Origin of the sequence: Acidovorax sp. T1 (assembly GCF_002176815.1) — a bacterium.
GTDB lineage: Bacteria > Pseudomonadota > Gammaproteobacteria > Burkholderiales > Burkholderiaceae_C > Acidovorax.
Genome location: NZ_CP021648.1, coordinates 565,047 through 791,613, shown reverse-complemented (window position 1 = coordinate 791,613; position 226,567 = coordinate 565,047). Strand labels below are relative to the sequence as shown.

Annotated in this window: 205 protein-coding genes, 2 tRNA genes, 3 rRNA genes, 5 pseudogenes and 1 riboswitch (2 of these 216 only partly in view); of the genes and pseudogenes, 73 read left to right on the top strand and 142 right to left on the bottom strand. The window is 64.5% G+C overall.

Annotated features, from left to right (window positions below; all coding sequences use genetic code 11):
• The 28 genes from hisD to CCX87_RS03625 all read right to left on the bottom strand — a co-directional run.
• Positions 1 to 38, bottom strand: partial view of a histidinol dehydrogenase gene (gene hisD, locus CCX87_RS03760; RefSeq protein WP_087743871.1) — the 5' portion only. The gene continues 1,333 nt to the left of window position 1, outside the view; the window shows 38 of its 1,371 coding nt (coding positions 1–38); it begins with the start codon at positions 36 to 38; its stop codon lies off the left edge, out of view.
• A 19-nt stretch (positions 39 to 57) separates the two neighbouring features.
• Positions 58 to 705: an ATP phosphoribosyltransferase gene (gene hisG / locus CCX87_RS03755; RefSeq protein ID WP_087748159.1), complete on the bottom strand. Its 648-nt coding sequence runs from the start codon at positions 703 to 705 to the stop codon at positions 58 to 60.
• A gap of 271 nt (positions 706 to 976) precedes the next feature.
• On the bottom strand, positions 977 to 2,245 hold the full coding sequence (gene murA / locus CCX87_RS03750) for a UDP-N-acetylglucosamine 1-carboxyvinyltransferase (RefSeq protein WP_087743869.1): 1,269 nt from the start codon (positions 2,243 to 2,245) through the stop codon (positions 977 to 979).
• 90 nt (positions 2,246 to 2,335) lie between these two features.
• Entirely contained in the window at positions 2,336 to 2,578 is a 243-nt protein-coding gene (locus CCX87_RS03745) for a BolA family protein (RefSeq protein WP_087743867.1), read from the bottom strand.
• A 1-nt stretch (position 2,579) separates the two neighbouring features.
• Positions 2,580 to 3,335, bottom strand: coding sequence for an ABC transporter permease (locus CCX87_RS03740; protein ID WP_087743864.1), 756 nt, complete (start codon positions 3,333 to 3,335; stop codon positions 2,580 to 2,582).
• Complete coding sequence (locus tag CCX87_RS03735) at positions 3,332 to 4,270, bottom strand: ABC transporter ATP-binding protein (RefSeq protein WP_087743861.1); 939 nt, start codon at positions 4,268 to 4,270, stop codon at positions 3,332 to 3,334. The genes CCX87_RS03740 and CCX87_RS03735 overlap by 4 nt, the downstream gene beginning before the upstream one ends.
• A gap of 124 nt (positions 4,271 to 4,394) precedes the next feature.
• Positions 4,395 to 4,667: an STAS domain-containing protein gene (locus CCX87_RS03730; RefSeq protein ID WP_087748158.1), complete on the bottom strand. Its 273-nt coding sequence runs from the start codon at positions 4,665 to 4,667 to the stop codon at positions 4,395 to 4,397.
• A gap of 16 nt (positions 4,668 to 4,683) precedes the next feature.
• Positions 4,684 to 5,322, bottom strand: coding sequence for an MlaC/ttg2D family ABC transporter substrate-binding protein (locus CCX87_RS03725; protein ID WP_087743859.1), 639 nt, complete (start codon positions 5,320 to 5,322; stop codon positions 4,684 to 4,686).
• A gap of 125 nt (positions 5,323 to 5,447) precedes the next feature.
• The gene (locus tag CCX87_RS03720) at positions 5,448 to 6,251 is read right to left on the bottom strand and encodes an MlaA family lipoprotein (RefSeq protein ID WP_087743857.1); all 804 of its coding nucleotides are present in this window, start codon (positions 6,249 to 6,251) and stop codon (positions 5,448 to 5,450) included.
• Positions 6,248 to 6,736 (bottom strand): outer membrane lipid asymmetry maintenance protein MlaD, encoded by a 489-nt coding sequence (mlaD, locus tag CCX87_RS03715; protein ID WP_087743855.1) that lies wholly within the window; start codon positions 6,734 to 6,736, stop codon positions 6,248 to 6,250. The genes CCX87_RS03720 and mlaD overlap by 4 nt, the downstream gene beginning before the upstream one ends.
• A 33-nt stretch (positions 6,737 to 6,769) precedes the next feature.
• Positions 6,770 to 7,552, bottom strand: a complete 783-nt coding sequence (gene mlaE / locus CCX87_RS03710; RefSeq protein WP_087743853.1) for a lipid asymmetry maintenance ABC transporter permease subunit MlaE — start codon at positions 7,550 to 7,552, stop codon at positions 6,770 to 6,772.
• Positions 7,549 to 8,382, bottom strand: a complete 834-nt coding sequence (locus CCX87_RS03705; RefSeq protein ID WP_087743850.1) for an ABC transporter ATP-binding protein — start codon at positions 8,380 to 8,382, stop codon at positions 7,549 to 7,551. The genes mlaE and CCX87_RS03705 overlap by 4 nt, the downstream gene beginning before the upstream one ends.
• A 324-nt stretch (positions 8,383 to 8,706) precedes the next feature.
• Positions 8,707 to 9,498, bottom strand: coding sequence for an amino acid ABC transporter ATP-binding protein (locus CCX87_RS03700; RefSeq protein WP_087743848.1), 792 nt, complete (start codon positions 9,496 to 9,498; stop codon positions 8,707 to 8,709).
• Complete coding sequence (locus CCX87_RS03695; RefSeq protein WP_087743846.1) at positions 9,479 to 10,132, bottom strand: amino acid ABC transporter permease; 654 nt, start codon at positions 10,130 to 10,132, stop codon at positions 9,479 to 9,481. Before CCX87_RS03695 ends, CCX87_RS03700 begins: the two co-directional genes overlap by 20 nt.
• 171 nt (positions 10,133 to 10,303) lie before the next feature.
• A complete protein-coding gene (locus CCX87_RS03690; protein WP_087743844.1) occupies positions 10,304 to 11,098 on the bottom strand; it encodes an amino acid ABC transporter substrate-binding protein in 795 nt (264 codons plus the stop codon).
• Positions 11,099 to 11,374: 276 nt separating this feature from the next.
• Positions 11,375 to 12,853, bottom strand: coding sequence for a glutamate synthase subunit beta (locus tag CCX87_RS03685; RefSeq protein ID WP_087743842.1), 1,479 nt, complete (start codon positions 12,851 to 12,853; stop codon positions 11,375 to 11,377).
• 48 nt (positions 12,854 to 12,901) lie between these two features.
• Entirely contained in the window at positions 12,902 to 17,635 is a 4,734-nt protein-coding gene (locus CCX87_RS03680; protein WP_087743840.1) for a glutamate synthase-related protein, read from the bottom strand.
• A 175-nt stretch (positions 17,636 to 17,810) separates the two neighbouring features.
• Positions 17,811 to 18,515 (bottom strand): transposase, encoded by a 705-nt coding sequence (locus CCX87_RS03675; RefSeq protein ID WP_087743838.1) that lies wholly within the window; start codon positions 18,513 to 18,515, stop codon positions 17,811 to 17,813.
• A gap of 79 nt (positions 18,516 to 18,594) precedes the next feature.
• Positions 18,595 to 19,530 carry a class I SAM-dependent methyltransferase gene (locus CCX87_RS03670; RefSeq protein ID WP_232476475.1) on the bottom strand — a complete coding sequence of 312 codons (936 nt, stop codon included), beginning with the start codon at positions 19,528 to 19,530 and terminating at the stop codon, positions 18,595 to 18,597.
• Positions 19,527 to 20,150, bottom strand: a complete 624-nt coding sequence (locus CCX87_RS03665) for a DUF1415 domain-containing protein (RefSeq protein WP_087743836.1) — start codon at positions 20,148 to 20,150, stop codon at positions 19,527 to 19,529. Before CCX87_RS03665 ends, CCX87_RS03670 begins: the two co-directional genes overlap by 4 nt.
• A 91-nt stretch (positions 20,151 to 20,241) precedes the next feature.
• Entirely contained in the window at positions 20,242 to 21,396 is a 1,155-nt protein-coding gene (locus CCX87_RS03660) for a deoxyguanosinetriphosphate triphosphohydrolase (protein ID WP_232476474.1), read from the bottom strand.
• A gap of 102 nt (positions 21,397 to 21,498) precedes the next feature.
• Positions 21,499 to 22,617 carry a 3-dehydroquinate synthase gene (gene aroB / locus CCX87_RS03655; RefSeq protein ID WP_087743831.1) on the bottom strand — a complete coding sequence of 373 codons (1,119 nt, stop codon included), beginning with the start codon at positions 22,615 to 22,617 and terminating at the stop codon, positions 21,499 to 21,501.
• A gap of 107 nt (positions 22,618 to 22,724) precedes the next feature.
• A complete protein-coding gene (locus CCX87_RS03650) occupies positions 22,725 to 24,272 on the bottom strand; it encodes an Ig-like domain-containing protein (protein WP_158211983.1) in 1,548 nt (515 codons plus the stop codon).
• Between the two features lie 23 nt (positions 24,273 to 24,295).
• A complete protein-coding gene (gene pilQ / locus CCX87_RS03645; protein WP_369825236.1) occupies positions 24,296 to 26,413 on the bottom strand; it encodes a type IV pilus secretin PilQ in 2,118 nt (705 codons plus the stop codon).
• Between the two features lie 17 nt (positions 26,414 to 26,430).
• Positions 26,431 to 26,973, bottom strand: coding sequence for a pilus assembly protein PilP (locus CCX87_RS03640; RefSeq protein WP_087743824.1), 543 nt, complete (start codon positions 26,971 to 26,973; stop codon positions 26,431 to 26,433).
• On the bottom strand, positions 26,970 to 27,638 hold the full coding sequence (locus CCX87_RS03635) for a type 4a pilus biogenesis protein PilO (RefSeq protein ID WP_087743821.1): 669 nt from the start codon (positions 27,636 to 27,638) through the stop codon (positions 26,970 to 26,972). Before CCX87_RS03635 ends, CCX87_RS03640 begins: the two co-directional genes overlap by 4 nt.
• 3 nt (positions 27,639 to 27,641) lie before the next feature.
• Positions 27,642 to 28,262 (bottom strand): PilN domain-containing protein, encoded by a 621-nt coding sequence (locus tag CCX87_RS03630; RefSeq protein ID WP_087743818.1) that lies wholly within the window; start codon positions 28,260 to 28,262, stop codon positions 27,642 to 27,644.
• Positions 28,259 to 29,338, bottom strand: a complete 1,080-nt coding sequence (locus CCX87_RS03625) for a pilus assembly protein PilM (RefSeq protein ID WP_087743816.1) — start codon at positions 29,336 to 29,338, stop codon at positions 28,259 to 28,261. Before CCX87_RS03625 ends, CCX87_RS03630 begins: the two co-directional genes overlap by 4 nt.
• 269 nt (positions 29,339 to 29,607) lie before the next feature.
• On the opposite strand from CCX87_RS03625, the gene CCX87_RS03620 reads away from it, so the two are divergent.
• Positions 29,608 to 32,007, top strand: coding sequence for a penicillin-binding protein 1A (locus CCX87_RS03620; protein ID WP_087743814.1), 2,400 nt, complete (start codon positions 29,608 to 29,610; stop codon positions 32,005 to 32,007).
• 141 nt (positions 32,008 to 32,148) lie between these two features.
• Here the strand turns inward: CCX87_RS03620 and cyaY are convergent, their stop codons facing one another.
• Entirely contained in the window at positions 32,149 to 32,478 is a 330-nt protein-coding gene (gene cyaY, locus CCX87_RS03615; protein WP_087743812.1) for an iron donor protein CyaY, read from the bottom strand.
• 12 nt (positions 32,479 to 32,490) lie between these two features.
• Here cyaY and lptM point away from each other — a divergent pair, with 12 nt between their 5' ends.
• Positions 32,491 to 32,694 carry an LPS translocon maturation chaperone LptM gene (gene lptM / locus CCX87_RS03610; protein WP_087743810.1) on the top strand — a complete coding sequence of 68 codons (204 nt, stop codon included), beginning with the start codon at positions 32,491 to 32,493 and terminating at the stop codon, positions 32,692 to 32,694.
• 124 nt (positions 32,695 to 32,818) lie between these two features.
• Positions 32,819 to 33,646 (top strand): MBL fold metallo-hydrolase, encoded by an 828-nt coding sequence (locus CCX87_RS03605; protein WP_087748156.1) that lies wholly within the window; start codon positions 32,819 to 32,821, stop codon positions 33,644 to 33,646.
• Between the two features lie 89 nt (positions 33,647 to 33,735).
• Here the strand turns inward: CCX87_RS03605 and CCX87_RS03600 are convergent, their stop codons facing one another.
• The 5 genes from CCX87_RS03600 to CCX87_RS03580 all read right to left on the bottom strand — a co-directional run bounded on the left by CCX87_RS03600 (position 33,736) and on the right by CCX87_RS03580 (position 39,838).
• Positions 33,736 to 34,377 (bottom strand): sulfite oxidase heme-binding subunit YedZ, encoded by a 642-nt coding sequence (locus CCX87_RS03600; protein ID WP_087743808.1) that lies wholly within the window; start codon positions 34,375 to 34,377, stop codon positions 33,736 to 33,738.
• 47 nt (positions 34,378 to 34,424) lie between these two features.
• Positions 34,425 to 35,429 carry a protein-methionine-sulfoxide reductase catalytic subunit MsrP gene (gene msrP / locus CCX87_RS03595; RefSeq protein WP_087743806.1) on the bottom strand — a complete coding sequence of 335 codons (1,005 nt, stop codon included), beginning with the start codon at positions 35,427 to 35,429 and terminating at the stop codon, positions 34,425 to 34,427.
• Positions 35,430 to 35,582: 153 nt separating this feature from the next.
• Entirely contained in the window at positions 35,583 to 36,917 is a 1,335-nt protein-coding gene (ccsB, locus tag CCX87_RS03590; protein ID WP_087743805.1) for a c-type cytochrome biogenesis protein CcsB, read from the bottom strand.
• 8 nt (positions 36,918 to 36,925) lie between these two features.
• Positions 36,926 to 39,064 carry a cytochrome c biogenesis protein ResB gene (locus tag CCX87_RS03585; protein WP_087743803.1) on the bottom strand — a complete coding sequence of 713 codons (2,139 nt, stop codon included), beginning with the start codon at positions 39,062 to 39,064 and terminating at the stop codon, positions 36,926 to 36,928.
• Positions 39,065 to 39,196: 132 nt separating this feature from the next.
• On the bottom strand, positions 39,197 to 39,838 hold the full coding sequence (locus CCX87_RS03580) for a c-type cytochrome (protein ID WP_087743801.1): 642 nt from the start codon (positions 39,836 to 39,838) through the stop codon (positions 39,197 to 39,199).
• A 72-nt stretch (positions 39,839 to 39,910) separates the two neighbouring features.
• Between CCX87_RS03580 and yihA the strand changes: the two genes are divergently transcribed.
• Together yihA and CCX87_RS03570 are read left to right on the top strand one after the other, a co-directional pair.
• Positions 39,911 to 40,654, top strand: a complete 744-nt coding sequence (yihA, locus tag CCX87_RS03575) for a ribosome biogenesis GTP-binding protein YihA/YsxC (protein ID WP_087743799.1) — start codon at positions 39,911 to 39,913, stop codon at positions 40,652 to 40,654.
• A gap of 50 nt (positions 40,655 to 40,704) precedes the next feature.
• A complete protein-coding gene (locus tag CCX87_RS03570; protein ID WP_087743795.1) occupies positions 40,705 to 41,613 on the top strand; it encodes an alpha/beta fold hydrolase in 909 nt (302 codons plus the stop codon).
• Between the two features lie 49 nt (positions 41,614 to 41,662).
• Here CCX87_RS03570 and CCX87_RS03565 read toward each other — a convergent pair whose 3' ends face one another.
• Together CCX87_RS03565 and CCX87_RS03560 are read right to left on the bottom strand one after the other, a co-directional pair.
• The gene (locus CCX87_RS03565; protein WP_087743793.1) at positions 41,663 to 42,532 is read right to left on the bottom strand and encodes a lysophospholipid acyltransferase family protein; all 870 of its coding nucleotides are present in this window, start codon (positions 42,530 to 42,532) and stop codon (positions 41,663 to 41,665) included.
• Entirely contained in the window at positions 42,529 to 43,377 is an 849-nt protein-coding gene (locus tag CCX87_RS03560; protein ID WP_087743791.1) for a lysophospholipid acyltransferase family protein, read from the bottom strand. The genes CCX87_RS03565 and CCX87_RS03560 overlap by 4 nt, the downstream gene beginning before the upstream one ends.
• 132 nt (positions 43,378 to 43,509) lie before the next feature.
• Between CCX87_RS03560 and metK the strand changes: the two genes are divergently transcribed.
• Both metK and CCX87_RS03550 read left to right on the top strand, forming a co-directional pair.
• On the top strand, positions 43,510 to 44,700 hold the full coding sequence (gene metK, locus CCX87_RS03555) for a methionine adenosyltransferase (RefSeq protein WP_087743789.1): 1,191 nt from the start codon (positions 43,510 to 43,512) through the stop codon (positions 44,698 to 44,700).
• Positions 44,701 to 44,782: 82 nt separating this feature from the next.
• The gene (locus CCX87_RS03550) at positions 44,783 to 45,817 is read left to right on the top strand and encodes a bifunctional nicotinamide-nucleotide adenylyltransferase/Nudix hydroxylase (protein ID WP_087743788.1); all 1,035 of its coding nucleotides are present in this window, start codon (positions 44,783 to 44,785) and stop codon (positions 45,815 to 45,817) included.
• Here CCX87_RS03550 and glmS read toward each other — a convergent pair.
• Positions 45,804 to 47,789: a glutamine--fructose-6-phosphate transaminase (isomerizing) gene (gene glmS, locus CCX87_RS03545; protein ID WP_087743786.1), complete on the bottom strand. Its 1,986-nt coding sequence runs from the start codon at positions 47,787 to 47,789 to the stop codon at positions 45,804 to 45,806. The genes CCX87_RS03550 and glmS overlap by 14 nt on opposite strands.
• Positions 47,790 to 47,927: 138 nt before the next feature.
• Between glmS and CCX87_RS03540 the strand changes: the two genes are divergently transcribed.
• The 4 genes from CCX87_RS03540 (at position 47,928) to CCX87_RS03525 (ending at position 51,157) form a co-directional block, all read left to right on the top strand.
• On the top strand, positions 47,928 to 48,416 hold the full coding sequence (locus CCX87_RS03540; protein ID WP_087743783.1) for an Lrp/AsnC family transcriptional regulator: 489 nt from the start codon (positions 47,928 to 47,930) through the stop codon (positions 48,414 to 48,416).
• Between the two features lie 206 nt (positions 48,417 to 48,622).
• Entirely contained in the window at positions 48,623 to 49,618 is a 996-nt protein-coding gene (locus CCX87_RS03535) for a DnaJ C-terminal domain-containing protein (RefSeq protein WP_087743781.1), read from the top strand.
• A gap of 2 nt (positions 49,619 to 49,620) precedes the next feature.
• Positions 49,621 to 49,965 (top strand): chaperone modulator CbpM, encoded by a 345-nt coding sequence (locus CCX87_RS03530; protein WP_087743779.1) that lies wholly within the window; start codon positions 49,621 to 49,623, stop codon positions 49,963 to 49,965.
• Between the two features lie 124 nt (positions 49,966 to 50,089).
• Entirely contained in the window at positions 50,090 to 51,157 is a 1,068-nt protein-coding gene (locus CCX87_RS03525) for a GGDEF domain-containing protein (RefSeq protein ID WP_087748155.1), read from the top strand.
• Between the two features lie 113 nt (positions 51,158 to 51,270).
• Here CCX87_RS03525 and CCX87_RS03520 read toward each other — a convergent pair whose 3' ends face one another.
• The 3 genes from CCX87_RS03520 to CCX87_RS03510 all read right to left on the bottom strand — a co-directional run bounded on the left by CCX87_RS03520 (position 51,271) and on the right by CCX87_RS03510 (position 54,420).
• Complete coding sequence (locus tag CCX87_RS03520; RefSeq protein WP_087743776.1) at positions 51,271 to 52,059, bottom strand: sensor histidine kinase; 789 nt, start codon at positions 52,057 to 52,059, stop codon at positions 51,271 to 51,273.
• Between the two features lie 7 nt (positions 52,060 to 52,066).
• On the bottom strand, positions 52,067 to 53,497 hold the full coding sequence (gene glmU, locus CCX87_RS03515) for a bifunctional UDP-N-acetylglucosamine diphosphorylase/glucosamine-1-phosphate N-acetyltransferase GlmU (protein WP_087743774.1): 1,431 nt from the start codon (positions 53,495 to 53,497) through the stop codon (positions 52,067 to 52,069).
• A 167-nt stretch (positions 53,498 to 53,664) separates the two neighbouring features.
• Positions 53,665 to 54,420 carry a Crp/Fnr family transcriptional regulator gene (locus CCX87_RS03510; protein WP_087743772.1) on the bottom strand — a complete coding sequence of 252 codons (756 nt, stop codon included), beginning with the start codon at positions 54,418 to 54,420 and terminating at the stop codon, positions 53,665 to 53,667.
• Positions 54,421 to 54,581: 161 nt separating this feature from the next.
• Between CCX87_RS03510 and CCX87_RS03505 the strand changes: the two genes are divergently transcribed.
• Positions 54,582 to 54,980 (top strand): BLUF domain-containing protein, encoded by a 399-nt coding sequence (locus CCX87_RS03505; protein ID WP_087743770.1) that lies wholly within the window; start codon positions 54,582 to 54,584, stop codon positions 54,978 to 54,980.
• 14 nt (positions 54,981 to 54,994) lie between these two features.
• On the opposite strand, the gene CCX87_RS03500 is transcribed toward CCX87_RS03505, so the two are convergent.
• The gene (locus tag CCX87_RS03500; protein ID WP_087743769.1) at positions 54,995 to 55,480 is read right to left on the bottom strand and encodes a DUF2917 domain-containing protein; all 486 of its coding nucleotides are present in this window, start codon (positions 55,478 to 55,480) and stop codon (positions 54,995 to 54,997) included.
• A gap of 122 nt (positions 55,481 to 55,602) precedes the next feature.
• Between CCX87_RS03500 and CCX87_RS03495 the strand changes: the two genes are divergently transcribed.
• Positions 55,603 to 56,598, top strand: a complete 996-nt coding sequence (locus CCX87_RS03495) for a LysR substrate-binding domain-containing protein (protein WP_087743767.1) — start codon at positions 55,603 to 55,605, stop codon at positions 56,596 to 56,598.
• A gap of 259 nt (positions 56,599 to 56,857) precedes the next feature.
• On the opposite strand, the gene tyrS is transcribed toward CCX87_RS03495, so the two are convergent.
• Complete coding sequence (tyrS, locus tag CCX87_RS03490) at positions 56,858 to 58,090, bottom strand: tyrosine--tRNA ligase (RefSeq protein ID WP_087743765.1); 1,233 nt, start codon at positions 58,088 to 58,090, stop codon at positions 56,858 to 56,860.
• A gap of 228 nt (positions 58,091 to 58,318) precedes the next feature.
• On the opposite strand from tyrS, the gene CCX87_RS03485 reads away from it, so the two are divergent.
• On the top strand, positions 58,319 to 59,650 hold the full coding sequence (locus tag CCX87_RS03485) for a M23 family metallopeptidase (RefSeq protein WP_369825283.1): 1,332 nt from the start codon (positions 58,319 to 58,321) through the stop codon (positions 59,648 to 59,650).
• Between the two features lie 38 nt (positions 59,651 to 59,688).
• Positions 59,689 to 60,798: an anhydro-N-acetylmuramic acid kinase gene (locus CCX87_RS03480; protein ID WP_198314786.1), complete on the top strand. Its 1,110-nt coding sequence runs from the start codon at positions 59,689 to 59,691 to the stop codon at positions 60,796 to 60,798.
• 36 nt (positions 60,799 to 60,834) lie between these two features.
• Here the strand turns inward: CCX87_RS03480 and erpA are convergent, their stop codons facing one another.
• The 3 genes from erpA to rplM form a co-directional block, all read right to left on the bottom strand.
• Positions 60,835 to 61,200, bottom strand: a complete 366-nt coding sequence (erpA, locus tag CCX87_RS03475) for an iron-sulfur cluster insertion protein ErpA (RefSeq protein WP_087743762.1) — start codon at positions 61,198 to 61,200, stop codon at positions 60,835 to 60,837.
• Between the two features lie 215 nt (positions 61,201 to 61,415).
• Positions 61,416 to 61,808, bottom strand: a complete 393-nt coding sequence (gene rpsI / locus CCX87_RS03470; RefSeq protein ID WP_024814064.1) for a 30S ribosomal protein S9 — start codon at positions 61,806 to 61,808, stop codon at positions 61,416 to 61,418.
• Between the two features lie 11 nt (positions 61,809 to 61,819).
• On the bottom strand, positions 61,820 to 62,251 hold the full coding sequence (gene rplM, locus CCX87_RS03465) for a 50S ribosomal protein L13 (protein ID WP_056414298.1): 432 nt from the start codon (positions 62,249 to 62,251) through the stop codon (positions 61,820 to 61,822).
• Between the two features lie 395 nt (positions 62,252 to 62,646).
• Between rplM and CCX87_RS03460 the strand changes: the two genes are divergently transcribed.
• Positions 62,647 to 63,534: a 23S rRNA (adenine(2030)-N(6))-methyltransferase RlmJ gene (locus CCX87_RS03460; protein ID WP_087743760.1), complete on the top strand. Its 888-nt coding sequence runs from the start codon at positions 62,647 to 62,649 to the stop codon at positions 63,532 to 63,534.
• Positions 63,535 to 63,607: 73 nt separating this feature from the next.
• Here CCX87_RS03460 and CCX87_RS03455 read toward each other — a convergent pair whose 3' ends face one another.
• The 4 genes from CCX87_RS03455 to ahcY all read right to left on the bottom strand — a co-directional run bounded on the left by CCX87_RS03455 (position 63,608) and on the right by ahcY (position 67,798).
• A complete protein-coding gene (locus CCX87_RS03455) occupies positions 63,608 to 64,288 on the bottom strand; it encodes a septal ring lytic transglycosylase RlpA family protein (protein WP_232476473.1) in 681 nt (226 codons plus the stop codon).
• 115 nt (positions 64,289 to 64,403) lie between these two features.
• The gene (metF, locus tag CCX87_RS03450; RefSeq protein WP_087743757.1) at positions 64,404 to 65,255 is read right to left on the bottom strand and encodes a methylenetetrahydrofolate reductase [NAD(P)H]; all 852 of its coding nucleotides are present in this window, start codon (positions 65,253 to 65,255) and stop codon (positions 64,404 to 64,406) included.
• Positions 65,252 to 66,250, bottom strand: a complete 999-nt coding sequence (locus CCX87_RS03445; RefSeq protein ID WP_087743754.1) for a TlyA family RNA methyltransferase — start codon at positions 66,248 to 66,250, stop codon at positions 65,252 to 65,254. The genes metF and CCX87_RS03445 overlap by 4 nt, the downstream gene beginning before the upstream one ends.
• A gap of 111 nt (positions 66,251 to 66,361) precedes the next feature.
• A complete protein-coding gene (gene ahcY / locus CCX87_RS03440; protein WP_087743752.1) occupies positions 66,362 to 67,798 on the bottom strand; it encodes an adenosylhomocysteinase in 1,437 nt (478 codons plus the stop codon).
• Positions 67,799 to 67,866: 68 nt separating this feature from the next.
• A riboswitch (S-adenosyl-L-homocysteine riboswitch) is annotated at positions 67,867 to 67,945 on the bottom strand.
• Positions 67,946 to 68,104: 159 nt separating this feature from the next.
• Here ahcY and CCX87_RS03435 point away from each other — a divergent pair.
• The 3 genes from CCX87_RS03435 to CCX87_RS03425 are packed head-to-tail and all read left to right on the top strand — an operon-like array spanning position 68,105 to position 70,926.
• The gene (locus CCX87_RS03435) at positions 68,105 to 69,733 is read left to right on the top strand and encodes a peptide chain release factor 3 (protein ID WP_087743750.1); all 1,629 of its coding nucleotides are present in this window, start codon (positions 68,105 to 68,107) and stop codon (positions 69,731 to 69,733) included.
• A complete protein-coding gene (locus CCX87_RS03430) occupies positions 69,733 to 70,587 on the top strand; it encodes an HAD-IIB family hydrolase (protein ID WP_198314760.1) in 855 nt (284 codons plus the stop codon). Before CCX87_RS03435 ends, CCX87_RS03430 begins: the two co-directional genes overlap by 1 nt.
• A gap of 57 nt (positions 70,588 to 70,644) precedes the next feature.
• The gene (locus CCX87_RS03425; RefSeq protein WP_086913346.1) at positions 70,645 to 70,926 is read left to right on the top strand and encodes a hypothetical protein; all 282 of its coding nucleotides are present in this window, start codon (positions 70,645 to 70,647) and stop codon (positions 70,924 to 70,926) included.
• Between the two features lie 79 nt (positions 70,927 to 71,005).
• On the opposite strand, the gene CCX87_RS03420 is transcribed toward CCX87_RS03425, so the two are convergent.
• From CCX87_RS03420 to CCX87_RS03385, 7 genes and pseudogenes are all read right to left on the bottom strand, one after another.
• The gene (locus tag CCX87_RS03420) at positions 71,006 to 71,971 is read right to left on the bottom strand and encodes a Bug family tripartite tricarboxylate transporter substrate binding protein (RefSeq protein WP_087743748.1); all 966 of its coding nucleotides are present in this window, start codon (positions 71,969 to 71,971) and stop codon (positions 71,006 to 71,008) included.
• Positions 71,972 to 72,082: 111 nt separating this feature from the next.
• Positions 72,083 to 73,000 (bottom strand): polyphosphate kinase 2, encoded by a 918-nt coding sequence (ppk2, locus tag CCX87_RS03415; RefSeq protein WP_087748152.1) that lies wholly within the window; start codon positions 72,998 to 73,000, stop codon positions 72,083 to 72,085.
• 164 nt (positions 73,001 to 73,164) lie between these two features.
• Positions 73,165 to 73,530 (bottom strand): hypothetical protein, encoded by a 366-nt coding sequence (locus CCX87_RS03410; RefSeq protein ID WP_087743746.1) that lies wholly within the window; start codon positions 73,528 to 73,530, stop codon positions 73,165 to 73,167.
• A gap of 4 nt (positions 73,531 to 73,534) precedes the next feature.
• A complete protein-coding gene (uvrA, locus tag CCX87_RS03405; protein ID WP_087743744.1) occupies positions 73,535 to 79,504 on the bottom strand; it encodes an excinuclease ABC subunit UvrA in 5,970 nt (1,989 codons plus the stop codon).
• Positions 79,505 to 79,915: 411 nt separating this feature from the next.
• A pseudogene (locus CCX87_RS03395) lies at positions 79,916 to 80,916 on the bottom strand (porin).
• A 245-nt stretch (positions 80,917 to 81,161) separates the two neighbouring features.
• The gene (locus CCX87_RS03390; RefSeq protein WP_086913359.1) at positions 81,162 to 81,341 is read right to left on the bottom strand and encodes a hypothetical protein; all 180 of its coding nucleotides are present in this window, start codon (positions 81,339 to 81,341) and stop codon (positions 81,162 to 81,164) included.
• Positions 81,342 to 81,487: 146 nt separating this feature from the next.
• A complete protein-coding gene (locus CCX87_RS03385; protein ID WP_087743741.1) occupies positions 81,488 to 83,161 on the bottom strand; it encodes an MFS transporter in 1,674 nt (557 codons plus the stop codon).
• 364 nt (positions 83,162 to 83,525) lie between these two features.
• Between CCX87_RS03385 and CCX87_RS03380 the strand changes: the two genes are divergently transcribed.
• Positions 83,526 to 83,834, top strand: coding sequence for a DUF485 domain-containing protein (locus CCX87_RS03380; RefSeq protein ID WP_087743739.1), 309 nt, complete (start codon positions 83,526 to 83,528; stop codon positions 83,832 to 83,834).
• Positions 83,831 to 85,570, top strand: coding sequence for a cation acetate symporter (locus CCX87_RS03375; RefSeq protein WP_087743737.1), 1,740 nt, complete (start codon positions 83,831 to 83,833; stop codon positions 85,568 to 85,570). Before CCX87_RS03380 ends, CCX87_RS03375 begins: the two co-directional genes overlap by 4 nt.
• Positions 85,571 to 85,773: 203 nt before the next feature.
• On the opposite strand, the gene CCX87_RS03370 is transcribed toward CCX87_RS03375, so the two are convergent.
• The 13 genes from CCX87_RS03370 to CCX87_RS03320 form a co-directional block, all read right to left on the bottom strand.
• The gene (locus tag CCX87_RS03370; RefSeq protein WP_087743735.1) at positions 85,774 to 86,433 is read right to left on the bottom strand and encodes a 3'-5' exonuclease; all 660 of its coding nucleotides are present in this window, start codon (positions 86,431 to 86,433) and stop codon (positions 85,774 to 85,776) included.
• Positions 86,430 to 88,259, bottom strand: coding sequence for a DUF294 nucleotidyltransferase-like domain-containing protein (locus CCX87_RS03365; protein WP_087743733.1), 1,830 nt, complete (start codon positions 88,257 to 88,259; stop codon positions 86,430 to 86,432). The genes CCX87_RS03370 and CCX87_RS03365 overlap by 4 nt, the downstream gene beginning before the upstream one ends.
• A 43-nt stretch (positions 88,260 to 88,302) precedes the next feature.
• The gene (locus CCX87_RS03360; protein WP_087743730.1) at positions 88,303 to 88,944 is read right to left on the bottom strand and encodes a 2-hydroxychromene-2-carboxylate isomerase; all 642 of its coding nucleotides are present in this window, start codon (positions 88,942 to 88,944) and stop codon (positions 88,303 to 88,305) included.
• Entirely contained in the window at positions 88,941 to 89,216 is a 276-nt protein-coding gene (locus tag CCX87_RS03355) for a DUF1289 domain-containing protein (protein WP_087743728.1), read from the bottom strand. The genes CCX87_RS03360 and CCX87_RS03355 overlap by 4 nt, the downstream gene beginning before the upstream one ends.
• On the bottom strand, positions 89,213 to 89,716 hold the full coding sequence (locus tag CCX87_RS03350) for a YbaK/EbsC family protein (RefSeq protein WP_087748151.1): 504 nt from the start codon (positions 89,714 to 89,716) through the stop codon (positions 89,213 to 89,215). Before CCX87_RS03350 ends, CCX87_RS03355 begins: the two co-directional genes overlap by 4 nt.
• 20 nt (positions 89,717 to 89,736) lie before the next feature.
• Positions 89,737 to 90,645 carry a hydroxymethylglutaryl-CoA lyase gene (locus CCX87_RS03345; RefSeq protein ID WP_087743726.1) on the bottom strand — a complete coding sequence of 303 codons (909 nt, stop codon included), beginning with the start codon at positions 90,643 to 90,645 and terminating at the stop codon, positions 89,737 to 89,739.
• 40 nt (positions 90,646 to 90,685) lie between these two features.
• A complete protein-coding gene (locus CCX87_RS03340) occupies positions 90,686 to 91,606 on the bottom strand; it encodes a 2-hydroxyacid dehydrogenase (protein WP_087743724.1) in 921 nt (306 codons plus the stop codon).
• 64 nt (positions 91,607 to 91,670) lie between these two features.
• Positions 91,671 to 93,698: an acetyl-CoA carboxylase biotin carboxylase subunit gene (locus tag CCX87_RS03335; protein WP_087748150.1), complete on the bottom strand. Its 2,028-nt coding sequence runs from the start codon at positions 93,696 to 93,698 to the stop codon at positions 91,671 to 91,673.
• Positions 93,691 to 93,837, bottom strand: coding sequence for a hypothetical protein (locus CCX87_RS20685; protein ID WP_157667102.1), 147 nt, complete (start codon positions 93,835 to 93,837; stop codon positions 93,691 to 93,693). The genes CCX87_RS03335 and CCX87_RS20685 overlap by 8 nt, the downstream gene beginning before the upstream one ends.
• Positions 93,838 to 94,557: a DUF4126 domain-containing protein gene (locus CCX87_RS03330; protein ID WP_087743723.1), complete on the bottom strand. Its 720-nt coding sequence runs from the start codon at positions 94,555 to 94,557 to the stop codon at positions 93,838 to 93,840.
• Between the two features lie 12 nt (positions 94,558 to 94,569).
• Positions 94,570 to 95,355, bottom strand: a complete 786-nt coding sequence (locus CCX87_RS03325) for an enoyl-CoA hydratase/isomerase family protein (protein ID WP_087743719.1) — start codon at positions 95,353 to 95,355, stop codon at positions 94,570 to 94,572.
• Positions 95,356 to 95,358: 3 nt separating this feature from the next.
• The gene (locus CCX87_RS21060; RefSeq protein WP_198314815.1) at positions 95,359 to 95,523 is read right to left on the bottom strand and encodes a hypothetical protein; all 165 of its coding nucleotides are present in this window, start codon (positions 95,521 to 95,523) and stop codon (positions 95,359 to 95,361) included.
• 17 nt (positions 95,524 to 95,540) lie between these two features.
• The gene (locus CCX87_RS03320) at positions 95,541 to 97,160 is read right to left on the bottom strand and encodes a carboxyl transferase domain-containing protein (RefSeq protein WP_087743717.1); all 1,620 of its coding nucleotides are present in this window, start codon (positions 97,158 to 97,160) and stop codon (positions 95,541 to 95,543) included.
• A gap of 255 nt (positions 97,161 to 97,415) precedes the next feature.
• Here CCX87_RS03320 and CCX87_RS03315 point away from each other — a divergent pair, with 255 nt between their 5' ends.
• Together CCX87_RS03315 and CCX87_RS03310 are read left to right on the top strand one after the other, a co-directional pair.
• Positions 97,416 to 98,510: an AraC family transcriptional regulator gene (locus CCX87_RS03315; protein WP_087743715.1), complete on the top strand. Its 1,095-nt coding sequence runs from the start codon at positions 97,416 to 97,418 to the stop codon at positions 98,508 to 98,510.
• A gap of 129 nt (positions 98,511 to 98,639) precedes the next feature.
• Positions 98,640 to 100,277 (top strand): AMP-binding protein, encoded by a 1,638-nt coding sequence (locus tag CCX87_RS03310; protein ID WP_087743713.1) that lies wholly within the window; start codon positions 98,640 to 98,642, stop codon positions 100,275 to 100,277.
• Between the two features lie 72 nt (positions 100,278 to 100,349).
• Here CCX87_RS03310 and CCX87_RS03305 read toward each other — a convergent pair whose 3' ends face one another.
• The 3 genes from CCX87_RS03305 to CCX87_RS03295 form a co-directional block, all read right to left on the bottom strand.
• On the bottom strand, positions 100,350 to 101,045 hold the full coding sequence (locus CCX87_RS03305; protein ID WP_087743711.1) for a DUF4197 domain-containing protein: 696 nt from the start codon (positions 101,043 to 101,045) through the stop codon (positions 100,350 to 100,352).
• Between the two features lie 73 nt (positions 101,046 to 101,118).
• Positions 101,119 to 101,781, bottom strand: a complete 663-nt coding sequence (locus tag CCX87_RS03300) for an HAD family hydrolase (RefSeq protein ID WP_087743709.1) — start codon at positions 101,779 to 101,781, stop codon at positions 101,119 to 101,121.
• Between the two features lie 49 nt (positions 101,782 to 101,830).
• Entirely contained in the window at positions 101,831 to 102,259 is a 429-nt protein-coding gene (locus tag CCX87_RS03295; RefSeq protein ID WP_087743707.1) for a YchJ family protein, read from the bottom strand.
• Positions 102,260 to 102,360: 101 nt separating this feature from the next.
• On the opposite strand from CCX87_RS03295, the gene CCX87_RS03290 reads away from it, so the two are divergent.
• Complete coding sequence (locus CCX87_RS03290) at positions 102,361 to 102,855, top strand: DUF421 domain-containing protein (RefSeq protein WP_087743704.1); 495 nt, start codon at positions 102,361 to 102,363, stop codon at positions 102,853 to 102,855.
• A 70-nt stretch (positions 102,856 to 102,925) separates the two neighbouring features.
• On the opposite strand, the gene CCX87_RS03285 is transcribed toward CCX87_RS03290, so the two are convergent.
• From CCX87_RS03285 to CCX87_RS20680, 14 genes are all read right to left on the bottom strand, one after another.
• Complete coding sequence (locus CCX87_RS03285; RefSeq protein WP_087743701.1) at positions 102,926 to 103,711, bottom strand: IclR family transcriptional regulator; 786 nt, start codon at positions 103,709 to 103,711, stop codon at positions 102,926 to 102,928.
• Positions 103,712 to 103,794: 83 nt separating this feature from the next.
• Positions 103,795 to 105,147 carry an MFS transporter gene (locus tag CCX87_RS03280; protein ID WP_087743699.1) on the bottom strand — a complete coding sequence of 451 codons (1,353 nt, stop codon included), beginning with the start codon at positions 105,145 to 105,147 and terminating at the stop codon, positions 103,795 to 103,797.
• A 145-nt stretch (positions 105,148 to 105,292) separates the two neighbouring features.
• A complete protein-coding gene (dmpG, locus tag CCX87_RS03275) occupies positions 105,293 to 106,318 on the bottom strand; it encodes a 4-hydroxy-2-oxovalerate aldolase (RefSeq protein WP_087743697.1) in 1,026 nt (341 codons plus the stop codon).
• An 11-nt stretch (positions 106,319 to 106,329) separates the two neighbouring features.
• On the bottom strand, positions 106,330 to 107,292 hold the full coding sequence (locus CCX87_RS03270) for an acetaldehyde dehydrogenase (acetylating) (protein ID WP_087743695.1): 963 nt from the start codon (positions 107,290 to 107,292) through the stop codon (positions 106,330 to 106,332).
• Between the two features lie 378 nt (positions 107,293 to 107,670).
• Entirely contained in the window at positions 107,671 to 108,801 is a 1,131-nt protein-coding gene (locus CCX87_RS03265; RefSeq protein WP_087743693.1) for an acyl-CoA dehydrogenase family protein, read from the bottom strand.
• 40 nt (positions 108,802 to 108,841) lie between these two features.
• On the bottom strand, positions 108,842 to 109,510 hold the full coding sequence (locus CCX87_RS03260; protein ID WP_087743690.1) for an SDR family oxidoreductase: 669 nt from the start codon (positions 109,508 to 109,510) through the stop codon (positions 108,842 to 108,844).
• A 99-nt stretch (positions 109,511 to 109,609) separates the two neighbouring features.
• Positions 109,610 to 110,242, bottom strand: a complete 633-nt coding sequence (locus CCX87_RS03255) for a pyridoxamine 5'-phosphate oxidase family protein (RefSeq protein ID WP_087743687.1) — start codon at positions 110,240 to 110,242, stop codon at positions 109,610 to 109,612.
• Positions 110,243 to 110,255: 13 nt separating this feature from the next.
• A complete protein-coding gene (locus tag CCX87_RS03250) occupies positions 110,256 to 110,432 on the bottom strand; it encodes a DUF695 domain-containing protein (RefSeq protein ID WP_232476472.1) in 177 nt (58 codons plus the stop codon).
• 123 nt (positions 110,433 to 110,555) lie between these two features.
• Entirely contained in the window at positions 110,556 to 111,749 is a 1,194-nt protein-coding gene (locus CCX87_RS03245) for an acetyl-CoA C-acyltransferase (RefSeq protein WP_087743686.1), read from the bottom strand.
• Between the two features lie 68 nt (positions 111,750 to 111,817).
• Positions 111,818 to 113,623 (bottom strand): bifunctional isocitrate dehydrogenase kinase/phosphatase, encoded by a 1,806-nt coding sequence (gene aceK, locus CCX87_RS03240; RefSeq protein ID WP_087743684.1) that lies wholly within the window; start codon positions 113,621 to 113,623, stop codon positions 111,818 to 111,820.
• 57 nt (positions 113,624 to 113,680) lie between these two features.
• A complete protein-coding gene (gene can, locus CCX87_RS03235; RefSeq protein ID WP_087743681.1) occupies positions 113,681 to 114,340 on the bottom strand; it encodes a carbonate dehydratase in 660 nt (219 codons plus the stop codon).
• 30 nt (positions 114,341 to 114,370) lie between these two features.
• A complete protein-coding gene (locus CCX87_RS03230) occupies positions 114,371 to 115,561 on the bottom strand; it encodes an isovaleryl-CoA dehydrogenase (protein WP_087743679.1) in 1,191 nt (396 codons plus the stop codon).
• A gap of 39 nt (positions 115,562 to 115,600) precedes the next feature.
• The gene (locus CCX87_RS03225; RefSeq protein WP_198314785.1) at positions 115,601 to 115,984 is read right to left on the bottom strand and encodes a PaaI family thioesterase; all 384 of its coding nucleotides are present in this window, start codon (positions 115,982 to 115,984) and stop codon (positions 115,601 to 115,603) included.
• 120 nt (positions 115,985 to 116,104) lie between these two features.
• On the bottom strand, positions 116,105 to 116,275 hold the full coding sequence (locus CCX87_RS20680) for a hypothetical protein (RefSeq protein ID WP_157667101.1): 171 nt from the start codon (positions 116,273 to 116,275) through the stop codon (positions 116,105 to 116,107).
• 32 nt (positions 116,276 to 116,307) lie between these two features.
• Between CCX87_RS20680 and istA (CCX87_RS03220) the strand changes: the two genes are divergently transcribed.
• On the top strand, positions 116,308 to 117,948 hold the full coding sequence (gene istA, locus CCX87_RS03220) for an IS21 family transposase (RefSeq protein ID WP_087743140.1): 1,641 nt from the start codon (positions 116,308 to 116,310) through the stop codon (positions 117,946 to 117,948).
• Positions 117,945 to 118,709: an IS21-like element helper ATPase IstB gene (gene istB / locus CCX87_RS03215; protein WP_060983853.1), complete on the top strand. Its 765-nt coding sequence runs from the start codon at positions 117,945 to 117,947 to the stop codon at positions 118,707 to 118,709. The genes istA (CCX87_RS03220) and istB (CCX87_RS03215) overlap by 4 nt, the downstream gene beginning before the upstream one ends.
• Here the strand turns inward: istB (CCX87_RS03215) and CCX87_RS03210 are convergent.
• The 7 genes from CCX87_RS03210 to CCX87_RS03180 form a co-directional block, all read right to left on the bottom strand.
• Positions 118,704 to 119,129 (bottom strand): MerR family transcriptional regulator, encoded by a 426-nt coding sequence (locus CCX87_RS03210; protein WP_232476471.1) that lies wholly within the window; start codon positions 119,127 to 119,129, stop codon positions 118,704 to 118,706. The two genes, istB (CCX87_RS03215) and CCX87_RS03210, sit on opposite strands and share 6 nt — an antisense overlap.
• Before the next feature lie 74 nt (positions 119,130 to 119,203).
• Positions 119,204 to 120,402 (bottom strand): IS3 family transposase gene (locus tag CCX87_RS03205; protein ID WP_087743675.1). Its coding sequence is split into 2 segments (ribosomal slippage): positions 119,204 to 120,135 and positions 120,135 to 120,402, totalling 1,200 coding nucleotides; the frame shifts between segments, so codons are not numbered across the junction.
• Between the two features lie 146 nt (positions 120,403 to 120,548).
• Positions 120,549 to 120,661 (bottom strand): 5S ribosomal RNA (rrf, locus tag CCX87_RS03200).
• 141 nt (positions 120,662 to 120,802) lie between these two features.
• A 23S ribosomal RNA gene (locus CCX87_RS03195) occupies positions 120,803 to 123,681 on the bottom strand.
• 378 nt (positions 123,682 to 124,059) lie between these two features.
• Positions 124,060 to 124,135, bottom strand: a tRNA-Ala gene (locus CCX87_RS03190).
• Positions 124,136 to 124,166: 31 nt separating this feature from the next.
• Positions 124,167 to 124,243: transfer RNA gene (locus CCX87_RS03185), tRNA-Ile, on the bottom strand.
• A gap of 91 nt (positions 124,244 to 124,334) precedes the next feature.
• Positions 124,335 to 125,867: ribosomal RNA gene (locus CCX87_RS03180) — 16S ribosomal RNA — on the bottom strand.
• Together the 16S, 23S and 5S rRNA genes with 2 tRNA genes alongside form the textbook arrangement of a ribosomal RNA operon.
• 637 nt (positions 125,868 to 126,504) lie before the next feature.
• Between CCX87_RS03180 and CCX87_RS03175 the strand changes: the two genes are divergently transcribed.
• The gene (locus tag CCX87_RS03175) at positions 126,505 to 128,403 is read left to right on the top strand and encodes an ATP-binding cassette domain-containing protein (RefSeq protein ID WP_087743673.1); all 1,899 of its coding nucleotides are present in this window, start codon (positions 126,505 to 126,507) and stop codon (positions 128,401 to 128,403) included.
• Positions 128,404 to 128,455: 52 nt separating this feature from the next.
• Here CCX87_RS03175 and CCX87_RS03170 read toward each other — a convergent pair whose 3' ends face one another.
• From CCX87_RS03170 to CCX87_RS03140, 7 genes are all read right to left on the bottom strand, one after another.
• Complete coding sequence (locus CCX87_RS03170) at positions 128,456 to 129,556, bottom strand: protein-glutamate methylesterase/protein-glutamine glutaminase (protein ID WP_087743671.1); 1,101 nt, start codon at positions 129,554 to 129,556, stop codon at positions 128,456 to 128,458.
• A gap of 15 nt (positions 129,557 to 129,571) precedes the next feature.
• On the bottom strand, positions 129,572 to 130,282 hold the full coding sequence (gene cheD / locus CCX87_RS03165; RefSeq protein ID WP_087743669.1) for a chemoreceptor glutamine deamidase CheD: 711 nt from the start codon (positions 130,280 to 130,282) through the stop codon (positions 129,572 to 129,574).
• An 84-nt stretch (positions 130,283 to 130,366) separates the two neighbouring features.
• The gene (locus tag CCX87_RS03160; protein WP_087743666.1) at positions 130,367 to 131,278 is read right to left on the bottom strand and encodes a CheR family methyltransferase; all 912 of its coding nucleotides are present in this window, start codon (positions 131,276 to 131,278) and stop codon (positions 130,367 to 130,369) included.
• A 108-nt stretch (positions 131,279 to 131,386) separates the two neighbouring features.
• Complete coding sequence (locus tag CCX87_RS03155) at positions 131,387 to 131,875, bottom strand: chemotaxis protein CheW (protein ID WP_087748149.1); 489 nt, start codon at positions 131,873 to 131,875, stop codon at positions 131,387 to 131,389.
• Between the two features lie 54 nt (positions 131,876 to 131,929).
• Entirely contained in the window at positions 131,930 to 134,083 is a 2,154-nt protein-coding gene (locus tag CCX87_RS03150) for a chemotaxis protein CheW (RefSeq protein ID WP_087743662.1), read from the bottom strand.
• A 39-nt stretch (positions 134,084 to 134,122) separates the two neighbouring features.
• A complete protein-coding gene (locus CCX87_RS03145; RefSeq protein ID WP_087743660.1) occupies positions 134,123 to 134,485 on the bottom strand; it encodes a response regulator in 363 nt (120 codons plus the stop codon).
• Positions 134,486 to 134,534: 49 nt separating this feature from the next.
• A complete protein-coding gene (locus CCX87_RS03140; protein ID WP_087743658.1) occupies positions 134,535 to 134,981 on the bottom strand; it encodes a hypothetical protein in 447 nt (148 codons plus the stop codon).
• 175 nt (positions 134,982 to 135,156) lie between these two features.
• On the opposite strand from CCX87_RS03140, the pseudogene CCX87_RS03135 reads away from it, so the two are divergent.
• Positions 135,157 to 135,816, top strand: a pseudogene (locus tag CCX87_RS03135) (response regulator); the annotation flags it as partial.
• Between the two features lie 68 nt (positions 135,817 to 135,884).
• Here CCX87_RS03135 and istB (CCX87_RS03130) read toward each other — a convergent pair.
• Positions 135,885 to 136,649, bottom strand: a complete 765-nt coding sequence (istB, locus tag CCX87_RS03130; protein WP_060983853.1) for an IS21-like element helper ATPase IstB — start codon at positions 136,647 to 136,649, stop codon at positions 135,885 to 135,887.
• Positions 136,646 to 138,286 carry an IS21 family transposase gene (gene istA / locus CCX87_RS03125; RefSeq protein ID WP_087743140.1) on the bottom strand — a complete coding sequence of 547 codons (1,641 nt, stop codon included), beginning with the start codon at positions 138,284 to 138,286 and terminating at the stop codon, positions 136,646 to 136,648. The genes istB (CCX87_RS03130) and istA (CCX87_RS03125) overlap by 4 nt, the downstream gene beginning before the upstream one ends.
• A gap of 144 nt (positions 138,287 to 138,430) precedes the next feature.
• Here istA (CCX87_RS03125) and CCX87_RS03120 point away from each other — a divergent pair.
• Both CCX87_RS03120 and CCX87_RS03115 read left to right on the top strand, forming a co-directional pair.
• Positions 138,431 to 138,886, top strand: a pseudogene (locus CCX87_RS03120) (sensor histidine kinase); the annotation flags it as partial.
• On the top strand, positions 138,883 to 139,512 hold the full coding sequence (locus CCX87_RS03115; RefSeq protein ID WP_087743657.1) for a response regulator: 630 nt from the start codon (positions 138,883 to 138,885) through the stop codon (positions 139,510 to 139,512). The pseudogene CCX87_RS03120 and the gene CCX87_RS03115, both read left to right, overlap by 4 nt.
• Here CCX87_RS03115 and fliR read toward each other — a convergent pair whose 3' ends face one another.
• From fliR to fliF, 13 genes are all read right to left on the bottom strand, one after another.
• Positions 139,513 to 140,283, bottom strand: coding sequence for a flagellar biosynthetic protein FliR (gene fliR / locus CCX87_RS03110; RefSeq protein WP_087743655.1), 771 nt, complete (start codon positions 140,281 to 140,283; stop codon positions 139,513 to 139,515). It lies immediately after the preceding gene.
• A 156-nt stretch (positions 140,284 to 140,439) separates the two neighbouring features.
• Positions 140,440 to 140,709, bottom strand: a complete 270-nt coding sequence (fliQ, locus tag CCX87_RS03105; protein WP_087743652.1) for a flagellar biosynthesis protein FliQ — start codon at positions 140,707 to 140,709, stop codon at positions 140,440 to 140,442.
• Positions 140,710 to 140,721: 12 nt separating this feature from the next.
• Positions 140,722 to 141,432 (bottom strand): flagellar type III secretion system pore protein FliP, encoded by a 711-nt coding sequence (gene fliP / locus CCX87_RS03100; protein ID WP_232476531.1) that lies wholly within the window; start codon positions 141,430 to 141,432, stop codon positions 140,722 to 140,724.
• A 73-nt stretch (positions 141,433 to 141,505) separates the two neighbouring features.
• Positions 141,506 to 141,850, bottom strand: coding sequence for a FliO/MopB family protein (locus tag CCX87_RS03095; RefSeq protein ID WP_087743648.1), 345 nt, complete (start codon positions 141,848 to 141,850; stop codon positions 141,506 to 141,508).
• Positions 141,851 to 141,857: 7 nt separating this feature from the next.
• A complete protein-coding gene (gene fliN, locus CCX87_RS03090; RefSeq protein WP_087743646.1) occupies positions 141,858 to 142,298 on the bottom strand; it encodes a flagellar motor switch protein FliN in 441 nt (146 codons plus the stop codon).
• Positions 142,288 to 143,292: a flagellar motor switch protein FliM gene (gene fliM / locus CCX87_RS03085; protein WP_087743645.1), complete on the bottom strand. Its 1,005-nt coding sequence runs from the start codon at positions 143,290 to 143,292 to the stop codon at positions 142,288 to 142,290. Before fliM ends, fliN begins: the two co-directional genes overlap by 11 nt.
• Before the next feature lie 18 nt (positions 143,293 to 143,310).
• Complete coding sequence (locus tag CCX87_RS03080) at positions 143,311 to 143,877, bottom strand: flagellar basal body-associated FliL family protein (protein ID WP_087743644.1); 567 nt, start codon at positions 143,875 to 143,877, stop codon at positions 143,311 to 143,313.
• Between the two features lie 219 nt (positions 143,878 to 144,096).
• Entirely contained in the window at positions 144,097 to 145,428 is a 1,332-nt protein-coding gene (locus tag CCX87_RS21240; RefSeq protein ID WP_232476470.1) for a flagellar hook-length control protein FliK, read from the bottom strand.
• Between the two features lie 2 nt (positions 145,429 to 145,430).
• Positions 145,431 to 145,895, bottom strand: a complete 465-nt coding sequence (gene fliJ / locus CCX87_RS03070) for a flagellar export protein FliJ (protein ID WP_087743642.1) — start codon at positions 145,893 to 145,895, stop codon at positions 145,431 to 145,433.
• Between the two features lie 19 nt (positions 145,896 to 145,914).
• Positions 145,915 to 147,273, bottom strand: coding sequence for a flagellar protein export ATPase FliI (fliI, locus tag CCX87_RS03065; RefSeq protein WP_232476469.1), 1,359 nt, complete (start codon positions 147,271 to 147,273; stop codon positions 145,915 to 145,917).
• Positions 147,274 to 147,298: 25 nt separating this feature from the next.
• Positions 147,299 to 148,036 carry a FliH/SctL family protein gene (locus tag CCX87_RS03060; protein ID WP_087748147.1) on the bottom strand — a complete coding sequence of 246 codons (738 nt, stop codon included), beginning with the start codon at positions 148,034 to 148,036 and terminating at the stop codon, positions 147,299 to 147,301.
• Positions 148,020 to 149,018, bottom strand: coding sequence for a flagellar motor switch protein FliG (gene fliG, locus CCX87_RS03055; protein ID WP_087743639.1), 999 nt, complete (start codon positions 149,016 to 149,018; stop codon positions 148,020 to 148,022). The genes CCX87_RS03060 and fliG overlap by 17 nt, the downstream gene beginning before the upstream one ends.
• A 27-nt stretch (positions 149,019 to 149,045) precedes the next feature.
• Positions 149,046 to 150,731, bottom strand: a complete 1,686-nt coding sequence (fliF, locus tag CCX87_RS03050) for a flagellar basal-body MS-ring/collar protein FliF (RefSeq protein ID WP_087743637.1) — start codon at positions 150,729 to 150,731, stop codon at positions 149,046 to 149,048.
• A 173-nt stretch (positions 150,732 to 150,904) separates the two neighbouring features.
• On the opposite strand from fliF, the gene fliE reads away from it, so the two are divergent.
• A complete protein-coding gene (fliE, locus tag CCX87_RS03045; RefSeq protein ID WP_087743636.1) occupies positions 150,905 to 151,216 on the top strand; it encodes a flagellar hook-basal body complex protein FliE in 312 nt (103 codons plus the stop codon).
• A gap of 311 nt (positions 151,217 to 151,527) precedes the next feature.
• On the opposite strand, the gene CCX87_RS03040 is transcribed toward fliE, so the two are convergent.
• The 4 genes from CCX87_RS03040 to CCX87_RS21535 all read right to left on the bottom strand — a co-directional run bounded on the left by CCX87_RS03040 (position 151,528) and on the right by CCX87_RS21535 (position 156,181).
• A complete protein-coding gene (locus CCX87_RS03040) occupies positions 151,528 to 151,836 on the bottom strand; it encodes a flagellar protein FliT (RefSeq protein WP_087743634.1) in 309 nt (102 codons plus the stop codon).
• Positions 151,820 to 152,335: a flagellar export chaperone FliS gene (fliS, locus tag CCX87_RS03035; protein WP_087748146.1), complete on the bottom strand. Its 516-nt coding sequence runs from the start codon at positions 152,333 to 152,335 to the stop codon at positions 151,820 to 151,822. Before fliS ends, CCX87_RS03040 begins: the two co-directional genes overlap by 17 nt.
• 110 nt (positions 152,336 to 152,445) lie before the next feature.
• The gene (gene fliD / locus CCX87_RS03030; RefSeq protein ID WP_087743632.1) at positions 152,446 to 153,915 is read right to left on the bottom strand and encodes a flagellar filament capping protein FliD; all 1,470 of its coding nucleotides are present in this window, start codon (positions 153,913 to 153,915) and stop codon (positions 152,446 to 152,448) included.
• Between the two features lie 157 nt (positions 153,916 to 154,072).
• Positions 154,073 to 156,181, bottom strand: a complete 2,109-nt coding sequence (locus tag CCX87_RS21535; RefSeq protein ID WP_087743629.1) for a flagellin N-terminal helical domain-containing protein — start codon at positions 156,179 to 156,181, stop codon at positions 154,073 to 154,075.
• 457 nt (positions 156,182 to 156,638) lie between these two features.
• On the opposite strand from CCX87_RS21535, the gene motA reads away from it, so the two are divergent.
• The 9 genes from motA (at position 156,639) to CCX87_RS02980 (ending at position 165,911) form a co-directional block, all read left to right on the top strand.
• Entirely contained in the window at positions 156,639 to 157,499 is an 861-nt protein-coding gene (gene motA, locus CCX87_RS03020; protein WP_087743627.1) for a flagellar motor stator protein MotA, read from the top strand.
• 27 nt (positions 157,500 to 157,526) lie between these two features.
• Positions 157,527 to 158,459, top strand: coding sequence for a flagellar motor protein MotB (motB, locus tag CCX87_RS03015; RefSeq protein WP_087743625.1), 933 nt, complete (start codon positions 157,527 to 157,529; stop codon positions 158,457 to 158,459).
• Between the two features lie 108 nt (positions 158,460 to 158,567).
• The gene (gene cheY / locus CCX87_RS03010; RefSeq protein ID WP_087743623.1) at positions 158,568 to 158,954 is read left to right on the top strand and encodes a chemotaxis response regulator CheY; all 387 of its coding nucleotides are present in this window, start codon (positions 158,568 to 158,570) and stop codon (positions 158,952 to 158,954) included.
• Between the two features lie 4 nt (positions 158,955 to 158,958).
• Complete coding sequence (locus CCX87_RS03005; protein WP_087743621.1) at positions 158,959 to 159,579, top strand: protein phosphatase CheZ; 621 nt, start codon at positions 158,959 to 158,961, stop codon at positions 159,577 to 159,579.
• 98 nt (positions 159,580 to 159,677) lie between these two features.
• On the top strand, positions 159,678 to 160,832 hold the full coding sequence (locus CCX87_RS03000; RefSeq protein WP_087743619.1) for an EscU/YscU/HrcU family type III secretion system export apparatus switch protein: 1,155 nt from the start codon (positions 159,678 to 159,680) through the stop codon (positions 160,830 to 160,832).
• Positions 160,829 to 162,910: a flagellar biosynthesis protein FlhA gene (gene flhA / locus CCX87_RS02995; protein ID WP_087743617.1), complete on the top strand. Its 2,082-nt coding sequence runs from the start codon at positions 160,829 to 160,831 to the stop codon at positions 162,908 to 162,910. Before CCX87_RS03000 ends, flhA begins: the two co-directional genes overlap by 4 nt.
• Positions 162,907 to 164,400, top strand: a complete 1,494-nt coding sequence (gene flhF, locus CCX87_RS02990) for a flagellar biosynthesis protein FlhF (protein WP_087743615.1) — start codon at positions 162,907 to 162,909, stop codon at positions 164,398 to 164,400. Before flhA ends, flhF begins: the two co-directional genes overlap by 4 nt.
• Positions 164,393 to 165,190 carry a MinD/ParA family ATP-binding protein gene (locus tag CCX87_RS02985; protein WP_087743613.1) on the top strand — a complete coding sequence of 266 codons (798 nt, stop codon included), beginning with the start codon at positions 164,393 to 164,395 and terminating at the stop codon, positions 165,188 to 165,190. The genes flhF and CCX87_RS02985 overlap by 8 nt, the downstream gene beginning before the upstream one ends.
• A 4-nt stretch (positions 165,191 to 165,194) precedes the next feature.
• Positions 165,195 to 165,911 carry an RNA polymerase sigma factor FliA gene (locus CCX87_RS02980; protein ID WP_087748145.1) on the top strand — a complete coding sequence of 239 codons (717 nt, stop codon included), beginning with the start codon at positions 165,195 to 165,197 and terminating at the stop codon, positions 165,909 to 165,911.
• A 66-nt stretch (positions 165,912 to 165,977) separates the two neighbouring features.
• On the opposite strand, the gene CCX87_RS02975 is transcribed toward CCX87_RS02980, so the two are convergent.
• The 3 genes from CCX87_RS02975 to flgA all read right to left on the bottom strand — a co-directional run bounded on the left by CCX87_RS02975 (position 165,978) and on the right by flgA (position 167,552).
• Positions 165,978 to 166,346, bottom strand: a complete 369-nt coding sequence (locus CCX87_RS02975; protein WP_087743611.1) for a hypothetical protein — start codon at positions 166,344 to 166,346, stop codon at positions 165,978 to 165,980.
• Positions 166,347 to 166,388: 42 nt separating this feature from the next.
• Positions 166,389 to 166,706, bottom strand: a complete 318-nt coding sequence (gene flgM / locus CCX87_RS02970; RefSeq protein WP_087743609.1) for a flagellar biosynthesis anti-sigma factor FlgM — start codon at positions 166,704 to 166,706, stop codon at positions 166,389 to 166,391.
• Positions 166,707 to 166,799: 93 nt separating this feature from the next.
• On the bottom strand, positions 166,800 to 167,552 hold the full coding sequence (gene flgA / locus CCX87_RS02965) for a flagellar basal body P-ring formation chaperone FlgA (RefSeq protein WP_087743606.1): 753 nt from the start codon (positions 167,550 to 167,552) through the stop codon (positions 166,800 to 166,802).
• Positions 167,553 to 167,816: 264 nt separating this feature from the next.
• Here flgA and flgB point away from each other — a divergent pair, with 264 nt between their 5' ends.
• The 13 genes from flgB to CCX87_RS02900 all read left to right on the top strand — a co-directional run bounded on the left by flgB (position 167,817) and on the right by CCX87_RS02900 (position 180,816).
• Positions 167,817 to 168,260, top strand: coding sequence for a flagellar basal body rod protein FlgB (gene flgB, locus CCX87_RS02960; RefSeq protein ID WP_087743604.1), 444 nt, complete (start codon positions 167,817 to 167,819; stop codon positions 168,258 to 168,260).
• 30 nt (positions 168,261 to 168,290) lie between these two features.
• Entirely contained in the window at positions 168,291 to 168,695 is a 405-nt protein-coding gene (gene flgC / locus CCX87_RS02955; RefSeq protein ID WP_087743602.1) for a flagellar basal body rod protein FlgC, read from the top strand.
• Positions 168,696 to 168,713: 18 nt separating this feature from the next.
• Positions 168,714 to 169,388, top strand: a complete 675-nt coding sequence (locus tag CCX87_RS02950) for a flagellar hook assembly protein FlgD (RefSeq protein WP_087743600.1) — start codon at positions 168,714 to 168,716, stop codon at positions 169,386 to 169,388.
• Between the two features lie 27 nt (positions 169,389 to 169,415).
• Entirely contained in the window at positions 169,416 to 170,660 is a 1,245-nt protein-coding gene (gene flgE, locus CCX87_RS02945) for a flagellar hook protein FlgE (RefSeq protein ID WP_087743599.1), read from the top strand.
• Between the two features lie 33 nt (positions 170,661 to 170,693).
• Positions 170,694 to 171,434 carry a flagellar basal-body rod protein FlgF gene (flgF, locus tag CCX87_RS02940; RefSeq protein ID WP_087743598.1) on the top strand — a complete coding sequence of 247 codons (741 nt, stop codon included), beginning with the start codon at positions 170,694 to 170,696 and terminating at the stop codon, positions 171,432 to 171,434.
• A gap of 31 nt (positions 171,435 to 171,465) precedes the next feature.
• A complete protein-coding gene (gene flgG, locus CCX87_RS02935) occupies positions 171,466 to 172,239 on the top strand; it encodes a flagellar basal-body rod protein FlgG (protein ID WP_087743596.1) in 774 nt (257 codons plus the stop codon).
• Positions 172,240 to 172,262: 23 nt separating this feature from the next.
• Entirely contained in the window at positions 172,263 to 172,958 is a 696-nt protein-coding gene (locus tag CCX87_RS02930; protein WP_087743594.1) for a flagellar basal body L-ring protein FlgH, read from the top strand.
• An 8-nt stretch (positions 172,959 to 172,966) separates the two neighbouring features.
• Positions 172,967 to 173,950: a hypothetical protein gene (locus CCX87_RS02925; RefSeq protein WP_087743592.1), complete on the top strand. Its 984-nt coding sequence runs from the start codon at positions 172,967 to 172,969 to the stop codon at positions 173,948 to 173,950.
• A gap of 197 nt (positions 173,951 to 174,147) precedes the next feature.
• Positions 174,148 to 175,299 carry a flagellar basal body P-ring protein FlgI gene (locus CCX87_RS02920; protein ID WP_198314759.1) on the top strand — a complete coding sequence of 384 codons (1,152 nt, stop codon included), beginning with the start codon at positions 174,148 to 174,150 and terminating at the stop codon, positions 175,297 to 175,299.
• Positions 175,300 to 175,353: 54 nt separating this feature from the next.
• Positions 175,354 to 176,250, top strand: a complete 897-nt coding sequence (flgJ, locus tag CCX87_RS02915; protein WP_087743590.1) for a flagellar assembly peptidoglycan hydrolase FlgJ — start codon at positions 175,354 to 175,356, stop codon at positions 176,248 to 176,250.
• Between the two features lie 25 nt (positions 176,251 to 176,275).
• Positions 176,276 to 178,258: a flagellar hook-associated protein FlgK gene (gene flgK / locus CCX87_RS02910; protein WP_087743589.1), complete on the top strand. Its 1,983-nt coding sequence runs from the start codon at positions 176,276 to 176,278 to the stop codon at positions 178,256 to 178,258.
• Between the two features lie 20 nt (positions 178,259 to 178,278).
• Positions 178,279 to 179,502 (top strand): flagellar hook-associated protein FlgL, encoded by a 1,224-nt coding sequence (gene flgL, locus CCX87_RS02905; RefSeq protein ID WP_087743587.1) that lies wholly within the window; start codon positions 178,279 to 178,281, stop codon positions 179,500 to 179,502.
• Between the two features lie 75 nt (positions 179,503 to 179,577).
• Positions 179,578 to 180,816: an HDOD domain-containing protein gene (locus CCX87_RS02900; RefSeq protein ID WP_087743585.1), complete on the top strand. Its 1,239-nt coding sequence runs from the start codon at positions 179,578 to 179,580 to the stop codon at positions 180,814 to 180,816.
• 35 nt (positions 180,817 to 180,851) lie between these two features.
• Here the strand turns inward: CCX87_RS02900 and CCX87_RS02895 are convergent, their stop codons facing one another.
• Positions 180,852 to 182,312, bottom strand: a complete 1,461-nt coding sequence (locus tag CCX87_RS02895) for an aminotransferase-like domain-containing protein (RefSeq protein ID WP_087743583.1) — start codon at positions 182,310 to 182,312, stop codon at positions 180,852 to 180,854.
• 137 nt (positions 182,313 to 182,449) lie between these two features.
• On the opposite strand from CCX87_RS02895, the gene CCX87_RS02890 reads away from it, so the two are divergent.
• The 7 genes from CCX87_RS02890 to CCX87_RS02860 all read left to right on the top strand — a co-directional run bounded on the left by CCX87_RS02890 (position 182,450) and on the right by CCX87_RS02860 (position 189,976).
• On the top strand, positions 182,450 to 183,049 hold the full coding sequence (locus CCX87_RS02890; RefSeq protein WP_087743581.1) for a LysE family translocator: 600 nt from the start codon (positions 182,450 to 182,452) through the stop codon (positions 183,047 to 183,049).
• On the top strand, positions 183,046 to 183,975 hold the full coding sequence (locus tag CCX87_RS02885) for a DMT family transporter (protein ID WP_198314758.1): 930 nt from the start codon (positions 183,046 to 183,048) through the stop codon (positions 183,973 to 183,975). Before CCX87_RS02890 ends, CCX87_RS02885 begins: the two co-directional genes overlap by 4 nt.
• 178 nt (positions 183,976 to 184,153) lie before the next feature.
• The gene (locus tag CCX87_RS02880; protein ID WP_087743577.1) at positions 184,154 to 185,341 is read left to right on the top strand and encodes an aminotransferase-like domain-containing protein; all 1,188 of its coding nucleotides are present in this window, start codon (positions 184,154 to 184,156) and stop codon (positions 185,339 to 185,341) included.
• A 2-nt stretch (positions 185,342 to 185,343) separates the two neighbouring features.
• Entirely contained in the window at positions 185,344 to 185,967 is a 624-nt protein-coding gene (locus CCX87_RS02875; protein ID WP_087743575.1) for a glutathione S-transferase family protein, read from the top strand.
• 496 nt (positions 185,968 to 186,463) lie between these two features.
• Positions 186,464 to 187,552 (top strand): cyclase family protein, encoded by a 1,089-nt coding sequence (locus CCX87_RS02870; protein ID WP_087743573.1) that lies wholly within the window; start codon positions 186,464 to 186,466, stop codon positions 187,550 to 187,552.
• Between the two features lie 32 nt (positions 187,553 to 187,584).
• On the top strand, positions 187,585 to 188,841 hold the full coding sequence (locus CCX87_RS02865) for an ABC transporter substrate-binding protein (protein WP_087743571.1): 1,257 nt from the start codon (positions 187,585 to 187,587) through the stop codon (positions 188,839 to 188,841).
• Between the two features lie 13 nt (positions 188,842 to 188,854).
• Positions 188,855 to 189,976 (top strand): SDR family oxidoreductase, encoded by a 1,122-nt coding sequence (locus CCX87_RS02860; protein WP_087743569.1) that lies wholly within the window; start codon positions 188,855 to 188,857, stop codon positions 189,974 to 189,976.
• Between the two features lie 26 nt (positions 189,977 to 190,002).
• Here the strand turns inward: CCX87_RS02860 and CCX87_RS02855 are convergent, their stop codons facing one another.
• Genes CCX87_RS02855 through CCX87_RS02845 form a run of 3 tightly spaced genes read right to left on the bottom strand, consistent with a single transcriptional unit; the run spans position 190,003 to position 192,988 of the window.
• Positions 190,003 to 191,034: a phosphotransferase family protein gene (locus CCX87_RS02855; RefSeq protein WP_087743567.1), complete on the bottom strand. Its 1,032-nt coding sequence runs from the start codon at positions 191,032 to 191,034 to the stop codon at positions 190,003 to 190,005.
• Positions 191,031 to 191,804 (bottom strand): SDR family NAD(P)-dependent oxidoreductase, encoded by a 774-nt coding sequence (locus tag CCX87_RS02850; RefSeq protein ID WP_087743565.1) that lies wholly within the window; start codon positions 191,802 to 191,804, stop codon positions 191,031 to 191,033. Before CCX87_RS02850 ends, CCX87_RS02855 begins: the two co-directional genes overlap by 4 nt.
• Entirely contained in the window at positions 191,801 to 192,988 is a 1,188-nt protein-coding gene (locus CCX87_RS02845; protein WP_087743563.1) for an acyl-CoA dehydrogenase family protein, read from the bottom strand. Before CCX87_RS02845 ends, CCX87_RS02850 begins: the two co-directional genes overlap by 4 nt.
• 129 nt (positions 192,989 to 193,117) lie before the next feature.
• Between CCX87_RS02845 and CCX87_RS02840 the strand changes: the two genes are divergently transcribed.
• Positions 193,118 to 193,825, top strand: a complete 708-nt coding sequence (locus CCX87_RS02840) for a GntR family transcriptional regulator (RefSeq protein WP_087743561.1) — start codon at positions 193,118 to 193,120, stop codon at positions 193,823 to 193,825.
• Positions 193,826 to 193,933: 108 nt separating this feature from the next.
• Here the strand turns inward: CCX87_RS02840 and CCX87_RS02835 are convergent, their stop codons facing one another.
• From CCX87_RS02835 to CCX87_RS02820, 4 genes are all read right to left on the bottom strand, one after another.
• The gene (locus CCX87_RS02835; RefSeq protein WP_087743558.1) at positions 193,934 to 196,048 is read right to left on the bottom strand and encodes an acetate--CoA ligase family protein; all 2,115 of its coding nucleotides are present in this window, start codon (positions 196,046 to 196,048) and stop codon (positions 193,934 to 193,936) included.
• A 281-nt stretch (positions 196,049 to 196,329) separates the two neighbouring features.
• Complete coding sequence (locus tag CCX87_RS02830; protein ID WP_087743556.1) at positions 196,330 to 196,722, bottom strand: Zn-ribbon domain-containing OB-fold protein; 393 nt, start codon at positions 196,720 to 196,722, stop codon at positions 196,330 to 196,332.
• A 3-nt stretch (positions 196,723 to 196,725) separates the two neighbouring features.
• On the bottom strand, positions 196,726 to 197,880 hold the full coding sequence (locus tag CCX87_RS02825) for a thiolase family protein (protein WP_087743554.1): 1,155 nt from the start codon (positions 197,878 to 197,880) through the stop codon (positions 196,726 to 196,728).
• Entirely contained in the window at positions 197,877 to 198,716 is an 840-nt protein-coding gene (locus CCX87_RS02820) for an IclR family transcriptional regulator (RefSeq protein ID WP_087743551.1), read from the bottom strand. The genes CCX87_RS02825 and CCX87_RS02820 overlap by 4 nt, the downstream gene beginning before the upstream one ends.
• A 219-nt stretch (positions 198,717 to 198,935) precedes the next feature.
• Between CCX87_RS02820 and CCX87_RS02815 the strand changes: the two genes are divergently transcribed.
• Positions 198,936 to 199,607 (top strand): histidine phosphatase family protein, encoded by a 672-nt coding sequence (locus CCX87_RS02815; protein WP_087743549.1) that lies wholly within the window; start codon positions 198,936 to 198,938, stop codon positions 199,605 to 199,607.
• A gap of 43 nt (positions 199,608 to 199,650) precedes the next feature.
• Here CCX87_RS02815 and CCX87_RS02810 read toward each other — a convergent pair whose 3' ends face one another.
• Positions 199,651 to 200,481 (bottom strand): NUDIX hydrolase, encoded by an 831-nt coding sequence (locus CCX87_RS02810; RefSeq protein ID WP_087743547.1) that lies wholly within the window; start codon positions 200,479 to 200,481, stop codon positions 199,651 to 199,653.
• Positions 200,478 to 201,461, bottom strand: a complete 984-nt coding sequence (locus CCX87_RS02805; RefSeq protein WP_087743545.1) for a quinone oxidoreductase family protein — start codon at positions 201,459 to 201,461, stop codon at positions 200,478 to 200,480. Before CCX87_RS02805 ends, CCX87_RS02810 begins: the two co-directional genes overlap by 4 nt.
• A 93-nt stretch (positions 201,462 to 201,554) precedes the next feature.
• Between CCX87_RS02805 and CCX87_RS02800 the strand changes: the two genes are divergently transcribed.
• The gene (locus CCX87_RS02800) at positions 201,555 to 202,454 is read left to right on the top strand and encodes a DMT family transporter (RefSeq protein WP_087743543.1); all 900 of its coding nucleotides are present in this window, start codon (positions 201,555 to 201,557) and stop codon (positions 202,452 to 202,454) included.
• 80 nt (positions 202,455 to 202,534) lie between these two features.
• Here the strand turns inward: CCX87_RS02800 and CCX87_RS02795 are convergent, their stop codons facing one another.
• The 9 genes from CCX87_RS02795 to CCX87_RS02755 all read right to left on the bottom strand — a co-directional run bounded on the left by CCX87_RS02795 (position 202,535) and on the right by CCX87_RS02755 (position 212,233).
• Positions 202,535 to 203,365 (bottom strand): SDR family oxidoreductase, encoded by an 831-nt coding sequence (locus CCX87_RS02795; RefSeq protein ID WP_087743541.1) that lies wholly within the window; start codon positions 203,363 to 203,365, stop codon positions 202,535 to 202,537.
• Between the two features lie 89 nt (positions 203,366 to 203,454).
• Entirely contained in the window at positions 203,455 to 204,372 is a 918-nt protein-coding gene (locus tag CCX87_RS02790; protein ID WP_087743539.1) for a DMT family transporter, read from the bottom strand.
• A gap of 152 nt (positions 204,373 to 204,524) precedes the next feature.
• A complete protein-coding gene (locus CCX87_RS02785) occupies positions 204,525 to 205,820 on the bottom strand; it encodes a DUF3422 family protein (protein ID WP_087743537.1) in 1,296 nt (431 codons plus the stop codon).
• Positions 205,821 to 205,960: 140 nt separating this feature from the next.
• Positions 205,961 to 207,472: a tripartite tricarboxylate transporter permease gene (locus tag CCX87_RS02780; RefSeq protein ID WP_087743535.1), complete on the bottom strand. Its 1,512-nt coding sequence runs from the start codon at positions 207,470 to 207,472 to the stop codon at positions 205,961 to 205,963.
• 18 nt (positions 207,473 to 207,490) lie between these two features.
• Positions 207,491 to 207,979 carry a tripartite tricarboxylate transporter TctB family protein gene (locus CCX87_RS02775; protein ID WP_087743534.1) on the bottom strand — a complete coding sequence of 163 codons (489 nt, stop codon included), beginning with the start codon at positions 207,977 to 207,979 and terminating at the stop codon, positions 207,491 to 207,493.
• 144 nt (positions 207,980 to 208,123) lie between these two features.
• Positions 208,124 to 209,917 (bottom strand): GspE/PulE family protein, encoded by a 1,794-nt coding sequence (locus CCX87_RS02770; RefSeq protein WP_087743531.1) that lies wholly within the window; start codon positions 209,915 to 209,917, stop codon positions 208,124 to 208,126.
• Between the two features lie 47 nt (positions 209,918 to 209,964).
• Entirely contained in the window at positions 209,965 to 210,729 is a 765-nt protein-coding gene (locus tag CCX87_RS02765) for a spermidine synthase (protein ID WP_087743529.1), read from the bottom strand.
• Positions 210,730 to 211,305, bottom strand: a complete 576-nt coding sequence (locus CCX87_RS02760) for a DNA-deoxyinosine glycosylase (RefSeq protein ID WP_232476467.1) — start codon at positions 211,303 to 211,305, stop codon at positions 210,730 to 210,732.
• A 97-nt stretch (positions 211,306 to 211,402) separates the two neighbouring features.
• Positions 211,403 to 212,233 carry a TatD family hydrolase gene (locus CCX87_RS02755; RefSeq protein ID WP_087743527.1) on the bottom strand — a complete coding sequence of 277 codons (831 nt, stop codon included), beginning with the start codon at positions 212,231 to 212,233 and terminating at the stop codon, positions 211,403 to 211,405.
• A 233-nt stretch (positions 212,234 to 212,466) separates the two neighbouring features.
• Here CCX87_RS02755 and CCX87_RS02750 point away from each other — a divergent pair, with 233 nt between their 5' ends.
• The 4 genes from CCX87_RS02750 to CCX87_RS02735 are packed head-to-tail and all read left to right on the top strand — an operon-like array spanning position 212,467 to position 216,522.
• Positions 212,467 to 213,387 carry a S1C family serine protease gene (locus tag CCX87_RS02750; protein WP_087743526.1) on the top strand — a complete coding sequence of 307 codons (921 nt, stop codon included), beginning with the start codon at positions 212,467 to 212,469 and terminating at the stop codon, positions 213,385 to 213,387.
• Between the two features lie 26 nt (positions 213,388 to 213,413).
• Entirely contained in the window at positions 213,414 to 214,454 is a 1,041-nt protein-coding gene (locus CCX87_RS02745) for an AAA family ATPase (protein ID WP_087743524.1), read from the top strand.
• Entirely contained in the window at positions 214,435 to 215,451 is a 1,017-nt protein-coding gene (locus CCX87_RS02740) for a DUF58 domain-containing protein (protein ID WP_087743521.1), read from the top strand. The genes CCX87_RS02745 and CCX87_RS02740 overlap by 20 nt, the downstream gene beginning before the upstream one ends.
• A gap of 27 nt (positions 215,452 to 215,478) precedes the next feature.
• Complete coding sequence (locus CCX87_RS02735) at positions 215,479 to 216,522, top strand: VWA domain-containing protein (protein WP_087743519.1); 1,044 nt, start codon at positions 215,479 to 215,481, stop codon at positions 216,520 to 216,522.
• Between the two features lie 82 nt (positions 216,523 to 216,604).
• Here CCX87_RS02735 and CCX87_RS02730 read toward each other — a convergent pair whose 3' ends face one another.
• Positions 216,605 to 217,462, bottom strand: a complete 858-nt coding sequence (locus CCX87_RS02730; RefSeq protein ID WP_087748142.1) for a creatininase family protein — start codon at positions 217,460 to 217,462, stop codon at positions 216,605 to 216,607.
• A gap of 115 nt (positions 217,463 to 217,577) precedes the next feature.
• Here CCX87_RS02730 and CCX87_RS02725 point away from each other — a divergent pair, with 115 nt between their 5' ends.
• From CCX87_RS02725 to CCX87_RS20660, 6 genes and pseudogenes are all read left to right on the top strand, one after another.
• Complete coding sequence (locus tag CCX87_RS02725) at positions 217,578 to 221,390, top strand: DUF748 domain-containing protein (protein ID WP_087748141.1); 3,813 nt, start codon at positions 217,578 to 217,580, stop codon at positions 221,388 to 221,390.
• A gap of 113 nt (positions 221,391 to 221,503) precedes the next feature.
• Positions 221,504 to 223,747, top strand: a complete 2,244-nt coding sequence (locus CCX87_RS02720) for a protein-disulfide reductase DsbD family protein (RefSeq protein ID WP_087743518.1) — start codon at positions 221,504 to 221,506, stop codon at positions 223,745 to 223,747.
• A gap of 67 nt (positions 223,748 to 223,814) precedes the next feature.
• Complete coding sequence (locus CCX87_RS02715; RefSeq protein WP_087743516.1) at positions 223,815 to 224,330, top strand: CoA-binding protein; 516 nt, start codon at positions 223,815 to 223,817, stop codon at positions 224,328 to 224,330.
• Positions 224,331 to 224,384: 54 nt separating this feature from the next.
• Positions 224,385 to 225,158 (top strand): annotated as a pseudogene (locus tag CCX87_RS02710) (PLP-dependent transferase); the annotation flags it as partial.
• 214 nt (positions 225,159 to 225,372) lie between these two features.
• Positions 225,373 to 225,573 (top strand): annotated as a pseudogene (locus CCX87_RS21225) (IS5/IS1182 family transposase); the annotation flags it as partial.
• Positions 225,574 to 226,258: 685 nt separating this feature from the next.
• Positions 226,259 to 226,567 carry the 5' end (the start) of a site-specific integrase gene (locus CCX87_RS20660; RefSeq protein WP_143218440.1) on the top strand. 1,029 nt of this gene lie beyond the right edge of the window, so only the first 309 of its 1,338 coding nucleotides appear in the window; it begins with the start codon at positions 226,259 to 226,261; its stop codon lies off the right edge, out of view.

The window sequence follows — 226,567 nt, the reverse complement described above, 5'->3', positions numbered from 1 at the left end:
GCGGTGGACAGGCGGGCGGGAGCAGCTACCAAAGTCATAGTGTGATGCGGTGAAGATTCAGTTCTTTGGCGCAGGAATAGCCGAGGCGAACGCATCGATGATGCGGCGCAGCGGCGCTTGCTTGAGCTTGAGCGCCGCCTGGTTGACCACCAGGTGCGAGCTGATGTCCATGATGCGCTCCACCTCGACGAGGTGGTTGGCCTTGAGCGTGTTGCCGGTGGACACCAGATCGACGATGGCATCGGCCAGGCCCGTCAGCGGCGCCAGTTCCATGCTGCCGTAGAGCTTGACCATGTCCACATGCACGCCCTTGGCCGCAAAGAAGTCGCGCGCAATGCTGGTGTACTTGGTGGCCACCTTCAGGCGCGAGCCTTTTTTGACGGCCTGGGCATAGTCGAAATCGTTGCGCACGGCCACGCTGACGCGGCACTTGGCGATTTGCAGATCGAGCGGCTGGTACAGGCCCTGGCCGCCATGCTCGATGAGGGTGTCCTTGCCGGTCACGCCGATGTCGGCACCGCCGTATTCGACATAGGTGGGCACATCGGTGGCGCGCACCAGCACCACACGCACGTTGGGCTGGTTGGTGGGCAGGATGAGCTTGCGCGATTTTTCGGGGTCTTCCAGCACCTCGATGCCGGCTGCGGCCAGCAGCGGCAGGGTTTCTTCAAAGATGCGGCCCTTGGAGAGCGCCAGGGTGATCATGCTCATGGTGTTCCTGATGTGAGCGCCGCCGGGCCGCCCCAAGGCGCGAAGGCCCCCTCGGGGGGCAGCGACCCAATGCAATGGCGGAGCGTGGGGGTCATATTTTCAAGCGCCGCCGGGCCGCCCCAAGGCGCGAAGACCCCCTCGGGGGGCAGCGACCCAATGCAATGGCGGAGCGTGGGGGTCATATTTTCAAGCGCCGCCGGGCCGCCCCAAGGCGCGAGGGCCCCCTCGGGGGGCAGCGACCCAATGCAATGGCGGAGCGTGGGGGTCATATTCTTTCAATATCGGCGCCGATGCCGCGCAGCTTGGCTTCCATGCAGTCGTAGCCGCGGTCCAGGTGGTAGATGCGGTCCACCACGGTTTCGCCGTCGGCCACCAGACCAGCGATGACCAGGCTGGCCGAGGCCCGCAGGTCGGTGGCCATCACGGTGGCGCCAGACAAGCGCGGGCCACCTTCGATGACCGCCACCTTGCCGTCGGTCTGGATCTTGGCGCCCAGGCGCACCAGTTCATCGACGTGCATGAAGCGGTTTTCAAAAATCGTCTCGGTCACCCGGGCCGTGCCCTGCGCAATGCAATTGAGCGCCATGAACTGCGCCTGCATGTCGGTGGGGAAACCGGGGTATTCGGTGGTGCGAAAGCCCTGCGCCTTGAGCGTGGCGCCGCCGGCGCTGCGCACGCGGATGCCGCCTTCGACCGCCTGCACGTCGGCACCGGCCTCGCGCAGTTTTTCGATCACTGCATCCAGGTGGTCGGCGCGCCCATGGCGCAGCACCACATCGCCGCCGGTGGCCGCCACGGCACACAAAAAGGTGCCGGCCTCGATGCGGTCGGCCACCACGCGGTGGGTGCAACCGTGCAGCCGCTCGACGCCCTGGATGCGGATGCGGCTGGTGCCATGGCCTTCAATCTTTGCGCCCATGGCGATCAGCATCTCGGCCAGGTCCGAAATTTCAGGCTCCTGGGCGGCGTTTTCCAGCACTGTCTCGCCCTCTGCCAGCGCAGCAGCCATGAGGAAGTTCTCGGTGCCCGTCACGGTGACCATGTCGGTGGTGATGCGTGCGCCCTTCAGGCGCGTCCATCCTGCCGGCAGCCTGGCGATCATGTAGCCGTGCTCGACCACGATCTCGGCGCCCATGGCGGCCATGCCCTTGATGTGCTGGTCCACCGGGCGCGAACCGATGGCGCAGCCACCGGGCAGCGACACTGTGGCCTCGCCAAAGCGGGCCAGCAGCGGGCCCAGCGCCAGGACCGAGGCGCGCATGGTCTTGACCAGTTCGTAGGGGGCCTCGGGCGTATTGAGCGCACCGGCGTCAATGCGCACGGTGCCGTCGTCCGATCGATCGGCCGTCACGCCCATGTTGCGGATGAGCTTGAGCATGGTGCCCACATCCTGCAACTGGGGAACATTCAGCAGCGTCACCGGCTCGGCTGTGAGGAGTGCGGCGCACAACTCCGGCAAGGCGGCGTTCTTGGCGCCAGAGACCAGCACCTCGCCATGGAGGGTGCGTCCGCCGCGGATCAGGAGTTTGTCCATCGCAAAAGTCAGAAATATGTATGAAAAGTGCTTCTAGCGCTTATGAATAAAGCGCTAACAGCTATTAATTTAAGAGCACCAATCCACTATTCACTGTGCCTGCGTTGCCCACTCTGCGGGCGTGAAGGTCTTCATCGACAGGGCATGCACTTCGTCATTGGCCAGCTTGGCGCCCAACGTGGCATATACGCGCTGGTGACGCTGAATGGCCCGCTTGCCCTCGAACTCGGCCGAGACGATGGTGGCATACCAGTGGCGGCCGTCGCCCTCCAGCGTGATGTGATCGCAGGCCAGGCCCGCGGCGATGATGTCTTTGAGTTGGTCTGCAGTCATGTCAGTTCCGAATTTTGTAGCCGATGCGCAGCAGGTGCACGGCAAAAAGGCTCACGGCCAGCCAAGCAATGCCCACGATGCCCAGGCTGAGCCAGGGAGAAGTGTCGCTCTGGCCAAAAAAGCCATAGCGAAAGCCGTCAATCATGTAGAAAAAAGGATTCAGGTGGCTCACGGTCTGCCAGAAAGGCGGCAGCGACTGGATTGAATAAAAAACGCCCGACAGAAACGTCATGGGCACGATGACAAAGTTCTGGAACGCCGCCATCTGGTCGAACTTGTCGGCCCACAGCCCGGCAATCAGCCCCAGCGTGGCCAGCAGGGCCGCGCCCAGAAATGCAAAAACCACAATCCACAGCGGCGCAGCAAACTCAGGCCGCGCAAACGCCAGGGTCACAATGAATACCCCCAGCCCCACGACCAGCCCGCGCACCACGGACGAGCCCACATAGGCCACGAACCAGGCCCAGTGCGACAGTGGCGTGAGCAGCAAAAACACCAGGCTGCCCATGATCTTGCTCTGAACCAGGCTCGATGAGCTGTTGGCGAAGGCGTTTTGCAGCACGCTCATCATCACCAGCCCCGGCACCAGAAAAGCGGTGTAGCTGATGCGGTCATACACCTTTACATGGTCTTCGAGCACATGGCCAAAGATCAGCAGGTACAGCACGGCGGTGAGCACGGGCGCCGCCACGGTCTGGAAGCTCACCTTCCAAAAGCGCAGCACTTCCTTGTAGAACAGGGTTTGCCAGCCGGTCATAGCGCAACCCCTTCCATGGGGATGTTTGAAGCCGACGTGCCCGACATGACTTGCAGGAATACGTCTTCCAGGTCCGGCCGGCGGATCTCCATGTCCTGCACTTCCACGCCCGCCACGCGCAGGGCGGCCAGATGGCTTTCAATCTCGGCCGCGTCGTGCGCAGGCAGCTGCACAATGCGGCCGGTGACACGCGCCACGGCCGCCAGAGATGGTGGCAGCAACGCATCGGTCTTGAACTGCAGCACGCTGCCCGAGGCCGCCTTGAGCAGCTCCGACGTGCGGTTGAGCGCCACCACGCGCCCGGCCTTGAGCATCGCGATGCGCCCGCACAGGGCCTCGGCCTCTTCCAGGTAATGGGTGGTGAGCAGCACCGTGTGCCCCTCTTTGTTCAGGCGGGCGATAAAGTGCCAGAGCGTCTGGCGCAACTCCACATCCACGCCCGCCGTGGGTTCATCGAGCACGATGATGGGCGGCTTGTGCACCAGGGCCTGGGCCACCAGCACGCGCCGTTTCATGCCACCCGACAGCTGGCGCATGTTGGCGTTGGCCTTGTCCGACAGGCCCAGGTTGGCCAGCAGTTCGTCAATCCAGGCGTCGTTGTTCTTCACGCCAAAATAGCCCGACTGAAAGCGCAGCGCCTCGCGCACGTTGAAAAACGGATCGAACACCAGCTCTTGCGGCACCACGCCCAGCTTGCGCCGGGCCTCGGCAAAGTGCGTCTGCACATCACTGCCCTGCACCAGCACACGCCCGCTGGTGGCGCGCGCCAGGCCGGCCAAGATGCTGATGAGGGTGGTTTTGCCGGCACCGTTGGGGCCGAGGAGCCCGAAGAACTCGCCCTCCTCGATGTCCAGGCTGACCTGGTTCAGTGCCTGGAAGGGGCCCTTGGAGGTGACAAAGGTCTTGGAGATGGCTTGGAAGGAGACTGCGGGCATGAAGCCTTTGATTTTAAGGCCTTGGCGTGCGTACCGCACCCCGGGGCCAACGACACCCCGGCGCCCGAAGGCATTGGAACGTGTTGACGTTCTGGAAGCTGGCCCGGCCGACCGGCGCAAAAGTTCAGTCGGACACCTGCAGCAAGGCATCCACGCCATACAGGCCGGCCATGCCGACCAGCGCTGCGGGCAGGCCCTTCAGGACAAAGGCCTTGCGATCGGCCAGCACTTCACGCCGGCATTCCAGCAGCACCGCCAGCGCAGAGCTGTCGAACACGGCCAGCGCGCTGGCATCCACCACCACCTCGGGCCCCTTGAGGACCTTCAGCCCCTGGACCAGCATGCGCAGGCAGGCGCTGGCCTGGCGGTGGGTGAGTTCGGAAGGAAGTACCAACATGCGCGGGATCTCGCTGTCAGCCCTTGGCGGCATTCGTCTTGTTGCGGGTCACAAGCGCTTCAATGAGGCCGTCCACGCCGCGCGCATTGATCTCGGTGGCGAACTGGCCGCGGTAGGTTTCGACCAGCCACACACCCAGCACGTTCAGGTTGTAGATCTTCCAGCCGGCGCCTTGACCGGGGGTTTTTTCCAGCCGGTAGTCGAGCTGGATCGGTTCACCACTGCCCGTGACCTCGGTGCGCACCAGTACATCCTTGTCATCGGCCGCGGCACGCAGGGGCTTCATGGCGATGGTCTGGTCGGTCACCTGGGCCAGAGCCCCGGCATAGGTGCGCACCAGCAGGATCTTGAACTCTTCCTGCAGGCGCTTTTGCTGCTCGGGGCTGGCCTGGCGCCAGCCCGGGCCCACGGCAGCCGCCGTCATGCGCCGGAAATTCACGTTGGGCATGATGATCCTGTCCACCACGGCGATCACCTTGGTGATGTCGCCCGCCTTGACGGCCTTGTCGCCACGAACAGTTTCGATCACCTCGGTAGACAGGCGCTTGATCAGCGCGTCGGGCGCTTCGTCGGCAGCCATGGCACTCCACGGCACCATGGAGCAGGCCACGGCCAGCGTCGCGGCCATGCGGCCCAGATTGCGTCGATTCATCATGTGAGGTCTTTCCATCGGGCGACTGTGTCGCCTGTCATTTGATTGTGTTGGGCCACCGTGTAGGCCATGCGTCGCTGCGTTGTGCGGATGCAAGCAATTGCAACCGCGCGCATCGCTGGCAGCGCTCAACGATCGGCTTCCGGTTCGGGCGGCAGCATGCCGTCGTTGTCATCGCCACCGTCTCCATCACGGGCACCGGGACGTTGTGCGCTCTGGGCGCGCAACTGCAGGAACACATCCCGTGTGAAGCTGTACTTGTCCAGTGCCACGCTTTCCAGCACAGCCCCGGCCCCCAGCAGGTCGGCGCGGGTATCCACCAGCCGCAGGGCATACAGCGAATTGCGTGCAGACACTGAGTCAAACTGGCCTACCAGGTTTCCCTGCCTGTCCACGGGCATTGCCAGCGTGTCGCGTACGGTGGATGGGCCCAGCAGGGGCAGCACCAGATAGGGTCCCGTGGGCACGCCCCAGCGCCCCAGCGTGAGACCAAAATCCTGCCGGTTGCGCTCAACCCCCATCTCCGATGCAATATCGAGCACCCCGCCCAGACCAAACACTGTGTTGACGTTAAAACGCACCAGGCTGGAGAGCGCTTCTTCGGGGCGCAGTTGCAAAACGTTGTTCACAAACGACCAGACGTCTCCCAGGTTGCCAAAGAAGTTGTTCACCCCCGTGCGCACCGGCGAGGGCACAGCGTCCTTGTAGGCCGTGGCCACGGGCTTGAGGACCGCCTCATCCACGCCATCATTGAACCGGGTCATGCTGCGGTTGTAGGGCTCCAAGGGGTCATCGGGATGGGCTCCTGGGCCGCTGGCGCAACCCGCCAGCAGCGCTGCTCCCAGCACCAGGGAGCACCAGCGCAGGCCTGCGCGGGCAAATCGGGACGCTCCATCATGGCGGGCAAAGCCCGCAGTCTTCCAGGTCATCATTTTTTCCTGCCTGCGTCCGAAGGCGTGCCGCCCTCCTCCGCCTTGCTGTAAAGAAACTGCCCGATCAGGTTTTCCAGAACCACGGCAGATTGTGTGGCAGTGAGGTTGTCGCCCCCGACCAGGTTTTTTTCGTCGGCCCCGGCCTCGATGCCGATGTATTGCTCGCCCAGCAAACCGCTGGTCAGTATCTTCAGGGAACTATCCTTGGGGAAAGCATACTGCTTGTCCAGTTCCAGCGTCACGCGCGCCTGGAAGGTCTTGTCGTCAAACGCGATCGACTCGACACGCCCGATCACCACCCCCGCGCTGCGCACCGCCGCCTTGGGCTTGAGGCCGCCAATGTTGTCGAAACGCGCGGTCACGCGGTAACCGGTCTGAAAATTCAGTTGCAGCAGGTTGGCCGACTGCAGCGCCAGAAACACCAGCGCGGCGGCTGCGAGCATGACAAACAGGCCTACCCAGAGATCGTTTTTGGATTGTTGCATCGTGCTTTCCTTGTCACGCCGGCTGCGCCAGCGTCAGATACTGAACATCATGGCCGTGAGGAGGAAGTCCAGCGCCAGCACCGCCAGCGAGGCCATCACCACGGTGCGCGTGGTGGCACGCGAAACCCCTTCGGGCGTCGGATTGGCCGTGTAGCCCTGCAGCAGCGCCACGAAGGTCACGGTGAAACCAAACACCACACTCTTGATGACGCTGTTGCCCAGGTCACTGAAAACATCCACACCGCCCTGCATCTGGCTCCAGAAGGCCCCGCCGTCCAGCCCAATCATGGGCACCGCCACCGCCCAGCCGCCCACAACGCCCACTGCGTTGAATACCAGCGTCAGCAAAGGCATGGCAATGACACCGGCCCAGAAACGGGGCACAAGAATGCGGCGCACGGGGTCCACGGCCATCATCTCCATGGCGCTCAACTGCTCGCCGGCGCGCATCAGCCCGATCTCGGCGGTGAGCGAGGTGCCCGCGCGCCCTGCAAACAGCAAGGCGGCGATGACCGGACCCAGCTCGCGCAGCAAGCTCAGCGCCAGCACCTGGCCCAAAGCCTCGGTGGAGCCAAAATCCTGCAGCGTGTAGAACCCCTGCAGCGCCAGCACAAAGCCCACGAAAAGGCCCGATACGGCAATGATGGCCAGCGAGTAGTTGCCCAGAAAATGCACCTGGTCGCGCACCAGCCCGGGGCGCTGCACGGCCGCCGGAAACAGCCGTACCAACCGCCAGAACAGGCGCGCGGCCTGGCCGACATCGGCCAGCTGGCTGCGCACGGCCAGGCCCACATCCGAAGGACGCCACCAGCTCATGCAGACCTCCCGTCCAGCGGACCAAAATCACTGGCCGCCGTGGGCCCCGGGTAATGAAAAGGCACCGGCCCTGTGGGCAGCGCATTGACAAACTGGTGCACCAGCGGATCGGTGCTGGCGCGCACTTCATCGGGGGTTCCCTGCGCCGCCACCACGCCAGCGCCGAGGATGATCACATGGTCGGCCAGCGCAAAGGTGGCTTCCAGGTCGTGCGAGACCAGGATGGTAGTGAGCCCCATGGCGTCATTGAGCTGGCGAATAAGTTGCGCAGCCGTGCCCAGCGAAATGGGATCGAGCCCGGCAAAAGGCTCGTCATACATGACGAGTTCAGGGTCCAGCACAATCGCACGCGCCAACGCCACGCGCCGCGCCATGCCGCCCGAAATCTGGCTGGGCATGAGGTCGCGCGCACCGCGCAGGCCCACGGCATGGAGCTTCATGAGCACGATGTCGCGCACCAGCGCGTCCGACAGATCGGTGTGCTCGCGCAGCGGAAACGCCACGTTTTCAAACACATTCAGATCGGTGAACAGCGCGCCAAACTGGAACAGCATGCCCATGCGCCGGCGCGCCGCATACAGGCCGGCCGCATCCATGCGCCCCACGTCCTTGTGGTCGAACAGGACTTCGCCCTGCTGCGCCCGGTATTGACCGCCAATCAGGCGCAGCACCGTGGTCTTGCCCCCACCCGAGGCCCCCATGAGCGCCGTCACTTTGCCGCGCGGGATCTTCAGCGACATGTCGCGCAGGATCACGCGCTCGCCGTACCCGAAGGTGACGTTGCGCAACTCTGCCAGCGCGCTGGCAGGCGATGAATCGTTGGATGGCATGGTGCAAGACAAAAAACGCCGCCAAGGACAGAGACCCCGACGGCAGGCCCAGCATCATAAGGGAAACCCCTCCGTTTTGCCGAGCCAACCGTTAAAACCCGTGGTTGGCATGCGACGTTTAGCTATGCCCAACGGTTATTAAAAATTGCTCGCACAGACACGCGTTGCCGACAGGGCGCGGTCAGGCTTGCATGGACCGGGGTCTTGGCTGGGTGTGCCTGGCAAAGCATCGCTTCAACCCAGGCACCCAGGCCCATAACGCTATTAAATAAATAGCTATTAGCGCTTATCCCACGTGCGCAAGGCACCGATTTCATTCAAAAATCAAAGCATGTGCTGCAAAAACGCCCGCGCCCGCTCATGCCCCGGATCGGCAAAAAACTCGGCCGCCGGCCGCGCTGCCACCAGCTCGCCCTGGTCCATGAAAGCCACGGTGTGGGCCACCTCGCGCGCAAAGCCCATTTCGTGGGTGACCACCAGCATGGTCATGTGCTCCTCGGCCAGTTCGCGCATGGTGCGCAGCACCTCGCCGGTGAGCTCGGGGTCGAGGGCCGAGGTGGGCTCGTCGAACAGCATGATGTCCGGCTCCATGCACAGCGCGCGCGCGATGGCCACGCGCTGCTTTTGACCGCCCGACAGGCGCTCGGGATAGTTGTCGCGCTTGGCCGACAAGCCCACCTTGGCCAGCAGCGCCTCGGCGCGGGCCACGGCCGCGCCGCGCGCCAGGCCCTGCACCACCATGGGCGCCTCGATCAGGTTCTCCAGCACCGTGAGGTGCGGGAACAAATTGAAATGCTGGAACACCATGCCGGTCTTGCGGCAGATGCGGCGCAACTCGGCATCGGGGGCGTAGCTGCAGCGGCCCTGCGCGTCGGTGCTGGCCAGCGTTTCGCCTTCGATGGCGATGTGGCCGCCGTCGATGGTTTCCAGGTGGTTCAGGCAGCGCAGAAAGGTGCTCTTGCCGGAGCCGGACGGCCCGATCACCGCCACCACCTCGCCCCGGCGCACGCGCAGCGACACGCCCCGCAGCACCGGGTTGTCGCCGAAGGCCTTGCGCAGCTCGCGCGCCTCGATCATGGGGACGTCACGGGTCGTGTCACTGATCGAATTTGGCATAGCGTTTTTCCAGGCGCTGGAAGCCCCAGGTGAGCAACAGGGTCATGAGCAGATAGAAGGCCGCCGCCACGATGAACGGCGTGGTGGTGAAGTCGCGCTGCACGATGCCGCGCGCGGCGCGCAGCAGGTCATTGAGCGCCAGCACGTAAATGAGGGACGTGTCCTTGACCAGCGTGATGGTCTCGTTGCTCATGGGCGGCAAGATGCTGCGCACCATCTGCGGCAGCACGATGCGGCGCATGGTCTGGCCGTAGTTCATGCCCAGCACCTTGGCGGCCTCGTACTGCCCACGGTCCACCGACTGGATGCCGGCGCGAAAGATCTCGGCAAAGTAGGCCGCGTAGTTCAGCGCAAACGCCGCCACGGCGGCCGGAAAGTCCGGCAGGCGCACGCCGATCACCGGCACGAACGGCAGCGCAAAGTAGATGAACAGCATCTGCAGCATGAGCGGCGTGCCGCGCATGAGCCAGATGTAGCCGTTCACGGCCGTCGACAGCGGCGCAAAGCGCGACAGACGCGCCAGCGCCAGCGCTAGGCCCAGCGGCACCGCGAGCACCAGCGTGATAGCAAACAGCTTCAGCGTGACGGCGGCGCCCTGCGCCAGCGGGCCCAGAAGGGAGAGAACGTAGTCCATGCTGTGGCGACTGCTCCGAGAGAATTTTCCAGTGACCGTTGCAACTGGCGCTCCCCATGCCAGGGCAGCCGAGCAAGGGCCGCCCCGCAGCGAGGGCTGCGTCCCCCTTCCCGAATTGCGCAGCAATTCGAGAGAAGGGGGAAGGCGCGCAGCGCCTCAGGGGGTTGTACTTTATTTAATAATGTTCTTGCCAAACCACTGCTCGGCAATCTTCGCGGCGGCGCCGTCGGCCTTCATGTCGGCCAGGGCCTTGTCGATCTTGCCGTGCAGGTCGGTGTCGTCCTTGCGCAGGCCCACGCCATATTCCTCGGTGCCGAAGTTGTCGTCCAGAACGGCGTAGTCGCCCGGCTTCTTGGCCACGTAGTAGCGGCCCACCACCTCATCGACCACCACGGCTTCCAGGCGGCCAGTGGTCAGGTCCATCAGGGCGGTCACGTTGTCGCCGAAGGTCTTGAGTTCCTTGAACGATTTGAAAACGGCGTCTTCCTTCTTCACGGCATCCACGGCGCTGGAGCCTTCCTGGGCGCCGACCACCTTGCCGGCCAGATCGGCCTTGGTCTTGATGGCGGAGTTGGCGGCCACCACGATGATCTGGTGGTTTTCCATGTAGGGCGCGGTGAACGCGATGTTCTGCTTGCGCTCTTCGGTGATGGTCAGACCATTCCACAGCGCATCCACGCGCTTGCCCGACAGCTCGGCCTCCTTGGCGCTCCAGTCGATAGGCTTGAACTCCACTTCCACACCCAGGCGCTTGGCGGCTTCCTTGGCCATGTCGATGTCAAAGCCGACCAGCTCGTTCTTCTCGTTGCGAAAACCCATGGGCGGGAAGTTGTCGTCCAGGCCGACGACGATCTTGGTCACTGCCGCTGGCGCGGGTGCGGCGGCGGGCGCAGCGGGCTCCTGCTTGGAGCATCCCGCCAGCACGGCGCCCAAGGTCAGCAAAGCAACAGCGGCAATTTTCTTCATGGTGTAGCGATTCTCGAAAAGAAAAGAACGGACAAAGGGAAATCAGGGCGCGGCCCATGCCGGCACGGTGGCGCGACACGGAACGCCCTGCCCCAGGAAAACCCGCGATTGTCCCACCGATGGCGTCTATCGGTGGGTAGAGGGCCTCCGCCACACATTGATTTTTGATGAAATCAACCTGCAGCGCTTACCCAGCAAGCGTTAGATGCTATTAACTTCGCAGCAATTGAAAGCGGCGCCCGCAGGCGCCGCTGATCGGTCATGGCCAAAGGCCGGTCAACGTGGCAGATCGGAGTAGCCCATCAGGAACTCGTCCACGGCGCGCGCCGCCTGGCGGCCTTCGCGGATGGCCCAGACCACCAGCGACTGGCCCCGGCGAATGTCGCCAGCCGCAAACACCTTGGGCACGTTGGTGGCATAGCCGCCGTCGAACTCGGTGGTGGCACGGGCATTGCCGCGCGCGTCCTTGTCCACGCCAAAGGCGTCGAGCACCGGCGCCACGGGGCTCACAAAGCCCATGGCCAGCAGCACCAGGTCGGCCTGGTAGTGCTTTTCGGTGCCGGGCACTTCCACCAGCTTGCCGTCCTTGAACTCGACCTGCACCGTGGTCAGGCTCTTGACCTTGCCCTTTTCGCCCGTGAACTCCTTGGTGGAAATGGCGAACTCGCGCACGCAGCCTTCTTCGTGGCTGGAACTGGTGCGCAGCTTGAGCGGCCAGTAGGGCCAGGTGAGCGGGCGGTTTTCCACTTCGGGGGGCTGGGGCATCACCTCGAACTGGGTCACGCTGGCCGCGCCATGGCGGTTGCTGGTGCCCACGCAGTCGCTGCCGGTGTCGCCGCCACCGATCACGATGACATGCTTGCCCGTCGCCAGAATCTGGCCCTTGAGCTTGTCGCCCGCGTTGACCTTGTTCTGCTGGGGCAAAAATTCCATGGCGAAGTGGATGCCGTCGAGGTCCCGGCCAGGCACGGGCAGGTCGCGCGACTGCTCGGCGCCGCCGGTCAGCAGCACGGCGTCGAACTCTTTGTTCAGCTGCTCGGGGGTGATGGTTTCCTTGGCCCAGTTGGTCACCTTGGAGTCCTTGCCCAGGCCGTCCTTGGCGGCGCCCACGAACACGCTGGTGCGAATGACCACGCCTTCGGCTTCGAGCTGCTTGACGCGGCGGTCGATGTGCGACTTCTCCATCTTGAAGTCCGGGATGCCGTAGCGCAGCAGGCCGCCCACGCGGTCGTTCTTTTCGAACAGCGTGACGCTGTGGCCCGCACGGGCCAGTTGCTGGGCTGCGGCCAAGCCTGCGGGGCCGGAGCCCACCACGGCCACCTTCTTGCCCGTTTGGTGCTTGGCGGGGCGCGGCTGCACCCAGCCTTCGGCCCAGGCGCGGTCGATGATCGCGTGCTCGATGGACTTGATGCCCACCGCGTCGTCGTTCACGTTGAGCACACAGGCTGCCTCGCAGGGCGCGGGGCAGATGCGGCCGGTGAACTCGGGGAAGTTGTTGGTGCTGTGCAGCACCTCGATCGCGCTCTTCCAGTCCGCGTGGTACACGAGGTCGTTGAAGTCCGGAATGATGTTGTTCACCGGGCAGCCGTTGTTGCAAAACGGCGTGCCGCAGTCCATGCAGCGCGCGCCTTGCACCTTGGCCTGCGCCTCATCGAGGCCGATGACGAATTCCTTGTAATGCTTCAGGCGCTCGGGCACGGGCTTGTAGCCCTCTTCGATGCGCTCGTATTCCATGAAGCCGGTGGTTTTTCCCATGACGATGTCCTTGTCTATGAATGCTGTGCGAAGGTGGGTGGCGTCGCCTTACTTGGCGGGAGCAACCTCATTTTTGATAGCAGCCACCGCAGGCGTAGCCTGCTCTTCCATCACTTTTCGTTCATAAATTTCAGCCAACGCACGCTTGTACTCGGTCGGGAAGACCTTGACGAACTTGCCGCGCGATGCGGCCCAGTTGTCCAGTAGTTCGCGCGCGCGCTTGCTGCCCGTCCAGCGGTTGTGGTCTTCCAGCAGTTTCTTGAGCTGGGCTTCGTCGGTCTGGCCGTTGTGCCAGATGGCACGCGGCACCGTGGCTTCCTGCTCGGTGGCGGGCAGGATGCGCTCCAGCGTGACCATGGCCATGTTGCAGCGCGTGTCGAACTGGCCGTCTTCGTCGTACACATAGGCCACGCCACCGCTCATGCCTGCCGCAAAGTTGCGGCCGGTCTTGCCCAGCACCAGCGCCGTGCCACCCGTCATGTATTCGCAACCATGGTCGCCCGTGCCTTCGACCACCGCCGTGGCGCCCGACAGGCGCACCGCAAAGCGCTCACCGGCCACGCCGCTGAAGAAAGCCTCGCCGGTGGTGGCACCGTACATGACGGTGTTGCCCACGATGGTGTTGCGCACCGCGTCGCCCCGGAAGTCGATGCTGGGGCGCACGATCAGGCGGCCGCCCGACAGGCCCTTGCCGGTGTAGTCGTTGGCGTCGCCGATCAGGTACAGCGTGATGCCGCGCGTAAGGAACGCACCAAACGACTGGCCGCCCGTGCCTTCGAGCTGGATGCGGATGGTGTCGTCCGGCAGGCCCTCGGGGTGCACGCGGGTGACCGCGCCGGACAGCATGGCGCCGACCGAGCGATTGACGTTGCGCGCCACTTCGATGAACTGCACGCGCTCACCCTTTTCAATGGCGGGTTGGCTGCGCTCGATGAGCTTGCGGTCCAGCGTGTGCTCGATGTTGTGGTCTTGCACATCCACATGGAAGCGAGGCACATCGGCAGGCACATTGGGCTGGGCGAACAGGCGGCCAAAATCCAGGCCACGGGCCTTCCAGTGCTCCAGGCCCTGGCGCATGTCGAGCAGGTCGGTGCGGCCAATCAGGTCGTCAAACTTGCGAATTCCCAGCTGGGCCATGATCTGGCGCACTTCTTCGGCGATGAAGAAGAAGTAGTTCACCACATGCTCAGGCTTGCCCGAGAACTTCTTGCGCAGCGCTGGGTCTTGCGTGGCCACGCCCACGGGGCAGGTGTTCAGGTGGCACTTGCGCATCATGATGCAGCCTTCCACCACCAGCGGAGCGGTGGCGAAGCCGAACTCATCCGCGCCCAGCAGCGCGCCGATGGCGACGTCGCGGCCGGTCTTCATCTGGCCATCGGCCTGCACGCGAATGCGGCCGCGCAGGCGGTTGAGCACCAGGGTCTGCTGGGTTTCGGCCAGGCCGATTTCCCAGGGGCCGCCCGCGTGTTTGATGGACGACCAGGGCGATGCGCCCGTGCCGCCATCGTGGCCAGCGATCACGACGTGGTCGCTCTTGCACTTGGCCACGCCTGCAGCGATGGTGCCCACGCCCACTTCAGACACCAGCTTGACGCTGATGCCTGCGTGCGGTGCCACGTTCTTCAGGTCGTGGATCAGCTGGGCCAGGTCTTCGATGGAGTAGATGTCGTGGTGCGGCGGTGGCGAGATCAGGCCCACACCGGGCACGCTGTGGCGCAGCTTGCCGATGTAGTTGGAGACCTTGCCGCCGGGCAGCTGACCACCTTCGCCGGGCTTGGCGCCCTGGGCCATCTTGATCTGGATCTGATCGGCCGACGAGAGGTATTCCGCCGTCACCCCAAAGCGGCCGGAAGCCACTTGCTTGATGCGGCTGCGCAGCGAATCGCCGTCTTGCAGGGGCAGATCGACCTCAACGTTCTCAGCGCCAATCACGCTCTTGAGGCTGTCGCCCTTCTTGATCGGGATGCCCTTGAGTTCGTTGCGGTAGCGCGCGGCGTCTTCACCACCTTCGCCCGTGTTGCTCTTGCCGCCGATGCGGTTCATGGCCACGGCCAGCGTGGCGTGCGCCTCGGTGGAGATGGAGCCGAGCGACATGGCGCCGGTGGCAAAACGCTTGACGATTTCCTTGGCGGGCTCGACCTCGTCGATCGAAATCGCCTTGGCGGGGTCAATCTTGAACTCGAACAGGCCGCGCAGCGTCATGTGGCGCTTGCTCTGGTCGTTGATGAGCTGGGCGTATTCCTTGTACGTGTTCCAGTTGTTGGCACGCGTGCTGTGCTGCAGCTTGGCAATCGCGTCGGGCGTCCACATGTGGTCTTCACCACGGGCGCGCCAGGCGTATTCACCGCCGGCGTCCAGCATGGTTTCGAGCACCGGGTCGTCGCCAAAGGCGGCCTTGTGCATGCGGATGGCTTCTTCGGCGATCTCGAACACACCGATGCCCTCCACGCGGCTGGCGGTGCCGGTGAAATATTTGCCCACGGTTTCCGTGTTCAGGCCAATGGCCTCGAACAGCTGGGCGCCGCAGTAGCTCATGTAGGTGCTCACGCCCATCTTGGACATGATCTTGGACAGGCCCTTGCCGATGGCCTTGACGTAGTTGTAGATGGCCTTGTCGGCCGACAGGTCGCGGCCCAGGTCCTTGTGCATCTCGGCCAGGGTTTCCATGGCCAGGTAGGGGTGCACGGCCTCGGCGCCATAGCCAGCCAGCACGGCAAAGTGGTGCACTTCGCGGGCAGTGCCGGTTTCAACCACCAGGCCCGCCGTGGTGCGCAGGCCTGCACCCACCAGATGCTGGTGAATAGCCGACAGCGCCAGCAGCGCGGGAATGGCCACTTGCGTGGCGCTCACGGCGCGGTCGCTGATGATGAGGATGTTGGCGCCGCCCTTGATGGCGTCCACGGCCTGCGCGCACAGCGACGCCAGCTTGGCTTCGACGCCCTCACGGCCCCAGCTCAGCGGGTAGGTGATGTCGATGGTGGCGCTCTTGAACTTGCCGTTCGTGTGGCGCTCGATGTCACGCAGCTTGGCGATGTCGGCAAAGTCGAGCACGGGCTGGCTCACTTCGAGCCGCATCGGCGGGTTGACCTGGTTGATGTCAAGCAGGTTGGGCTTGGGGCCGATGAAGCTGTTGAGCGACATCACGATGGCCTCGCGGATCGGGTCGATCGGCGGGTTGGTCACCTGGGCAAACAGCTGCTTGAAGTAGTTGTACAGCGGCTTGTTCTTGCCCGAGAGCACGGCCAGCGGGCTGTCGTTGCCCATGGAGCCGATGCCTTCTTCGCCGTTCTTGGCCATGGGGGCCATCAGGAACTTGATGTCTTCCTGGGTGTAGCCAAAGGCCTGCTGGCGATCCAGCAGCGGCAGCGTGGCGGCCTGTGGCACTGCCACCTCCGCGCCGGTGTCGATGCTGTCGAGCTTGATGCGCAGGTTTTCGATCCACTGCTTGTAGGGCTTGGTGTTGACGACGTTGGCTTTGAGCTCGTCGTCGTCGATCATGCGGCCCTGCTCCAGGTCGATCAGGAACATCTTGCCGGGCTGCAGGCGCCACTTGCGCACGATCTTGTTCTCAGGCACGGGCAGCACGCCCGACTCGGAGCCCATGATGACCAGGTCGTCATCGGTGATGCAGTAGCGCGAGGGGCGCAGGCCGTTGCGGTCGAGCGTGGCGCCGATCTGGCGGCCATCGGTGAACACGATGGAGGCCGGGCCGTCCCAGGGCTCCAGCATGGCGGCGTGGTATTCATAGAAAGCGCGGCGGCGCTCGTCCATGGTGGTGTGCTGTTCCCACGGCTCGGGGATCATCATCATCACGGCCTGGCTGATGGGGTAGCCGGCCATGGTCAGCAATTCGAGGCAGTTATCGAACGTGGCGGTGTCGGACTGGTCGGCGAAGCTGATGGGGTAGAGCTTTTGCAGATCGGCGGCCAGCACGGGCGAGGCCATCACGCCTTCGCGCGCCTTCATCCAGTTGTAGTTGCCCTTGACGGTGTTGATTTCACCGTTGTGCGCCACATAGCGGTACGGGTGGGCCAGCGGCCACTCGGGGAAAGTGTTGGTGGAGAAGCGCTGGTGCACCAGGCCGATGGCCGAGACGCAGCGCTCGTCCGACAGATCCTTGTAGTACACGCCCACCTGGTCGGCCAGCAGCAGGCCCTTGTAAACCACGGTGCGGCTGGACATGGATGGAACGTAGTATTCCTTGCTGTGCTTGAGCTTGAGCGCCTGGATGTTGGCGCTGGCCGTCTTGCGGATCACATACAGCTTGCGCTCCAGCGCGTCCTGCACGATCACGTCGTTGCCACGGCCGATGAACACCTGGCGCAGGATGGGCTCCTTCTTGCGCACGGTGGGCGACATGGGCATGTCCACGTTCACCGGCACATCGCGCCAGCCCAGCAGCACCTGGCCTTCGGCCTTGATAGCGCGCTCCATCTCCTGCTCGCAGGCCAGACGCGAGGCATGCTCCTTGGGCAAAAAGATCATGCCGACGCCGTATTCGCCGGCCGCAGGCAAGGTCACGCCTTGCTTGGCCATTTCTTCGCGGTACAGCGCGTCAGGAATCTGGATCAGGATACCGGCGCCGTCACCCATCAGCGGGTCGGCCCCCACCGCGCCACGGTGGTCGATGTTTTCCAGAATCTTCAAGGCCTGCGTCACGATGTCGTGGCGCTTGATGCCCTTGATGTGGGCCACAAACCCGAGGCCGCAGGCGTCGTGTTCGTTGCCCGATGAATACAAACCGTGTTGTTGCAGATGCTGGATCTCGGCAGCCGTGGTCATGGCGCACTCCTATGTTTTTCGCAGGGACTGCAAGATTAGTGCAATGCAACATATCTACGCAAGCACAAAAATTGGGGTCAGATTCCAATTAATCGCACCGTAAGCCAAAGCAACTTAATTCAGGGACACATCAAAGTTAATAGCTACAAACGCTTGCTGATAAAGCGCTACATGCCTATTTGGCGCTATTTTTTTGTATCGCCGCAGGCCGCCCAGGCTTGGCTTTGGTGGCGCGGCGGGGTGATTTTTTTTGTAACTCTGCCACAAAATCGGCGTCGCCCAGCGCCCAGCCACGCAACGCCGCATCGGTCAGCGCCGCCTGCTCGCCACTGCCGATGCCCGCCTGCACCAGTTCGGCATAGGCCGCCTCGCGCGCAAAAGGCGTGTTGCCCAGCGCCCAGTACAAGGCGTGCGGCGTGACCAGCTTGTCGATGCGCTGGCCGAGGTAATGTTGATAACTGGACCACGGCCAGGCGCCCGCCTGCACCACCATGCCGGCGCGCACAGGGTTCAGGTCGATATAAACCATGCAGGCCAGCAGATAGCGCTCGGTCTCGATCAGCGTGGAGCGGTAGCGCCCCTCCCACAGCGTGCCGCTGCGGCCATGGCGCTGGTTGAAATAGCGCACATAACTGCGCCCCACGGCCTGCATCATCAGCGGCAGCGCCTCGGCCGTGGCCGGTGTGGCCAGCAGGTGAAAGTGGTTGTCCATCAGCACATAGGCATGGACGGCCACGGCAAACTTCTGTGCGTTGTCGGCCAGCAGGGCCAGCATGGTCTCGAAATCCTGCCGGTCCGCAAAGATCACCTGGCGGTTGTTGCCGCGCTGGATGATGTGGTGCGGGTAACCGGCAAGCGTGAGACGCGGCAGGCGGGCCATGGCGAGCTCCTGAAAAAGGCAGAGCGGGTCATTTTAATGGGAGTCTGACCCCAATTAATTAATGGGAGTCTGACCCCAATTAATTGTCGTCGGCTGGCAGCCCAAACCGCGCTCCCAGCGCCTGCTCCAGGCCGAACTCGCGCAGGATGGCACGCAGCCTCTCTTGGGCGCTGCGCTTTTTCTGGCCGGTGTAGCGGGCGATGATGAGCTCGTTCTTCATGCTGTGCTCCCAGCCGACCAGTTCGGTCACCGTCACTTGGTAGCCGCTGGCTTCCAGGTGCAGGCAGCGCAGCACGTTGGTCAGCTGGCTGCCCAGTTCGCGCGTGTGCAGCGGGTGGCGCCACAGCTCGGCCAGCGGTGTGCGCGCCAGTTGCAGCGCCTTGCCCTGGCGCAGGCAGGCGGCCACTTCGGCCTGGCAGCAGGGCACGATGACCATGGCGCGTGCCTGCTTTTGCAGGCCGAAGGCAATGGCATCGTCGGTGGCGGTGTCGCAGGCGTGCAGCGCAGTGACCATGTCGATGCGCTCGGGCAGCCCGGCCGCGCCGGTCGATTCGGCCACCGACAGGTTCAGGAACGACATGCGCCCAAAGCCCAGCTGCTGCGCCAATGCGCGCGATTTTTCGACCAGCTCGGCGCGCCACTCGATGCCATAGATGTGGCCGCGCCCCAGCGCCTTGAAGTACAGGTCGTACAGGATGAAACCCAGATACGACTTGCCCGCGCCATGGTCGGCCAGCGTGGGGCTGTGGCCGTCTGCCGACAGCTCTTGCAGCAAGGGTTCGATGAAATTGAACAGGTGGTACACCTGCTTGAGCTTGCGGCGCGAATCCTGGTTCAGGCGCCCTTCGCGCGTGAGGATGTGCAGCTCTTTGAGCAATTCAATGGACTGGCCGGGGCGCAATTCGGACAGCTCCGCACCGGCAGCGGAAGAATTCTTGCCCGCGATCTTGGCGGGTGCCGTAGCGACCGCCTTGGTGGTCGCCTTGGTGGTCCCCTGGGGGTGCACGGCTTTCATCCCTGCCCTTTCGGCGTTTCAGGCGCTGCGACGGCAACGCTCGCCCCCACATCCAGCGCCTGCCAGCCCGGCATGCCCAGCTGCTCCAGCACCTCCATGTTGCGCTCGTAGATGGCTTCCGCCTCGGGGTAGGCCTGCACGGCCCGGTCGATGCTGTCTTCGCGCAGCAGGTGCAAGGTGGGATACGGCGCGCGGTTGGTGCAGTTGGTCACATCGTCCGCAGCGGTGCCAGCAAACTGGAACTGTGGATGAAAGCTGGCAATCTGCAGGGTGCCGTCCAAACCCAGTTCTTCCAGCACGGCTTCGGCCACCGCCAGGAAATCATTGAAGTCGAGAAATTCGTGCAGGCAGTCTGGCGCCATCAGCAAGGTGGTGTCGCGCACCTGCGCGGGGGTTGCGGCCAGGTCGGCCAGCTCGCGCCGCAGGTCTTGCGCCAGCGCAGCGCCGTCGGTGGCAGCGCTCACCACATAGTGAATCTGCCCCTTGGTATGCACACCCTTGGCAAAGGGGCACAGGTTCAGCCCGATCACCGCCTGCTCCAGCCAGCGCACCATGTCCTTCGTAACCAGCCCCGCCCGTTCAGAGGGTACAGGGGGCGAGGCAGGGGTAGCAAGGTTCATGGCAGATCGATTCACAAGACAACACAAGACAACAATGGGGCCGTGAATTTTACCGGCCCACCGCCACCGCGGCGGTTCCGCTCACAGCGCCTCAGCCCAGCAGGCGCTGGCCGGTCAGGCGCTCGTGCTCGCGTACGGCAAATCGGTCGGTCATTCCGGCAATAAAGTCTGCCACCGCCCTGGCGCGGGCCGGCGCATCGCCCTCCAGCGCCCGGTGGGTGAATCGCGGTTTCATTTCGCGCGGCTCGGCCACATACGCAGCAAACAATTCGGTCACCACGCGCTGGGCACGCCCGGTGGTCTCCACCACTTGGGGGTGGCGGTAGAGGTTTTTGAACAGAAACCGCTTCAACTCGGACGACTGGGCCCGCATGGGCGCGCTGAAGCTCACCAGCGCGCCCGCCACACGCACGTCCGCCACCGTGCGCGGCGCAGCATGGGCCAGCGCAGCGCTGGTGGCATGGATCACGTCATACACTTGCGCGCTCAGCATGCGCCGGATGGTTTCATACAGCAGGCGCCGCTCCATCGCCGCGCCCGCCAGATGCGGATGCTCGGCCTGCGCCACGCGGCGGAACTGGTCGAACAGCGGCACCTCGGCCAGTTGCGCCAGCGTGATCAGGCCCGAGCGCACGCCGTCATCAATGTCATGCGCGTTGTAGGCAATCTCATCGGCCAGATTGCACAGCTGCGCCTCCAGGCTGGGCTGCTCCTTGCACAAGAATCGCGCCCCCACGCCGCCCGGCTCGTTCGCCTCCAGCCGCTGCGCATTGGCCTGCGAGCAATGCTTGAGCACGCCTTCGCGCGTTTCGAACGTCAGGTTGATGCCGTCGTAGTCGGGGTAGCGCTCTTCCAGATAGTCCACCACCCGCAGGCTTTGCAGGTTGTGCTCGAACCCGCCATGCGCCTGCATGCAGCCGTTCAGCGCGTCCTGCCCCGCGTGCCCGAAAGGCGTGTGGCCCAAATCGTGGGCCAGCGAGATGGCCTCCACCAAGTCTTCATTGATGCGCAAAGAGCGCGCAATCGATCGCCCCAGCTGCGCCACCTCCAGCGAATGCGTGAGCCGCGTGCGAAACAGATCCCCTTCGTGGTTCAAAAACACCTGGGTCTTGTAAACCAGCCGACGGAACGCCGACGAGTGCACGATGCGGTCGCGGTCGCGCTGGTAGTCGGTGCGCGTGGGCGCGGCGGGCTCGGGGTAGCGGCGACCGCGCGACAGCGCCGGGTCGCAGGCATAGCAAGCCAAGGATGAGTTTTGAGTCAAATTGCCCTCTAGCGCTTTAGTAGCAAGCGCCTACAGCTATATATTCAATAGCACTCGACGCGTCACACACCCGGTGATTGCCCATCACCCGGCGCAGCAGGCGTCAATCACCTCGCGCACCAGTGCATCAGGTGCGGCGCGCACGCAGGCCTTGCCCGGCCCGTCGATCAGCACAAAGCGGATTTCGCCCGCCTCCGCCTTCTTGTCCACGCGCATCAGCTCCAGATAACGGCCGGCATTGTCGGCAGCATCCAGCACCGGCCCGCGCAGGGGCAGCCCGGCGCGTTGCACCAGCGTTTTCAGGCGCGCCACAAACGCACCATCGACCAAGCCCAGGCGGCGCGACAGCTCGGCCGCCATCACCATGCCGGCGCCCACGCCCTCGCCGTGCAGCCAGGCGCCATAGCCCATGCCGGCCTCGATGGCGTGGCCGAAGGTATGGCCAAAGTTCAAAATGGCGCGCAGCCCGGCCTCGCGCTCGTCCTGCCCCACCACCCAGGCCTTGATCTCGCAGCTGCGGCGCACCGCATGCGCCAGCGCCGTGCGGTCGCGCGCCAAAAGCGCATCCATATGCTCTTCCAGCCAGCCCATGAAATCCATGTCGGCAATCGGCCCGTATTTGATGACCTCCGCCAGGCCGGCGCTGAGCTCGCGCGGCGGCAGGGTATCGAGCGTGGCCAGATCGCACACCACGAGCTGCGGCTGGTAGAACGCACCAATCATGTTCTTGCCCAGCGGGTGGTTGATGGCCGTCTTGCCGCCCACCGAAGAATCCACCTGCGCCAGCAGCGTGGTGGGCACCTGCACAAACGGCACGCCGCGCATATAGCAGGCAGCAGCAAAGCCCGTCATGTCGCCCACCACACCGCCGCCCAGCGCAAACAGCACCGTCTTGCGGTCGCAGCCATGCTGCAGCAGGGCATCGAAGATCAGGTTCAGGGTCTGCCAGTTTTTGTGCTCTTCGCCGTCGGGCAGTACCACCAAGTGCACCTGTGCGTACTTGGGCGCCAGCGCCGCGCGCAAGGCATCGGCGTAAAGCGGCGCCACCGTGGTGTTGGTGACGATAAGGGCAGCGGCCGCCTTGGGCAGCGCCGCATAGGTGGCGGGCGTGGCCAGCAGACCCGAGCCTATGTCAATGTCGTAGCTGCGATCATCCAGATCGATACGCACATTCCCTGCAATGGAAGCTACGGTTTGCCTCATCAAGTCAACTATTCCTTGGTAAAAAATCCCCGGCAAGCGGGGGATTTTTCAAAAAAACAAACCAGATGGCCCAGAGAACCATCGCACTCTGGGCCATATGCGACCGGTTACTGTGCCTTGGGGCAGGCAGGCACTGTGACCGGCAATTCTACGGTGCTCACCGTTTTGCTTGGCCCGGCGGTGAATGTGAAGAGCCATCGATCCCGACCACCCGCACTGCCCGATTTACCAGAGGCAGACAATATCAATCGCGTGCGAGTTGCTGCAGCGCGATCCAGCGTGGGTGAGCCATCCGTAATGGCTGGAGTGGATATGTCGTTCAACGAACGCACGGCAATCGTTGTACCGGCTGGTGCAGCAAACCCTGCAGGCGTGCCCAGGAACAAGTTCACACTGCCAAATTTGCAGGTCGCCGCATCGGTCACCGTGAGCGTAAGGTCCGTAATTGGACTTGCAGAAGCCGCGGTGTCATACAGACTAAGCCCACCCACCGAGCTTACCCAGAGTCGAAGCGTGTCGCTGATTTGGGTTCCCTGACCCGTCTGCGTGGAAAACACCACAGACACAGGCGTGCCATCCGTTGGGCGCGGATTCTGCACCGTGTATTCCACGGAGCAAGCGCCGTTAACGGTAGTACAACCGCCGCGACCCGAAGTCCCCACCCTTCCAAAATCAGCCTGCGCGACCACAGGCACCCCATCAGCCACCGGGTTGCCATTCTCATCGACAATCCGAACGGTCAAGGTGGATGAATCACCCGACAGATCGGCGTCCAAATTGAACTTGGATGCAGAAAGGTCGAAACCCCTTTGTGTTGCCACACCGGTAGTGACCGTCAACGTGTCGGACTGCGTGCTAATGCCGCTGCGGCCATGAACTGCCGCCTTGATGATTACCGAGGTCGGCGAAGACTTCGAGTTCACCGTCGCAGTCACCTGGCCGGAAGCATTGGTCGTACCAGACGATGCATTCAAGGTCACGCTGTCAGCCGGCACCGCGGTGAAATCCACCACGACGCCTTGGAGCGGAGCGCCACTAGAGTCCACCACGGTAAAAGTCAGCAGGGCTACTTCAGAGCGTCCGTTACCGCCAGCACCTGCAATCACGATGGACTTGTCGCTGGGGGCGACACTGGTGAAATTAATGGCCGTAGCCGCTGCCTGTGGATCTTGAACCACACCGCCCGAAATAGCCAAGTTTTGCTTACCAGCCAAAGAGACTTCCGTGCCCGTCTTGCTGGTCACGGCCGTCGTTGCGACAAGCTGTGTTGCCCCCTGCGACGTCACGGTTGCAGCCTTCAAATCGATCTCAGCAACGCCAGCACTATTGGTGAGGGCCGTCGCCGATCCCGGCATGAATGCCAGCAAGCCAGGACCACTTTCAGAAAAAGTGACGATGGCATTCGCTATGGCGTTGCCGGATGAGTCTTTGACGGTCGCCTTGGCGCGCACTGTGAGATCGGAGGATGAGAAGCTGCTCACCGCCACATCCTCGCCAGCGACGCGGCTGTACGCCTGGACGGTCACAGTCCCACTGATCGCAGTACCACCCGAGCCACCACCACTGCTGGAAGTGCCGGGGTCACCACCACCACCACCGCATGCAACCAATACGGCCATCAACGGCACAGTCAATATTCTGAATAGTTTTCGCATTTTTTCACCCCTCATGAATTTACTTATCGCACTGGCCCACGGTCAGTAATGACCTTCGGCGTAATAAAAACCAACATTTCACGTTTCGAAGACTCTTTCGTCCGGCTCTTGAACAAATTACCCACCACCGGCACATCACCCAGCAATGGAATCTTGTTTTCCTGATTGGTGTCTTCCATTTCAAAAATGCCGCCAATCACCACGGTGCCGCCGTTTTCAATCAGGATTTGTGTCTTGATGTGTTTGGTGTCGATGGCTACACCCTGCGTGGTGGTTTCACCCCGGCTGTCCTTATTGACGTCCAGATCAAGAATGATGTTTCCCTCGGGGGTTATCTGTGGAGTCACCTCCAGCTTCAAGACTGCTTTCTTGAAGGCCAATGTCGTGGCCCCATTGGGAGCGGTTACTGAATAAGGATATTCCGTACCTTGCTCAATCAGGGCCTTGGTTTGATCGGCGGTAATTATTCGGGGACTCGATATGATTTTGCCCTTGCCGTCAGCCTCCATGGCCGAAAGTTCAAGCGTCAGGAATCTGTTGGCAGCGGAGTTGAATATGGAAAGTGCAAAACTCCCCACACTGCTGACGTTGGACAGGCTGGCAGGCAGGTTGACAAAATTGCCATCGGTGCTGGTGGTGCCGCCCGCGCCGCTGGATGCCACCGCATTGCTGTAACTGGTGCCAAACGCCACGCGGTTGTTGCCGCCCACGCTGTAGCCACCATCGCCACCGCGATTGGCGCGCAGGTCGGTGCCGCCCAAGCGCACCCCCAGCGAGCGACCAAACGTGTCCCGCGCTTCAACAATGCGCGCTTCAATCAAAACCTGGCGCACTGCGATATCCAGCGTTGAGAGCAGTTGACGCACTTCTTCGAGTTTGGTGGGCGTGTCGGTCACAAACAGCTGGTTTGTGCGGGGCTCTGAAATGGCGCTTCCGCGCTCGGTCAGGAAGCGGGTGGTAGAACCGCTGCCACCGCTGGAGCTGGTGGTGAGCTGCGTCACCATGTCTGCCGCTTTGGCGTAATTGAGCTGGAAGGCTTGCGTTTTGAGGGGCTCCAGTTTCTGGATGGCCAGCGCAGCTTCAAAGTCTTTCTTGGTGCGCGCGTCGATTTCGTCCTTGGGCGCAATCCACAAGACGGTGCCCGATTTGCGCATGCCCAGGCCCTTGGCATCCATGATGATCTGGAGGGCTTGGTCCCATGGAACATCTTTCAATCGCAGCGTCAAGGCACCAGTCACGGTGTCCGATGTGACAATATTAAAGTTGGTGAAATCTGCAATGACTTGAAGCAAAGATCTGACTTCAATATTCTGAAAATTCAGCGAGAGTTTTTCACCGCTGTAGCCAGGCCCCTGGGTCAATTTGCTCAAATCCACCTTCTTTTGGCGAATTTCCACAACAAATTGGTTATTGCTTTGGTAGGCGCTGTGCTCCCAGTCGCCAACGGGTTCCACCACCATTCGCACACGGTCACCCTGTTGGGATGTTGTCACCATTTGAACGGGCGTTCCGAAATCTGTCACATCAAGACGCCGACGCAGTCCTTCAGGCAAGGATGAGCGGAGAAAATCGACAGTCAGCCCCTTGCCCTGGCGGTGAAGATCAACACCGACCTGACTGTTGGCAAGGCCGACAACAATGCGACCAGAACCATCTGCACCTCTGCGGAAATCAACGTCTTTCAAAGGAAGCGTATCGCTGCTGCCGCTTTCTGCGAATATCGTGGTGGAGGACTGCTGCGAAGCTGCTGCCGAAGTGGTAACGGGCAACAAAGAGATAAGAAGCGTCTTGCCTTGCAGTTCAGCTTGGTAGGAAGTGGCTTGCTTGAGATTCAAAACGAGGCGTGACCGATCGCCCGCCTGTACGACATTGATAGACTTTAAGTTTCCCTGGTTCACATCGACAACGGACCGCCCCATTGCATTGGTGGTTCCAGGAAAATCCAGTGCAATGCGCGCTGGTGACTGAATTGCAAAACCCGTAGGCACTGCCGAGAGTGGCTGAGATAGTTCAACACGAACCACTTCTGCGCCACCTTGCATCGTGCCAGTGACTGCCTCGATGGCACTTTGTGCCATGGCAGCTGTTGCTGCCAGCGTAGTCACTACCGCAAAGATCGCACTTTTGTAGTGATTCATCATCCAGATATTTTTCGTTGTCATTTCTTTCCCTCTTGCAGGTCAAGCGATGCGGTGCGCTCTATCCAATCCCCGGTGGCGTCTTGCACTATTTCGCGCAAACTAATTGCCGTTTCGGATATTTTGGTAATTTTTCCATAATTTTGACCAAGGTAATTTCCCACCCGAACCTGATACAGCAAATTATCGACTTTGAGAAGCGCCGTAGGTGTTCCGGTTTTGTTCAGGCTACCGACCATCGTCATGGCGTCCAGCGGAAATGCCTCCAATGGTTCTTTCCTGCGCGCCATTTCAGGAGCAATCAACGTTGCATTGGAGGCGATCTGAACCGAATCGCGCCGCAATGCCTGCGTGAGCTTGAGTTGATTGAACGGCTCAATACCATTCTCTACCGTATATGCTTGCGGCTGGAACTGCTTGGGCTCGGAAAGGGGGGTAATGCGCGGCTTGGTAGTGGCGCGCTGATCGGCCATCCATTGGCGCAATTCATCCTCGCCCGCTGGACCGCAACCGCTTAAAACCCCTGCACATAAAATCAAAGCAAAACGACCGGTCCACATCATTTCTTTCCTCCGGCATTTTTTTGCGCCTGAACCTCTTCAGGATCCAGGTAGCGGAAAGTTCTCGCGGTGGCATCCATGGACAACATGCCAGCCTCCTTCCCCGCCGGAACAATCGAAATATTGTTCAAAGTCACAATACGGGACAAATGCGCAACATCCGATGCAAATGCACCCATGTCATGGTACTTTCCCGTCACTTTCACGGCAATCGGGAGTTCCGCGTAATAATCTCGGACGACGATTTGACCAGGGCGGAATAGATCAAATTGCAAGCTCCGCCCCAATCCCGCCTGGTTGATATCTGACAGCAAGGCAGCCATTTCCGCCTTGCTGGGCAATTGCTTTTCAAGCTGGATCACATACTGCTGTATCTGTTCGCGCTGCTTCTTGAGCGCATCCAGACTTACAGCCTTTACAAGTTTCTTCGTATAGTCTTCGCGAAGAACCACTTCCTTGCCACGCTCCGATTCAAGCTCTGCCTGGTAATCTGTCAGTTGGACAAACCAGAGTACGGCAGCAACACCGAGTGCGATGAATGCACAGAGCAAAAACTTCGGCAAAACCGGCCAAAGCGATGGATCTTTGGGATCCAGATTTTTAAACTGCCGCTGCAGATTGCTCTGCAGTGCAGCGAAATCAATTTTTGAAGCTTGTGTTTTTGCCATACGCTACTTTCCCGCAGAGGCAGCAACAGTCGAGCTAGCAGCATCCATGGCTTTTTGCGCCTCACTGGATCGCATGAGCTGAAATTTCAAATTGAAAGCACCAACACGACGCTGGTCCCGAGGTGTCAATGCCACGTTGCTGGCGACAATTTCCACCAGCTCCGGTTTAGAAAACCAGGGGGTGTTGTTGGTAAGGTTGCGCAGCATTTCCGAAACGCGTTCATTGGATTGCGCCATGCCTTGCATGGAAATGGTTTGGCCATCTTGCTTCATGCTGGTGATGTAGACGCCATCCGGCAACTGCCTGACGAGTTCGTTCAGCAGATGTACCGGCAAATTCCGGTCTGATTGCAGATCCTCCACAGCCTTCTGCCGTGCGCGCAAAGAAGCAATTTCCTCTTCGATGGACGCAATTTCCTTGATTTGCCCATCAAGGACCTGGATTTCACGCTGAAGAAAACTGTTCCTCTCCTGCTGGTCTGTAATCATGACCTGGAACCACCAATAGATAGCTCCTGCGATAGCAAGACCCAGCAGAAACGATGCAAACATCGTTGCCTGAAAAGCCTCGCGCCTGCGTTTACGCGCAGCCTCCCGGTGCGGGAGCAGATTGATCAAAATCACTGCAGAAACCTCCGCATAGCCAAACCACATGAAGTGAGATATGAAGGGGCTTCACGCACCATCTTTTTCAAACGGACGGAACTTCCAATCTCCATTCCGTCAAACGGATTGACAGCACTGCACGCAAAACCAGTCTGACGGGTGACCGCCTCTGTCAAACCCGGCAGCGGCGCCGATCCGCCAGCCAGCATGATGTGATCAACACGGTTGTGCGGCGTACTGGTAAAGAAAAATTGCAGCGCTCGACCAATTTCTTGGGCCATGCTTTCAACAAATGGTCGAAGCACCGCTGTTTGGTAGTCCTCTGGCAAGTCCCCGTTGCGCTTCTTGCTTTCGGCCTCTTCGACGGAAAACCCGTATTGCCGCACGATAAGTTGCGTCAATTGCGCCCCGCCGAATGCCTGGTCCCGGTCGTACAAGACCTCTTCATTGCGAATGACCTGCAAACTCGTGGTAAGCGCCCCGACTTCAAACAATGCGACAAGGGCGTCCACCCCTTTGTTGGGCAGCGCTTCGATCAATCGTCCAGCAGCAAGCCTTGACGCGTACGATTCGATATCGACGACCACCGGCTTGAGCCCAGCCGCTTCGGCAAGACCTTGCCGGTCTTGCACTTTCTCCCGCCGCGAGGCCGCAATCAACACATCCACGTCGCCGGGCGCATTTTTGCTAGGCCCAATAACGCAGAAATCCAGACTGACCTCGTCCAGGGAAAAGGGAATGTACTGGTTCGCCTCGGACTCGACCTGGACCTCGAGCTCCTGCTCTGTCATGCCACCGGGCAGAGTGATCTTTTTGGTGATCACCGCCGATGGAGGCAGCGCCAAGGCAACGTTCTTGGTACGGGTGCCACTCTTTTTGACAAGCCGGCGCAATGCATCAGCAACCTCATCGAATTTTTCGATGTTACCGTCTGTGATCCAACCACGCTCCAGCGGTTCGATGGCGCAGCGCTCGAGCACCAGCCCACCGCCCTTGTCGCGCCCTAGCTCCACCAACTTGACGCTGGAGGAACTGATGTCGATACCCAGCAGCGGTGCGGACTGGCGACTAAAAAAAGACCCCGTTGAGATCAAAATTGGTCTCCTGTAACTTGCCAAAATGACGCAACAAAACTTAACATTTCACATGAATGCTATCAGTAAGATAGTTCTCGGGCAAAGCGTTTTAGCCACCCGCATTCTTTCGGGCGTTGCCAAAAGCAGACGATTCTTAACCGTGCTGCAATGCACTTGACGTAGTCATCCGCCACTGTGGGCGGCCCGCGCCTGCGTGGTCCGTCCCCAATAAACCAGCCCGAGATTGCCGTTTTTTATAATGGCGGCTCTTTTCCTTCCGAAGCGATATGGCGCCCCCCAACTCCCCCAAGCAACCTCACAAGCCAGACGCTTCGGCGACCGACCGACGCCCTGGCTGGCTACGCTGGATTTTTCGCGCCTTCCTGTGGATCGGCGGGCTCGGGTTGGCTGGGGGGCTGGCCTTGCTGATGGTCATTGGTGTGGCGCTCGCCATGGCCTACCCCAATCTCCCCGACGTCTCTGATCTTGCGGACTACCGGCCCAAGCTGCCGCTCAGGGTGTACTCATCCGAAGGCGCGCTGCTGGGAGAGTTTGGCGAAGAGCGGCGCAACCTGACACCCATCCGGGAGATTCCCGCCGTGGTCAAGAATGCGGTGCTGGCCATTGAAGACACCCGGTTTTTCCAGCATGGCGGCGTGGATTACAAAGGAATGCTGCGCGCAGTCCTTGCCAATTTGGGGCGCGTCAAAAGCCAGGGCGCTTCAACCATCACCATGCAAGTGGCTCGGAATGTTTATCTGTCATCAGAAAAAACATTTACGCGGAAAATTTACGAAATATTACTGACATTCAAACTCGAGCATTTGCTCACAAAAGACCAAATTCTCGAGATTTACATGAATCAGATTTATTTGGGCAACCGTGCCTACGGATTTGCCGCCGCATCCGAGGCCTATTTTGGAAAACCGCTGAAGTCGGTTTCCATCGCCGAGGCAGCGATGCTGGCGGGGCTGCCCAAGGCGCCCTCTGCGTACAACCCGATCAGCAACCCCAAGCGCGCCAGGTCACGCCAGCTCTACATCATTGAACGGATGGAGGAAAACGGTTTCATCACGGCCGAAGAAGCTGCGGCCGCAAAGAAGGAAGAAATCAAAATCCGCTCAGGACAGGACAACACCCGCGTCCACGCCGAATATGTGGCCGAGATGGTGCGGCAACTGATCTTCAACCAGTATGGCAATGAGGCTTACACCCGCGGCCTGAATGTGTACACCACGCTGAACGCGGCCAACCAGGATACCGCCTACGCGGCCCTGCGGCGCGGCATCATGGATTACGAGCGACGCCAGCAGTATCGCGGTCCCGAGCAATTCGTGAACCTGCCCAACGCTCCAGAAGAGGTGGAGGACGCCATCGACGAAGCGCTTGCCAGCCATCCAGACAACGGAGACATCCTGGCAGCAGTGGTGCTAGAGGCCACCGCACGCAAGATCGTGGCTGCGCGCGCGAACGGGGACACTGTTGAAATCACGAGCGACGGGCTCAAACCAGCCCAGTCCGGGCTGAGCGACAAGGCCCCGCCCAACATCAAGATTCGCCGGGGTGCCGTGATTCGCGTGGTCAAGACGCCCAAGAACACCTGGGAAATCACGCAGTTGCCCGAGGTGGAAGGCGCCTTCGTGGCGCTGGATCCGCGCACTGGTGCCATCAATGCGCTGGTGGGCGGCTTTGATTTTGACAAGAACAAGTTCAACCATGTAACGCAGGCCTGGCGCCAGCCGGGGTCGAGCTTCAAACCCTTTATCTACTCCGCCGCACTGGAAAAGGGCTTCACTCCCGCCACAGTCGTCAATGACGCCCCCCTCTTTTTTGATGCGGGCGTGACCGGCGGCCAGCCCTGGGAACCCAAGAACTACGACGGAAGATACGACGGTCCCATGACCATGCGCACGGGTTTGGCCAAATCCAAAAACATGGTCTCCATCCGCATCCTTCAGGCGGTCGGCCCCAAGACGGCGCAGGAGTGGGTGACCCGCTTCGGCTTCGACGCTGAAAAGCATCCCGCTTACCTGACCATGGCATTGGGAGCGGGTTCGGTCACACCGTTGCAGATGGCGTCGGGGTTCTCGGTATTTGCCAATGGCGGCTATCGCGTCAACCCGTGGCTGATTGCACGCGTGACCGACCACAAAGGCCGCGTGATCTCCGAAAACCCGCCTCCCACAGTCAACGACCTACCCCGCGCCATTGATGCACGCAATGCCTTCATCATGGACAACCTGCTGCAGGATGTTGCGCGCACAGGAACTGCAGCACGGGCGCAAGCCACCCTCAAGCGGCCGGACCTGCACGGCAAGACAGGTACCACCAATGACTCGGTAGACGCGTGGTTTGCCGGGTACCAGCCCACACTGGCCGCAGTGACCTGGATTGGTTACGACAAGCCCCGCAACCTGGGCAGCAGGGAAACCGGGGGCGGGCTGAGCCTGCCGGTGTGGATCAATTTCATGGAGCGCGCACTCAAGGGCGTGCCCGTCATGGAGACCACCGTGCCGCCGGGGGTGGTGAATGTCGGTGGTGAGTGGTTCTATGAGGAATATGCGCGCAATGCGGGGGTGGCGAACCTGGGCCTGGAAGACCGGGGCACCGCTGCGTCCACCGTGGCACCGCAAGCGCCGCCGCCGACCGAAGAGCGCAATCGCATCCTCGATCTCTTCCGCAACTGAATCTCCACACCCGCAAGTCGTGCGGCGCCCTCCGCACGGACATCCCATCTGACCATCGTCCCCTGGCCCTGCCCCGGCAAGGCTGGGGCACATCCCGCCGGATACAGCGATTGTGGCGGGGGAAGAGAGCGATGCGCCTTGTCAGGCCTCGAATCGAAGCGGTGTGCCAGACTGCTGCGCGGCATCCTGGCTCAGGCGGTCAAAAAACTCACCAGCCCCTTTGGTGTCTTGCCAGGCAGCCCCGTCGAACCGGTAGTGGTATCCGCCCGACTTGGCCGCCATCCACACCTCATGCAGGGGTTTTTGCAGGTTGATGATGATCTGGCTGCGGTTGGGAAACGTCAGCGTCACCATGCCGCCCGTGCGCTGGCTGTCCACATCCGCGTCGCCCGTGTCGTTGATGCGATCGCAGCTGCGCTCCACCGCGAGCAGCAGTTTTTCAGCCTGGTCCAGAAATTCAAGGTCGGTCATTACAATTTACGCATGTTGAGAGCTTCCCAAATTCTAGTCAGTACCCTTGCCCTTGCTGCGAGTGCGGCGGCATTGTTGGGCTGTGGCCAGCGCGGCCCCTTGTACCTGCCCGGCGCGCCCGAGGCCAGGCAACGCGCCACGCTGCCTGAAACCCTCTCGCCTGTACTGACCGCACCGGCAACCACCCCCACGCCCCCCGCGTCGGTGCCGCAGTAATGGCGTTCGGCCCGCTACCACTGCGCCAGGGTCAACGGCGTGAAGGACAGCGGGCTTGATTTTTATCAAGCACTGAAGATAGGGCCATCGTACAGTCGGTGTTTTATTGCACCGCAGCATCGACATGGCCCTGGAACTCTATCGCGACAAGAATCACGCCTGCCTGATGTTCACCGACCTCATCGAGGAGGATGGGCAGGCGGTTCAAGCCAACCAGTTCCTGATTGTTGACGACGGCACCGGCGCCATCATCGACCCCGGCGGCAACCTTGCCTTCAATGAACTGTTCCTGGCCATGTCCAAGCATTTCGCGCCCAGCAAGCTGGCGTATGTGATCGCATCGCACGCCGATCCGGACATCATTGCGTCACTCGACCGCTGGATGACCAGCACCAAGGCTTCGCTGGTGATTTCACGGGTGTGGGAGCGGTTTGCGCCGCACTTCACCAAAGTGGGCAAGACGGAAAACCGGGTGATCGGCGTGCCGGACGGTGGCGGGCATCTGCCATTGGGGCGCCATGAACTGGTGCTGCTGCCAGCGCACTTCATGCATTCCGAAGGCAACTTCCATTTCTACGACCCGGTCAGCCGCATCCTGTTCACGGGCGATCTCGGGGTGTCGATGACGTCGGGGGCCGAGGCGCGCATTCCGGTCACCGATCTGGCCCCGCATATCCCGCGCATGGAGGCTTTTCACCGCCGCTACATGGTGTCCAACAAGATCCTGCGGCTGTGGGTGCGCATGGCGCGCCAGTTGGACATCGCCATGCTGGTGCCCCAGCATGGCGCGCCCATCATGGGCAAGAAGGCCATCAACGATTTTCTGGACTGGATCGACAACCTCATGTGCGGCATTGATTTGTTCGATGATCGCGCTTACCAGATCCCGACCGACCACATCGACCCGGTGAGCCGGCAACTGCGGCCGGCACTGCAAGCGGTCAACGCCTGAAACTGCAAGCGGTCAACGCCTGAAGTTTTAGTCTAAATAGGCTCTAGCGCTTACTGGTAAAGCGCAAGCAGCTATATTTATAATAGCAATCAATCCGGTGCGGCGGGCCTGCTCCGCCCCACCGGCCGGGCGCTCCGGTTGGCCAGGCGCCGCCACAGACGCCAGCCCAGCAGGGCCGCGAGGATGGCGCCATACACGGCCACTTCCGCAAAGTCGTTCTTGCCGGCGCGCATCCAGAAAAAATGCAGGATCGCCAGCCCGGCCACCGCATACACCGCCCGGTGCAGGGCCTGCCAGCGGCGCCCGCCCAATGCCCGGATGGCGCGGTTGAACGAGGTGGCCGCCAACAGCATGAGCAGGCAAAACGCCAGAAAGCCCACCAGAATAAAGGGCCGCTTGGCAATGTCGCGGGCGATCTCGGCAAGATCGAATCCCATGTCAAACCCGCTGTAGCTCAACAGGTGCAGCAGCGCATAAAAAAACACAAACAGACCCAGCATGCGCCGAAAGCGCGCCAGTTGCGGGCTGGCGGTCATCACGCGCAGCGGTGTCACGGCCAGCACCATGCACAGGGCCCGCAAGGTCCAGTCACCGGTGGCGCGGATCAGGGCTTCGGCGGGGTTGGCGCCCAGGCGGTCGGTGGCGGCCGCATAGACCAGCCACGACAAGGGCAGCAGGCACAGCACGAACAGCACCGGCTTGGCCGCCGGATGGAGCAGGAGTTTTCTCATGGCGCAGCAGACCGGTCGCTTGGCCTGGCGGGCAGCTGCGGCGGGGTTCAGTAGAACTTCTTGAGGTCCATGCCGGCGTAGAGTTGCCCCACCTGGGCCTCGTAGCCGTTGAACATCAGGGTTTTGCGCTTCTTGGCAAACAGGCCGTCTTCGCCAATGCGGCGCTCGGTGGCCTGGCTCCAGCGCGGGTGGTCCACGTTGGGGTTCACGTTGGAATAGAACCCATATTCCTGTTTGGCCGCCTTGTTCCAGGCGGTGCCCGGCTCTTTCTCGACAAAACGGATCTTGACGATGCTTTTGGCGCTCTTGAAGCCGTATTTCCAGGGCACCACCAGGCGCACGGGCGCACCGTTCTGGTTGGGCAGCACCTCGCCATACATGCCAAAGGCCAGCAGGGTGAGCGGGTGCATGGCCTCGTCCATGCGCAGGCCTTCCGTGTAAGGCCAGTCGAGCACGCGCGAGCCCACATAGGGCATGGTGGCCTTGTCGGCCAGCGTGACGAATTCCACGTATCTGGCACTGCCCTGCGGCTCCACGCGCTTGATCAACTCAGCCAGCGAGTAGCCCACCCAGGGGATGACCATGGACCAGCCTTCCACGCAGCGCAGGCGGTAGATGCGTTCTTCCTGCGCGCTCAGCCGGAGCAGGTCTTCGATGCCGTACTTGCCGGGCTTCTTGACCAGGCCTTCCACCTCCACCGTCCAGGGTGTGGTTTTGAGGGTGTGGGCATTGCGGGCGGGGTCGGCCTTGTCGGTGCCGAACTCGTAGAAGTTGTTGTAGGTGCTCGCGTCCTTGTAGTCGGTGAACTTCTCCATGGTGACGCCCCCCGCCACGGTCGACCGGGCGCCCGCCAGCGCTGCCAGTTTGCCGGGGCGCACCACCTGGGCTTGTTGTGCCAGCGCCTCGCGGCCGGCCCAGGAAGCCAACGCGGCGCCAGCGGCACCGCCTGCCATCAGCTTGAGCATGTGGCGACGGTCTTCGTAGACCGCGCGCGGGGTGATTTCGGAGGAATGCGGGTGCTTGAAACCCGAATCGCGCGATGGAATCAGCATGGGAGGCTCCGGTCATTCTTGGGTGGAAACGGCTGTGCGGTAGAGCCGAGCAACTGCCAGTTCGTTCCCTGGAACGCCCAGGTTACACCCGAGACGCAAGGGTTGCTGCCCCGCAGGGCCGATACCCCATCACACCATCACACCATCACACCATCAGAGCGTGCCGTAGCTGTGCAGGCCGCTCAGGAACATGTTCACGCCCAGAAACGCGAACGTGGTCACCACCAGCCCCACCAGCGCCCACCAGGCCGACACGGTGCCGCGCAGGCCCTTCATGAGGCGCATGTGCAGCCAGGCCGCGTAGTTGAGCCAGACGATCAGCGCCCAGGTTTCCTTGGGGTCCCAGCTCCAGTAGCCGCCCCAGGCCTCGGCGGCCCACAGGGCGCCCAGCACGGTGGCAATGGTGAAGAAGGCAAAGCCCACAGCGATGGATTTGTACATCACATCGTCCAGGATCTCGAACGACGGCAGGCGCGCCGCAATGCGCTTGCGGCCCAGCAGAATGCCCGCCACGATGAGGGCAGAAACGCCGAAATAGACCATCCAGTAGCTGCCGCCGCTCTCGGTTGCGCCCTGGCGGAAAACGATGGGCTCAAAGCACAGCACCACGCCCAGCAGCCACAGCGGCGCCAGCTTGTACCAGCGGGTTTCGCTGGCCTGCTGCTTGATCAGGTAGGCAAAGGCCACCATGGCCGCCAGCGCGAAGGTGCCGTAGCCGATGAAGTTGGCGGGCACATGCAGCTTCATCCACCAGCTCTGGAGGGCGGGCACCAGGGGCTGGATCTCGTGCGCCTCGCGCACCACGGTGTACCAGAGCAAAAAGCCCACGGCCGCGCTGACCACCAGCATCACGAAACCGCCCAGAGCGCGCGTGCCGTACTGCTGTTCGTAGTACAGATAGAACGCCGCCGTCATCCAGCAGAACATCACGAACACTTCGTAGAGGTTGCTCACCGGGATGTGGCCGACATCGCTGCCGATAAGGTAGCTTTCGTACCAGCGCACCAGTGTGCCAATAAGCGCCATGCCCACGGCCACCCACGCAATGCGCGAACCAATCAGGCTCAGGGTGTGGCCTTCGCCACGCGCAAACATGCCCATCCAGTAAAACGCCGTGCTCATGAAAAAGAGCATGCTCATCCACAAAATGGCCGACTGGCTGGACAAAAAGTATTTGAGGCCGAACACGGTCTCGGCCCGTGCCAGGCTGCCCGCGCCATCTTGCTGGTACAGACCGATGGCCACCAGGGCTAGCGCCACCACCACCAGCATCAAGACCCGCAGCGGGCGCCAGAACCAGCCCAGCCACACGGTGCAGGGAATGGCAGCCAGCAGGATGCCTTTTTCGTACACATCCATGTAGCTGCCATAGCGTTGCAGCGCATACAGCCCCCCCGTGGCCACGATGGCGGCGAACAGCCAGTCGAACCAGTTGCGGCGGGAAAAGAACCCCTCGTTCAGAGAGATGGTGGTGGTGGCGGTATTCATGCGTTGCCTCAGTGGGGACGAGCCCCGATCAGTTTGTCAGCGAGCTGGACGAACTCCCGGTCGCCGTCCATGGTCTTGCGATTGGTGGACAGCGCCATCAGAGCGTGCGACTGCTCCCCCCGCGGTGCCACCCACACCCATACGCGGCGCTCGCGCACGTAAAGCATGGCAAAAACACCCAGAATCAGCAAGGCACAGCCCAGGTAGACAATGTTTTTGCCAGGGGCGCGCGCCACCTGAAAAACGCTGGCCTGCACCTGGGTGAAGTCCTTGAGCTCAAAAACCAGCGGCGCCGGGTAGATCTGCGCATCACTGAGCGACAGCACCGCCTGCGTCATGAATGTCTGTGTCTGGTCACTCTGTTCCAGTGGCTTGAGGCCAGCACGCTCACGCGTGAGCTGGGCCAGCTCGAACAGGGCGCCGTTCAGGATGCGCACCAGCACCTCGCCGGCACGCGCGCGTTCGGCCTCGGGCACATTGGCTTCCATGAAATCAGAAATGGCCGGCAAGCCGCCCACCTTTTTGCCCTCGGGCCCGTTGCTGCCGGCAAACAGCGCCAGCGCCCGCAACGCGGACTGCGTCAGCTGCTCGGCCAGTTCGGGGCGCGACGCCTCCACCGCCTGCGCCACATAACGGCGCACGGCCTGCTCACGCGCCGCCGGGTCACCCAGCGCAGCATGAAGGCGCATGAACCCGTCCATGGAGCTTTGGTCGTCGGCAGGAACCCGCAGGTAACGGAACGGATCGGCGGGGTTCTCGCGCACCCCCAGCAAAAACACGGGCACCCCATCGCCGGTGTCCACAGGCAGCATGTAGTTGTGGAACTCGCGCGCCTGACCGGCCGCATCGCGCAGCTTGTACGTCACGCTGGGGCCCACATTGCGCAGCTCTTTCTTGGTCACGGTCTTGTTGGCGGCACCCAGGCGCGACTCCACCGACTCGCGCAGATCGACCTTGCGCACATCGACGCCCGATCCTGTCGCGCCTGCTGCACCGCCCAGGTTCTCGACATTGATCGTGCGCAGGGCCGTGAATTCGAGGGTGAGTTTTTCGCCGCCCGTGGCACCGCCCTTGCCGACCAACTCGGTCGATCCGCCCACCGTGCCCTCGACATCAAATGCCTTGGCCCCCGCCACCATGGGCATGGCGCGCAACTTGAGGTGCGAGCCGCCGTCGTCAAAACTCGACTGGTAGATCTCGACCCCTTTGTAGCTGGCGGGGTGGTTCACCTCGATGCGGGCGGGCGTTTTCGCGCCCGTCTCCTTGTCGTGGATCACGATCTCGCTGGCGAACAGCTTGGGCATGCCGGTGGAGTAATGCTCCACGATGAACTTCTTGAGTTCGATGGCAAAGGGCAACTCCTGCAACAAAACGCCGTCGGACTGGCTCAGGATGGCGGTGCTCGACTGCGTGCCCTCGGCCACCACCAGGTTGCCGCGAAACGTGGGGTTGCGCTCGGACAGGCGGTGCTCGGGCTTTACCTCGGAAATGAGGCCACTGCCGGCATACGGTGTTTTCCCGCCCAGCAGCATTTGGGCCCGAACGATCAGGTCGCCGTCGAACAGCCCACCCAGGCAGATGAGCACGATGGCGCTGTGCGCGGCGATGTAGCCAATCTTGTTGGCCGCCCCCGCCTTGGCCGCCACCATCCAGCCCGCGCCCTGGGCCGCATCCCGCTGCTGCAGCCGCACCTTCCAGCCACCACCGGCCAGCAAGGTGCCAATGCGGCGTGCCTCGGCTTCCGCAGGCCCGCCGAGTTCGGCCTGCGCCTTGTGGTGGAAGGCCTTGAGGCTTTGCTCGCGGATGTTTTCCTTGTAGACCTTGAGGTCCACCAGGATCTTGGGGGTGTTGCGGGCGATGCACAAAGAGGTGCTGACCACCAGAAAGGCCAGGATCAGCAAAAACCACCACGCGCTGTACACCGCATTGAGCTGGATGGCCGCAAACAGCTCCGCCCAGAACGGGCCGAACTGGTTGACGTAGTTCACCGCAGGCTCATGCTGCTTGAGCACCGTGCCAATGACCGACGCGATGCAGATCACCGTCAGCAGCGAAATGGCAAACCGCATGGAAGACAGCAGCTCGATGCCTGCACGCAGGGCCTGGGGGCCAGACCGGACTTGAACGCCTTGGGTTGTGTCAGACATGAGAGGGGTGAACGCGGGCACTAAAGGAAAAGGGCGGGGCCATCTGAACGATGGGCCCGCCCTTTTTGGGGTTTGTTATTGGCGGTTGGTTCCAGGCTGCCCGCCTGGCGGGGCCGGAGAGATCACAAAACCTCAGCGCAGACCGGCAATGTAGTCGGCCACCGCCTTGATTTCACGGTCGTTGAGCTTGGCAGCCACCTGGGTCATCTGGTTGCTGTTGGCGCGCGAACCGTCGCGGAACATTTTCAGTTGCGACGCCGTGTAGTCGGCGTGCTGGCCCGACAGGCGGGGGTATTGGGCCGGAATGCCGGCGCCGTTGGGGCTGTGGCAGCCTGCGCAGGCGGCAATCTGGCGGTCTGCAATGCCGCCGCGGTAGATGCGCTCACCCAGGGCCACCAGGTCCTTGTCGGACGCGGCGCCGGCCTTGGCAGGCTTGGAAGCCGCCCAGTAAGCGATGTTCTTCATGTCCTCTTCTGTCAGCATCGACGCAAAGCCCGCCATGACGGCGTTGTTGCGCTTGCCGGACTTGAACTCTTTCAACTGCTTGAGCAGATATTCCGGGTGCTGCTGCGACAGCTTCGGGTTGGCCGCAATGGTGGAATTGCCATCTGCCCCGTGGCATGCAGCGCACACCGCTGTGAAGCTGGCTTCGCCCTTGACCAGGTCCGGCTTGGCCGCCTTGGTCGGCGCCGCGGGAGTTTCGCCCGCAGACAAGGCCGGAAAAGCGGGTGCTGCCAGTGCGGCAGCCATCAGCATAGAGGCGAGCAACTTCATATCGAGGGTGTGTATTGAGGTGCGCAAAACCAGGCGATTCTACAATGAGGCCCCAACGCATTCGAATTTTCCATGACGACAACCTCCACCGCGCCAGTTGCTGGCACCCTTGCGCCCGCACCCGACGCCAAGATCGCCATGGGCTGGATGCACACCGCCAGGTTCCTGACCACGGCCGCGCAACTGCACCATCTGCCCCCGATCGACGTGCCCGAGATCGCCTTCGTGGGCCGTTCCAACGCCGGCAAATCCACCTGCATCAACACGCTCACACAGCAAAAGCAGCTGGCGTATGCCTCCAAGAAACCCGGCCGCACGCAGCACATCAATTTGTTCTCGCTGGGCAAGCAGGGCGTGACCGATGCGGTTCTGGCCGACCTTCCCGGCTATGGCTATGCCGCCGTGTCGCGCTCGGACAAGGTGCGCTGGCAGCAAGTGATGGTGAACTATCTGGTCAGCCGCCCCGGCCTCACAGGCATCGTGCTGCTGTGCGACCCACGCCTGGGCCTGACCGAACTGGACGAAGCCCTGCTCGAAGTGGTGCGCCCGCGCGTCGAGGAAGGCCTGAAATTCCTGATCGTGCTGACCAAGGCCGACAAGCTCACGCGCGCCGAGCAGGCCAAGATCCTGTCGATTACGCGACTGCACGCGGGCGGCGGCGAGGTGAAGATGTTCTCGGCCCTCAAGAAGCAGGGTGTGGACGAAGTGGCACAGCTGCTGTGGCAATGGGCACACCCGGTGTTGCCCGCAGGCGAGGCCCCAGAAGCAGCGCCCGAGCCCGCCCCAGCAGCCCCAGAGGATTCTCAGCCAAACTAGGCGCTGGCGCTTATGCATAAAGCGGCAGCAGCTACTGAATGCATAGCACCATGATTTCTATTCAAGACCTGGCCCTGCCGCATGGCATCACCCTGCAATGCCGCGTGAGCGGCGCACCCGGGCGCCCGGTGCTGCTGTTTCTGCACGGGTTCCCCGAGGGAGCCTTCATCTGGGACGAACTGCTGCTGCATTTTTCGCGCCCTGAAAACGGCGGCTACCGCTGCGTGGCGCCCAACCTGCGCGGCTTTGGCGCATCCAGCAGTCCAACCGACTTGGCGGCCTACCGCGCCAGGCACCTCGTGCAGGATCTTGTCGCGCTGATCGCCGCCGAATGCCCTGGCGGCGCGCTGGAATGCCTGGTGGCCCACGACTGGGGCGGTGCGGTGGCCTGGAACCTGGCCAACCAGCAACCGCAGTGGCTCAAGCGGCTGGCCATCTTTAATTCGCCGCACCCGGGCGCCTTTGTGCGCGAACTGCAGCACAACCCCGCGCAGCAGGCGGCCAGCCAGTACATGCACTTTCTGTGCAGACCCGATGCCGAGGCGCTGCTGGCCGAAGACGACTTTCACCGCCTGTTCGCCTTTTTCAACACCCCCGATGGCCGCGCCCCCGACTGGCTCACCCCCGCCGTGCGCGCCCAATACCGCGACCTGTGGCAGCGCGGCCTGACCGGCGCCTGCAACTACTACCGCGCCAGCCCCCTGCGCCCACCGCGCGCGGGTGACCCGGCCGCACAAGCCATCACCTTGCCCGAATCGATGCTGACGGTGGATGTGCCCACGCTGGTGCTGTGGGGCATGGACGACCCCGCGCTGCTGCCGGGTCTGCTCGACGGTCTGCCGGGCTGGGTGCCGCAGCTGCAGTTGCAGCGTGTGGAAGGCGCATCGCACTGGATCGTCCATGAACACCCGGAACGCGTAGCCTTGGAGTTGCAGCGCTTTTTGCAATCAAAACAATAGCTGCCTGCGCTTGATATATAAGCGCTGGCGGCCAATTTGATTCAAATTTTCAGGAATACACAGAAGGCTCGCCTTCGGGCCTCGTCTTGAAGCGCTTGTGCACCCAGTAGTACTGCCCGGGCGACACGTCGATGTAGCGCTGCAGGTTGGCGTTCATGAGGGCCGTGTCGGTCGCCACATCGTCGCTGGGGTAGCCGGGCCAGGCGGGTGAAATCTCGGCGCAGTAGCCCGTGGGCGTGAGGCGGGTGACCATGGCAATCACCTTGGCGCGCCCCAGCCGCGCAAACCGGGGCAGCGATGGCACGGTGGCGGCCTGCACGCCATAGAACGGCACGAACAGCGAGTCGTTGCGGCCAAAGTCCATGTCGGGCAGCAGGTACAGCAGCCCGCCCTTGCGCAGGTTGGAAATGATGGGCTTGACGCCATCGGCCCGGTTGAGCATGCGCACATCGCCAAAGCGCTGGCGCCCCGCCATGAACCAGGCATCCACGGCCGGATCGGGGTGGGTGGAAAAGATGGACGTGAATGCGCGCGGCGTGTGCAGCGTAAGCGCCGTGCCCCCGGCATCCATGCCATAGAAATGCGGGGCAAAGATGATGGTGGGGGTGTCGCCCTCCAGCTCGGCCAGCGCGCCCTGCAGCTTCACGCGTGCCAACACCACCTCGCGCGGGGCAAACCACAGCCAGCTGCGATCCAGCCAGGTCTGGCTGAACACCACAAAGGTTTCGCGCGCCCAGCGGCGCCGTTGCGCAGCGGGCGCATCGGGGAAACACAGCGCCAGATTGCGCAGGGCCACCTTGCGGCGCGGCACGGCCAGCAGGTACAGCACCTGGCCCAGGCACCAGCCCAGCGCCCGCAGCGCGGGCAAAGGCACATGCGCCAGCACCCGCATGAACCACACACCCAGGCGCCCCGTCATGCGGCGCCCCCGGCAACGGCTTCAGCGCGCGGCTGCTTGTAGCGGGCATAGCCCCACAGGTATTGCTCGGGACATTGGCGAATGAGATGTTCCATGGCCTGGTTGATTTGCAAAACAGCAGCCTCCAGCCGCTCATCGAGCGGCGCGGGCAAGGTTTCAAAGTGGGTGACAAAACCGCGGCCCCAGGGCAGGCGCTCGCAGCGCGCCAGCACCACGGCCGCACCGGTTTGCTGGGCCAAGCGCACGGCCAGCGTCATGGTGTAGGCATCGCGGCCAAAAAAGGGGGCCCACACGCCCTGGCCATCGGGCGGCACCTGGTCGGGCAGCAGGCCCACGGCCTCGCCACGGCGCAGCGCCTTGATCATCTGGCGCACGCCCGACAGCGTGGTGGGCACCGCCAGCATGCCGGGGCGATTACGTGCAGTCGCCATCACGGTGGCCAGCCACGGCTGGCGCGCCGGGCGGTAGAGCACCGTGATGGGCCCGCGCGCCGCGCTCCAGTGCCGCGCCGCGACTTGCGCGGACAGCTCGAAACAGCCCTGGTGGGGTGTGAGGAACACAATGCCGCGCCCGGCGGCGTAGGCCTGCTCCACACAGGCCTCGTTCGACATGGCGCAGGGCAAGGGCGCACCCAGCCACAGCCGAGGCAACTCGGCCACCATGCGGCCCGCATGCGCCACAGCCGCGCGCACCGCGCCAAACGAATAACCGGCCAGCGCCGAGTTGGCCAGGAACCTGCGCCGGTACGCGGGCGACGCACAAAACGCCACCCAGCCCATGGCCGCACCCATGACATGCAGCAACCACAGTGGAAATGCAGAAAAAAATCGAAAGACGACTGGCATTAAAATAGACGGGTCGCTGAGTTAAATGAGCAACTTGCAGGGCGACGTTAAAAAAATCTGCTAAAGCGTTCGCCAAAGCTCCTTCGGGGTGAGGGCAACGCCCCAGATGCCGGAACACAGGAGTTTATTCAAATGGCGAACGACTTTCTCTTTACCTCGGAATCCGTCTCCGAAGGCCACCCCGACAAGGTGGCTGACCAGATCTCGGATGCGATTCTCGATGCGATCCTCAAGGTAGACCCACGAGCACGGGTTGCAGCAGAAACCTTGACCAATACCGGGTTGGTGGTTCTGGCGGGCGAAATCAGCATCCGGTCCGATGCCCAGACGCCTGACTACATTCAAATTGCGCGCGACACCATCAAGCGCATCGGCTACGACAACACCGACTACGGCATTGACTATCGTGGCTGCGCCGTGCTGGTGGCCTACGACAAGCAAAGCAATGACATCGCCCAGGGCGTGGACCACGCGAGCGACGACCACCTGAACACCGGCGCCGGCGACCAGGGCCTGATGTTCGGCTACGCCTGCGACGAGACGCCCGAGCTGATGCCCGCGCCCATCTACTACGCGCACCGCCTGGTGGAACGCCAGGCCCAGCTGCGCAAGGACGGCCGCCTGCCCTTCCTGCGCCCCGATGCCAAGTCGCAAGTGACGATGCGCTATGTGGATGGCAAGCCGCACAGCATCGACACCGTGGTGCTCTCCACCCAGCACCACCCCGACCAGAGCGAAACCCAAACCAAGATGAAGGCCTCGTTCACCGAAGCCGTCATCGAAGAGATCATCAAGCCCGTGCTGCCCAAGGAGTGGCTGCAGAACACGCGCTACCTGATCAACCCCACGGGCCGCTTTGTCATCGGCGGCCCGCAGGGCGACTGCGGCCTGACCGGCCGCAAGATCATCGTGGACACCTACGGCGGCGCCTGCCCCCACGGCGGCGGTGCCTTCAGCGGCAAGGACCCAACGAAGGTGGACCGCTCGGCCGCCTACGCCGCCCGCTATGTGGCCAAGAACATCGTGGCTGCAGGCCTGGCGCGCCAGTGCCAGATCCAGGTGGCCTACGCCATCGGCGTGGCCGAGCCCATGAACATCACGGTGTACACAGAAGGCACGGGCGTGGTGTCGGACGAGCGCCTGGCCGCACTGGTGCGCGAGCACTTCGACCTGCGCCCCAAGGGCATCATCCAGATGCTGGACCTGCTGCGCCCCATCTACGAAAAGACGGCCGCCTACGGCCACTTCGGGCGTGAAGAGCCCGAGTTCAGCTGGGAACGCACAGACAAGGCTGCGGCGCTGCGCGCGGCTGCGGGGCTCTGAGAGTCTGAGCCCACCGTGCTGCGGCACGGTGGGCAGCGACCGGCCCGTCAACGTGCCGAACGCCCCAAAAGAACGGAGACACATGTACGACACCGCCATCTACATCGGGCGTTTTGAGCCCGTCCACAACGGCCACATGGCCTTGCTGCAGCGTGCACTCGCCAGCGCCCGCAGCGTGATCGTGGTGATGGGGTCGGCCTGGCAGGCACGCTCGCCCAAGAACCCATTCACCTGGCATGAGCGCGCCGACATGATGCTGGGCGCCCTGACCGGGCCCGACCGGGCCCGTGTGCAGGTGCTGCCCATGCGCGACTACTACGACGAGGCCGTGTGGGTGCGGGCCGTGCGCAATGGCGTGGCCCAGATGACACCGACGGATGCGCGCATCGGCCTGGTGGGCCACTTCAAGGATGCGACCAGCAGCTATCTGAGCGCCTTTCCTGGCTGGGAGCTGATCAACGTGGACCGCCAGGGCCGCATCGATGCCACGGTCATCCGCGATGCCTACTTTGGTGCCACGCCTGCCACCGCCCGGGCAGGCCTGGATGACCTGGCCACCCAGATGCCCGAGAGCACCCTGGGCTTTCTCGAGCGCTTTGCACAAACCCCTGACTACCCCGCACTGCATGAAGAGTGGCGCATGCTGCGCGACTACCGCGAGGCCTGGTCTGCCGCACCCTACCCGCCAGTATTCGTCACGGTGGATGCCGTGGTGCGCTGCCAGAACCATGTGCTGCTGATCCGCCGCGCCCACGCGCCCGGCAAGGGCCAGCGGGCGGTGCCGGGGGGCTTTATCGAGCAGCGCGAGACCGTGTGGCAATCTTGCCTGCGCGAACTGGCCGAAGAGACCCATTGCGCACTTCCCGAAGCCCGCATGCGAGCGGCGCTGCAGTCGGTGGCGGTGTTCGACCACCCCGACCGCAGCCAGCGCGGACGCACCATCACGCATGCGCATTACTTCGACCTGGGCGATGCGCCGTTTCCGGCCGTGCGGGCCGATGACGACGCCATGCAGGTGGAGTGGGTTGCTGTGGCAAAGCTGGCCGCGATGGAGGAAGAGTTCTTTGAAGACCACTTCCACATGCTGGACCATTTTCTGATCATTACTCCACCGTAACCGACTTGGCCAGGTTTCTGGGTTTGTCCACATCGGTGCCGAGCGCGCAGGCCGTGTGATACGCCAGCAGCTGCAGCGGCACCACATGCAACAACGGGCTGAGGTGGCCGTAGTGCTCGGGCATGCGGATGACGTGGATGCCTTCGCTGCTTTCGATGTGGGTGTCGGCGTCCGCCAGCACATACAGCACGCCGCCGCGCGCGCGCACTTCCTGCATGTTGCTTTTGAGCTTTTCCAGCAGCGCGTCGTTGGGCGCCACGGTCACCACCGGCATGGCGCTGGTCACCAAGGCCAGGGGGCCGTGCTTGAGCTCGCCCGCCGGATAGGCCTCGGCGTGGATGTAGCTGATTTCCTTGAGCTTCAAGGCGCCTTCGAGCGCGATGGGGTAGTGCAACCCACGGCCCAGGAACAAGGCGTTTTCCATGCGGGCAAAGTCTTCGGCCCAGCTGATGATCTGGGGTTCGAGCGCCAGCACGGCCTGCAGGGCCACGGGCAGGTGGCGCATGGCCTTGAGGTGGGCGGCTTCCTGCTCCTCGCTCAGGCGGCCTTTGGATTGGGCCAGCGCCAGCGTCAGCAAGAACAGGCCTGCCAGCTGCGTGGTGAAGGCCTTGGTGCTGGCCACGCCGATCTCGACCCCCGCGCGGGTGATGTAGGCCAGCTTGCATTCGCGCACCATGGCGCTGGTGGCCACGTTGCAAATGGTCAGCGTGTGCTGCATGCCCAGGCTTTGCGCGTGGCGCAGCGCGGCCAGGGTGTCGGCGGTTTCGCCACTTTGGCTGATGGTGACGACCAGCGTGCGCGGGTTGGGCACGCTGGTGCGGTAGCGGTATTCGCTGGCCACTTCCACCTGGGTGGGAATGCCGGCAATTTCCTCCAGCCAGTATTTGGCCGCGCAGCCGCTGTAATAGCTGGTGCCGCAGGCCAGGATGAGCACGCTGTCGATCTCCTTGAACACGCGCCAGGCGGCGGCGCCCGGCTCGCCATGCAGGCCGGCGCCGTCAAACAGCTCGGGCACGATGCCGGCGACGCCTTCGAGCGTGTCGGCGATGGCGCGCGGCTGCTCGAAGATTTCCTTTTGCATGTAGTGGCGATACGGCCCCAGCTCGGCCGCGCCGCTGTGCGCCTGCACGGTGCGCACGGGGCGTTGCGTCGGCGTCAACGCCGCGCCGTCTTTGCCAACGATCCAGTAGCGGCCCAGTTGCAAATCCACCAGATCGCCTTCTTCGAGGTACACGATCTGGTCGGTGACGCCCGCCAGGGCCATGGCGTCGCTGGCCAGGAAATGCTCGCGCGGCGCCGCAGCCCCTTCGGCAGCATCCTTGCCCACACCCAGGATCAGCGGCGAACCCGCACGCGCGCCCACCACGCGGTGGGGCTCGTCCTTGTGGATCACGGCAATGGCGTAGGCACCATGCAGTTCGGCGATGGCGGCCCGCACGGCGTCGAACAGGTCGCCGCTGTAATGGCTGTCCACCAGGTGCGCAATGACTTCGGTGTCGGTCTGGCTCACAAACACATAGCCGCGCGCCTGCAGGGCGGCACGCAGCTCTTCGTGGTTTTCGATGATGCCGTTGTGCACCAGGGCCACGCGGCCCGGCCGCGCCGGGTCGCTTTCAGCTGGCTGGCCCGGCAGCGCCGGACCGGCAGCGGCGTCGCTGCCCGTGCCGTGGCTGAAATGGGGATGGGCGTTGTGCACCGCTGGCGCGCCGTGCGTGGCCCAGCGGGTATGGGCAATGCCGGTGGCGCCTTCCAGGTGGTCGGCCTGCACCTGTTCCAGCAGCTCGGCCACACGGGCGGTGCTGCGGGCGCGCTGCAGCCCACCGTCTGCCGTGCCATGGCGCGTGGCATCCAGACTGGCGGCATGCACGGCCACGCCGCACGAGTCATAGCCCCGGTATTCGAGCCGCTGCAGGCCCTGGACGAGGATGGGAACGATGTTGCGCGTGGAGACCGCGCCGACGATGCCGCACATGGTGGTTGCCTCAATTGGAAAAAGATGGGGCGATGGTAGGCAGCCTACCGAAAAATATTCGATTGATATTTGCAAAGATTTGAACTTAAATTTCACCAGTCGTTATGAATGAAATTTAAATTCATTTCTAATCAATGCATGGAACAAATATTGCTAGATGCCACAGACCTGCAGCTGCTCAACCTTCTGCAAACCGACGCCGCGCAGAGCAACCAGTCGCTCGCGCAGCAGGTGCATGTGTCGCCGCCCACCTGCCTGCGGCGGGTCAAGCGCCTGCACGATGCCGGGCTGATCGAGCGCCAGGTTGCCCTGCTGCAACCCGACCGGCTGGCGGCGCTGCAGGGCCACGGGCTGTCGGCCATGGTGGAGGTGACGCTGGACCGCCAGGGCGGCGAATGGCTGGATGCGTTCGAAGCCCGCGCCGTGGCCGACGACTGCGTGCAACAGTGCTGGCGCGTGTCGCCGGGGCCGGATTTCATGCTGGTGGTGCACACGCGCGACATGCCGGGCTACCTGGCGCTGTCGCAGCGCCTGTTCACGGGCGATGCCAATGTGCGCAATGTCAAAGCCTTTTTTGCCACCCGCCGTGCAAAATTTGAAACAAAAATACCGCTAGCGCTTACCTGACAAGCACTTTCAGCTATCATTTTTGAAGTAATCCGAACGCATGCCACCTGCGGCAAGCGCCCCGGATTGCCACGGCGCCAGCCCGGGGCATACAGTAGCCATAGGAGGCTGTCGGACTTGGAAATCGTCGGCTGCAAATCGACGCTCCAAGTCCGACAGCCTCCCAGCAACTGCCCCGCGCAGCCCCACCGCGAAGGAAACGCCGCATGGAATTCAAGGACTACTACCAGGTGCTGGGTGTCAGCAAAACGGCCACCGCCGATGACATCAAGAAGGCCTACCGCAAGCTGGCGCGCAAATACCACCCCGACGTGAGCAAGGAAGCCGACGCCGCAGCCCGCATGGCCGAGGTGAACGAGGCCAACGCCGTGCTCTCCGATCCCGAAAAGCGCGAAGCCTACGACGCGCTGGGCCGCCAGGCGCCACACCGCCCGGGGCAGGATTTCCGACCGCCACCCAACTGGGACGCCGGCTTCGAGTTCTCCGACGGGGCCGGCACCGCCGGTGGGCCCGACGGCGAATTCAGTGACTTCTTCGAGCAGCTTTTTGGCCGCCATGCGCGCGCCCAGCGTGCCCAAAGCCAATACCGTGAAGCGCCACGGGATGCCGAATGGGGTGGGACACCGCAGCCATCGCGCGGCAACGACCACCACGCCAGGATCGAGCTCGATCTGCTGGACGCCTACCAGGGCGCCGAGCGCAGCCTGACGCTGCGTGGTGCCCGGCTCGACGACGCGGGCCGCATGGTGCACGAACAACGCAACCTGCAGGTCAAGATACCGAAGGGTGTGCGCGAAGGGCAGCTCATCCGCCTGACGGGCCAGGGCAGCCCCGGCACGGGCGGCGCCCCTGCGGGCGACCTGTTCCTGGAGGTGCAATTCAAACCCGACCCCCGCTGGCGCGCCATCGACCGCGATGTCTACCAACCCGTGGCCGTGGCCCCCTGGGAGGCCGAACTGGGCGCCGTCATCGAGGTGCACACCCCCGCCGGCGCCCTGGAGGTGACCGTGCCAGCACACTGGAAATCCGCGCGCAAGCTGCGCCTGAAGGGCCGGGGCATTCCCGCCGCCACGCCAGGAGACCTGTACTTGGAACTGAGCGTCGCCCTGCCGCCGGCCCACAGCGACGCCGAGCGCGCCGCCTACACCGCGATAGCCAAGGCCTTTCCCCGCTTCGACCCGCGCGCCACCCAGGGAGCCTGACCATGACAACTGCCCACAACACCCCCAACGTGCAGCCGGGCGAACTGCTGGACGACACCGCCCTGTTTTCCCTGGAGGACCTGGCACGCATCTGCCACGTGGCGCCGGGCTGGGTCAGCGAACGGCTGGAGGCCGGTCTGCTGCAGGCCGACAGCCTGGGCGGCCACTGGCGCTTTGCCAGCGCCACCGTGGTGCGCGCGCGCCGGCTGGCCCAGCTGGAAACCACCTTCGACGCCGACCCCGAGCTCGCCGCCCTCACGGCTGACCTGATCGAAGAAGTGGCACAACTGCGCCAGCGCCTGCAACACCTGGAAGCCGCAACGGGCCACGGCCCCATGCCGGGATGACATGCCATGGACATTGATGGCTGGCGCTGGCGGTGCCGTTCATGTAGGCTTTCGTAACGAATTCCCGCCCCTGTTGCGCCCAGCACGCCGCGCCAAAGTGGCGGCAACCCCTGACCGCTCCACCATGTCCGATGCCAAACGCCAACTCCATCGCCGGGTCTACCCCCTGCGCGTGCTGGGCATGGGGCTCGGCAGCGTGGTGGTGGGCGTGGTACTGTGGGAACGCCAGGCCAGCCTGCCGGGCTGGCTTTACCTGGCGCTGATCGCCTTGGTCTGGCCCCATGTGGCCTACCAGTTGAGCCGCCGCAGCGCCGATCCCTACCGCGCAGAAATTCGCAACCTGCTGGCCGATTCAGCGCTGGTGGCGTCTCTGGTGCCGCTGATGCACTTCAATTTGCTGCCCAGCGTGTTGCTGCTCACCCTGACCATGGTGGACAAGATCACCACCGGCATCCGCGGCCTGTGGGCGCGCTCGCCGCCCGGTATGGCGGGCGCGGCGGCGGCCAGTGCGGCCTTGACCGGCTTGCACTGGGCGCCAGAGACATCCATGCCGGTGATCATTGCGTGCCTGCCCGTGATGGCGCTGCACACGCTGTCGGTCAGCGTGGTGAGCTACCGCCTGATCCGCAAGGTGTCGCAGCAAAACCAGCAGCTCGACGCGCTAGGGCGCATCGACGCCCTCACCGGCCTGTGTGGCCGCGGTCACTGGCAGGAGCAGGCCGAAGCCACGCTGCGCCGCCACCACGCCACCGGCGAGCCCGCCTGCCTGGTGATGCTGGACATTGACCATTTCAAGCAGATCAACGACCAGCATGGCCACACCGTGGGCGACGAAGTGCTGCGCGCGCTGGCGCGCATCGTGCTGAGCAACGTGCGCGCCACCGACTGCGCAGGCCGCTACGGCGGCGACGAATTTGCCATCGTGCTGCGCGGCATGCGCCTGGACGATGCCATGGTGGTGGCCCAGCGCATCCGCGAACAGGTGCAGGCCCTGCAGCTGCACGACCTGCCCACCCTGCGCTTCAGCAGCAGCCTGGGCGTGGCAGCGGCCGACCACCGCCACGACGGCCTGCGCGCCTGGACCAATGCCGCCGACGCCGCGCTTTACCAGGCCAAGGCAGCGGGGCGCAACCGGGTGTCGGCCGGTGCCATGCCGACACTGGTGCCTGGGGTGCAGGCGCCGCTGATGTAGGCACCTGCGGTTCAGCCGCCGGTCAACCCCGCGAATCCGGCGCCGGCACTCCGCCCAGGAATTCGGCAAACACTCCCGGCGGCTACCGGTGCACGCACCAGCGGCTGGAGAAATCAGGCAGCCGGCACCTGCGGCCACTCCACCCGCACCGTGCAGCCGCCGCCCGGCACCGCCGTGGCGCTGATCTGCGCTTCGTGGCGTTGCGCAATGGCGCGGCACAGCGCCAGCCCGGTGCCCACGCCGTCAAATTCGGTTTCCCGGTGCAGGCGCTGGAACACGCCGAAGAGTGAGCCCGCACGCGCGGGGTCAAACCCCACGCCGTTGTCCTGCACCGTGAAGGCCACCTGGCCTGCGGGCGCGGCATCGGCCTGCACGCAGATGCAGGGCTGAGACACAGGGCGCGTGAACTTGAGGGCATTGCCCAGCAGCTGCACCAGCAGCACCTGCAGCAGCGCCGGGTCGGCCTGCAGCGTGGGCAACTCGGCCACGCGCCACGCCACGGCACGGCCCGCGCCATCGGGGGGCAGCGCCGCGCGCGCACGGGCGATGGCATCTGCCAGCGGCACGGGTTGCGGGTGCAGCGGCGCACGGCTGGCGCGCACCAGGGCCAGCAGGCCGTCGATCATGAGCCCCATGCGCCGGGCGGACTGGTCCATGGTGGCCAGAAAACCCAGCGCCTCCTGCACCTCGGCGCCCTGCGCCACCTCGGGCGGCAGGTCGGCCAGCACCTCGCGCACCAGCGTGCCGTACGAGGTGACATGCCGCAGCGGCGCGCGCAGGTCGTGCGAGACGGCGCGCAAGAACTCGTCCTGCGCGGCGGCCATGTCGGCCACCTGCTGCTGGCTGCGGGCCAGCTCGGCGCGCAGTTGCGCGACCTCGGCGGGGCTGGCGGGCTGCGTCATGCCTGCTTCATGCCTTGGGCAACTTGGCGGGGCGCTGCCAGCATTCCTTGGTGATCTGCTTGCCCCGCGCCACGCCCAGCGCCCCCGCAGGCACGTCCTTGGTGATGGTGCTGCCACCGCCCACCGTGGCGCCCGCGCCAATGGTCACAGGCGCCACCAGCACGCAGTTGCTGCCGATGTGCACGTCGGCCTCGATCACGGTGCGGTGCTTGTTGGCGCCGTCGTAGTTGGCGGTGATGCTGCCGGCGCCGTAGTTCACGCGCTCGCCCACGGTGGCGTCGCCCAGGTAGGCCAGATGGTTGGCTTTGGCGCCATCGGCCAGCGTGGAGTTCTTCACTTCCACGAAGTTGCCGATGTGCACCTCGCGGCCCAGTTGCGCGCCCGGGCGCAGGCGGGCAAAGGGGCCGACCAGCGCGCCCTCGCCCACGGTGGCGCCCAGCTTTTCGCCGTCGATGTGGGTGAAGGGGTGGATCACGGCGCCTGCCGCGATGCGCGCATTGGCAATGCAGCAGTTCGCGCCGATGGCCACGCCCTCGCCCAGCTCCACACGGCCGGTGAAGACACAGTTCACGTCAATCTCCACGTCCTGCCCGCAGACCAGCTCGCCGCGCACGCCGGTGCGGGCATCGTCGCGCAGATCGAAGCGCGCCGGGTCGGCCAGGCGCACGCCCTGCTCCATCAGGCTGCGCGCGGTGCGCAGTTGGTGGGCACGCTCCAGCTCGGCCAGTTGCAGCGGGCTGTTCACGCCCGCCACCTGCAGCGCATCGGTGATGCGGTGGGCCGCCACGGGCACGCCGTCGGCCACGGCCATGGCGACGATGTCGGTGAGGTAATACTCACCCTGGGCATTGTGGTTGGTCAGCCGTGCCAACCAGCCACGCAACAGGCGCGCGGGCACGGCCATGATGCCGCTGTAAACCTCGGTGATGGCACGCTGGGCGTCCGTCGCATCTTTGTGCTCCACAATGCCTTGCACCGCGCCTTCGGCATTGCGCACGATGCGGCCGTAGCCCGTGGGGTCGGGCAGGGTCACGGTCAGTAGCGCCATCTGCCCGCCGGCGCTGGCAGCCACCAGCGCGCGCAGCGTGTCGGCCTGGGTCAGGGGCACATCGCCCGACAGCACCACCACCGTGCCGTCGTCACGCAGGTGCGGCACGGCCTGCTGCACGGCGTGGCCCGTGCCCAGCTGCGGTTCCTGGCGCACAAATTTGAGGTCAAAATCGCCTCCAGCGCTTGCTGCACCTGCGGTAGCAGCTTCCACTTCTGTAGCGCCATGGCCCGTGATGACGATGGCACTGCGCGCCTGCAGGTGTGCCGCCTGATCGAGCACATGGTGCAGCAGCGGGCGCCCGGCCAGGCGCTGCAGCACTTTGGGGATACGGCTTTTCATGCGCGTGCCCTTGCCGGCCGCCATGATGAGGATGTCAAGTGAGGTCATGGAAAAGAAATGTTGGTGTGCGCAACGCAAGCCCGGTGCGCGGGCATGGCGTGGATTATCGGTTGCGGCATACCGGGCATCAAACGCTACTTAAACAATAGCTGCCAGCGCTTATCTGGCAAGCGCTAGAGGCGATTTTGATCACATTTTGCCGCAACAGGCAACCCCTACAGCAGCGGCATCAGCCGCGGCGGCGTGTCGTAATACTCGGCAATGCGCGCCAGCGCGCGGGTGTTGAGCAGGCGCAGCCGCCCGTTCTTCAGCTCGTGCAGGCCCAGCAGCGACAGGCGCCGCAGCGTCTTGTTGGTGTGCACCAGCGACAGCCCCAGCGCGTCGGCAATGTGCTGCTGGTTGAGCGGAAACGCCACCGAGCCATCTTCCACCAGCCCGATGCGGTCGAGCCGCCGGTACAGGTGCATGAGCAGCATGGCCACGCGCTCGGTGGCGTTGCGGCGCCCAGCGGTCAGCAGGTTGTCGTCCACATGGCCTTCTTCATGGGCCGACAGCCAAGTGATGTCGTAACCCAGGCGCGGGTGCTCACGAAACAGCGCCCACAGGCTGTCGTTCTGGAACACGCACAGCGAGCAGTCGGTCAGCGCCTCGATGCCATGGGCGGACACATCGCCAAACTCCTGCTGCAGCCCCACCAGGTCACCGGGCAGCAAGAAATTGAGAATCTGGCGGCGCCCGTCGCTCAGCGTCTTGTAGCGAAACGCCCAGCCCGAATACAGCGTGAACAGCTTGGCATTGGTCTGGTTCTCGCGCACCAGTGCACCGCCGGCAGCCACCGCCACACTATCGGTGCGAAACCCCTCAATGAAATCCAGCACCTCGGGCTTGACCGCCGTGAACGCGCCCGTTTTGCGCAAGCGGCATTGCTGGCACGAGGGAGGGCATGCGTGGGACGGCAGAGATGCATTCATGGTGTGCCGATTCTAGGGATGAGCAGCCCCCACGCTGATCGTGCAACAGCGCCCACCCGCAGGCGCGGCACCGAGGTGCGATCGGTCGATCAATCGATGGTTACATCTATGTCTTTTGACATTGCGCGGTGGGTCGGCCCCCCCTACATTGGGCCGCACTTATGAAACCCTGCTCCGCCCTCTACGAGGTTCTCTATGTGAGCACCCTCGCCCCCACGCTACCGCTGAGCGTGGTGGCACAGATCGCCGGGCGCGCGCGCCTGGCCAATGCACAACACAACATCACCGGGCTGCTGATCTTTGACGGCCAGCGCTTTTGCCAGCAGCTGGAAGGCCCGCAAAAGGCCGTGCTCAAACTCATTGAACGCATTCGCAACGACCCGCGCCACATCAACGTCGAGGTGCTGCACCACGGCCCGCTGGCGGGGCGGCGCTTTCAGCATTTCAGCCTGGCCTTCAGCACGGTGGAAGACGTGGACGCCTTGGCCCGCATGGAGACCCTGGACGGAGACGCAGCGCTGGCCGCGTTTGATGCCGTGCGCGGCGAGCTGGTGCGCTAAGTTCAAAGGATGGCTCACGGCAGCACAGAGCAGGTTGTCCGCTGGCGCTGGTGGGTGATCCAACGCCCCACAAACCGCGCCAGGCCAGCGGCACACCGCCCGCCCGCGCCCGCCACATTCACCACGCCATTTTCCCAGTCGCGGGCGACCGCGCTGGCAGCCGGTGCCTTGGCCGGTGCCGTCCCGGCCTCCCAGCGAAATGCCACAGCATCGCCGCCGCCGGATGGGTTCCACGCCTCCATCACCACCTGCTGGCCCGGCGCGATGGCGAGGCGCTCGCCCGCGTGCAGCACATGATCGACCGCGGCACCAGGCAGATGGTTGAACGACCCGCCCAGGGTGAGCCACACGCGGCCCCGGGCAATCTCCAGCACGCCGGGTGTGTTTGTGCGCAGCGAAACGGCCTGGCCAGCGGCCAGTTTCCAGCCACCGGCCGCCGCGCAGCCCGCCAGGCTGGCCTGAACGGATTGTTGCAATTTCAGAACATGATGGGATGACATGGCAGCCTCCTTGGCACGAGCAATGTGTATTGAAGAGACCGAATGGTGCGCCGCCCCATGCACACAGTCCAATGAAAACGCGCTACGCTATTCATTCCATCCACGCATTAATAACCCACCCCATGCCTGCTGCCGAATACGCCCCCGCCGTGCTGCGCACCCGCCCCGTGGCCACCGGCCACTGGCGCGCCTTTCTGGCCGTGGCGCGGCACCTGAACTTTCGCGCGGCAGCCGATGAGCTGGCGCTGACGCAATCCGCTGTCAGCCGCCAGATCCAGGCGCTGGAAGACGAAGTGGGCGTGGCGCTGTTCCTGCGCCACACGCGGGCGGTGGAACTGACCGGCGCGGGCGCGCAGCTGCAGCGCGCCGTGGGCCCGGCGCTCGAACGCATGGACGCCGCCGTGCGCCTGGTGCGCCAGACGGCCGGACGCCGCAGCGTGGCCGTCACCACCTGGGCCAGCTTTGCGTCGATGTGGCTGATTCCGCGCATGGAAGAGTTTCAGCGCGACAACCCGGGCATCGACATCCGCATCGATGCGAGCGACGTGCAGGTCGATCTGGAAACCTCAGACGTGGACCTGGCCCTGCGCTACAGCCTGCCCGGCCCCGGAACGCAGGGCGGGCAGCGCCTGTTTGGCGAGCAGCTGGCGGTGGTGGCCAGCCCCTGGCTGCTCAAAAGCGGCAAACCCCTGCGCACGCCCGCCGACGTGGCCCAGTTCACCCTGATCGAGGCGGGCGACGCGCACCGCAGCCAGCACCTGGAATGGCTCAGCTGGCGCCGCTGGCTGGAGGGGCGCGACCTGGCCAAGCTGCAGCCCGAGCGCTGGCTTTACTTCAACTATGCGCAGCAGATCGTGCAGGCCGCGCTGGCAGGCCAGGGCCTGGCGCTGGCGCGCATGCCGCTGATTGCCGATGCGCTGGCCTCTGGCGACCTGGTGGAGGTGCTGCCCGGCCACCGCATCGATTCGCCGCTGGCCTACTGGCTCATGGTCGGGCCACGCAGCAGCCAGCGGCCCGAGATCAAGGCGTTCTGCGCCTGGCTGGAGCTCCAGGCGCAGGCCACGCGCGAGGCGATTGGCGATGTGCCGGACCCGGACTTGAACGACAACCTGGACTGAGAGGCTGAGAGTCTTTTATCCATGCCCGCCTTGCACGCCAAAACACACCGGTTCGTCGTTGCAAATACTCGCCATAGCCCGAGCTATGGCTGTGTTTTGCGCCTAGACCCGGCGCGTTTTGACGCGCCTTTCGGGCACGGCCGAAAAACTCTCAGCCTCTGACAACAAAAAAGCGCTGATCCAGCGGGGTTCAGCGCTTTTATTTTGATAGCTGCCAGCGCTTATTTATCAAGCACTAGCGGCCATTTTGATCAAAAAATCAGGCCAAAGTCACACGGGCAAACTTGCGCTTGCCCACCTGCACCACGTAGGTGCCGACATCAAGCTTGAGACCACGATCGCTGACCACGCCGCCATCCACCCGCACGCCGCCGCCGTCGATCAGGCGATGGGCCTCGCTGGTCGAAGGCGCCAGGTTGGCCTGCTTCAGAACAGCGCCAATGCCCAGCGGCGCGCCCGACAAGGCCACCTCGGGAATCTCGTCGGGCACGCCACCCTTGCTGCGGTTAATGAAATCCTGCTCGGCCGCGTCGGCCGCCGCCGCGCTGTGAAAGCGCGCGGTGATTTCCTTGGCCAGCGCCACCTTGGCGTCCTTGGGGTTGCGCCCGCCCGCCACCTCGGCCTTCAGGGCCTCGATCTGCGCGAGCGACTGGAACGACAGCAGCGTGTACCAGCGCCACATCAGCGTGTCGGAAATGCTCAGCACCTTGGCGAACATGGTGTTGGCGTCTTCGCTGATGCCGATGTAGTTGTTCTTGGACTTGGACATCTTCTCGACGCCGTCCAGGCCTTCGAGCAGCGGCATGGTCAAAATGCACTGCGGCTCCTGACCGTATTCCTGCTGCAGGTGGCGGCCCATGAGCAGGTTGAACTTCTGGTCGGTGCCGCCGAGCTCCAGATCGCTCTTGAGCGCCACCGAGTCGTAGCCCTGCATCAGCGGGTAGAGAAACTCGTGCACCGCAATGGGGTTGCCCGCCTTGAAACGGTCGTGAAAATCGTTGCGCTCCATCATGCGCGCCACAGTGAACTTTGCGGCCAGCTGGATCATGCCGGTGGCGCCCAGCGGCTCGCACCACTCGCTGTTGTAGCGAATCTCGGTGCGCGCCGGGTCCAGCACCAGGCTGGCCTGGCGGTAGTAGGTTTCGGCGTTCAGCTTGATCTGCTCGGGCGTGAGCGGCGGTCGCGTGCTGTTGCGGCCCGAAGGGTCGCCGATCAGGCTGGTGAAGTCGCCGATCAAAAAGATGACCTGGTGGCCCAGATCTTGCAACTGGCGCATCTTGTTGAGCACCACCGTGTGGCCGATGTGAATGTCTGGCGCCGTGGGATCCAGCCCCAGCTTGATGCGCAGGGGTTGGCCTGTGGCTTCGGATCGGGCCAGTTTCTTGATCCACTCATCCTGCGGCAGCAGTTCTTCCACGCCGCGCAACGAGGTTTCGAGGGCCTGCCTTACACCATCGGATACCGGGTTTTTTGTAACAAGAGATTGATTCATAAGGGTTTTCTGGGATGTCCGAACAGCATGCGCCGCTATACTTCAGCCCACATTGCAGTGGGCGGATTCTAGTGGTCTCGCCGTTTCGACACCCTGGTAGCCCTGTCGAAAGCCTGCAAACTGACAGCTTGTGCCCCCGGCCCCCCTCGCTTTGCCATGGGAAGAACTGCCGGTCGCACCATCAACCATGGGGACAGACCTTTGATTAACGGCTTCACCACCGCCAGCATGGCATTGATTGCCCGGCTGACTCACAGTGTCCAGACACACCCGAAACGTATCACCGCCGCCGTGGCGGCCCTGCTGCTGACCGGCGGCGGTGGCGCTTTTGCCGTGGCCTCGCTGGCCCCCGATCCATCGGATCTTCCGGTCAGCGAGATCACTTACGCCGTCGAGTCGCTGGCGGCCAACCCGGTGCTGGAGGCTCTGGAATCGCCCGGCTTCTCGCTGTACCGCTCGGAGCAGACCCGTAGCAGCGACACTGCCGAATCCTTGCTGCAGCGCATGGGCGTGGCCGATCCGGCAGCCGCCGCCTTCCTGCGCCAAGACGCACAGATTCGCCAAAACCTGCTGGGCCGCGCCGGACGCTCGGTCTCAGCCGAGACCACCGACGACCACCGCCTGCTGCGCTTGACGGCCCGCTGGGCCCAGGACGACAGCAGCAATTTCAGCCGCCTTGTGGTGGAACGCACGGGCGAAATGTTCACCTCGCGCATCGAGTCCGCCCCCCTCACCACCGGCAGCCGCCTGGCGGGCGGTGTGATCCGCAGCTCGCTCTTTGACGCCGCCGATGCTGCCAACATCCCCGACTCTGTGGCCGTGCAGCTGGCCGAGGTGTTCTCGGGCAACATCGACTTTCACCGGTCCCTGCGCAAGGGCGACCGCTTTTCGGTGGTCTATGAAACCCTGGAAGCCGACGGCGAGCCCCTGCGCAGCGGCCGCGTGCTGAGCGCCGAGTTCAACAACAACGGCAAGACCCATCAGGCGATGTGGTTCCAGGACCCCGGCGCCGCCAAGGGGGCCTATTACACCCTCGACGGCGAAAGCCTGCGCCGCGCCTACCTGACCTCGCCGGTGGAGTTCTCGCGCGTTTCCAGCGGCTTCAAGATGCGTTTTCACCCCATTTTGCAAAAGTGGCGCGCCCATCTGGGCACCGACTATGCCGCCCCCACGGGTACGACCGTGCGCGCAGTGGGCGACGGAGTGGTCGAGTTTGCCGGTGTGCAGAACGGCTTTGGCAACGTGGTCTTCGTGAGGCACCGCAACCAGCATGAAACCGTGTACGCACACCTGAGCCGCATGGATGTGGAAAAGGGCCAGACCGTCGAGCAGGGCCAGACCATCGGCGCCGTGGGCGCCACGGGCTGGGCCACAGGGCCACACCTGCATTTCGAATTCCGCGTGAACGGACAGCAGCAAGACCCCCAGACCATCGCCCAGCAAAGCGAATCCGCCGCCCCGGTGTCCAAGGCAGCGCGGCCCGCCTTCGACCGACTGGCCGGCCTCATGCGCGTGCAATTGTCTGCCGCCGCCCTGGTGCAGCAGGCCAGCGCGGAATAAGCCGCAGCCGGCACGCCGTTCTGGTGCAGTTGCAGGAGATACCCGGCTTGTACATCGGCCTCATGTCGGGCACCTCGCTCGACGGCATCGATGGCGTTCTGGCCGATTTTTCGCAAGAAAAAATGGCCGTTGTGGGCCATGTGTCAGCGCCGCTAGCTCCTGATTTAAGAGCAGAACTGCTCGCCCTCAACACCCCTGGCCCCAACGAACTGCACCGCGCGGCCCTTGCGGGCAATGCGCTGGCGCGGGCCTATGCCGACGTTGTGCACCGCCTGCTGGAGCGCACGGGCACCTGCGCCAGCGCCGTGCGCGCCATTGGCGCCCATGGGCAAACCGTGCGCCACCGCCCCCAGGAGTTCGACGGCACGGGCTACACCCTGCAGCTGAACAACCCCTCCCTGCTGGCCGAGCGCACAGGCATCGCCGTGGTGGCCGATTTCCGCAGCCGCGATGTGGCTGCGGGCGGCCAGGGCGCCCCGCTGGTGCCAGCCTTCCACCAAGGGGTGTTTGGCCGTACGGACGAGACGGTGCTGGTGCTCAATATCGGCGGCATCTCCAACCTCAGCGTGCTGGGCGCCGATGGCAACGTGCAGGGGTTTGATTGCGGCCCAGGCAATGCACTCATGGATTACTGGTGCCAGTTGCACACCGGCCAGGCGTTTGACAACCATGGTGCCTGGGCCACCCAGGGCCGGGTGCTGCCCGACCTGCTGGCCACACTGCTGCAAGAACCCTTTCTGCGCCAGCCACCACCCAAAAGCACCGGGCGCGATCTGTTCAACCCGGCCTGGCTGGCGGGCGCGCTCGCGGCACACGCCGGAGCCCGGCCCGTGGATGTGCAAGCCACATTGACCGAATTGACCGCCAGCGCTTGTGCAACAAGCGCATCAAGCTATGGAAAAAATAGCAAGTTACTCGCCGTGTGCGGTGGCGGCGCCTTGAATACGCACCTGATGCAGCGCCTGCAGGCCTTGCTCCCGGGCGCATCGGTGCTGCCGACCGATGCCCTGGGCCTGCCCGCGCTGCAAGTGGAGGCCGCCGCCTTTGCCTGGCTGGCTCGCCAGACGGTACGGGGGCAAACTGGCAGCCGCCAAAGCGTCACGGGCGCCCAAGGCGCCCGTGTTCTGGGGGCCGTCTACCCGGCCTGAGAAAGAAGAGAAGAAGAGAGGAAACCGACTGGCAGATCAGGCCGAGAAGCTGGAACCGCAGCCGCAGGTGCTGGTGGCGTTCGGGTTCTTGATCACGAACTGGGCGCCTTGCAGGTCTTCCTTGTAGTCGATCTCGGCGCCCAGCAGGTACTGGTAGCTCATGGCGTCAATCAGCAGCGAAACACCATTCTTGGTCATGGTGGTGTCGTCTTCGTTGGTGATTTCGTCAAAGGTGAAGCCGTACTGGAAGCCCGAGCAACCGCCACCCTGCACGAAAACGCGCAGCTTCAAGTCGGGATTGCCCTCTTCAGCGATCAGATCCGCCACCTTGGCCGCCGCGCTGTCGGTGAACACGATGGGGGTGGGCATTTCGGTCTGGATGTTTTCGGCAACTGCGCTCATGGGGAGACTCCGAGGTTCAATATTTGGATGCAATAGTAAGGTAAAACGCTCGGCCATTGCGCCACCCGGCGCATTGGACGCAAGGGCGATAGGGGCATTGCCCACTTCACACAGCATGACGCACGGCATCACCAAGGGCCGTCTCCGCCCGCCCAAAACAACAAAGCCGCTCCAGGCGAACCCAGTGCGGCTTTGCTGGCAGCAGGAAAAGCGGATTAACGCTTCGAGAACTGCTTGGCGCGGCGTGCAGAGTGCAGACCGACCTTCTTACGCTCCACTTCGCGGGCGTCACGCGTCACGAAGCCGGCCTGGCTCAGGACGGGCTTGAGCGTCGCGTCGTAGTCGATCAGGGCGCGGGTGATGCCGTGGCGGGCGGCGCCGGCCTGGCCGGATTCACCACCACCGTGCACGTTGATCATCACGTCGAAGGTTTCGGCGTGGTTGGTCAACATGAGGGGTTGCTTGGCAATCATGATCGAGGTTTCGCGGCCGAAATAGGACTGGATGTCCTTGCCGTTCACCGTGATCTTGCCGGAGCCTTTTTTCAGAAACACGCGGGCGACGCTGGACTTGCGACGGCCGGTGCCATTGTTCCATTCACCAATCATCTCAAGGCTCCTTAGATTTCCAGCGCTTTGGGCTGCTGGGCGGTGTGGGGATGCTCAGCACCACCGTACACCTTGAGTTTCTTGATCATCGCGTAGCCAAGGGGGCCCTTGGGCAGCATGCCCTTGACAGCCTTTTCCAGCGCGCGGCCGGGGTGCTTGGCTTGCATGTCGCGGAAGTTCGTGGCCGTGATACCGCCGGGATAACCCGAGTGGCGGTAGTACACCTTGTCCAGGGACTTGGTGCCGGTGACCTTGAGCTGGGCGGCGTTGATGATGACGATGAAGTCACCGGTGTCGACGTGAGGCGTGTAAATGGCCTTGTGTTTGCCGCGCAAACGGAGAGCAACTTCGCTGGCTACTCGTCCGAGGACCTTGTCGGTCGCGTCAATCACAAACCACTCGTGCACGACCTCAGCGGGCTTTGCGCTGAAAGTAGTAGTCATGAGTTTTCTCTTATGAAGAGGGTTTGGCGGGTCCTTTTCCACGGTCGGTGCTTCTCTTTCGGAAGCCTCTTAGGTGGGGTTGAATCTTCGCCGCGGGACCACTAAATCGCTGCGAAGCCTGCCATTATACGAAGCTGCGCGCTTTTTAGGCAAGCAACCCGCCTGAAACAGGCTTCTGCGTCCGCTTCGCCTCCGTCGGCGCTGCCTGGGCCTGGTGCCGCCGCTGGGCCGCTGGGTCCTGCGGACGCCCGGCCAATCCCGGCTTTCGTCCTCAGCGAAGATGCACAATGGGCGAGCCCTCAGCAAGGTTTTCCACCGCAACCCTGCGTTGCATGCAAGGCGCCCCCCCTAACGGCCTGGGGCCCAGTCGTTACCCAAGTCGTTACCATTGCGCCATGTTCAGTTATCGCCACGCCTTTCATGCGGGCAACCACGCCGATGTGCTCAAGCACACCGTGCTGATTGCCACCTTGCAACACCTCACCGAAAAAGACGCGGCCCTCACCGTGCTCGACACCCATGCGGGCGCGGGCCTGTACCGGCTCGATGGCGACTACGCCAGCACCAGCGGCGAGGCGGGGGACGGCATCTTGCGCCTCACGGCACCCGGCATTGCCGCCCTCACGCCCGCGCTGCAGGCCTATGTGGACATGGTGAAGGCCTTCAACCAGGGCGCCACCACCAAGGTGTACCCCGGCTCGCCCTTCATCATCCAGCGGCTACTGCGCGACCACGACAAGCTCAAGCTGTTTGAACTGCACCCGACCGACCTGCGCGCGCTGGCCGGCAACGTGGCGCAGCTGGAAGCCGGCCGGCAAGTGGCCGTGCTGCACGAAGACGGGTTTGAAGGCATCCGCAAATTTTTGCCCCCACCAGCCCGCCGCGCTTTGGTGCTGTGCGATCCCAGCTATGAAATGAAGAGCGACTATGCCAAGGTGCTGGACATGGCGGCCGATTCGCTCAAGCGCTTTGCCACCGGCACCTATGCCGTCTGGTACCCCATCATTCCGCGCCCCGAAGCGCATGATCTGCCGCGCCGCCTCAAAACCCTGGCCACCAAGGCGGGCAAGAGCTGGCTGCACGCCACGCTGACCGTGAAGTCCAGCAAGCTCACCGAGACTGCGGAGGGCGAAGTCAAGCGCCCCGGCCTGCCCGCCAGCGGCATGTTTTTAATCAACCCGCCCTTCACCCTCAAGGCCGCCTTGAAGACGGCACTGCCCCAGATGGTGGAACTGCTGGCGCAAGACAAGCACGCCACCCACACGCTCGAATCGGGCGGCTGAAAACCGCGCCCCCGCCTGACCGGGGCAGAGGGCGGGTTGGCAGCGGTTCTTGTACGGTCAAGGCGCTACGGCGCTACGGCGCCGACACCGACTGGGGACAGTCGCCCTCGCCTTCCTCCAGCAGCCACAGTTCCACGGGCTTGATGCCCAGGCCCTGCATGCCCAGTTCCTGGGCGGCGGCCTGGCTCACATCAATCACGCGGTTCATGGCAAACGGGCCGCGGTCGTTGATGCGCACCACCACGGCGCGGCCGGTGAGCTGGCTGCGCACGCACACCCGGGTGCCAAAAGGCAGGGTGCGGTGCGCGGCGGTGAAATCGCGGCGGTTGAAGATCTCGCCACTGGCCGTGCGCCGGCCATGAAAGCGCGGGCCGTACCACGAGGCCAGGCCCTGCTGGTCGCTCTCGCGCACGGATTCCACCGGGGATTCTGGAGGCACCGCGCCGGCGGCACCGCGCCGGGCGGCATCGCTGCGAACCGGCTCGGGCAACGCGGCCTTGGGGAGCCGCTCGCCCGGCTTATCCGCCAAGGGCGCACAAAACCGCGAGCGGGGCGCGCCACGCTGCTGGGCCAGCTCGCAAGCATTGCGAGGCTCGGCCGACGCCTCGGGGGGGGCCTCAGTGGCCACCAAGGGGGCCGCTTCGCGAGCCACCTTCTCTGGCACCGGCATCGGTGCACAGGCCGCCAGAACACATGCAACAACCCCCGGGCCCAACAGGTCGCGCCAGCGCCGTATCCGGTCAGACAGTTGCATCCATCACCTCTTCCAGAAAAAAAACAAACACACCCACCGCGAGGTAACAATTGCATCCACCTTCTCCAGCGACAACGCAACCCGCCCCCCGACGCCCAAGCCACCAGGCGCCCCATTACAAACCGAGGCGCCGGCACAACTCCAGCGTGGTTGCACTCTGATTCATGGTGTAGAAGTGCAGGCCCGGCACGCCGCGCTGGCGCAGTTGCTCGCACAGCGAAGTCACCACATCCAGGCCAAAGGCCCGGATCGACGCCGTATCGTCGCCAAAGCCCTGCAGGCGCAGCCGGATCCAGCGCGGAATCTCGGCGCCGCAGGCGTCGGAAAACCGCATCAGTTGCGATGAGCCCATGATGGGCATGATGCCGGGCACCACGGGCACATCCAGCCCCAGGCGGCGCACATCGTCCACAAAGCGCTCATACGCATCGGCATTGAAGAAATACTGCGTGATGGCCGAATCGGCCCCGGCCCGCACCTTGGCGGCAAAGGCCTGCAGGTCGGCATCGGCCGACTTGGCCTGGGGATGCACCTCGGGATAGGCGGCCACCTCGATGTGGAAATCGCGCCCCGTCTCGGCCCGGATGAAGGCCACCAGGTCACTGGCGTAGTGGAACTCGCCCCCCATGCCATAGCCGCTGGGCAAATCGCCGCGCAGGGCCACCAGGCGCTTGACGCCCATGGCCTTGAGCGTGGCCAGCTGCTCACGCACCGACTCGCGCGTGGCGCCCACGCACGAGAAGTGCGAGGCCGCGCTCACGCCCTCGGCCAGGATCTCCTGCACGGTGCCGAAGGTGCCCTCTTGCGTGGAACCGCCCGCACCGTAGGTGACCGAGCAGAACTCGGGCCGCTGCGCATACAGCTGCTGGCGCACGGCGCGCAGCTTGCCCGCGCCCTCGGGCGTCTTGGGCGGAAAGAATTCAAAACTCACCGGCAAACCGGTGGCTGGTGCGTTGGCCGCGGTCATGCGCCCCTCCTCGCAAAAACAAAAAACTCGTGGTTGCCGTCGCCGCCGCTGATGGGGCTGTCCAGCCAGGCTTGCACCTGCAGGCCCAGCTCGGCGCAGCAGTCGCGGATGCGCTGCTCGACCACTGCATAAAGCGCCGCATCGCGCACGATGCCGCCCTTGCCCACCTGGCCGGGCTGCAACTCGAACTGCGGCTTGACCAGCATGAGCAGGCTGCCGCCCGGCGCCAGCAACGGCACCAGCGCGGGCAGCACCAGCGTGAGCGAGATGAACGACAGGTCGCCCGTCACCACGTCAAAAACCGGCGTGATATCGACATCAGCACATTCGGCGCGGCGGCGGCGCTCCACCGGCAGCGTGCCCTGTTCGCGCGCCTTGGCACGGGCGGCGCGCTCAGACTTGAAGGTCTCGATGTCCTGGTCCTTGGCGTCGTTGCTGTCGTCGTATGCCTCGTCCACCTGCCCGCCATTGCGCATCCAGCTGTAGGGCGCCTCGGGCTGGGTCTCGTTGTCCTCTTCCACCTCGATGACTTCGGACAGGGCCAGTTCACACGCTTGCTGCAAGGCCTGCGCCGTCAGCGACCGTGCATTCACGCCCTCCACGCAGACCACGCGCACGTCGCTGCGCAGCCGTTCGTGCAACTGGCCGTGGCCCACGTCCACGCCGATCACCTGCACGGCGCCGTGCTGCAGCAGGCAATCGGTGAACCCGCCCGTGCTCTGCCCCACATCCAGGCAGCGCAGCCCCGCCACCGACAGGCCGGTGGCCCGCAGCGCCCCTTCGAGCTTGAGCCCACCGCGCGAGATGTACTTGGCCTCGGCATCGTCGAGCAGCCGCACCTCTGCCACGGACGGAATCTCATCACCGTTCTTGACGACCTTCTGCCACGGCGCCAGCGGCGACAGACGCCACTCCACGCCCGAGGCAATCAGCCGCTGCGCCTGCGAGCGCGTGGCCGCATGGCCTCCATCCACCAAAAAAACATCTGCGCGCATGCGTCACTCTCTCGTCAGCAGACGATTCATTTCAATAAAAACAAGCTCTAGCCCTTGTACCGCTTGCGCTACCAGCTCCAAAAACAGGAGCATGGCAGCAGCAAGCACGGTTCAATACCGGTAGGTGTCAGGCTTGTAAGGGCCTTGCTTTGGCACGCCGATGTAGGCGGCCTGCTCGTCGCTCAGCTCGGTCAGCATGGCGCCCACCTTCTTGAGGTGCAGGCGCGCCACCTTTTCGTCAAGGTGCTTGGGCAGCACATAGACCTTGCCGTTTTCGTAGAAATCGCTGTGCGTGAACAGCTCGATCTGGGCGATGGTCTGGTTGGCAAAGCTCGACGACATCACGAAGCTGGGGTGGCCCGTGCCGCAACCCAGGTTCACCAGGCGGCCCTTGGCCAGCAGGATGATGCGCTTGCCGTCGGCAAAAATCACATGGTCCACCTGGGGCTTGATCTCTTCCCACTGGCAGTGCGCTTCGAGCTTGGCCACCTGGATTTCGTTGTCGAAGTGGCCAATGTTGCAGACGATGGCCTGGTCCTTCATGGCCTGCATGTGCTCGAAGGTGATCACGTCACGGTTACCCGTGGTGGTCACAAAAATATCGGCCTTGTCAGCGGCATATTCCATGGTCACGACCTTGTAGCCTTCCATCGCGGCCTGCAGGGCGTTGATCGGGTCGATCTCGGTCACCCACACCTGGGCGCTCAGGGCGCGCAGGGCCTGGGCGCTGCCCTTGCCCACGTCGCCGTAGCCCGCCACCACGGCCACCTTGCCGGCGATCATCACATCGGTGGCGCGCTTGATGCCATCCACCAGCGACTCGCGGCAGCCGTACAGGTTGTCAAACTTGCTCTTGGTTACCGAGTCGTTCACGTTGATGGCGCGGAACATCAGGCTGCCCTTGGCCGACATTTCCTTCAAGCGGTGCACGCCGGTGGTCGTTTCTTCGGTCACGCCGATGATCTGTGCGCTCTTGCGGCTGTACCAGGTCGGGTCCACGGCCAACTTGGCTTTGATGGAGGCGAACAGGCAGGTTTCTTCTTCGCTGGTGGGGTTGGCGATCAGCGAGGCGTCCTTTTCGGCGCGCTTGCCCAAGTGCATCAGCAGCGTGGCGTCGCCGCCGTCGTCCAGAATCAGGTTGGGGCCTTCGCCTTCGCTGCCGGCGGGGCCAAAGTCAAAGATGCGGTGGGTGTAGTCCCAGTACTCGGCCAGGGTTTCGCCCTTGATCGCGAACACGGGCGTGCCGGCTGCGGCAATGGCGGCGGCAGCGTGGTCTTGTGTGGAGAAGATGTTGCACGATGCCCAGCGCACTTGGGCGCCCAGGGCCTGCAGCGTCTCGATCAGCACGGCGGTCTGGATCGTCATGTGCAGCGAGCCCGTGATGCGCGCACCCTTGAGGGCCTGCTTGGCGGCGAATTCCTCGCGGATGGCCATCAGGCCGGGCATTTCGGTCTCGGCGATGCGGATCTCTTTGCGGCCCCATTCGGCCAGGCCGATGTCGGCAATGATGCAGTCGGTGTTTACGGGGGCGTTGACGCGTGCGTTCATGGTGTGCTCCAAAGCATGTTTGAAAAGCCACTTGACGCGGGGAGAATCGAAAGGCTCACCGCACGATAAGTGGATGAGCGTCGTTGCTGGATGACTCCGAGCCTCACGCCCCGCCAGTAGCTGGGGGCGCTGCAACGCTCCTCGGATGCCGGCGATTATAAAAGCACTTGCGCTGGCCCCAGGCTGCGTCTGGCCTATGCCCGGTAAAATCGTGGGTTTGGCCGCCCTGCCCCACGCTGTGCGAAGGCTGGCCCAACGTTTGCCCCTGCAAGGCCCCTGCGCCCTGCCCACCCTTCTGGAACCCCCGTGTCCTACGCCTCAGAAACCCGGCGCCGCCGCACCTTTGCCATCATTTCCCACCCCGACGCCGGTAAAACGACGCTGACGGAAAAGCTGCTGCTGTTCTCGGGCGCGATCCAGATCGCCGGCGCCGTCAAGGGCCGCAAGGCCAGCCGCCACGCCACCTCGGACTGGATGGAAATCGAAAAGCAGCGCGGCATTTCGGTGGCCAGCTCGGTCATGCAGATGCTGTACCGCGAGCACGTCATCAACCTGCTCGACACGCCCGGCCACAAAGACTTTTCGGAAGACACCTACCGCGTGCTCACCGCCGTCGATTCGGCCCTGATGGTGATCGACGCGGCCAACGGCGTGGAAGCGCAGACCCGCCGCCTGATCGAGGTCTGCCGCCAGCGCGACACGCCCATCATCACCTTCGTCAACAAGATGGACCGCGAGGTGCGCGACCCGCTGGACATCCTCGACGAGGTCGAGCGCGAGCTGGGCATGCCCTGCTGCCCCATCACCTGGCCCGTGGGCCAGGGCAAAAGCTTTGGCGGCATCATCAATCTGCGCACGCAGACCATGACGGTGTTCACCCCCGGCAGCGATCGCGGCCCGAAAGACTTTGAAGTGGTGCCGCTGGCCGAGGCCGACCGGCTGCGCGCGCGTTTTGGCCAGCCGTTTGACGATGCGCTGGAGAGCATGGAGCTGGCCGTGGGCGCCTCGGCGGCCTGGAACCACGCCGACTTTCTGGCTGGCAAACTCACGCCCGTGTTCTTCGGCTCGGGCGTGAACAACTTCGGTGTGATGGAAGTGCTCGATGCCGTGGTGGACATGTCGCCCCCGCCGGGCCCGCGCGTGAGCACGCTGCAGGTGAACAAGCAGCCCGTGGTCAAGACCATCCAGCCCGAGGACGAAGGCTTTGCCGGCGTGGTGTTCAAGGTGCAGGCCAACATGGACGCCAACCACCGCGACCGCATCGCCTTTGTGCGCGTGGCCTCGGGCAAATACACACCGGGCATGAAGCTCAAGGTGCAGCGCACTGGCAAGGAGCTGCGCCCCACCAGCGTGGTCACGTTCATGAGCCAGCGCCGCGAGGCGGTGGAAGAAGCCTACGCGGGCGACATCATCGGTTTCACCACGCACGGCGGCGTGCAGCTGGGCGACACCATCACCGACGGCGCCAACCTGCAGTTCACCGGCCTGCCCTTCTTCGCGCCCGAGCTGTTCATGACGGTGATCCTGAAGAACCCGCTGCGCACCAAGCAGCTGCAGCAGGGCCTGGCCCAGCTGGGCGAGGAAGGCGCCATCCAGGTCTTCCGGCCCGACGTGGGCGGCCCCATGCTGCTGGGCGCCGTGGGCCAGCTGCAGTTTGAAGTGGTGCAGCACCGCCTGAAGGCAGAATACGACGCCGATGTGCGCCTGGAAGGCTGCCAGTACACGGGCGCGCGCTGGATCAGCGCCGACAGCCCGGCCGACCTGCGCGCCTTTACCGACGCCTACCCCATGCGCCTGTCGCACGACGCGGCCAATGCGCTGGCCTACCTGTGCACCAGCCCCTATGACGTGCGGCTGGCGCAGGAGCGGTTTCCGAAAATCCACTTTCATCCGCTGCGCGAGCATGCGGGCCTGGCGCTGGACAGCAACCACTGATGACGGCGCCCGTGCCGGCATTCCTGCGCCCCCTGAGCGAGTGGCCGGCACCGGCGCCGGGCCAGCTGCTGGGCGTGCTCACCGACATCGACGACACCCTGACCACCGACGGCGCCATCACCCCCGATGCGCTGCAGGCACTGGCGGCGCTGAAGGCCAGCGGCCTGCAGGTGATTCCCATCACCGGCCGGCCGGTGGGCTGGAGTGAGCCGTTTGCCGCTGCCTGGCCCGTGGATGCCATCGTGGCAGAGAACGGCGCGGTGGCACTGCTGCCCGCAGATGAAAATAATGGTCAAATCGGCATCAAGCCCTTATCCAATAAGCGCCAGCAGCTATCAAAAATATACCAACAGGACCCCGCCACGCGTGCCGCCAATTACACCCGCATGCAGCAGGTTCTGGCCCAGATTGAGCGCGAGGTGCCCGGTGCCCGCCGCGCCACCGATTCGCCGGGCCGCGAGACCGACATCGCCATCGACCACAGCGAATTCACCCATCTGCCGCAAGACGCCATCGACCACGCCGTGCGCATCCTGCGCAGTGCGGGCATGAACGCCACGGTGAGCAGCATTCACATCAACGGCTGGTTTGGGGCGCACAACAAACTTGAGGGCGCACGCTGGATCGTGCGCGAACTGTTCGGGCGCGACCTCGATGCCGAGATCGACCGCTGGGTGTATGTGGGCGACTCGACCAACGACCAGCTCATGTTTGAGCACTTCCCCCACAGCGTGGGCGTGGCCAACATTGCGCGTTTCGTGCCCCAGCTCACGCACCTGCCGCGTTATGTGACACAGGGCGAGCGCGGCGCGGGCTTTGCGGAGGTCGCGCGCGCGGTGCTGGCGACACTTTGATGTCATCCGGCAAGGCCAGCGGCGCCCCGGCACACCCAAGCTGCGCTAGAGTTGGGTATGGACTTGATCAACACACTCCGACACTGGCAGGCCATCGACCGGACAAGGGAGCGCCAGCCCAGTGAGAATCTCATGGTGGCCGGCCTTGGGCTGGCCCTGATCGCCGTATCCCTGCGTTCAGAGCGTCGCGGCACGGCGGCGCTGCAGGCCGCTGCGGGCGGGGCATTGCTTGTACGGGCGGCACGAGGCAGCCGCTACCTGACCCGTGACCCCGACCCGCGCCTCAACGGGGCGTGGGACGCCCACCTGGCTGACGCCCGCGAACTGGGCCTGGACTGATGTGGCGGCTGCAGCCTTGATGCCCTTTAGCGCCGTATCGCTGCACCGATAAGCAATAACCGCTACCGAAAACAGAGCATTACTGCCCCTTCGCCAGCCCCAGCTTCTCGATCAGCGCCTTTTCGCGCGTGAAGGTGTCCTGCGCAAACTTCTGGTAGGCCGCGGTGCCCATGTACATGGGCAACATGTCGTAGCGTGCCAGCGCTGTCTTGTAGCTCTCTTGCTCCATGGCCTGCTTGAAAGCATCGTGAAGGCGCTTCACCACCGCGGGCTGCGTGCCCTTGGGTGCGCCGATACCGAACGGCGAGTTCTGCACGATGTCCAGGCCCAGTTCCTTGAGCGTGGGCGCTTCAGGGAACTTGGCCAGACGCTCGGCGCCCCAGGTGTTGAGCACGCGCAGCTTGCCGGCCTCGACCTGGGGAGCAAAGCCCGTGGAGTCGGCCGCCGCCATGATGTTGCCGCCCAGGATGGACTGCATGAGGTCGGCGCTGCCCTTGTAGGGCACATGCAGCAGTTCGATGCCGAGCTTTTGCGCGATCAGCTCGGTGGTCAGGTGCGGGCTGGTCATGGTGCCGGTGGAGCCGTAGCTGAGCTTGCCCGGGTTGGCCTTGGCCCAGGCGACGAAATGCGTCCAGGTCTTGAGCGGCGAATCGGCCGGCACCACGATGCCGAAGGCATAGCCGGTGACATTGATCACATAGCTGATGTCCTTGACCGGGTCCCAGTTGATCTTGGTGGTGTAGGGCAGGCGGAACACGCCCAGCGGGATCTGGGCCAGCGTGTAGCCGTCGGGCTGGGCCGTCTGCAGCGTCTGTGCGGGCAACGTTCCGCCAGCGCCGGGCTTGTTCTCGACGATCACCGGCTGACCCAGAATCTTGCTGGCGTTGTCGGCCAGAACGCGCATGGAGATGTCGGTGGGGCCGCCTGCAGGGAAGGCAATCACCAGCTTGACCGGTTTGGCAGGAAAACTCTGGGCGCTGGCAGTGCCCAGGGAGGCGGTGGCGAGAGCGGCTGCGCCCCACTGGATGATGTGTCGACGTTGCATGGTGTGATCCTGAAGGAAGGAAATATCCCATTGGACCGCAGTTGATGCACCGCAGCACTGAGGAAAGCACCTACCGACTGTCGCCAAGGCGGCAGCTGTTGACGGACGCGCTCAGTACCGCTGCGGCACATACATTTCGGGAGGCACGGGCTGGCGCAGGTATTCCGGGTTGCGTACCCGCGCTGGTAACTCCACCGGGGCGTGCGGCACCTCGTGGTAAGGCAGTTGGCCCAACAGGTGCGCAATGCAGTTCAGGCGCGCCTTTTTCTTGTCCACCGCCTGCACCACCCACCATGGGGCTTCGAGGATATGGGTGCGCTCCAGCATGGTTTCCTTGGCCTTGGTATACGCCTCCCAGCGCACACGGCTTTCCAGATCCATGGGGCTGAGCTTCCACTGCTTGAGCGGGTCGTGGATACGGCCCAGAAAGCGCAGGTGCTGCTCGTCGTCGGTGATGGAGAACCAGTATTTGATGAGCGTGATGCCCGAGCGCACCAGCATCTTCTCGAACTCGGGCACGGTGCGAAAGAACTCTTCGTACTCGTCGTCGGTGCAAAAGCCCATCACGCGCTCGACGCCCGCGCGGTTGTACCAGCTGCGGTCGAACAGCACCATCTCGCCGGCAGCGGGCAGGTGCGCGGCGTAACGCTGAAAGTACCACTGCGTGCGCTCGCGGTCGTTGGGTGCGGGCAGCGCGGCCACGCGCACCACGCGCGGGTTCAGGCGCTGGGTGATGCGCTTGATGACGCCACCTTTGCCGGCTGCATCGCGCCCCTCGAACAGGATCACCACTTTCTTGCGCGTATGCTGCACCCAATCCTGCAGCTTGACCAGCTCGCCCTGCAGGCGAAACAGCTCCTTGAAATAAGCCTGGCGCTCCGCCCGGTCGGTGATGTGGCGGCCCTCCAGCTCGTCGATGTTGCGGTCTTCGAGCTCGAGTTCGATCTCTTCGTCATAGCTGTCCACCAGGTCGCTGGCGATGCGTCGCATCAGGTCGTCATGGTCATGCAGTGAACTGGGCAGCGTCATGGCAATGGGCTCCTGTAAAGAGCCGGCCATACTGCCCACTTAAGATGACAAATATATGTCAATACCATGACGACGCGCATGGAGCACCAGGCAGTTTGAGCAGGGCAACGAGCCCCCTCAGAGCACGCAAGCGCTCAGAGCCTGTTCAAAGCGGACGCTGCACGTCATTCTCGGACTCCCTGCGCCAGCACATCGGCATCACACCCCGCGCCGGCCGCAATCCAGCGCCGGGCCAGCCATGCCAGCGAGCGCAGAGCCCATGGATTTGTCCATCCCGTAACCGCCCCCGGGTCGCTCACCACGCCGCACAGGTAGCGCAGCTCCACGTCGCTCCAGCGCAACGCTACACACGCCCCCGCGCGACGGCGCGACACCCACATTCCCACCGGGCACGGCTCCACCAGGCAGCACAGGCCGCACCCGTTGCACGACGCCCCTTCTGCAGGCTTGGAGGGCGCTTCGGGGTGCAGCCAGACCACGGGGGTGGCAGAGGTCTTGCGTCCCGTGAGATTGAGCTTCTCCACATTCATGTCGTCAGCGCGCCAGCACGTGCGCCAGCGCCTTGCCCGTGTGCGTGCCCGCCGCCACCACATCCTCGGGCGTCGCTGCGGCAACGATGCGCCCGCCTGCGTTGCCGCCCTCCGGCCCCAGGTCCAGAATCCAGTCGGCCTCGGCGATCACATCCAGGTCGTGCTCGATCACGACCACGCTGTGCCCGCCATCGACCAGGCGGTGCAGCACGCGGATGAGCTTGTCCACATCAGCCATGTGCAGGCCCACGGTGGGTTCGTCCAGCACATACAGCGTGTGCGGCGCCTTCTGGCCCCTGCGGCCGACCTCGTCGCGCACCTTGGTCAGCTCGGTCACGAGCTTGATGCGCTGCGCCTCGCCACCACTGAGCGTGGGCGACGGCTGGCCCAGCGTGAGGTAGCCCAGGCCCACGTCCTTCAGGAGCTGCAGCGGGTGCGCAATGCTGGGCATGGTGGCAAAGAAGTCCACGGCCTCGTCCACCTCCATCTGCAGCACATCGCCAATGCTCTTGCCGCGCCAGGTCACGGCCAGCGTCTCGGGGTTGAAGCGCGCGCCGTGGCAGGTTTCGCACGGCACCTTCACGTCGGGCAAAAAGCTCATTTCGATGGTGCGCACGCCCGCGCCTTCGCAACTGGGGCAGCGGCCTTCGCCGGTGTTGAAACTGAATCGACCGGCCGCATAGCCGCGTGCCTTGGCCTCCAGTGTTTCGGCAAACAGCTTGCGGATGGTGTCCCAGAAGCCGATGTAGGTGGCGGGACATGAACGCGGTGTTTTGCCGATGGGCGTCTGGTCCACTTCGAGCACGCGGTCGATGCTCTCAAAGCCCGACAGGCCCGTGCAACCCACCAGCGGCGGCGCCTTGCCCGCGTCCATGGCATCGCGCCCGGCGCGGGTAGCGCGCTGTTGCACCCAGGCCTGCACGTTGGCCAGCAGCACGTCGCGCGCCAGCGTGGACTTGCCCGAGCCGCTCACGCCCGTCACCGCCACCAAGCGGTGCAGCGGCACGGTGGCCGTCACGTTCTGCAGGTTGTGCAACTGCGCGCCGTGCACAGTGAGCCAGCGCATGGCGGCGCGTTCCTTGGCCTCGGTCAGCGCGTCGGCCGCCAGCGCTGCGGCCTGTGCGGCGCGCTTCTTGACGGCAGCACTCTGCCGACCGGTGGGCGCTGCCGCCTCGGCCTGGGCAAAAGCCGCCGTGGCTTCGGCACTGACCTCGCCGGGCGCCATGCTGCGGCGCAGCTGCAGCGGGTGCTTCATGGCGTGCAGCAGGTAGCGGCCGGTTTGCGAGTCGGCCGCGCCCGTGATGTCGGCCACGCTGCCCTGCGCCACCAAATGCCCGCCGCGTTTGCCGGCGCTGGGGCCAATGTCGATGATGTGGTCGGCGCGGCGGATGGTGTCTTCGTCGTGCTCCACCACCACCAGCGTGTTGCCCTTGTCGCCCAGCTTGTGCAGGGCGTTGAGCAGGATCTGGTTGTCGCGCGCATGCAGGCCGATGGTGGGCTCGTCGAGCACGTAGCACACGCCCTGCAGGTTGCTGCCCAGCTGCGCGGCCAGACGAATGCGCTGCGCCTCACCCCCACTGAGCGTGGGCGCGCCCCGGTCGAGCGTGAGGTAGCCCAGGCCGACTTCTTCCAAAAATTCGAGGCGGCTCTGGATCTCGGGCACGAGGTCGCGGGCAATGTCGCTTTCACGTTGAGTCATGCGCTGGGGCATGCCGTCCGCTCCGCGCAGGGTCTCGATCCAGCGGCGTACGTCGGTCACCGACAGCGCGGCGATGTCGGTGATGCCGACTCCTGCAAACTTCACGGCGCGGGCCGTGGCGTTCAGGCGTGTACCGCTGCAACTGGGGCAGGCGGTATCAGCCAGGTCTTCCACCTCGGGCTCGGCAAAGGTCTGCTCGCGGCCTTTTTCCTTGTCGTCCTGCACCGAGTCGTCAAACACCTTGCGCTGGTCCTTGGTGAGCTTGACGCCCGTGCCCACGCAGTCGGGGCACCAGCCGTGTTTGCTGTTGTACGAGAACAGGCGCGGGTCCAGCTCGGCATAGCTGGTGGCGCACACGGGGCAGGCGCGCTTGGTCGAAAAGGCCTGCAGCTGGCCGATGCCTGCGGTGGGTGCGCCGCCCGCCATCGCGGCGCGCAGGTCGGTGAGGTCGCTCAGCACATGCACCACGCCCTTGCCGTGCGTGAGCGCGTCGGCCAGCGCCTGGCGCAGTACGGCTTCGTTCTCGGGCGAGACATCGAGGCTGGCCACGGGCAGCTCGATGGTGTGCTCCTTGAAGCGGTCGATGCGCGGGAAATTGGTGGTGGGCAAGAAGTTGCCGTCCACGCGCAGGTGGGTGTAGCCACGCGGGCGGGCCCAGTCAGCCAGTTCGGTGTAAACGCCCTTGCGGTTCATCACCAGCGGCGCGAGCAGGCCGATGTGCTGGCCGCGGAACTGTGTGAGCAATTGCGCCGCGATGCTCTCGGGCGTCTGCGGCTGCACGGCGGCGCCGTCCTTCGTGCAGTGCTGGGTGCCGAGCTTGACGTACAGCAGGCGCAAAAAGTGCCACACCTCGGTGGTCGTGCCCACGGTGGACTTGCGGCCGCCGCGCGACAGGCGCTGCTCAATGGCCACGGTGGGCGGGATGCCGTAGACCGCATCCACCTCGGGCCGCCCTGCGGGCTGCACGATGCTGCGGGCGTAGGCGTTGAGCGATTCGAGGTAGCGGCGTTGGCCTTCGTTGAACAGGATGTCGAAAGCCAGCGTGGACTTGCCCGAGCCGCTCACGCCCGTCACCACATTGAACTTGCCACGCGGAATGTCCACGCTCAGGTTCTTGAGGTTGTGCTCCTTGGCGTTGACGATTTCAATGACGTTTTTGGCCTCTAGCGCTTTACCAGCATGCGCAAGCAGCTCTCTTTTTCGTAGCGCCGCTGCCTTTTCGTGCACCGAATGCCCGCCTACACCCAAGGTCAGCTCGTAGTCGCGCAGCGCCTGCCCGGTGTGCGAGGTGGCGTGCGCCCGCACGTCCTCGGGCGTGCCCTCGGCCACGATGCGGCCACCTGCATCGCCGCCTTCGGGGCCCAGGTCGATGAGCCAGTCGCTCGCGCGGATCACGTCCAGGTTGTGCTCGATGACGATGAGCGAGTGCCCTGCGTCGATGAGCTTGCGCAGCGCGCGCATGAGCTTGGAGATATCGTCAAAGTGCAGACCCGTGGTGGGCTCGTCGAACAGGAACAGCGTGCCCTTGCGCGCCACGGCCTGGCGCGATTTGGACGCGCTGCGCGCCGCCTCGGCCAGAAAGCCCGCCAGTTTGAGCCGCTGCGCCTCGCCCCCGCTGAGCGTGGGCACGGGCTGGCCCAGCGCCACGTATTCGAGCCCCACATCCACGATGGGCTGCAGCGCGCGGATCACTTCGCGGTCGCCCGCAAACAGGTCGGCCGCCTCAGCCACCGTGAGGGCCAGCACGTCGGCCACGTTCATGCTCACCGTTCGTCCTGAGCTTGTCGAAGGGCGCTCGATGGTGATTTCCAGAATCTCGGGCCGGTAGCGCTTGCCATCGCAATCGGGGCAGCGCAGGTACACGTCGCTCAAGAACTGCATCTCCACATGTTCGAAGCCCGAACCGCCGCAGGTGGGGCAGCGCCCGTCGCCGCTGTTGAAGCTGAACTTGCTGGCGGTGTAGCTGCGCTGTTTGGACAGCGGCGCCACGGCAAAGAGTTCGCGGATGCTGTCCCACGCGCCCACGTAGCTCACGGGGTTGGAACGCGCGGTCTTGCCGATGGGCGACTGGTCCACGAACACCACGTCTGACAGATGGTCGGCGCCCAGCATGCGGTCGTGCGCGCCCGGCGCATCGGTGGCCTTGCCGAAGTGGCGCAGCAGCGCGGGGGCCAGCACGTCCTGGATCAGGCTGGACTTGCCCGAGCCGCTGACGCCGGTGACGGTGACCAGCCGCTGCAGGGGGAATTCGACCGACACGTTCTGCAGGTTGTGCTCGCGCGCGCCTTCGAGGATGAGGCGCGGCGTGGATTCCGTCACCATGCGCTTGAAGCCAAAGCCCACATGCTTGCGGCCGCCCAGGTAGGCGCCGGTGAGCGTGTCGGCATTGCGCAGGTCGGCCGTGGTGCCGTCAAACACGATCTGCCCGCCCAGGCGGCCCGGGCCGGGGCCCATGTCGATCATGCGGTCGGCCGCGAGCATCACAGCCGGGTCGTGCTCCACCACCACCAGCGTGTTGCCCGCATCGCGCAGGCGCAGCATGGCTTCGGTGATGCGGTGCATGTCGCGCGGGTGCAGGCCGATGCTGGGCTCGTCCAGCACGAACAGCGTGTTGACCAGGCTGGTGCCCAAGGCGGTGGTGAGGTTGATGCGCTGCACCTCGCCGCCGCTCAGGGTGCGGCTTTGCCGGTCGAGCGTGAGGTAGTCAATGCCCACGTCGCACAGGTATCTGAGGCGGGTGGTGATTTCTTCGTGCAGCAGCTTGAGCGCTTGCGCGTCGCCGCCCTTGGCGTCGTCGCCCACCGGTAGCTGCATGCGGTCAAAGAACTGGCGCAGGCGGTCGATGGGCAGCAGCATCAGGTCGTGCAGGCACAGGCCGGGCAGCGCTTCGAGCTGTTCGCGCGACCATTGCACCCCCTCGGGCATGAAGCGTTTGCCCGGCTCCAGCACCGCATCGGCATCTTCCTTGCGGCCGATGCGCCAGAGCAGGCTTTCGGTCTTGAGGCGTGCACCGGCGCAGGTGGGGCACGGCGTGTAGCTGCGGTATTTGGACAAGAGCACGCGGATGTGCATCTTGTAGGCCTTGCTCTCCAGGTACTCAAAGAAGCGTTGGATGCCGTACCACTGCTGGTTCCACTTGCCATTCCAGTTCGGCGAGCCGTGGATGACCCACTTCTTGTGCTCGTCGGTCAGCTTGTTCCAGGGCGTGTCGCGCGGAATGCCGGCGGTCTCGGCGTGGCGCATGAGGTCGTCCTGCGCTTCTTTCCACGCGGGGGTCTGGATGGTCTTGATGGCACCGGCGCGCAGCGTGAGCTTGTCGTTGGGGATGACCAGGCCGTAGTCCACGCCAATCACGCGGCCAAAGCCCCGGCAGCTGTCGCAGGCGCCCACGGCGGAGTTGAACGAGAAGGCCGACGGAATGGGGTCGCTGTAGCGCAGGTCGCTATCGGGGCAATGCAGGCCTGTCGAGAAGCGCCACAGTTCGTGCGTTAGTGTTCCAGATTCCGTTCGCGTTGAGCTTGTCGAAACGCTGTCCCGGCCTTCGACAGGCTCAGTCTGAACGGCCAGGGGGATGACATAGACATTCAAGCGCCCCGTGCCGCGCTTCAGTGCCACTTCGATCGCCTCGATCACCCGCGCTTTCTCAGCGTTGCCCAGGCGAAAGCGGTCGGCCACCACATCCAGAACTTTTCGGGAACCGGTAGGCGTGGCCACTTCGCGCTCGGCCTGCACCTTGGTGAAGCCGCTGGCGGACAGCCATTGCTCGACCTGCTCAGCGCTGGTGTTCGCAGGCAACTCCACGGGGAATGTCAGGACGAGGCGCGGATCTCCTGCTGCGGCGCTGCGCTGCTGCAGCTCCGCATAAATGGTCTCGGGCGTGTCGTGCCGCACGGGCTGCGCCGTCTGCCTGTCAAACAACTGGCCCGCACGCGCGAACAGCAGCTTGAGGTGGTCGTTCAACTCCGTCATCGTGCCCACGGTGGAGCGGCTGGAGCGCACGGGATTGGTCTGGTCAATGGCAATGGCCGGGGGCACACCCTCGACCTTGTCCACGGCGGGCTTGTCCATGCGGTCGAGGAACTGGCGCGCGTAGGCGCTGAAAGTTTCCACATACCGGCGCTGGCCTTCGGCATACAGCGTGTCGAACACCAGGCTGGACTTGCCCGAGCCGCTGGGGCCCGTGACCACCGTGAGCTCACCGGTGCGGATGTCCAGATCCAGGTTCTTGAGGTTGTGCTGGCGTGCGCCGCGGATACGGATCAGTCCCTGGGTCATGGAGGCGGTCTTTCGGGTGTGAGGCGAAACATTCTAGGACGCCCACCGCGGCAGGCAACCACACAGCGCATTACCCCCAGCAGCAGCTGCCAGGCTTGCTTTCTGGCCACGACGTCTTCAGTAGTTGGACGCAACTGCAGCAATAGACGCTTTCCATTCGCTTTCGACTGGACACTGTCCCCCTCGTATGCCGTAAAAAATGGCATCTTGCGCCCCAAAGGACGCTGCAGCGAGCCCCTGACCCTGACCGCCATGTCCACCAAGCCAACCCTCCGCTCGCTACAGAGATCCATCGACATCGCACTCTTGCGAGCAAGCGCAGACCAATGAAAAAGGCCTTGCATCTACATAGATGCAAGGCCTTTTCAGCTTCCATTGCGTCAGCTAGCAAAGCCAGCTGACGATCGGGAATTAAAAGTTGTGGCGAACGCCCAAAGCCAGCGAACTGAAGTCCTGGCCACCGGCGCCCGTCATATAGGTCGCGCCAGCCTTGTTGTCCACCTTTGTGTAGAAGGCGTACACCTTGGTCCGTTTGCTGAAATTGTAGTTGTAGCCCAGGGTCCACTGCGTAGCAGAGCTGTCAGCGATCTCGCTCCACTTGCCAGCACGGCCGACGTTTACGTGGAACTCGGACGCTCCCAAGGCGTACATACCAGCCAAGCGGAAGTTGTTGCGGGTGCCCTGCAATGTCTCATCATTGCGCTGGTAATAACCACCAACGGTGAATTGACCAAAAGTGTACAGAGCGCGCAGCCCCATCTGTTTGTCATCATCAACTTGGCTATAACCAGCGCCAAGGGCCAAAGCCCCCACGTTGTAATTGGCGGCCAGGTCGTAGCCATTCTTGTTGTTGGTACCAGCGGCCTTTTCGTGCAGGTTCACAGCAGCATCAACGGTCAGGCCGCCGAAGCTGGGGGTGCGGTAACCAATCTTGTTCTTGGTACCCAGACCGTTGAACCAAACGGGGTCCTGGTACAGGGCGTCGGAAGACGAACCCGTGTCATGGTTGTGCAGGCCCACATAGTCAGCCGTGGCGTAATACGACTCAGGCGTGAAGTTGCCCAAACGCACCATACCAAAGCTGCCAGACAGATTCACTTCGCTTTGACGACCGAAGTTGATACCAGAACCCGTGCTGGCAAGACCAGGCCAGCCAGTGCCAGCGCCGGTAGTGGAGTCGAAACCGCTTTCCAGTTGGAAGCCAGCCTTCAGGCCGCCGCCCAGATCTTCCGTGCCCTTCACACCGAAGCGCGAAGAGTTGTTGAACAGACCGGTTTTGGTCACATCGCCGTCTTTTGACGTTCCACGGTGGTGTTCACACGGCCGTACAGCGTGACGCTGCTCTGGGCCATTGCAGCGGTGGTGCCGGCAACAGCCAGGACAGCCAGGACAACGCGGGTCATTTTTTGCATGAGATTTCCTTTGATACTAGTTGCCTTCAGGAGGCGCACAGGCAGTTTCAGTTTTTTACTGGACTACCGAAAATGCTTCGGGAACCCGATCTTATGGCGCGTCTTGTTTCAACGCACTATTTGCTGAAAGTTTGATGACACGAGTGATGCGCCGCCACAACAGTTGCATCCACTCCCGCTACGCCGCACCGCCACGGTGCACAAACCGCACCATTTGCGTCACGGTGAAGGGCGGGAAAACACCGTTACGGTGCGCTTGCAGCGGGCGCCGCAGCGGGTGCGGCCGCACTGGCGGGCGCCTCTGGCGCATGGAGGGAGTCGGCACCGTGTTTTTCACCGGACATGTCCACCTTGTCACCGGCCTTCATGATGACGAACAGCGACAGGGCCGCAAACAGCACGAAACCTACGACGATCTTCCACATAACTTGTATCTCCTGGGGATGATGGGGGGGCTTGCTCAACAAAAGGGCCTCGCAGCTCTGGATGGCAGCGTGCGAGGCCCTTTTCTGGAACACAGTGCCCGCGCTCCGTGACGGAGGCCGGCACTGGCCACATGGCGGTGTGACCGTCAGTCGTTGGCGTAGATATCCACGTCCTTGGTCTCGCGGATGAACAGCGTGCCGATCACCAGGGTCATGCCCGCGATGATGATGGGGTACCACAGGCCGTTGTACATGTTGCCGGTTTGCGCCACGATGGCAAAAGCCGTGGTGGGCAGCAGGCCGCCGAACCAGCCGTTGCCGATGTGGTAAGGCAGGCTCATCGAGGTGTAGCGGATGCGGGTCGGGAACATTTCCACCAGCATGGCGGCAATCGGGCCATAGACCATCGTCACCAGCAGCACCAACCAGAACAACAGACCCACCGTCAGGACCTTGTTGGTCTTGGCGGGGTCGGCCTTGGACGGGTAACCGGCCGCCTTCAGGTCTTCGGCCACTTCCTTCTTGAAGGCGGCGATGGCCTTGGCGGACGCTTCATCGAACTTGAGGTTGACCACGTTGCCGGTGGGCGCCTCGACCGTCTTGTCACCGATCTTGATCACGGCCGGCGAGCCCGCTGGGCCTGCCACGTTGTCATAGCTCACCGAGTTCTGCACCAGGTAGCGCTTGGCGATGTCGCACGAGCTGCGGAAATCGATTTCGCGCGCCACCGGATTGCCCTGGAACGAGCACGATGCCGGGTCGGCCGTCACCACCACGCCAGCCGAGGCCTGGGCACGGGCCAGGTCCGGGTTGGCCGCTTCGGTCAGCGCCTTGAAGACGGGGAAGTAGGTCACCACCGCCAGCAGGCAGCCGGCCATGATGATGGGCTTGCGGCCGATCTTGTCCGACAGGGCACCGAACACCACGAAGAAAGGAGTGCCCAGCAGCAGCGCGGCAGCGATCATCAGGTTGGCAGTGGTGTTGTCCACCTTCAGTTGCTGTGTCAGGAAGAACAGCGCGTAGAACTGACCCGAATACCAGACCACGGCCTGGCCAGCCGTCAGGCCGACCAGTGCCAGGATCACGATCTTCAGGTTCTTCCATTGGCCGAACGACTCGGTCAGCGGTGCCTTGGAAGTCTTGCCCTCGGCCTTCATTTTCTGGAAGGCCGGTGATTCCGACAGCGACAGGCGGATCCACACCGAGATGCCCAGCAGCAGGATGGACACCAGGAACGGAATGCGCCAGCCCCAGTCCTGGAACACGGCTTCACCGAGGCTCAGGCGCACGCCCAGAATTACCAGCAGACTCAGGAACAGGCCCATCGTGGCCGTGGTCTGGATCCAGGAGGTGTAGGCACCGCGCTTGCCGTGCGGCGCATGCTCGGCCACATAGGTGGCGGCACCGCCATACTCACCGCCCAGCGCCAGGCCCTGCAACATGCGCAACGCAATCAGGATCACCGGGGCCGCGACGCCGATGGTGGCGTAGCTGGGTAGCAAGCCGACGATAAACGTCGACAGGCCCATGATCAGGATGGTGACCAGGAAGGTGTATTTGCGCCCGATCATGTCGCCCAGGCGGCCGAACACGATGGCGCCGAATGGCCGCACCAGGAAGCCTGCCGCAAACGCCAGCAGCGCGAAGATGAAGGCCGCGCCCGCATCCAGTCCGCTGAAGAACTGCTTGGCAATGATGGCCGCCAGCGAGCCGTAGAGATAAAAGTCGTACCACTCGAATACGGTACCGAGCGACGAAGCGAAGATGACCTTCTTCTCTTCGGCGGACATCGGCCGCGGTGCGGGATGTTGCGTTGCCATGGTTGTCTCCTTGGATTTATTGAATTTACAGGCACATACAAATTACCTGTGGGGTCACTATCCATTGCGCTACTGACACCGCTCTGACGCGTTTCTTACAGAAATTGACACGAAACTTCCGCGATTCTTACGGCTTGGGTAGTAACCCTCGCATGGCATTTTTTGATGCGAAAAATAGCCGGGTAATTGCTTACCAACCCGTTTTCTTCCCCGCCGGCGCAGCGCCCCATTTCCGGCGCGCATGCCACTGCAACACCCCGTTTCGTAAGCGCTTGGTCAGTGCGAATTCTCAGAATTGCGCCATGCGGTGCGACATGCCGCCCCACATTGCGCTTTCAGCGCACAACCTTGAGGAGAGACATCCATGAGCGACCCGATGGTCCAGAAAATACAAAGCCATCCGAAGTACCTGGAATTGCGCACCAAGCGCAACCGCCTGGGCATCTTCCTGACGGCACTGATGCTGGTCGTGTACTACGGCTACATCGCCCTGATTGCCTTCGACAAGCCGTTCCTGGCGCAGCCCATTGGCGCCGGCGTGACCTCGCTGGGCATTCCGATCGGCATGGGCGTGATCATCTTCACGATCGTGATCACCGGCATCTACGTGCGCCGCGCCAATGGCGAATTCGACACCCTGACCAAAGACATCCTGAAGGACGCATCGCGATGAACGCCATCCAAAAACACGCAGGCAGCGCCCTGGTGCTGCTGGCCTTGCTGGCAGCATCCGGCGCGGCGCAAGCGGCCGGTGCCGACCTGGGCCAGGCCGCCAAGCAGGCGACCAACTGGACGGCCATCATCATGTTCGGCGCCTTCGTCGCCGGCACGCTGTGGATCACCAAATGGGCGGCGGCCAAGACCAAGTCGGCCTCCGACTTTTATACCGCTGGTGGCGGCATCACCGGCTTTCAGAATGGCCTGGCGATTGCCGGCGACTACATGTCGGCGGCCTCGTTCCTGGGCATTTCGGCGGCCGTGATGGCCACCGGCTACGACGGTCTCATCTACTCCATCGGCTTCCTGGTGGGCTGGCCCATCATCACCTTCCTGATGGCCGAGCGGCTGCGCAACCTGGGCAAGTTCACCTTCGCCGACGTGGCGGGCTACCGCTTTCAGCAAGGCCCCATCCGCGCGTTTGCCGCCTCGGGCACGCTGGTGGTGGTGGCGTTCTACCTGATCGCGCAGATGGTCGGCGCCGGCCAGCTCATCAAGCTGTTGTTTGGCCTGGAATACTGGATGGCCGTGGTCATCGTTGGCGCGCTGATGATGATCTATGTGCTGTTTGGCGGCATGACCGCCACCACCTGGGTGCAGATCATCAAGGCCTGCCTCCTGCTGGCGGGTGTGACCTTTATGGCCTTCATGGTGCTGGCGCAATACGGCTTCAGCCCCGAGGCGCTGTTTGCCAAGGGCGTCGAAGTGCGCACGCAGATCGCCGCCAACACCGGCATGTCGGCCGAAGAGGCAGCCAAGAAGGGCCTGGGCATCATGGGCCCGGGCGGCTTCATCAAGGACCCGATCTCGGCCATCTCGTTCGGCATGGCGCTGATGTTCGGCACCGCCGGGCTGCCGCACATCCTGATGCGCTTCTTCACGGTGCCCGATGCCAAGCAGGCGCGCAAGTCGGTGCTGTGGGCCACCACCTGGATCGGCTATTTTTATGTGCTGATCTTCATCATCGGCTTTGGCGCCATCACCCTGGTGCTGACCAACCCCGAGTTCGCGGATGTCGTCAAGGGCGTGATCCACGGCGGCGCGGGCACGGCCAACATGGCGGCGGTGCTGGTGGCCAAGTCGGTGGGCGGCAACATCTTCTATGGCTTCATTTCGGCGGTGGCGTTTGCCACCATCCTGGCCGTGGTGGCGGGCCTCACGCTCTCGGGCGCCTCGGCCGTTTCGCACGACCTGTATGCCACGGTGTTCAAGAAGGGCAAGGCCGACAGCGCCGCCGAACTGAAGGTTTCGCGCATCACCACGCTGGCCCTGGGCCTGATCGCCGTGGTGTTGGGCATTGTTTTTGAGAAGCAGAACATCGCGTTCATGGTCTCGCTGGCCTTTGCCATCGCCGCCTCGGCCAACTTCCCGGTGCTGTTCCTGTCGGTGCTCTGGAAAGACTGCACCACGCGCGGCGCGGTGATTGGCGGTTTCCTGGGCCTGATCTCGTCGGTGGGCCTGACGGTGGTGTCGCCCTCGGTGTGGGAAGCCACGCTGGGCTACCCGGCCGGCTCGGCACTGTTCCCCTACACCTCGCCGGCGTTGTTCTCGATGACCATCGGCTTCGTGGGCATCTGGCTGTTCTCGATCACCGACAAGAGCGCCAACGCCGCGCGCGAGCGCGCTGCGTTCCCGGCACAGCAGGTGCGGTCGGAGACGGGCTTCGGGGCAGCAGGCGCATCAGGCCACTAAGACGGCGCAACCTTGCGGCGCAGCGGCATTCCCGCTGTGCCGCACCACCCCAGCCGGGCCATCCTGCCCGGCTTTTTTGCGTCTGCCACAGGGTCTGCACCACCGCCGATTACTATCAAAACAATAGCTATTAGCGCTTGATGGATAAGCGCTACAGACCGTTTTTACTCAAAGACTAATGCAGCATTGGCTGCAGCCCAGGTTCAGCCTGCGCCCTGCAACTGGCGCAGCTTGATAAAGGCCAGCGCCGCCATGACAGCGTCGTTCAGTGCGTCGTGCGCCTCGCGCCGGGGCAATCCCAGGTCGTCCATCAGGGTGGCAAAACGCAGGTCGATGTCGGCGTTGTCCTGCTGCTGGTAGGGCGGAAGTTGCCGGAACTTGTGCTCGTAATACAGGGCTGACACTTCAATCTTGGGCTGCGGCAGCCTCATGCCCAGCAGCGGCCAAATGGCGCGGTTGAGCATGGCCACATCGAATTCGAGAAAGTAACCCACCAGCGGGCGGCTGCCGATGAAGTGCAGCAGCTGGTGCATGGCCTGCGCCAGCGGCAGGCCCTGCGCCACGTCCCGCTCGCGCAGGCGGTGGATGCGCACACTGTCGGCCGGCACGCCTTTGCCCGGGCGCACCAGCAATTCGAGCCGCTCGCTGGTCAGGATGCGTTGGCCCACGATGCGCACGGCACCAATGGCGATGATTTCATCGCTGCGCCGGTTCAGCCCCGTGGTCTCGCAGTCGAGGGCCACCCATTCATCGGGCGGCGGCGGATCGAACAGGAAGGCATAGGCCGGATCGGCCAGGTGGTAGAGCAGCCATTGGCGCCGCAATGGCGCCAGCCAGCCGTGCGGACCGGTGACTGCCTTCACAACATGTCCAGCCGCAGGCGCTGGTGAAGCAGCACCTTGAAGCGCTTGACCACGGCCAGCGCGTCTTTGAGCAGGTCGCGCTCCAGGCTGCTCAGGCGTTCGGGATCGACATGGCCGGTGACCGCGCGGCCGGTGTCGATCTCGGCCAGGCCGGCCTTCAGGCGCAGGCCCATCAGGAAGTGCAGGCTCTGCACCAGCTCGTCGCCCAGCGCCGCTTCGAGCATGCCATCGGCCACCAGGGCCGCGATGCGCTCGGCCGTGCCGGTGGCGGCCACGCGCCGGGCCAGGGCCAGGCTGCGCACGCCGTGCACGATGGGGAAGATGCCCGCCTTTTTCAGGCTGATGGCGTGGCCTTCGTCGCCCAGGCCGAACAGACGGCTCCACCAGCCCGCGGGGCCGCCAAAGTTTTCGATTGCCGCGGCAAAACGCGCCAGCACGGCGTCGTTGTCGGTGGCCAGCGCCATCACGCGCTCGCGCACGGTGGCCAGCAGCGCGGCGTCGCCCGCCACCGCGTGCGCATCGAGAAAGATCGCCAGCTGCATGAGGCTGTCGCCCTCGGGCTGCAGCAGCCACTGGCGCACGCGCTGGCTGAAGCTGCTCGCCGTGCCGCGCCAGTCGGGGTTGCTGACCATGATGCGGCCGGGGCATTCGGGGTAGCCGAAGCTCGCCAGCACTTCGGAAAAGCGCTGGCAGATGGCATCGAGCTCGGGCGGCGCGGTGTAGCCGTCGCGCAGCACCAGGCCGTTGTCCTGGTCGGTCTTGAGCAGTTGCTCGCCACGCCCCTCGCTGCCCATGACGAACAGGCAGCTGTGGGCCACCAGGTCGGCCGGCGCCACCATGGCCCAGGCGCGCTCGAACAGCCGGGCGTTGAGCTGCTGCACCAGCCTTGCCATCAGGCCGATGCGCGTGCCGCCGCGGTACAGCGCCGCGATCAGCCGCGTGATCTGCGCCGCCGCCTGCGCCAGCGCGGGCAGGTCCTGGGCATGTTCGATCTGCACCGTGATCAGGTGCGAATGGTTGGCCAGGAAGCTGAACAGGTCCAGCGCCTCCAGGATGCCGCGCACCTGGCCGCCGTCCTCCACCACCACGAGACGGTGCACGCGCCGGCGCAGCATGAGCGCCATGGCGTCGCCCAGCAAATCCGAAGGCCGCATGGTCACCACCGGGCTGCTCGCCAGCTCGCCCACGGCCAGCTCATTCAGCGGGCGGCCATCCAGGATGGCGCGCTGCAGGCTGGTGTTGGTGAAGATGCCCAGCCCGCCACCGGGCACGTTGTTCAGGCCGGTCACCAGCACACTGGTGGTGCGCTGCGCCTGGAACAGCCGCACCACCGAGACGATGTCGGTGCTGGCATCCACGGTGTGCGCCGGGCGCAGGAAGGCCTGGTCCACGCGTGCCATGGTGAGCGACTGGCGCTCGTGCTGGTCGGCGCGCTGCGCCAGCGCGCTGAGCTTCTGGCCCAGGTCGGAAAACAGCAGCGCGCCGAACGTGGTGTTGCGCGCGATGAGTTCGTTGACCGCCTCGCGCGCGAGCTGGTAGGCCACCACCTCCTCGGCCGCCACGAAGCGGCTGCCCACGCGCCCGGTCATCAGGCCGCAGCCGTCAAAGCAGTCGTCGGGGCCGTAGCTGGCCAGCACCTCGTCGCCCTCGGTCTGCGTGACGTAGCCCTTGATGATGACGAACAGGTGCGTGGGGGCCACGCCCACGTCCAGCACCACGGCGCCTGCGGGGAAATACGCAATATCGACGCTGGCGCGCACCAGGCGCTGTTCGTCCGGGCTCAGGCAGTCAAAGGGCGAGGCGGCAAAGTTGAAAGCATTGGGCATGGTGGGGCGATGAAGGGGCCGCTGGGACGAACGGCCGCTCCATTCAACCCGGCAGGCCTTGCGCCACGCTTGCAGCGGCGTCCCATTCGTGCTCGAACCAGTTGTCGCCTTCCAGATAAGCGCGCAACATGGTCAGGCTGTCCAAGCCCCAGAAGACCTTGCCATCGACCTCGAAGGCCGGCACGCCAAACACGCCGCGCGCGGCGGCGGCATCGGTGTTGCTGCGCAGCAGCGCCTTGGCGCGGGCACCGTCGGCATCGTCGGGCTGCAGCTGCGGCTCCAGCGCGGCGGCCAGGGCCGTGAGGCGCTGCGCATCCAGCGCGTCGTGCCCGCCCTGCCACACATGGCGCAGCAGCGTGCCGGCCACAAAGCGGTTGATGCGGCCGTCGCGGCTGCAGGCCAGCGCCTGGCGCAACAAGGGCAGCGGATTGAACGGATGCCGCGCCGGCATCGCAAGCGGCACGCCCAGCGAGTGGCCCAGCCAGGTGACATGGCGGTAAGTCCAGTCGCGCTTCGGAAGAATGCCCGCCGGCCCCGGGTTGCCATGCTGCTTGAGCAGCGCACCCAGCAGCACCGGGCGGTATTCCACGCTGTAGCTCAGGCCTTCCAGCACCTCGGGCAGGCGCTCGAAGGCCAGCCAGGCGTAGGGCGAGACAAAGTCCAGGTAGAAGGTGATGTGCTTCATGTCGGCTCCTTGGCCACGGCTTCGGGCGGGAATGGCATGCCGGCGCGCTGCGCCAACCGCGCCCAGATGGCCAGGCGCTCGGCGCTGTCGGCCAGTGCCCAGGCGCGGATCTCGGGGATGGTGCGAAAGCATCCCTCGCAGCGGCTCTGGTCTTCGGTCATGCGGCACACCGAGATGCAGGGCGACGGGATCACCTCGTTTGAATCGGCATCAAAATAGCCTGCAGCGCTTAACAGTTGTGCGCGAGCAGCTATTGATTTTGCAGCATTCATGCCACCACCTCCTGCACCACGTCCACCACCGGGGCGCCTGTCAGGCGCTGCAAGTCGCCCGGATGCAGCGCAAAAACGCCATGCGGGTGCCCGGCGGCCGCCCACACCACGTCAAAGCGCAGCAGCTCCTGGTCGATCAGCGTGACCGGCGGCGTGGCGTGCGCGATGGGCGAGACACCGCCGATCGAAAACCCCGTGCGCTCCTTCACGAAACCGGCATCGGCCCGGCCGATCTTGCCCACATGGGCCTCGACCTTTTTTTCGTCCACGCGCCGGTCGCCCGAGGTGATGACCAGCACCGCAGCGTCGTCGCTCTTGCGCCGAAAGATGATGCTCTTGGCCACCTGCCCCACCAGAATGCCCAGCACATCGGCCGCCTGCTGCGCGGTGCGCGCGGCGTCGTCGAGCATGCGCGGCATATGGGGGTGGCCCTGGGCCTGCAGGGCCGCCGCCACCCGCTGCACCCCTTCGGGCAGCGCCTTTAGCTGAGCGCCGCACATGGCTTGCTCTGCCGGCGCCATCAGCCGGCCCTCTTGGCGAGCAGCGCCGTGGCCGCGCGCGAGTGGGGCTTGCGGCCCAGGAAATCGCTGATGTAGGCGCCCGCGTCCACGAGCTTGTCGAGGTCAATGCCCGTCTCGATGCCCATGCCGTGCAGCATGTAAACCACGTCTTCGGTGGCCACGTTGCCCGTGGCGCCCTTGGCGTAGGGGCAGCCGCCCAGGCCCGCCACCGAGGTGTCGAACTGCCACACGCCCATCTCCAGCGTGGCCAGGGTGTTGGCCAGCGCCTGGCCATAGGTGTCGTGGAAATGGCCCGAAATGTCGTCAATGCCGTAATGCTGCAGCGTGGCCTCGACGGCGCGCTGCACCTTGCGCGGCGTGCCCACGCCAATGGTGTCGGCCACGCCCACATGCTGCACGCCGATCTGCTTCATCAGGCCCGCCAGATACGCCACGCACTCGGGCGCCACCTCGCCTTCATAGGGGCAGCCCACGGTGCAGCTCATGGCGCCGCGCACGGCAATGCCCGCTGCGCGCGCCGCCTCGACCACGGGCGCAAAGCGCTCAATGCTTTCGGCAATGGAGCAGTTGATGTTTTTCTGGCTGAAGGCCTCGCTGGCCGAGCCGAACACCACGATTTCGTCGGGCCGGTCGAGCACGGCGGCTTCGAAGCCCTTGAGGTTGGGCGTGAGCACCGAATAAACGACGCCGCCCTGGCGCGCGATGCCGCCCATCACCTCGTGGTTGTCGGCCATCTGCGGCACCCATTTGGGCGACACATAGCTGGTGACTTCGATGTTTTTCAGGCCTGCGTCCTGCAGGCGGTGCACCAGGCCGATCTTGACGGCGGCCGGCACGGGAGATTTTTCGTTTTGCAGGCCGTCGCGCGGGCCGACATCGACGAGTTTGACGCGTGGGGGAATGCGCATGGGAAAGTCCTTCCATCCAATCTGCGGGCCGGCGGCCCGGTCAATAGCCGCGCCCGGGGTCCACGATACCGGCAATGGCCTCGCCCCGCGCCAGGGCGCCGATCTTGCCTGCGATCTGGGCAATGCTTTCCTCGCGCAGCGTGCGCGCCGAGGTGTGGGGCGTGGCGGTGATTTGGGGGTGGTTCCAGAACAGATGACCGGCGGGCAGCGGCTCGGTGCGGAACACGTCGAGCGTGGCGCCAGCAAGATGGCCGCTGTCCAGCAGCGCCAGCAGGTCGGCATCCACCAGGTGCGCGCCGCGCGCCACGTTGATGACGTAGCCGCCCGGCTGCAGGCGCGCCAGGTTGTCACGGTTCAGGATGTCCTGCGTGTCCGGCGTGAGCGGCAGCAGGTTGACCAGCACGCGGCTGGCGGCCAGAAAGTCGTTGAATTGATCCGCGCCCGTAAAAGCACGCACGCCGTCAATCGCCTTCGGGCTGCGACTCCAGCCGTTGATCGGAAAATCAAACTGCGCCAGCGCCTTGGCCACACGCTCGCCCAGCACGCCCAGGCCCATCACGCCCACGGGGAAATCCTGGCGCAGGCGCGGCTTGCGGTAGGCCCATTGCCCCGCGCGCATGCCGGCTTCGTACTGGTCGAATTCGCGGAAATGGCGGATGACCGCGTGGCACACGTACTCGGCCATCTGCACGGCCATGCCGGCATCGTCCAGCCGCACCACCAGTGCAGCGGGCGGCAGGCGCAGCTTGAGCAGCGCATCCACGCCCGCGCCAATGTTGAACAGGGCTTTGATGCCCTGCTGTTCGTCCATGAACTGCTGGGGCGGCGCCCAGACCACGGCGTAGTCGGCCTGCGGCGCGCCGGGTTTCCAGACGGTGATATCGGCCTGCGGCAGGGCGGCCTGCAGGCCCTGGAGCCAGGGCTCGGCCTTGGTATCGGTACAGCAAAAGGTGATTTTCATGGCGGCCAAGGGTAACGGCATTACGCCCCCGGTGCTGTCGCGCACGGGGGTTCCCACCGGGGCATTACGCCTTTTCAGCCACCACCAGTTTCAGCAACTCGGCCCCTTCGGTCACCTGGTCGCCGGGCGCGTACAGGAGCTCGGCCACCACGCCATCGACCGGCGCGGCAATGGTGTGCTCCATCTTCATGGCTTCCATCACCGCCAGCGGCTGGCCCCGGGTCACGGCATCGCCCGCCTTCACGGCGAACGACACCACCTTGCCAGGCATGGGGGCGGTCAGGCGCCCACCTTCGGCCGCTGCCTCGCCCGCGTGGGCCAGCAGGTCGATGGCGGTGATCTGCGTGGCGCCCAGCGGGGTGAAGACATGGTCCACCTCGCCCTGCGCATACACGGCAGCGCGCGTGCGCTGGCCGGCAAACTGCAATTCGATGCCCTGCGCCAAGGCACTGAACACCAACGGGCTCGCCACCTGCGCGGCACCCTCACCCACCGCCAGGTGCAGGCTGCCACCGCGCTCGTAGGTCAGCCAGGCCTTGGCGTGCTCGCCACCAAACTCGAACTCAAAGCGGCGCTGCACCACGCCATGCGTGTGGAAACCGTCGCGGCAGCTGAACGGGTCCACGCCCTCGCTGGCGCGCTCGCGCAGCAGGGTTTGCGCCACGGCAGCGGCAGCGGCCAGGGGCAGGCCCACGCTTTCCTGGTGGAACAGCACGGCCTGCTCGCGCGGAATCAGCGCGGTGTCGAGCTTGGCGCTGGCAAATGCCTCAGTGCGTGCCACGCGGCGCAGAAACTGCACATTGGTTGCCAGGCCCACGATGTGGGTCTGCGTCAGGGCTTCATCCAGCCGCGCCAGCGCCTGCTCGCGCGTGTCGCCGTGCACGATGAGCTTGGCCACCATGGAGTCGTAGAACGGGCTGATCGCATCGCCCTGGCGCACGCCGGAATCCACGCGGACTGCACCCCGTTCAAACGTCACGCACTCGGGCAGCGCGTACACGTTGAGCGCCCCTGTGGCAGGCAGGAAGTTGTTGTCGGGGTTCTCGGCGCAGATGCGCGCCTCGATGGCATGGCCGTGGATGCGCAGGTCTTCCTGCCTCAAAGGCAAAGGCTCGCCGGACGCCACACGCAGCTGCCACTCCACCAGATCCAGGCCGGTGATGGCCTCGGTCACGGGGTGCTCCACCTGCAGGCGGGTGTTCATCTCCATGAAATAGAACTTCATCTGCTCCGGGGCGTCGTAGCCGCCGGGCTGCTCGACGATGAACTCCACCGTGCCCGCGCCCACGTAGTTCACCGCCCGTGCGGCGGCGACGGCGGCCTCGCCCATGCGGGCGCGCAGCTCGGGCGTCATGCCAGGGGCGGGGGCTTCTTCCAGCACTTTCTGGTGGCGGCGCTGCACCGAGCAGTCGCGCTCGAACAGGTACACGCAGTTGCCGTGCGTGTCGCCAAACACCTGGATCTCGATGTGGCGGGGGCGCTGCACGTACTTCTCCACCAGCACCGCGTCGTCACCAAAGCTGTTGATGGCCTCGCGCTTGCAGGAGTCGAGCGCCGCGGCAAAGTCCTCGGCCTTGTCCACCGCGCGCATGCCCTTGCCACCGCCGCCAGCGCTGGCCTTGATGAGCACCGGGTAGCCAATGCGGTCCGCCTCGCGCTGCAGCAGAGCGCGGTCCTGGTCAGCACCGTGGTAGCCGGGCACCAGGGGCACCTGGGCCTGCTCCATGAGGCGCTTGGACTCGGCCTTCAGCCCCATCGCATTGATGGCGCTGGCGGGCGGGCCGATGAAGACCAGGCCTGCGTCGGCACAGGCCTGGGCAAAGTCTTCGTTCTCGCTCAAGAAGCCGTAGCCGGGGTGGATGGCCTGCGCGCCCGTGGCCTTGGCAGCGTCGATGATGCGCTCCCAGCGCAGGTAGCTGTCCTTGGGCGCGCTGCCGCCGATGTGCACGGCCTCGTCGCACACGGCGACATGTTTGGCGTTGGCATCGGCGTCGGAGTACACGGCGACGGTTTTCACGCCCAGGCGCTTGGCGGTCGCGGCCACTCGGCAAGCGATCTCGCCGCGATTCGCAATCAGGATCTTTTTAAACATGGCGCCCTCCCGCGGCGAGATCGCCTGCGCACGCTGCGCGTGCCAAGCAATTTGCAGAAACATCCGCTGCGCGGGTGCTTTGCTTCGCCTGGCCGAAGGCCAGAACACCGCGATTGGCGATCAGAATCTTTTTGAACATTTAAGCCACCTTGGCAGAACCAGAAAAGAAAGAGGAAAGACGCCGCACCACCGCGCGCAGAAACTTGAACAGCACCACCAGCAGCAGCACCGAAACGATCACCATCACGACCAACGCAATGCCGAACGCCACCGGGTGCTGCGTGGCCAGCCACACCACGGCCACCACCAGGCCGTCTTCAAAGAACGACAGGCCCCAGTTGGAAAACGGCTCGGGCGATGTGTTTACCGCCGCGCGCGTGGTCATCTTGGTGGCCAAGGCCGTGGCAGAGAGCGAGCCCCCCAGCAGCCCCGCCACCACGGCCATGGTGGCGTTGTCGGCGCCGAACACGCCGTAGGCCAACGCAGCGCCTGCAGGCACGCGGATGACAGCGTGCACGGCGTCCCAGGCACTGTCCACCCAGGGCACCTTGTCGGCAAAAAACTCCACCATCAGCATGAAGCCGCTGACCATCAGCACCAGCGGGTGCTGCAGCATCGCCAAGCCGGGCGGCAGGGGCATCCAGCCCAGCACACCCATCATGCCAACGAGGAACACCACGGCATACAGCCGAAACCCGCTGGCCCAACCCAGCGCGGCGGCCAGCGCCAGCAGGCTGGGCATGTCGAGTTTTGCAGTTGCTGTGGCCGCCGCGTCGCCCACGGCGCGCGCGGTGCCGCCATCCACATGCAGCCCCAGCGTGTGGAGCCACTGAACGATGTTGAACCAGAGGGTGTCCATGGCCTGCACCGATCAGCCCAACCAGTTCGGCTTGCGCTTGTTCAGGAACGACTGCACGCCTTCCTTGCCCTCGTCGCTGGCGCGGATGTCGGCAATGCCCTGCACGGTGGCGGCAATCAGGTCGGCGGTGATCTCGCGCTCTGCCACATCCATCACCAGCTTCTTGCACACGCGCACGGCGTTGGGGCTGGCGGTGGTCAGGGCTTTGAGCAGTTCATCGACCTTGGCGTCGAGCTGGTCTGCGGCCACCACTTCATGCACGAAGCCGATGCGCAAGGCTTCTGCCGCGCCAAAGCGTTCGGCCGTCAGAAAGTACCGGTGCGCCGCGCGTGCGCCCATGGCGCGGATCACATAGGGGCTGATGGTGGCGGGGATGAGCCCCAGCTTGACTTCGCTGAGGCAAAAACCCGCCGTGTCCACCGCCACGGCCATGTCGCACGCGGCCACCAGGCCCATGCCGCCGGCATACACATCGCCCTGCACGCGGGCTATTGTTGGCTTGGGACACTCGTAGATCACGCGCAGCATCTCGGCCAGCTTGCCCGCGTCGGCGATGTTCTCGCCCTGCGTGTAGTCGGCCATGCGGCGCATCCAGTTGAGGTTGGCACCGGCGCAGAAGGCAGGGCCTTCCGCTGCCAGCACCACAGCTCGCACATCGGCGCGGCTGCCCACATCCATGAAGGCCGCCGTGATCTCGGCAATGACTTCGTCGCTGAAGGCGTTGCGGATCTCGGGCTGCGTGAGCGTAATGCGCGCCACGGCGCCGGTCTGGGTGATGGAAAGGTTCTGGCTGCTCATGGCTTAGACGGGTTTTGCAAGAAGTAGACAAGGTTCCGCTCCGGACAGGGCTGGCCCAGCGCGGTCAATGCCGCAGTGATCCGGCAGCGCCCGCACGGCATCGAGCAGGCGCGCCGTGGCCCACACGTTGTAGCGCGCAAGCTGGGTGAAGTGGGCAACAGCGTCCATGGCAGCTCCCGGCGCGGTCACATGCGGAACAGGCCGAACTTGGTGTCTTCGATCGGCGCGTTGCGCGTGGCCGCCAGGCCCAGCGCCAGCACGCGGCGGGTGTCGGCGGGGTCGATCACGCCGTCGTCCCACAGGCGGGCGGTGGCGTAGTAGGGGTGGCCCTGGTCTTCGTATTGGCGGCGGATGGGGGCCTTGAAGGCTTCCTCTTCCTCCATGCTCCACTGCCCGCCCTTGGCCTCGATGCCGTCGCGCTTGACGGTGGCCAGCACGCCAGCGGCCTGGTCACCACCCATCACGCTGATGCGGGCGTTGGGCCACATCCACAGGAAGCGGGGTGAGTACGCCCGGCCACACATTCCGTAGTTGCCCGCGCCAAAACTGCCGCCGATGATGATGGTGAACTTGGGCACGCTGGCCGTGGCCACAGCCGTGACCATCTTGGCGCCGTTGCGGGCAATGCCTTCGTTTTCGTACTTGCGGCCCACCATGAAGCCGGTGATGTTCTGCAAAAACACGAGCGGAATCTTGCGCTGGCAGCACAGCTCGATGAAATGCGTGGCCTTGAGCGCCGACTCGCTGAACAAAATGCCGTTGTTGGCGATGATGCCCACAGCCATGCCCTCGATGCGCGCAAAGCCCGTGACCAGTGTGGTGCCGTAGCGCGCCTTGAACTCGTCAAACTCACTGCCGTCAACGATGCGGGCGATGATCTCGCGCACGTCAAAGGGTTTGCGCGTGTCTACGGGGATCACGCCGTAGAGTTCCTCTGCTGCGAATTTAGGAGCTATTGGCGCTTTATCCGCGGGCGCTAGAGCCTTGTTTTTATTCAAATTGCGCACTGCATTGCGTGCCAGCTGCAGTGCGTGCAGGTCGTTCTGCGCCAGGTGGTCGGCCACGCCGGACAGGCGCGTGTGCACGTCACCGCCGCCCAGGTCTTCGGCGGTGACGACCTCGCCCGTGGCGGCTTTGACCAGTGGCGGGCCGCCCAAAAAGATGGTGCCCTGATTCTTGACGATGATGGACTCGTCACTCATCGCGGGCACATACGCGCCGCCCGCCGTGCAACTGCCCATGACCACGGCAATCTGCGAGATACCCATGGCGCTCATATTGGCCTGGTTGAAGAAGATGCGGCCAAAGTGGTCGCGGTCGGGGAAGACCTCGTCTTGATTCGGCAGGTTGGCGCCGCCCGAATCCACCAGGTAGATGCAAGGCAGGTGGTTTTGTTGCGCCACTTCCTGGGCGCGCAGGTGCTTCTTGACGGTGAGCGGGTAATAGGTGCCGCCCTTCACCGTGGCGTCGTTGCACACGATCATGCAGTCCACGCCGCTCACGCGGCCAATGCCCGCGATGAGGCCCGCGCTGGGCGCGTCGTTGTTGTACATGTTCAGCGCGGCCAGCGGCGCCAGCTCCAGAAACGGCGTACCGGGGTCGAGCAGCATCTGCACGCGCTCGCGCGGCAACAGCTTGCCGCGGGCCACATGCTTGGCGCGGGCAGCCCTGCTCGTCTCAGTGTTGCCGCCCTGAGCCACCTTGTCGAGCTGGGCGCGCAGGTCATCCACCAGCGCGCGCATGGCGGCGGCGTTGGCCAGAAAGTCCGCCGAGCGGGCGTTGAGTTGGGTGTCGAGAATGGTCATGCTGTCGTGCTCTTTCAAGCGGTTTTCTGTTCAACGAGAACGGGCGGGGCCTTGATGTCGTCGCGCACCCTGCACTTGTGGCACCAGCCTGTCACCGACATCGGGAACGCTGCACCAGAGCCCCGACCATCGCGCGGCTGCCGGAGCCGCGCGCCTGGGCGCCACAGCGAATACCCCCAAGCATAAAAGCCAGGTTCCGAGCCAGGTTGCCACAAAGGTTGCAAATCGTGCCATGACTGCGGCACACTCTGCAGCGTGGAATCCCTTAACCCCTGCGCGAGCTCCCCGGCGCAGCCGCTCACGGCGGCACACACGCCGGCAGTCACCCCCATTGCTTTTGTGCGGGCAATCGCCCGGGCTTACGAGCAACGGAAGCTGAGCCCCCACCGCGCACTGGCCCAGGCACAAATTGCGCCGCAACTGCTGGACGACGACCACGCCCGCATCACCGCATGGCAGATGGAACAGGTGTCGGCCGCCGCCATGCAGGAACTGGACGACGAGGCGCTGGGCTGGTTCAGCCGCCGCCTGCCCTGGGGCAGCTACGGCATGCTGGCGCGCGCGTCCATCAGCGCGCCGCACCTGGGCGTAGCGCTGGCGCGCTGGTGCCGCCACCATGGCTTGCTGACCGAGGACATCGCACTGCACCTCAGTTCACAGGCTGCCACCACCACGCTCTCCATTACGGAGGCCCGCGACCTGGGCCCGCTGCGCGAGTTCTGCCTTGTGTCCATGCTGCGCAATGTGCTGGGGCTGTCGTGCTGGCTTGTGGATTCGCGCATCCCGCTGCAGTCGGCGCAATTTGCCTTTGCTGCGCCCACGCATGCCCAGGCCTACGGCGTGCTGTTCCGCACGCCTGTCACCTTCAGCGCGGCCCAAACGGCCATCACGTTTGACGCCCGCTACCTGGCCCTGCCCCTGCGGCGCGATGAGGCAGCCTTGCGCCAGATGCTGCAGCACGCCCTGCCCCTGACGGTGCTGCAATACCGGCGCGACCGCCTGCTGGTGCAGCGCGTGCGGCAGCTGCTGGGCACTGCGCAGGCGGGGCAAGGCGGGCATGCTGCAACGGCCCTGCCGCTGCACAGCGCCGAGACCCTGGCCCACCTGCTGCATGTATCGCCGCGCACGCTGCACCGCCAGCTCAAGGAAGAAGGCGCCACACTGCAGGGCCTCAAAGACGAGGTGCGCCAGAGCCGCGCCAAGGACTTGCTGCACCGCACCGACCGCCCCATCAAGCAGGTGGCCGAGGCGGCAGGCTTTGTCAACGAAAAGAGCTTCATCCGCGCCTTTCGCGGCTGGACGGGGCATTCGCCCGCCGAGTTCCGGCGCCAGGCGCGGGCGGCGGCGTGAAATGCACCCTGCGTGGCAGGCATTGCATCCACCGCATGCCTACACTGTCCCGTCGCCACCGCTGGCCCGCGCCCTGCACCATGGTCCACATCCACCCCTGATTGGATTGCCACGCCACTTGCCCACGCCATGATCTCCATCGACGACCACACCACCATCGGCGAAGCCCTCGCGCGCGCCGCCGCGGCCTACGGCCCCAACAGCCTGCTGGCCGTGCCCGCCAACCCGGCACGCAGCTACGACCCGCAGGGCCGCGAGATCAGCTACACCGAAGCGGCCGCGCAGGTGCATGCACTCGTGCAGTGCTACCGCGCCGCCGGCTACGGCCTGGGCCACCGCGTCGGCCTGTTTCTGGAAAGCCGGCCCGAGCACCTGCTGCACAAGCTGGCGCTGAACACCTTGGGCGTGTGCGTGGTGCCCATCAACCCCGACTACCGCCCGCGCGAGCTGGCCTACCTCATCGACCACGCGCGCATCGACCTGCTCGTGGCGCTGCCCGTGCGCCTGCCCGCCGTGCATGCCGCGCTGGCCGAGGCGCACCACCAGCCCCCCGTGGCCACGCCCGACGACATGGCGGCGCTGCCCGGCCCGCTGCAGCCCGCGCAGGCCGGCGAACCGCAGGCCGACACGCCCGCCAGCATCCTCTACACCTCGGGCACCACCGGCCAGCCCAAGGGCTGCGTGCTGTCGCACCGCTACGAACTGGCCGCGGGCGACTGGTATGCGCGCCGGGGCGGCCTGGTGGCCATCCGTGAGGGGCAGGAGCGCCTGTACAACCCGCTGCCGCTGTTCCATGTGAATGCATCCATCCTGTCGTTCTATTGCATGCTGCTCACCGGCGGCTGCCAGGTGCAGACCGACCGCTTTGCCCCGTCGCGCTGGTGGCAGGAAGTGTGCGAGAGCCGCGCCAGCATCGTGCATTACCTGGGCGTGGTCGTACCCATGCTGCTGGCCCAGCCGGTAAGCCCGCTCGAGCGCGCGCATGGCGTGCGCTTTGGCTACGGCGCCGGCGTGGAGCCACAGTTGCACGCGGTATTCGAAGAACGCTTTGGTCTGCCGCTCATTGAGCTGTGGGGCATGACCGAGATCGTGCGCGTCCTCTCCGACCACCATGCGCCGCGCCAGGTCGGCACGCGTGCCTTTGGCCGTGCAGAGCCCGGGCTGGAGGTCTGCGTGATGGATGAAGCCGGCGCCGAAGCTCCACCCGGCCAACCCGGCGAAATGGTGGTGCGCCACAGCGCCGCCACACCGCGCAAGGACTTCTTCAGCGGCTACCTGAACGACCCCGAGGCCACCGAGGCAGCTTGGCACGGTGGCTGGTTTCACACTGGCGACATCGTCACGCAGGACGCCAGCGGCATGCTGCGTTTCATGGACCGGCGCAAGAACATCATCCGCCGTTCGGGCGAGAACATCGCCGCCGCCGAGGTCGAGGCGCTCTTGCTCACCCACCCGCTGGTGCACCAGGCCGCCGTGATGGCCGTGCCCGACGCCGTGCGCGAAGAAGAGGTGCTGGCCTGCGTGGTACTGAAACCCGCCGCGGCCACCGACCTGCCGCCCGCCACCGTGGCGCGCACCCTGCAGGCGTTCTGCCTGCGCGAAATGGCCTATTACAAGGCGCCGGGCTGGTGGTGGTTTGCCGACGAGATTCCCACCACCGGTACACAAAAGATCCAGAAGCACCGCATTTTTCCGGCGGGCAGCGACCCACGTGCGCTGGCGGGAATGGTGGATTTGTGTGCACTCAAGAAGCGGCAGGCGGGGTAAAGATTTTTTCAAAAACAATAGCTGCTAGCCCAATTAAAACAAGGGCTAGCAGCACATTTGATGCTGAAAGTTTTATTTCAGCGCCCCAAACACCTTCTTCAAGATGGCGCTGCCCGCCGCCGCCGGGTTCTGGCGCAGTTGCTGCTCCTGCTCGCCAATCACCAGATAGAGCCCGTCCAGCGTCTTGCCGGTGACGTACTGCTCGATGGTCGCGTCTTCTTTTTTCACCAGACCAAAACCCGCCGCCTTGCCCGCAAAGGCGTTGTACTGCTGGGCCAGGCCCACCTGGCTGGTGGCCTGGGTGACGACGGGCAAAAACTTCTGGCCCAGCGGGGCGCGTGTTTTTTCGGAAAAGAACTGCGTCACCGACGTGTCGCCGCCCGCCAGGATGTTCTTGGCGTCGGTCACTGTCATGTTGCGCACGGCGCCGACCAGCAGGTCCTTGCCCATGGGCACGGCGGCCTCGGCGGCGCGGTTGATGGACGTTTCCAGCGCTTCGATGCGCTGGCCCTGGCCGAAGCGCTTCATCAGCTTGGCGGCATCCTCCAGATAGCCCGGCAGCGGGATGCGCACCTTGGGGTTGTTCAAAAACCCGCCGTTCTGGCCCAGCAGGCCCACTGCCGCCAGCGCGCCCTGCTCCAGCGCGGCTTTCACGCCGCTGCTGGCGTCAGCATTGCTCAGGTCACCGAGCGACAGGGCCTGCGCCCGCGTGGTGGCCAGGAGGATCAGGGCGGCCAGGCCGGAGGTCTGGAATTGGCGTCGTTGCATGGAAGGCTCCTTGGAAAAAACGAAAAACTGCCCTCAGTGTGCCGCTTGTGCACCCGGCGTGGCAATGCGGCGCCTAACCGAGCAGCGCCAGCAGCTCGCCCATGTCGGCCATCACATGCCGGGCGCCCGCCGCGCGCAGCGCCTCGGGCGAGCCGTGGCCCACGGGCGAAGGGCTGTAGCCCACCACCGTGGCGCCCGCGGCCACGCCAGCGGCAACGCCGGTGACCGTGTCTTCAACCACCAGGCAGCGCGCGGGCGGCACGCCCACGGCGGCGGCGGCCGCCAGGTACACGTCGGGCGCGGGCTTGGTGGCCGGCATTTCGTGGCCACTGAAGATGCGGCCGGCAAAGTACGGCGCCAGGCCCACTTTTTCCAGCTGCATCTCGACCTTGAAGCGGTCGGCGCCCGAGGCGCAGGCGATGCGCCCGCCCAGCCGCGCATGCACGGCGCGCACGGCATCGACCGCACCCGCGATGGCCTGCAACTCAGCCTCCAGCCGCGCATTGCGGCGGGCGTAGAACTGCGCCATCCAGGCGTCGGTCAGCGGGCGGCCGGTGTGCGCTTCGATGCGCGCGGCCTCGCTGCGCACCGTCTTGCCGATGAACAGGCGCATGCAATCTGCAGGCGCCAGCGCCCAGCCGGCCTCGTTGAGCATGGCGCAGAGCACGCCGTTGGTGATGGGCTCGCTGTCCACCAGCACACCGTCGCAGTCGAACAAAATTGCTTCAAATTTCATAGCTATTGGCGCTTTATCAATAAGGGCTGCGGGCCATTTTGGCTTCCAATCAGCGGCTGTCACCGTCCACGTAATACCAGCGCCCGGCCTCGCGCACGAAGCGGCTGCGCTCGTGCAGGCGCACGGCACGCCCGCCCGTGCCCAGCCCGGCGGTGCGGTAACGGGCGACGAACTCGACCTCGGCATGGTCGGCATCCAGCACGCGCTGGCTGCGCACCGCAAGGCCCAGCCAGTGCGCGCCGGGCTCGAACTCCAGCGTGGCCGGGCGCTGGCTGGCGTGCCAGGTGGCCAGCAAATAATCGCGCCGCTGCAGCACGAAAGCGCTGTAGCGCGAGCGCATCAGGCGCTCGGCATCGGGCGCGGGTGTGGTGTCGAAATGCTCCACATAACGGCCGCAGCAGTCGGCATAGGCCAGCGGTTTGCGCTGCGGCAACAGGGCGCCGCAGGGGCATGGCAAGGTGGGCGTGGGCTGGGGCATGGCGTGGCGGCTGTGGCAAATAAACCGGTCGATTATTGAACGTAGACTGCAGCCTGCGCGGCAGCCGCCGCCCAATGCGAAGGTGATCGAAGGAGATGCCGATGTTCTCGATGAGCGTGCCGTGGTGGGAGTTTGTGCTGCGCGGGGTGGCGGTCTATCTGTTCCTGCTGGTGTTTTTGCGCCTGTCGGGCAAGCGCCAGACGGGGCAGTACGAACCCTTTGACCTGATCTTGCTGCTGATCCTGTCGAACGCGGTGCAGAACTCGATGAACGCGGGCGACAACTCGCTGGTGGGCGGGCTGATCTCGGCCAGCACGCTGATGCTGTGCCATGTGGCACTGGCACGGCTGGCCTTTCACTTCCCGCGCGTCGGGCGCTGGGTGGATGGCGAAGCCCAGGTGCTGATCCGCCAAGGCCAGCTCAACCAGGCGCTGATGCGCAAAGAACTGCTGACCCGCGACGACGTGGAGGCCGCCCTGCGTGCGGGCGGCTGCCTGCACGCGCACGAGGTGGAACGCGCCACCATCGAAACCAACGGACAGATCACCGTGGTGCTGCGGCGGCACAGCGAAGATCGCCCTGGAGAAAACCTCTAGCCCTTTTCTGGCGGCAGATGGCGGCCTTTTTTAGCAAGCGCCGCAGCACAGGCCCGGGCAGGCCGTCACCTCATGCCGCCGCGCCCAGCTGCGCACTGATCTGGCGGGCCACGCTCTGCACCAAGGGAATCACTTCGCGCATCCGCGCTTCGTCGGCGTAATCATTCGTGCTGGTGACGCTGATGGAGGCAACGATCTCGCCGCTCGCATCGCGCACGGGGGCTCCCACGCAGCGGATGCCGGGGGTGTTTTCATCCATGTCGAAGGTATAGCCCTGCGCGGCATAAATCGCCATGGCTTCCAGCCACTCGTCCAGCGAGAGCCGCCCGGCCAGGCCCTTGGCAGCCTCCTGCTCGTAGCGCTTTTTCCAGGCGGCAGGCCCCTGGTCCAGGATCAAGGCCTTGCCCACGCTGGTGCAGCACACGGGCTTGCGCCCGCCGATGCGGGTGTTGACTTCGATGGGTCGCCGGCCACCGATCTTGTCGAGATAGATGATGCCTTCGTCTTCAGCGAGCGCCGCCAGGTGCACCGTATCCTGCGTCTGCTCGGCCAGAGCCTCCAAGAAGGGGCGCGCGGTGGTCATGAGCGGCGAATCCCGGTAGGCGATAAAACCCAGCTCAACCAGCCTGCGGCCCAGGCGGTAACCCTTGCGCGGCTCGAAGCGCAGGTAGCTGATCTGCACCAGCGCCGATGCCAGGCGGTGCGTGGTGCTGAAGGTGATGCCGGTCTTCTCGGAGATCTCTTGGACCGTGCGGCAACCTTCCGCAACCGCACTGACGATGTCGAGCCCCCGAAACAGCGTCTGGCTGGCGAGGGGCTTGGCTGTTTTTGCGGCGGTGGCGGCTTTGTCAGTCATGGCATGAAGCGCAGGTGAGGCGCTGGGCAAGCACGATGGAACACAGTGGCCACCGGCACCCACGCCCCACGCATGCCTGCAAGTTACGCGTCCAGCGGTTGGCCGGTACGGTCCTTGGTGAAGCTGATGGCGATCAGCGAAACCAGTGCACACAAGCCAATGAAGATGGCGACCGGCACATAGCTGCCACCATAGTGAGCCACCAGCGCCGTGGCGATCAGCGGCATCGGGCCGCCCACCAGTGCCGCGCCCACCTGGTAGCCCAGCGAGATGCCGGTGTAGCGCACATTGGGCGGAAAGCTCTCGGCAAAGAAAGTGCCCAGCACGGAGCCATAGGTGGACCAGATGATGGAGAAGCCGACCACCACCGCGATCGTCGAAACCATGGCCGAGCCCTGGTTCAGCAGCCAGAAGTACGGGCCGGCATAAATGGCAATGGCGATCGTGCCCATCACAAACACCTTCTTGCGGCCGATGCGGTCCGACAGCGCGCCGAAAAACAGCATGACAGGCACGGCAATCAGTGCGGCGATCAACACCACGTTGAGCGCTTCCACGCGCTTGTAGCCCAGGCTCACCAGGTACGAGATGGTGAACGTGGCAAACAGGAAGAACGTCGAGGTTTCAACAAACTTCGCGCCAATGGCGATCAGCACGGGGCGCCAGTGGTGGGTGAGCGTTTCCATCAGCGGCAGCTTGTTGCCGGCTGCGGCCTTAGGGTTGGCCTTGGCCTCGGCGGCCACCTTGCGGAACGACGGCGTTTCTTCCACCTTGTTGCGAATCCACATGCCGATCAGCACCAGCACGATGGACAGCACGAACGGAATGCGCCAGCCGTAGGACAGGAAGGCTTCTTCCGAGAACACGGTGCTCAGACCCGAAGTGGCCAGGTTGCCCAGCGCCAGACCGAACAGCGCACCGGTTTGCGGCACGGCACCAAAGAAACCGCGCTTGTTGGCGGGCGAATATTCCACGGCCAGCAGCACGCCGCCGCCCCATTCACCCCCCAGCGCCAGGCCCTGCAGCAGGCGCAGGACGGTCAGCAGAATCGGCGCCCAGATGCCAATTTGGTCGTAGGTGGGCGTGAAACCGATCGCCACCGTGGACAAACCCATGATGGACAGCGTGATCACCAGCGTTTTCTTGCGGCCCACACGGTCGCCGACATGGGCGAACACAATGCCGCCAATGGGGCGGATCAGGAAGGCGAGCGCGAACGACGCAAGCGCCAGCAGCTGGCTGGTGACGGGGTCACTCGAGGGGAAAAACAGTTTGGCAAAAACGATGGACGACATGGTTCCGTAAAGGAAATAGTCGTACCACTCGATCGTGCTGCCCACGGCGCTGCCGAAAAGTGCACGGCGACGGTCGGCATCGCTGACGGAGGCTTCCGCAGTGGGCTCAGCCGCCGTGGGGTTCAGTTGTGTTGCAGTCATGTATTGACTTCTCTCTCAGTTGTTTGACTGGCACCGATCAGATGCCGTACCCACCGGAGCAGCCGCCCGCCGCACGCATCCGGCACATCTTTTGAATGTGCGCGACCTGCGCCGAAAGCGTCTGCCCGGCCCCTCGCTGTCGACTTCAGGCGCGCTGCTTGAGCAGATCCAGCGCCACATCCACGATCATGTCCTCCTGGCCACCGACCATGCGCCGCTTGCCCAGCTCCACCAGAATGTCCACGGCTTTGAGGCCATACTTCTGGGCCGCCACCTCGCTGTGGCGCAAGAAGCTGCTGTACACCCCGGCGTAGCCCAGGGCCAGCGTCTCGCGGTCCACCCGCACCGGCCGGTCCTGCAGCGGGCGCACGATGTCGTCGGCCGCATCCATCAGCTGGTACAGGTCGCAGCCATGGTTCCAGCCCAGGCGCGCTGCGGCGGCAATGAACACTTCCAGCGGCGCATTGCCCGCGCCCGCACCCATGCCCGCCAGGCTCGCGTCCACCCGGTCGCAGCCTTCTTCCACCGCCACGATGGAGTTGGCCACCCCCAGGCTCAGGTTGTGGTGGGCGTGCATGCCGGTTTGCGTCTCGGGCTTGAGCGTGTCCTTGAAGGCGCGGAAACGGTCGCGCACGTCGTTCATGGAGAGGGCTCCGCCCGAGTCGACCACGTAGCACACGGTGGCGCCGTAGCTTTCCATGAGCTTGGCCTGTTGGGCCAGCCCTTGCGGCGTTTGCATGTGGCTCATCATCAGAAAGCCCACGGCTTCCATGCCCAGGTGGCGGGCGTATTCGATGTGCTGGCGGCTGATGTCGGCCTCGGTGCAGTGCGTGGCCACGCGCACGATGCGCGCGCCCGCGTCGTAGGCGGCCTTCAAGTCGTGCACGGTGCCGATGCCCGGCAAGAGCAAGGTGGCAATCTTGGCGTGTTTGACGACGCTGGCCACGGCTTCGATCCACTGCACGTCGGTGTGGGCTCCAAAGCCGTAGTTGAAGCTGCCGCCTTGCAGGCCGTCACCGTGGGCGACTTCGATGGAGTCGACCTTGGCGTCGTCCAGGGCCTTGGCGATTTGCTTGGCCTGCTCGACGCTGTACTGGTGGCGGATGGCGTGGCTGCCATCGCGCAGCGTCACGTCGGAGATGTAGATCTTCTTGGATTGGGGGGTGCTCATGCGGTTCTCCTTCAGGCGGCGGCGTTGGCGCTGGCGGCGGCCAGGATGCGCTGGGCCATGTGCTCGGCGGTGCGAAGGCCGGCGCTGGTCATGATGTCCAGGTTGCCCGCGTAGGCGGGCAGGTAGTGGGCTGCGCCCTCGACTTCCAGGAACACCGAGGTTTTAAGGCCACTGAGGTGGGTGCCAACGCCGGGGATGTTCAGGCCTTCGATGCGGTCGAACTGCACTTTTTGCTTCAAGCGGTAGCCGGGCACGTAGGCCTGCACGTCGGCGGCCATGCGCTCGACCGATGCGGCAATGGCAGCCTCATCGGCGAAGTCGCTCAGGGTGTAGACGGTGTCGCGCATGATCAGCGGCGGCTCGGCCGGGTTGAGCACGATGATGGCCTTGCCTTTGGCGGCGCCGCCCACCACTTCAATGGCTTTGGAGGTGGTTTCGGTGAATTCGTCGATGTTGGCGCGGGTGCCGGGGCCGGCGCTCTTGCTGGAGATGGAGGCGACGATCTCGCCGTAGTGCACCTTGGCCACGCGCGAGACGGCGGCGACCATGGGGATGGTGGCCTGGCCTCCGCAGGTGACCATGTTCACGTTCAGGGCGTCCAGGTGGTCTTCGCCGTTGACCACCGGGATGCAGTAGGGGCCAATGGCCGCGGGGGTGAGGTCGATCAGGCGGATGCCGGGCTTCAAACTGCGCAGGAAGGCGTCGTTCTTGACGTGGGCGCCGGCGCTGGTGGCGTCAAAGACCACGTCGATGTCCTTGAACACGTCCAGCCGCGTGAGGCCTTCGACGCCTTCGTGCGTGGTGGCCACGCCCATGCGCGCTGCGCGCGCCAGGCCATCGGACTGCGGGTCGATGCCCACCATGGCGCCCATCTCGATGTGCTGGCCGTGGCGCAGGATCTTGATCATCAGGTCGGTGCCGATGTTGCCGCTGCCAATGATCGCGGCCTTGAGTTTTTTCTGAGCGTTTGACACGTTACTCCTGTATCAGGGCATTGCGCCCTCTTTGGACAAGGCGCTAGTGTAGGGATTTTTTCTCAATAATCAATATATAAAATTGATTCTCAATAAGTGAGAAATCATACCCTGGCTGCCCCCCTGGAGCAGCCAGGGCCGGCGAGAACACCCCTGGAGATGGGGCCTGCAAGCCAGCGCACGCTCACCAGCGGCCACGCTGCTGCGCCACAGGCGGGTGTGGTGAAAGCGCTGCGAAAATCGCAGTTAAGAGTGATTCTGGTGCTTACCAGGCAAGTTCGAGCAGCTCACTTATCAGGAGCAAACCCGATCGATGCCCCCCGGCAACGCACCGCAAAGGCGGCGAACCGGTCTCCGCCCCTCCCGCCGCGGCCCGCGTCAGGCCAGCGCGCGCTGGATGATGATCTTCTGCACGTCGCTCGTGCCTTCGTAGATCTGGCAGACGCGCACGTCGCGGTAGATGCGCTCGACCGGGAAGTCGCTGACCACGCCGTAGCCGCCCAGCGTCTGGATGGCGACGCTGCACACCCGCTCGGCCATCTCGCTGGCGAACAGCTTGGCCATGGCGGCTTCCTTGAGGCAGGGCCGGCCCGCATCGCGCAGCGCGGCGGCATGCCAGATGAGTTGGCGCGCGGCCTCGATCTGCGTGGCGCAGTCGGCCAGGCGAAAGCCCACGGCCTGGTGGTGGAAGATGGGCTGGCCGAAGCTTTCGCGCTCTTTTGCATAGGCCAGCGCCGCATCGAACGCGCTGCGCGCCATGCCCACGCTTTGGGCGGCGATACCGATGCGCCCGCCTTCGAGCGCGCCCAGCGCGATCTTGTAGCCCTCGCCTTCGGCGCCAATGAGGTTCTCGGCCGGAATGCGGCAGTGGTCGAAGTGGATCTGCGCCGTATCGCTGCTGTGCTGGCCCAGTTTGTCTTCGAGCCGCGCGACCACATAGCCGGGGTTGTTGGTGGGCACGAGGAAGGCGCTCATGCCCTTTTTGCCCGCACCCTTGTCGGTGACGGCGATGACGATGGCGACCTGGCCGTTTTGGCCGCTGGTGATGAACTGCTTGACGCCGTTGATCACATATTCATCGCCTTGCTTCACCGCCGTGGTGCGCAGCGCGGAAGCGTCCGAGCCCACATGCGGCTCGGTCAGACAGAACGCGCCCAGCATCTGGCCTTGGGCCAGGGGCGTGAGCCAGTCGCGCTTTTGCTGGACGTTGCCGTAGCGCATGAGGATGGCGTTGACGGGGCAGTTGGTCACGCTGATGGCGGTGCTGGTGCCGCCATCTCCGGCCGCGATTTCTTCGAGCACCAGCGCGAGCGTGAGGTAGTCGAGGTTGGCACCGCCAAATTCTTCGGGCACGCAGATGCCGTAAGCGCCCAGCGCCGCCAGGCCCTGGTGCACGTCTTTGGGGAAGTGGTGTTCCTTGTCCCACCGCGCGGCGTGGGGCGCGATTTGCTCTTGCGCAAAGTCGCGCACTGCGTCGCGGATCATTTCCTGGTCTTGGGTCAGCAGCATCGTGTTGTCTCCGGCTTGTATTCGTTGTTCGTCAAAAAATTCACCAGTGCGCGGCGCGGCGACCGTCGTGGTGCAGCAGACGGCCCTTGTCGGCGGCAGTCACCCCCGCCACGGTGGCGCGCAAGCCGCGCACGCTGTCTTGCACGGTCAGCGCAGCGCCTTCGCCGCCCATGTCGGTCTGCACCCAGCCGGGGTCGATGGTGATGAGCGTGGCGTTGGGGTAGTCATGCTGGGCTGCAGCCACCGCCATGTTCAACGCGGCTTTGCTGGTGCGGTACAGCCACGAACCGCTGTTGGGCACGCTGCCAATCTGCGACATGGACGAGGACAGGAACGCGAACACGCCCTGCGCATCGGCCACCAGGGGCGCGACCTGCGGCAGCGTCTGCATGGCGCCCAGCACGTTGGTGTGCATGACGGCGTCAAAGTCTTGCTGCGTGGGCGGCGTGAGCGCGTTGGGGCGGCGGATGACACCCGCCACATACCAGGCAGTCTCGATCTTCTCGCCATCCAGCTGCCAGGCCAGCCCGCTCACGCTGGCAGGGTTGACCACGTCCACGGTCAGCGCCTCGGCCCCCAGGGCCTGCACGCGCTCGCGGCCAGCGTCGTCGCGCACGGTGGCAATCACGCGGCGGCCCGCCTCGGTGTACTGGCGCACCAGCTCCAGCCCGATGCCGCGCGACGCGCCGATAACAAGTATGGATTTCATGGGTAAAATTTGAATGAAATAGGGCTCTAGCGCTTATCCGTCAAGCGCCAGCAGCTATCAAAATAGAAGCATTCAACATCAACTTCAACATCGACACCATCAGGCGTCACCGAGCTGCTGCTCTTGCGCCAGTTGGGCGCGATAGCGCTGCAGCATGGCGACCTGCGACTCCGGCTCGGTGGCGAGGCCCATCTGGTCGTGAATCATCTGGCCCATGGTGGGCAGCGCTGCGCGGTCCACCTGCGCATCGGCCGACCACAGCCGCGAGCGCATGAAAGCCTTGGAGCAGTGCAGATACGCCTCGGCCACGCGCACTTCGATCACTATTTTTGGGCGCTGGCGCTCGGCGGTGAAGAAGTCGGTGTACTGCGCCTCGTCGCGCAGGCGCGCGGTGCCGTTCACCCGCAGGGTTTCGTCCACGCCCGGAATCATGAACAGCACACCGATGCGCGGGTCGTCAAGCAGGTTGGTCAGGGTGTCGAGCCGGTTGTTGCCCCCCGCATCGGGCAGCAGCAGGGTGTGCGGGTCGGGCGACTTCACGAACCCCGGCGCGCCGCCGCGTGGCGAGGCATCGAGCAACGCACCATGGGCTCCGCCACTGGCCACCACACAGAACGGCGACAGGGCAATGAAGCGCTGACAGTGCACATCCAGCTGCGGCTGTTGCTTGCGCAGGGCCCGCTCGCCGGGGGCGGCATACAGGGTACGCAATTGTTCGAGGGTTTCGATCATGGTTGCTTCCGGGTCAATGGGCTGCGAATTCAAAATAGCCGGACCATGCCGGGTCGTAGGTGATGCTCAACGCCAGCGACGCGGCCTCGTCGTGCAGCAGCAAGGGCGCCAGCGCCTGTTTGGCGAGTTGCTCGTCACCCACGTAGTACACCGCCTTGCGACGGCCTGCGCGGGTCATGGTGGAGGCCATGATGCCCAGCTGCGGCAGCTCCAGCAACGCGGCAAATCGCGCCCAAAGGCAGTGATCTCGGGAGATGGTGCAGTCGTCACAGTCTTGGTGAAAAGAGCCAAATCATCCCATCTCCCTATCGCATCAAACGAGTTCCAGCGCCACCGCCGTGGCCTCGCCACCGCCGATGCACAGCGTGGCCAGGCCCTTGGTCAAGCCGCGTGCCTTGAGTGCATACATCAGCGTGACCATGATGCGCGCACCGCTGGCGCCGATGGGGTGGCCCAGGGCGCAGGCGCCGCCGTTCACGTTGACCTTGTCGTGCGGCAGGTCCAGCTCTTGCATGAGCGCCATGGGCACCACGGCGAAGGCTTCGTTGATTTCCCACAACTGCACATCGCCCACGGCCCAGCCGGCCTTGGCCAGCGCCTTTTGCGTAGCGCCCAGCGGGGCGGTGGCAAACCACTCGGGCTCTTGCGCGTGCGTGGCGTGGCTCACGATGCGGGCCAGGGGCTTGCAACCGAGCTTTTGGGCAGTGGATGCGCGCATCATCACCAGCGCGGCAGCGCCGTCATTGATGCTGGAGCTGGAGGCGGCGGTGATGGTGCCGTCCTTCTTGAAGGCGGGCTTGAGCGTGGGGATCTTGTCGAGCTTGACCTTGCCGGGGCCTTCGTCCACCGACACCACGCGCTCGCCGCTGCGGTCTTTCACCGTCACCGGCACGATCTCGGCCGCGAACGCGCCGGACTCGGTGGCCGCCTTGGCACGCTGCACGCTGGCGGTGGCAAACGCATCCTGCTGCTCGCGCGTGAACTGGTATTTGGCGGCGCAGTCTTCACCGAAGGTACCCATGGAACGGCCGGGCTCATAGGCATCCTCCAGACCGTCGAGCATCATGTGGTCAAAAATGCGGTCGTGGCCCAGGCGGTAGCCGCCGCGGCCCTTTTGCAGCAGGTAGGGGGCGTTGGTCATGCTCTCCATGCCGCCTGCCACCATCACGTCGTGTGTGCCGGCCAGCAGCATGTCGTGCGCCATCATCGCGGCCTTCATGCCCGAGCCGCACATCTTGGACAGCGTGACGGCGCCCGCGCCCTTGGGCAGCCCGCCCTTGAAGGCTGCCTGGCGCGCAGGCGCCTGGCCCTGGCCGGCCATCAGGCAGTTGCCGAACAGCACCTCGCCGACGGCATCGGGCAACACACCGGCGCGATCCATGGCGGCCTTGATGGCGGCACCGCCCAGGTCGTGCGCGGCCAAGCTGGAAAAGTCGCCCTGCAGCGAGCCCATGGGGGTGCGTGCGGCGCCGACGATGACGATGGGGTCTTGGATGGTCATGGACATGGTGAAGGTCTCCTGGGTAATGGTTAGAGGAAAAGTGGGAGGGTGGACAACCGGGGCTTGGCGAGCGGTCAGCCAGCCGCAGTGCCCTGTGCAAAGCGCCGCTCCGTGTCGTAGGGGAACACATCGAGCATCTGGCCTGCCTGGATGCGCTCCTTGTGCGACTGCCAGAATGCAGCGTCGAGCAGGTCGGCGTGGTGCTGCATGAACACCTTGCGCACAGCGTCGTTACCCAGCAGAAAGGGACCAAAGGTTTCGGGGAACACGTCGTGCGGGCCCACGGTGTACCAGACCTCGCCGCTCATTTCTTCCTCTTCGTTGCGCGGCGTGGGCACGCGGCGGAAGTTGCAGTCGGTGAGGTATTCGATCTCGTCGTAGTCGTAAAACACGACCTTGCCGTTGCGCGTGACGCCAAAGTTCTTCCAGAGCATGTCGCCGGGGAAGATGTTGGCGGCCACCAGGTCCTTGATGGCGTTGCCATATTCGATCACGCTGCGCTCCATCTGCTGGTGGGCGCGCGGGTCTGACAGGCCGGTGTCGAAGGCTTCCTGCAAATAGATGTTGAGCGGGATCATGCGCCGCTCGATGTACAGGTGCTTGATGATGACCTCGGTCTGGCCGTCACCATCGCGGTCGCTGATTTCGAGCTGGCTGGGGGCGAACTTCTCGATCTCGGCAATCAGCGCATCATCAAACCGGTCGCGCGGGAAGGCCACTTCGCTGTATTCCAGCGTGTCGGCCATGCGGCCCACGCGGTCGTGCTGCTTGACCAGCAAATACTTGGCCTTGATCTGCTCACGCGTGGTGTCCTTGGGCGGCGGGAAGTAGTCCTTGATGAGCTTGAACACGAACGGAAAGCTCGGCAGGTCGAACACCAGCATCACCATGCCCTTGATGCCGGGCGCGATGCGGAACTGGTCGCTGGAATGTTTCAGGTGATAAAGAAAGTCGCGATAAAACAGCGTCTTGCCCTGCTTGGCCAGGCCCAGCGCGTTGTAAATTTCGGCGCGCGGCTTGCGCGGCATGAGGCTGCGCAAAAACTGCATGTAGGCGCTGGGCACCTCCATGTCCACCATGAAGTAGGCCCGGGCAAAGCTGAACAGCATCTGCATGTCGTCTTCGCCAAACAGCGCGGCGTCGATGAACAGGCGGCCAACATCGTCGTGCAGGATGGGCAGGGCAAACGGCAGTTCGCTGAAACCGTTGATGATCTTGCCCACCACATAGGCGCCCTTGTTGCGAAAGAACAGGCTGGCGAGCACCTGGATCTGGAAGTTGGTGCGCAGCTTGACCTTGTCCAGACGGCTGCGCATGGCATCCACCACACAGGCGGTGTCGCGCGGCAGGTTGGCGAATTCGCGCTGGAGCCGGAAGTTCTCGATGATGGTCTGAAACGTTTCACCCAGCGTGTCCCGCGACGGGTAATAGGCGCGGTAGGTAGGGCGCGCAGCGGGCTCGTCGTTCTCGATGTATTCGGTGCTGACCGCAGGCCGCACGAAGATGAAATCGTTGTGGAAATGCGTGCGGTGCAGGATTTTGGTGGTGACCGAGTTGAAAAAGGTCTCGGCCAGCTCGGGCTGGTGGTGGTTGACCAGCAGCCCGATGTAATGCAGCTTGATCTGGTGCCACACGTCCATGGGCTGTGCGCCCGCGCCGAACTCCTTCTCCAGCCGGCGCACACACTCCTTCACGCGCAGGTCGTAAAACTCGATGCGCTCGCGCTGCGCCCGCTGCTGGCCATGCCAGTCGCCGGTTTCAAAGCGATGCTTGGCCCGAGCGGACTCGGTGCGAAACAGCCGGTAATGGCGGTTGAAGCCATCCATCATGGCCTTGGCGATGCCGTAGGCCTGGGGGGCATCAAGGCGCTGAGGAAACATGGTGGCGGGCTTCTTCGTCAGCGCAACCGTCGCAAAGCGGGTGCCGTGGCGGCCTGCCTACTGCCGCTTGGCAGCAGCCACCCCTGCAATCGCCGCCTTGTACAGCGAGTCCAGACCTTGGGTGCTGTCCACGGACATGTGCAGGTTGTTGATGAGGCCATCTTTGAGCCCATAGCACCAGCTATGCAGCGTGACCTTCTGGCCCCGGCCCCAGGCGTCCAGCATCACCGTGGTCTGGGCGATGTTGACGACCTGCTCGATGGCGTTGAGCTCGCACAGCACATCGTGGCGCCACTCGGGCGCCGTGGCCGCAATCAGGTCGCGGTGGCGGTCGCGCACGTCCTGCACATGGCGGATCCAGTTGTCGGCCAGCCCCACACGCGTGCCCTCCAGTGCCGCCAACACCCCGCCGCAGCCATAGTGGCCCACCACCATCAGGTGCTCGATGTGCAACTGGTCCACCGCGTACTGGATGGTGGACAGGCAGTTCAGATCGGTCGGCACGACCACATTGGCCACGTTACGGTGGACAAAAATTTCACCGGGCTCCAGGCCCGTGATCTGGTTGGCTGGCACGCGGCTGTCCGAGCAGCCGATCCACATGTACTTGGGCTTTTGCTGGGCCAGCAAACCTGTGAAAAAGCCAGGGCGCTCGCGCTCCATCTGGGCCGCCCAGGCGCGGTTGTGAACAAACAGATCGTCGATCGATGAGGGCATGTTGTCCTTTGGTTAGTGCAAAGCGGGAACTCAGCAAGTCTCGGCAAACAGCTCGCGGCCAATCAGCATGCGGCGGATCTCGCTGGTGCCGGCGCCAATTTCATAGAGCTTGGCATCGCGCCACAGGCGGCCCAGCGGGTACTCATTGATGTAGCCGTTGCCACCAAACACCTGCACACCTTCTCCCGCCATCCAGGTGGCCTTTTCGGCACACCACAGAATCACGCTGGCGCAGTCCTTGCGCACCTGGCGCACATGGTCGGTGCCGAGCATGTCGAGGTTCTTGGCCACAGTGTAGGCAAACGAACGGCCTGCCTGCAGCACGGTGTACATGTCGGCCACCTTGCCCTGGATGAGCTGGAACTCGCCAATGCTCTGGCCAAACTGCTTGCGGTCGTGAATGTAAGGGATCACGTTGTCCATCACGGACTGCATGATGCCCAGCGGGCCGCCGGTCAGCACCGCGCGTTCGTAGTCCAGGCCACTCATGAGCACCTTGGCACCGTTGTTCACGCCGCCCAGCACGTTTTCTGCGGGCACTTCCACGTCTTGGAAGACCAGTTCGCCCGTGTGGCTGCCGCGCATGCCCAGCTTGTCCAGCTTTTGCGCAATGGAGAAGCCCTTCATGCCCTTCTCGATCAGGAAGGCCGTGACGCCGCGCGCACCCATTTCAGGCTCGGTCTTGGCATACACCACCAGGGTGTCGGCATCGGGGCCATTGGTGATCCACATCTTGCTGCCGTTGAGCAGGTAGTAGCCGCCTTTGTCCTCGGCCTTGAGCTTCATGCTGATCACGTCCGAGCCCGCGCCGGGTTCGCTCATGGCCAGCGCGCCCACGTGCTCTCCGCTGATGAGCTTGGGCAGGTACTTGGCCTTTTGTGCCTCGTTGCCGTTACGGTTGATCTGGTTCACGCACAGGTTGCTGTGGGCGCCATAGGACAAACCTACCGACGCGCTGGCGCGCGAGATTTCTTCCATGGCGACCATGTGAGCCAGGTAGCCCATGGCCGCGCCGCCATACTGTTCGGGTACGGTGATGCCGAGCACGCCGAGGTCACCCATCTTGCGCCACAGATCCATCGGGAACTGGTCGGAACGGTCGATTTCTGCGGCGCGTGGCGTAATTTCCGCCTGCGCAAAATCGCGGACCGCGTCGCGCAGTGCGTCGACGTCGTCTCCCAACTGGAAATTGAGGCCTGGAATGTTGGCGGGAATGCTCACGGTGGATGTCTCCTCGGATCAATGGAATGGAATCGGGGTTCAGTGGCGGATGTTTTCGCGGCCAGTGACCGCCATCAGCGTGCAGCCCATGGTGGCGACCAGCTTTTCCTTCGGACCTTCCAGTGCAAAAGCGCGTCCTTCGCAGACGGTGATCGTGCGGCCCGGCTTGAGCACCCGACCCTCCATGCGAAAGCGCTCGCCGCGCGCCGGTGCCAGCAGGTTGATCTTGAATTCGATGGTGAGAATGGCTGCATCTTCGGCCATCAAGGTCAATCCTGCGTATCCACAAGCGGAATCCAGGGCGGTGGCTACCATCCCCGCGTGCAGAAAGCCATGCTGCTGAGTGAGACCTGCTGCCCAATCCAGTTCGATGTTGACAGCGCCGGGAGCAACAATCCCCAGCCGAGCGCCAAGCGTCTGCATGGCCCCTTGGCGCGCAAAACTTTCATGCACGCGTTCGGCATAGGTTTTTGTCTGGACATCGAAGGGGGTGGTACTCACGCGGTCTCCTTGCTTTGATGAACCATTACGTTTACGTAAACGTCAATTATCAGCGATTTTTTTTTCCATTTTCAGCAACAGGTCACGGGCTTCTTTTTCATCCCTGATGGCCACCCAAATTCCCCCGTCTATGGCCACCTCAAACTCCCCCACCTGAACTGATCGGGGATAGGGGTTAAACGCCGGCGCCGTCGGCACCTGTTGGCAGGACATTGATCCGGTCTTCCTCGAGGGAAGGCCAAGGAGTGAATGTCTTGAAGTCCAACCAACGCGCCACCATAGAGACACTGCTGGAGCGCAATACATCGCAACGCGAGATCGCCCGCATCACGGGCATCGACCGCAAGACGGTCAGGAGCTATCACCAACGCTGGCTGGAGCAACTGCAGTCAAATTCCCCCGGGGTGGCCACCGGCTCGGCCCAGCAAATTCCCCCACCCTGGCCACCGGCTGCTGTGCCGGTGGCCACCTCCCTGTGCGAACCCTGGCGCGAGTTCATCGAAGCCCAGTTGCGTCTGAAGCGCAACGCCATGGCCATCTTCCAGGACCTGGTCGACCAGCACGGATTTACTGGTCAGTACAACTCGGTCAAACGCTTCTGTGCAAAGCTGCGCCACAAGGAGCCCGAGCAGTTCGACCGCCTGTCCTTTCTGCCTGGGGAGGAGATGCAGGTGGACTACGGCGAGGGCGCGCCCACCCGCGTGCCGGGCAGCGAGCGGTACCGCAAGCCCCGCCTGTTCGTGGCCACGCTGCGCTACTCGCGCGCCAGTTTCCGCTGCGTGGTCTGGAAGTCCAGCCAGCAAATCTGGGCCGAGTTGCACGAGCAGGCTCTGCGGTACTTCGGTGGCTGCCCGCAGTACGTGGTTCTGGACAATCTGAAGGAAGGCGTCTTCAAGCCCGACCTGTACGAGCCCGAACTCAACAAAGTCTACGCCGCCACCCTGGCGCACTATGGCGTGGTGGCCGACCCGGCGCGGGTGCGAGACCCCAACCGCAAGGGCACGGTGGAGCATGCCATTGGCCACACCCAGGCCACGGCCTTGAAGGGCCGGCGCTTTGAGTCCATCGAGGCCCAGAACGAGTTCCTGGCGCACTGGGAGAAGAGCTGGGCAGCCAAGCGCATCCACGGCACCGAGCGGCGCCAGGTGCAGGCCATGTTCGAGGAGGAGCGCAGCCACCTCAAACCTCTGCCGCTCCTGGGCATGCAGTATTTCGAGGAGGCGGTGCGCACCGTCTGCGACGACAGCTGCGTGCGGGTGGATCACAGCAGCTACGCCGCTCGCCCGGCGAACATCGGCTCCAAGATGCTGGTGCGCATCTATGCCCAGCGCATCGAGATCCGCGATCTGCAAACCGGCGCCTTGCTGCGCACCCACGCCAAAGCCGAGCGCCCCGGCACGGTGGTGCTGCCCATGGAGGAGCGGGTATTCAATCCTTCGCGCGAGACCCGTCTGATCCTGCGTCAGGCTGGCGAGATCGGTGAGCACGCCAAACGGCTGTGTGAGCTGCTCTTTGCCATCGAGGGTCGGGTGGGCCAGCGCAAGCTCTGGGGCATCGTCAGCCTGGCCAGGCGATACCCAGCGCACTGCGTCGACACCGCCTGCGCACAGGCCCTGGAGCAGGGGATTTACAGCTACAAGCGCGTGCTGGCTTTGACCGAGGCCATCTTTGCCCAGGCGCTCAACGCCATCGAGACCCAGTCCAGCGGTGCGCCCGCCGGCGGCGGGCGCACGCTGACCCAGCAGCACGAGCTCATCCGCGACGCCGATGAGTACGCCGATCTGTTCGCGCACGCTGCGGCCGTCACAGCCACGAGCACGCTCGAGTCCGCCACGGCGAACACCACCACCAACAACACCAACAACGCACCTGGAATTCAGCCATGAACATGATCGAGATCGAACGCGCGCTGCGCGAGCTGCGTCTGTCCGGCATTGCCGAGACCCTGTCCACCCGCGTGATGCAGGCCCAGGCCGCGCAGGAGCCCTTCCTGGAGACCTTTGGGGCCATGCTGCAAGACGAACTGGACCGCCGGCGCTCGCGTCTGACCGAGCGCCGCTTCAAGCGCTCGGGCCTGGATGAGCGGCCCTCGCTGGCTGACTTCGACTGGCGTTTCAACCCGAAGCTGCCGCGCAGCGCCTGCTTCGAGTTGCATACCCTGAAGTTCATCGGCGAGGGCGCCAATGCGCTGATCATCGGCAAGCCCGGTACCGGCAAGAGCCATGTGGCCAAGGCCGTGGCCTACCAGGCCACGCTGCAGGGATACGACGCGCGTTACCTGGAAGCCGACACCGAGTTTGCTCGCTACGCGTTGGCCAGCGACTCAGAGCGCACCGAGCTGCTCAAGGACTGGGTCTCACCGGACCTGATCATCCTCGATGACCTGTTCCTGGCCAGACGCATCAGCGAGCACGCAGCCGAGGTGCTGCAGGCCATCGTGCACCAGCGCTACAAGCTGCGCCGCTCCATCGTCATCACATCCAACCGCGTGGTGCAGGACTGGGGCAAATATCTGGGCGACGCCACCATGGCCACCACCATCCTGGACCGCCTCATGCACCGCTGCGCAATGCTGGAGTTCGAGGGCAAGAGCTACCGCCTCAAGGAGGCTGCCGCACGCATCGCCATCACGCCCGAGTCGTCATAATCCGACCGTCCTGCCTGGGGGAATTTGGGGTGGCCAAGGGTGGGGGAATTTGACCTGGCCATCGGGGTTTTCATGCTCCTGCACCTCTTCCAGATTTGCACGCAGGTCGGCCATCTGGTCTTCCAGCTGTCGGCGGTGAACCACCAGCACATCGAGGAATTTGCGCAATTGGACGCCCGTATCGCGTGGGCTGTCATAGAGGTCAATGATTTCCTTGGCCTCGCTCAGTGACAACCCCAGGCGCTTGGCACGCAACGTTAGGCGCAGCCGTGTGCGGTCCCTTGCGCTGTATACCCGATTTCGACCAGCCGGCCCGTTGCGCGCGGGCTGCAATAGGCCCATGTCTTCGTAAAAACGTATGGCGCGCGTGGTGAGATCAAACTCTTTAGCAAGATCGCTGATGGTGTAGGTAGGAGCCATAGTGGAGTAGTGCTGCGTTGCAAATTTTGGACAAGAGACCTTGCCCCTGTTTCGTGTAGCTCTTAACCCACGGTTCACGCGGCCTTTTTACGCTGTGCCTCGTGCCAGCGCTGCTCGTACTGCATCGGGCTGAGGTAGCCCAGCGACGAATGCAGCCTGCGGTGATTGTAGAAGGCCATCAGGGCCATCACCGCCTGCCTGGCCTGCTCACGGGTAGCGAATTTGCACCCATGTACGCCGGCTGTTTTCAGCCGACCCCAGAAGCTCTCGGTCGGTGCGTTGTCCCAGCAGTTACCCTTTCTGCTCATCGATGAACGCATGCCCCAGCCCTTCAAGGCATCCTGGAACTCATGGCTGCAATACTGGCTGCCCCGGTCGCTGTGGAATATCAGCCCAGGAGGCGGCCTGCGGCGCCACCACGCCATGGCCAGCGCGTCCTTGACCAGGCTGGCCTGCATGTGCGGCTGCAGGCTCCAGCCCACCACCTGACGGTTGAACAGGTCGATGACCGCAGCCAGGTACAGCCAGCCCTCGTCGGTTTGGATGTAGGTGATGTCGCCACTCCAGAGCTGGTTGGGCGCCTCGGGGTTGAAGCGCCGCTGTACCAAGTCGGGCGCCACCGGCAGGCTGTGGCGGCTATCGGTGGTCACCACGAACTTGCGCTTGGTCTTGGCCCTGATGCCGTGCTGCTGCATGAGCTTGCGCACCCGGTCTTTGCCCACTCGGATGCCCCGGGCCAGCAGTTCCTTGTGCATGCGTGGCCAGCCGTATTCCCCCTTCACCTCGGCGTGGATGGCGCGCATGTACGCCAGCAGGGCTTCGTCGCTGTGACGCCGGGCAGGTCCACCGTGGCCAGACTCACGCCGGCGCAGCCAGTTGAAGTACCCGCTCGCGCTGACCTCCAGCACCCCGCAGGACACACTCACCGGGTACAGCTTTCTCATTTGGTGAATCCAGGCGTACCTCGCAGCGTGTCCTGCGCGAAGTACGCCGCGGCTTTTTTTGCGATGTCGCGCTCCATGCGAAGGCGAGCATTCTCTGCACGCAACCGGGCTATCTCCATCTGCTCGGGCGAGACTTGGATGCCCTTGTCACCACCGCCCGCACCGTCCAATTCTCCCTTGGCTGACAGCCGCACCCAGTTGCCCAGGCTCGCTTTGGGGATGCCCAGTACCTTGGCCACCACCGCAATCGCCTGACCCGAGCGGACCTGCCGAACGGCCTCCTGCTTGAACTCTCGCGTGTACTGCGCACGCACCTGCTTGTCACTCATCTCTGAACTCCTTGTCGGTATTTTCAACAAGGGTTAAGAACTCCACTTTTCAGGGGCAACCTCAGTGCGGTGGTGCAGGCGATTGTGAGATTCCAAAGCAGAACGCCCCACTCAAAGTTTGAGTGGGGCGTTACTGGGCTGTAAGAGCCTGACGATGACCTACTTTCACACGGGAACCCGCACTATCATCGGCGCAAAGTCGTTTCACTGTCCTGTTCGGGATGGGAAGGAGTGGTACCAACTTGCTATGGTCATCAGGCATAACTTGGTGCTGGGCAGTTTTGTGAACTGCCTGGCGAATTCATAGAGTTTGGAATCAGATTTTATGTTTTGACTGCGTCAACTTGGCATAACAATCTTTGAGCTGTTCACACTTGCATGTGTTGGCTATCAAAGTTATAGGGTCAAGCCGCACGAGCAATTAGTACAGGTTAGCTTAACGCATTACTGCGCTTCCACACCCTGCCTATCAACGTCCTGGTCTTGAACGACTCTTCAGGGGGCTCAAGGCCCCGGCAGATCTCATCTTGAAACGAGTTTCCCGCTTAGATGCTTTCAGCGGTTATCTCTTCCACACTTAGCTACTCGGCAATGCCACTGGCGTGACAACCGATACACCAGAGGTGTGTCCACTCCGGTCCTCTCGTACTAGGAGCAGGCTTCCTCAAATCTGCAGCGCCCACGGAAGATAGGGACCAAACTGTCTCACGACGTTTTAAACCCAGCTCACGTACCTCTTTAAATGGCGAACAGCCATACCCTTGGGACCGGCTACAGCCCCAGGATGAGATGAGCCGACATCGAGGTGCCAAACACCGCCGTCGATATGAACTCTTGGGCGGTATCAGCCTGTTATCCCCAGAGTACCTTTTATCCGTTGAGCGATGGCCCTTCCATACAGAACCACCGGATCACTATGTCCTGCTTTCGCATCTGCTCGACTTGTCAGTCTCGCAGTTAAGCACGCTTATGCCATTGCACTATCGTCACGATGTCCGACCGTAACTAGCGTACCTTCGAACTCCTCCGTTACGCTTTGGGAGGAGACCGCCCCAGTCAAACTGCCTACCATGCACTGTCCCCGATCCAGATAATGGACCTAGGTTAGAACCTCAAACACACCAGGGTGGTATTTCAACGTTGGCTCCATGAGAACTAGCGTCCTCACTTCAAAGCCTCCCACCTATCCTACACAGATCTGTTCAAAGTCCAATACAAAGCTACAGTAAAGGTTCATGGGGTCTTTCCGTCTTTCCGCGGGGAGATTGCATCATCACAAACATTTCAACTTCGCTGAGTCTCAGGAGGAGACAGTGTGGCCATCGTTACGCCATTCGTGCAGGTCGGAACTTACCCGACAAGGAATTTCGCTACCTTAGGACCGTTATAGTTACGGCCGCCGTTTACTGGGACTTCAATCAAGAGCTTGCACCCCATCATTTAATCTTCCAGCACCGGGCAGGCGTCACACCCTATACGTCCACTTTCGTGTTTGCAGAGTGCTGTGTTTTTATTAAACAGTCGCAGCCACCGATTTTTTGCAACCCCGTTGGGCTCCCTCTGTACGAGTTCACCTACTTGGGGCATACCTTCTCCCGAAGTTACGGTATCAATTTGCCGAGTTCCTTCTCCTGAGTTCTCTCAAGCGCCTTAGAATACTCATCTCGCGCACCAGTGTCGGTTTGCGGTACGGTCGTGTGTAGCTGAAGCTTAGTGGCTTTTCCTGGAAGCAGGGTATCACTCACTTCGACTGCAAGCAGCCTCGTTATCACCCCTCATCTAAGCCCGGCGGATTTGCCTACCGGGCACGACTACAGGCTTGAACCAACATATCCAACAGTTGGCTGAGCTAACCTTCTCCGTCCCCACATCGCACTACACATCGGTACAGGAATATTGACCTGTTTCCCATCAGCTACGCATCTCTGCCTCGCCTTAGGGGCCGACTCACTCTACGCCGATGAACGTTGCGTAGAAAACCTTGCGCTTACGGCGAGGGGGCTTTTCACCCCCTTTAACGCTACTCATGTCAGCATTCGCACTTCTGATACCTCCAGCATCCGTTACCAGACACCTTCACAGGCCTACAGAACGCTCTCCTACCACGTGCAATAAATTGCACATCCGCAGCTTCGGTAACTGGCTTAGCCCCGTTACATCTTCCGCGCAGGACGACTCGATCAGTGAGCTATTACGCTTTCTTTAAATGATGGCTGCTTCTAAGCCAACATCCTGACTGTTTTAGCCTTCCCACTTCGTTTCCCACTTAGCCAATTTTAGGGACCTTAGCTGGCGGTCTGGGTTGTTTCCCTCTTGAGTCCGGACGTTAGCACCCGGTGCTCTGTCTCCCAAGCTGTACTCTGCGGTATTCGGAGTTTGCATAGGTTTGGTAAGTCGCCATGACCCCCTAGCCTAAACAGTGCTCTACCCCCGCAGGTAATACTTGAGGCACTACCTAAATAGTTTTCGGAGAGAACCAGCTATTTCCAAGTTTGTTTAGCCTTTCACCCCTATCCACAGCTCATCCCCTAGTTTTGCAACACTAGTGGGTTCGGACCTCCAGTACCTGTTACGGCACCTTCATCCTGGCCATGGATAGATCACTTGGTTTCGGGTCTACACCCAGCGACTGATTCGCCCTATTCGGACTCGATTTCTCTACGGCTTCCCTATTCGGTTAACCTTGCCACTGAATGTAAGTCGCTGACCCATTATACAAAAGGTACGCAGTCACCCCTAAGGGCTCCTACTTTTTGTAAGCATGCGGTTTCAGGATCTATTTCACTCCCCTCCCGGGGTTCTTTTCGCCTTTCCCTCACGGTACTGGTTCACTATCGGTCGATTACGAGTATTTAGCCTTGGAGGATGGTCCCCCCATATTCAGACAGGATTTCTCGTGTCCCGCCCTACTTTTCTCCAGCTTAGTACCACACGTCTGTTTTCGCATACAGGGCTATCACCTGCTATGGCCGGACTTTCCATCCCGTTTTGCTAACAGTCGTGCTATCACTAGAAGGCTCTTCCGATTTCGCTCGCCACTACTTTCGGAATCTCGGTTGATGTCTTTTCCTCGAGCTACTGAGATGTTTCAGTTCACCCGGTTCGCCTCGCATGACTATGTATTCATCATGCGATACCTCTTGCGAGGTGGGTTTCCCCATTCAGATATCTCCGGATCAATGCTTATTTGCCAGCTCCCCGAAGCTTTTCGCAGGCTATCACGTCTTTCGTCGCCTGTAATCGCCAAGGCATCCACCACATGCTCTTAGTCACTTGACCCTATAACTTTGACATCTCTTTCAAGATACCGCCGTCATCTCAAGGACTTGCCAGGTCTTTCACCTGACGCGTTATGCCGTAAACAACTTCAACCCTTTCGAGTTGTCATCGTATTACTTAAGAATTTCAAACTAGGTTTGAATATTCGTTTTGACGCAATCAAAAATTCTTGTTGCCAGCGGCACGGTCTGCACTAAACCTTTACGAATGTGCAGTTTCCGCCGACAACTCTGATTCGACTCTATGAATTTTTAAAGAACAGCCGATTGATCAAATGATATTGATCAACAACAAAGAGGCCTTTCACATTTCTGCTCAAAGCCGCTTTGGTGTTGATTTACCGAAATACTTTTCTTTTTTCTTCTTCGTCGTCATTGGTGGTGGAGGATGACGGGATCGAACCGACGACCCCCTGCTTGCAAAGCAGGTGCTCTCCCAGCTGAGCTAATCCCCCTCGTCCTCATACCGCATCTAGCAATTGGAATTGGTGGGTCTAGTTGGGCTCGAACCAACGACCCCTGCGTTATCAACACAGTGCTCTAACCAGCTGAGCTACAGACCCATTCCGCCTTCTTGCGAATGACTTCGCAAGTCAGCAGCTTGTTCCAACAACCGATAAGTGTGGGCGTTCAATATTGAATGCAGTTTTCCAGAAAGGAGGTGATCCAGCCGCACCTTCCGATACGGCTACCTTGTTACGACTTCACCCCAGTCACGAACCCTGCCGTGGTAATCGCCCTCCTTGCGGTTAGGCTAACTACTTCTGGCAGAACCCGCTCCCATGGTGTGACGGGCGGTGTGTACAAGACCCGGGAACGTATTCACCGTGACATTCTGATCCACGATTACTAGCGATTCCGACTTCACGCAGTCGAGTTGCAGACTGCGATCCGGACTACGAATGGCTTTATGGGATTGGCTCCCCCTCGCGGGTTGGCGACCCTTTGTACCATCCATTGTATGACGTGTGTAGCCCCACCTATAAGGGCCATGAGGACTTGACGTCATCCCCACCTTCCTCCGGTTTGTCACCGGCAGTCTCATTAGAGTGCCCAACTAAATGTAGCAACTAATGACAAGGGTTGCGCTCGTTGCGGGACTTAACCCAACATCTCACGACACGAGCTGACGACAGCCATGCAGCACCTGTGTTACGGCTCTCTTTCGAGCACTCCTCTATCTCTAAAGGATTCCGTACATGTCAAAGGTGGGTAAGGTTTTTCGCGTTGCATCGAATTAAACCACATCATCCACCGCTTGTGCGGGTCCCCGTCAATTCCTTTGAGTTTCAACCTTGCGGCCGTACTCCCCAGGCGGTCAACTTCACGCGTTAGCTTCGTTACTGAGAAAGTGAATTCCCAACAACCAGTTGACATCGTTTAGGGCGTGGACTACCAGGGTATCTAATCCTGTTTGCTCCCCACGCTTTCGTGCATGAGCGTCAGTACAGGCCCAGGGGATTGCCTTCGCCATCGGTGTTCCTCCGCATATCTACGCATTTCACTGCTACACGCGGAATTCCATCCCCCTCTGCCGTACTCTAGCTATGCAGTCACAAATGCAGTTCCCAGGTTGAGCCCGGGGATTTCACATCTGTCTTACATAACCGCCTGCGCACGCTTTACGCCCAGTAATTCCGATTAACGCTTGCACCCTACGTATTACCGCGGCTGCTGGCACGTAGTTAGCCGGTGCTTATTCTTACGGTACCGTCATGGACCCCAGGTATTAACCAGAGTCTTTTCGTTCCGTACAAAAGCAGTTTACAACCCGAAGGCCTTCATCCTGCACGCGGCATGGCTGGATCAGGCTTGCGCCCATTGTCCAAAATTCCCCACTGCTGCCTCCCGTAGGAGTCTGGGCCGTGTCTCAGTCCCAGTGTGGCTGGTCGTCCTCTCAGACCAGCTACAGATCGTCGGCTTGGTAAGCTTTTATCCCACCAACTACCTAATCTGCCATCGGCCGCTCCGTCCGCGCAAGGCCTTGCGGTCCCCTGCTTTCATCCGTAGATCGTATGCGGTATTAGCAAAGCTTTCGCTCCGTTATCCCCCACGATCGGGCACGTTCCGATGTATTACTCACCCGTTCGCCACTCGTCAGCATCCGAAGACCTGTTACCGTTCGACTTGCATGTGTAAGGCATGCCGCCAGCGTTCAATCTGAGCCAGGATCAAACTCTACAGTTCGATCTTGATTTTTTTCGCCCTCAACCTCTTACAGTCTCGAGCAACTCATAAAAAAGAATTGAAGTGTTCTCCACTTCTATCTCATGAGCGTTTGTAGTGCTAAGCACTAGTTCCAAAGAACTTGGCACTCGCCATCAAACGCCCACGCTTATCGGCTGTATGTTTTTAATGAACCCAGACAATAAATCAACCGAAGTTTCTTTACCATCTTGACCCAGCTGCGATCAGCTGAGCCTTAAATTATATCAGAGTTTTTTCAACCCCGTCAACCAAAAGGTCTTTGCACTCTCTTCACAAACCGCCGTCTCCAGCAACCCGCAAATACCAGCGAAGCCTTGAATTATATACCGGGTTTTTACCCCGCATCAACCAAAACCCCAACTTCTCGCTAAACCCTCTTGCCTCGCTACCCAGAACAGACCCAAAGGGCGCCTCTGAACAGCGAAGCCTGTGACTATAGCATGGAAATTCCTAGGAAGCCAATCCCCTATCAGCTCGCCATCCAACTACCTACATCTGCATTGTCAAAGTAGGCACCTCTCAACTTCGTTGTGCAGCGAAAATGATTTCGATGCACCATGGGTGACTGCCGCCCCCATCAAAGAACCGGTGGCGCCCCCTGATAATCAGCTCCACCATGGCACTTATCACCTTACTGGACGCCCAACTTGCATTTGGGCATGTCGCATTGCTGGATCACGCCGGCTTTTCCCTTGAAACCGCGGAGCGCATCGGGCTGATCGGACGCAACGGCGCTGGCAAGTCCTCGCTGCTCAAAATTCTGGGGGGATTGGCCAAGCCAGATGATGGCACCCTGCAGGTACAGCAAGGAGTGCGCATCGCCTATGTGGCGCAGGAGCCTTCCCTTGATCAGCAAGCCACCATTTTCAAGGCGGCGTCCGAAGGTTTGCAGCATGTGATTGCTGTCAGAGACCAGTATCTTTCTGGGGCGGAGGGGCTTGATCTGGACACGCTGCAATCCGTGATTGAAGCCTATGACGCCTGGAACTGGGAGCAGCGCGTCGAAGAGACGCTGCAACGCCTGCATCTCGATCCGGATGCTGTCGTAGGCACCCTCTCCGGAGGCACCAAGAAGCGCGTTGCCCTAGCCCAGGCATTGGTGGCACGGCCCGATGTGCTGCTGCTGGACGAGCCCACCAATCATCTGGATCTGGACTCCATCGAATGGCTTGAAGACCTGCTGCTCGACTTTCCCGGCAGCGTTGTCACCATCACCCACGATCGGGCCTTTCTGGACCGGGTGGCCACGCGAATTGTGGAGCTGGACCGAGGGCAACTGCGCTCCTATCCGGGCAACTTCGCCCAATACCTTGTGCAAAAGGAAGAGCAACTCGCACAAGAGGCCGTCATTTCTGCCAAGGCCGACAAATTACTGGCGCAAGAAGAGGTATGGATCCGCCGGGGCGTGGAAGCGCGGCGCACCCGCAGCCAAAGCCGGATCACGCGGCTGGAGCACCTGCGCGCGCGCCGGGAAGCGCGACGGGATGTGGTGGGAAGCGTCAAGATGGACGTTGCCACGGGCTCACAAAATGGCTACCAGGGCAAGATCGTGGCCGAACTGACCGGGGTCAGCAAGGCGTTCGGCGACAAGACCATTGTCCGCAACTTCAGCGCAACCATCCTGCGCGGCGACAAGGTCGGGCTGATTGGTCCGAACGGGGCCGGAAAAACCACCCTGCTCAAGCTCATCCTGGGCGAACTTCAGCCCGATGCGGGACAGATACGCCAGGGCGCGAACCTCCAAGTGGCATATTTCGACCAGATGCGGCACGCCATCAATCTGGATGCCACCCTGGAAGACTTCATCAGTCCCGGCAGCGAGTGGATTGAAATTGGTGGACAGCGCAAGCACGTCAAAAGCTACCTGAGCGATTTCCTGTTTTCCCCTGCCCGCGCGCATTCACCCGTGAGGTCTCTTTCCGGCGGAGAGCGCAACCGGCTTTTGCTGGCGCGTCTTTTTGCGCGGCCTGCCAATGTACTGGTGCTCGATGAGCCAACCAACGACCTGGACATCGACACGCTGGACTTGCTGGAAGACCTGCTGGAATCCTACGATGGCACCGTATTTCTGGTGAGCCACGATCGCACCTTTCTGGACAACGTGGTGACCAGCACCATCGCGTTCGAAGGCGATGGCAACTGGCGTGAATACGAGGGCGGCGTGCAAGACTGGCTGATTCAATCCAAGCGAAGCCGGGCCCTGGCAGCGTCTGCCGCTGCTCCGAGGGAGAGCGCGGCAAATATTTCAAGCAAAATCACCCCCGAGCGCTTATCAGGCAAGCCCGAGCAGCTATCAAAAAAGAAGCTTAGCTACAAAGAGCAGCGTGAACTGGACCAGTTGCCACAACAGATTTCCGATCTGGAGGCCGAACAGAAAACCCTGCAGGACACGCTGGCCGACGGCACGCTGTACAGCCAGGACGCTGCCCGAGCCGCCGCACTCCATGCACGCGAAGGGGAAATCGAGGAGCAGCTGATGGCGGCACTGGAGCGTTGGTCAGCGCTTTCTGCCTGAACTCCTGGCCACCAGCCGCAAAGCGTGCGCCCCGCAGTGCGGTTTGGTTGGTTCAGATGCGATGGTGCAGGCGATTGGTGGCCCCGCGCAGGCGGGTGATCAACGCGGGGGCGATCTGGTTCAAAGGCAGCACCTCGTCTGCCGCACCATGCGCAATCGCTTCGCGCGGCATACCGAACACGATGCAGCTTGCCTCGTCCTGCACATAGTTGTAGCTGCCTGCATCTTTCATCTCCCGCATCGCCACCGCGCCATCGTTGCCCATACCGGTGAGCATGATCCCGAACGCATTGCGACCCACCACGGTCGCTGCCGATTTGAAGAGCACCTCCACCGAGGGCTTGTGTCGGTTGACCGGAGCGCCATCGTCCACCACCGCCACGTAATTGGCGCCACTGCGCGCCACATGAAACTGCGTGCCACCAGGGGCGATATAAGCATGCCCCGGCAAGATCCGCTCGCCATTGACGGCCTCCTTGACCGTGATCTGGCACAAACCATGGAGCCGCGCCGCAAAGCTGGTGGTAAAGCCAGGCGGCATATGCTGGGTGATCACAATCGCGGGTGAATCGGCCGGCATCTGCACCAGCACTTCGCGGATCGCCTCCGTGCCTCCCGTCGAGGCACCGATGCAAATCAGTTTTTCTGTCGACAGTCGCCCCAGCAACGCCGCTGCTGGCGCGGGGTGTGCCACCCCGGAGGTTGATGCTGCAGCCGCATGGCGTGGCGGTGGCGCGGCACGGCGTACCCGTGCCACCGCTGCCACGCGAATCTTGTCGACGATCAGGGAGGCGAGTTCATTGATGCCATTCGCCAAACCCACACGGGGCTTGGCCACAAAATCCACGGCACCCAGTTCCAGCGCCTTCATAGTGACCTCAGCGCCGCGCTCGGTCAGTGTGGAAATCATCACCACCGGCATGGGACGCAAACGCATCAATCGACCCAGAAAGTCAATGCCGTCCATGCGCGGCATTTCCACGTCCAGCGTGATCACATCAGGGTTTAGCTCGCGGATCATTTCCCGCGCAACCAATGGATCATTGGCCGTGCCGACACACTCCATATCCCGCTGGCGATTGATGATTTCGGCCAGCAAACTACGCACCAGCGCCGAATCATCCACTACCACCACCCGAATTTTCCTGTTCATTCCCTCACGCCTTCCTCAAAACAGATCCACCGACCCGCCCGATGTGGTCTTCGCGACAATGGCCGCATTTCCGCGCACCTCTTGGGCCACGAGCGTTTCGGGATGGGTATGCGCCAGCCGCTTCACCATGACTTTGCCAGTCACGGGGAAAAACACCACTTTGCGCGGATAAATATCCAGCACGTCCTCGGACATGATGGGAATACGCTCGGTCTGGAGATAGTTCAATACAAAATTCGTGTTGCGCTCACCCACGTTCATCGTGGTGAAGTTGTGCATCACCTGGGCACCGCCAAAAATCTTGGCCTGCAGCGTCTCGCGCCTGGCACCCAGCTTGAGCATTTCATTGATCAGCAACTCCATCGCGTAAGACCCATAGCGGCCTGAGACATCCGCCAGATCTCCGTCTGGAAGCATGAAATGGTTCATTCCTCCAATACGGGCTCGGCTGTCCCAAAGACACGCAGCAATGCAGGACCCCAGCACGGTCATGATGACCATGCTCTCGTCCGAAACGAAATACTCACCCGGCAACACCTTCACCGCGTTGTGCTGGAAGTGGTGATCCAGATAAAAGAACGATGCCTCACCAGACTTGCGTGCCCGAGCCTTCAACGCCTCCAGGGAAGACGCTTTTGCGACCGACGCGCCAGCAGTGGCGTAGATGTCTGCGCTCAAAGGAGCAATGCGCGGCGCGCGCCGCCGCTCGGTGGTGTCAAACGCCATGGAAAGATATCCCGGAAAGACCGCTGGCTAAATCGCGTTGGATCATTATTTGGTCACGGAAATTGCAAGGCATAGCAGATGCGCTCAACGCCGTTCGTACACCGTTTTGCCGCGCAGGGTGAAGAGGTCGCGGGATTCACTGAAGTTCTCCGCATGACCGACGAACAGCATTCCGCCGGGTTTGAGCACCCGGTGAATTCGCTCCAGCACTTTGCGCTGGGTCGGGGCGTCAAAATAAATCATGACGTTGCGGCAGAAGACCACATCGAAGGGTTCCCGGAACGGCCAATCATCGCGAATCAGGTTCACGCTCATGAACTCGATTGCCTTGCGCATCTCTGGTTTGGCGCGGACCATGCCTTCATTGCCCGCCTTGCCACGCAGGAAAAATTGGTGAAGACGCTCAGGGCTCAGCCCTTTGACATTGTCCAGACGATAGACACCTTGCGCCGCCGTTGCCAGAACACGAGAGTCGATGTCACTGGCCGTCAGTTGGAAGGGCGCATTCGGGCCGAGCGTTTCCAAGACGGTCATGACAATGGAATAGGGCTCCTCCCCAGTGGAGGCGGCATTGCACCAGACACGCCACGGCGTGCCGGAAGGCTTGCTTTTCAGATGCGCGGCCAGAATTTCGAAATGGTGCTGCTCACGAAAAAACGCCGTCAGATTGGTAGTCAGGGCATTCACGAACTCTTGCCACTCGGGCCCGTCGTGGGCTTCAAGCCAGCTCAGGTACTCGTTGAAGCTCGTGTGCCCCGTCTCCCGAAGTCGGCGCGAGAGCCGGCTGTACACCATCGCGTGCTTGCCGTCGTGCAGGCTGATACCGGCACGCTGGTAAATGAGTCCCTGAACGCGCGCGAAATCGGCTGTGGTCCAGACAAATTCGCGCCCTTGCGACAGAGGGCCGGATGCCGCCGTTGCCCCAATGGCAGTATCCGCCTTGCTGGAGAGTGTCCGCGTTCGCGTCGAAGATGCAGTGCTGGTGGTCTGGGACATGTGTGGTTCCAACGGGAAGTCCTGTTCGCTCCATGGAGCCCCGTGAAGCATTTCACGGGCCTGTAGTTGCCTGAGACTCTGAGCCACCGATTGAGCGATGCGCCCGTTCTAATCGTCGGCAGCTACCAGCCCCATGTCCACACTGGACATCAGTTTCTCAATATCCAACAGGATGAGCATGCGCTCGCCCACCGAGCCCAGGCCAAGGATGCAGCTGTTGTCAATCGCGCTTTCGATATCGGGGGCTGCACGGACACTGCCGGACGCGAGTTCCATGACATCGCTGACCGAGTCCACCACAATGCCGACCACCCGCTGGCGCAGATTCAAAATGATGACCACCGTGAAGGTGTTGTAGTCTGCCTGCGCGCAGTTGAACTTGATGCGCATGTCCACAATGGGGACTATCGTACCCCGCAAATTGACCACGCCCTTGATGAATGGGGGCGCATTGGCAATGCGGGTGGGGGGCTCGTAGCCACGAATCTCCTGCACTTTCAGAATGTCGATTCCGTATTCTTCCTGGTCCAGCCTGAACGTCAGATACTCCCGGGCACCGGACGCTGTGGTTTCTTCTGATTTTCCCATCACACTCATGGTGATCTTTCCTTTCATGACAGCGCCCGCGACGATCTGCGCAGGCGCTATAACCTAGTGGCGTGCTCGCCGCACCAGCCCGCCGGTATCCAGAATCAGGGCCACGGTGCCGTCGCCCAAAATCGTGGCCCCCGATACATTGGGCACTTTGCGATAGTTGGATTCGAGGTTCTTGACCACCACCTGGTGCTGGCCCAGCAACTCGTCCACCAGAAGAGCCACACGGCTGCCATCGGCTTCCACCACCACCATGATGTTGCTGGATTTGCTGGCGTCGAAGCGGGGCACCTGGAATATCTTTTCCAGCGCAATCACTGGCATGTATTCGTCCCGCACCTTGACCAGCTGCGACCCTTGCGCGACAGTGCTGACATCTTCGGCCTTGACCTGGAACGACTCCACCACCGACGACAAGGGAAGAATGTAGACCTCGTCACCCACGCCGACCGACATGCCGTCCATGATGGCCAGCGTCAGCGGCAGCCGCACGGACACCCTCATCCCGTAGCCTTCGGCCGAATCGATTTCGACCGAGCCGTTGAGCGCCGCAATGTTGCGCTTGACCACGTCCATGCCCACGCCTCGGCCGGACACATCGGTCACCTCATCGGCCGTGGAAAAGCCCGGTGCAAAAATAAGCTGCCAGACTTCGGCATCGCTCATGTGCTCGGACACATCAATGCCACGCTCCAGCGCCTTGCTCAGGATCTTTTCCCGCGACAGCCCTTTGCCATCGTCGCGCACCTCGATCACGATCGAACCACCCTGGTGGGAGGCCGAAAGGGTGATGGTGCCATGCTCCGGCTTGCCTTTTGCTAGCCGCTCGGCAGGCATTTCAATGCCATGGTCGCAGCTGTTGCGCACCAGGTGGGTCAAGGGGTCGGTGATTTTTTCCACCAGGCCCTTGTCCAGCTCAGTCGCCTCGCCCAGCGTCACAAGATCCACCTTCTTGCCGAGCTTATTCGCCAGATCGCGCAGCATGCGCGGAAAGCGGCTGAAGACGATGGACATGGGGATCATGCGGATCGACATCACCGATTCCTGCAGATCGCGGGTGTTGCGGTCGAGATCCGCCAGCCCCGCCAGCAATTGCTGGTAGGCGCCCGCGTCGAGCCCCCGGCTGTTTTGCGCCAGCATGGCCTGGGTGATCACCAGCTCGCCCACCAGGTTGATCAGCTGGTCGACCTTGTTCACGGCCACCCGGATCGTTGTCGATTCCATCTGGGCCTGGCTTTGCACCCTGGGCTCGGCTGCCTTGGGCGCCACGGGCTTGGCCCCGGTGGCTGCGGGCACCGCCGCAACTGGGGCTGCGGATGCACTGACGGGGGCTCCGGGCGCGTCCTGAAAAAAACCGTAAGGCACTTCGGCGGCATCACCGCCTTGCGCGGCCGTCTCGGCCGCGGCAGCACCTGTCGCCGCGGCATCGCTGATGGCCACCTGCTCCTTGGCGACGTGGAACGCAAAGAGGTCCAGCAGATCGTCGTTGGTCGATGTGGTCTCCACGGCAAATCGGCGCGTGGCAGGGTCGGCATTGGGCAAGTCGCTGATGGACCCCAGACCCGGGATGTCACGGAACAGCTCCTTGATGGCATCCGCCTGCTCGGGGCGCTCCAGCGGCCCGATCTGGATGTGCAGCTGGCGCGGCTGACCGGGCAGCACCGCTGGCGCCAGCACCGACACGGGCGCTGCGGCGACTGCCACCACTGCGGGAGCGGGAGCGGGTGCGGGTGCGGGTGCGGGTGCCGGTGCCACTGCGGGTGCTGGCGCGGCGTCACCCGGCACCCGGCCTGCCGCCAGTTCACTGATGCGGTGCACCAGATCGGTGGTGGAAACCGCCTCGCCCTGCTCTCCCGCCTGGTGGCGCGCCAGCAGACTGCGCGATGCGTCCGCCGATTCGAGCAATACGTCCACCATCTGCGGGATCGGTTGAAGTTCGTGGCGCCGCAGGCGGTCCAGCAGCGACTCCATCTGGTGCGTCAATTCGGCCACATCGGCAAATCCGAACGTGGCCGAGCCGCCCTTGATCGAGTGCGCGCACCGGAAAATGCCGTTGAGTTCTTCGTCGTTGGCATGGACCAGATCCAGATTAAGCAGCATGTGCTCCATCTGATCGAGGTTCTCGCCCGCTTCTTCGAAAAATATTTGATAGAACTGGCTCAGATCAAAATCTGCACCAGACCCCGATCCTTCTTGGTAGGTTTCCGCCATGGAGGCTCCTGTTGTCTTGCTTTCCCCTGTCCAGACGAATCAGCGGATGACTTTCTGAATCACTTCGATCAATCGGCTCGGATCGAATGGCTTCACCAGCCATCCCGTGGCACCCGCAGCACGGCCCGCCTGTTTCATTTGGTCACTGGATTCGGTGGTCAGAATCAATATGGGAATGGTCTTGAATTTTGGGTGCTCACGCAGCTTGCGTGTCAGGCCGATGCCGTCGAGTCGGGGCATGTTCTGGTCCGCGAGCACCAAATGGATGTCGTGGATTTCCGCCTTTTCCAGGGCATCCTGCCCATCCACGGCTTCCACCACATGGTAGCCAGCACCCGTGAGGGTAAAAGACACCATTTTTCGCATGGAAGGTGAATCATCTACGGCAAGGATCGATTGCATGTAAGGCTCCAACTGACTTGAATGTATAGGTTAACCAGCGATGTAAACGTCAAAACAGATCGACGGAACCCGCATCCATTTCGCTCTGGGTCACAGGATTGGGGCGGTCAGGGGCCATTTCGGCAAATGGCGCCGCCTCTTCACCGTCCTCATGGCCCATGGCTTCCGAGGCAAGCCGAAAGGCGCAACCCTGAAGCACCTTGGTGGTATGCCAGATCAACTGCGACGCCATGTCCTGAAACTGCAACTCGGTCACGGCCCTGCGCAATGCGGTTCGTGCAGCCATCAATTCGGGCGCACCGGCGATCGCCACATCGGACAAGGCGGCATTGGCCTCTCCAAAGCGCTCCAGCAAATTGTCCGTGGCGTGGGTCAGCAACCCTTCGAGCCGATGCAAGTCGTGCATGACCACCAGCAGCGAGTCCTGCAGTTCCGCCGCGACCATGACGGGAACCTGCACTCCGGGTCCTCCGGAGGGTGTGAGCGTAGATTGCATCGTTCTTCCATCCCGGCAAATATTGCAAAGCACGCACAAAAGCAACTCCCGCAGAATCTGTCGCCAAGCACCAGACCTTCACCCAACACGGCGTTGCTCGTCTGGCGCTTAGTACCGCATGCCTTCCGCGAGATAACACTATTTGTTCCAATATGTATCCTATGATAGCGCCCCTATGGTCAACGCAATACCAGACCATCCCCTGAAAATCCTTCATCTTGAAGACTCTCTTGCCGATCACGGGCTCGCCAAGACGGCATTGCGCCGCTCGGGAATGACATTCACGCTCCAGCATGTGGATACGCTGGATGCCTTCCAGACACTGACAACAAGCGAGCCTTTCGACATCATCCTGGCCGACTACCACTTGGCTGGTTTTACAGCCCTGGATGCATGGCGGCATGTTGCGCAATTGCCGCAACATCCTCCCTTTGTCCTGCTCTCCGGGGCCATCGGGGAAACAGCGGCCGTCGACGCCATGCGACTCGGAATCGCGGATTACCTGTCCAAAGGCGACATGGTGCGCCTGCCCCACGTCATGGCGCGCGCCATCGAGGTCCACGAGGCGAGGAGGATGCGCGAACACGCCATAGCCGAACTGGCCGCGTCCCAGCGCCACCTGGCAGACCTGACCGAGCACCTGCAAACATCCATCGAACGGGAGCGGGCGGCAATCGCCCGGGAAATCCACGACGATATCGGTGGCGCCCTCACAGCCGTGCGCTTTGATATCGCCTGGATCGGGCGCCACACCCATGACACTGCGATCCAGGAACATGCCGCGGCTGCGGCCGACATGCTGCAGCATGCCATTGGTGCCAGCCAGCGCATCATGACCCCGATGGCCAGGTCAAATTCCCCCACCCTTGGCCACCCCAAATTCCCCCAGGCAGGACGGTCGGATTATGACGACTCGGGCGTGATGGCGATGCGTGCGGCAGCCTCCTTGAGGCGGTAGCTCTTGCCCTCGAACTCCAGCATTGCGCAGCGGTGCATGAGGCGGTCCAGGATGGTGGTGGCCATGGTGGCGTCGCCCAGATATTTGCCCCAGTCCTGCACCACGCGGTTGGATGTGATGACGATGGAGCGGCGCAGCTTGTAGCGCTGGTGCACGATGGCCTGCAGCACCTCGGCTGCGTGCTCGCTGATGCGTCTGGCCAGGAACAGGTCATCGAGGATGATCAGGTCCGGTGAGACCCAGTCCTTGAGCAGCTCGGTGCGCTCTGAGTCGCTGGCCAACGCGTAGCGAGCAAACTCGGTGTCGGCTTCCAGGTAACGCGCGTCGTATCCCTGCAGCGTGGCCTGGTAGGCCACGGCCTTGGCCACATGGCTCTTGCCGGTACCGGGCTTGCCGATGATCAGCGCATTGGCGCCCTCGCCGATGAACTTCAGGGTATGCAACTCGAAGCAGGCGCTGCGCGGCAGCTTCGGGTTGAAACGCCAGTCGAAGTCAGCCAGCGAGGGCCGCTCATCCAGGCCCGAGCGCTTGAAGCGGCGCTCGGTCAGACGCGAGCGCCGGCGGTCCAGTTCGTCTTGCAGCATGGCCCCAAAGGTCTCCAGGAAGGGCTCCTGCGCGGCCTGGGCCTGCATCACGCGGGTGGACAGGGTCTCGGCAATGCCGGACAGACGCAGCTCGCGCAGCGCGCGTTCGATCTCGATCATGTTCATGGCTGAATTCCAGGTGCGTTGTTGGTGTTGTTGGTGGTGGTGTTCGCCGTGGCGGACTCGAGCGTGCTCGTGGCTGTGACGGCCGCAGCGTGCGCGAACAGATCGGCGTACTCATCGGCGTCGCGGATGAGCTCGTGCTGCTGGGTCAGCGTGCGCCCGCCGCCGGCGGGCGCACCGCTGGACTGGGTCTCGATGGCGTTGAGCGCCTGGGCAAAGATGGCCTCGGTCAAAGCCAGCACGCGCTTGTAGCTGTAAATCCCCTGCTCCAGGGCCTGTGCGCAGGCGGTGTCGACGCAGTGCGCTGGGTATCGCCTGGCCAGGCTGACGATGCCCCAGAGCTTGCGCTGGCCCACCCGACCCTCGATGGCAAAGAGCAGCTCACACAGCCGTTTGGCGTGCTCACCGATCTCGCCAGCCTGACGCAGGATCAGACGGGTCTCGCGCGAAGGATTGAATACCCGCTCCTCCATGGGCAGCACCACCGTGCCGGGGCGCTCGGCTTTGGCGTGGGTGCGCAGCAAGGCGCCGGTTTGCAGATCGCGGATCTCGATGCGCTGGGCATAGATGCGCACCAGCATCTTGGAGCCGATGTTCGCCGGGCGAGCGGCGTAGCTGCTGTGATCCACCCGCACGCAGCTGTCGTCGCAGACGGTGCGCACCGCCTCCTCGAAATACTGCATGCCCAGGAGCGGCAGAGGTTTGAGGTGGCTGCGCTCCTCCTCGAACATGGCCTGCACCTGGCGCCGCTCGGTGCCGTGGATGCGCTTGGCTGCCCAGCTCTTCTCCCAGTGCGCCAGGAACTCGTTCTGGGCCTCGATGGACTCAAAGCGCCGGCCCTTCAAGGCCGTGGCCTGGGTGTGGCCAATGGCATGCTCCACCGTGCCCTTGCGGTTGGGGTCTCGCACCCGCGCCGGGTCGGCCACCACGCCATAGTGCGCCAGGGTGGCGGCGTAGACTTTGTTGAGTTCGGGCTCGTACAGGTCGGGCTTGAAGACGCCTTCCTTCAGATTGTCCAGAACCACGTACTGCGGGCAGCCACCGAAGTACCGCAGAGCCTGCTCGTGCAACTCGGCCCAGATTTGCTGGCTGGACTTCCAGACCACGCAGCGGAAACTGGCGCGCGAGTAGCGCAGCGTGGCCACGAACAGGCGGGGCTTGCGGTACCGCTCGCTGCCCGGCACGCGGGTGGGCGCGCCCTCGCCGTAGTCCACCTGCATCTCCTCCCCAGGCAGAAAGGACAGGCGGTCGAACTGCTCGGGCTCCTTGTGGCGCAGCTTTGCACAGAAGCGTTTGACCGAGTTGTACTGACCAGTAAATCCGTGCTGGTCGACCAGGTCCTGGAAGATGGCCATGGCGTTGCGCTTCAGACGCAACTGGGCTTCGATGAACTCGCGCCAGGGTTCGCACAGGGAGGTGGCCACCGGCACAGCAGCCGGTGGCCAGGGTGGGGGAATTTGCTGGGCCGAGCCGGTGGCCACCCCGGGGGAATTTGACTGCAGTTGCTCCAGCCAGCGTTGGTGATAGCTCCTGACCGTCTTGCGGTCGATGCCCGTGATGCGGGCGATCTCGCGTTGCGATGTATTGCGCTCCAGCAGTGTCTCTATGGTGGCGCGTTGGTTGGACTTCAAGACATTCACTCCTTGGCCTTCCCTCGAGGAAGACCGGATCAATGTCCTGCCAACAGGTGCCGACGGCGCCGGCGTTTAACCCCTATCCCCGATCAGTTCAGGTGGGGGAGTTTGAGGTGGCCATAGACGGGGGAATTTGGGTGGCCATCAGGGATGATGAACTTGCGCCCGCCCATCCTTGATCAGGGCCTGGCCGCCGCTGTCCAGTGGCTGGCCAGCAGTTTCGAGCGGCGCACGGGCGTCTCGACGGTGCTTCGTATGAGCAGCGCCGTCGCAAACATACCGGCCGAAGTGCAGTTGGTCGCCTATCGGACCGCCCAGGAAGCACTGACCAACGTCGCCAAATATGCAGCCCCACAAAGAGTCCACATCGACCTGGCAGACAGTGAAGGCGTGCTGACGCTGGAAGTTGCTGACGACGGCTGCGGAATGGAGCCCTCCATGCGCGACAAACCCAAGGCGTTTGGCCTGAAGGGCTTGCTGGAGCGGGCACGCACCGTGAACGGCTGGTTGGACATCAGCAGCCAGCCCGGCAAAGGTACCAGCGTGATTCTCTCCGTTCCTATCGCATCGCGCGACAATGCATCCGATGAAGGAGCGTCCCAGTGATTCATGTTGTGTTGTGTGATGACCATGCTGTGTTGCGCCGTGGCATACGCGATACGCTGGCAGAAGCCCCCGACATCCTTGTCACCGGCGAAGCGGGAGGGTACTCGGAGCTGCGCGAGGTGCTGCGCTCCACACCCTGCGATGTGCTGCTGCTGGACCTGAACATGCCCGGCCGCAGCGGCCTGGAAGTGCTGGCCAGTGTGCGCGAGACCCACGCCAGCATCAAGGTGCTGGTGGTCTCGATGTATCCCGAAGACCAATATGCGCTGCGCTGCCTGCGTGCCGGGGCGCAGGGATATGCCAACAAGGCCAGCGATCCGGTCGAGCTCATTGCCGCCGTGCGCACCGTGGTGCAGGGGCGAAAATACCTGACGCCCGAAGTGGCCCAGATGCTGGCGGAAAGCCTGGCCCAGCCTGCGCCCGAGGTGCCACACGCCGCGCTCTCCGAGCGCGAGTTACAAACCCTGGTCAAGATTGCCTCGGGACGCAGGCTGTCGGACATTGCCGAAGAACTGATGCTCAGCCCCAAAACCGTCAGTGTCTATCGCTCCCGGGTTCTCGAAAAACTCAAGCTCTCCAACAACGCGGAACTGACGGTCTACGCCATCCGCAACGAGCTGGTTTGACTACCGCTGAACCTCAAATAGATCCATGACCTGCTGCATCAACGCCAGCACCGGCTGCTCCAGCATGGGCAAAGTGGCGGCAATGCCAAGCAAGCCGACCGTCAGGGTTACCGGGAAACCCACCGCATAGATATTCATCTGCGGGGCCACGCGGGAAATAATGCCCAGGGTCAGGTTGACAAACGTCAGCAACGCGATCATTGGCAGCGCAATCCACAAAGCACTGGAAAACAGCGAGGCCCCCAGTTCGTGCAGGTGCATCTGCCCCAGCGCCTGCAGGAAATTCCCGTCGGCGGGGAAACTGTCAAAACTCTTGACCACGGCCATCAACACCATCAGGTGCCCATTGATGACCACAAAGAGCAAGGTTGCCATATTCCCGAAAAATCGCGCGACCGCGCTGACCTGCGCATTGCTCGCCGGGTCGAAGAACGAAGCGAAATTCAGGCCCATCTGCAGACCAATGATTTCCCCCGCCAGCTCCACGGCTGTGAACACCAGCCGCACCGCAAACCCAATGGCCAGGCCCACCACCACCTGCTGCGCCACGGCCCCCAGGGCCTCGCGTCCGTTCACACTGATCACCGGCTGGTTGGTCAAAACCGCCTGCGCGCACAGCGCGACCAGAAAGGCCAGCCCCACCTTCACCCGCATGGGAATGGCACGCATCGAGAAAACAGGCGCCACCGTAAAAACGGCCAGCACGCGCAAAAAGGGCCAAAGGATGGGCGAAATCCAGGCCACGAGCTGCGCCTCGGTGAAGGTAATCACGAAAAATCCACCGTCCAGCCATGGAACACGGGCATGCCCCGCAAGCGGCCAGCCACCGGCGCTGGAACACACCCGCCGCCCGCACAGCCCGGCGACATCGCACCATGGCGGGTGAATTGGCGCGGCGTCCTCACCGTCCGCAAGCTGTCTGCCACATCAGGCCACCACGGACGGTATCGATTCAATGGTCCGGCGGATGTAGTCCACCAGCGTGCTGATCATCCACGGACCTGCCACCGCAAAGACCACCATGGCGGCGATGAGCTTGGGAACAAAGGCCAGGGTGGCCTCATGGATCTGTGTCACGGCCTGAAAGATGCTAACCACCAAACCGACCGCCATCACGACACCCAGCACGGGCATGGCGATCATCAAAAGCAGGGTGAGTGCTTCGCGCCCCATCGTTAAAACCAGTTGAGAGGTCATACAACGGAGTCCTCAGGTCACAAAACTGGCCGCCAGCGAGCCAATCAGCAGATTCCAGCCATCGGCCAGAACAAACAGCATGAGCTTGAACGGCAATGCCACCAGCACGGGCGACAACATCATCATGCCTAAGGACATCAAGATGCTGGACACCACCATGTCGATCACCAGAAATGGGATGAAGATCATGAATCCGATCTGGAATGCGGACTTGAGCTCACTCGTCACAAAGGCTGGCACCAACACCCGCAGGGGAGCGGTTTCGGCGGTGACTGCAGCGTCCAGCCGCGCCAGGCGGGAAAACAGCGCAAAGTCGGACTGCCGGGTCTGCTTGAGCATGAACTCCCGCATCGGTGCCTCGGCTTTTTCCAGCGCCGCCTCGAAGCTGATGGCGTTGGTGGTGTAGGGCACATAGGCGTCCTTGTACACGCGGTCCAGCGTGGGCCCCATGACAAAAACCGTGAGAAAGAGCGACAAGCCAATGATGACCTGATTGGGCGGGGCCGACTGCGTCCCCAGGGCCTGACGCAACAGCGACAGCACGATGACGATGCGGGTAAATCCCGTCATCATCAGCAGCACCGCAGGCAGAAACGACAGCGCCGTGAAGAACAGCAATGTCTGGATAGGCACCGAAAAACTGGTCCCCGCGCTGCCCGATCCCACAAGCAAAGGCAACGATCCTCCACTTTGGGCGATAGCCGGCACATGCACCATGGCCATCGCAGCAAATCCTACCAGCCATGCCATCGGGCGCGATGCCCCCCCCGCTCTGCCTCGGCATCCGCCAGCCGATTCAGACATGCGAAGCCTTTTCTGGGGTTTGTGCGGCCAGCGCCATGGCACCGGCAAACGAGGCCACAGAAGTCTCCTGAGCGGCAGCGGGGGCGCCCACGACATGCAGACAGGTAATGTTCTGGGCTGTCACCCCCAGCACCAGACAGGCGCGGGCCCCTTCTGGCCCCACCTCCACGGTCACCACACGCTGCTGCGGACCAACCGCCACGGCGGACAGCACGCGAGACGCAGCGCCTCCCGGAGCACCGCCCGCCGCATGGCGCAACTGCACTCGCCGCACCAGCCACGGCAAGGCCGCCATGGCCGCCACGAACAGCACCACGATGACAAGCGTCTGGGTCATGCCGGCACTATCCACGGCTGACCCGCCGCAGGCGTTCCGATGGGGTTACCACATCGGTGAGACGAATGCCAAACTTGTCATTGACCACCACCACCTCGCCCTGCGCAATCAGGTAGCCGTTGACCAACACATCCATGGGCTCGCCCGCCAGCGCGTCGAGTTCCACCACCGATCCCTGCGCCAACTGGAGGATGTACTTGATGGGCACCTTGGTACGCCCCAGTTCCACCGACAGCTGCACGGGAATGTCGAGCACCATGTTGATGTCGTTGACCGTTCCGTCACCGCCACCCGAAAACGGACGAACCGGTTCGCCGGACAACGGCCCGCCCTGCTCCGCATCACCGGGCTTGTCATCGGTGCGCTTTTGCTCTTCCAGGGCCTCGGCCCAGCCGGCAAACGGATCATCCGCGCTGTCTTTTTCGTTCTTGTTGTCTTCAGTGGGCATCTTTTTCTCCAAGCCAGCTCATGTCCGCATTGCGCAGGCATTCTTCAATGCGAATCGCATATTTGGAATTGTGGGTGCCGTATTGGCACTCAAAAATAGGCACTCCACCAATGGAGGCCCGAATACGGGGTTCCCGGTCCAGTTCAATGAAATCGCCGGGCTTCATGGCCAGCAGCTGCTCCACGGTGGCATCGGCGCGCGCCAGCTCTGCCACCAGGGTCACTTCGGCGGCCTGGATTTCGCGCGTCAGCACCCGCACCCAGCGGCGATCGACCTCGATCGAATCACCCTGCGTGGACGAATACAGCACATCCCGGATCGGCTCCAGAGTGGCATAAGGCATGCAGATATGGATGGCGCCCGAGAGGTCGCCGATCTCCAGCTGAAAAGCCGTGGAGACCACAATTTCACTGGGCGTGGCGATATTCGCAAACTGGGGCTGCATTTCCGAACGCTGGTATTCCAGCTCCAGCGGATAGATACCGTGCCACGCCTTCTTGTATTCAGCGCAAATCACATCCACCAGCCGGTTGATGACGCGCTGCTCGGTGGGGGAAAAGTCTCGCCCCTCAATCCGGGTCTGAAACTTGCCCACACCGCCATACAGTGTGTCGATGATGCCGAACACCAGCGAAGGCTCGCACACGATCAGTCCACTGCCACGCAAAGGCCGGATGGCCACAATGTTGAAATTGGTGGGCACCGCCAGTTCGCGCAGGAAGGCGCTGTAGCGCTGCACCGAAACAGTGCCCACCGAGATTTCGGGGCTGCGCCGGATAAAGTTGAACAACCCGATGCGGAAATTGCGTGCAAACCGCTCGTTGACAATTTCCATCGTCGGCATGCGGCCACGAACAATACGCTCCTGGCTGGCGATGTCGTAGTTGCGGACAGCCCCCGCCTCGGCGACTTCCTCCACCGATTTCTGACTCTCTCCGGTGACCCCCTCCAGAAGGGCGTCAACCTCTTCCTGGGATAGAAATGAATCACTCATGGAAAAATCCTTGCCAGTTCACTGGATGATGAAGCTGGAAAACAACACCCGCTGCACAGGGTTCTTCTCGACCTTGCGGCGCGCGGCGGGCTCGTCCGCGTCGTCATCCTGCACCTCGTGCCGGGGCTTGGCCGACGACACCGAGTAACCCAACGGACGGGACACTTCCCGCAAGATATCGGAGGCCAGCTTCTCCTTGCCCTCGCGCTGCAGCAGCTCTTCCGAGGTGCGCTGTGACGCCAGCAAAAGAATGCCGCTGCGAATGCTGGGCAGGTATTGCTTGATCTGCTCGGCCGTCTTGGCGTCCGCCACTTCCAGCGTGATGCCGATCTGCGCAAAACGATCACCACCGGGGTCGGCGAGATTAACCACCATGTTCTCCATGGGCAGGAACGTCGGCACCACCTTGACCGCCTCCTTGCGCTCGGGCGCCGAACCGTCGTCTTCCTCGGCATGAGACCGGCTGGCAAGGAACCACGCGGCGCCAGCCCCCACGAGGACCAGCAAGACAAGCACAGCGCCGATCACGATCAGCTTCTTGCTTTTCACCTTGACTGGTGCGGCAGCGGGAGTGGTGGCAGACACGTTGAAAATTCCTTGCGGTAGAAAGCATGCAGCGTCCGCGCCCGAAAGAGCGCACGATCCACTGCAAGCCCATTATTAGGCGAGGTGCCGGCCAATAATAGCCAGAATAAAAGCCCAAACCCCCGGCATTCCGCCACCTCATGCCAAGAACTCAGCGGGGCCATACCGAAAATAAGCGCTCCTCCTGCCTGCGCACCCCCAGCTCCAGGGGCCAGGGCATCACACAAAAATGTCCACGGCCCGGTCAGGCGCGCCGCCGGGGCGCCGCACTGGTGCCACGGCAGCCGACACGGACGCCACCACCTGCGCGCGCCGCTCACCTTCCCGGCCCTGGCGCTGTCCAGAATCGTTGGGCGAAGCGCCGTCGCGCGCCGTGGTTCCCACCGTGGTGCCCGACAACACCAGGCCTTCGTCGCGCAACAAATCGCGCAATTGCGACATGCTCGCATCCAGCAACTCGCGGGTCTGCGCCTGATCGCTGCGAAACGTCACATGGGCCTCGCTGCCGGAAAGCGACACTGTCACCTGCACCGGTTGCCCATCGCGGTCCAGTGTCATCTCGGCGTTCTGCGTTTTCTGGTTCACCCAGTAGGCCACCTGGTCCGCGACCTGCTCTTCTGCCCCCGCCTGCGTCGGGTCCGCAAACGCGGCTGCGCCCTCCACCCCCTCCGTCTGCGGGCCCGTGTGCACAGTTCCCCAGTCACCCCAAGCGGCCTCTGCGGAAGGGCGGCCACCCGCCTCACCGCTGGTGGCGCTGCCTGCGCGCTGAGGCACCCGGCTTTCAGTAAAGGCTTCCAGAGCGAACGCTTGTGCAGTGCCGCCCTGCCCACCCGGCAACTCGCGTCCGTCGCGTGACCCTGCATCGGCCAAAGACCCACCCAGCGCGCGCGAATCCGTGACGGCCTGAGCGCCCTGTGCTGCAACAGCCGCCACCAAGGCCTGCTTTTTTTCTGCCCCGATGACGCCTGCCGAGGCGGCAGCCACCGAACCCGGCAACTCACCCCCTTGCAACAACGCGTTCTGAATGCGCGAAAACATGCGGCTGTAGCCCGCCACGGCACCGCCTGGCGGCTTCATCCCACCCACTTCCGCAGCACCATCGAGCATCGCCGTCTGCGCCACCAGCCCATCGGCGGCTGGCAGCCCATCGGGACCGGTTATACCCGCCAGACTTGGCTCACTCCCACCGCCGCCTGCCGTTGCCGTTGCCACCGCAGTCCCTGGCGCACTCCCAGGCGCCAGCAGCCCCTGCCAGGCTGCCATGGATGCGGGGTCCGTTGGCACCAGAGAAGGATGCACCACGCTGCCGTCCACCGTACTGTCTGAGCTTGAAGGCAAAAAATGTGCGCTGCTGTCCACAACCACAAGATCGGAAGGCGGCACGTCACCCGGTCCCGCGCTGTCCAGAGACGCGAGCAAAGCCAAAAACCCGCCCTGCGCCGAGGGGTCCACAGGGCCACCGGCTTGCTGCGCGCTCGCTTTTGCACGCGTGGACTGGGGGCCCTGGGCGCCCTGGGCGCCCTGCGGGACAGAGATGCGTGTTGGTTCCATTGTCAATACTCCCGGCCCGGCGGGCCATTGATGGAATTGCGCAGCTGCATCGAAGCGCGCTCATCGGTTTGCTTTTGTTCGCGGCGCATTTGCTGGCGTTGGTGGTCCTGCTGGCGCTTTTCCACCACCTTGCGCAAGCTGGCCAGGCGCAACTCGGCGTCCAGCAAGTTGCGGGTGGCGTCCTGCACGCGGCTGGCGTGTTCATCCACCACACGCGTCTGCAAGCCCGCAGCATGGCCCAGGCGGTCCATGAACTGGTAGTGGTGAAACATCACCTCGGGCTGCACTGCGGCGTCCGCGCGCATGCCCCAACGCCCCTCTGTCTCCCGGGCGTAGCCCTGCAGCTGGTTCAGCTGGTCTTGCGCGGCTTGTTGCGCGCCCTGGGCGTCCTGCAACAGCCGCCGGGCCTCATCGCGCTTGCGCAAGGCCACGTCCACGGCAACCGCCAGAGCGTTGAGGTTTGACATGCCGATTGCGCCCCCTGCGTCAGCGGCCCAGCACTGCGGCCATGGCGTGCAGGCTTTGCTCCATGGAGGCCGCATCGAACATGTCCTGCTGCAAAAAGGCAGCCATCTGGGGCTGCAGGCGGATGGCTTCATCCAGCGCCGGATCGGAGCCGCTCATGTACGCCCCCACCTGCACCAGATCGCGGCTTTTCTGGTAGCGCGAATACACCGCACGAAAACGCCTTGCGACGTCAAAGTGCTCGCGCGAGACCACGTTGTGCATCACCCGCGAGGCCGACTGCTCGATATCAATGGCCGGAAAGTGCCCCGTTTCGGCCAGCGCCCGCGACAGCACGATGTGCCCGTCCAGAATGGCCCGCGCCGCATCGGCGATGGGGTCCTGCTGGTCGTCGCCCTCCGACAGCACGGTGTAGAACGCCGTAATCGACCCCACGCCATGCAGCCCGTTTCCGCTGCGCTCCACCAGCGCAGGCAACTTGGCAAAACACGATGGTGGATAGCCCTTGGTGGCCGGTGGCTCGCCAATGGCCAGCGCGATCTCCCGCTGGGCCATGGCGTAGCGGGTGAGCGAATCCATGAGCAACAGCACATGCTTGCCCTTGTCGCGAAAATGCTCTGCCACCGCCGTGGCATAGGCCGCGCCCTGCATGCGCAAGAGCGGCGGCGCATCGGCCGGGGCTGCCACCACCACCGAGCGTGCGCGGCCATCCGCGCCCAGAATGTCTTCGACAAACTCCTTGACCTCGCGCCCGCGCTCGCCAATCAGCCCCACCACGATCACATCGGCCTGGGTGTAGCGGGCCATCATGCCCAGCAGCACGCTCTTGCCCACGCCCGAGCCCGCAAACAAGCCCAGCCGCTGCCCCCGCCCCACGGTCAGCAGCGCGTTGATGGCGCGCACGCCGGTGTCCAGCGGCTCGCGCACCGGGTCACGGTCCATGGCGTTGATCTGGCGGCGGTCCATGGGCTCGGAGACCACATCCTGCACCGGGCCGCCGTGGTCCAGGGGCAGGCCTTGCGAATCCACCACGCGCCCGAGCAAGCCATCGCCCATGGGCAGCCGCAGCACACCGGCGCGGTGCACCGGGCGCGGTGGTTCGCCCAGGCGCGGCATGGGGATGTAGGGCGCCGCAGGCACCACGCTGGCGCCACTGGACAGGCCATGGATATCCCCGGCGGGCATCAAAAAGGCCCGGTCGGCAGAAAAGCCCACCACCTCGGCCAGGATGGGCGCGTGGCCCGGCATCTGCACCATGCACTGCGAGCCCACCGGCACGCGGATGCCGGCAGCCTCCAGCACCAGGCCCGTCAGGCGCGTGAGCGTGCCCCGCGTTTCCAGCGGCACGCCCGCCTGCACGCGTGCACGGGCATCGTCCATGAAACGCGTCCAGGCAGAACCCGGCTCAGCGGTCGTTGCCATCGCCATCCCCGCCGTCCTGCCACGCAGAATCGAGCCCCAGCGCCGCCACGGCCCGCTGCCAGCGCTTGTCCAGGCTGCCATCCACCACCGTGCCGGCCGACTCCACCAGACAGCCGCCAGCCGGCACCGCGGCGTCCGCCATCCACTGCACGGCGGCGCCATCCCATTCTTCGCGCAACGGCGCTGCCAGCGCTTCCATGTCCGCAGGGTTCAGGCGCACCAACGCCGGGCGCCCCTCGGATACCAGCATGCCCACGGCCTCGCGCACCACCGGCTGCACCGCGTTCGGGTTGACCGACAACTCATGCCGCAGCACCTGGCGGGCAATGTCACTGGCCAGGTGCAGCATGCCCTGCGCCATGTGCTGCTGCATGTCGGCCAGCGAGGCCTGCAACGACTGGACCACGGCGTTGAGCCGCTGGGCCGCTTCCTGGCCCTGGTTCGCCACGTAGTCGTCCATGCGGCGCTGCCATTCCAGCGCGGCCTGCGCCTCGCCCTGGGCCACGCCCCTCGCATAAGCCTCATCGCAGGCCGCCTGCATCAGGGCCTGCTGCTGCGCCTCGTCAAGTGCAGGCGGCAACTCTGGCACAGCCTCGGCGTCGGGCGTGGGCTCTACCAGGCCAGAGCCATCCACCGCACCAAATTTCCAGTGGGTGAAATCCCCCACCTCTTCGCTGGGGATGAAGCGTGAATACACCCGCTGGTTAGACGAAGGCATCATCACCGCCACCACCGCCAATCACGATCTGGCCCTCGTCAGAGAGGCGGCGCACCGTCTTGAGGATTTCCTTTTGCTGGGCTTCCACTTCCGACAGGCGCATCGGGCCACGCGACTCCAGATCTTCGCGCAAGGCCTCTGCCGCACGGGTGGACATGTTGGAGAGGAATTTCTCGCGCAATTCGGGCACCGCGCCCTTGAGGGCCACGATCAGCGTCTCCGACGCCACTTCGCGCAGCACCGACTGGATGGCCTTGTCATCGAGCTTGAGCACATCCTCGAAGATGAACATCTTGTCCATGATCTTCTGGGCCAGATCGGGGTCGTATCCGCGGATGGATTCGAGCACCACGCTGTCCATGTTGCCGCCCAGCATGTTGATGATCTCGGCCGCCGCCTTGACACCGCCCAACGAGCTTTTGCGAATCTTGTCGCCCCCCGCCAGCACCTTGAACAGCACCTCGTTCAGGTCTTTCAGCGCGGTCGGCTGGATACCTTCGAGCGTGGCCACGCGCAGCAGCACTTCGCTGCGCTGGCGTTCGGTGAAATTCATCAGCACGGCAGCGGCCTGGTCTGCATCAAGGTGCACCAAAATGGCCGCCACGATCTGGGGATGCTCATTGCGCAGCAACTCGGCCACCGACAGCGGGTCCATCCACTTCAGGCTTTCAATGCCCGAGACATCGCCGCCCTGCAAGATGCGGTCGATCAGCAACCCGGCCTTGTCATCGCCCAGCGCCCGCTTGAGCACCGCGCGCACGTAGTTGCTGGTGTCGGACACCAGCAGGCTTTGCGCCGCTGCGGCGTTGGAAAACCGGTTGATCACCATGTCCACCTTGTCGCGCGACACCGAACGCATGCGCGCAATGGTCTCGCCCAGCTTTTGCACCTCTTTGGGCGAGAAGTGCTTGAACACTTCGGCCGCCTCCTCCTCGCCGAGGGACATCAGCATGATGGCGGCGTCGTTGAGGCCCTGCTCATCCATAGATAAGTTGTCCGTTCAGATCCGGGCTCAGACGGGATCGCCGTTCACCCAGGTTTTCAAAATATTGGCCACGGCCATGGGGTTCTCCTTGGCCAGTCGGCGCGCCTCTTCCAGCTGCATCTGCTCGGGCGACACCGGCAGCAGCTCGTTTTGCCTGGTGGGCGCCGGAAGGGCGGGCCGCTCGGGCTGCTCGGCCTCCAGGGCGTCCAGCGTGCCACCGGCTACCGCAATGGCCCGGGGCCGCGCCGCGCCCTTGAGGGCCGGCCGCACCAGCCCCAGCAAAACCAGGGCCGCAAACAGCACCGCACCCACGGGCCAGGCAAAGCTCTTGGCCAGGTCCAGCATTTCGGGCTGCTTCCACAGCGGCACATCGTTGACCGGCGGCGCATCCACCTGGAACGGCGTGTTCATCAGGTTGACAGAATCCCCGCGCTCCTTGTTGAACCCGATGGTTTCGCGCACCAGCGCCGTCATCTGCTCCAGCTGCGCGGGCGTCAGCGCCTTGGCCACCGTCTTGCCCTTGTCTTCGGCCGACTGGTAGTTCACCACCACCGCCGCGCTCAGGCGTTTGACGGCGCCGCTGCCGCCGCGCGTCACGCGGACGGTTTTGTCCACTTCGTAATTGATGACCGACTCGCGCCGCCCCCCTGCACCCAACGCCCCCTGTGGCTGGCCGTTGGCCGCCGCCAGCGGCGGATTGGCGCCGTTGATGGGCGCAGCAGACGGTGCGGGCGGCTGGTTCGAGGCCGCGCCGGGCACGCCGGTGGGCAGCGCAGCGCCCTGGGGGCCATTGCTTTCCACCACCTGCTGGCTGCGGATGGCGCTGGCATCGGTAGCCAGATTGGGGCGGTGCTGCTCAGAGGTGGACTCGGTCTGGGTGAAATCGACCTCGGCAGACACCTGCGCCTTCACGTTGTTGCGCCCCACCACGGGCTCCAGAATCTCCATGATGCGGCGCGTGTATTGCTGCTCCAGCTGCTGCACATACAGCAGCTGCTGCGCATCCACGCCGGTGCCCGATGCGGCGTCGGGCGACTGCGACAGCAGCTTGCCCGTATCGTCCAGCACGCTCACGGCCGATGGCGCCAGCTCGGGCACGCTCGACGCCACCAGATGCACGATGCCCGCCAGTTGCGCCCGGTCCAGAATGCGGCCCGGGTGCAGACTCACCAGCACCGAGGCCGAGGGCTTTTGCTGCTCGCGGAAAAACCCGTTCTGGTTGGGCAGCGCCAGGTGCACACGGGCCCCCTGCACCGACGACAGTGCCTGGATCGAGCGGGTGAGCTCACCCTCCAGCCCGCGCTGAAAATTCAGACGCTCCTGGAACTGCGTCATGCCGAACTTGCTCGACTCCATCAGCTCGAAACCCGCCACCGACCCCTTGGGCAGCCCCTGCGTGGCCAGGCGCAGGCGCACGTCGTGCACGCGGTCGGCCGGAATCAAAATGGCGCCGCCGCCATCGGCGTGCTTGTAAGGCACGTTCATCTGCGACAGCTGGGCCACGATGGCGCCCCCGTCCTTGTCATTCAGGTTGGCAAACAGCACCCGGTAGTCGGGCTGGCGGCCCACCACAATGGCCGCAATGGCCACCGCCACCAGCAGCGCCACCCCCACACCCAGCCGCATGCGCTGCGCCCGGTCGAGCGCCGACAGGCGCTGCAGCCAGCCAGAGCTTGCGGGGGGAGTGACGGGGATTTCAGCAACTGCAGACATTTCGCTTTCCAGTAGGGCGGGCCGATCAGACGGTCCTGGCGTTGGTTCGATTATTCGGGCCCATCACCCGGATGTTCGCTGGATAAGCCGCGCATTTGACCATCATTTCCCCCGGATAGCCGGCGCCCCAGGCCCTAGTATTGCGACATCCCCCCTTCCCGCACCACACCGCCATGGACCTCCGCATACCAAGCTCTGCCGCCCCCCTGTCGGGTGCCGGCCTGGCGCGCCGTGCTGCAGCGCCGCAAAACGAAGGCAACGACGTCGGGTTTTCGGGGGCGCTCAAAGGCGCGCTGCAATCGGTCAGCGCCGCCCAGAACCACGCCACCGGCCTGCAGCAGGAAGTGCAGATGGAAAACCCGTCTGTCAGCCTGGAGCAGACCATGGTGGCCATCCAGAAAGCGCAAATCGGCTTTCAGGCCACGCTGCATGTGCGCAACCGCATGGTGCAGGCCTACACCGACATCATGAACATGCAGGTCTGAGGCGGGCCCCGGCAAGGGCAGCCTGCCAGGAATGCCTCACGTTCCGAGAATCACGCACCCCCGGCGCCCCCGCTCACTCCGTTTTTAATAGCATATGGCGCTTTCCACATAAGCGCTTGCGTCGAATTTCGCCAATAAAAAAGCCACCCTGTCACAGAGTGGCTTTTTTTTCGTTGCACTAACTTCGCAGCAGCAGCATCTGCCCGGATTTACTACTGTTTTGATAGCTTTGAGCGCTTATGGAACAAGCGCTACACACATATTTTCGCCCCAATATCGACCGCCTGGCCCCTGGCAACCCGCAGGGGGCCTCAGTGCATCATCTGCGGCTGACCTTCAAACAGGTGCTCAAACTGCACCAGCCAGGGCTCGGCCAGGCAGCGGATCTGGGCGTCGTTGCGCAGGATGCGCTGCATGATGCGCATCTTCTCCCTGCGCTGCTCGGGCGGCAGATCCTGCGCTTGTGCCTCGTAGCGCAGCTGCTCGATCAGCACGGCGCAAGCGCTCTCGTAGCGCACCACGCCGTCCCAGTCCTTGGCGCGGGCGGCTTCCAGCATCTTGAGGCTGCTGTCTTCGATGGCCTTGTAGTAGTCAATCAGCACATCAGACTCCCTGGGCATACGCCGCAGCGCCGGCAGACGCCATACGGCGCGGCGCCATGCCCGAAGTGACGGCGGGGCGCATCGCCACGGGGGCCGCCGCCGGCGCGGGCGCCATGGCGGCGGCCTGGTCGCCAATCCGCTTCCAGCTGTCAGCCACGGGAGCAATCAGGCGCACCACCTCGGCGAGTGCGTCGGCATCGTGGTGCAGATTGGCCTGAGTCAGGCGGCGCACACAATAGTCATAAAGGGCCCGCATGTTGGCGGCCACCTCGCCGCCGCGCTGCATGTCCAGCCCGCCCTTGAGGCCCTCATCCAGAATGCGCACCGCACGCCCCACCTGGTGGCCAAAAGTGGCGATGTCCTTGCGCTGCAGCGCGCCACTGGCGTGGTTGATGGCTTGCAGCAGGCCATCGAACAGCATCACGATCAGCTGATGCGGGCTGGCGTCCTGCACCACGGTTTCCACACTGGAGGTTTGGTACGCAGTGGCGGCACGGGAGAAGGCGGGAGTAAACACGGTGGCATCCATAGCGGGTTGTTCTTGTTGTATTTATCGGCTGTGCGGCGCCAAACTCAAGGTTTTTTGCCAAAAACTTCTGCGCTTTCGGCTGAGCGCCCATCGCGCCATCATTGGGTGGGCTTGTTCCACTGCTCGACCTGCTGAGTGATGTAGCTGTTGAGTGAATTCATCTTGTTCATCGTCGCGTCCAGCGCCGAATACTGCTTGCGGATGCGCGCTTCCCAGTTGTCCACCCGGGCCGTCACACGCTCCTGCTCCTTGGTCAGGGTCGTCTTCTGGTTATTCAGCGCCTCCGACTTGGAAGCAAACGTGCCCCCCGTACCCAGCACCGCATCGGTCATGCGCTTGAACTTCAACGCCACCCCCTCGGTGGCCGCGTCATCGGTGCTGGCGGTGAACAGCGAGCGCACGGCGCCCACATCGGCCAGCGCCGCCTTGAGCTTGCTGCTGTCGATTTCAAGATTGGTTGACGTGACCTTGCCGCCCACGCTCTTGGGCACGCCAATGCCAATGTCCGACAAGCGCCCGAACACGCCGCCGGCACCCGCCGCATCGCCCACCATGCGGCGCATCTGGTTTTGCAGCGCCAGCACCGTCGAGTCGCCCTGCAGCAGCGAGCCGCCCTCGCCGGCCTTGGCCGTGCTGTCGTAGCCGGTCAGGTTGGTGATCATCTGGTTGGCTGCGTTGAAGGCCGACACAAAGGCCTCCACCGCCTTCTGCATCGAGGCTGTATCGTCGGTCACATTGACCTGCACCGGCGCACCGGCCGTGGTTTTCTGGCTCAGCGTCAGGCTCATGCCCTCCACCGCCGTGGTCAGGGTGTTGCTGGCCGACTGCACGGCAATGCCGTTGATGGCGGCCTTGGCATCGGTGGCGTATTGCATGCTGGCGGCGCCCTGGTCGAGCACCAGCGTGCTCAGGGCCACTTCGTTGGCCTGCAGCGGCGGCTCTGCGGCGTCGGCCGTGGTCATCTGAAAGCCCATGGCCTCGCCGGTGCTGGCGGACTTGAGCAGCAACTGCGGGCCGCCGGTGCCCGCCACCACGGTGGCCGTCACGCCGGCCTTGGCCTGGTTGATCTGCGCGGCCACGCCCGACAGGCTGGAGCCGGCGTCGATCTTGATGTCCACCGCCGCCGCGCTGCCCGCCACGAATTTTTTGCCAAAAGGCTCGGCCGCGTCGTCGCCCCAGGAGCCCAGCTGCAGGGTGAGCGTGCCGCCCCCCAGGCTTTTGTCAGCGGCCACCGCCGTGGAAGCCGACACCTGCGACTGCGCCAGCTGGCTCACCTCGACCGAAAACGAGGTGACGGCCGCGCCGCTGGAGGCCGATGCCGACACCGCCGCACTGTTGGACGAAGTGACCGTGCGCGCCGTCCAGGTGGACGACTGCGACAGCTTGGATGCCGCGTCGGACAAGGTGGAAAACAGCGACTGCACCTGGCCGTAGGCCGAAATTTTGGTGTCAACCAGCGACTCCTTGCTTTTGAGCAGGGTCAGTGGCCGCTCTTCGATGCTGCGCAGCTGCGTGACGATGTTGTTCACGTCCAGGCCACTGCCCAGTCCGATTGAAGTGATTGCCATGGTGTGAACTCCTTGTGTGCACTCAACCTACAACGCGCATCATCGCAGGGCGGCTGGATCTGTAAAGCCTGAAAAGCGGCGTGCGGACAGGCCGCTACGCCGCTTTGTCATGGAGCCCCGGGCCAGACCTTGCGGCCCGGCCCCCTGCCTGCCGTGCTTAACGCAGCAGCGACAGGATGTTCTGGGGCAGCTGGTTGGCCTGCGCCAGCATCGCCACACCGGCCTGCTGCAGCACCTGGCCCTTGGACAGGTTGGCCGTTTCAGCGGCAAAGTCAGCGTCCTGAATGCGGCTGCGGGCGTCGGTCAGGTTGGCCGACGACGAAGCCAGGCTGCTGAGCACCGAGTCAAAGCGGTTCTGCACCGCACCCTGGTCGGCGCGGGCCGAGTCCACCGTGGCCAGGGCATTGTCGATGGCCGTGAGGGCGGCGCTGGCGCCTTCCTGCGTGGACAGGTCGATGGTGTCCAGCGACTGGCCGCTGCGGCCAGCACCGTAGGTGCCTGCGCCCATGCCCAGGCTGTTCTTCAGCACCGCTGTCGCGTTGGTGCCCTTGTCGATGGTGAACTCGCTGGCAGAGGTCAGGGTGATGCTGCTGGTGAAAGTTCTGGCGTTGTCATCAGCTGCACCAACGAAAGCTCCATTAAGACCCGTGGAAGCTGCGGTCAATAAGCCCGCAGTGCCTGCGCCTGCATCCACCGTGATATTTCGCCCATCGGCCGCCACCAGTTGCACACCCTTGGTGTCGTCATTGGTGTCGATAGCCACCACACCGGTTTGCGCGGAAATCTTGTTGATTTCAGCCACCACGGCGGCGCGGTTCTCGGCTTGGGTGGACGTTGCCGTGGTAGTGATGGTGCCCGTGGTCACGCCATTGATGACCAGCTTGCCTGCTGTCGCCCCAACGGTCATGGCGGCAGTACCCCCCGCCACTTCGGTCGCATTGGCCGTCGCCGTTACACCCGTCTTGCCGCTGATGGCGTTGATGGCGGCAGCGCGCGAGATGGCGCTGCTGTCCTTGGCATTGAACGAGGCCGTGTCGGTGCTGGTCAGCGAAGCGCCCACCAACTGGCCGTTGATGGAGAAGTCACCCGCTGCAATCTTGGTGGTGGTGCCAGTAGCCAGCGCTGCGGTGGCAGCCACGCCCGAGGCGGAAGCCACCTGGGCGTCGTAGCTGCCCGCACGCAGGCCCGAATTCTTCAGGTCACCCGCGTTGCTGCCGGCAATGGTGATGGCCTTGTCGGACACCAGGGTGAAGGAGCCGCGGTTGGTGCTGGTCGCGGCCAGACCCGTGCCCGCAGCTGTGACAGTCGTAAAAGTTCCAATATCCACATTGCGGCCATCGGCTGCGGTCAGCTTCACGCCACCGCTGTCCAGGCCGGTGTCTTCGGCGGTCACGCCGGTTTCCTTGGACTTGGCATTGATGGCAGCCACCACCGACTGGCGCGAAGCTGACAAATCGCTCGTAGTGGCGATATTGATGGTCACGCCATTAATCACGACGCTGCCCGTTTGGGCATTAGCCGCCATAGCGGTGCCACCCACTTCGGTGGCATTGACCTGGGCCGTCACGCCGGTCTGGGCCGACTTGGCGTTGATGGCGGCTGCCTTGGCGATGGCGCTGGTTTCCTTGCTGGTGGACGATGCCGTGTCGGCCGCGCCCAGCGAGGCGCCAATACCCACGCCGTTGATGAACAGGTCACCGTCTTTCAGCGCATTCGCGCTGGCGTTTTGCGCCGTGCTGACCGCTGCCGTGGCGGCGCTGCCCAGGGTTTTGGTATCCAGGCGGCCAATGGACACACCAATGGTTTCACCCGAGTTGGCGCCCACTTGGAACTGGGTCTTGAACGAGCCATCGAGCAGCTTGGAGCCGTTGAAGTTGGCGGTGCTGGAGACGCGGTTGATTTCTTCGAGCAGCTGCTTGGATTCGGCCGCGATGGCCTTGCGGTCCACACCGGTGTTGGTGCCGTTGGCCGACTGCACGGCCAGTTCGCGCAGGCGCTGCAGGCTGTTGTTGACTTCGCCAATCGCGCCTTCCGCCGTCTTGGACAGCGAGATGCCGTCGTTGGCATTGCGGCTGGCCTGGTTCAGGCCCTTGATCTGGGCGGTGAAGCGGTTGACGATGGACGAACCGGCGGCGTCGTCCTTGGCGCTGTTGATGCGCAGGCCGGAAGACAGGCGCTCCATGGCCGTGGATTGCGCGGCCTGCGACTTGTTCAACTGGTTTTGCGTGTTGAGCGATGTGAGGTTGGTGTTGATGAACTGTGCCATGGTGATAGCTCCTTGTGTAACGAAAGTCCGAACGCGCGGTATTGCTGTCGGTATCCAGTGCCAGCCCACGCTGGCCGCCCAACCCGTTGGCGCCTCACTTTTGCTTGCGGGGTTTGCTTTCGGGGGCAGGGGTTTTGTTCCCTGTTGCTTGGGTTATCGGCCCCATGCGCAACAAACTTTAGGGCCGGCGTAACTTTTTGTGTGTTGTGCGCGCTTTTGGCTTGGTCAAGCCGCAAGCCCTCACCCCGCCCTCTCCCGGCGGGAGCGGGAGTCAAACCGGCGCAACCGAGGGGCGGTCACCAAAACGTTCGGGGCGCAGGGCGACGGGTGACGCGGATTTGCATCGGGCAGTGCAAGCGCTGGCAGTGGCCAACATGCTCCAGCAGCGCAATCTGGCGGCCCAAGCGGGCCTTGTTCGCGCTTATGGGCGCCAAGGACTCTGCCAGAATCCATTCCCATGCTCGTCATCATTGGTTACATCGTCAGCCTGGTCTGCGTCTTTGGCGTGTTCATTTTGCATGGCGGAAACATTGGCGTGGTGCTGAAGGCGCTGCCTTTTGAAATGGCCACCATCGGCGGTGCGGCCGTGGGGGCTTTTGTGGTCAACAACCAGCCCAAGGTGATCAAGGCCACCATGAAGGCCATTCCTGTGGCGCTCAAGGGCTCCAAATACACCAAGGCGCGCTACATGGAGCTGATGGCGATGCTCTATGACATCCTGCAAAAAGCCCGCAAAGAGGGGCTGATGGCGATTGAAAAGGATGTGGAGGCGCCTGCAGAGTCCGAAATATTCAACAAATACCCCACGGTAGGCAGCGACCACCATGTGATCGAGTTCATGACCGATTACCTGCGCATGATGGTGTCGGGCAACCTCAATTCGCACGAAATCGAGGCGCTGATGGAGAGCGAGATCGACACCCACCACCAGGAGGCCTATGCGCCGGTGGCGGCGCTCAACCGTGTGGCCGGTGCCTTGCCGGCCTTCGGCATTGTGGCCGCCGTGCTGGGGGTGGTGAACACCATGGGCTCGGTGGGCCAGCCGCCGTCGGTGCTGGGCGGCATGGTCGGGTCGGCGCTGGTGGGTACCTTTCTGGGGATTTTGCTGGCCTATGCCTTTGTGGAGCCGCTGGCAGGGCTGGTGGAGCAAAAGGCCGAAGATGCGGCCAAGGAGCTGCAATGCATCAAAAACACGCTGCTGGCGAGCATGCAGGGCTACAACCCGGCCACAGCCATCGAGTTTGGCCGCAAGGTGCTTTTCTCGACCGACCGCCCCAGCTTTTCTGAGCTGGAGGGGCATGTGAAGGGCAAGAAGTAAGCGCGCGCCGCGTCGGAGCACAACACCATGGCAGAAAAAAAACTCCAGCCCATCATCATCAAGCGCGTCAAGAAGAGCAACCATGCCACCCATGGAGGGGCGTGGAAGATTGCCTACGCCGACTTCATGACGGCCATGATGGCCTTCTTTTTGCTGATGTGGCTGCTGGGCTCGACCGCCCAGGGCGAACTGCAGGGCATTGCCGCTTATTTCAACTCGCCCCTGAAGGTGGCCATGGCGGGGGGTGACGGCGCGGGCAACAGCTCCAGTGTGATTGCGGGCGGGGGCACCGATCTGACCAAGGTGCATGGGCAGGTGCGGCGCTCCGAATCCGAACAGGACAAGAATCGCCGCATGAGCATCGACACGGCGCGCGCCGAGCGGGCCAGGCAGGACGCAGCCCGCATCAAGGCCCTGCAGTCCAAGATCGACGCCATGATCACGGAGAACCCGCGGCTCAATGAATACAAGTCGCAAATCCGCATCGATGTCACGCCGGACGGCCTGCAGATCCAGATCGTGGACAACCAGAACCGCCCCATGTTTGACAGTGGCAGCGCCATGGTCAAACCCTATATGCGCGACATTCTTCGCGAAATTGGCGCGGCGCTGGGGGGCGTGGAAAACCGCATCAGCCTGGCCGGCCATACCGACGCCTTGCCCTACAGCAACAGCGACCGGGGCTACAGCAACTGGGAGCTGTCGGCCGACCGCGCCAATGCCGCGCGCCGCGAACTGGTTGCGGCGGGCATGCCAGACGCTAGATTGGGGCGGGTCGTAGGGATGGCCGCCAGCGATTTGCTGGAGCCCGACAACCCGCTCGCCCCTGCCAATCGGCGCATCACCATCACCATTTTGACGCATGAGGCCGAAGAAAGACTCATGGGCAAAGGCATTCCGACCGTCACTTCCACCCAGTTGATGAAAGAAAAGCAGGAAAATGCCGATCCCGCCAGGTAACCATTGCGGCATGCGTTATGACATACGTTACGGCATGCGTTACGACTTGTCACACAACCTGCGCTCCATGACAATATCCCCAGCCAATTTCGACCGAAAGGGTCCCAAGTGACCACCGCCCTTCGCTTTTTGATCGTTGACGATTTTTCCACCATGCGACGCATTATTCGCAATCTGCTCAAGGAAAGCGGATTTGCCGAGGCCGATGAGGCCGAGGACGGCGTGGCCGCGCTCAACAAGCTGCGCAACAGCAAATTCGACTTCGTGATAACCGACATCAACATGCCGAACATCAACGGCTTTCAGTTGCTTGCGGAAATCAAGAAGGACGACAAGCTCAAGCACCTGCCTGTGCTGATGGTGACGGCAGAGGCGCGCAAGGAAGACATTGTGGCCGCTGCCCAAGGGGGTGCTGCGGGCTACATCGTCAAGCCGTTTACCAAGGCGACCCTCGAGGAGAAGGTTACCCTGATTATCAAGAAGATGGGGTTATGACGCCATGGTGCCAACCGAGAATTCGCCGGCGGATTCCGCCGATGTTCACCACAAGATCGGGCAACTGACGCGCCAGCTGCACGATGCGCTGAACGAACTGGGCTATGCCGAAAAGCTGCGCGGCTCCATGGACGAATTGCCCGATGCGCAAAGCCGGCTGTCGTATATCGCCCGGCTCACCGGGGAAGCGGCCGAGAAAGTGCTCTATCGCGTGGAGCAGGCCAAGGCGCAGCACGATTTCATTGCGCAAGAAACCCGCAGGGTGGTCGCGTCGCTGGTGAAAGACCCGGTGGCGGCTGTAGCCAAGGGCGAGATCATGAACTTTCTCACCGACGTGGAGCGCGTGACCGCCGAGGCCGACGCGCACCTGACCGAGATCATGATGGCGCAGGACTTCCACGACCTCACGGGCCAGGTGATTACTCGCGTGGTGAATCTGACGGCAACAATTGAACAGCAATTGGTGCAACTGCTCATCCAGACCGCACCGCCCAACATGCAGACAGCTGCGGTCGAGGCGCCGCGCGCGCATCTGGCGGGGCCGGTGGTGGACCCCGAGCATACGCCCGACGTGGTTGCCAACCAGTCGCAGGTGGATGACCTGCTGGCAAGCCTGGGTTTCTGACCTGCGCCACCCGATAAGCAGGCCCAGCGGGCCTCTTATCGGGCTTTAGATTTCCAGGTCGCTCACGACAATGGCATGGCACCCACCGTCATGCCACCATGGAATCCAGCCAAGAAAAAAGCCTCCCCGCGACCGAGCGAAAGCTCCAGAAAACGCGTGAAGACGGCCAGGGCGCCCGCTCGCGCGATCTCTCGCACCTGGCCATCCTGGGCGCCGGGGCCGGCTGCCTGATGGTGCTGACCCCTGAATTAATGGAGCACATGCAGCGCGCCATGGAGCAGCAGCTGAGCTTCGATGCAGCCACCGTGATGGCCACGGGCAGCATGCTCACCCGCCTGAATGACATGGTGCTGGTGGGCCTGGTGGCCAGCACGGTGTTTGCCGTGCTGACGGGTGGCGCGGCCCTGCTCAGCGCCATAGGTGCGGGCGGCTGGATTTTCAGCGCCAAGCCCATCGCGCCGCAGTTCAGCCGGCTCAACCCGATCTCCGGGGCCGCCAACCTTTTTTCCAAGCAGCAGATAGCCAACGTGGCCAAGATGGTGCTGATGACCGCGATCCTGTCATTCGTGGCGTGGAATTTCATGCGCAACAGCATCCACAGCGTGGCCATGCTGGTGCTGCAACCCTCGCCGCTCGCACTTCGCCATGTTGCACAGTGGATGATTTCCGGCACCAGCCTGCTGCTGCTGGTGGTGTTTTTGGCGGCCGTGATCGATGTGCCGCTGCAGGCGTATTTCTTCAAGTCGCGGCTGAAGATGTCGCACGAAGAAGTCAAGCAGGAACATAAAGAGTCGGACGGCAACCCCCACACCAAGGGCCGCATCCGCCAGCGCCAGCGCGAAATGGCCGACCGCGCCAGCGTGGGCGCCGTGCCCAAGGCCGATTTCGTGGTGATGAACCCCACACACTATGCCGTCGCCCTGAAATACGACGAACAGTCCATGAGCGCCCCGCAGGTGATTGCCCGCGGCACCGACCTGATTGCCTTGAAGATTCGCGATCTGGCCGGCGCCCACGGCGTGCCGGTGCTGCAGTCGCCCATGCTGGCGCGCGCGCTGTATGCCCATGCCGAACTCGACCAGGCCATTCCCGCCACGCTGTACACGGCGGTGGCCCAGGTGCTGGCCTATGTGTACCGCCTCAAGGCCGCCCTGCGTGGCGAGGGCAAGATGCCCGACGCGATGGTGCAGCCCCATGTTCCCCCTGAGCTCGACCCGCTGAACCGGGTGGCACCGCAAGGCCCTGCCGTATGAACACCTCCGTAAAGTCTCTTCGGCAATGGGCGGGCAGCAACGCCGGCGCGCTGCAGGGCCTGTCGGCCCCTTTGCTGGTGGTTGCCATCCTGGCGCTGATGGTGTTGCCCATCCCGCCGTGGCTGCTCGATGCGTTCTTCACGCTCAATATCGCGGTGGCGCTGATGGTGATGATGGTGGCGGCATACATGCTGCGCCCGCTGGATTTCGCGGCCTTTCCCTCGGTGCTGCTGCTGACCACGCTGATGCGCCTGTCGCTGAACGTGGCCTCGACCCGCGTGGTGCTGCTGGAAGGCCACACCGGCCCCGGCGCGGCGGGTGCCGTGATCGAGGCGTTTGGCCACTTCCTGATTGGCGGCAACTTTGCCGTGGGCCTGATCGTGTTCGCCATTTTGGTGGTGATCAACTTCGTGGTGGTGACCAAGGGCGCCGAGCGCATTGCCGAGGTGTCGGCCCGCTTCACGCTGGATGCCATGCCCGGCAAGCAGATGGCGGTGGATGCCGACCTGAACGCCGGCCTGATCGACGAAAAGGAAGCCAAGCGTCGCCGCGCCGAAGTGGCCGAGGAAGCCAACTTTTTCGGCTCGATGGACGGCGCCTCCAAGTTTGTGCGCGGCGATGCCGTGGCCGGCATCCTGATTTTGCTGATCAATATCGTGGGCGGTTTTGCCATTGGCGTGCTGCAGCACGACCTGTCGGCCAAGCAGGCCGCCGACAGCTACATTTTGCTGGCCATTGGTGATGCACTGGTGGCCCAGATTCCTGGCCTGCTGATTTCGGTGGCGGCCGCCATGGTGATCTCGCGCGTGGGCAAAGACCATGACATGGGCCGCCAGATCGTGGAGCAACTGTTCCTGTCGCCGCGCGTGCTGGGCGTGACCGCCGGCATCCTGCTGCTGCTGGGGCTGATTCCCGGCATGCCGCACATCGTGTTCCTGACCATGGGCGGGCTGCTGGCCTATGGCGCGTGGGTGCTGCACGAGCGCCAGAAGGTGCCACCAGCCGTCGAGACCCCGCCCGCCCCCGTGAGCGACGGCGAAGCCACCTGGGACGACCTGCAGCCGGTGGACCTGCTGGGGCTGGAGCTGGGCTACCGGCTGATCACGCTGGTGGACAAAAGCCGCCAGGGCGACCTGCTGACCCGCATCAAGGGCGTGCGCCGCAAGTTTGCGCAAGAGGTGGGCTTTCTGCCGCCCGCCGTGCATGTGCGCGACAACCTGGAGCTCAAGCCCAGCGGTTACCGCATCACGCTGCGTGGCGTGGTGGTGGGCGAAGGCGAGGCGTTCCCCGGCATGTTTTTGGCCATCAACCCCGGCGGCATCACCACGCCGCTGATCGGCACCCCCACCACCGACCCCGCTTTCGGGCTGCCCGCGCACTGGATCGACGAACGCCAGAAGGAAGCGGCACAAATGGCGGGTTTTACCGTGGTTGATTCAGAAACCGTGATGGCCACCCATTTGTCACACTTGATGCAAGTGCAAGCCGCCAAATTGCTCAGCCGGACAGAGACCCAGCAGCTGGTGGAGCATGTGGCCAAGCTGGCCCCCAAGCTCATCGAAGAAGTGGTCCCGAAAATGGTTTCTATCGCAACGTTCCAGAAAGTCCTGCAGCTGCTGCTGGAAGAATCTGTGCACATTCGCGATATCCGCACCATCATCGAGACGCTGGCCGAGCACGCCGTCAGCATTTCGGACCCGGCAGAACTGGCGCGGCGGGTGCGCATTGCGCTGTCGCCCGCCATCGTGCAGCAAATCTACGGCCCGACGCGCGAACTCAACGTCATCGCCATCGAACCCGGGCTGGAGCGCCTGTTGGTGCAGGCCCTGGGCAATGCCGCCGGCCCTGCCCTGGACCCCGGCGTGGCAGACATCCTGACGCAAAAAGCGGCCGAAGTGGCGCTCAAGCAGGAAGAGATGGGCTTGCCCGCCTGCCTGCTGGTGCCCGACCAGATTCGCACCGCCATTTCCCGGCTGGTGCGCCGCGTAGCGCCGCGCCTGCAGGTGCTGGCGCACAGTGAAATTCCCGAGACCCACACCATCCGTATTGGGCCCATCCTCAAAGGTGCATCCGCATGAACATCCAACGCTTTCACGCTCCCACGTCACGGGAGGCCCTGGCCAAAGCGCGCATGGCGTTTGGCGAAGGCACGCTCATCCTGTCCAACCGCCCCACGGCCAATGGTGTGGAGGTGGTGGCCACCGCCGAAGACACCCTGTCGGACCTGGACAGCGGCAGCGCCGCCTCGGGCATGCAGACGCATCTGACTCCCGCCGCGCAACGCGCCGCCCGCCCGGCACCCGCCGCGCGCAACCCGGTGGAAGAAGACACGGAACAGCTGGCGATGAGCACACTTTCTTTTCAGGACTATGTGCGCGAGCGCATGCTGCGGCGCCGCCATGAGGCGCTGAATGGCCCAGCCGAAACGCCCACGCTCACGGATCGCAGCCGCGACCCCACTTCCGATCGCGAGCGCATGCCCGCCCCGCAGGCGCCGATGCAGGTGGCCCGCCACAACCCGCTGCGTGCGGCGCCCATGGAGCGCCCCGCAGAGCCCGCGCCCCGTCGCCGCCCGGAGCCCCCGATGGCCCAGGCAGCCGCACCCGCATCCTCGGCAGGCCAGCAAAGCCTGATGAACGAGCTGCAGGCCATGAAAGAGCTGATTGAAGACCGGTTCAACACGCTCTCGTGGCTGGGCCAGGCCAAACAAAACCCGATCCAGTCCAATCTGATGCTCAAACTGATCCGCGCCGGCTATTCGCCTGCCCTGTCGCGTGCCATCCTGGAGCGCATGCCCGAAGAGCTGTCGGCGGCCGAATCGGTGCGCTGGCTCATGGAGGTGCTGGAGCGCAACCTCAAGACCGACATGCACGCGCCGCCGCTGTATGAAGAAGGCGGCATCTTTGCGCTGGTGGGCTCGACCGGTGTGGGCAAGACAACCACCACGGCCAAGCTGGCCGCCCATTGCGCACGCATCCACGGACCTGCCAGTGTGGGCCTTATCACGCTGGACACCTACCGCGTGGGCGCCCATGAGCAACTGCGCACCTACGGGCGCATGCTGGGCATCGTGGCCCACCTGGCCCACGACCGCGCCGCGCTGCAAGACCTGCTCGGGCTGCTGAGCGGCAAGAAGATGGTGCTGATCGACACCACGGGCGTGGCGCCGCGCGATCCGCGCAAGCGCGACATGCTGGACGTGCTGGACCTGCCCAACGTCAATCGCCTGCTGGTGCTGAACGCCGGCTGCCACGGCGACACGCTCGACGATGTGCTCACCGCCTTCAAGACCAGCGGATCGCAGCAGGCCATCCTTTCCAAGGTGGACGAAGCCGTCAAGCTGGGCCCCGCGCTGGATGCGCTGATCCGCCACCAGATGGTGCTGCGCGGCATCACCAATGGCCAGCGCGTTCCCGAAGACTGGGATACCGCCGATGCGCACCAGCTCATCAGCACATCGATGCGCGCGCCGACAAAGTCAGCGTTCGACCCCAAGGCGACCGACCTGAACTTCTTTTTCTCACACTCGCCCGACACCATGACCGAACGGGGGCTTGTGGATGCTTGACGTCAGCTTTCACCAGGGTGCTGGCCTGCTCAGCTTCACACCGCAGTCCGAATTGCGCGTGCTGGCCGTGGCCAGCCACGGGCAAGCGGAAACCGGCATGGAGGTGCTCTGGCAACTGTGCGCCAGTCTGCAACGCCTGGGCTACCCGGTGGTGGTGCTGGATGGCACGGCCTATGAGACAGAGGCATCTCCGGGGCTTCACCACCTGCTCAGCCAGGCGCCGTGGCACGAGGGCGCAAGCCTGAACCTGGGGGACATCGCCTCGTCCCTGGCTGTCATCCCTGCCGCCCAAGGCCTGCCCGAACTGGCGCGCATCGCCCGGGCAACCGACACCGCTCCGCTGCAAGGGTTGCTGCCCTATTTCCGCGCCTACGGGCTGCTGGTTCTTCACGCCCCGGCCAGCGTACTCGGCCCGCTGCTCACGCACACGGCCACCACGCCGCTGGTCATGATGCCGCCGGGAGCAGCAGGCGTGCTGACGAGCTACCAAACCCTCAAGCAGATCGCGCTGCATGCCGGCCTGCCTTGTACCGTGGCTGCAGTATTGCAGGAAAACAGCGCACCGGAGCGCACCCAAGCAGCGGGTGCATTGCGCACCTTGCAGCAATGCGCAGACCGCCACCTGGGGGGGCGGGTGCGCACCACCACCCTGTCCGCCCACAATAGCCAGGATATGCAGCGCCTGGCCTTGCAACTACTGGAAAACGCGGGCACCATCGGTGGAACGATGTCAGCAATGCCTATCCACAACCTGACCGGCCTGCCTTCACATGGTGTTCGGAGCCACTGATCTGATGTATACCGCCAAAGGCCAGCTCGACCGTGATGCGCTGATTCGCCAGCACATACCGCTGGTTCGACGAATCGCTCACCACATGATTGCCAAGCTGCCTCCCAATGTGGAGGTGGACGACCTAATCCAGGTGGGGATGATGGGCCTGGCGGAGGCGCTTTCGCGCTACGAGGCCACCCAAGGAGCACAGTTCGAAACCTTTGCCACCCAGCGCATCCGCGGCGCCATGCTGGACGAGCTGCGCGAGGGCGACTGGATGTCCCGCAGCTCCCGCAAAAGCCAGAAAGACATCGAGCACGCTGTACGGCGGCTGGAACAGAAACTGGGCCGCAGCCCCCTGGAGTCGGAAATTGCCGCCGACATGGGCATGGCCCTGGCCGAATACCAGAGCCTGCTCGGCAAGGTGCGCGGCACCCAGTTGGTGTATCTGGAAGACATGACCCACGGCAATGATGACGAGGATGGCTTTCTGGACCGCCACGCGGCCGACAGCGACGCCGACCCTCTCGAACTATTGCGCGACCACCGCCTTCGTTCTTCCCTGGTCCAGGCCATCCAGAGCCTGCCCGAGCGCGAACAGCACATCATGGGCATGTATTACGAGCATGACATGAACCTGAAAGAAATTGCGGCGGTGCTGGGTGTCACGGAATCACGGGTGTGCCAGCTGCACAGCCAGTCGATTGCCCGTCTTCGCGCCAAAATGCGCAGCCACTGAGCGCTGGAATTTCGATGGAAGGGGTTGTGGCGCTCATTGCGCCGCATGCACTTTTTGTGCGACTTTTCAGCTGGCAGACCGGTAAATACGGGCCACGCTTCCCGCGTTGCGCCCCCCCATCGCGCGGCCATAGGTGGCAGCCGCATCTGCGGGAGGCAACAATCCTGCGACTTGCCTGTCGGTAATGGCCGCCAGACGGGCCAGGCTTTCACGCTGGACAGCCAGCATGGCGCCGACGGCCTGCAGACGCTTTTGCATGGCGGCAGGCAGGGCACCCTGCCGTTGAATCTGCGCCATGACCTGTGAAAGCTGCGCGGATGCGTTGCGCAGTTGGGCGCTGCCCAACTCCAGCGCTTGCGGGTCTGCAGCCAACAGCGCTGCAGAAACGCCATCCAGATGTTTTTCAACTGCGGAGAGTGCGTCTTCCAGCTGCATGGTGCCTGTGTGCGGGTGAAAGCGCTAAGGATGAAAAACGGGTTAGCCGCGGGAGCGGGAGAAAATTTCCTGGGCGTTGGACAGCATTTTGTCGGCAATGGCCTCGGCATCCACGGTGAAGGTGCCTTGATCGATGGCAGCTTTCACAGCCTTGACCCGGCCCGCGTCAAAATCTCCCACGCTTCGCGCAGTTTGTGCAAGGGTTCGAGCGCTCGTGGAAACCGTTACAGGCACGCCAGCGGCCGACGCGGAAACCGCGCTTTTTGCCGACTCTTCTGCCACGGCTGGGGCTTTTGCTTGTTTGGACAGCCCTGTCTGCGCTAGTGCGCCCGGGAGTTCCGGTTTTTGACCAATTTTCATCGCTCTCTCCACCACCCCGCTTGATGTGGGGCACAGTAGCAATGTTTTCGACCCATTTGAGTGAGACTTTAGCCATTTCTGGCCAAAGACACATCAAAGAGATGCATTGATCGTCCCGTCATCATTCACAATGCCTGAGACTAACCGCCCATTACCCATGCGGACGCGGACAGTCTGTCCCACGGCTCCGTTCGACATGGCCTGGCCCGATGAGGTCACCGCATAACCCGGGCCTTGGGCCACCACCCGCACCTGCGCACCCGCTCGGAAGACGCTGGGCGCCCGCACCATGGACTGGCGCACCGCTTGCCCCGCCATCAACTGGCGGGACGCCACCTGCCCGACCCATTGGTCGGGGTTGGCCAGAACGGGCGCGGCTTCAGCAGCCCAGTCCACCTCGGCTTCGCTGGCATCTGCCGCAGTCAGCTCGGCTCCGGACGCCACATTGCTGTTGAGCACCCAGGCCGGGCCAAAGGCCTTGATGCTCACCGGCAGAAAAACATTCCAGGCTGCGGCCCCTTCCACACAGCGCAGCCCCAGGCGCGTGCGCCCCCAAAGGCGTGAGCCCGCCGGCAAGTAGGGCTCCACACGGGCGCAGGGCGCCAGGCGCAGCCGGCTATCGAGCTGGCCCACGCTGACTTCCATGCGCAAGGGCAAGCCGCCAGGCTGGTTGCGCGCCAGCGCATCGTCCAGCCAGCGCTGCGTGAGCGGCGCCAGATCGACAGCCGGATCCGCCGCTGCCTGCGCCCGGGCGGGGCCGCCGCACAGAGCTGCCCCCAAACCCGCCAGCACCAGGGTCGTGCACAGCAAGCTGCGCCGCAGCGGTGGTGGCAGGCAAGCCCGCATCAAGCGGTGCAACGAGACAAGGGGGGGCAGGGGGATAAGGGACGACATGGCGATCTCCGGGGCGGGCGCATGGACTGCCAGCCACTGGGCAGACCATTTCACCGCTGCAACTATAGGCAGACCCGCGCCAGATGAACCCGGAAACTGCGCGCCAATGCCCGCGTTCTTCGGGCTTTAGAAAAAGCCGGCGATTTCCATAATCAATCCACGCCGAAAACCCTCTTCAGGACCCGGCGCCACTGCAACCCTGAGTGTGAGGCACACATGCTTGACAAGATGACCGACCGGCTGGACTTTCACGGCAACGCACTGTTGCTGCGTGCCGAGCGCCAGCGCGCCATCGCCAGCAACATTGCCAACGCCGACACACCCGGGTACGTGGCCCGCGACGTCAACTTTGCCCAGGCCATGCGCGAGGCCACCGGTTCTTCCACCGGCACGGGCGCAGCCCGGCTGGCCAGTGGTGGCGCCGGCGCTGCGGGCGCCACCGACCCACGCCACATTCCGCTGCCCGCATCAACCACCGGCATCGGCTCGCAAAGCACGCTGGGGTACGCGCTGCAAACCCAGCCCAGCCTGGACAACAACACTGTGGACCTCGACCGCGAGCGCGCCAACTTCGTGGACAACGCCGTGCGTTACGAGGCCACGCTGCGCTTCATCAACGGGCAGTCCAAGACCATGCTCAGCGCCATCCAGGGGCAATAAGCCCGGCCGCGCAGCAAAAGGGAAACCACCATGTCCATGTTCTCCATCTTCAATGTGTCGGGCAGCGCCATCAGCGCGCAGTCGCAGCGCCTCAACGTCGTGGCCAGCAACCTGGCCAACGTGGATGCCGTGGCGGGGCCGGACGGCCAGGCCTACAAGGCGCGCCAGGTGGTTTTCCAGACCACGCCCATGGGTGCAGACAGCTCTGCCGGGGTGCGCGTGAGCGCCATCAACGAAACCACCACGCCGGGGCGGCGCATCCACGACCCGGGCCACCCGTCCGCCGATGCGCAGGGTTACGTGACCCATTCCAACGTCAACGCCGTGGAGGAAATGGTGAACATGATTTCCGCCTCGCGCTCTTACCAGAACAACGTCGAGGTGATGAACACGGCCAAGTCGCTACTGCTCAAGACCCTGCAGATGGGCCAGTAATTTTCAGGACAAGCCACCATGATCACCAGCACCACCTCCGCCACCTCCGCCACGTCGGGCTCTTCGGCCTTGGGCACCACGGCGACCCCCACCGACGCCGCAACCGACCCCGCAGCCGCCCAGGATCGGTTTCTGAAACTTCTGGTGGCCCAGCTCAACAACCAGGACCCCATGAACCCGATGGACAACGCGCAGATGACTTCGCAAATTGCGCAGATCAACACGGTGACCGGCATCCAGCAGCTCAACGACACCGTCGCCGGACTGGTCAACCAGTTTTCGGCCCAGCAGATGCTCCAGGGCAGCGCCATGGTGGGTCGCCAGGTGCTGGCACAAGGCGACACCCTGTCCGTGGACAGCGAGAGCGGCCAGGCCACCGGCGCCTTCGACCTCGCCGGATCAGCCGCCAGCGTGAAGATCCAGGTGCTCGACGCCGCCGGCAAAGAGGTGGGCACGGTCGACATGGGCGCACTGCCCGCGGGCCGCTTCAACTTTGCCTGGGACGCATCCGCCTACCAGGGCGACAGTGCACCGCGCTTCAAGGTGCTGGCAGCCAATGGCGAGACCAACGTGGCATCCACAGCATTGATGATGGACAAGGTCACTGCCGTGAGCATGGACAGCGGCAGCCTGCAACTGCAGCTGTCGCGCGGCGGCACGACCACCCAGGCAGGCATCAAAGCCATTCTGTAATTTCAAGATTCATCAGGAGCACACACCATGGCTTTCCAACACGCCCTCTCGGGACTGAACGCTGCCAGCAAAAACCTGGACGTCATTGGCCACAACATTGCCAACGCCAGCACCACCGGTTTCAAATCCTCGCGCACTGAATTCGCAGACCTGGTGGCATCCTCCATGGGCTCCGGCGGCGGCGGCGACTACGGCATTGGCGTGGAAGCGGCCACCGTGGCCCAGCAGTTCTCACAGGGCAATGTCACCGTGTCGGGCAACAACCTCGATGTGGCGATCAACGGCAACGGCTTTTTCAAGGTGCAGCAGCCCGATGGCTCGGCCGCCTACACGCGCGCCGGCAACTTCAAAATAGACAAGACGGGTGATCTGGTTACCACCGGTGGTGCGCAGGTGATGGGCTTCAAGATCGATCCTGCTACGGGGCTCAGCACCTCCGAGGCGCAACCGCTAAGTTTCCCGACGGGCGCACCCATCGAGGCTAAAGCCACCGCCGGCATCACTGCGGTGCTCAACCTGGACGCACGCGCTACTGGCAACCCTGCAAAAGTAGGCCCGCCAGCCGTTGCCGCCGTCGCCCCTGCGGATCGTTCCACCTACGGCACCTCCATCAACGTGTATGACACACAAGGCGTGCCTGTGCCAGTCAGCATCTATTTTCAAAAGGCCGACGCCAACCAGTGGAATGTGTATGACACGCTCGACACCACTGCTGCCCCCCGGGGCACCATCACCTTTGACGGCAATGGCAAGTACGTCAGTTCCACACCCTCACCCCTGACGGTGAACGTCGATCCGTCCGCGGTCAACCCCAACAATCCACCCGCGCCGTGGGATGTGACCATTGATCTCTCGACCGTCACCCAGCTCGGCAGCGAATTCGCCGTGGCCGACCTCTCGCAAGACGGCTATGCCTCGGGCGACCTCACGAGCATCAGCATCGCCAACAACGGCATGGTCATGGCCGCCTACTCCAATGGCGTGACCCGTGCCGAGGCGCAGGTGGCGCTGGCCAACTTCCGCAACCCGCAGGGCCTGCTGGCCGTGGGCGGAAACAACTGGGTGGAATCGTTTGACTCCGGCGCGGCCGTGCTGGGCAAGCCGGGTGACGGCAACTTTGGCGCGCTGCGTTCGGGTGCGCTCGAAGACTCCAACGTCGACCTGACGGCCGAGCTGGTCAACATGATGACCGCCCAGCGCGCCTACCAGGCCAACGCCCAGACGATCAAGACGCAAGACCAGGTGATGTCCACCCTGGTGAACCTGCGCTGACCCACGCAGTACCACTGAACCCGGAGCACTGCAATGGACCACATCATCTACACCTCCATGACGGGCGCCAACGCCGCCGCGCACCGGCAGGCGGTGCTGGCCAACAACCTGGCCAATGCGTCCACGCAGGGCTTTCGCGCAGAGCTGTCCACCTTCCGTTCGGTGCCCGTCCAGGGCGAAGGCTCGACGACGCGCGTGTTCGCGCTCGAAGCCACCGCCGGCCACTCGGACAAGACCGGGCCGGCCCAGACCACGGGACGCAACCTGGACGCCATGGCCGTGGGCAATGCCTGGTTTGCCGTACAAGGGCTCGATGGCACCGAGGCCTACACCCGCGCGGGCCGTTTCGAAGTCTCCAACACCGGCCAACTGGTCACACCGGCCGGTCTGCCCGTGCTGTCGGACGGCGGCGCGCCCATCGACATTCCGCCCAACGCCACCATTTCGCTGGGCACAGATGGCACGGTCACCGCCAGGACGGGCAATGAGCCCCCGACGCCGGTGGGCCGCCTCAAGCTGGCCACGGCCACGGCCGACAACCCGGTGCGGCGCGGCGATGACGGCATGTTCCGTGCCGCAGCCGGCGACGCCCTGCCCGCCGACCCCAACGCCCGCATGCAACCCGGCGCGCTGGAAGGCTCCAACGTGAACGCCGTCGAAAGCATGGTCGGCATGATCGCCGCAGCACGCCAGTTCGAACAGCAGATGAAGCTGCTGCAGACCGCCGAAACCAACGACAAGAGCGCCAGCCAGCTGCTGAGCCTCAACGGCTAAGCGCCGCACCAGAAACCAAAGGAAAACCACCATGATGAATTCACTGTGGATCGCCAAGACCGGCATGACCGCCCAGCAAACCCAGCTGGACGTCATCTCGCACAACCTGGCCAACGTCTCGACCACCGGTTTCAAGCGCAATTTCGCCGTGTTCGAAGACCTGATGTACCAAAACCAGCGCCAGGTGGGATCGCAAGCCAACGAAAACGCCGAACTGCCCACAGGCTTGCACCTGGGGCTGGGCGTGAATGTGGGTTCTGTGTCGCGCAATTTCCTGCAAGGTGGCTTGCAGAGCACCGGCAATGCGCTGGACATGGCCATCAATGGCCAGGGCTTCTTCCAGGTCCAGTTGCCCGATGGCACAACCGCCTATACCCGGGCAGGCAACTTCACGCTGAGCTCCACAGGCGTCGTGGTGACGCCCGAAGGACATGAGCTGGTGCCGCAAATCACGGTGCAGACGGGCGACACGGTGGACATCAGCCGCAGTGGCCAGGTCTCGATCACACGGGCCGGCGTCACCACCAACGGCCCGCAGCTGCAACTGGCCAACTTCGCCAACCCGGCCGGCATGGAGCCGATGGGCAACAACCTGTTCCGCGAAACCGTGGCCTCTGGAGCGCCGGAAGTGGGCAATCCGCTGACCAACGCGCTCGGGGAAATCCGGCACAAGTTTCTGGAAAACTCCAACGTCAACGTGGTGGAAGAGCTGGTCAGCATGATCCAGACCCAGCGTGCCTACGAGATGAACTCCAAGGCCATCCAGACTTCGGACCAGATGCTGGCCAAGCTGTCGCAACTGTGAAGCATCCTGCGAGGAGAACCGCCATGAACACCCTTGTGCGCCAACTCGGTTGCATCGCTCTCGCCGTGCTCGCCACGGGTTGCGCCGGCATCAACCCGCCACCGCCCGTGGACGTGCTGTCCACCACGCCCCCCCCCGTGGCAACCCTGCCCCGGCCTGCGGGCCCCGCCACCGGCAGCCTGTTTCACGCCGCCAGCTTTCGGCCCGCTTTTGAGGACCAGCGCGCACGCCTGATCGGCGACATGGTGACGATCACGATCAAGGAAGAAATCGACGCCAAGCAGGACACCAAGTCCAACGTCAACCGCGCCGCCGACGCCAGCGGCGGCATCACCGCGCTGCCGCTGCTGGCAGCCACCACAGCGGGCAAACTGGCCGCGCGCTCGAGCGTGGGCGCGGACTACGCGAACAACTTCAACGGCAGCGGCAACACTGCCAGCAAGAACGAGTTCAAGAGCAACATCACCGCCATCGTCTCCGACGTGTTGCCCAACGGGCACCTGGTCATCGCGGGCGAAAAGCAGGTGGGCGTGAACCGCAGTGTGGATGTGCTGCGCTTTTCGGGCATCGTCGATCCGCGCCGTCTGCAGCCCGGCAGCATCATCGAATCCCAATACGTTGCTAATGTGCGCGTGATCTCGCGCGGTCTGGGCGAGCAGGCCGAGGCGCAGGCCATGGGCTGGCTGGCGCGGGCGTTCAACACGGTCACGCCGTTTTAATCACCCCCATGCCCTTGCAACGCTTCTGGCAACCAGTTGCTGCCCTGGCCCTGGTGCTGTGCTGCGGCCTGGCGGGCGCGGCCGATTTCCGCGATCCGGTGGAGCAGCCCTTTCTGGTCTGGCCCAACATCCCGGTGGTGCGCGCCTCCGATATGGGCGATTACGAGCACGATCGCAAGGTGTTTGCAGACCTGCATGCCGGCAAGGGCGATCCGGCCACGGTGCTTGCCGCCCTGCAGGCCGTGGACAGCCTGCAGGCCCACCACGAGCGTACGGCGCTGGCCCAGCTGGGGCGCACGCTCAACACCCAGCTGATTGGCGAACTCGACCGGCAGGCGCGGCGCATCAACACCCGCGCGCCCAAGCTGCGCTTTGAGTTTGCCGGCATCACGCCCGAGGAATTGCAGCGCGCCTCTGCGGCCGACGCCAAAGCGCTGGGCGCCCTCAGGGCCAAGGCCAGCCGGGTGGCACTGGTGGCCTACATCACCTACACCCCGCTGGAGGGTGCGCTGGTGCAGGCCACCGCCACGCTGGTCAAGCTGGGCAGTGGCGCATCGCAAAGCTTTACCGTAACGGCACCCGCGCCCACGCTGGCGGATGCGCTGGCGCGCGATATCTTCGATTACTTCCAGGGCACGCGTTTTTCACAGCACCAGAACCCGCTGGCCGCGCGGGAATGGCTGATGGCCGCGCCGGGGCATGCCGATCAACTGGTGTCCCGCGAGGCGGCGCAGCGCTACTGCCAGTCGCAGGACGCGGCCCTGCCCACGGCGAGCGAGCTGGAAGCAGCCGAAGCATCGGGGTTTTATGGCGGCGGCGTGGCGCTGCGGCCCACGGGCGTGTACCACATCCAGTCGGGCCTGTATGACACCACCCAGGCACAGGCGGACAAGGTGCGCGCCAACCACATTGCCAGCGTGCCCAATGGCTATTACTACTGCATACGCAAGCCGGCCCAGACCGAGACCAAGGCGGCCAGGGTCCGCAGGTAGCGCTTCAAAACAAATCGCCCCGCCCATTCTAAATCAAAAATGATAGCTATCAGCGCTTTACAGAAAAGCGCTAGAGCCATATTTGAATCATATTTTTGCGGATACTGCAGCACGGGAAAGCCAGGGGGCGAACACCGGTAATAAGGCGGCAGAAGCACGCTCTTTTCCCCTCTTTGCCCGCCGGATGGCACGCCACAATGGGTGTCATGAAGACCTTGCACCTCCCTCGCTTTGCATGGCTGCAGACACGCGCGCTGTGGCTGGCGCTAGCCCTGTTTGCCACGGGGCTGGCGGCGCCAGCCCATGCCTTGCGTCTCAAGGAGGTGGCGGCGGTGCAGGGCGTGCGCAGCAACCAGCTTTCGGGCTATGGCCTGGTGGTGGGGCTCGATGGCACGGGCGACCAGTCCACGCAGATGCCGTTCACGGCCCAGGCGATGGCCAACTATTTGCAGCAGATGGGCATCAGCCTGCCACCGGGCGCCACCGCGCCGCAACTCAAGAACGTGGCCACCGTGGTCATCACAGCCCAGTTGCCGGCCTTTGCGCAGCCGGGGCAGCTGATCGACATCAACGTCTCGTCCATCGGCAACGCCAAGTCCCTCAAGGGCGGCACGCTGATCGCCGCGCCGCTGCGGGGCGCGGACGGCGAAATTTACGCGCTGGCGCAGGGCAACGTGATTGTGGGCGGCGCCGGCGCATCGGCCGGTGGCAGCAAGGTGCAGATCAACCATCTAAGCGCGGGGCGCATCCCGCAGGGCGCGCAGGTCGAGCGCTCCGTGCCTACGCCGCTGCACGATGGCGACACCATCACCCTGGGCCTGAATGCCGTGGATTTCCAGACCGCGCGCAAGGTGGCGCAAGCCATCAATGCCCGCCAAGGCCAGGGCACGGCCACGGCCCTGGACGGGCGCACGGTACAGGTGACCGCACCGCAAGACCCGGGCAAACGCGTGAACTTCATCGCAGAGCTGGAAGAACTGCATCTGCCCGACTCCACCCCCGCGGCCAAGGTGGTCATCAATGCCCGCACAGGATCGGTGGTGCTCAACCAGTCGGTCACCCTGGGCCCCTGTGCCATCGCGCACGGCAACCTGTCGATCACCATCAGTTCCACGCCCGTCATCAGCCAGCCCAACCCCCTGTCGCAGGGCGTGACCGTCGTGGCGCAAAAGAGCGACATCACCATCAACAAGGAGGCAGGCAACATCATCCAGATGCCGGCCTCGCCCCAGCTGGCCGATGTGGTTAAGGCCCTGAACTCCCTGGGCGCGACGCCGCAGGACCTGCTGGCCATCTTGCAGGCCATCAAGGCGGCCGGCGCCCTGAACGCCGAGCTGGAAGTGATCTGACCATGGCTTGCCCAACCAGCGCCCAGCGGGACCTGCACAAGGAGTGAAGCGACCATGGCCCTGACCCTGCCCACTTCCACAACCTCCAGTGCCTCCAATGCGCTGGCGGCCGATGCACGATCGCTCAACGCCCTGAAATACGAGGCCGGGCAAAACAGCCCCCAGGCCGCCAAGGAAGCCGCCAAACAGTTTGAATCGCTGTTCATGCGCGAGCTGATCAAGAGCATGCGCGAAGCCACCATGAAATCCGGCCTGATGGACGGCGCCCAGGGCAACCTGGGCACCGACCTGCTGGACCAGCAGCTGTCGGTCAACATGTCGGGCGTGCCCGGCGGGCTGTCGGAAGCCATTGCGCGCCAGCTTTCGCGCCAGATGGGCGGTGCCGACACCAGCATCTCCGTGCCGTCCACTCTCAGCCTGCCCGGCGTGACCTCGCGCGGCGCAGCCCCCGTGGCCACGGGCCCGGTGCCCAAGGGGCGCGACGGCTTCGTGCAGTCGCTCAGCGCCACCGCCGAGCGCGTGGCGCAAGACAGCGGCATTCCGGCCAGCTTCATGCTGGGCCAGGCGGGGCACGAAACCGGCTGGGGCAAGAGCGAGATCAAACACAAGGACGGCTCCAACTCGTTCAACCTGTTCGGCATCAAGGCCGGCAAGGGCTGGACCGGCAAGGTGGCCGAGATCACCACCACCGAATACATCAACGGCAAGGCCCAGAAGGTGACCGCAAGGTTCCGCGCCTACGACTCGTACGAAGACTCGTTTCGCGACTACGCCCGCCTGATCACCGACAGCCCGCGCTACGAAAAAGCCCAGGCCACCGCCCGGACCGGCTCGGCCGTGGCCTATGCGGCAGAACTGCAGAAGGCCGGTTACGCCACTGACCCCGAATACGCCAGAAAGCTCAGCGGAGCCATCAACAGTGCGCTGCGCGTGCAACGTGCCCAGGCGTGATGGACGAGAAGAACCGAGGTAAGCCATGAGTCTGCTCAACGTCGGCGCCCGCGCCCTGCAGGCCAACCAGGTGGCCCTGCAGACCGCAGGCCACAACATTGCCAACGTCAGCACGCCCGGCTACTCGCGCCAGACCGTGGTGCTGCAGACCGTGCAGGGCCAGTTCACCGGGGGTGGCTACATCGGCAAGGGCGTGGATGTGCAGACCATCCAGCGCAACCACAGCGAACTGCTCACGCGCCAGGCCACGGCGGCCTCTGCGGTGGATGCAGGCGACACGGCGCGCATGGACCGACTGCGCCAGCTGCAGGAGGTTTTCAGCGGCGGCACCAGCGGCATCGGTGCCTCGATCAACGACATGATGAACGCGCTTTCGGATGTGGTGAGCGCCCCCACCGACCTCACCGCGCGCAGCGTGGCCCTGACGCGCATGGACGAAACGGCGGCGCGCATGCGCGATGCCTCGCAGCGCCTGGACGAAATCGGCTACACCGTGGCCGAGCAGCTCAAAGGCAGCATGCTCACGGTCAACAGCCTGGCCAAGAACATTGCCGGCGTGAACGAGCAAATTGCCCGCGCCCAGGGCAACGGCCAGCCCGCCAACGACCTGCTAGACCAGCGCGACCAGCTGATCCGCGAGCTCAACCAGCACATCCAGACCTCGCAAGTGGCCGCCGATGACGGCACCGTGAGCGTGTTCGTGGCCGGCAGCCAGCCGCTGGTGCTGGGCAGCAAGGCAGCCACGCTGTCGATCGACGACCCGGCCGACTTTGGCGCGGGCAGCGGCAAGAAGGTGCTGAACTTCCAGCAGCCGGGCTCCAGCACCAAGGTGGAACTCAACGAAAGCATGCTCGGCGGCGGCCAGGTGGCAGGCTTGCTGCGCTTTCAGAACAACGACCTGGCCGAGGGGCGCAATCTGCTGGGGCGCATGGCGGTGGCTATCAGCGAAACCATGAATTCGCAGAACAAGCTGGGGCTGACGCTGGATGGCAAGCCAGGGGAAAACCTGTTCGCGCCGATCAGCCTGGGCAATGCGGTGCGCAGCAACTTCAACACCTCGACAGCTGCCACCACTATGGCGTTGACGGTGACGGACCCCACGGCGCTGCAGGCATCGAGCTACACCATCAGCTTCACGACCGCCGACACAGGTTCGATCACACGCCAATCGGACGGCAAGGTTTTCAGCTTCGACGACTCGACTCCATCTCCGCCGAACACGACGACGATGGCAGATTTTTTCTCGACGCAGGGGTTAAGCGTCGTCCCGACAGCCCCACCCAACGCTCCAGTCGCTGGCGACCAGTTCATGATCAACCCACTGCAGGGTTCTGCAGCGGAACTGAAGGCGGTGCAGTACTCGCCAGTGAATTTGGCGGCGGCCAATCCGGTCAATGCGGCCATGGGACCAGCGAATATGGGTTCGCTTCAGTTGGTTTCGCTGAAGGCAACCGGCCCGATCACGCAACCTGCAACGGGAAGTCCTGTAACGATTACCTTCCAAGCAGGATCGCCTGCCACATATTCAGCATCGCTTCCCGGTGCGCCCCCAACCATTGTTTCCGGCAACTATGTTTCCGGCGAAAAAATTTCCATCGACGGCTGGGAAATCACGCTCAGCGGTTCGCCCAAGGACAACGACACCGTCACAGTAGGCAACGCCACCGATCCCCAATACGGCGACTGGTACCAACGCGACACCGGCAACGCCAGCGCACTGATGGCCCTGCGCGACGTGCCGATGTTCGACGGCGCCACGCTGTCCGATGGCTTTGCCAGCGCCATGGCGCAGGTGGGCACGCGCACGCAAAGCGCGCAGTTTGCGGCCGAGCTGTCCTCCTCCATCGCGGCCAATCTGGAGCGCGACCGCACGGCCGTCTCGGGCGTCAACCTGGACGAGGAAGCGGCACGGCTGATCCAGTACCAGCAGGCCTACCAGGCCTCGGCCAAGTTGATCCAGATCGCGCAGAATATCTTTGACACCCTGATCCAGGGGCTGGGCCGCTGAAGGTCTGAACGGAGTCCGTCATGAGCAACTCTCTATACCGGGTGAGCACCGCCAACCAGTACGACAACGCCCTGCGCAACATTGGCCAGCGCCAGACGTCGCTGTCCAACCTGCAGGAGAACCTGACCTCGGGCAAGCGCGTGGTGCGCGCCAGCGACGACCCGGTGGCCGCCGCGCAGGCCGAGCGCGCCCAGACACGGCTGGCGCGCAACGAAGCCGACCTGCGCGCGCTGGACATGCAGCGCAACACCATGGCCCTGGCGGAATCCGCCCTGGGCCAGGCAGGAGACGCCATGCAGGCCTTTCGCGAACTGGTGGTGAGCGCCGGAAACGGCACGTACACCCAGACCGAGCGCGACGCCATCGTGCAGCAGCTCGTGGGCCTGCGCGACCAGATCCTGGGCTACGCCAACCGCCAGGACGCCAACGGCCAGCCCCTGTTCCAGGCGCTGGGCAGCGCCGAGGCGCCCTTTACCGGCACGGCCACCACGGTCAACTTTGCCGGCCTGCCGGGGCAGCACGCCAGCGGCAACACGCAGATTGCCAAGGTGCTCGATGGCGATGCCGCCTGGATGAGCGTGCCCACGGGCAATGGGGTGTTCGAGGTGGCGCGCAGCGCCGCCAACACGGGCAATGTCTGGGCCGATGTGGGGCAGGTGACCAATCCTTCGGCACTGACCGGCAACGACTACCGCATCACGTTCTCGGTGGTGGGTGGCGTGACCACCTACGATGTCACAAACACCACGACATCGGCCACCGTGCTCTCGGGCCAGCCCTACACCACACCCGCCACCGTCGCTTTCGACGGCATGTCGCTGAAGCTCACCGGCGCCCCCGTTGCTGGCGACAGCTTTGACGTGAAACCCAGCCAGCCCTCGAATGTGTTCGCCGTGCTGGAAAACGCCATTGGCGCCATCCGCGATGCACACAACCCCGACGGCAGCACCAACGCGGGCATCCTGACGCACGGCATCGCCCGGGGGTTGAACGAAATCGATGCCGCCATGAACCGGCTGCAGGCGTCGCGCGGCCTGGCGGGCGATCTGCTTAATCGCGCCGACCGCATTGAAAGCGACCTGGACACCCGCGCCGTGCAGCTCGAAGACGACCGCTCGCGCGCCGAGGATCTCGATATGATCCAGGGCATTTCGGACTTCCAGAACCAGCAGGTGGGATACGAGGCTGCCCTCAAGTCCTATGCCCAGGTTCAGAAGCTGTCCCTGTTCAACTTCATCAGTTAAGGACGACCTGCTCGCGCGATGGGGGTCCACCCCGTCGCCAGGATCCGGCCCCGCTGTCTTATCGCTTCACCGCCCATGGTCCAATCCGTCCTCGGCAGCCTGATTCTTGGCTACCGCCCTTTGTGGAACCGGGCCCGCAAACTCGCGGGCATCCGGCTTTACGCCCAGAACGAGGCCGCCGCGGTGGTGGATGCCGCCCACCTGCTGCGCACGGTGCAAGAGCTGTGGTCTGCCAGCTCGCCGCCTTTGCTGCTGTCTGCGCAAACGCGCCAGCTTCTGTGCACGCTGCTGGATGAAGCGCCGCGCGGCGCCCCGTGGATCGAGGTGCGGGGCGACTGGCTGTCGGACACCGCCATCTTCAGCCGCGTGAAGGCAGCGCACCAGCGCGGCCTCAAGCTGGTATGGCGTGGCGACATGGCCCGCCTGCCCGAGCCCGAGGTGGCGCGCTGCTTTGACAACAGCCTGCTGACGCTGCGCCCCGAAGACGCCGTGGCCGCACTGCAAACCACCCCCGCCCGCCCCGGTGACCCGGCCCCCGCAACCCGCAGCAAAAGCCCAGTGCTGGCCGGCCAGATGTATGAAAACATCGCCAGCCGCGCGCTCATGGAGCATTGCCTCGATCAGCAAAACGCCCTAGCCCTGGCCGGCTGGCCGGTGGAAGACGTGCTTTACGGCCAGCGGCACCAGTCGCCACAGCCCTCGCACGCAGTCATCGTGAAGCTGATGAAGGCGATTGACGCCGAGCAGTCGCTGGAAACCTTCGAAGAAATCCTGGGCGAAGACCCGCTCTTGGCCTACCGCTTCATGGTCTACACCAACTCGGCGGCGCTGGGCCTGCGCACGGGCATCGATTCGTTGCGCCGGGGGCTGGTGATGATGGGCTATGGCTCCATCAAGCGCTGGCTGTCCGATCAGCTGCCCCACGCCAGCACCAACCTGAACCTGCGGCCCGTGCGCGAGGCCATGGTGATGCGGGCGCAGCTCATGACGCATCTGCTGGATGCCGGTGTGGAAAACGACCTGCGCCGCGAAATCTACCTGTGCGGGCTGCTGTCGCAGCTGGACGATGTCATGGGCGAATCCCTGGGCACCATCCTGCGCCGCATCCCGCTGTCCGAGCGCATCTATGACGCCGACGTGCTGGGCACCGGCCCCTATGCCTCGGGCCTGCAGATGGCCCGCGCACTGGAGTCGGACGACGCCAGCGTGATCCGCAAGCTGTGCGAAACCCATGAAATGGATCTGGAGGAAGTCAACCGCGCGCTATTGCGGGTGCTGGCCGATCTGGAAGTGGAACGCCCCGCCGCCGCCTGAACCTGCGCGGCCCGTTGCAGTGCAGCGCACCGTGGCTACCGGCTCTGCGCCACCACCCGCTGGAACACGCGCCAGAAGGCCGCGTCCTGCGTGGTGGTGAAGTTGATGCGCATCAGCGTGCAGGGTTGCCGGCTGGCGTGGAACAACGCCCCGGGCGCCAGCAGGTAGCCCTCGTCCAGCATGCGCTGGGCCAGCACGTCAGTGTCCACACCCGTCTCCACCCAGCCAAACAGCCCCGCCGGCTCGGCCGCAAAGCTGCAGCCGGCGTCCAGCGCCAGCTGCACGCTGCGTGCGCGTGCCTGGGCCAGGCGCAGGCGCATGCGCGCGGCATGGCGGCGCAACTGCCCTTGGTCGATGCACAGAGCCAGCGCCTTTTCCAGGATGGACGGCGTCGTCAGGGTGGACAGCAGCTTGGTGTCAAGCAGGCGCTCCACCAGATCGGGCGGCGCCGCCAGGTAGCCCACGCGCCAGTTGGGCGCCAGGATCTTGGCGAAACCGCTCACGTAAATGGTGCGCCGCAGGCCGTCGAGCACCGTGAGCCGCGTGGCGTGCTCGGGCGCGATGTGGCTGTAGGTGTCGTCTTCCACCACATGAAAGTTGTGCTGCTGTGCCAGCTGCAGCACCTGGTGCGCACTGCCGGGCGACAGGCAATAACCCGTGGGGTTGTGGAACACGCTCACGCTGACGAACAACTTGGGGGCGTGGGCCTCGCAATAGCGCGCCATCACGGCCAGATCGGGGCCATCGGCGTGGCGCGGCACGGGCAGGATGCGCATGCCCAGGGCATCAAGGCGCGCAAACTCCACCGACCAGCCGGGCTCCTCCACCATGACAGGGTCGCCGGGCCGCAGCAGGGTGCGGCTGACGATGTCGAGCGCGTGCGTGGCGCCCACCGTGGTCATGATCTGACCGGCCCGCGCGGGAATGCCCAAGCCCGCCAGCTTGCGCGCCAGCACCTGGCGCAGGCCGGGGTCGCCCATGGGGTCGCCATACTGCAGCGAGCCGTCTTGCAGCGCGCGGCTGCCGGTCACCTTGCGCACCGCTGCCGCCATGAACCCCGCCTCCAGCCAATCCGACGGAAACACGCCGGCGCCCGGCTGCGGATGGGTGGATGCCTGGTGGAACATGCCCCGGATCAGCGCCGTGGCGTTGATGCGCGACCCCGATGGCAAAGGCGCGGTGCCCGTGGCCGTCCTGAGCGCTACATTTGCTATATTTTGTATAGCTGATTGCGCTTGCCCCTCCTGCGCTTGCGCCCCATTTTGCACAAAATCGCGTACAAAGAAACCACGTTGACTGCGCGCCTCCACCAAGCCCTGGGCCTGCAACTGGTCGTAGGCCGCCACCACGGTGTAGGGGCTCACGCCCTGCTGGCGCGCGCATTCGCGCACCGACGGCAGGCGTGTGCCCGCAGGCAGCAGCCGCGAGCGGATGCGCTCGGCAAAACGCTCGGCCAACTGTTCGGTCAGTGTGTGGCTGCTGGAACGGGTAAGCATGGGAAGGGCCTTGTGCAGAAATGCCGACTGTGCTGAAACAATCACCACTACAGATGGCGTGATTGTCAGATTAACTGTACCGGCACTGTATTGCAATTGCCTCTACAGTAACAGCCTACCTTTTTCTTTTCAGCGCCATGCCACCTGTTGAATTCACTGCCCTGCTGGCACTGGCCACTGCCATGAGCTTCAGCCCCGGCCCCAACACCACGCTGTCCACCGCGCTGGCGGCCAACCGCGGGTTGCGCCACGCGATGCGTTTTGTCTGCGCCGTGCCCGTGGGCTGGAGCGCGCTGCTGCTGCTGTGCGCGGGCGGCCTGGGGGCTGCGGTGCTGGCGGTGCCCGCGCTGCGCTGGGGCATCAAGGCCGTGGGCATTGCCTATCTGGTGTGGCTGGCCTGGAAGCTCAGCCAGAGCGGCCAGCTCGGCGAGGCCGACGCCGCCCGCATGGACGTGGGTTTCTGGCAAGGGGCGGCGCTGCAGTTCGTGAACATCAAGGCCTGGCTGCTGTCGCTGACCATCGTGGCGGGCTGGATCATCGGGCGCGAAGACAGCCTGCAGCGCCTGGCCGTGGTGCTGCCGGTGATGGCCCTGTTTGCGCTGTGCAGCAATTTTGTGTATGCCGCGGTGGGCGCGCTGCTGCGCCACTGGCTGGCGCACGGCCGGCGCCTGCTGTGGTTCAACCGTGCCATGGGCTGCGTGCTGGTCGTCACGGCCGCATGGATGGTGCGCACATGACCGCGCCGCGCCTGCCCACTGCCAGCCCGCACGAGGCCCGCGGGCTGGCCCTGGGCCTGCTCGGCGTCACCATTTTTGCCCTGACCCTGCCCATGACCCGCCTGGCCGTGGGCACGCCCGATGCCCCGCTGATGTCGGGCCTGTTCATCGCCATGGGGCGCGCGGCCCTGGCCGGGCTGCTGTCGGGGGCGCTGCTGCTGGCCCTGCGGGCACCGCTGCCGCAGCGCTCCGACGCCCGGCCACTGGTGCTGACAGCGCTCGGTGTGGTGTTTGGCTTTCCGCTGCTGACGTCGGTGGCGATGCGCCACGTCAGCGCCGTGCACGCCAGCGTAATCGTGGGCGTGCTGCCGCTGGCCACCGCAGCCGTGGGAGCGCTGCTGCACCGCCAGCGCCCGTCGCCAGCCTTCTGGGCCTGCGCGGTGCTGGGCACGGGTCTGGTGGTGACTTTTGCCGTGCTGCATTCGGGCAGTGCCGGGCTGGCGCTGCACCCGGCCGATGTACTGCTGCTGGGCGCCATGCTGTGCGCGGCCGTGGGCTATGGCTTTGGCGCGCGGCTGTCGCAGCACATGCGGGCCGAGTTCGTGATCTGCTGGGCGCTGGTGATCTCGCTGCCGGTCACGGTGCCGCTGGCGGCGCTGTCGTGGCCCGCCGTGCCCCTGCCCGCGCAGGCCTGGGCTGGCTTTGCCTATGTGTCGGTGTTTTCGATGTGGCTGGGCTTCTTTGCCTGGTACCGGGGCCTGGCGCTGGGCGGCACGGTGCGCGTGAGCCAGGTGCAACTGGTGCAACCCTTTCTGGGCATGCTGTTTGCCGTGCCCCTGCTGGGCGAGGGCCTGGACGCGGCGAGCGTGGGCTTTGGCCTGGCCGTGATGGCCACCGTATTGCTGGGCCGCCGCATGCCGGTGCGCGCACCGCCCCGTCCGGGATGATGATGACACCCCGCCACACACCCACGGCCACATGGCGAATGGCGCTGCGCACAGGGCGGACCCGGCGGGTTAAAGTGCGAGCCCATCGCCCACCCGCAGGCTCCTGCACCGCCGCACAGCGGCACTTTTTATCGGATGACAAGCGCGCCCCTGCCGGGCGCCCACTGGAGATGACTGCATGACGAACTGGACCCTGGCCGCACGCGCCGCCAAGATGAACCCTTCCGCGATCCGCGAGATCCTCAAACTGACCGACAAGCCCGGCATCATCAGCCTGGCCGGCGGCCTGCCCTCGCCCAAGGCGTTCCCCCTCGAAGAATTCACCGCCGCCTGCAACACCGTGATGGCGCGCGACGGCGCCGCCGCCCTGCAATATGCCACCAGCGAGGGCTACGCCCCGCTGCGCCAGGCCGTGGCCGACATGCTGCCCTGGGCCGTGGACCCGGACCAGGTGCTGATCACCACCGGCTCGCAGCAGGCGCTGGACCTGATCGGCAAGGTGTTTCTCGACAAAAACAGCCGCATGCTGGTGGAAACGCCCACCTACCTGGGCGCGCTGCAGGCCTTTGCGCCGCAAGAACCGATGGCCGTGAGCGTGGCCAGCGACGACGACGGCATTCTGGTGGACGACTTTGCCGCCCAGGCCGGCAGCGGCGCCGACAAGGCCCGCCTGGCCTATGTGCTGCCCAACTTCCAGAACCCCACGGGCCGCACCATGACCGAGGCGCGCCGCGCTGCGCTGGTGGCCAAGGCGGCCGAGCTGAACATTCCGCTGATCGAAGACAACCCCTATGGCGACCTGTGGTTTGGCGAAGCCCCACCCGCGCCCCTGACGGCGCGCAACCCCGACGGCTGCATCTACATGGGCTCGTTCTCCAAGGTGCTGGCCCCGGGCCTGCGCATCGGTTACATCGTGGCGCCCCAGGCCATCTATCCCAAGCTGCTGCAGGCCAAGCAGGCGGCCGACCTGCACACGCCCGGCTTCAACCAGCGCGTGGTGGCCGAGGTGATCAAGGACGGTTTCCTCGACCGCCATGTGCCCACGATCCGTGCGCTGTACAAGCAGCAGCGCGACACCATGCTGGCCGCGCTCGAGCACGAGATGGCTGGCCTCGATGTGAAGTGGACGCGCCCGGCGGGCGGCATGTTCCTGTGGGTGCGGCTGCCCGAGGGCGTGAACGCGCAGGCCCTCTTGCCCGAGGCCGTGGACCGCAACGTGGCCTTCGTGCCCGGCGCGCCGTTTTATGCCGAACACCCCGACACGCGCACGCTGCGCCTGTCGTATGTCACGGCCACCAGTGACGAGATCCGCACCTCCATTGCAGCGCTGGCTGCGGCCATCCGCGCGCACCAGGCCAGGGGCTGAGCATGCTGCGGCTGTGGGGACGGCTCTCGTCCATCAACGTGCGCAAGGTGGTGTGGACGGCGCAGGAACTGGCGCTGCCCTTGCAGCGCACCGATGCGGGCGGTCAGTTCGGCATCGTGCGTGATGCGCATTACCTGCACCTCAACCCCAACGGCCTGGTGCCCCTGATCGAGGACGAAGGCGGCGTGGTGCTGTGGGAGTCGAACACCATCGTGCGCTACCTGTGCGCCCGCTATGCACCCGGCCAGCTCTATCCCGACGCGCTGCCCGCCCGGTTTGTGGCCGAGCAGTGGATGGACTGGCAGCAGACCGCACTCAACCCGGCCGGGCGCGACGCCTTCATTCAGTGGATCCGCACACCGGCCGCGCAGCGCAACGAGGCGCTCATCCGCCACTCGGTGGCCGCCACCGAAGCGCTACTGGCGCTGCTCGACGCCCATCTGGCGCGCCAGCCCTTCATGGCGGGCGAGCACTTCACCATGGCCGACATTCCGGTCGCCTGCGAAATCCACCGCTGGTGGGGCCTGCCCCAGGAGCGCACCGCCCGGCCTCACCTGGAGCGCTGGTTCCAGGCCCTGCGCGAGCGCCCCGGCGCACGCGGCGTGCTGGACCAGCCGCTGTCCTGATTCCTTCCCTTTCGCGGCCCCGCCATGCACCACCGCCCTTCAAAACAGCCTGTAGCGCTTACCCAGTAAGCGTTAGCAGCTATCAAAACAGGAATTGGCACCATATCTCTTCCTTCCCACCCTGGCCAACATCGAAGCCGCCGCGCCAGTGGTGTGCCGCGACTTCCCGCCCACGCCGCAATACCGCTGGGGCCTGCCCATGCAAAGCACCAGCGAGCGTGGCGCTCACCGGCGGCAATGTGGATGCACCCGTATTCGCGCAGACGCCCGCAGCAGCCTGAAACACCCCGGTCGGTAGTTTTGCTCAACGAAACCATCTCTGGCAACGCCACCTGATCCGCACACTGATTTGCGCGAAACGCCGCGTCAGACGGAAGGGTTTACCCGATATTTGATTTCATTCCTCGAAATATTCACCACGGGGTTTGACATGGGCCGCCTGCGCCCAACACCATAGTCTCCACATCCGCGATCCACAGCGGCGGGAGACAACAGCATGCGATGGAAACAACGCCCACCAGGCTCGAACTGGGGCGACTTCGGGCCCGACGACCAACTCGGGCGCGCCAACCTGATTGGCCCCGAACAGGTGCGCAAGGGCGCGCAAGAGGTGCGCGAGGGGCGCAGTTTTTGCCTCTCGCTGCCGCTGGACCTGCCAGGCGGCAATGCACTCAACGCGCGGCGTCATCCGCCGCGCCTTTCGCCCACGCGCAATGGCGACCGGCCCTACCTCAACTTCCCGCTGGGCCACGTGTACGCGGGCGCCACCGATGTGATCAGCGATGACCAGGTGCTGCTCTCGCTGCAGTACTCCACCCAGTGGGACTCGCTGGCCCATGTGGGTTCGCTGTTCGACTCCGAGGGCGACGGCCAGCTGCGCACCACCTATTACAACGGCTACCGGGGCCACGAACATGTGCTGGGGCCCGTTGACCATGGCCTGCCGCAGCGCGACGCGCAGGGCGCGCCCGGCCCCTACCGCCCCGTGTGCTGCGCGGGTCGGCCCGCCGACGCCAGCGTGGCGCGTGCCCTGGGCGTGGAAAACCTGGCCAGGAAAGGCATGCAGGGCCGCGGCGTGCTGGTGGACCTGGCCCGCGTGTACGGCACGGATTTCCAGGACATCGGCTACGAACAGCTCATGCACGCCATGGCGCAGTGCGGCGCCACGGTGGAGCCGGGAGACATGCTGCTGCTGCGCACCGGCTTTGCCGGCGTGGTGCTGTCCATGCAGGGGCAGCCCGACGCCGAGCGCCTGCACCACAGCTGCGCGGCGCTGGACGGCAGCGACCAGCGCTTGCTGCAATGGATCACTGACAGCGGCATCGCGGCCCTGGTGGCCGACAACTATGCCGTGGAGCGCCACCCGCCCACCCGCGTGCCGCAGGACGGTTCGCCCTATGCCGTGGTGCCGCTGCACGAGCACTGCCTGTTCAAGCTCGGGCTGCCGCTGGGCGAGCTGTGGTATCTGGACGAACTCGCCGAGGCACTGCACGCGCTGGGGCGCACGCGGTTCTTCCTCACCGCGCCGCCGCTGCGCCTGCCCGGCGCCGTGGGCTCGCCCGTCACGCCCATCGCCACCATTTGATTCCCGCTAGCCACACACCCAAGGAGACAAGCATGAACCGCCACACCCCCCGCAGCCCCCTGCCACGCGCATGCCGCGCGCTGTGCACCAGCCTGGCCCTGCTGGCCGCGACCACCGCGGTCACAGCGCAGGACGCAAAGATTTCCGACGACACCGTGCGCCTGGGCATCCTCACGGACCTCAGCGGCCCATTCGCCGACATCACCGGCCCAGGCAGCGCGGCGGCCATCCAGATGGCCATCGACGACTTTGGCGGCCAGGTGCTGGGCAAGAAGATCGAGCTCATCGTGGCCGACCACCAGAACAAGGCCGACATCGCCTCCAGCAAGGCACGCGAATGGTTCGACACCGGCAAGGTGGACGCCATCATGGACGTGGCCGTCTCCGCGCCCGCACTGGCAGTGCTGGAAGTGGCCAAGCAAAAGCAAAAGGTCGTCGTCTTCAACGGCCCCGGGCTGGACCGCCTCACGGGCGACCTGTGCATGCCCAGCACCGTGCACTACGTGTACGACACCTATGCCCTGGCCAACGTGACGGCCAGCGCCATCACCCAGCGCGGCGGCAAGGACTGGTTTTTCATCACCGCCGACTACGCCTTCGGCCACAGCCTGCAGGAGCAAGCCAGCGCCGTGGTCACGGCCCAGGGCGGCAAGGTGCTGGGAGCCGCCAAGCACCCCATCGCCGCGACGGACTTCGCCTCCTTCCTGATCAGCGCACAAAACAGCAAGGCCCAGGTCGTCGGTCTGGCCAACGCGGGTGGCGACACGGTCAACACCATCAAGGCTGCGCGTGAGTTCGGCCTGACGCAGGGAAAAAACAAGCAAACCCTGGCCGGCCTGCTCATGTACATCAACGACATCCACGCCATCGGCCTGCGCACCGCAGGCGGTTTGATGCTCACCGAAGGCTTTTACTGGGACATGAACGACGAGACGCGCGCCTGGTCCAAGCGCTACTTCGAGAAGATGAAGAAGATGCCCAACATGAGCCAGGCAGGCGCCTACTCGTCCACCATGCACTACCTCAAGGCCGTGCAGGCCGCCAAGACCGACGACACGGCCCAGGTCATGGCCAAGATGAAGGCCACGCCGATCAACGACTTCTTCGCAAAGAACGGCCGCATCCGCGAGGACGGCCGCATGGTGCACGACATGTATCTGTTCGAGGTCAAGTCGCAGGCCGAATCCAAGTACCCCTGGGACTACTACAAGCTCTTGGCCACGGTGCCGGGCGACAAGGCCTTCCTGCCGCTGGCGCAGTCCAAGTGCCCCTTGGTCAACAAGAAGTGAGGGCGCCTTCGCCATGACGACACCCGAGAAGACCGCCCTCATCGTGGGCGCCACCGGTGTGGTGGGCCAGGCCTGCCTGCGCCACTTCGCCAGCCTGCCCGGCTGGCGCGCCATCGGCGTGGCCCGCCGCCCCATCACCCCGCCGCCCGGGGCTGAGGCCCTGCAGCTGGATCTGCAGGACAGCAACGCCTGCGCGGCGGCACTGGCTGGCCGCGACGACATCACCCATGTGGTCTATGCCGCGGTGTACGAGCAGCCCGGCGGGCTGGTCGGCGGCTGGCGCGATCAGGACCAGATGCGCACCAACCTGCAAATGCTGCGCAACGTGGTTGAGCCGCTGGACCGCCCCGGCGGCGCGCTGCGCCACGTCACCATCATGCAAGGCGGCAAGGCCTACGGCGTGCACATTCACCCCGAAATCGCGGTGCCAGCGCGCGAGCGCTGGCCGCGCGACGCACACGAAAACTTCTACTGGCTGCAGGAAGACTTCCTGCGCGAACGCCAGGCCAAGGCGGCGTGGCACTTCACCATCATGCGCCCGCGCATCGTCTTTGGCGACGCCCTGGGCAGCCACATGAACCCGATCCCGGCCATCGGCGTCTATGCCTGGCTGCGCCACGAGCAGGGCTTGCCCCTGGCCTACCCCGGCGGCCCCGCGCGCGTGAACCAGGCCATCGACGCCGACCTGATCGCCCAGGCCTGCGCCTGGGCTGCAGACGCGCCCAACGCACGCAACGAAACCTTCAACCTGGAGAACGGCGACGTGTTCGTCTGGCAGAACGTCTGGCCCACCATCGCCGAGGTGCTGGGCATGCCCGTGGGCGACCCCGAGCCGCAATCCCTGGGCACCACCCTGCCGGGCCAGCAAAAAGCGTGGGAGCGAATCGTCAACAAATACCAGCTGGCCGCCCCGCGCGCGCTGGCGGCCTTCATCGGCCAGGGCGCCACCTACGCCGACTTCCAGATGAACCATGGCAAGACCGGGCCCCTGCCGCCCGTGATCATGAGCTCGGTGAAGATCCGCCAGGCAGGTTTTGCGGCCTGCATGGACACCGAGGACATGTTCCGCAAGTGGTTCGGCCAGTTGCAGCGGCACCGGCTGCTGCCCAGTGCCGACGAGGCCCGCGCACGCTGAATGCGCGCGGGCTGCGGGCCCCTGCGCTACCGCGCTGTGTGGCGCTGCGCCCACTCCCAGCCCAGCAGTGCCAGCGGGCCGGCCTTGCGCCCGGTTTCCTCGGCATCGGCCGACGCCGCACTTCCATCGGCTGCGCGCTGTGCAATGCCGTAGAGGATGGCCGCCATGCGAAACAGGTTGTAGGCCATGTAGAACGACCAGTGGCCCTGCGCATCGCGCCCCGTGGCTGCACGGTAGTCGGCCAGGTACTGCGCCTCGGTAGGAATGCCCAGCGCGGGCAGGTCCAGCCCGCCGATGCCGCGCCACAGGGCGGGCGGCACGTTCCAGGCCATGCAGTGGTAGGCCAGGTCGGCCAGCGGGTCGCCCAATGTGGACAGCTCCCAGTCGAGCACGCCGATCACGCGCGGCTCGGTGGGGTGGAACACCAGGTTGTCGATGCGGTAGTCGCCGTGCACCAGCGTGGTTTCGTCCGCAGCGGGCACCTGTGCGGGCAGCCAGTCCATCAGCCGGTGCATGGCCGGGTCCAGCGGCACCGTCAGCGCACGGCATTGGCGCGACCAGCGGTCGATCTGGCGTTCAACATATCGCCCCGTGCGGCCGTAGTCCGCCAGGCCCACGGCCACATGGTCCACGCTGTGCAGCGCGGCCATCACGCGCCCCATCTCGCGGTAGAGTGCGCCGCGCTCTGCGGGGGTGCTGTCCGGCAGGGCCGGGTCCATGAACACGCGGCCCGGCAGGAAATCCATCACGTAGAACGGTGTGCCGACGATGGACGCGTCCTCACAGTAGGCCCGCATGCGCGGCACCGGCACATCGGTTTCCTGTAACGCCCGCATGACGCGGTATTCGCGGTCAATGGCATGCGCCGACGGTGCCAGAACACCGGCCGGCTTCTTGCGCACCACGTAGGCGTGTTCACCGGCCGTGACACGAAAGGTGGGGTTCGACTGCCCCCCCGACAGCGGGGCTGCCTGGATCGCTTCGTTGCCCGCGAGGCCCTGCGCGCGCAGGTAGTCGGCGAGCGGCCCCAGGGGCAGTGTTGCGGCGCCGGCGCTCATAGCGAACTCACCAGGTGTGCGCCGTCCACGGCCACCGTGGCGCCCGACATCGCGGCGCCAGCGTCCGATGCCAATAGCAGCAGCGGACCGTCCAGGTCGTTCAACTCGCCAAAGCGCCGGCTCGGGATGCGGTTGCGCAGCTTGTCGCCCGCGTCGCTGGTCAGGAACTCGCGGTTCAGGTCGGTCACCACATAGCCCGGCAGCAGCGCGTTCACGCGGATGCGGTGGCGCGCCAGTTCCAGCGCCATGGCCTTGGTGGCCTGCACCACGCCGGCCTTGGAGATGGCATACGGCGCCACGCCACCGGCCACGCGCTCGCCCAGGATGGACGCCACGTTGACGATGCTGCCGCCGCGTCCGGCCGCCACCATGCGCCGCGCGGCCTCGGTGGCCACCAGCCAGCAACCCTTGAGGTTGGTGTCCAGCACATGGTCAAAATCTTCTTCGGTCTGCTCGAGCAGCGGCCGCGTGACGGTGACCCCGGCGTTGTTCACCACGACGTCAGGGGCACCCAAGCTGGCCAGCGCATCAAAGCAGGCGCGCACGCTGGCCGCGTCGGAGACATCGATCGACACGGCCCGCGCCTGGCCGCCGTCCTGGGTGATGCTGTCCACCACCGACTGCAGCTTGTCCGCTCGGCGTGCCGCCACGGCCACGCGCGCGCCGGCTTGTGCGAGCAAGCGGGCGAAGTGCGTGCCCAGCCCGCTGGACGCGCCCGTGACCAGCACCACGCGGCCATCCAGGCGAAAACGATCGATGGCCGCGCTCATGCCTGCTCCCCTGCCTCGGCCTTCTCTGCCAGGTGCACCAGCTTGCGCGCCATGCTCCAGCGATGTACTTCGCTGGGGCCGTCATAGATGCGAAAGGCCCGCATGTCCGTAAAGATGCGCATCACCGGAGACTCGGACGTGACGCCCGAACCACCGAGCATCTGCACGCTGCGGTCGACCACGCGCCACTCGGCCTCCGAGCACACCACCTTGGCGCGGCTCGATTCAAAGTTGCATTTCTCACCCCGGTCCAGCAGCCATGCGGTGTGCCAGATATGCAGGCGTGCGGTGTGCAGGTCCATGTCGTTGTCTGCCAGCATGAAGCCCACGCCTTCGTGCTCGGCCAGCGGTTTGCCAAAGGCTTGCCGGCGGCGCGTGTAGGCAAGGGCCGCATCATGGGCGCGGCGTGCCTGGCCCAGCCAGCGCATGCAGTGCGTCAGGCGCGCTGGCGCCAGGCGCACCTGTGCGTAGCGAAAGCCCTTGCCGATCTCGCCCAGCACGTCAGCGGCGGGTATGCGCAGGTTGTCAAAACGCAGCACGCCATGCCCGCCGGTAAAGCAGCTGTCCATGGCATCCATGCTGCGCTCGAGCGTGATGCCGGGGCGGTCCATGTCGGTGAGGAACATGGTGGCCGAGCCGTCTTCCATGCGCGCCATCACGATGGCATAGTCGGCGCCCTCGGCACCGGTGATGAACCATTTGAGTCCATTGATGAGGTAGTCATCGCCATCACGCACCGCCGTGGTGGCCAGCATGGAGGGGTCGGCACCCGCGCCGGGCGAGGGCTCGGTCATGGCAAAACACGAGCGGATGTGACCGGCCACCTGGGGGCGCAGCCAGCGCTCTTTCTGCGCCGGCGTGGCCACTTCTTCCATCAGGTGGATGTTGCCTTCGTCGGGTGCGTGAATGTTGAGTGCCGTGGGGCCCAGCCACGAATAGCCCGCTTCCTCGAACACTGCGGCCTTGGCCACATGGCTCAGGCCCAGGCCACCCATTTCCTTCGAAGCGTGGGGCGTGAGCAGGCCGGCGGCGCGGGCGCGCGCCACCAGCTCGCGGCGCAGCGCCTCGCTGGGGCCGTGGGAGGACTGGCGTTCGTCGTTTTCGAGCGGGATGATCTGTTCGGCAATGAACTGCCGCGTCTTGTCCCGCAGTTCCTTGATCTCAGGTGGCAAATCGAAGTCCATGGAGCTTCTCCTTCGGGTGGGGTGGGTCGTGAAAACGTCTGATTTTTCGATTTATTGTAGGACGATATATTAGGACGATATTGTCCAATATTTGGTTGGCAACTTCAGAGCCTCCCTATAATTTCCGCGATGAACCCTTCCGAACACCCCGAGAACGCTCTTTCTGCGGCCAATGCCGGCGATGCCCGCAGCGCCTCCGATGTGGTGTTCTATGGCGTGGTCAACGGCCTGGAAGCACAGCGTTTCGCGCCGGGCCAGCGGCTGGTCGAGGTGGACCTGGCCCAGCAGTTCGGTGTCGGCCGCAACTCGGTGCGCGAGGCGCTGCAACGGCTTGCGGCGGACGGCATCGTGGACACCTTTCGCCACCGCGGGGTGGCCATCAAATCCCTGTCGGCGCAGCAGACCCTGGACGTGCTCGACGTGGCCGAACGCATGACCGGGCTGCTGGCGCGCTCTGCCGCACGCGGCATCCAGGCGGGAAAAGCATCGCAGCCCATCGGCGCGGCGCTCGACCAACTGCGCGCCGCCGAAGACGAGGGCGACGGCGATGCCTTCGGCCGCGCCCGGCGCAACTTCTACCGCGCCCTGCTCGAAGCCAGCGGCAGCCTGGAACTCCGGCGGCTGTTCCCTTCGATCCAGATGCCCATCGTCTATGCCCAGCACCGCTTCGCCGCGCTGCAAAAGCTGCGCCTGCGGGACTATGTGGCCATGGGCCGCGCCGTGACGGACGCCGATGAAGAGGCTGCGGATGCGGCAGGCGTGAACCATGTGCGCAACGTGCGCGCGGAAATCCTGCGCAACATGGGTGCGCTCGCACCCGGTGGCGCGCCGGATTGAGCGGCCCCTGGCTCCCACCCAATACTTCAAGGCATTTTGGCCTCTAGCGCTTATCCTGTAAGCGCATGCAGCTACTTATTCAATAGCAAAATGCCACGAGCTGTGGCCTCAAGCGGGCTGCGCGCGGCCGGCCGGCGTGGGGACAGCGCATTCCACCAGCGCGTCCACCACGATGGCGCCGTCACCGGCGGCGCCCACCATCACCGGGTTGAGGTCGACGGAGGCGATGGCACCGCCGGCCCCGGCAATCACCTTCCCTACGGCCACCGCAATATCGGCCAGCGCCTGCACGTCCAGTGGCGGATCGCCACGCACGCCCCCCAGCAGCGGAGCGATGCGCAGGGTGCCCAGGGCGCGAACCACCTCTTCCTGGCTGAAGGGCGGCAACAGCACGGCGCAATCCTTGAGCGCCTCAACGTTCTTGCCGCCATCGCCCACCACGACCACCGGGCCAAAGACCGGGTCGATGCGCGCGCCCACCATGAATTCGTGGCGGCCCTTGCGGGTGGCGGCCACGATCACGCCGTCGCGCGCCACGCCCATCTCCGTCATCTTCGCGTCAAAGCGTTCGTACAGCGCACCCGTCTGCTCGGATGTGGCCACGCCCAGCGCCACCAGACCATGTTCGGTCTTGTGCGGCACCTCGGCAGAACAGGCCTTGACCACAGCGGGCGCACCGACGGCGTCGAACGCCACCCGCGCCTCCTGCGCCGAGCGGCACAGGTACATCGGGACGGTAGGCACGCCATGGCGCGCCAGCAGCGCCAGGCTGTCGGCCTCGTTGAGGAAGCCCTGCGCGCCCGTCGGAAGGGCCACCTCGGGCAGCGCGGGCCATGCCACGCGTTGCCGACGCATCAACGCCGTATGGTTCGCGACCTGTGCCAGCACACCCAGTGCCTCGCCCTCGTTGGGGAAAGTGGGAATTCCCTGCGCGCGAAACGGCTCGGCCACGCTCTCCTGCCAGGCAGCCACGGCCACGGGCTTGCCCGTGGTGGCCTCGAACGCTGCGGCATCGCGCGCAAAGGCCTGCACGTCGTAGCCCGCGCCGGCCACCGGAATATTGATAAAGAAAAGATCGGCCGCCGGGTCTTGCGCCACCTCCGGCAGCACCTTGCCGAACAGGCCACTGTCGCTCAGCAGCGCCGCGGTGACATCGATGGGATTGCTGGCCGTGGCAAAACCCGGCAACTGGGATGCCACAGCGGCCTGCGTTTGCTGCGACAGCTCCGCCAGGGGCAGACCTTCGTCTTCTGCCGCATCGGCGCCCATCACACAGCTGGCGCCCGAGTTGCTGATGATCACCAGGCGCCTGCCCTCGGGGCGCCAGCCCTTGAGGTAGGCCTGCGCCGCGCGCGCCTGCTCATGCGGGTCGCGCACGCGCCAGATGCCGTGGTGGCGAAAGAACGCATCCACCGTGCGGTCCTCGTTCGCCAGCGAGCCCGTGTGCGAGGACGCGGCCTTCTGCCCCAGCGCCGAACGCCCCGCCTTGATGGCAATGATGGGCAGGTCGCGTTCGCGCGCATGGGCGGCCGCGGCGGCCAGCATCTCGGGGTTGGCGATGCTTTCCAGGTACAGCAGCAGCAAACGCACTTCAGGGTCGTGCGCCACCGCCAGCGCCAGCTCGCCCGCAGTCACGTCGGCCTCATTGCCCGTGGCGTGTACGTGCCGCACGCCCAGGCCACGCCCGCGCAGCAGGCCGTAGGTCATGGCGCTCATGCCGCCGCTCTGGCTCACGATGCCGATGGGGCCGTCCATGGGCGGCACTTCGATGAACATGGTGGAAAAGCCCGCGATGGCGCCGGTGCCAAAGTTGGCCAGCCCCTGCGTATTGGGGCCATACAGCCGCATGCCTGCAGCGCGCGCCTGGGCCACCATGTGGCGCTGCAGCTCCATTCCCTCCGGGCCCGTTTCGCCAAAACCCGAAGCGATGATGACGGCCGACTTCACGCCGCGTACCGCGCACTCCTCCACGGCCGCCACGGTCTTGTCACCCCCCACCACCACCAGCGCCAGATCCGGAACTTCCGGCAGGGCCGACAGCGAGGCATAGCTCTTGTAGCCCTGGATCTCCTCGCGCGCCGGATTGACCGGATAGATGGCGCCTTGAAAACCATGGCGCTGCATGTAATAGATAGGCCGCCCGCCGATCTTGTGGATATTGTCCGAGGCGCCAATGATGGCAACCGAGCGCGGCTGCAGCGCAGAAGTAAGAAGATCAGTCATGGTGAGAACCGGCGCGGGCAACGCGCCAGAGAATGAAGGTGGATGGAATGAACGAGGTGGATGAAGGCGTGCTGGCTCAGTCGATCTTGGCGCCGGAGGTCTTCACCACCTTGGCCCACTTGTCAACCTCGGCCTGCAGGAAGGCGCCATAGACCACCGGCGCGCTCCAGGCCGCGGCAAACCCCTGGGCGTCAAAGCGCTGGCGGATGTCGGGGCTCTCGATATGTCTCCTGTATTGGTTTATTACGAATGCCGATCCAAGAACGCGAAATCAAAAAGTTCTAGGGCACTGGTGCAAAACGCACCAGCGTGCGCCCCTGGTGCTCGAAGAAGCCCGCATGCACGCGGTCGCCAATGCGCACGCCTGGCACGGCATGTGCCATGAGGCGCGGCCCTTCGTCGAGCTGCACGATCACCAGCGTGTACGGTACCAACGCACGGAATTCGTCGGACGGAGCGCGCGCCACCTCGGTGACGGCGCACACCGTGGCCGCGCCCGCAGCGTCGCGCCAGTGCAATCCACCGCGCTCGCCGCAGTGTTGGCAGGCATACCGTGCCAGCGTCTGCGCGCCGCCGCAGTGGGCGCATTGCTGGTAGCGCAGCAGGCCCTCGCGCAGGCCTTCGGTGAAAGGGGCGGCCAGGGGCCGCGCGGCGGTGGTTTCGGGGGCACTCATGGCTCAGTCCTCGCGCGAAAGGATCAGGCTGACATGGGACGACATCACGCCCCCGTCGGCATGGATGAAGGCCGTGCGCGGCGGCGCGATCTGGCGTGCGCCGGCCTGGCCGGTCATCTGACGCCAGGTTTCCACCGCGTGCGCCAGGCCGCCGGCCACACCGCAGTGGCCAAACGACAGCAGGCCGCCGTGCGTGTTGAGGGGCAACACACCGGTGGGTGCAAAGTCGCCCGCACGGGCGCGTTGGGCGGCCCCGCCGCGGGGGGCGAAGCCAATCTCTTCGAGCAGCATGGCCAGAGTGATGGTGAACGAGTCGTAGATGCCCAGGTAGTCCACGTCGTCCAGGCCCAGTCCGGCCTCGTCAAAGGCGCGTTGCGCCGCCTCGGCAGCGCCGCACTGCATCACATCGTCCATCGCCGTGAGGTGCTGGTGGCGGTGTGCCTGGCCGACGCCCACCATGGCGACCGCGCCCTGCGCTGCAGGCTCTGCCGACACGACGAGCGCCATGGCCCCGTCCGAGATCGGGCAACAGTCCAGCAGCGACAGCGGCCGGGCAATCGGCTTGGCGGCCAGCACCTCCTGCAGCGTGATGGGCGTGCGCAGGTGCGCGTCCGGGTGGTGGGCCGCGTTGGCGCGCATGAGCACGGCAAATTCGGCCAGATCCTGCGACGTGACACCCGTGCGGTGCATGTACTGCGAGGCCATCAGCGCGTAATACGCGGGCACCGACGCGCCGTTGGGCACCTCGTAATCGGCATCCCCCACCTGTGCCAGGGTCTGGATGGAGCTGTCGCGTGACTGGCCCGTCAGGCGGTTTTCGCCCCCCACCACCAGCACATTGCGGCAGCGGCCCGAACGCACCAGCTCGCGCGCCGCCATCAGCATCGCGGCGCCCGAGGCGCCGCCCAACTGCAACCCGTGTGCATAGTGAGGCCGCAGCGCCAGGCGTTCGCAGAGCAGCGTGGACAGCATCAGGTGCGGCAGCGTGGTGGCGTAGCCGCACAGCACGCCGTCGATCTGATGGCGCCGCAGGCCACTGCTCTCGATGGCCTGCGCAGCGGCCGCGTCCATCAGATCGAGCGCGCTGCGCCCCTCGTGGCGCCCGAAAGGCGTGCCGCCTGCGCCGCGCAGGTAGGCGGACCGCAAAGCTGTCGTCATTTACATGTCTCCTTGATGGGGGATGCAGGTCGGCGGTCGGCGCGCGTGGCTTCGGCCCAGCGCACCTGGCAGACCGTGGCCTCGTGCAGCAGCGCCTGCGCCAGCGCCGGCTCGCGCGTGAGGATGCGCTCGTTCAGCGCTGCAATACTCAGTGCCGCCACGGGGCGGCCCTCGGGGTCGAGGATGGCAACGCCAATGCCGCCCATGCGCTCGACCACCACATCGAGCAGCACAACAAAACCGCGCTCACGCGCCTGGTCGATGCGTTCGCGCAGGAGCGCGGGGGTGATGCGCGGGTAGCGATCGAGCTGGCCCAACAGCGTCTCCAGCGCCGCCTCGCGCTCGTCATCGGGCATCGCGGCAAGCAACGCCAGACTGCCCGCACCCACGCCCAGTGGCCGGCGGCTGCCCACGGTGAGGTAGTTGGCGCGGATGGGGTAGGTGCCCTCCTCCACGTCAATGCACAGTGACTCCACACCGCTGCGAATCGAGAGCACCACGGTGTCCTGGAACACGCCCGCCAGGCGCATCAGGCTGGGCCGTGCCAGAGGGCGCGGGTCAAAGCGCCGCAGCGCCGCAGCGCCCAGCACCGTGAGCTCGGGCCCCAGCGTGAACTGCTTGCTTTGCGCATCGCGCTTCACAAAACCCTCGCGTGCCATCACGTCGAGCAACCGCAGCGCCGTGGCTTTGTCCAGGTCTGCCGCCGACGCAATGTCGGTCAGGCGCAGGCTGCCGCCTTCGGACATGACGCGCAGCACGCGCAAGGCACGCTCCACCGACGAGGTGGCACCTCGTTCATGGGTGATGACCGCCTTGGGGCGGGTTGAAGTGGACATGGAGTTTCTTTCGGTGAAACCATCAAGACAGTTCACGCAATTTAGAGCCACACCATCCCATAGTCAAAACACGGCGATCAAGTTTTATTGAATGAAATTTCAGCCACCCACGGGATGGTGGCCGCCACACCAGCGCACGGCGTCAATTTGCTCACTATTTGATAGCACAAGTCGCACCAGCGACAAGGGCGCAGGCCCTGTGCAAGCCACAATCGCGCCATGGGAACCCTTTACCTTGTGCGCCATGGCCAGGCCTCGTTTGGTGCGGACGATTACGACCAACTCAGCCCGCGCGGGCGCCAGCAGGCGGTGCGCCTGGGCGAGCACTGGCGCGCACAGGGCCAGGCGTTTGACGCCATCCTCACCGGCACCCTGCGGCGCCACACGCAAACGCTCGAAGGCATTGCCGAAGGCCTGCAGATCACCCCCGAGCCGCTGCAGATGCCCGGCCTCAACGAATACGACAGCCTGGCGCTCATCCGCGCCATCCACCCCCAGCCACTGCCCAAACCCGATACGCCCGAACGTTACCGCCAGCACTTCCGCCTGCTGTGCGACGCGCTGGCGCAATGGATGGCGGGCGTGATCAGCCCGCAGGGCATGCCCAGCTGGGATGCGTTTGCGGGCGGCGTGCGCGCCGCACTCGACCATGTGCGCCACCAGCACGCGGGGCACAACGTGCTGCTGGTGAGCAGCGGCGGCCCCATTGCGGCGGCGGTGGGCGAGGTGCTGGGCACGGCGCCCGAGGTGACCATTGCGCTGAACATGCGCATCCGCAACAGCGCCGTGACGGAGTTCAGCGTGTCGCCCAAGCGGCTGATGCTGCAGACCTTCAACACCCTGCCGCACCTGAACGGGCGCGAGCATGCCGACTGGGTGACGCACGCCTGAAAGGCGGATCCGCGCAGTAGGATGCCCTGCCGCAGACGGCTTCTCAAAGACCCAAGCAAGCGCCCAGCACCAGCGCGGCCTCCAGCGTGAAGTCGCCCGCGGCCATGCGTTCTTGCACCTGCGCCAGGCTCCACAGCTCGAAGCGCTCCACCTCGCCATCCTGGTTGCGGGGTTCCAGCCCGCCGGGCACGGTGCAGCGAAACCAGTCGATGCGCTCAACCATGTAACCCACGCCGCCGCCCTCGCGGCTGGGGCGGCTGAAATCCACCTGCCCGCCGTGTTCAGGGCCGTGCAACTGCGGCAAGCGCAAGCCCGCCTCCTCCCAGGTTTCGCGCGCCAGCGCCTGCGTCAGGGTGTCGGCGGCCGAGACCATGCCGCCCATCAGCGTGTCCCACATGCCCGGGTTGTTGGGCTTGGTACGGGAGCGCTGCTGCACCCACATGCGGCCATCGGGCGCCCGGCCCACCAGGTGCACGGCCCGCGTGGCGATGCCCAGCACGCGCACGGCGCCGCGCTCGATGGTGCCCAACCGCTCGCCCTGGGCGTTGCACACCGCCAGTTGCTCGTCGCGCCAGGGGCCGCACTGGCCCTGGGCGCGCAGGGCCTGCGCCAGCAGGTTCAGCGCGGGTGTGACCGCGTCGGGCGGCACATCGAGGTGCCACACCGGTCCGCCCGATTGCTCCTGATTCAGTAGCTGGTAGCGCTTATCAGATAAGCGCCAGAGGTCGATTGGACTCAAAACCCCAGCCGCCACCGAACCCACGGCCTGCCCCGCCACCCACAGCGGCTGGCGCGCTTGCACGGGCGGCTGGCGGGCGGCCGCACGGGCTGCGGCCAGCCAGTCGGTGGCAGATGCTGCGGCGGCCCGCGTCACAGCGTGAGGATGGTGGAGCCGGTGGTCTTGCGCGCTTCCAGGTCACGGTGCGCCTGCTGCACTTGGGCCAGCGGGTAGCGCTGGTCGATGTGGATCTTGACCTGGCCACTGGCCACCACGGCGAACAGGTCGTCGGCCATGGCCTGCGTGCCTTCGCGCGTGGCGATGTGGGTGAACAGCGTCTGGCGCGTGACGTAGAGCGAGCCCTTGGCGCCCAGCGAGCCCGGCGCGAACGGCGGCACCGGGCCGGAGGCATTGCCAAAGCTGGCCATCAGGCCAAACGGCCGCAGGCACGCTAGCGACTTGTCCCAGGTGTCCTTGCCCACCGAGTCGTACACCACCTTCACGCCCTTGCCACCCGTGATCTCTTTCACGCGCGCGGCAAAGTCTTCGGTGGCGTAATTGATGGCGTGGGCCGCGCCATTGGCCAGCGCCAGCTGGCACTTGGCATCGGTGCCGGCGGTGGCAATCAGCTGCAGGCCCAGGGCGCGGGCCCACTGGCAGGCGATCAGGCCCACGCCACCGGCGGCGGCATGGAACAGCACAAAGTCACCAGCCTGCAGGCCTTGCACGGGCAGCGTCTTTTTCAGCAGGTATTGCGCCGTCAGGCCCTTGAGCATCATGGCCGCGCCGGTCTCGAAGCTGATGGCGTCGGGCAGCTGGCACACGCATTGGGCGGGCATCACGCGCACTTCGCAATAGGCGCCGGGGGGCTGGCTGGCATAGGCGGCGCGGTCGCCCACCTTCAGGTGGGTGACGCCCTCGCCCACGGCTTCGACCACGCCGGCGGCCTCCATGCCGATGGTGGCGGGCATGCTCAAAGGGTACAGGCCCGTGCGGTGGTACACGTCGATGAAGTTCAGGCCGATGGCATGGTGGCGGATGCGGATTTCGCCCGGACCGGGCTCCCCCACGGCCACGTCAACCAGGTGGAGTTCTTCGGGGCCGCCATGCTGGCGGATCTGGACGGCAAGGCTCATGAAAACGGTCTCCTGTAATGGGTTTGAAAAGTGGGCGCCATCCTGCCATGAATCTGCAAGCCTTGCCCGCCGCAGCGCCGTTACAGTGGCGGCATGACACAACGACTGACGCCCGGCACCGCGGCGCTGCTGGTGACGGCGCCGCTGCTGTGGGCCGGCAATGCCGTGGTGGGCCGCATGGTGCACGACCTGGTGCCGCCCATCACCCTGAACTTTTTGCGCTGGGTGCTGGCCCTGGCGCTGCTGCTGCCGCTCACGCACCGTGTGCTGCGCCCAAGCAGCCCGCTGTGGCCGCACTGGCGGCGCTTTGCCCTGCTGGGGCTGCTGGGCGTGGGCCTGTACAACGCGCTGCAATACCTGGCGCTGCAGACCTCCACACCGATCAACGTGACGCTGGTGGGCTCCAGCATGCCGGTGTGGATGCTGGCGGTGGGCGCGCTGTTTTTTGGCGTGGCCGTCACCCGCCAGCAGCTGGCGGGCGCGACCCTGTCGATGGCGGGCGTGCTCACCGTGCTCAGCCGCGGTGAGTGGAGCCAGCTGCTGGCGTTGCGCCTGGTGGTGGGCGACTTGTTCATGCTGCTGGCCACCATTGCGTGGTCGTTCTACAGCTGGCTGCTGGTGCGCACCACCGAGCCCGCCAGCCTGCGCGGCGACTGGGCGGCCTTCCTGACCGGGCAGATGGTGTTTGGCCTGGCCTGGTCGGGCGCCTTTGCCAGCGCCGAGTGGGCCACGGGGCACACGCACATCGCATGGGGCTGGCCGCTGGCGGCGGCGCTGCTGTTCATCGCCATCGGCCCGGCGCTGGCGGCCTACCGCTGCTGGGGCATTGGCGTGCAGCGGGCCGGGCCGGCAGTGGCCGGGTTCTTTACCAACCTGACGCCGCTGTTTGCAGCCTTGTTGTCGGCCGCGTTTCTGGGCGAGACACCCAGCGGCTACCACGCCGTGGCGTTTGCGCTGATCGTGGGCGGGATTGTGGTGTCGTCGCGGCGCTGAAGGGTTTTGAATAAAAACAGCCGCCAGCGCTTTGTGGGCAAGCGCAAGCAGCTATCAAAAACAAAGCACCCCCAACGCTGTCAGAACGTGCCAGGGTAGGCGCCGCCGTCGGCCAGCAGGTTCTGGCCCGTCATGTAACCCGCATGCACGCTGCACAAAAATGCGCAGATGGCGCCGAATTCTTCGGGGGTGCCAAATCGGCCAGCCGGAATCTGCGCCTGCTGGGCGCGGCGCACGTCGTCCAGGCTTTTGCCGGACTTGGTGGCCGCAGCGCCCAGCGTGGTGGCGAGGCGGTCGGTGTCGAACTTGCCGGGCAGCAGGTTGTTCAGGGTCACGCCCTGCGCCGCCAGCTTGCTGCGCGCGGCGCCGGCGACAAAGCCGGTGAGCCCGCTGCGCGCGCCATTGGACAGGCCCAGGATGTCAATCGGCGCCTTCACCGCGCTGGAGGTGATGTTGACGATGCGGCCAAAGCCCCGCGCGGCCATGCCGTCCACCGTGGCCTTGATGAGCTCGATGGGCGTGAGCATGTTGGCGTCCACCGCCTTGATCCAGGCGTCGCGGTCCCAGTCGCGAAAGTCGCCGGTAGGCGGTCCGCCCGCGTTGGTCACCACGATGTCGAAGTCGCGCCCCGGCCCGCCGGGCACCGCAAACACGGCGGCCCGGCCTTCGGGGGTGGTGATGTCGGCAGGCACCGCCAGTACCATGGGTTTTATGCCATTTTGACCTCTTGCGCTTGCTGCGTCTGCGCTAACAGCTATTAATTTGGAAGCGGCCAACTGCAGCGCATCGGCATTGCGCGCGTTGATGACCACGTTCACCCCTTCGCGCACCAGCGCCTGCGCGCAGCCAAACCCCAACCCTTTGCTGGCGCCACACACCAGCGCCCACTTGCCCGCGATACCCATATCCATAAAAAACTCCCGATGACTGGCTGCAACACGCAGCCGTTTCAAATCATAAGTGGGGCTTGGCAGCCCGGTCGGGCACCCCCCGCGTCGCCTCAGCGCGACATGCGCGTGAACACAAAGATGCCGGCCATCACCAGCGCGGTGCCCGCAGCCACCCACAGCGTGAAGGGCTCGCCCAGAATCCACACCCCCATGAAGATGGTGGACAGCGGGCCCACCATGCCGGTCTGCGCAGTCATGCCGGCGCCAATGCGCTCGATGGCCATCATCACCATCAGCACCGGCGCCGCCGTGCACAGCGTGGCGTTGAGCACCGACAGCCAAATCACCTCCGGCGCCACCACCGCAGCGCTCAGGGGCCGCAGCAGCACGAACTGCAGCAGGCAGCACAGGCAGGCCACCGTGGTGGCCAGGCCCACCAGCCGCAGCGCGCCGATGCGCTGCACCATCTCGCCGCTGTAAACAAGGTAGATGGCATAGCTCACGGCGCTCAAGAACACCAGCAGCGTGCCCCAGGCCGCATCGGCGCCCTGCAGTTGGGCCTCCAGGCCAAACACCAGCACCACGCCGCAGTAGCTGATGGCCATGCCCAGCGCCTGGCCCCAGCGGATGCGGCGGCCATACAGCAGCCAGCCGAGCATCATCACCAGCGTGGGGTTGAGGTACAGGATGAGCCGCTCCAGGCTGGCGCTGATGTAGGCCAGCCCGGCAAAGTCGAGAAAACTGGCCAGGTAGTAGCCGGTGACGCCCAGGCCCGCCACGCCCAGCCAGTCGCGGCGCAACAAAGGCGGCTTGCCCCGGCTGGCCCACCACGCCATGACGGCAAAAATGGGCAGCGCGAACAGCATGCGGTACATGATGAGCGTGACCGCGTCCACGCCATGGCGGTAGGCCAGCTTGACGATGATGGCCTTGCCGCTGAAGGCGATGGCGCCGAACAGCGCCAGCAAGAGGCCGGTTGCTACATTTTTTCTAGCTGCTTGCGATGGCTGGGATAGGGCTGTAGGCACTTTTTACTTAAAACTCACGCAAACGCATTCAAAAACCGGCAGCGCGCTCCCCCAAGGGCCTGCACCGCCCACCGAGCGGATGCCCGCATACAAGGACAGTCGCCGGATGGCATGGGGCCATTATCGGCGGCACGCCCAGGGCACGCTGGGCCTCAATGGGCATGGAACACCCGGTGGTGCAGCCGCCGCAGCGACCACCACACGCCCACCGCCACCACCGGAATCGCCACGGCCGCCGTGGTCTCGGACGACAGCGGCCAGCCCAGCTTTTGCGCGCCCTTGGCCAGGTAGCTCACCAGCCCGACGATGTAGTAGGTGATGGCCGCCACCGACAGGCCTTCCACCGTGGACTGCAGTTGCAGCTGCAGATCCTGGCGCTGGTTCATGGTGGCCAGCAGGGCCTGGCTGCTTTGCTGCTGCTCGATCTCGACGCGCGTGCGCAGCAGGTTGCTCATGCGCGAGACGCGCTGCGACAGCGCATCCTGGCGCCGCGTGGCCCACTCGCAGGTGCTGCGCGCGGGCGTCAGGCGCCGGTCCATGAACTCGCGGATGGTCTGCATGCCCGCCAGGCGCGATTCGGCGATGTCCTGAATGCGGCGGTCCACCAGCTCAAAATAGGCGCTGCTGGCCGAAAAGCGTGAGTGCGTGGCTGCGTACTGGCTTTCCACCTGCCCGGCCAGGCGGGTCAGGCGGTCGAGCAGCGCGGGCTCGGCATCGCGGTTGGCGGTGCGGATGGCATCGGCCAGCGCGGCCAGCTCGCGCTCGGCAAAGGCCAGCACCGTGGTGGCCTCGCGTGCGGCGGGCAGGCCCAGCAGGGCGGCCATGCGGTAGGTTTCGATCTCCAGCAGGCGCTGCACCAGGCGGCCCAGGCGGCGCGGCGCCATGCCGCCCGCCAGCAGCACCATGCGCGAGAAGCCATCGGCGTGGATGGCAAAGTCGGTGTACAGCTCGCCATGCCCGTCGGCCACGGTGGAGGCCACCAGCGTGTCCTCGTGCAGCACATGCTTGACCAGCGAGCCCGAGCCAAACTGCTGCGTGGGCAGCACCCACAGGTTCAGGCTGCACAGGCAATGGCCCGGCAGGGCGGCCAGCCATTCGTGTGGAACCACATCGATGGCGCTGGTGGGCTCGCGCTCGCCAAAGGCCTCGGCGGACGCCGGGACCATGAAGGTCCAGGTGACGAACTCGGTGTGCAGCTCCCAGCGCAGCCGAAAAGCACCCAGGTCCATCCGCAAGTGGGTGGTCTGGGCATCGGGCAGCGCCATGTGGTGGTCGCGCAGCAGTGCCGCCACATGGGCGCGGCTGGCTTCGCGGCCCGCCGCATCGGCCAGCATGACGATGTGGGCAATGGCCAGCGGTGCTGCCAGGGCCTCGGGCGGGCGGGCGTGGATCTCGTTGTGCAGCATGACCCGGTGCGGGTGCTGCGTGGGGCGGTTGGGTGGTTGCATGCGGTCCTCGGTGCGCCATTGTGTACCGGGCCTTCGCCCTTTCCACCGAGTCACCGCCCCAAAAAGCAACGGCACCCGAAGGTGCCGCTGTGCTTGCAGCCGGGGCCCGCGCTGCGGGACCGGCGAACGGGGTAAGGGGCTCAGTCTTCGACGAAGGCCTCTTCGCGCTTGTTCTTCACGGCGGGCAGCAGCACGATGACGAGCAGCAGGGCAGCAGCCGCCAGCAGGCCGGCCGACAGCGGACGCGTGACAAACACGCTCCAGTCGCCGCGCGACAGCAGCAGCGCACGGCGCAGGTTTTCTTCCATCATCGGGCCCAGGATCAAGCCGAGCAGCAAGGGCGCAGGCTCGGTGCCCAGCTTGTGGAAGATGTAGCCAATCAGACCAAAGATACCCACCATCCAGACGTCAAAGGTGTTGTTGTTGGTGGAATACACACCCACCGCGCAGAACAGCACGATGGACGGGTACAGCCAGCGGTAGGGCACCGTGAGCAGCTTGATCCAGATGCCGATCAGCGGCAGATTCAGGATCACCAGCATGGCATTGCCGATCCACATCGAGGCGATCAGGCCCCAGAACAGCTCGGGGTTGCTGGTCATCACCTGGGGACCCGGCTGAATGTTGTGGATGGTCATCGCACCCACCATCAGCGCCATCACGGCGTTGGGCGGAATGCCCAGCGTCAGCAGCGGGATGAACGAGGTTTGCGAACCCGCGTTGTTGGCAGCCTCAGGCGCAGCCACGCCGCGGATGTTGCCCTGGCCAAAGGGCACTTCGCCGGGGTGCAGCTTGGTTTTCTTCTCAATGGTGTAGGCAGCAAAAGCCGACAGCAAGGCACCGCCGCCGGGCAGGATGCCCAGGGCAGAGCCCAGGGCCGTGCCACGCAGCACCGCGGGGAACATGCGCTTGAAGTCCTGGGCCGTGGGGAACAGCCCCTCGACCTTGGCCGTGAACACCTCGCGCTCGTCTTCGGGGCGCGAGAGGTTGGCAATGATTTCGCCATAACCGAACACGCCCATGGCGATGGTCACGAAGCCGATGCCGTCGGTCAGCTCGGGAATGTCAAAGCTGAAGCGGGCCACGCCCGAGTTCACGTCGGTACCCACCAGACCAATCAGCAGACCCAGCACGATCATGCCCACGGCCTTGAGCAGCGAGCCCGAGGCCAGCACCACGGCGCCGATCAGGCCCAGGGTCATCAGCGAGAAGTATTCAGCAGGGCCGAACTTGAAGGCCACTTCGGTCAGCGGTGGCGCAAACGCCGCCAGGATCAGCGTGCCCACGCAACCGGCGAAGAACGAGCCCAGGCCAGCCGCCGCCAGCGCGGGCCCTGCCCGGCCCTTGCGCGCCATCTGGTAGCCGTCGATCACGGTCACCACCGAGGACGATTCGCCCGGCAGATTCACCAAAATGGCGGTGGTGGAGCCCCCGTATTGCGCGCCGTAATAGATGCCGGCCAGCATGATCAGCGCCGCCACGGGCGGCAGCGCGTAGGTGGCGGGCAGCAGCATGGCGATGGTGGCCACGGGGCCAATGCCAGGCAGCACGCCGATCAGCGTGCCCAAAAGGCAGCCGACAAAGCAGTAAACGAGGTTCTGAAACGTGAAGGCGACGCCGAAGCCGAGCGCCAGGTTGTCAAACAATTCCATAGTGTGGGTGCTCCTGCCTTAACCGGAAATAAAACTGGGCCACACCGGGAACTGAAGCTTCAGCGCCCAGACGAATGCCACATAGCTGCCCACGGCGAGCACCGTGGCAAGTACAAACACCGACTTCGCATGGAACTCGTTGCCTGCCAGGCTGGCAATGAAGGTCAGCGCATAGATGCCGACGATCAGGCCCATGGCGGGAATACCCAGGCTGGGCAGGCCGGCCAGCAAAATGCCGAAGGCAAAGTTGGCGGCCAGAATGAAGAACAGCGGCTTCCAGGCCCATTTGCCGATCTTTTCACCGTCCACGGTTTCCACCACGGTGGCCTTGAACGTAATAACGCCGCCGATGATGGCCAGCAAAATACCCAGCAACAGGGGGAAATAGCCCGGTCCCATGCGGGCGCCGGTGCCGACGTTGTAAGTTGTGGCGCCCCAGGCGAAGGCCACGCCGACGCCCATGAACATGAGGCCGGCAAAAAAGTCTTTTTGACTCTTGATTTTCACGAATGTCTCCTTGGCGGAATCTCAACCACGGGATTGTGCGGGGAATGTGGGCGCATAGCGATGTGGATTCCACCTACATCCCGTCACAATCGCCGCCCGCTGCGGTGCGGCGCCCTGGGTGAGTGCGGGTTTACCCCGACTTGATCAATCGAGCGGCGGCGTCGCCGCAATCACCTCGTCCAGCGTGGTCAGCCCTTCGGCCACCCGCAGGGCGCCGGCCAGGCGCAAGGGGCGCATGCCGTCGGCCACCGCCTGGCGGCGCAGCACCTCGATCGAAGGCGCCTGGGTGATCTTGTCCTTGAGCGCCTCGCTCACCGTCAGCAGTTCGTAAAGCCCCATGCGCCCCAGAAAGCCCCCCATGCGGCAATCCACGCAACCCACAGACTTGTAGGGCTGGTAGGCGCCCGTGATCTTCCAGGGCTTGACCACCTCGACCAGCGCCTCGGGGGTGGCCAACGTATCGGGCTGCTTGCACTGTTTGCACAGCGTGCGCACCAGCCGCTGGGCCAGCACGCCCAGCAGCGTGGCGTTGATCAGATACGACGGCACGCCCAGCTCCATCATGCGGGTGATGGCCGAGGGTGCATCGTTGGTGTGCAGCGTCGAGAACACCAGGTGGCCCGTGAGCGCGGCCTGGATAGCCATCTCGGCGGTTTCCAGATCGCGGATTTCGCCCACCATGATGATGTCCGGGTCTTGGCGCATCAGGGCGCGCAGGCCTTCGGCGAAGTTGAAGTCGAGCTGCGGCTGCACCTGCGTCTGGTTGAAGCTGGGCTCGATCATTTCGATCGGGTCTTCCACGGTGCTCACGTTCACCTCTTCGGTGGCCACGCGCTTCAAGGTGGCGTACAGCGTGGTGGTCTTGCCCGAGCCGGTGGGCCCGGTCACCAGGATGATGCCGTGCGGGCGCTTGACGAGCTGCTCCCAGCGCTGCGCGTCGTGCGGTGCGAAGCCCAGCGCGTCGAGATCCTTGACGGTGTTGTCGGGGTCAAAAATCCGCATCACCATCTTCTCGCCAAACGCCGTGGGCAGCGTGGACAGGCGCATTTCCACCTCGTCGCCGCGCTGGTTGCGGGTCTTGATGCGGCCGTCCTGCGGGCGGCGCTTTTCCACCACGTCGATGCGGCCCAGCAGCTTGATGCGCGACACCATGGCGTTGTGCACGCCCATGGGCATCTGGTAGACCGGGTGCAGCACGCCATCGATGCGAAAGCGGATCACGCCCTGCTCGCGGCGCGGCTCCAGGTGGATGTCGCTGGCGCGCTGATCAAACGCGTATTGCCACAGCCAGTCCACCACCTTCACGACGCCCTGGTCGTTGGCATCGAGCTGCTTGTTGCTTTGGCCCAGCTCCACCAGCTGCTCAAAGCTGCTGCCCCCCGAGTTGCCGCCCGCCTTCTGCGCCGCCCGCACCGATTTGGCCAGCGCAAAAAACTCGGCCGTGAAGCGGTGAATATCCTGCGGGTTGGCCACCACCCGGCGCACCGTGCGGCGCGACTGGCGCTCCACCTCGGCCACCCAGTCGTCGATGAAGGGCTCGGCCGTGGCCACCACCACCTCCTTGGCCGTCACCTGCACCGGCAGCACCTTGTGCCGCTCGGCATACGAGGCGCTCATGGTGTCGGCCACGCGGCCCACGTCCACCTTGAGCGGATCGATGCGCAGGTAGTGCAGCCCGGCGCGCTGGGCCAGGTATTCGGTCAGCGATTCAATATCGAGCGGCTTGCCATCGCTGGCGCGCGCCATGGCGACGCTGGCCAGCCGCACCAGCGGATGCTGCGAGCTTTCGGCCTGCGAGCAGCGGGCGATGGTGCGGTGCGCCTCTTGCGGCGAGATCACGCCATCGGAGCGCAGCCAGCCCACCATGCTGCGCCAGTCCAGCGGACCCGCATGGGCCGCAGGCGCAGCGGGCGCGGGGAATTCGGTGAAGGTTTTCATCAGGGGCTTCGGTGTTCAGTTCAATGGCGAGGCGGAGCGGCGGACGGTCAGCCCGCCACGGGTTTGAACACGCGCAGCCATTTGGCCGAAGGGATGTCCCAGCGCGCCTGGATGGCCTCGGCCCGCGCGGCCAGCTCGGTGCGCTTGGGCCGGCTGGGCGTGCGCTGCGCCAGCACCACGGTGTTGCCCTCGCGGGTGGGCTTGAAGGCCCACAGGGCGTCTTCGCCAAAGGCGCTGGCCATGCTCTTGAGGCTGCGCTCGAAGCTCGACGCCCGGCCAAACAGGTTCACGGTCATGCAGCCGTCCTCGGTCAGCAACGCGCGGCAGTCGGCATAAAAAGCGGGGCTGTCTAGCACCGGCGCCGCGGCTTCGTGGTCGTACAGATCGACCGCCAGGGCGTCCACGGTGCCCAGCCACATCGGGTTGCGGATTTCCTCGGCCGCATCGGCCAGCACCACGCGCAGCTTGGGGCCATCGGGCGGCAGCTTGAACCACTGGCGGCACACCGCCAGCACCTGCGGGTTGAGCTCGATGGCGGTGGTGCACAGGCGCAGTTTCTTGTGGCAAAACTTGGTGATGGCCCCGGCCCCCAGCCCCAACTGCATGGCGTGGCGCTTGGTGACACTGGCGGGCTCAACAAACAGCAGCCAGGCCATCATGCGCTGCACATACTGCAACTCGATCTCGAACGGCTCGGCCACGCGCATGGAGCCCTGGATCCAGGGCGTGCCCAGGTGCAGGTGGCGCACCTCGCCATCGTCAGAGACGCTCACTTCGGGCAGTTCAACTTCGGTCTTTTTATTGCGGGCCATTCACACCAATCCATGCCGGGCCAGCAGTTCGGCCCAGGCGTTCAATTTACGTTCAAAACTCCACGACGCATTGGCCGGGCTGGTGGAAGGCAGCCGGTGCACCGCCACCCCCAGCAAGGCCGTGCTGCGCGCATGCTTGAAGCTTTCCCCGCCATTGTGGGCGATGGCCGCCAGCCGGGGGCAGCGCGCGCGCAGGCTGGCAAAGTCGTTGACCTGCGCATTGCGGATGCGGGTGTCCAGGCTGCCCACCCGCTCACAGCTGGCGTACACGTCCCACAGGCCCAGCCCGCGCGCCAGCAGCCAGTCGCAGCGCTCGCCATAGTGCGCTGCGCCGGGCAGCGGGTGCTGCGGCCAGAGCGCCTGCAGGATGCGCCAGAAATGGTTTTGCGGGTGCGCATAGTATTGCCCCGCCCGCAGCGAGGCCGCGCCCGGAAAGCTGCCCAGCACCAGCACCACCGTGCGTTCGGACACCACGGGCGCCAGCCCCGTCAGGCGCTCGCCGCCGGGCGGCTGGAGCGGGCTGTGCACATCGCGGGGTCGGGTGGGCCGGCCCACAGCCGCCTTGTTTTCCTTCATGCGCCCATTCTGGCCTGAAATCCAACACACACCTCGGTCACTATCAAATAAATAGCTACCAGCGCTTATCTGGAAAGCGCCAGCGGCCAAAAACACCTCAAACTTCCTGCACCCGCCCGGCCAGCCGCGGCAGCGCCGCGCAGGCATTGGCGGTGGTGCCGCGCGCCAGTGCCGCCAACGGCAGGCCGCGCAGGCCCGCCACCACCGCGGCGATGCGCGGCAGCTCGGCCGGGGCGTTGCGCCCCTGCGGCTGCCCGGCAGCGCGCTGCGCCGCAGTGGCGTAAAGCCAGTGCGGCGGGATATCGGGCGCGTCGGTTTCCAGCACCAGGGCCGACTCGGGCAGCGCGGCCGCCAGCCGGCGCAACTGCAGCGCCCGGTCATAAGTCACCGCGCCGCCAAACCCCAGCTTGAAGCCGAGCGCGATGAACGCCTGGGCCTGCTGCAGGCTGCCATTGAAGGCGTGGGCGATGCCGCCAGGCACGGCTGTGTCGCGCAGGCCCTTGAGCAGCTTGTCGGCCGAGCGGCGCACATGCAGGATCACCGGCAGATCGAAGCGGCGCGCCAGCTGCAGCTGCGCGCGGTAGAACTGCTCCTGCCGCGCGGGGTCAAGGCCATCGGCAAAAAAATCCAGCCCGATTTCGCCGATGGCCACCAGGCGCGGGTCGTGGCGGTGCTGCTCCAGCGCCTGGGCCAGCAGCGCCAGGTCGGCATCGGCCGCCCGCGCGGTGTACAGCGGGTGAATGCCCAGGGCGTAGCTGTCGCCATGGCGGTGCGCCAGCTGGCGCACGGCGTCCCAGTTGGCGCGCTCCACCGCCGGAATCACGCAATGCGCCACGCCCGCGGCAGCGGCCTGCTGGCGCACGGCGTCGCGGTCGGCGGCGAACTCGGCGGCGTCCAGGTGGCAATGCGTGTCGATAAAAAAAGGCATGCCGCCATGATGCCGCACCCGCGCCCGCCCCACAGCGGCCGGCGCGCCCAGCGCGCCATGGCAGACAGCGGGTGCACAAATGAGCGATCCGTGCTACTGTCAAAACCGTGCGCCACGCCCTGGCGCGACATGCCTTTTCCTCACCCCCGCGCGCCAGCACCGGCGCGGCGCCCGCAGCCCCATGCGCATGCGCGCCGGGACAGGAAATGGCCATGGAACCAGAAGGTGACAGGATGCCCCGGCCCGCCCTCTACAGCAGTTCCCGCCCCACCCGGCGCCCGGCAGAACCGGCGGCCGAATCCGCAAGCACGCCGGAGCCGTCGCCATCGCTGGCGCAAGCTTCCGCACCATCCACAGCCACCACCGCCCAGCGCAACCGCCTGCGCGCCCTGTGGGCGGCCGTGGTGGTGCTCACCGCGCTGCTGCTGGCCAGCCTGTGGCTGCACCCGGGCGCGGCGCCGCGCCGCATCACGCAGGACGACATCGACGCCGCCGTGCTGCGCACCCTGGAAACCACCACCTTGCCATCGCCCGCCGCAGCAGCGGTGGAGGCCGTGGCGCCGTCGGTGGTGCGCGTGGTGGGCTACATGCGCAGCAAGAACGGCAAGGCCGAGATCGAGCGCGGTGTGGGCACCGGCGTGGTGATTGTGGATTCGGGAATCATCCTCACCAACCTGCATGTGGTGCAGGGCGCCAGCCGCATCACCATCACCTTCCACGACGGGCTGGAGACCACCGCCAGCGTCACCGGCGCCCAGCCCGAAAACGACCTGGCCGTGCTGCAGGCCCACAAGGTGCCCGACGACCTGGCCGCCGCGACCCTGCGCTCCACGCAAGACCTGCGGGCGGGAGACCAGGTGGTGGCCATCGGGTTTCCCTTCGGCATCGGGCCGTCGGTGTCGGCGGGCGTGGTGTCGGGCCTGGACCGGGAATTCGAATCGCCCGAAGGCAATCGACCGCTGACCAACCTGATCCAGTTCGACGCGGCAGCCAACCCCGGCAACTCGGGCGGCCCGCTGGTCACCATGGACGGCGAGGTGGTGGGTATCGTCACCGCCATCCTCAACCCCACCGAGGCCCGCACCTTCATCGGCATCGGCTTTGCCGTGCCCATTGAAAACGCCGCTGCAGCCGTGGGCATGCCGCCGTTTTAGTTTCCACCCGTTTCTGCAAGGACGCCATGACACCCACCGCAACACCCCCTGCTGCCGCATCCACCGCCACGCTGATGGAGCAGGTGCTCTACGAGGTCAAGCGCGTCGTGGTCGGGCAAGACCGCTTTCTCGAACGCGTGATGGTCGCCATGCTGGCCCAGGGCCATCTGCTGGTCGAAGGCGTGCCCGGCCTGGCCAAGACGCTTACCGTCAAGACGCTGGCCAGCACCATCCAGGGCAGCTTCAAGCGCATCCAGTTCACGCCCGATCTGGTGCCCGCCGACCTGGTGGGCACGCGCATGTACAACCAGAAGACGGGCGAGTTCAGCACATCGCTGGGCCCGGTGTTCACCCACCTGCTGCTGGCTGACGAAATCAACCGCGCCCCCGCCAAGGTGCAAAGCGCCCTGCTGGAGGTGATGCAGGAGCGCCAGGTCACGATTGCCGGCGAGACCCACAAGGTGCCCGAGCCCTTTCTGGTGATGGCCACGCAAAACCCCATCGAGACCGAAGGCACCTACGCCCTGCCCGAAGCGCAGGTGGACCGCTTCATGATGAAGGTGCTGCTCGACTACCCCACCGAGGAAGAAGAGTTCGTGATTGCCCAGCGCGCGCTCGATGCGCCCGTGCAGGTGCTGCCCGTGGCCACCACGGCGCAGCTGTCGGCCCTGCAGGCCGAGTGCCGCAGCGTGTATGTGGACCCGTCGCTGCTGCAATATGCGGTGCAGCTGGTGGCGGCCACGCGGGCGCCCGCACAGCACGGCATCAGCGACATTGCGCAGTTCATTGCCTGCGGCGCCAGCCCGCGCGCCACCATCTGCCTGGCCGAAGGCGCGCAGGCCCTGGCCATGCTGCGCGGACGCGCCTACGTGCTGCCCGAAGACATGACCGACCTGGCAGCTGACGTGCTGCGCCACCGGCTGTCGCTGTCGTACGAGGCGCTGTCGGACGGGCTGGATGCCGATGCGCTGATTGCCCGCATCATGGCCAGGATACCGGCGCCTGCACGGCCATTGCAGCACCTGCAAAACGGCTCGGGCCCTCACCATGAGCAAAAAGCCGCCTGAACCCGCCACCGGGCAACCCCTGCCCAGCGTGCCTGGCCAGGCCGACCGCCTGCTGCGGCACCTGGAGTGGCATGTCATCCGGCGGCTCGACGGCCTGCTGCAGGGCGACTACCGCACCCTGGTGCGCGGCAGCGGGCTGGATCTGGCCGACCTGCGCGAGTACCAGCCCCACGACGATGTGCGCCACATCGACTGGAACGTCACGGCCCGCCTGAACACGCCCCATGTGCGCGTGTTCACCGAAGACCGCGAAATGTCGGCCTGGTTTCTGCTGGACCTGAGCCCCTCCATCCACTTTGGCCCGCAGGGCCACGCCAAGCGCGACATCCTCACCGGCTTTGTGGCCGTGCTGGCGCGCCTGCTCACCCGCCACGGCAACCGCGTGGGCGCCCTGCTGTATGGCACTGGCCGCGGCGGCGTGCGCGGGGTGGATGCCGTGCTGCCCCCGCGCAGCAGCCGCACGCAGGTATTGCAGCTCATGCACCAGTTGCTGCAGCCCGCCACCGGCCAGCCTGCAGGCGGCACGCAGCTGGGCTTGCTGCTGCAGGCAGGGCTGGGCGGCATTCGCCGGCGCTCGACGGTGTTCGTGGTGTCGGACTTCATCAGCGCGCCCGGCTGGGAAAAGCCGCTGGCCCAGCTGGCGCTGCGCCACGACGTGGTGGCCGTGCGCCTGTTCGACCCGCTCGAACTCGAACTGCCCGACCTGGGCCTGGTGCTATTGCGCGACGCCGAAACCGGCGAACAACTGCAGGTCGACACGCACGACAAGGCCTTCCGCCAGCGCTTTGCCCGCCTGGCCGCCGAGCGCGAGGCCACCCTGCGCACCGGCCTGGCCGCGGCGGGCGCCGACACGCTGGAGCTGCGCACCGATGACGACCTGATCGACGCCCTGCTGCGCTTCATGGACCTGCGCCAGCGCCGCGCCGGCCCGCGGCTGCGCGCTTTCAAACCCAGCCCCCGCGCCATCACCGTGCCGGCCGGGCAAGCCGCTGCCTGACATCGACAAACCCAAGGACACCCGACCATGGTTTTTCTCTGGCCCACCCTGCTCTGGCTGCTGCTGGCGGTGCCGCTGCTGGTGGCGCTGTATGCCTGGCTGCTGCACCGGCGCAAGCAGCAGGCGCTGAACTACCCCAGCCTCGGGCTGGTGCGCGCGGCGCTCGGCCCCGGCCAGCGCCTGCGCCGCCATATCCCGCCCGCGCTCTTTCTGCTGGCGCTGGTGGCCCTGCTGCTGGCGGCGGCGCGCCCGCTGGCCGTCATCACGCTGCCCTCGGAGCAGCAGACCATCATGCTGGCCATGGATGTATCGGGCAGCATGCGCGCCGCCGACGTGGAGCCCGACCGCATCACCGCCGCGCAAAACGCCGCCAAGGCCTTCATCGCCGAGCTGCCGCGCCATGTGCGCGTGGGCATCGTGGCGTTTGCGGGCAGCGCGCAGCTGGCGCAACTGCCCACCCAGAGCCATGAAGACCTCGTCAAGGCGATCGACAGCTTTCAGCTGCAGCGCGGCACGGCCACGGGCAACGGCATCATGCTGGCGCTGGCCACGCTGTTCCCCGATGCGGGCATCGACATCGCGGCCCTGGGCGGGCGCCAGGCCATGCGCGCGCGCTCGCTCGACGAGGTCACCAAGCAGGATCCGGTCAAGACCTTCACGCCGGTGGCCCCCGGCTCCTACAACTCGGCCGCCATCATCATGCTGACCGACGGCCAGCGCACCACCGGCGTCGATCCACTCGAAGCCGCCCAGTGGGCCGCCGACCGGGGCGTGCGCGTGTACACCGTGGGCGTGGGCACGGTGCAGGGCGAAACCATTGGTTTCGAGGGCTGGTCGATGCGCGTGCGGCTCGATGAAGAAACCCTCAAGGCCGTGGCCTTGCGCACCCAGGCCGAATATTTCCACGCCGCCACGGCCGCCGACCTGAAGAAGGTGTATGAAACGCTGAGTTCGCGCCTCACGGTGGAAAAACGCGAAACCGAAATCTCGGCCCTGCTGGCGCTGGCGGGCGCCGCGCTGGCGGTGCTGGCCGCCGGGTTGTCGGTGTGGTGGTTCGGGCGGGTAATGTAGTCAGCCACTATCAAAACAAGAGCTGCTTGCGCTGGCTGGATAAGCGCTAGAGGCCAAAAGCACCCAAAACACCCAAACCCCACTATTCGGCCAGGCCCCCAGGGCCCTCCACCAGGGTGGTCAGCGGCAAATCGTGCAGTTCCTGCAGCAGCCGCACCAGTTGCTGCGCGGCGGCGTCCACCACCGCGCGGCCCTTGTCGGCCGTGGCGGCGGCTGCATTGCCCACCGCGCCAGCGACGTGGTAGTCCTGCATCTGCCAGCCCAGCTTGGCGCTTTTGCCGTTGCCCAGGATGGCGTAGCGCTCGGCGCGGTCCTGCGAGGTGGAGCGGAAATCGCGCGCGTGCTCCATGTGCACCGTGGCGGGCGCCAGGTGCAGCATCATCGAGGTCTCGATCTCGCCCGCATGGATGCCAAAGCGGTGCTCCTCGGCGCTGAACTGGCCGGCCACCGCATCGGGCAGCGGCAGGCTGAACCAGCTGGCGCTGTACACCAGCAGACCGCAGCGCGTGCGCAATTCGCGCGCCACGATGTCCATCACGCTGACCTGGCCGCCATGGCCGTTGAACAGCAACAGCTTTTTCACCCCGGCGCGCGCCACGCATTCGCCAATCTCGGTCCACAGCGCGATCACCGTGGCCGGCGACAGCGTGAGCGTGCCCGGAAAACGGATGTGCTCAGGGCTCAGGCCCACCACCTGCGGCGGCAGGAACAGCGCGGGCAGCGCAGCCGGCAGCAGCGGCAGGGCGGCGTCGATCACGCCCTGCAGCAGCGTGGCGTCCACCGACAGCGGCAGGTGCGGCCCATGCTGCTCGATGGCCGCCACGGGCAGCACGGCCACCGTCTGCCGGGCCTGGCCGCTGGCAAGCAGCCGGGTGAAATCGCGGGTGGAAAGGTCGGCCCAGAGGCGCGACGGCAGGGGTGGGGTGGCAGCGGCGGTCATGCCTGCCATGGTAGTGGAGCAGCGGCACGCGCGGATAATCCGGCCTGTGCAAAGCCCGCGCCGCCGGTCCGACGGGCTTTGCGCCCCCTTTCGCTCCACATTGCCCGACAGCCCCATGCCCCAGCCCCTTGCCCTCACGTCGCTCGCCACATTACGCCACCACCGTTGGGTTCGCCGGGGCCTGTGGGCCTTGCTGGCGCTGTTGCTGCTGTGGCTGCTGAGCTGGCTGTCGGTGCCGGCGCTGGTCAAGGGCCCGCTGGAGCGCATCGCCAGCGAACAGCTGGGCCGCCCCGTCACCGTGGGGGCCATCGAGTTCAAGCCCTGGACGCTGGAAGTCACCCTGCGCGACATCGCCATCGGCGGCGCCCAGGGCGGCCCGCCGCAGCTGAGCATTGCGCGCATCTATGCCGATGCCGAGCTGCAGTCACTGCTGCGCCTGGCGCCGGTGGTGGACGCCCTCGCGATCGACGCGCCCCATCTGCGGCTTACGCACCTGGCCGACGGCCACTACGACGTGGACGACATCCTGGCCCGGCTCACCGCCCCCACCGACAAACCCGCCAGCGGCCCCGCCCGGCTGGCGCTGCACAACCTCACGCTGACCGGCGGCGCCATCGACTTTGACGACCGCACGGTGGACAAAACCCACGCCGTGCGCCAGCTGGCCCTCAAAGTGCCCTTCATCAGCACCCTGCCCGCACAGCGCGAGATCCAGGTCGAGCCGCACCTGTCTTTCGAAGTGGACGGCAGCCGGTTTGACTCGTCGGCGCAGGCCACGCCGTTTACCCAAACCGGCAAGGGCGACGCCACGGTGAAGTGGGAGGGGCTGGATCTGGCACCCTATTTGCCCTACCTGCCCGCCAGCCTGCCGGTGCGCGTGCAGGGCGCCGTCCTCGACCTGGACCTGAAGGTGGCGTTCGAGCAGGCACCCCGCCTGGCCGTGACGCTGTCGGGCCAGGTGCAGACGCGCAAGGTGCAGATCACCGATCGCCACCAGCAACCCCTGCTGTCCTACGAGCGCCTCACGGTGGACATGGCCGATGTGCGACCGCTCGACCAGGTGGTGCGCCTGGCCCGCGTGGAGCTGGCATCGCCCATCGTGACGGCCACGCGCAATGCCAAAGGCGAGATCAACCTCGCACAACTGGCCGCACCGGCGGCATCCCCCACCGCCAAACCCACACCGCCTGCCGCACCAGCCGCCCAGCCCCCCGCCAGCAGCGCAACTCCACCCGCCGCCCCCCCCGGCTGGACCGTGGCCGTGGCGCAGGCCGCCGTGCGCCACGGCCAGCTGCGCTGGACCGACCAGAGCACCCGGCCCGCCGCCGCGCTGCAGGCCACCGACTTCACGCTGGATGTGGCCGATGTGGCGTTTCCGTTCAAGGCGCCGCTCACCTTCACGGGCGCGCTGGGCGTGCAAAGCAGCACGCAGAGCCTGCGGGGCAGCACGCAAAGCCCGCAGGGCAACACCCTGGCCTTCAAGGGCCAGGCCACCGACCGCGCCGCCGAGGTGAACCTGTCGGCCCAGGCCCTGCCCCTGCAACTGGCCGCGCCCTACCTGGCGCAGACGCTGGAGCCCGCGCTGACCGGCCAGGTCAGCGGCGAGATGGCCGTGCAGTGGCAAGCCCCCGCTGGCGACGCCGCCAAGGCAGGCGCCACGGGTATCACCCTCTCCGCAGGCCCCCTGGCGCTGGAGCAACTGGCGCTGCAACAGGGCAAGACCGCGCTGGCCAGCGTGGGCAAGCTGGGCCTGGACGGCCTGAAGCTGAATCTGGACACCCGCACCGTGGACATAGCGCGCCTGAGCATCACCCAGCCCCAGGCCACGGTGGAGCGCGCCGCCGACGGCCGCTGGATGTTCGAGCGCTGGCTCAAGGCCGCACCCGCCACCACGCCTGCCACCAAGCCCGCCAGCAGCACCACGGCGGCAGCGCCCGCCTGGCGCGTGCGCCTGGGCGAGCTGAACGTGGACCAGGGCAGCGTGGCCTTTGCCGACCGCGCCCAGCCCCGCCCCGTGGCGCTGAACCTGTCGGCGCTGAGCCTGCAGGCCCGCAACCTGGCCCCGGACGGCCGCAAGCCCGAAGCGTTCCACCTGTCGGCCCAGGTGGCTGCACGCCGGGGCAACGCCGGCAAACTCGAATTCGGGGGCAACGCCGGCAAGCTGGACTACCGGGGCACGCTCACGCCCCAGCCCTTTGCCACGCAAGGCCGCCTGGAGGCCAGCCGCCTGCCCCTGCACGCCCTCGACGGCTACCTGGCAGACCGCTTCGCCATCGAACTGCTGCGCGCCGACGTGGGCTTTCGCGGCCAGGTGGCGATGTCCCAAAGCCCGCGCGGGACCACGCTGCGCCTGAACGGCGATGCCGCCATCGACGCGCTGCGCGCCAACAGCACGGCCGCCGCCACGCCCAAGACCGCCGAGCAGGTGGGCGAGGAACTGCTGGCCTGGAAGAGCCTGGGCCTGCGCGGCCTCTCCGTGGCCCTGGCGCCCAACACCGCCCCCCGCGTGGAGGTGAAGGAAACCAGCCTGGCCGACTTTTATGCGCGCATCGCCATCAACGAAAACGGCCGGATCAACCTGAGCGACATCGCCAAAAGCCCGGCCGAGGTCAACAACCAGGCGCCCACCGCCACGCCCGCGCCACCCGCCCCCGTGGCCGCTGCCCCTGATACGCCCCCCGACACGCCCGCAAACACAGCCACCGCCACCGCATCGGCCAGCGCCCCCCTGCCGCCCGACCCGCTGGCGCCGGTGGTGGTGTTCGGCCCGGTGAGCCTGGTCAACGGCAAGGTGCTGTTCTCGGACTACTTCATCAAGCCCAACTATTCGGCCGACCTGACCGAGCTGACCGGCAAGCTCAGCGCGTTCTCGTCCCAGCCGCCGGGCGGCGAGCCCGTGCTGGCCGACCTGGAACTGCGCGGCCGCGCCGAAGGCTCGGCGTCGCTGGAAATCACCGGCAAGCTCAACCCGCTGGCCAAGCCGCTGGCGCTCGATATCCAGGGCAAGGTGCGCGACCTCGAATTGCCGCCGCTCACGCCCTATTCGGTGAAATACGCGGGCCACGGCATCGAGCGCGGCAAGCTCAGCATGGATGTCTCTTACAAGGTGCTGCCCAACGGCCAGCTCACGGCCAGCAACAAGCTGGTGCTCAACCAGCTCACGTTCGGCGACCCCGTGGAGGGCGCCCCCAACAGCCTGCCGGTGAAGCTGGCCGTGGCCCTGCTGTCTGACAGCCGAGGCGTGATCGACCTCGACCTGCCCATCAGCGGCTCGCTGAACGACCCGCAATTTCGCATCGGCCCCGTCATCTTCAAGATCATCGTCAACCTGATCGGCAAGGCCATTACCGCCCCGTTCAGCCTGCTGGCCCGCGCTTTTGGCGGCGGTGACGAACTGAGCACCGTGGCCTTTGCCCCGGGCAGCGCCACCCTCACGCCCGAGGCCCGGCAGGGCCTGGACAAGGTGGCCAAGGCGCTGACCGAGCGGCCCGCGCTCAAGATCACCGTGACCGGCACGGCCAGTCTGGAGCGCGAGCGCGACGCCATCCAGCGCGAGCGCCTGCAAGAGCTGGTGCGCGCCGCCAAGCGCCGTGCAACCCCTGCCGACACCACCCCTGTGCAGGCCGCCGAATACCCGGCTCTGCTCAAGGAGGTGTACCGCCGCGCCGACATGCCCAAGCCGCGCAACCTGGTGGGCATGGCCAAGGACCTGCCCGTGCCCGAGATGGAGGCACTGCTGCTGGCCCACCTGCCCGCCGCCACCGAAGACCTGGCCACCGAGCTGGCCACGCACCGCGGCCAGGCCGTCAAGGCCTATCTGGCCGAGCAAAAGCTGCCCGACGAGCGCCTGTTCCTGGCCGCACCCAAAACCACCGGGGCGGACGACAAATGGACGCCCCAGGCCCAGCTCAACCTGGCGACACAATAGCGGTGACACATCTGGCCGCGCCACGCGCAGGGTGCCCAACGCCCGGCGTGGCCTGCCAAAGCGCACCGGAGCACCGGAACCAACCGCTGCGCAAGCGCTCACACCCTGCAACCATGTCTTATCGTCTGCTCTCGCGCCTCTTTTTCGCTCTGCTTTTAATAGCTGCTAGCGCTTCATGGACGGGCGCCAGCGCCCAATTCAACCAAAAACCGGGGGCCAGCACCAGCACCAGTGCCGGCAGCGTGGTCACCACGCCCCGTGTGCGCGCCGAACTCGTCGCGCACGCGCCCGAGGGCGTGGGCCCTGGCCAGCCGCTGTGGCTGGGCCTGCAAATCACCCACCAGCCCGAGTGGCACACCTACTGGAAAAACCCCGGCGACTCGGGCCTGCCCACCGAGCTGACCTGGACGCTGCCCGCCGGCCTGACCGCTGGCGACATCGCCTGGCCCGTGCCCCACACCATCCGCATCGGCACCCTGGCCAACCATGGCTACGAAGGCCAGGTGCTGCTGCCCGTGCCGGTGCAGGTGGGCCCCGACTTCCAGGCGCCGCTGGCAGGCAACGGCACGCTGGCTGTGCGCCTGCGCGCCACCTGGCTGGTGTGCCGCGTCGAGTGCATTCCCGAAGAAGGCGAATTTGCGCTGCAACTGCCGGTGCGTGGCTCCACCGCGCTGCACGCCGCTGCCTTCGCCCAGAGCCAGGCCGACCAGCCGCTGGCGCTGGCGGGCGACGGCCAGGGCAGCCAGGTGCGGGTACAGGGCGAGCGCCTGCAACTGACCGTGCGCGGGCTGCCCGCTGCCGCACGCGGCCAAACGCTGGCCCTGTTTTCCGAAACACCCGAGGTGCTGATCCCCGCCGCCGTGCCCGGCAAGGACTGGACGCAGGCCTGGAACGGCGATGTCTGGACCGCCGACCTGCCGCTGTCGCCCCAGCGCGGCGACACGCCCGCCAGCCTGCCGCTGGTGCTGGCACTCGACCAGCGCCCCGCAGACCAGCAAGCGCCCCACGCCTGGCGCACCGTGGCCAGCGTGAGCGGCACCTGGGCCGCCGCCCCGCGCGCCAGCGTGTCGCCCGCCCTCGCGGCGGCGCTGGCGGCCAACCAGGCCCAGTCCGCGCCTTCCGCCCCCACCAGCGCCCCGCTGGGCACGCTGCTGGCGGCGCTGGCCGGCGGGCTGCTGGGCGGCCTGCTGCTCAACCTCATGCCCTGCGTGTTTCCGGTGCTGGCCATCAAGGTGCTGGGCTTTGCGCAGCACGGCAGCAACCGGCGCGCGCAGCGCCTGGCCGGTGCCGCCTACACGGCAGGTGTGGTGCTGTCGTTTCTGGCGCTGGGCGGCCTGCTGCTGGGCCTGCGCGCGGCGGGTGAGCAGCTGGGCTGGGGGTTTCAGCTGCAGTCGCCCGCCGTGGTGGCGCTGTTGGCCGGGCTGTTCACGCTGATCGGGCTCAACCTGGCGGGTCTGTTCGAGTTTGGCCAGTTCGTGCCGGGGCGCCTGGCCACGCTGCAGGCGCGCCACCCGGTGGGCGATGCGTTTTTGTCGGGCGTGCTGGCCGTGGCCATTGCCTCGCCGTGCACGGCACCGTTCATGGGTGCCTCGCTGGGCTTTGCCGTGGACATGCCCGCCGCGCAGGCGCTGGCCGTGTTTGCCGCGCTGGGCCTGGGCATGGCCCTGCCCTACCTTGCTGCCAGCCTGGTGCCCGCCGTGGTGGGCTGGCTGCCCCGGCCCGGCCCGTGGATGGACACCTTCCGGCGCGCCATGGCGTTTCCCATGTTCGCCACGGTGGTATGGCTGGTGTGGGTGCTGGGCCAGCAAAGCGGCATCGACGGCGCGGGCGCGCTGCTGGCGCTGCTGGTGGCCGGCAGCGCGCTGGTGTGGTCGCTCACGCTGCGCGGCCGCACCCGGGTGGTGATTGCTTCTGTTTTGATAGCTGGTGGCGCTTGGCTGATCAGCGCTATCGGCCAGAATGTCACCAAACCGGTGGAGAGCGCCACCCCGATTGCCTCCGACGCCCCCGCCGCCACCAATGCCTGGCAGCCCTGGTCCGCAGACCGCGCGGCCGCGCTGATGGCCGCTGGCCAGCCGGTGTTTGTGGATTTCACCGCCGCCTGGTGCGTGACCTGCCAATACAACAAGCGCACCACGCTGGTCGACAGCAACGTGCTGGCCGATTTTGCCGACCGCAAGGTGGCCCTGCTGCGCGCCGACTGGACGCGCCGCGACCCCGCCATCACCGCCGCCCTCACCCAGCTCGGCCGCAGCGGCGTGCCGGTGTATGTGCTCTACGCCCCGGGCAAGGCGCCGGTGGTGCTGACCGAGATCCTCAGCGTGGCCGAGGTGCGGCAAGCGCTGGCGACGCTGTAGCCGCCAACGCATCCGGCCTGCGGCGCGGGGCGGGCGGGGGCAGACGCGCTTGCGTACACTGCCCCGCATGAGCCGCACCCCCGACACCATCAGCACCCTGCGCGACGTGCTGGGCCGCTGCCGCACCATTGCGGTGGTGGGCCTGTCGCCGCAGTGGCACCGCCCCAGTTTCTTTGCCGCCAAGTACATGCAGGCGCACGGCTACCGCATCGTGCCGGTGAACCCAGTGGTGGCGCAGGGCGGCGGCAGCATTCTGGGCGAGACCTGCTTCGCCAGCCTGTCCGACGCCTCGCAGGCCATCGCCCGCCAGGGCGGGCGCATCGACATGGTGGACTGCTTTCGCAAAAGCGAAGACATCCCTCCGCTGGCCGAGGAGGCCATCGCCATCGGCGCCAGCTGCCTGTGGCTGCAGCTGGGCGTGGTCAACGAGGACGCCGCCCAGCGCGCCGAGGACGCGGGCTTGCAGGCCATCCAGAACCGCTGCGTAAAAATTGAGCACGCGCGGCTGTTCGGCGGCCTGGGCTGGATGGGCGTGAACACCGGCGTGATCACCGCCAAGCGGCTGCGGCAACTCCCTTATTGATAGCTTCCAGCGCTTGACCAGAAAGCGCTGGAGGCACTTTTCATGCACAACACCATGGCCCATCACCCTTCTTCCGGCGCCGACCATGCCTACGGCTTTGGCACCCGCGCCATCCACGCGGGCGCACAGCCCGACCCCGTGACCGGCGCGCGCGCCACGCCCATCCACCAGACCACCAGCTTTGTGTTTGACGACGCCGAGCACGCCAGCAGCCTGTTCAACCTGCAGACCTTTGGGAATGTGTACAGCCGCATCAGCAACCCCACGGTGGCGGTGTTCGAGGAGCGCATCGCCAGCCTCGAAAACGGCCGCGCCGCCCTGGCCTGCGCCAGCGGCATGGCCGCGCAGATGGCGGCGCTGCTGGCCATTTTGAAAACCGGCGACCACATCGTGGCGGCGAGCACGCTGTATGGCGGCACGGTGGGGCAACTCGGCGTCGGGTTCAGCCGGCTGGGCATCGAGACCACGTTCGTGGACCCGGCCGACCCCGAAAACTTTGCCCGCGCCATGCGCCCGAACACCCGCGCGGTATATGGCGAAACCATCGGCAACCCGCTGGTCAACGTGCTGGACATCGCCGCGATTGCCGAGGTGGCGCACGCGCACGGCGTGCCGCTCATCATCGACAACACCGTGGCCAGCCCCTACCTGTGCAACCCGCTGCAGTTTGGCGCCGACATCGTGGTGCACAGCGCCACCAAGTACATCGGCGGCCATGGCACCACCATGGGCGGCGTGGTGGTGGAAGGCGGCAAGTTCCCCTGGGACAACGGCAACTTCCCCGAGATGGTCGAGCCCAGCCGGGCCTACCACGGCGTGAAGTTTTACGTTATAGCCCCGCACCTCATCCATTAGACGAGGTGCCGTTCTCGCTCCCAACTCTTGGTTGGGGCAAGTCTTTGTAGCTCCCAACGGCTGACAAGCCTGCGAGTGCTCCAATAGGATCCCTGGCATTTCGCGTGTTGGGGATTCCCTTAGCGAACTCTGCAAAACCTCCCCCGCCTGACCTTCCTCAGCGCCAAGCATCCAAGAGAATGGCGCCATGGATCAAATAGCCCCAGGTCTGGACCCTTTGTTCAAGAAGACGCGCAGGAAGTCTTCCTCGAAGAGATGAACCAGGTCGTGCCGCGGGCAGCGCTTGTGGCCCTCATTGCTCCGTTTGGCCTTGTGGAACCTGAGTGATCCGGCCATGGAAGAAGAACTGCACGAGCGGGCCCTATACCGACGCTTTGCAGGTTTGGATGGGCTACACAGCCAAAGTGGACCCGGCTAGGGTGATCAAGCGGCAGTACGGCTACGCCATGGTGCGCTACCGCGAGCACGGCGCGCCTAATGATGCTGTTTGCGCGGGGCGGTCTGTGGATGCCAGAACGCGCATCATGGAACTGCAGGGATTGGTGCGCCTGCGGGGGCCGAACTGGCGCCGGCAAGGCCCAAACGGGCCTGCAAACCCAGCGAGACGAATGCAAATGAGCCGATAGCTTGGGCATAAGGCGACTCCAAGCGCACTACCGGGCTGCGCTGGCGTGATACCCGAGGTTTTGCACGCCTTCCTTAGCCTTCTGACCGAGCGCCGAGCTGCCTTGTCGTAGAACTATTTCAGCTCGCGTCCGGTGCAATTGGGTGCGCTGGGCACCCTGGCCGAGGAAGGTTCGTCTAGGTTTGGACGTAAGCGATCAAACTCCGTTGCTCGTCTCCTCTTAGATGAACTTACTGCGCCTTCAAACTATTGAAATGCGCGCAAATCTCGATTTGCTTTAATTAGTGAAACGCAATGATTTTTATAGTTTCGCCAAACTATTGAAACGATCAGGAAAAATCTAACGGTCTATAAAATTTCTCCATTTGGTTTGTTCTTTCGAATTTTTCCCATAGAATTTCTCCATTCTTCGGCGAAGCGGAATCCGCTTACTCAACACACCCTCTCCATGGGCTTCACTGTATTTTTTGGTGCACCGGATATTACCGAACGCAAAGGGTTTGGGAAAGTTGCGCGCATCCCTTGCATTTTCGATTCAAGACCCGGTTACCATAGACTTGGGAGTCAGTATTTAATTGATCGAGGCCTTGGAGTTTGGCACCCGCACTCCAAAGTTTCCTCTTACCCTTCAGGAAGGCCAAACGAAACAACACTGAAGAATTATGCATTTTGGCTGGTAAATTTTCTTGAATGGACTGACGTACGAGGCATTGATATTGACACCTGTAAATATCATGATCATGTTCACGGTCGATAT

Excerpts from the sequence above, each read along its gene's own strand:
- CCX87_RS02865 (WP_087743571.1), top strand. The coding sequence starts at position 187,585 with ATGAACCGCCACACCCCCCGCAGCCCCCTGCCACGCGCATGCCGCGCG.
- CCX87_RS03225 (WP_198314785.1), bottom strand. The coding sequence starts at position 115,984 with ATGCAGACGCTTGGCGCTCGGCTGGGGATTGTTGCTCCCGGCGCTGTC.
- flgA (WP_087743606.1), bottom strand. The coding sequence starts at position 167,552 with ATGCGGGCTTGCCTGCCACCACCGCTGCGGCGCAGCTTGCTGTGCACG.
- CCX87_RS02735 (WP_087743519.1), top strand. The coding sequence starts at position 215,479 with ATGGTTTTTCTCTGGCCCACCCTGCTCTGGCTGCTGCTGGCGGTGCCG.
- flgJ (WP_087743590.1), top strand. The coding sequence starts at position 175,354 with ATGGCCCTGACCCTGCCCACTTCCACAACCTCCAGTGCCTCCAATGCG.
- CCX87_RS03745 (WP_087743867.1), bottom strand. The coding sequence starts at position 2,578 with ATGACTGCAGACCAACTCAAAGACATCATCGCCGCGGGCCTGGCCTGC.
- CCX87_RS02880 (WP_087743577.1), top strand. The coding sequence starts at position 184,154 with ATGACGAACTGGACCCTGGCCGCACGCGCCGCCAAGATGAACCCTTCC.
- CCX87_RS20685 (WP_157667102.1), bottom strand. The coding sequence starts at position 93,837 with ATGTTCAAAAAGATTCTGATCGCCAATCGCGGTGTTCTGGCCTTCGGC.
- CCX87_RS02850 (WP_087743565.1), bottom strand. The coding sequence starts at position 191,804 with ATGAGCGCGGCCATCGATCGTTTTCGCCTGGATGGCCGCGTGGTGCTG.
- CCX87_RS03360 (WP_087743730.1), bottom strand. The coding sequence starts at position 88,944 with ATGAAGCACATCACCTTCTACCTGGACTTTGTCTCGCCCTACGCCTGG.
- CCX87_RS02755 (WP_087743527.1), bottom strand. The coding sequence starts at position 212,233 with ATGCCTTTTTTTATCGACACGCATTGCCACCTGGACGCCGCCGAGTTC.
- CCX87_RS02725 (WP_087748141.1), top strand. The coding sequence starts at position 217,578 with ATGCCCCAGCCCCTTGCCCTCACGTCGCTCGCCACATTACGCCACCAC.
- fliI (WP_232476469.1), bottom strand. The coding sequence starts at position 147,273 with ATGGACGATGCCCGTGCACGCGTGCAGGCGGGCGTGCCGCTGGAAACG.
- CCX87_RS03330 (WP_087743723.1), bottom strand. The coding sequence starts at position 94,557 with ATGGACACCCTCTGGTTCAACATCGTTCAGTGGCTCCACACGCTGGGG.
- CCX87_RS03670 (WP_232476475.1), bottom strand. The coding sequence starts at position 19,530 with ATGAAAGCCGTGCACCCCCAGGGGACCACCAAGGCGACCACCAAGGCG.
- CCX87_RS03665 (WP_087743836.1), bottom strand. The coding sequence starts at position 20,150 with ATGAACCTTGCTACCCCTGCCTCGCCCCCTGTACCCTCTGAACGGGCG.
- CCX87_RS03060 (WP_087748147.1), bottom strand. The coding sequence starts at position 148,036 with ATGATGCCTTCGTCTAACCAGCGGGTGTATTCACGCTTCATCCCCAGC.
- CCX87_RS02980 (WP_087748145.1), top strand. The coding sequence starts at position 165,195 with ATGTATACCGCCAAAGGCCAGCTCGACCGTGATGCGCTGATTCGCCAG.
- motB (WP_087743625.1), top strand. The coding sequence starts at position 157,527 with ATGGCAGAAAAAAAACTCCAGCCCATCATCATCAAGCGCGTCAAGAAG.
- CCX87_RS02800 (WP_087743543.1), top strand. The coding sequence starts at position 201,555 with ATGACACAACGACTGACGCCCGGCACCGCGGCGCTGCTGGTGACGGCG.
- CCX87_RS03570 (WP_087743795.1), top strand. The coding sequence starts at position 40,705 with ATGATTTCTATTCAAGACCTGGCCCTGCCGCATGGCATCACCCTGCAA.
- uvrA (WP_087743744.1), bottom strand. The coding sequence starts at position 79,504 with ATGACCCAGGGACTGATCCGTATCCGCGGCGCACGCCAGCACAACCTC.
- CCX87_RS02900 (WP_087743585.1), top strand. The coding sequence starts at position 179,578 with ATGGTCCAATCCGTCCTCGGCAGCCTGATTCTTGGCTACCGCCCTTTG.
- CCX87_RS02950 (WP_087743600.1), top strand. The coding sequence starts at position 168,714 with ATGATCACCAGCACCACCTCCGCCACCTCCGCCACGTCGGGCTCTTCG.
- fliN (WP_087743646.1), bottom strand. The coding sequence starts at position 142,298 with ATGCCCACTGAAGACAACAAGAACGAAAAAGACAGCGCGGATGATCCG.
- CCX87_RS03740 (WP_087743864.1), bottom strand. The coding sequence starts at position 3,335 with ATGACCGGCTGGCAAACCCTGTTCTACAAGGAAGTGCTGCGCTTTTGG.
- CCX87_RS02760 (WP_232476467.1), bottom strand. The coding sequence starts at position 211,305 with ATGAAGGAAAACAAGGCGGCTGTGGGCCGGCCCACCCGACCCCGCGAT.
- istB (WP_060983853.1), bottom strand. The coding sequence starts at position 136,649 with ATGAACATGATCGAGATCGAACGCGCGCTGCGCGAGCTGCGTCTGTCC.
- CCX87_RS03735 (WP_087743861.1), bottom strand. The coding sequence starts at position 4,270 with ATGCCCGCAGTCTCCTTCCAAGCCATCTCCAAGACCTTTGTCACCTCC.
- CCX87_RS03375 (WP_087743737.1), top strand. The coding sequence starts at position 83,831 with ATGAACGCCATCCAAAAACACGCAGGCAGCGCCCTGGTGCTGCTGGCC.
- dmpG (WP_087743697.1), bottom strand. The coding sequence starts at position 106,318 with ATGAGCACCCCCCAATCCAAGAAGATCTACATCTCCGACGTGACGCTG.
- CCX87_RS03040 (WP_087743634.1), bottom strand. The coding sequence starts at position 151,836 with ATGCCCAGGGAGTCTGATGTGCTGATTGACTACTACAAGGCCATCGAA.
- CCX87_RS03250 (WP_232476472.1), bottom strand. The coding sequence starts at position 110,432 with ATGGCCTCCACCATGACCCGCGCAGGCCGTCGCAAGGCGGTGTACTAC.
- flgF (WP_087743598.1), top strand. The coding sequence starts at position 170,694 with ATGGACCACATCATCTACACCTCCATGACGGGCGCCAACGCCGCCGCG.
- CCX87_RS03380 (WP_087743739.1), top strand. The coding sequence starts at position 83,526 with ATGAGCGACCCGATGGTCCAGAAAATACAAAGCCATCCGAAGTACCTG.
- CCX87_RS03510 (WP_087743772.1), bottom strand. The coding sequence starts at position 54,420 with ATGAATGCATCTCTGCCGTCCCACGCATGCCCTCCCTCGTGCCAGCAA.
- CCX87_RS03535 (WP_087743781.1), top strand. The coding sequence starts at position 48,623 with ATGGAATTCAAGGACTACTACCAGGTGCTGGGTGTCAGCAAAACGGCC.
- CCX87_RS03605 (WP_087748156.1), top strand. The coding sequence starts at position 32,819 with ATGGCCCTGGAACTCTATCGCGACAAGAATCACGCCTGCCTGATGTTC.
- CCX87_RS03455 (WP_232476473.1), bottom strand. The coding sequence starts at position 64,288 with ATGCAACTGTCTGACCGGATACGGCGCTGGCGCGACCTGTTGGGCCCG.
- flgC (WP_087743602.1), top strand. The coding sequence starts at position 168,291 with ATGTCCATGTTCTCCATCTTCAATGTGTCGGGCAGCGCCATCAGCGCG.
- CCX87_RS03305 (WP_087743711.1), bottom strand. The coding sequence starts at position 101,045 with ATGCAACGACGCCAATTCCAGACCTCCGGCCTGGCCGCCCTGATCCTC.
- CCX87_RS03685 (WP_087743842.1), bottom strand. The coding sequence starts at position 12,853 with ATGGGAAAAACCACCGGCTTCATGGAATACGAGCGCATCGAAGAGGGC.
- CCX87_RS03355 (WP_087743728.1), bottom strand. The coding sequence starts at position 89,216 with ATGAATGCTGCAAAATCAATAGCTGCTCGCGCACAACTGTTAAGCGCT.
- CCX87_RS03565 (WP_087743793.1), bottom strand. The coding sequence starts at position 42,532 with ATGACGGGGCGCCTGGGTGTGTGGTTCATGCGGGTGCTGGCGCATGTG.
- CCX87_RS03705 (WP_087743850.1), bottom strand. The coding sequence starts at position 8,382 with ATGCCATCCAACGATTCATCGCCTGCCAGCGCGCTGGCAGAGTTGCGC.
- CCX87_RS03300 (WP_087743709.1), bottom strand. The coding sequence starts at position 101,781 with ATGAAATTTGAAGCAATTTTGTTCGACTGCGACGGTGTGCTGGTGGAC.
- metF (WP_087743757.1), bottom strand. The coding sequence starts at position 65,255 with ATGACCGCGGCCAACGCACCAGCCACCGGTTTGCCGGTGAGTTTTGAA.
- CCX87_RS21535 (WP_087743629.1), bottom strand. The coding sequence starts at position 156,181 with ATGGCACAGTTCATCAACACCAACCTCACATCGCTCAACACGCAAAAC.
- CCX87_RS03525 (WP_087748155.1), top strand. The coding sequence starts at position 50,090 with ATGTCCGATGCCAAACGCCAACTCCATCGCCGGGTCTACCCCCTGCGC.
- glmS (WP_087743786.1), bottom strand. The coding sequence starts at position 47,789 with ATGTGCGGCATCGTCGGCGCGGTCTCCACGCGCAACATCGTTCCCATC.
- CCX87_RS03695 (WP_087743846.1), bottom strand. The coding sequence starts at position 10,132 with ATGGACTACGTTCTCTCCCTTCTGGGCCCGCTGGCGCAGGGCGCCGCC.
- CCX87_RS03635 (WP_087743821.1), bottom strand. The coding sequence starts at position 27,638 with ATGGCAAAAACACAAGCTTCAAAAATTGATTTCGCTGCACTGCAGAGC.
- CCX87_RS03460 (WP_087743760.1), top strand. The coding sequence starts at position 62,647 with ATGTTCAGTTATCGCCACGCCTTTCATGCGGGCAACCACGCCGATGTG.
- CCX87_RS03430 (WP_198314760.1), top strand. The coding sequence starts at position 69,733 with ATGACGGCGCCCGTGCCGGCATTCCTGCGCCCCCTGAGCGAGTGGCCG.
- CCX87_RS03600 (WP_087743808.1), bottom strand. The coding sequence starts at position 34,377 with ATGAGAAAACTCCTGCTCCATCCGGCGGCCAAGCCGGTGCTGTTCGTG.
- CCX87_RS03385 (WP_087743741.1), bottom strand. The coding sequence starts at position 83,161 with ATGGCAACGCAACATCCCGCACCGCGGCCGATGTCCGCCGAAGAGAAG.
- fliQ (WP_087743652.1), bottom strand. The coding sequence starts at position 140,709 with ATGACCTCTCAACTGGTTTTAACGATGGGGCGCGAAGCACTCACCCTG.
- CCX87_RS02925 (WP_087743592.1), top strand. The coding sequence starts at position 172,967 with ATGCCCTTGCAACGCTTCTGGCAACCAGTTGCTGCCCTGGCCCTGGTG.
- CCX87_RS02875 (WP_087743575.1), top strand. The coding sequence starts at position 185,344 with ATGCTGCGGCTGTGGGGACGGCTCTCGTCCATCAACGTGCGCAAGGTG.
- hisG (WP_087748159.1), bottom strand. The coding sequence starts at position 705 with ATGATCACCCTGGCGCTCTCCAAGGGCCGCATCTTTGAAGAAACCCTG.
- ahcY (WP_087743752.1), bottom strand. The coding sequence starts at position 67,798 with ATGAACGCACGCGTCAACGCCCCCGTAAACACCGACTGCATCATTGCC.
- CCX87_RS02740 (WP_087743521.1), top strand. The coding sequence starts at position 214,435 with ATGAGCAAAAAGCCGCCTGAACCCGCCACCGGGCAACCCCTGCCCAGC.
- CCX87_RS03675 (WP_087743838.1), bottom strand. The coding sequence starts at position 18,515 with ATGGCCCGCCTGCCGCGTCTCACGCTTGCCGGTTACCCGCACCACATC.
- fliF (WP_087743637.1), bottom strand. The coding sequence starts at position 150,731 with ATGTCTGCAGTTGCTGAAATCCCCGTCACTCCCCCCGCAAGCTCTGGC.
- CCX87_RS03420 (WP_087743748.1), bottom strand. The coding sequence starts at position 71,971 with ATGCAACGTCGACACATCATCCAGTGGGGCGCAGCCGCTCTCGCCACC.
- fliE (WP_087743636.1), top strand. The coding sequence starts at position 150,905 with ATGGACCTCCGCATACCAAGCTCTGCCGCCCCCCTGTCGGGTGCCGGC.
- CCX87_RS03210 (WP_232476471.1), bottom strand. The coding sequence starts at position 119,129 with ATGGCTCCTACCTACACCATCAGCGATCTTGCTAAAGAGTTTGATCTC.
- CCX87_RS02895 (WP_087743583.1), bottom strand. The coding sequence starts at position 182,312 with ATGCTTACCCGTTCCAGCAGCCACACACTGACCGAACAGTTGGCCGAG.
- CCX87_RS03410 (WP_087743746.1), bottom strand. The coding sequence starts at position 73,530 with ATGAATGTGGAGAAGCTCAATCTCACGGGACGCAAGACCTCTGCCACC.
- flgK (WP_087743589.1), top strand. The coding sequence starts at position 176,276 with ATGAGTCTGCTCAACGTCGGCGCCCGCGCCCTGCAGGCCAACCAGGTG.
- fliJ (WP_087743642.1), bottom strand. The coding sequence starts at position 145,895 with ATGTCAAACCTCAACGCTCTGGCGGTTGCCGTGGACGTGGCCTTGCGC.
- CCX87_RS03280 (WP_087743699.1), bottom strand. The coding sequence starts at position 105,147 with ATGACTGCAACACAACTGAACCCCACGGCGGCTGAGCCCACTGCGGAA.
- CCX87_RS02795 (WP_087743541.1), bottom strand. The coding sequence starts at position 203,365 with ATGGATATGGGTATCGCGGGCAAGTGGGCGCTGGTGTGTGGCGCCAGC.
- CCX87_RS03390 (WP_086913359.1), bottom strand. The coding sequence starts at position 81,341 with ATGTGGAAGATCGTCGTAGGTTTCGTGCTGTTTGCGGCCCTGTCGCTG.
- CCX87_RS03155 (WP_087748149.1), bottom strand. The coding sequence starts at position 131,875 with ATGAGTGTGATGGGAAAATCAGAAGAAACCACAGCGTCCGGTGCCCGG.
- glmU (WP_087743774.1), bottom strand. The coding sequence starts at position 53,497 with ATGACCTCACTTGACATCCTCATCATGGCGGCCGGCAAGGGCACGCGC.
- CCX87_RS02785 (WP_087743537.1), bottom strand. The coding sequence starts at position 205,820 with ATGCAACCACCCAACCGCCCCACGCAGCACCCGCACCGGGTCATGCTG.
- msrP (WP_087743806.1), bottom strand. The coding sequence starts at position 35,429 with ATGCTGATTCCATCGCGCGATTCGGGTTTCAAGCACCCGCATTCCTCC.
- CCX87_RS02765 (WP_087743529.1), bottom strand. The coding sequence starts at position 210,729 with ATGGCCCGCAATAAAAAGACCGAAGTTGAACTGCCCGAAGTGAGCGTC.
- CCX87_RS02840 (WP_087743561.1), top strand. The coding sequence starts at position 193,118 with ATGAACCCTTCCGAACACCCCGAGAACGCTCTTTCTGCGGCCAATGCC.
- CCX87_RS02780 (WP_087743535.1), bottom strand. The coding sequence starts at position 207,472 with ATGGAATTGTTTGACAACCTGGCGCTCGGCTTCGGCGTCGCCTTCACG.
- CCX87_RS03730 (WP_087748158.1), bottom strand. The coding sequence starts at position 4,667 with ATGTTGGTACTTCCTTCCGAACTCACCCACCGCCAGGCCAGCGCCTGC.
- flgG (WP_087743596.1), top strand. The coding sequence starts at position 171,466 with ATGATGAATTCACTGTGGATCGCCAAGACCGGCATGACCGCCCAGCAA.
- flgB (WP_087743604.1), top strand. The coding sequence starts at position 167,817 with ATGCTTGACAAGATGACCGACCGGCTGGACTTTCACGGCAACGCACTG.
- CCX87_RS02930 (WP_087743594.1), top strand. The coding sequence starts at position 172,263 with ATGAACACCCTTGTGCGCCAACTCGGTTGCATCGCTCTCGCCGTGCTC.
- aroB (WP_087743831.1), bottom strand. The coding sequence starts at position 22,617 with ATGAGGCAAACCGTAGCTTCCATTGCAGGGAATGTGCGTATCGATCTG.
- flgL (WP_087743587.1), top strand. The coding sequence starts at position 178,279 with ATGAGCAACTCTCTATACCGGGTGAGCACCGCCAACCAGTACGACAAC.
- CCX87_RS02745 (WP_087743524.1), top strand. The coding sequence starts at position 213,414 with ATGACACCCACCGCAACACCCCCTGCTGCCGCATCCACCGCCACGCTG.
- CCX87_RS03000 (WP_087743619.1), top strand. The coding sequence starts at position 159,678 with ATGGAATCCAGCCAAGAAAAAAGCCTCCCCGCGACCGAGCGAAAGCTC.
- can (WP_087743681.1), bottom strand. The coding sequence starts at position 114,340 with ATGCCCTCATCGATCGACGATCTGTTTGTTCACAACCGCGCCTGGGCG.
- CCX87_RS03145 (WP_087743660.1), bottom strand. The coding sequence starts at position 134,485 with ATGCAATCGATCCTTGCCGTAGATGATTCACCTTCCATGCGAAAAATG.
- metK (WP_087743789.1), top strand. The coding sequence starts at position 43,510 with ATGGCGAACGACTTTCTCTTTACCTCGGAATCCGTCTCCGAAGGCCAC.
- CCX87_RS03285 (WP_087743701.1), bottom strand. The coding sequence starts at position 103,711 with ATGACTGACAAAGCCGCCACCGCCGCAAAAACAGCCAAGCCCCTCGCC.
- rpsI (WP_024814064.1), bottom strand. The coding sequence starts at position 61,808 with ATGATTGGTGAATGGAACAATGGCACCGGCCGTCGCAAGTCCAGCGTC.
- flhA (WP_087743617.1), top strand. The coding sequence starts at position 160,829 with ATGAACACCTCCGTAAAGTCTCTTCGGCAATGGGCGGGCAGCAACGCC.
- CCX87_RS03520 (WP_087743776.1), bottom strand. The coding sequence starts at position 52,059 with ATGACGCAGCCCGCCAGCCCCGCCGAGGTCGCGCAACTGCGCGCCGAG.
- CCX87_RS03580 (WP_087743801.1), bottom strand. The coding sequence starts at position 39,838 with ATGAAGTTGCTCGCCTCTATGCTGATGGCTGCCGCACTGGCAGCACCC.
- fliG (WP_087743639.1), bottom strand. The coding sequence starts at position 149,018 with ATGGATGAGCAGGGCCTCAACGACGCCGCCATCATGCTGATGTCCCTC.
- CCX87_RS02855 (WP_087743567.1), bottom strand. The coding sequence starts at position 191,034 with ATGAGCGCCGGCGCCGCAACACTGCCCCTGGGGCCGCTCGCCGACTAC.
- CCX87_RS02820 (WP_087743551.1), bottom strand. The coding sequence starts at position 198,716 with ATGTCCACTTCAACCCGCCCCAAGGCGGTCATCACCCATGAACGAGGT.
- CCX87_RS02890 (WP_087743581.1), top strand. The coding sequence starts at position 182,450 with ATGCCACCTGTTGAATTCACTGCCCTGCTGGCACTGGCCACTGCCATG.
- CCX87_RS03445 (WP_087743754.1), bottom strand. The coding sequence starts at position 66,250 with ATGCGCGCAGATGTTTTTTTGGTGGATGGAGGCCATGCGGCCACGCGC.
- CCX87_RS03140 (WP_087743658.1), bottom strand. The coding sequence starts at position 134,981 with ATGCAATCTACGCTCACACCCTCCGGAGGACCCGGAGTGCAGGTTCCC.
- CCX87_RS03540 (WP_087743783.1), top strand. The coding sequence starts at position 47,928 with ATGGAACAAATATTGCTAGATGCCACAGACCTGCAGCTGCTCAACCTT.
- CCX87_RS03650 (WP_158211983.1), bottom strand. The coding sequence starts at position 24,272 with ATGCGAAAACTATTCAGAATATTGACTGTGCCGTTGATGGCCGTATTG.
- CCX87_RS02845 (WP_087743563.1), bottom strand. The coding sequence starts at position 192,988 with ATGGACTTCGATTTGCCACCTGAGATCAAGGAACTGCGGGACAAGACG.
- yihA (WP_087743799.1), top strand. The coding sequence starts at position 39,911 with ATGACGACAACCTCCACCGCGCCAGTTGCTGGCACCCTTGCGCCCGCA.
- CCX87_RS02830 (WP_087743556.1), bottom strand. The coding sequence starts at position 196,722 with ATGAGTGCCCCCGAAACCACCGCCGCGCGGCCCCTGGCCGCCCCTTTC.
- ccsB (WP_087743805.1), bottom strand. The coding sequence starts at position 36,917 with ATGAATACCGCCACCACCACCATCTCTCTGAACGAGGGGTTCTTTTCC.
- CCX87_RS21240 (WP_232476470.1), bottom strand. The coding sequence starts at position 145,428 with ATGGAACCAACACGCATCTCTGTCCCGCAGGGCGCCCAGGGCGCCCAG.
- CCX87_RS21060 (WP_198314815.1), bottom strand. The coding sequence starts at position 95,523 with ATGGACGCTGTTGCCCACTTCACCCAGCTTGCGCGCTACAACGTGTGG.
- CCX87_RS20680 (WP_157667101.1), bottom strand. The coding sequence starts at position 116,275 with ATGTCCTGCCAACAGGTGCCGACGGCGCCGGCGTTTAACCCCTATCCC.
- CCX87_RS02985 (WP_087743613.1), top strand. The coding sequence starts at position 164,393 with ATGCTTGACGTCAGCTTTCACCAGGGTGCTGGCCTGCTCAGCTTCACA.
- CCX87_RS03095 (WP_087743648.1), bottom strand. The coding sequence starts at position 141,850 with ATGACCCAGACGCTTGTCATCGTGGTGCTGTTCGTGGCGGCCATGGCG.
- CCX87_RS02720 (WP_087743518.1), top strand. The coding sequence starts at position 221,504 with ATGTCTTATCGTCTGCTCTCGCGCCTCTTTTTCGCTCTGCTTTTAATA.
- CCX87_RS02815 (WP_087743549.1), top strand. The coding sequence starts at position 198,936 with ATGGGAACCCTTTACCTTGTGCGCCATGGCCAGGCCTCGTTTGGTGCG.
- CCX87_RS03325 (WP_087743719.1), bottom strand. The coding sequence starts at position 95,355 with ATGAGCAGCCAGAACCTTTCCATCACCCAGACCGGCGCCGTGGCGCGC.
- CCX87_RS02920 (WP_198314759.1), top strand. The coding sequence starts at position 174,148 with ATGGGTGTCATGAAGACCTTGCACCTCCCTCGCTTTGCATGGCTGCAG.
- CCX87_RS03640 (WP_087743824.1), bottom strand. The coding sequence starts at position 26,973 with ATGATGTGGACCGGTCGTTTTGCTTTGATTTTATGTGCAGGGGTTTTA.
- CCX87_RS03005 (WP_087743621.1), top strand. The coding sequence starts at position 158,959 with ATGGTGCCAACCGAGAATTCGCCGGCGGATTCCGCCGATGTTCACCAC.
- CCX87_RS02860 (WP_087743569.1), top strand. The coding sequence starts at position 188,855 with ATGACGACACCCGAGAAGACCGCCCTCATCGTGGGCGCCACCGGTGTG.
- CCX87_RS02885 (WP_198314758.1), top strand. The coding sequence starts at position 183,046 with ATGACCGCGCCGCGCCTGCCCACTGCCAGCCCGCACGAGGCCCGCGGG.
- CCX87_RS03350 (WP_087748151.1), bottom strand. The coding sequence starts at position 89,716 with ATGTGCGGCGCTCAGCTAAAGGCGCTGCCCGAAGGGGTGCAGCGGGTG.
- tyrS (WP_087743765.1), bottom strand. The coding sequence starts at position 58,090 with ATGAATCAATCTCTTGTTACAAAAAACCCGGTATCCGATGGTGTAAGG.
- mlaE (WP_087743853.1), bottom strand. The coding sequence starts at position 7,552 with ATGAGCTGGTGGCGTCCTTCGGATGTGGGCCTGGCCGTGCGCAGCCAG.
- rplM (WP_056414298.1), bottom strand. The coding sequence starts at position 62,251 with ATGACTACTACTTTCAGCGCAAAGCCCGCTGAGGTCGTGCACGAGTGG.
- CCX87_RS03265 (WP_087743693.1), bottom strand. The coding sequence starts at position 108,801 with ATGCTGCTGACCCAAGACCAGGAAATGATCCGCGACGCAGTGCGCGAC.
- fliD (WP_087743632.1), bottom strand. The coding sequence starts at position 153,915 with ATGGCAATCACTTCAATCGGACTGGGCAGTGGCCTGGACGTGAACAAC.
- CCX87_RS03485 (WP_369825283.1), top strand. The coding sequence starts at position 58,319 with ATGGCATTGATTGCCCGGCTGACTCACAGTGTCCAGACACACCCGAAA.
- CCX87_RS03530 (WP_087743779.1), top strand. The coding sequence starts at position 49,621 with ATGACAACTGCCCACAACACCCCCAACGTGCAGCCGGGCGAACTGCTG.
- CCX87_RS02750 (WP_087743526.1), top strand. The coding sequence starts at position 212,467 with ATGCCCCGGCCCGCCCTCTACAGCAGTTCCCGCCCCACCCGGCGCCCG.
- CCX87_RS03560 (WP_087743791.1), bottom strand. The coding sequence starts at position 43,377 with ATGCCAGTCGTCTTTCGATTTTTTTCTGCATTTCCACTGTGGTTGCTG.
- CCX87_RS03725 (WP_087743859.1), bottom strand. The coding sequence starts at position 5,322 with ATGATGAATCGACGCAATCTGGGCCGCATGGCCGCGACGCTGGCCGTG.
- CCX87_RS03505 (WP_087743770.1), top strand. The coding sequence starts at position 54,582 with ATGAAACCCTGCTCCGCCCTCTACGAGGTTCTCTATGTGAGCACCCTC.
- CCX87_RS03500 (WP_087743769.1), bottom strand. The coding sequence starts at position 55,480 with ATGTCATCCCATCATGTTCTGAAATTGCAACAATCCGTTCAGGCCAGC.
- CCX87_RS03175 (WP_087743673.1), top strand. The coding sequence starts at position 126,505 with ATGGCACTTATCACCTTACTGGACGCCCAACTTGCATTTGGGCATGTC.
- CCX87_RS03295 (WP_087743707.1), bottom strand. The coding sequence starts at position 102,259 with ATGCCCCAGCCCACGCCCACCTTGCCATGCCCCTGCGGCGCCCTGTTG.
- ppk2 (WP_087748152.1), bottom strand. The coding sequence starts at position 73,000 with ATGACGCTGCCCAGTTCACTGCATGACCATGACGACCTGATGCGACGC.
- CCX87_RS02870 (WP_087743573.1), top strand. The coding sequence starts at position 186,464 with ATGCGATGGAAACAACGCCCACCAGGCTCGAACTGGGGCGACTTCGGG.
- CCX87_RS02835 (WP_087743558.1), bottom strand. The coding sequence starts at position 196,048 with ATGACTGATCTTCTTACTTCTGCGCTGCAGCCGCGCTCGGTTGCCATC.
- erpA (WP_087743762.1), bottom strand. The coding sequence starts at position 61,200 with ATGAGCGCAGTTGCCGAAAACATCCAGACCGAAATGCCCACCCCCATC.
- istB (WP_060983853.1), top strand. The coding sequence starts at position 117,945 with ATGAACATGATCGAGATCGAACGCGCGCTGCGCGAGCTGCGTCTGTCC.
- murA (WP_087743869.1), bottom strand. The coding sequence starts at position 2,245 with ATGGACAAACTCCTGATCCGCGGCGGACGCACCCTCCATGGCGAGGTG.
- CCX87_RS03340 (WP_087743724.1), bottom strand. The coding sequence starts at position 91,606 with ATGAAAATCACCTTTTGCTGTACCGATACCAAGGCCGAGCCCTGGCTC.
- CCX87_RS03365 (WP_087743733.1), bottom strand. The coding sequence starts at position 88,259 with ATGCCCAATGCTTTCAACTTTGCCGCCTCGCCCTTTGACTGCCTGAGC.
- flhF (WP_087743615.1), top strand. The coding sequence starts at position 162,907 with ATGAACATCCAACGCTTTCACGCTCCCACGTCACGGGAGGCCCTGGCC.
- pilQ (WP_369825236.1), bottom strand. The coding sequence starts at position 26,413 with ATGATGAATCACTACAAAAGTGCGATCTTTGCGGTAGTGACTACGCTG.
- CCX87_RS02825 (WP_087743554.1), bottom strand. The coding sequence starts at position 197,880 with ATGACGACAGCTTTGCGGTCCGCCTACCTGCGCGGCGCAGGCGGCACG.
- CCX87_RS03550 (WP_087743788.1), top strand. The coding sequence starts at position 44,783 with ATGTACGACACCGCCATCTACATCGGGCGTTTTGAGCCCGTCCACAAC.
- CCX87_RS03690 (WP_087743844.1), bottom strand. The coding sequence starts at position 11,098 with ATGAAGAAAATTGCCGCTGTTGCTTTGCTGACCTTGGGCGCCGTGCTG.
- aceK (WP_087743684.1), bottom strand. The coding sequence starts at position 113,623 with ATGTTTCCTCAGCGCCTTGATGCCCCCCAGGCCTACGGCATCGCCAAG.
- CCX87_RS03700 (WP_087743848.1), bottom strand. The coding sequence starts at position 9,498 with ATGCCAAATTCGATCAGTGACACGACCCGTGACGTCCCCATGATCGAG.
- CCX87_RS03320 (WP_087743717.1), bottom strand. The coding sequence starts at position 97,160 with ATGACCATTCTCGACACCCAACTCAACGCCCGCTCGGCGGACTTTCTG.
- CCX87_RS02730 (WP_087748142.1), bottom strand. The coding sequence starts at position 217,462 with ATGACCGCCGCTGCCACCCCACCCCTGCCGTCGCGCCTCTGGGCCGAC.
- CCX87_RS03310 (WP_087743713.1), top strand. The coding sequence starts at position 98,640 with ATGATCTCCATCGACGACCACACCACCATCGGCGAAGCCCTCGCGCGC.
- CCX87_RS03290 (WP_087743704.1), top strand. The coding sequence starts at position 102,361 with ATGTTCTCGATGAGCGTGCCGTGGTGGGAGTTTGTGCTGCGCGGGGTG.
- CCX87_RS03260 (WP_087743690.1), bottom strand. The coding sequence starts at position 109,510 with ATGAAATCCATACTTGTTATCGGCGCGTCGCGCGGCATCGGGCTGGAG.
- flgM (WP_087743609.1), bottom strand. The coding sequence starts at position 166,706 with ATGAAAATTGGTCAAAAACCGGAACTCCCGGGCGCACTAGCGCAGACA.
- CCX87_RS02770 (WP_087743531.1), bottom strand. The coding sequence starts at position 209,917 with ATGAAAACCTTCACCGAATTCCCCGCGCCCGCTGCGCCTGCGGCCCAT.
- CCX87_RS03255 (WP_087743687.1), bottom strand. The coding sequence starts at position 110,242 with ATGATCGAAACCCTCGAACAATTGCGTACCCTGTATGCCGCCCCCGGC.
- cyaY (WP_087743812.1), bottom strand. The coding sequence starts at position 32,478 with ATGACCGACCTTGAATTTCTGGACCAGGCTGAAAAACTGCTGCTCGCG.
- CCX87_RS03245 (WP_087743686.1), bottom strand. The coding sequence starts at position 111,749 with ATGTCCATGACCATCCAAGACCCCATCGTCATCGTCGGCGCCGCACGC.
- CCX87_RS03720 (WP_087743857.1), bottom strand. The coding sequence starts at position 6,251 with ATGATGACCTGGAAGACTGCGGGCTTTGCCCGCCATGATGGAGCGTCC.
- motA (WP_087743627.1), top strand. The coding sequence starts at position 156,639 with ATGCTCGTCATCATTGGTTACATCGTCAGCCTGGTCTGCGTCTTTGGC.
- CCX87_RS03680 (WP_087743840.1), bottom strand. The coding sequence starts at position 17,635 with ATGACCACGGCTGCCGAGATCCAGCATCTGCAACAACACGGTTTGTAT.
- fliP (WP_232476531.1), bottom strand. The coding sequence starts at position 141,432 with ATGGCCATGGTGCATGTGCCGGCTATCGCCCAAAGTGGAGGATCGTTG.
- cheD (WP_087743669.1), bottom strand. The coding sequence starts at position 130,282 with ATGGCGTTTGACACCACCGAGCGGCGGCGCGCGCCGCGCATTGCTCCT.
- CCX87_RS02975 (WP_087743611.1), bottom strand. The coding sequence starts at position 166,346 with ATGCAGCTGGAAGACGCACTCTCCGCAGTTGAAAAACATCTGGATGGC.
- flgE (WP_087743599.1), top strand. The coding sequence starts at position 169,416 with ATGGCTTTCCAACACGCCCTCTCGGGACTGAACGCTGCCAGCAAAAAC.
- CCX87_RS03150 (WP_087743662.1), bottom strand. The coding sequence starts at position 134,083 with ATGGCGGAAACCTACCAAGAAGGATCGGGGTCTGGTGCAGATTTTGAT.
- CCX87_RS02715 (WP_087743516.1), top strand. The coding sequence starts at position 223,815 with ATGAGCCGCACCCCCGACACCATCAGCACCCTGCGCGACGTGCTGGGC.
- CCX87_RS03345 (WP_087743726.1), bottom strand. The coding sequence starts at position 90,645 with ATGCGCATTCCCCCACGCGTCAAACTCGTCGATGTCGGCCCGCGCGAC.
- CCX87_RS03585 (WP_087743803.1), bottom strand. The coding sequence starts at position 39,064 with ATGTCTGACACAACCCAAGGCGTTCAAGTCCGGTCTGGCCCCCAGGCC.
- lptM (WP_087743810.1), top strand. The coding sequence starts at position 32,491 with ATGTTGAGAGCTTCCCAAATTCTAGTCAGTACCCTTGCCCTTGCTGCG.
- mlaD (WP_087743855.1), bottom strand. The coding sequence starts at position 6,736 with ATGCAACAATCCAAAAACGATCTCTGGGTAGGCCTGTTTGTCATGCTC.
- CCX87_RS03620 (WP_087743814.1), top strand. The coding sequence starts at position 29,608 with ATGGCGCCCCCCAACTCCCCCAAGCAACCTCACAAGCCAGACGCTTCG.
- CCX87_RS03425 (WP_086913346.1), top strand. The coding sequence starts at position 70,645 with ATGGACTTGATCAACACACTCCGACACTGGCAGGCCATCGACCGGACA.
- fliM (WP_087743645.1), bottom strand. The coding sequence starts at position 143,292 with ATGAGTGATTCATTTCTATCCCAGGAAGAGGTTGACGCCCTTCTGGAG.
- CCX87_RS02805 (WP_087743545.1), bottom strand. The coding sequence starts at position 201,461 with ATGAGCCTTGCCGTCCAGATCCGCCAGCATGGCGGCCCCGAAGAACTC.
- CCX87_RS03335 (WP_087748150.1), bottom strand. The coding sequence starts at position 93,698 with ATGTTTAAAAAGATCCTGATTGCGAATCGCGGCGAGATCGCTTGCCGA.
- CCX87_RS03170 (WP_087743671.1), bottom strand. The coding sequence starts at position 129,556 with ATGAACAGGAAAATTCGGGTGGTGGTAGTGGATGATTCGGCGCTGGTG.
- CCX87_RS03160 (WP_087743666.1), bottom strand. The coding sequence starts at position 131,278 with ATGTCCCAGACCACCAGCACTGCATCTTCGACGCGAACGCGGACACTC.
- CCX87_RS03495 (WP_087743767.1), top strand. The coding sequence starts at position 55,603 with ATGCCTGCTGCCGAATACGCCCCCGCCGTGCTGCGCACCCGCCCCGTG.